We start from the raw sequence: 230,686 nt of genomic DNA, 5'->3' as shown, positions 1-230,686 counted from the left end.
ACCCAGTTATGCGTTTGCAATGGCCGGAAAGGCCCGGATTCAGAAGGCCCGCAAGCAATATGACCAGGCACTGGCCACGCTGGATAAAGCGGTTAAAATAATGCCCGAATTCTCGTTCCACGAGCAGATGGCCGACATCTATGCCTTGCAGGGAGATACCGACAAAGCCACCAAAAAATACGCCGAAGTCGTTAAAATGCTGGATGAAGATGCCCGTTCGGGTCATGCGGTCGATCTGGAATTGTGCAAGCTTTACACCAAAACCGGTCAACTGGATTCGGCGCTGGTATACGGGATGAATGAGTACAAAAAGCGACCGAACAACATCGATGTCAACCATGCGCTGGCCTGGGTCTATTTCAATAAGCATGATCTCAAGAATGCCCAGCAACATATGCAGGTTGCTATGCGTACCGGAAGTAAAGACCCGGAATTATTACAGGAAGCAGGAGCCATTGAACTGGCCCTGGGCAATGCGGACCAACATCAGAAATTGGTGGCAGCCGCCCGCAAAACAAACCCCAATTATACGTTGTAGTTTTTTCCACAAATCATTCTCTTTACAATGCTCCGCTGTCTCCTCGCATCTTTGCTGCTAATCAACTACCTGCTGGTGGTTGGCCTGGGCTGCATTAGTCGCCCGGAAGATCAGCAGGAGTTTGTGCTGGTGCAAACGAGTGAGGCCGGTAAGCAGTATCAGGAATGCCGGTATATGCGCATGGATGGCCTGGAGAATTTCCTGCTGGAGTCATTGGCCAGCCGGTATCAGAAAGCGACCGATACGCCGAAGCACCATATAATTTCGACGGTTAGCGGTATTGACTCCCATTACCTGCCCTGCACGCAGTGGCTGACGCATGAACCTGTCTATAAAGACACGATTAAACCATTGAGTTCCGGCCAGTATACCATCCCGCCTGGGTATGGCTGGCCCATGCAGTTACCTCCCAGGCTGGCGTAATCCCCGACTGCATTCCGGTTAGGGTACAGCGTTCTCTTCTTAGCCACATACGGCTGTTTATTTTCTTCTTCCTGCGCGGCCCTGCGGTTATCTCCTGCCATTGTATTGAGATAATTGTATTGCGCCCGACACCTGCACAACTGCCTTTGCAACTTGTGAGGTAACTGCTTATACGGCATAAAAGACCAGAGAAACGGGTGTTGAATCGCTCTATTTACCAGTAATAATGAAATTTCTATACGCTGTCCTGATTATAGTACTGGTTAGTGTACAAACGTATGCCCACCTTGGCCACTTGTCTGGTAAGGTGTACGATCAGGCAACCAACCTGCCTCTGTCGGGCGTAACTGTACAACTGGTGGGACTAGGCAAAGCTACCCTGACGAATGAACTGGGCCAGTACCGCTTCGACGGATTGGTGGCTGCTCCTTACAAAATTGACCTGTCGCACGTGGGGTTCAAAGCACAACTAATCGATGTGCTTGTGCAGGACGACCAGACCACGTTTGTGAGTACGATGCTGTCGGCCACATCAGTCGACTTGAGCGAGGTGATTGTTTCCTCGTTGCGGGCGCACGATCAGCAGCTCATCAGTAGTCTGGACATTAAACTACGCCCAATCATCAATTCGCAGGAGATTCTGCGGCTGGTGCCGGGTTTGTTTATTGGTCAGCACGCGGGCGGGGGCAAGGCCGAGCAGATTTTTCTGCGTGGCTTCGACCTCGACCACGGGACTGATATTCGCCTGACGGTGGACGGTATGCCGGTCAATATGGTGTCGCACGCGCACGGGCAGGGGTATGCCGACCTGCACTTTGTTATTCCCGAACTGGTAGAAGGGGCCGATTTCAAGAAGGGGCCGTACCACGCCGATAAGGGTAATTTTACCACGGCGGGTTGGGTCGATTTCCGAACCCGCACCGCCCTCGACCGTTCGTTCGTAAAACTCGAGGCCGGGCAGTACGGGACGTACCGGGCTGTGGCCGGACTGGATTTACTGGGCGCAAAAGGAAAGGCCAAAAACCAGTCGGCCTATCTGGCTTCGGAATATTCGTTCACCAATTCGTATTTCGATAATCCGCAGCATTTCAACCGGCTAAACGTCGTCGGGAAATACCATGGGCATCTAGCCCCCAATACTAACCTGACCCTGACGGGTTCCACGTTCTGGAGTAAATGGAATCATTCGGGGCAGATTCCCGAACGGGCAGTAGCCTCGGGCCTGACTGGCTTTTTCGGGTCCATCGACCCAACCGAAGGGGGCGAAACCAGCCGGACAAATGTCAACGCCCAACTCGTAACGGTAACGCCCCGAAACCACGTCATTAAAAATCAGTTTTTCTACAGCAACTATAACTTCGAGCTGTATTCCAACTTCACGTTTTTTAAAAATGACACCAGTAATGGCGATCAGATTCGACAAAAAGAACGCCGGAACCTATTCGGATACAATGGCAGCTACTCCGTTGAAACACGCGTTGGCCGTAGTCACTGGACCACCACTGTAGGGGCACAGTACCGGCAGGATGTGACGCATCACACCGAACTGTCGCACACGAAGGACCGGATTATCACGCTGGACCAGATGAACTTCGGCAACATCAACGAACTGAACGCGTCCGTATATGCCGATGAGTTGATTGAGGTATCGGACCGGTTCACGATAAACGCAGGGGTGCGGGTCGACTATTTTCGGAGTCAGTACGAAGATTTGCTGGCCCAGCCCGTCACCAAAAAATACGCGACGGATGCCATCGTTTCGCCTAAGCTGAATGTGTATTACACCCTCAATCCACGGGTACAGCTATACCTGAATTCGGGCAAAGGGTTTCACTCCAACGATGCGCGGGTAGTGGTACCGCAGGGTGGACTAACTGTTTTACCACCGGCATACGGGTCCGATCTGGGGTTGATTGTCAAACCATTTTCCCGGTTGCTCATCAACGCGGCTGCCTGGTACTTGTGGCTGGCGCAGGAGTTTGTTTTTGTAGGAGACGAAAACGTGGTGGAACCCAGCGGCCGGTCACGCCGGTATGGTGTCGACGTATCGGCCCGGTATCAGATTACCAGCCGGACGAATGGAGCTAACCTCTACGCCGATATAGACCTCAACACGGCTACCCCCCGCTCCATCGATGCTGAAACGGGGCAGAATTACCTGCCGCTGGCCCCCCTGTTTACCTCAACGGGCGGGCTGTCGCTGAAAAGCAATGATGGCTTCAGTGGCTCAATCCGCTACCGCTACATAGCCGATCGACCCGCTACCGAGGATTATTCGCTGGTGGCAACCGGTTATTTTGTCAATGATTTGCAGGCTAACTACAGTCGCCGGAATTATGCCCTTGGGCTATCGGTGCAAAACCTGTTCAATGTGCGCTGGAAGGAAACGCAGTTTGCCACCGAAAGTCGCCTGCGTGGTGAAGCTTCACCCATTACTGATATTGCGTTCACCCCCGGAACCCCGTTTTTCGCCCGGCTCAGCCTGACCTATTTCTGGTAAGAGGGAAAGTAATGCTTGTAAAAGCTAAATATAGTAGGAGGGGCAAGGGCAAGGCTTTACTGACTAAACGTCAATTGTTACATGCTCAACCTCGTTCGGAGAGCCCAAAATCACGCTGAAAATACCGCTATCATTTCCGATGGCGAGTCGTACACCTATACCCAGTTACTCGAGCAATCGGCCCTGTTTGCGCAACGATTACTGAATGGCAGGGATGACCTGATAGAAGCCCGAGTTGCGTTTATGGTTACACCCGGTTTCGATTACGTGCGGGTGCAGTGGGGTATCTGGCGGGCAGGTAGCATTGCGGTACCGCTTTGCCTGACCTATCCGCCCGCTTCACTCGACTACGTGTTAGCTGACACCGGGGCCAACATTGTTGTGGCTTCGGCTCGTTACTCAGCCATTGTCAAACCCCTGGCCGAAGCGCGGCAGATTCGGTTCATCGAGCTGGAGGAATCGGACGAATTTAATGCCGTAGCCCTGCCTGATATCGTGCCGGAGCGGAAGGCAATGATCCTGTATACGAGCGGCACCACGAGTTTACCAAAAGGCGTGGTAACGACCCACGCCAACCTCGATGCCCAGATAACCTCGCTCGTGACGGCCTGGGAATGGCAACCTACCGATCATATTCTGTGCGTTTTGCCGCTGCACCACGTGCATGGCATTGTAAACGTGATTGGATGTGCCCTGTGGGCGGGTGCGTGCTGCGAGTTCCTGCCCGAATTTTCGGCGGCCGGTGTATTTGCGGCTTTTCAGCGGGGGAGCCTCAACCTGTTCATGGCTGTACCGACCATCTATTTTAAGCTGATTGCCTACTGGGAGAGTCTACCCACGCCGGAGCAGGAAGCCCTGACCGCCGTGATGCGATCATTCCGGCTGATGGTGTCCGGGTCGGCCGCGCTACCCGTTACGGTGATGGAAAAGTGGGAACGGGTGAGCGGACAGATTTTGCTCGAACGGTACGGCATGACCGAAATCGGGATGGCCATCAGTAATTCCTACCGGGGTAAACGCGTTCCCGGTCATATCGGGCAACCGCTGGCGGGTGTGAGTATTCGACTGGTCGATGACCATGACCAACCCGTTACCGATGGGCAGCCGGGCGAGATTCAGGTGCAGGGGCCAACGGTGTTTCAGGAATACTGGCAGCGGCCTCAGGCCACGGCCGATGCCTTTACCGATGATGGATGGTTCCGCACCGGCGACGTGGCTGTGGTCGATGACGGAAGCTATAAAATTCTGGGTCGCAGTTCTATCGACATCATCAAATCGGGCGGGTATAAACTATCGGCCCTGGAAATTGAAGAGGTTCTGCGAACGCACCCGGCCATTGACGATTGTGGCGTTATTGCCCTGCCCGACGAGGAATGGGGCGAAACGGTAGCCGCCGTTTTAGTAGCCATTCAACCCATTGACCTGGCCGAACTGAACCAATGGATACGGACGCAGTTGCCGCCGTATAAAGTGCCCCGCCAGTACCGGGTGGTGGCCGAACTACCCCGCAATGCGATGGGTAAAGTGACAAAAAATGACCTCAAACAACTTTTCTGACCAATGGATTTCCTAACCGCCTTCCCGTACTGGGCCATTCTGGTCATCATGATTGTCAACGCCATTGCTGTACAGTTTATGAAAATAGATGTACAGGACGAAGAAAAGGAAAAAGAGCCCACCAAATGAACTACCTCGCTAACCACGCCACCGTGTTACTATGCATGGTGGTTTATCTGGGCCTGATTATTACCCTCGGCTGGTATCTGCAACGCCAGTCGGCCAAAACCGTCGGGGAATATTACCTTGCCAACCGCCGGATACCGGGCTGGGTGGTTTCACTGGCCTTCTTCTCGACCTTCATCAGTACTAACACCTACATCGGGCAGGCGGGTGAATCGTTTCGGTACGGATTGTCGTGGACGTGGGTGGGGCTGTTCTGGGCCATTTTCTGCGTGGTGTCGTGGATGATACTGGGTCCCCGGATGCGCAACCAGAGTATCCGGCTTAAGTCGTTTACCGTGCCGGATTATTTTCAGCTTCGATACCAGAGTCCGCTTTCCCGGAGTATCCGGGTGCTGTCGGCCTTCATTATCCTGTTTGCCACCATCTGGTACATGACGGGTATTGCCAAGGGCATCGCGCACCTGCTGCAATCGGTTCTCGACGTGCCATACATATATGGGGCGGGTTTTATGCTGTTTTTTACCTGCTTCTATACCATTTCGGGGGGTATGTACGGCATTATGTGGACGGATGCCGTGCAGGGTATCCTGATGTTCGCGGTGGCTCTCCTGATGCTGGCCCTGCCATTTGTGTACGTGGGTGGCTACGATGTGCTGATGGCTAAACTGGCCTACGTCGATCACGTGTCCAAAAAAGGAACGCCCATCGGCAGCGGGCTGGTGAACTTCGGGCAGTTGACCTCGTTTCTGTACATCGCCGGAATTGGGCTATCGGTGGGCATGAAACAGATTTCCGAGCCCAAGCTGCTCATTCGGTTCTATACCGTCAAAGACCGGAAGGGAATGAAGTTCGCCATGACCTGGACCCCCATTTTTATGGGTGTGTCGCTGGTGTGCGTCATGGGGCTGGGTGCCCTGGTACACGCGATGGTTACCACGGAAGAAGCCGCTTATCTGGTCAATAATACCGACGAGGTGGTGGGCTTTATGCTGAAAAAATTCAACAGCCCCCTTGTCAGCGGCATCTGTTTGATGGGTCTTTTTGCCGCTGGCATGGCAGCCCTGGCATCGGTGACGCTGGTGGTGGGCACTACGCTGGTTAAAGATATCTGGAACGTATGGCGACCCATGCCCGTTGAGCGCATCATTCCGCGCACCAAACTGGTGATGTTGCTGTACTGCGTTCTCGTATACTACTTTACGTTATTTCCTCCAGCGGGCGTGGTGGAGCTATCGGCCTTTGCCGGGTCGGTGTACGTAGCCAGTTTTCTGCCCACTATTTTCGGGGGATTGTATTTCCGCTGGGGCACGGATTTGGGGTCAGTGGCGTCGATGGTGACGGGTATTGTGGTAAACATTATCTGGCGGTTTGGCGTACGGCCCAATTACGAATCACTGGCCGACGTACACGAGGTTTTCCCCGCGTTTATTGCTTCATTTGTTGTCTACATTATCGCTAGCTACCTGACTGCCAACCGAAAACCAAGTGAGGAGCACCTGAGCGTTGTGTTCGGAACGGAGCAGCTTGCCAGTCAGTCCAGTGGTTGATGAGTACGATGAAGCTGTCTGTTCAGTCCGTTTTTTGTTTACAATATCATTGACGTAAGGGAAGGAGAAATTGTTGATAAAATCTTTTATCAGCGTTTTCGTTATGAGCCTATCACGCACCATAACGAACTATCCAATGCGTTACTTACCCCTACTTCCATACCTCGTTTGTACAGGGCTTTCCCTGTCGGCAATTCCAGCCGCATCGCAAAATCAGCCTTCCAGCCGGGAGCCAACATACAAGGTGTTTGTGTATGAGAACGGAATGCTCATCAATCCCAAAACGGGCATCTCCGTTTTGGCTCAGTCGATACAAATAAGAGTAGCACTTACGGATAGTAGCCTCGATAGATACCCGTATTTGAAGCCTTCGGTCATTGTCAAAAATTTGATTGCCAGCCATGTTCGAAATGGTAGACGGATAATGCTATATCCAGTGGATTTCTTGTCGAATTTTCTTTTGATGGAAACTCCTCAGGCCGGTGATAAGATTTCGATCGTATCAGCTAATTTACGAGTGGAGACCAATGAGGGGATGACCCGTAAATTGACCCGTAAATTATTATTAGTACTTCCCGTTTATGCGGAAAAATAACGATGGGTGCCTGTATCCAAAAAGTAAAGACGTGCCTCAACAATTGCCGTTGGCAGGATACTTTATACTAATTTGCCGGGACTAGACCATCAATCAATTGGTAGAGGCTTTTCTCCTTTCTGGTGCCGTTTTGCTGCGAATTCTTTCCAACGCTACTGGAAACGTCTTTCAGAAAAAACTCACGGCCAGCGGGAATAACCCGTTGGCCGTCAATTTCCTCACGTACTTTCTTTTGTCAATTGGCTGCCTCCCCATTGCCATCAGCGTCAACTGGCGGGTGTTGCCGGACTCATTCTGGTATTACTCGGTTCTCGGCGGCATAGTGGGTGCTCTGGGCAACGGTTTTCTGGTCAGAGCACTCCAGAAGGGGGATCTATCGGTGCTGGCTCCTATCAATTCGTACAAGTCGGTTGTCAGTATTCTTATCGGCATTTTCCTGCTGGGAGAGGTACCCAATGGGTGGGGCCTATTGGGTATTATGCTGATTATTTACGGAAGCTATTTCGTACTGGACACCACCGAAGAACGGTTTTCCCGAGCCTTGCTAAAGAAGCCCGAAATCCAGTTTCGCCTGTGGGCAATGGTCCTGACGGCAGTGGAAGCGGTATTTGTCAAAAAAGTGGTACTGGCCTCGTCAACAACCATTGCCTTCATTAGCTGGTGCTGGTTTGGGGCTGTTTTCTCCGGGCTTCTCCTGTTCGTTTATCGGCTGGATATGAAAAGCGAACTGAGCAAAATCAGTCAAACGGACCTTATCCAATACGCCTTTCTCATTGCCTGTGTGGGCACCATGCAGTTTACAACCAATTACGTTTTCGACCGTATGCCCGTTGGCTATGCGTTGTCATTATTCCAGCTTTCGGCCATTGTCAGCGTGCTTTTGGGATACCGGCTGTTCAACGAGCAGGCCATCCGGCAAAAGCTGATCGGGTCGGCTCTTATGATAGCTGGTTCTGTCGTAATTATCCTGCTTAAAAATGTCTAGCCGGAAAACCGCGCTGCAATACTCTATCAGTCAACCCTTTCTAAAAAAAAGAATGAACGGTACTTGATTTGGCTCAGTTTTCCATAATTTTGAGATTGGCTGATTTTATCCGCCCCTGTCTGATTAGTAGCATATGAAGAGTCATCTACCTAACCCAGTGGAAAGTAACCGAATCGATGCGTTAAAAAGTTACGAAATTTTGGATTCATTGCCCGAACAGGACTACGACGATATTACCAAACTCGCTTCCGAAATCTGTCAGACACCTATCTCACTCATAAGTCTTATCGATGAAACAAGGCAGTGGTTTAAGTCCAACCACGGCCTGCCTATTCGGGAAACACCCCGCGAACTTGCTTTTTGTGCGCATGCCATCATCAACCCAAACGAAACGATGGTGGTCACGGATTCGAGAGAGGATGAGCGATTTGCCCAAAACCCGCTCGTAACGGGTGATCCAAATATTGTTTTTTATGCAGGTGTACCCCTGGTGGATTCGGATGGCTTCGCCCTGGGTTCCCTCTGCGTTATCGATCGTACCGTCCGCCAGTTGTCTCAAAGTCAGTTAGCCGCGTTGAAAACTCTCGCCAGGCAGGTTGTGCATATGCTGGAGCTAAGAAGAGCAAATGCAGTTCTGAAAGAAAGTGAAGAACGGTACCGACTTCTGTCGGTTGACCTGGACCAGCAGGTACAGCAACGGACGAAGGAGTTACTCACGGCTAATGAAGACTTACTGGAAGCCAATAATTTACTGACACGGTCGAACGATAACCTCCAGAAGTTTGCCTACGTAGCCTCACACGATTTGCAGGAACCATTGCGCAAAATTCAGGCCTTTGGCGATCTATTGAAAAAGGAGCTGGCATCAGCTTCCAGCGAAGGACTGGATTATCTGGATCGGATGCAGAGTGCCGCCGGCCGTATGTCGACCCTGATTCGGGACCTGCTCAACTATTCGCGTATATCCAACCGGCTGGATACGGGTAAAGCACTATCGCTTAATGACGTTGTGCAGGAAATACTAACCGATTTAGACCTGACCATTGCCGAGACCGGAGCTATCATGAGCGTCGGCGAATTGCCAACCATTACGGGGGAGGCCTCCCAGTTGAATCAGCTCTTCCAAAATCTAATTAGCAACGCCCTGAAATTTCGCCGGCTAGATACCGTTCCCCACATTCAAATCACCGCCCGACCGGTAAAAGCGGCTGATTTAGCCAATACAATAAAACCGGCACGATCTGCTGACATGTACCACCAAATCGACGTTATTGATAATGGCATTGGCTTTGAAGAAAAATACCTGACCCGTATTTTCGAAGTTTTCCAGCGACTCCATAGTCGTAGTACGTTTGCGGGTACGGGCATCGGCCTGGCCATCTGCGAAAAAGTCGTTACCAATCACGGCGGGGCTATTACGGCTGCGAGTCAGCCCAATCAGGGGTCGGTCTTTAGTATATTTCTTCCGGTATAGACTGCTTTGTGCAGCTATGTTCACCCATTCCAGCGTATCCTTCGTACTACCCTGCCCCGGCGGTTTGACTTAATTGCTCATCGGCAAAACCAGCTGCCTCCGAACGGTTTTGAGGATTCAGGGCACTACCGGCTTTTGCGGTTCACTGACGTACGAAGGGATACCCACGCGTTCGTACAGTTTAGCCAGCCGGTGAGCATGCTCGTCGTAGGCGCTTTCAAATAAGGTCACCGCCCGTTCCGGTCCCACAACATTAGCCGCTGACAGGACAGTGGGTGGGCATCCCGCCTGGGTAAGCAACCCGGCGACTTCAGCCTTGATACAGTTGACCAGCACAGCCCCGCCCACCGTTGAACCCGGTGCCACCGGTGTGTCTAACCCCGGAACGGTTACCATCGCATCGCCTGCGGGCGCACCCGTATCCAGAATCAAATCGGCAAAATCACTCAGCTTTTTACCATCCGGGCGCTTGCTAACGCTTTTTTCGGCGTGTTGTTTCGTAATCAGCGCCACCACCTTAATGCCCTTCTGTTGGAATAGTTCAGCCATTTCAATAGGGACGACGTTACAACCGCTGGACGAAATGACCAGTGCCGAATCCTGCGCCGAGAGGTCGTAGTTGCGTAGAATACGCTGGGCCAGCCCCGGCACATTTTCCAGAAACATGGCTTGCCGCTGTCCGTTGGCACCTACCACCAGATTATGAAATGAAAGAGATAACTCCACAATAGGGTTGAACCCCGCAAACGAACCGTAGCGGGGCCACATCTCTTCCACCATGATGCGGCTGTGACCACTACCGAACAAATGGACCATCCGGCCCGCCAGAATCGTCTGGCTAAACCATTGGGCCGCTTGTTGAATGGCATCAACCTGCTGTCCGGCCGTATCCAGCATAGCGCTGGCTTTTTGAAGGTACTGATTCGTTAAGGACATGAGCAGACAGTTGGTAATAAACGCGGAATAAGCGGGGATGTGTAACCCAAAAGTACACATCCCCGCTTATTTACCACCCCCGCTACGCCTTTACTACTTCCGCCGGTTCATACGCCCGGTACCAGTCGATGTGGCGGGTCAGGTACATAATAACGCCCAGGATGAGCAACAGCCCAAAACTGCCCAGCAACAGGGAGTAATCTTCCAGTTGGAGCAGCGAATAGAAAAATCCGTACAGCAATGCCAGTACAGTGCTGAATAAAACCGTCAGGCGCAGATTCCGGAAAACATAGCGGACGTAGCTGGTAATCAGTCCCAGAATAATAACACTCCCGATCAGATACGCCCAGTCGAACGGCATGTGCTCGGATATGGATAGCAGCAACAGATAAAACAGGCAGATGGCAAACCCAACCAGCAGATACTGAATGGGATGGATACGCCGACGGTCGAGAATTTCGACGAAGAAGAAAGCGACAAATGTAAGCATGACGAACATAATGCCGTACTTAGCGGAGCGCATCGTCTTCTGATACTCATCCACTGGTAGTAAAAGCCTGACCCCAAACGCCGGTAGTTCATTCGGTTGATTGGCTGGACTGGCTACCTCTCCCCTACCCGACCTGGTTAAAAAATCACCGATACCCTGTTGCGGAAAATTCCGGTTAAACTGTAATACTTTCCATCTGGCCTCAAAACCGCTGGCCGTAATTTGTCGCTGGTCGGGTAGGTAGGAGCCGGTAAAACTGGGTGTAGACCAGGGTGATTGTAGCCGTACCCGCGTTTCTTTACCCAGTGGCAAAAAACTCAGCTGGGTACTGCCATTCAGGTTGAGGATGGTTTCAAACGCATACGCGTCGGCATTCAGTGCCAGTGGGATACTGACGCCCGATGGCAGAATGCCGCCCCCCGCAATGCCGGGTTCAGCTTCTATCAGCTGGCCGTTTAACCGAACTGTAATGGCTTCCCGTATGCCCTTTACATCACTGATACCAAGCGACAAAATAGCCTTGTCCCATTGCATCGCACTGGCCGACAGACCCAAAGCCGTTACTGAAGGCTTCTTAAACCGCCCTTTTATGGTAAGCCGGGTATTGTAAAGCATGACAGTAAAAATACCCCGGCTGCGCTTCTCCGGCTGAATATTCCCATCAAACTGCAAGTCGTCAGGTAAAAAATGAGCATACTCCGTCCGAACCGGATCATTTTCATCACTAGTGGCAATTTCGTACGGTACAGATAATATCGGTCCACCGATAACCTGTTCAGCCCCCCACTTTGCACTAACCTCGGCGACGGCCATGTTGCGCGTCGACTCCCGTTCGGTAATCAATGATTGCAACATCGACGTTGGAATCAGCAACACTAGCACCAGAATACCGATTACGGCCAGTTTTAGCATGGTAGAGGTACGAACCCAGCGGTTTACGCGGTCGAACATAGAGAGTGACTGCTCAGAAGGAAATGACGGTTCCATATTATTTATATTTAAAAGTACTTTGTAATACAAAGTAAGTAAAACGCTTTCTGATTTTACAAATGCCGGGGCAAGTATTTTTTTGCAACGTACCAGCAATCGTTGAATCGGCTACTTTTGCCGTTCGCCAACCTGAAAGAACATGTCCATCAATGCATTTTTATTCGACCTCGATGGGGTCATTGTCGATACCGCTATATACCATTATCAGGCCTGGAAACGGTTGGCCAACGAACTTGGCTTCGATATTTCGGAGGAATTCAACGAAGGGTTAAAAGGTGTTAGTCGCACCGACTCACTGGATTTAATTCTGGCCCACGGCGGCCTATCGTTACCGGAGGAGAAAAAAACCGAACTGGCCACCCAAAAAAATGAATGGTATCTGGAACTCGTCAGCCGGATGACATCCAATGACATTCTGCCGGGGGTACCCGCTTTTTTCGCGCAGGTTCGGCAGGCCGGTCTTAAAACCGCGCTTGGCTCCGTCAGTAAAAATGCCCCGATGATTCTGGCGCGCATTGGCATGACCGATGCCTTCGATGCTATTATTGATGGAAACAAGATCAGCAAAGGCAAACCCGACCCGGAAGTATTTACCAAAGGAGCGGAAGAACTGGGCGTTAGCGCTGCCGAATGCGTCGTGTTTGAAGATGCCGTTGCGGGGGTAGAAGCGGGCAAGCGGGCAGGCATGTTTGTGGTGGGCATCGGAACGCCCGATGTGCTCACAAAAGCCGATATGGTTGCACTCTCGCTGGAAAAACTAACGGTAGAGGAGATACTCAAACAGGCTGCTGCCTGATGCAGCAACCCTACAAAAGAAAGGGTGTTTTTGGTATCTGTTTCTCGAAACTGACACCACAAACACCCTTTCTTTCTACACCAGGTATTCAGGCCAGTTCGGGCAGGGCATTACGGTATTTCACTTCCACGGCGTGCAACTCGATCAGAGGTTTCATAAACTCTTCCAGAAAGCGGATATCCAGTTGACTGGCCGCGTCGCAAAGAGCTTCGGAGGGGCAGGTGTGGGTTTCAACGAACAAACCATCGACACCCGCAGCAACGCCCGCCCGGGCCAGCACGGGAAGATATTCCCGCGCACCGCCTTTGGCATCGGCCGATGGTATACCATACTTACGAATAGCATGCGTTACATCGAATACTACCGGGTAGTTGGTGCGGGCCATGTGGTAAAAAGCACGCGGGTCAACCACTAAATCATTGTAACCGAAGGTGAAACCACGCTCGGTCAGGATAATCTGGTCGTTGCCCGAATCTTCAATCTTTTTGACCGGATGCTTCATGTTCTCCGGCGCCAGAAACTGACCGTGCTTCACGTTAACGACCTTACCCGTTTTGGCAGCGGCCACCACCAGCATGGTTTGCATACACAGATAGGCCGGAATCTGGAGTACATCAACGACGTCAGCAGCCGCAGCACACTGGTCGGGGTAATGAACGTCGGTCAGCAGGGGGAAGCCGAACTGTTCCTTCACTTTAGCCAAAATCTTCATGCCTTTGTCGAGGCCCGGGCCATTGTAGTAATTCAGGCTGGACCGGTTATCCTTCTGAAAGGATGACTTATAAATGATTTTAATGCCGACCCGCTCCTGGATTTCGCGGAGTTGCTCGGCCACTGTCATCATGATTTTTTCGTCTTCAATAACACAGGGGCCGCTGATGAGAAACAACTCATCCGAGCCGCATTCGATGTCGCCAACGTGAACAATTTTCTGAGACATAATTTTATTTGTTAAGCGGCCAGCAATTGCGTGGGCAAATTTTCGACAATCAATTCAGGAAGCTGACCATGATTAAGAATCTCCGATGCGTCTAGCACTTCAATACCCACCAGGAGTTCGCCGGGACCAATGTTTAGCGATATTTCGTCCGTCAACTGAACAGTACGACACTCCTGCGGACCATCAACCAAACGGATGTACAGTGCATCAACTGATTTGTCGTAACTGATTTTCATAGTTTTAAAAGTAGTAAGTGTACACTGTAATCACGGTAACAACATTTTCCTCCACAACAAAAACAGGTTCTACCTGTTTGAGTGCGTAAAATCGACCATGCCATTCCAAGCCGAAGGTAAACGTAAATTTTGCTTTTTGTCGGTTCTTCTTCGCTATTTCATGAACACCATGCCGAATGGCCTTCTCCATCTCTTCCACCGTTGTTCCCCGTTCAACGGCTTGTTCCTGAGCATGTTTGGAAAAGTTAATGACGCAAGTCGTGAAATCAGTCTCCATAGATCACAACCGACGGAACAAATCTTTCAGTCCGTCAATCGTGATAACCTCCTTCCAGTTGTCGCCAATGGCGTGCAGCCACATGTGCGGCAGGCCGTACGATACGTGGGCCATCTGCGTAAGAATATCATCGTTCCATTCTTCTGATAAACCCTGGGGTAAGTCAATCTGGTGATACGCGACCATGTGTCTGAACTCGGCCACACCCTGCGGATAGTAGTCCTCCAGGTGGTTCATGATGAGGCAGTTGGCATAACAATGGCGCATGCCCAGAATCTTGGACAGCCCGTAGCTAAGCGCGTGGCAAACCCCTACTTCGGAATACGTCAGACTCAACCCACCCATCAGCGAAGCTACCATGAGTTTATCGTCGTTTTCCGGCGTTTGTCCCGAGCGGTCACCGAGGTAAATTTCCCGGCAGAGTTTCATGGACTGCTCGGCATAGGCGTGAGAATAGGCATTGTTCAGGTTCCCGTTCTCCGACTCGATGCAGTGAATGTAGGTATCCATACCCGTATAAAACCACCAGTTACGGGGTACGGTAGCAATCAGTTCCGGGTCGAGGATGACCTGGTTGAACACGGTCCATTCGCATTTAAGACCCAGTTTTTTCTCCGGGCCGGTCAGTACCGCCGTCATCGACACTTCGGCACCGGTACCCGAAATGGTAGGAACGCCGACGTGGTAGATACCCGGTTTTTTGATCAGGTTCACGCCCTGATACAGCGTCGATGACCCCTCGTTGGTAAGCATCAGTGAGAGCGCTTTAGCAATATCCATGATGCTCCCCCCGCCAATACCAACCACACCCGACGGGAGTCCTTTTTTGGCCAGAATCTCATCGCGGAGCTGGTCAATCTGACTGGTCGTCGGCTCGTGCTCTTCGACGCTGATGTAGTAGGTCAGGTCTTCGGCATGAGCTGGTACGCGCTCTTCGAGGGGCTTCCCCTTGAAGTAATTATCAACCAGGAAAACGAAATACCCCTCGTTATCAGCCCGGTGGTGAGCGATAATTTCATCGAGTTGGGAGAAGCTTCCCCGACCAAAAACGGTCTTCTCGATACCTTTAAAATTCTTATGCGTGGTTTGTGTTGCTACCATTGTATTAAAAAAGTCGTTTAGGCTGAAAGTAGGTTCACTTGTCAGGTTCCACTGGTTACTTAACTACTCGATGAATTGGCGGGATTCCGGGAGGTATATAAGACGTTTTTTACACCTATAATCTCATCGATATCATCCCAGAAAACGTGGTAGGCCGAATAGGAAAATTGCTGTCTTTGCTCTGGCGTTGCCTTAGCCAGAATCGAAGACCACGCTATTGGCCAGGCAATAGTCCGGCCATCCTCCAACTCAAAATGTACGCGCAAATCATCTACCCAAACATTTGTTAGAATGGGTAATTCAGCAATCGTTACCAACTCAGGCGTTACGCTTGATTTTGTAGTTGATTGTGAGGTTGTTGCTTTTGCAATAGTTGCCATACGCTTCCTGAATAAAAGTCATTTGACTGGTTAATGTTGCTTCAATATTGTTCAGTTCGCGCTGTTTGAAGCTTTGGGATTCTGCAAGTTCGTAATTCCCATCAGCAAAAATCCAATACTTGCAGAGTTTACGAGCACCATCTCCTACGTGGATGTGAAACAGCTCGTTCAGCAAATCGAACATGACAAAGAAGAAGCGGAATCCACCGTCGGTAAATAACGTCGGCATTATGCTTCGACCAGTACTGCTTTCCGAACGGCGGCTTCAATATTGGTGGCTAGCGTCGCCACTTCTTCCGATGTCCAGGTAGCCCGGATACCAAACGAAATCAACCGGCCGATAACGGCCTGGGCGTTGGGAATGTCGAGGTTCTTATAGTCCTGCGGTGCACCGAACTTCTCAATGGGCAGGGCCGAAGCCGTCCGCATCTCCTTAATATGGTCCCACTGATTGATGAAGTGGTACATATTCGTAAACCAGTAGTTGAAACCACCCACGCTCGCAGCATTAAGTTCGGTTACGACGCGCCCGGCCGCTTCGGTATCGGGTAGCAGTATATTCAGGAACGTAGCCGAATCGCCATCCGGGTCGGGAATCCGCGCAAACGAAATACCCGGCACCTGGCCCAGGGCATCCATCAACTGCTTTTTGTGGCTGTTGTTGCTACGGATAATTTCAGGAACCCGGCGGGTTTGCACCAGGCCTACAGCCGCGTGGAGTTCGCTAATGCGGTAGTTGAATCCCAGAATGGGGTGTTGTTCCATCCCCCGGTTACTACCGATGTGGTCGTGCCCGTGGTCGGAATAGGAGTCGGCATGTTTGTAAGCGGTTTCGTCGTTCGTCACCATGATTCCACCTTCACCCGCCGTAGCAATTTTGAAGAAATCGAACGAATAAGCCCCGGTTTTGCCCCAGAGTCCCGTCGAAACTCCTTTGTAGCTGGCTCCCATCGCCTGTCCGGCATCTTCGACCAGTACCAGATTATGCTCCCTGATAACGGCCATTATCGCGTCCATATCGGCCATTTGCCCGCACATATGTACCAGGCAAACGCCTTTGGTGCGGGGCGTAATGGCCTTGCGAATACCTTCCGCACTAAGGCAAATTGTTTCGTCAATATCCGCGAAAACGGGTAGAGCACCCACCATTAGTACGGCTTCTATAGTGGCGATGTACGTAAAGGGAGGGACAATAACCTCGTCTCCCGCTCCAATACCGGCGGCTGCCATCGCGCACAAAGCGGCCGTTGAGCCACTCGATACGGCGTGGGCATACTTTGCCCCAACCAATTTGGCTACTTCCGCTTCAAACTCGCGGGCTTTGTAGATGTTGTTGCGCTGTGCTTCGTGGTTGTACCGAAACAGGATACCGGTTTCCAGCACATCGTTGATTTCGCTGCGCTCAGCGGCTCCAAAAAATTCCATTCCTGGCATGACGTAATCCGTTTATAGGGTTGCCTGAGAAACGTGGGTTTCTATTGGCCATTATTTTTTTACAAAAGTACAGGATTTAGACGGAGAACGATACGCCCCTCTACGACCGGATATACCCATACTGCAACGAAAGATATTTGTAGCGCGTAAGTTAGATCAATAACGTCACCCGGTACGTTGTGTTCTGCCAGCCATGAACTGCCTCGATAGCGTGGCTTTTCGCGAGGGGATACCATGTGGGTGCGACAATTGAAAAAGTACTTTTTACTGAAAACTATGGAGCGTAAAGAATTTTTAAAACGGGGGTTTACCAGTTTACTGGGTATAGCTGCCATTGCCCCGCTGGCAGAGGCATGCCAAACAAAGATTGTAGACCCCGGCACTTCCTCAACGGGTTCCACGAACGGCAATTCAGCTACCAACTGCTCCGTTACACCATCGGAAACAGAAGGGCCGTTTCCCACGAAAGTACCCGCTAATTTTATTCGAAAAGATATCACCGATGGGCGCACGGGTGTGGCCCTGGCGGTTACTATCACCATCAAAAACGCCAACGCCGGTTGTGCCGCACTGGCGGGTGCCCTTGTCGATATCTGGCATTGCGACAAGGATGGTTACTACTCCGAATACGGCGGGTCGGGTGCCCAGAACGTCAATCTGACAACGGTCGATTTTCTGCGCGGTCGTCAGACGACGGATGCGAACGGGCTGGTTAGTTTCACATCTGTTTTTCCGGGCTGGTATTCGGGTCGGGCACCGCATATTCACGTACACATTTACAACGCAGCCGGAAAATCCCTGCTGGTAACCCAGATTGCCTTTCCCTACGACGTAACGAATACCGTGTATACCACGGCACAGGCACAGGGCTACACCAAAGGCGCACAGAATACGACCAACGAACGGGACGGCGTATTTTCGGATGGCTTCACGACGGAGTTAGCGACCTTGTCGGGTAGTGTTTCGGGCGGTTACATGCTGACGCATACAATTGTAGTGAATGCCTGAAAAAATCCCGGCGGTGGCTTATTCACGGAACCGGGATTTTTTGTCTTACTGGCAACTTCTAGCGCTTGATGAACTGAATGGCACAACCGCCCCCTTTTGCCAGATGAATCGTCAGGGGCGTGGTGGCTGTTACCGTTTTTTTCTCAATTACATAGGCTTCCGGATTGGTTTGCCAGTCGGCCGTGGGCGCGTCGCGGTAGATTGTCGCTTCGTAGGTTTTCCCCGGTTCCAGAAAAGCCAGGTTGATAGGCATGTCGCGGCTGTTTTCGTCAGTAATAGCGCCCAGGTAGCAACTATCCGTTCCTTTCTCTTTCCGGGCAATAGATACGTAGTCGCCCGGTTCGGCAGCCAGTATGTTGGTGTCATCCCAATCCACCGGCACATCCCGGATAAACTGAAAGGCATCGAGGTGCTGCTCGTAGTTTTCGGGTAAATCAGGCACCATTTGCAGTGGGCTATACATGGTTATATATAGCGCCAGTTGCTTGGCCAGCGTCGTTTTGACCCGCTGGGTACGGTTTTTCTCGAACTGATTCAGTTGAAAGTGGAAAAAGCCCGGCGTAAAATCCATCGGCCCGCCTAGCAGCCGGGTGAAGGGCAAAATAGTCGTGTGTTCCGGCGGCATACCCAGCGTAGGTGCATTATGAAATTCACTACCCCGGGCGGCTTCGCTCGCCATCCAATTGGGATAGGTGCGGTGTAGGCCGGTGGGGTGCGCCGACTCGTGGGAGTCGAGCATGAGCTTGTACGAAGCCGTTTTTTCGGCTACCCGCTGGTAGTGGTTAATCATCCACTGACCATCGTGGTGTTCGCCACGGGGAATAATCCGGCCTACATAGCCGGTTCTTACCGTATTGATGTCGTGGGCCACCATAAACTGGTAGGCCGCATCCATCCGGCGCTCGTAATTAGTGACCGAGCCGGACGTTTCGTGGTGCATAATGATGCGGACCCCTCTCTGGCGGGCGTAGGCGGGCAGGGAATCAATATTGTAATCGGGATAGGGCGTAGTCGAACACATTCTCCTTCCAGTTGCCAAACCAGTCTTCCCACCCCACATTCCAGCCTTCGACCAATACACCATCGAAGCCGTATTTGGCGGCAAAGTCGATGTACTTTTTTACATTCTGCGTGTTGGCCCCGTGTTTACCGCCCGCTTTTTCCCAGGTAGCTTTGCCGATGTGCATTTCCCACCACATACCCACAAATTTCTGGGGTTTTATCCACGACGTATTCCCGATTTGTGCCGGTTCGTTCAGGTTCAGGATGAGTTTGGAGGCCAGCAGATCAGTGGCTTTGTCGCTCACCAGAATCGTTCGCCAGGGCGTTTTGGCGGGGGTTTGCAGGTACGCTTTGTTGCCCACGGCATCGGGTGTGAGCTGGGAGGTCAGCGTCAGGGTTTTCTTATCCAGTTGCAGGTGCATAACGGGATAATTGAGTAACGCGGCTTCGTACAGGCTGATATACAGTCCATCGGCGGTTTTGCACAGCAGGGGTGTCTGGATTGCATTAGGGCCAATCACCGATTTGAGGGCGATGTCCTTCTCTTTGTCCGCTGCCTTAACGGCTTCTACCAAAGCGTTGAACCAAACAGTATCTTGATATCAGCGGAGTTTAACTGAACTAAATCCGTCAGAAAGCCGCCTGGCAAAAACTATAGTTTACTTCCCTGACATGGGTACAAATGGTGTTACTTTGTCATAGCAAGTGACCCCCTAAAACGAATACACATGCAACCCACCAATAAACTGACGAGAAAAGCAATACGCCTGTTTTCCACGTTGTTTGGCTGCTTTGTTAGCTTCGTCAGTTACGCACAGATTGATTTACACACGGAAGACTTACCCCGTTTTTACGAAGCGTTCGATAGTGTACTGACAACTTCCGATACCGCCAAACAACTCAGATTTATTCAGCAGTTGTATGTTGACAAAGCAAGCACTGGCTTAAAGGAGTTTATGGTTCTGCGGGGTGGAAACACGCAGAAATGGCGAAAATACATCGAGAGCAACAAAGCCGATTTGGTTAAAAAGAGACCCCAAATTCTTTCTGTTCTCAACCAGAAGCCGGAAATCCTGAAGAAGGTTGCCGTTTTGAAAAAGCTTTACCCTGACTTTCGTTACGGCAATATCTACTTCTGCGTCGGGATTGGCAATTCGGGTGGCACTATACGCGACAGGACTGTTTACATCGGCACCGAAGTAGCCGCCAACGCACAGCCGGACTGGTCGGTTTACCTCGTTATTCACGAGTTTGTACACACGCAGCAATATGAGCAGCGAAACTTCAACCGGCTGATGAGTGATACAACGTTGGTTAGCCAGTACGAGAAAACACACGAAAACCTGCTTGGTCAATGCCTAAAAGAAGGCATGGCGGATTTTGTGACCGAGTTAGTCCTGGGGCAGCGTCTGGATCAGCTTAAACCCGATGGATACATAGCGTTTGGCTTGCAACATGAGCAACCCATTTGGGAAGCGTTCAGGAAAGAAATGAATCAACCAATCAACTGGGAAGGGGGATGGTTGTACAATGTGCGAAAGATTGAGGGGAAAGAGGCCCGGGATCTGGGGTACTTCGTAGGGTATCAGATTTGTAAACGCTACTACGAGAAGGCCAGGGATAAGAAGAAAGCACTGGCTTACATGATTGGCCTGGATTTAACCGACAAAAATTCCGAAAAATTTCTGGCGGCTTCGGGGTATAATCCCGAGTGAGCATAGAATAGCCACTGGCGCACTCACCAGGCCCATCCAGCGTAACGTCCAAAAGCTCGCCGGTAGAGAAGCGGGCGTTTCAGGATGTCATAAATACATCGGTCGTCGTTAAACGTTTGGTGTGTTAGAGCATCTAACTGCCGAAACGTCTGAGACGTTGCCTAATAACACAGACAATGACGACCATCCTGAACAAACTAACCATAACCAGCCTGTTCGCGCTACTCGCCTTCGGCGTGTTTTTCGCGCAGCCACTGTCGGCCCAGCCGGGCTACAGTGTGCCAGTCGATGCCTTTTATGGTGAACTGGCACCGTACGGGCAGTGGACAAACTATCCCGGCTATGGTAGTGCCTGGATACCCAATGCCGGGCCCGATTTTCAGCCTTACGCCACCGGTGGGCACTGGGTTATGACAGAGTACGGCAATACCTGGGTATCGGACTACGACTGGGGCTGGGCACCGTTTCATTACGGACGCTGGCTGTATGACCCTGGTTACGGCGGCTGGCTTTGGCTACCCGATACGGAATGGGCACCAGCCTGGGTATCGTGGCGGTCGGGTGGCGGGTACTATGGCTGGGCACCGCTTGGTCCCGGTGTGAACATAAACATTAATATTCCGGCTCCTTACTGGACCTTCGTACCACAGGTGTACATTACCAGTCCCAATTTGTACGGTTACTACGTACCCCGCAATCGGGCGAACTATATTTATCAGAATACCACCTACATCAACAACGTGTACCGGTACAATAACCGGTCGTTTAACTACGGCCCGCCCCGTCGCGACATTGAGCGTATTACGCGCCGTAATGTTCAGGTTTACCGCATTGAGTCCATAAACCGGCCGGGGCGTTCGGTGGTGGGGAACGGCTCCGTCGGGTTCTACCGTCCGGATGGTGATGGTCGTGGTGCAACGAGTCGTGGACCAAGGGCTTACGGGCAGGGGTATAACAATCGAAATGACCCGTATACTAATAACGGCAGGCCTGACTATAACCGAAACAACAGTTCCAACCGGGGAAACAATGAGGATTACAACAATGGCTCAGGCCGGGTATATGATAACAACCGCGATGCTACACCGAGGGGAAGCTACAATGGTAACACGGCGCCCAACCGAACGTATAACAGCGATGCCGTACCGAACCGTGCGAACGACGGGGCAAACCGGGATTACAACACCACCCCGGGCCGGACGTACGACGGCAATGCAACCAACAGAGGGAGTTACAACGACAATGCACCCGCCAACCAGCGTGGCAACGCCGACATGACTCCCACACCGGACAATACCTCGTCTGACCGTTTTGGTCGCAGCCGCGGGACTTATTCACCGGGTGCCGCTCAGCCCGTTCCAAGTCCTCAAACGAATCGTGTATTCGACCGGGCTGAGCGGCAGGGTCCTGTTAATATGCCAACGGCACCGGGCGGACGGGGTAGTAGTGATGGACAACGAACACCGGAAGTCCAGAGCGCACCTAGTCCACAATCCTCTCCGGCTCAACCCCAGCAGGGAGCAGGTGGTTTTAATGGAGGTGCAGGCCGTCAGCGTGGGCCCCGGTAAACTATCAGTTTCATCTATACAGGGTCCTTCCTCTTCACTGGGGAAGGACCATTTGTTTTGGACTACTGCCAGAACCACCCGCTAACTGCCGACGAAGCCGTACTTTTGCAGCCTATGCGGTACTTTATCGAACTAGCCTACCGGGGAACGGCTTACCATGGCTGGCAAACGCAGGCCAACGGGATTAGCGTACAAACAACAATCGAAGCCGCCCTGACGCAGCGGCTTGGCAAACCCATTTACATAATGGGCAGTGGCCGTACCGATGCGGGTGTTCACGCCCGGCAGCAGTTTGCGCATTTCGAGGTCGATGAGCCGCTGACGCTGACCGAATCGCTCGTTTATTCACTCAATTGCATCCTGCCCGACGATATTGCCATTCACGCCATTTTTCCGGTTGAGGCCAGCGACCACGCCCGATTCTCGGCCACGGCCCGCTATTATCAGTACCTGGTCACCCGCCAGAAAGATGCGTTTCAGAACGGCCTGACCTACCATTTCAGGCCAACGCTCAAGCTGCCCGTGATGAACGAAGCCTGTGCCCTATTACGTCAGCACACCAATTTCAAGAGCTTTAGCAAGGCCCGCGCCAACGTAACGCATTTTAACTGTCGGATTGATTTCGCCTACTGGGAACGCATAAACGACGATTCGCTGACGTTCCATATTGGAGCGAACCGTTTTTTGTGGGGGATGGTCCGTACCATTGTGGGTACCATGATTGAGATTGGTCAGGAGCGCCTGAGTCTGGAGAAGTTTGAACAGATTATACTGGCCCGCGACCGGAACCAGGCCGGGCGGGCAGCACCAGCCAATGGGTTGTACCTGGTTGAGGTTACGTATCCAGACAAGGTATTTCAGCACCGACTAAACCCGAAAAAACTGGGATAAACCCTTTTGCCGATAATACGGCGTTTTCGGTTTACCCTTAAATTTTCTTAAATTCGACCGCTCAGCGGCTTATTCCGTTATTTTTGTTTCCATTAACACGAACCCCTGAATGGCTCGTACAAAGAAAAAAGTAGGTGCGTATCCCAGCGGCATGATTCTCTTCAGTCTGACGCTGGCGTTGTTTTTGATCGGCTTTTGCGGGCTGTTGGCTATCCAGTCGAAGAAGCTGGTAACCCACATCCGCGAGAACTACGAAATCCGGGCGTTTCTGGATAAAGGACTGGATGAGAACAAGACGGCACTGGTGTATAAAACCATTGCCGAGCGACCTTACGTGTTGCAAGCCGATGGTAAACCACAAGTGAACCTGGTCACCAAGGACGAAGCGGCCAAGGAATTCATTGCCGAGACGAAGGAAGATTTCTCGAAGTTTCTGGGCGAGAATCCGCTGCACGACAGCTACCGGATCAAGCTCAACGAAGGGTATTTCGAGGAAGCGAAATTGCAGGAAGTAAAGAAAGATCTGGAACAGATCAACGGCATTTTTGAAGTTGTTTATCAGGAGAACCTGGTCGATAACATCAACCAGAATATTACGAAGATTTACGCAGTGATGTCGGCCTTTGCCCTGATTCTGCTGATAATCATTGTGGTGCTGATGAACAATACCATTCGGCTGGCCCTGCACTCGCAACGGATGCTGATTCGGAGTATGCAGCTGGTGGGGGCTACTAATTCGTTTATTACCCGGCCCTTTCTGGGGCGGGGCATATGGCAGGGTTTTCTGGCGGGTATCATTGCCGTTGGGTTGCTTATAGGCGGGTTGCAACTGGCCATTCATAACCTACCTGAACTGGGTACATTTCAGGACCCGCAAAAGATTATGTTCCTGATGGCAGGGATTGTTTGTCTGGGCATCATCATTGGTTTTTTGAGCACCTTCCAGGCTGTAAACCGGTATCTTGGATTAACGCTGGATGAGCTCTATTGATGAAAACATTTATCAATAATGAGGTAAATGCTGGTCCAGAAAGCCAGATTACAATGTACCCCGTTTAGATGTTACATTTAGTTAAACACAAAAAGAAATGGCAAAAGATAAGCAGACTGGAGCAGCTACGCTGAGCCGTGAAGAACCAGTAAAAAATCCAATTACTCCGGCAGCACCAGTGGTTACTAAAACGGTGCCTACCCGGTCGACGATTGGCGAGCCTGCCCGTACGGCAGCTTTGCCGTTTGGACGGCAGAACTACATGTTTATGCTCATCGGGATTGGCACCATCCTGGCCGGCTTCTTTATCATGAGTCTCGACAAAGAGGAATTTGGGTTTGGTTTTCTGGGGCTGACTCTGGGTCCAATTGTGGTGATGGCCGGGTTCGTTGTCGAGTTTTTCGCCATTCTTACCCGCCCCAAAAGCTGAAAAAGTTGGCCGTTTGTAACCCGTAGTTTGTCGTTTGACCGCGCTTGTCCTAAGTTTGTCCGCCGTTGACAAACGTCAACCGACAGACTACGCACGACAAACTGTTTTTTAATGGAGCTTTTTCACGCTATAATGCTGGCCATCATTGAGGGCATAACCGAGTTTTTACCGGTTTCCTCAACGGGTCACATGATTATTTACTCCTCGCTGGCAGGCATTGCCAGTGATGAATTCACTAAATTATACACGGTCGATATTCAGTTCGGCTGCATCCTGTCGGTGCTGGTTCTGTACCACCGTCGTTTTATGACGGACCCCCGTACCGGCACCTTTACCACTCCCTCCTACCTGAAATCGGTGCCTGCCCGCTGGCAACCCATGGCCGATTTTTACAGTAAAATCCTGATTGCTTTCCTACCAGCCGCCGTTATCGGTTTCCTACTGAACGATTTTATCGACTCTCTGCTCGAAAATGTAGTAGTGGTAGCCATTTCGCTGTTGCTGGGCGGTATCGTGCTCGTCTTTATCGACCGCATCACCAACCGTAACGACGGACCGGCCGAGCCGAAAGATGGGGATGTCAGCGTACCGGACGCGCTCAGAATCGGCTTCTACCAGTGTATCGCCATGATTCCGGGGGTCTCCCGGTCGGCGGCAACTATTATTGGCGGTATGTTTCAGGGACTATCCCGCAAGCAGGCCGCTGAGTTTTCGTTTTTTCTGGCCGTACCTACTATGGCAGCGGCTTCGGGGTACAAACTGCTCAAAACCTACAAACTACTCCAGCCTGCCGACTACCAGATTCTGCTACTTGGTAACGCTATTGCCTTTGTGGTTGGTCTGCTCGCCATTCGGGGCTTCGTTAATTTTTTGACGCGCTACGGGTTCAAGGTATTTGGCTATTACCGAATTGCGCTGGGGCTGCTGTTGCTGGGCCTGATGGCTGCTGGCGTGAAACTGGATGTATTGTAACCGCTTATAGTTTACGGTATTCGGTTTGAGATTAGCTGGTGAAAGAGCTATTGACGCGTCAGCTAACCGTAAATCGAATACCCTAGACCAACTACCGCATACCATGCCCGAACCACCACTGTCCGACCCCGGTCAGGTTATCCTGATTGACAAACCGCTTACCTGGACATCGTTCGACGTGGCCAATAAGCTCAAGTACGCCTGTAAATTCAAAAAAATTGGTCATGCGGGTACGCTCGACCCGTTGGCAACGGGGTTGCTCATTTTGTGTACCGGCAAGATGACCAAACAGATTGATCAGTATCAGGCGCAGGAAAAGGAGTACGCAGGTACGCTCGTGCTAGGCAAAACCACACCCTCCGTCGACCTGGAAACGGCCTTCGATGCGGAGTTTGATACTTCATCCATTACGGCCGAACAAATTCAGGAAGCAGCCCGGCAACTGACGGGCGATATCCTACAGGTACCCCCTATTTACTCGGCCATTCGGGTGAACGGTGAACGACTGTACGAAAAAGCCCGGCGGGGTGAAACCGCCGACCGGGTTGATGGAGGAATCAAGGCGCGGCAAGTAACGGTTTCCCTCTTCGAAGTAGATACAGCCCGTTTTCCCGAACTGGATTTTCGCATCGTTTGTACGAAAGGCACTTATATTCGCAGTCTGGTGCGCGACCTGGGCCTATTACTTACTAATGGTGCCTATATGAGCAGCCTGCGCCGAACCCGTATCGGTAACTTTCGGATTGAGGAAGCCAGTACAATCGAACAATTTATTGACGCCCACCGGGCAATGCAGCCCAACCAACCATCAACGAATGAATGATTATTTACCAGGGTCTTGATGATATACAGCCGTTGCCGAATGCGGTAGTTACCAGTGGCACGTTCGATGGTGTCCACCGGGGGCACCAGACCATCCTGGCACGTCTGACGGAAGTGGCTAAAGCCAGTAACGGAGAGTCGGTCCTGATTACGTACTGGCCGCACCCGCGTACAGTTGTTTCCAACGATAGTCAGAACCTGAAATTGCTGACTACCCTCGACGAGAAGGCGTCCCTCATCGACCAGGCGGGCGTAGATCATCTGGTTATTATTCCGTTTACCCGCTCATTTTCGCAATTGACGTCCGAGGAGTATATCAATCAGATTCTGATTGAAAAAATCGGCACGAAGAAACTGGTCATTGGCTACGATCATCGTTTCGGACGCGACCGCGAAGGTGGGTTCGAGTACATCAAGGCGCACCAGCATGAGTACGGTTTTGAGGTGGAGGAAATTCCCCGGCAGGACGTTGACGCAGTGGGTGTGAGCTCGTCCAAAATCAGGGCTGCCCTGAACGAGGGTAATGTCCGCACCGCCAACCAGTTCCTCAACCGACCGTATTCCCTGACGGGAACCATCGTGAAAGGGCGACAGTTGGGTCGCACCATTGGGTTCCCAACGGCTAATATGCAGGTTGATGATGCCGCTAAACTTATCCCGGCCAACGGGGTCTACGCCGTCTCGGTGGAATACGGTGGGCAAACGCTGGGCGGCATGCTCAACATTGGCTTCCGGCCCACGGTGGCGGGTACCCATCAGACCATCGAAACCTACATTTTCGATTTCGACAAAGATATTTACGGGGAACACATGACCTTACGATTCAGGGAATTTCTGCGCCCGGAGCAGAAATTCGATGGGTTACCGGCTTTGGTTGCCCAGTTAAAACGTGACGAGGAAGCGGCACGGGCGGTGTTGTAAAGAGCCATTCTTCAGTTCAGCTCCGAATTGATCAGACACAATTTCCCGAGCCAGTTTACTGGATCTGAACCTACGTTCTGGCCGGCAAATTGGTATGGTTTGCCAATAATCTGACGAAATGGAGACTCAGCCGTAATCATCTCGTGAAATCCCAAAATATAGTTGTTGTGCAAGGTGAATCGGTTAAAATAATCCCCCGCAAATTCATATATTAGCCTAAACTTTATAAAGCCTCAGCAAACTCCTATGACCGCACTCCCGGCCCTCGATTTTAGTCAGTATGAATCGACGAATAGCCTGCAAATTTCTTACACACAATACACCCGGGAACAGGCAGAGGAAGCCAATTTTATCTTCGATGAAACCGTAAAACAGTACCTCAGGCACTGGATTGAGCAGGGTACTGTAGCAGGCGTTGACCGACGTACGGAGGTTGAGCGGGATACGGAAGCGTTTGTGCAGCAGGGCGCACTGCGGAGTTTTTTCAAGCATCATGACGATGCGCTTGAGCGGCTGCTTCAACAGGACGACATTGCCCGGCATCTGCTCCGGCCAAGTACGAAGGTATTCTTCGAGCCGGATGCGTACGAGCCACTACTATCCCTGTTTGAGCGACGTATTTATAACCTGGCCGCCCACCGCGAACACCTGGAAGTACCCTTTCGGTATAGTCCCGTCAGTCGGCAGGAGACCTGCGGTGATTCGATTTCGTTTGCCGCCATGCCGACTGATGTCAGAGAAGATATTGGTTTTTACTTCGGCACGCGCCGTTCGGATGCCACAACCCTGAATCTACTAGCCCGTCAACTTCGTCGGGAAGCGCTGTTTTCGTCGACATTGCCCGTTCACGTCGTAACGGAAGGATACATGGAAGATTCCCTGCGGGCTGTCAGGACGGCAGCCGAACAGTTGAAGCAGGACAGTCAGCAGGCGATTCATTGCTTTGTGGTACAGCGTCGCCATGCGGTCGATGACCGGCATCTGGGGGCCGCCCTGTTGCTGATGAACGTTCAGCAGCCCGGCCTGCCCCAGCGGGTACTCTTCTGCGATACGCTGAAACCAGATGGGAAGCCACCCTGGTGGGATAAGTTCAAACGCTACCTCGACACGGTGTTTCCACAACCGGAGGGCAGCCCGGCCGCTTCGGAGCGACTGGAAGATGGCGGTCTGAATCTCCAGCGGTTACACGATGGCGTACCGGTACGCCATCAGGATATCGACTGTGCCTTTTATACAGCTTCCATGGCCAGGGCACTCATTCAAATTACCAAACTATCGCCTGAACTGATCAGCGGTTCTATTGAGGATTTGGTGAGCAGGATGACGGAGCGGATGCCGGAGTATTTTGACCAGACCAACGTAGCCAAAGACCCGACACTTGTACGTCAGGTAAACGTTATCCGCCGGTGGCAGATGGGGCAGGAAGCCCTGGCAGACATTAAACGTGGTTATTCGCCCTCACCGGCAACTTGTTAACACGTGAAGGCGAAGCCGGGAGCAATAGCTATCGACCAATGTGCAATCCGGCTACGTAGCCCGTTGTCCAGGCGCTCTGAAAGTTGAAGCCCCCCGTAATACCGTCGATGTCCAGCACTTCGCCCGCGAAGAACAGCCCCGGCCATACGTTACTCTCCAGGGTTTGCCCGTTCAGGCCATTGAGCGAGATACCACCACAGGTCACGAATTCTTCTTTGAACGTGGTTTTACCGGCAACATGGAACTGGCTGTTCGTCAGCCGCTCGGCCAGGCGGTTGAGCGGTTTGGCGGGCAAGTCGGCCCAGCGTTGTGCCTCCGGAATACCCGACTCTGCGGCAAAAGCCTGCCAGAGTCGGGTGGGCAAACCGAATGGATTTTGCGAAACAACCAGCTTTTTCCCGTTCTGCTGCCGGAACTCCTGCAACTTACTACGCAGGGTATTGTCGTTCAGGTCGGGTACCCAGTTGATGCGCAGGGCGAACCGATAGTCTGCATTCGCTAAATCCCGGGCAGCCCAGGCCGACAGGCGCAGGATAGCGGGACCACTAAAGCCCCAGTGCGTAACCAACACGGGGCCGCGCTGTTCCTGTTTGGCCCCTACTATTGACACACCGGCATCAGGCACCGACACACCCGCTAACGGCAGCAGATAGCTGTCCGGCACATTGAACGTGAACAGAGATGGTACGGGTGACAGTAGTTCTTCCGCTTGCCGGGGAAGCCATTCATACGATGCCGGTTGTGGGTATCCCCCCGTAGCAATCAGCACCCGGTCGGCAATGAGTGTTTCGTTTGTGAGTAAATCGAGCGACCAGGCACGGGTTTCGGTTTGCCGGATAGTGGCCACCCCACAACTGGTTCTGACCTGAATACCCAGCCTTCGGGCCGTGGTGAGCAGGCAATCGACAATGGTATCGGAGGTATTGGTAACAGGGAACATGCGTCCGTCGGCCTCTGTTTTCAGCGGGCTTCCCCGGCGTTCGAACCAGTTTACGGTAGCCGTAGCGTCGAACTGAGTCAATAGTGCGCGCAACGGTTTTTCACCCCGTGGATAATGTTTCACCAACTGCCGATTATCGAAGCAGGCATGCGTAACGTTGCAGCGTCCTCCGCCCGAAATGCGGACTTTATTTAAGACGGTACGGTTTTTTTCGAGAATAATAACGGTAGCTTCGGGGAAGGTTTCGGCAGCCGTAATGGCCCCGAAAAAACCAGCCGCTCCGCCACCGACAACGGCAATTGTAAAGGATGACATGGGTTAAAAACAGTGATTTTTAGTTTTATAGTTCACCGGTTAAGGTTTACCAGGCGCATTGATTTGTACCGTTATGCTTGCCCTGCACAACCACAACGGCATGAGTGCCCAGTCTACCACAAACTGTTAGTAACTTTGATGTATGTTCTTCAAGCCTAAATTTTCAACCAACCGGTACATGCGTCGGGGTATGAGGCCCCGTGGCAACACGCTCGTATTGCTGTTCATCTTTTTCCTGATTGGACTTTTTCTGCACTACGGCGGTCGAACCCAGCCCGTTGTGGCCTTCTGGAATGATTTCCGGGAATTGGTTGGACTGGGGCATACGCGCTCCGAGCGAAAAGGGTCGAACCCCTACAAAGCTCCCGAACCCGATGAAGCCTCCGATGCTGCAACGAATAACGGGGAACGGGGCGAGAGTGAAGCCAGTGATAATACGCCTAACAGGCCGACGGCGGAATCGTCGGGAAACGTCCGTTTTGATTTTGAGAAAGAGGTTGACTTTTTATTACCCACCTCCAAATCGCCGGGCGAACTGATTCGGCACGAAGGGTATACGCTCAGTTACCGCGAGCAGTACAAAGATGCCGAGTGGGTAGCGTATCCGCTCCTGGCGTATGAAACAACGGGGGATGCCGACCGGAAAAACGAGCAGTTTAAACCTGACCCTTTAGTTGAGAATGGTACGGCTATACCATCGGATTATACCCGTTCAGGCTACGACCGGGGGCATTTGGCCCCGGCCGCCGATTTTAAGTTCTCGCAGCGAATGATGCGCGAAACATTTTTCATGAGCAACATTACCCCACAGGCACCTCAGTTTAACAGGGGTATCTGGAGTGACCTGGAAAACCAGGTACGCGTCTGGGCTCGGCGCGACAAAGGCATCTACGTAGTGACGGGTCCGGTACTTAAACCCGGTTTGCCCACCATCGGAAAAAGCAATGAAGTAACTGTACCCGCCAAGTTTTACAAGGTAATTTTGTACTGCAACCAGCCCGACATTCGCATGATTGGGTTCCTGCTCAATAATGAAGAAGCCCACGGCTCATTACAGGATTTTGTGGTACCCGTAGACCTCATCGAACAACTAACAGGACTCGATTTCTTCCCAAAAATTCCTGATGACCTGGAGCGTAAACTGGAAAGTAAAGGTCGTGAAGAAGTCGTAGCCGAATGGTTTTAGACCTACAGCGGTTCCGCTCTCTACTGAATTGAAAGCGACGCTAAAAAGGCATGCAACTCTTCAGGGCGTTGCGTACCAAGGAAAATGTTGCCGCCCGATTTCTTATTTATCTGTAGCCCGTAATCACCGTTCATGACGTAAGCCCAGCCGTTGGGTCCTTGCCGGGTACCTCCCATGCCTTTGGGGTATTCGCCATACAGGGCAAACTCCCGGACGTAAGTGCGGTCGATGTCTTCCCATTTTATTACCCCTCGCTTGCCACCGAATAAGCTTATTCTGAACTGAATACTGTCCTGATCGATATGTGTTTCTATCTTCCTGAAAGGAATAGCACAAAAAAACACGCTGACCAGGATGAAGGCACTGGCCAGTTTCCACGAAAAAAAGCTTCCTCCTTCTGCCACTACATTGACTGTTGACCCCCAATAAAACCAGCTTACCAAAGAAAAGTAGAAACCGACAACTGCCAGAACAACGTACCACCGGTAAGGATTTTGCTGCGTTTCGGTAAAGATTGGCATGGTAACAAACGTTTATTTACGGGGTAAATAATGCATTATTTGACGCTGGAAACGCCCTTACTTCGTAGGTTCAAGCCCCGAATCCAAGCGAGGCTAAAAAGGCCTGTAGTTCATCGGGGCGATGCGTGCCGAAGAGAATTGTATCACCCGTCTTTTTGTTTATCTGAAAACCAAGGTCACCCTTCGCGCCAAACTTCATATCAATAACCCGGCTATCTGACCCAAACTTCATAAAGTAGGGTCTGCCCTTTGGTCTCTTCCGGGCATCAACAGTTCCCTTCGGATGCTCCCCGAAAAGTGTAAGATCCCGGACGTAAGCGCGGTCGATATGAAACCAGGAGATAGTCTGCCGTTTTTCAAAGGGTTTCACACGATAATGGACCCCCTGCTCGTCAATCTGGTAAGTGGTATTGCCGAACACCTTAATCATTACGTATACGGCATATAAAGAATATACGCCCAGCATTTCCAACAGATAGCTTCTTCTCTCAACAAAGCGGATATTGGAATGTATCGCCCAATAAAAAATGATTGGAAGGGCAACTGTATAGGCCACCAGATACCATCGCCATGGATTCTTGTGCGTTTCGGTGAAGGTTGGCATGGCCTACGTCTTCTGCTTCTTCTTCTTGGCCGCCGGGAACAGGATGTTGTTCAGAATGAGCCGGTAACCGGCCGAGTTAGGGTGCAGGTTCAGGTCGGTAGGCTCCTCACCAATTTCGTGGCGGTAGTCTTCGGGATCGTGGCCGCCGTAGAACGTAAAGAAGCCCCGGCCGTAGGGCGAGTGAATGTAGCGGGCCTCACTGACGGCCCGGTTTTCGGCCAGAATAACTACTTCGGGTTTGATGTACGTTTTTTTAAAGGCTGTTGTCTGCCCCATGAATCCCTTAATCACGTTCAGGTGATTTTGCGTTAGCATGGTAGGGATTGGGTCGTACTTGGCCGAAAATTGAAACAGGGTAAAATAATCGTTGTGTTCACTTAACCCCCGTTCTTCGGGCTGATTATCGATGTTCGAGAACTCGATCAGGTATGGGTTGGTGTAAACCTGAAAGTCTTTGAAGGCAAACGTCTGACTGTAATCCAGTTTGGTACTGGCATTAGGGTCGGCGGGGTCACCATCATAAAAGGAATCGACAATATCCGTATTATGAGCGGAGAGGGCAATATCAAAGGTATCGGTAGCATTGCACATGGCAAAGAGGTACCCTCCTCCCAACACGAAATCCCGAATTTTCTGACTTACGGCCAGTTTTAGCTGCGGTACTTTGGTGAAGCCAAATTTCCGCGTGATGGCTTCCGCTTCATTTTTTTGGGCTATATACCAGGGCTGGTCTTTGAAGTGGAAAAATTTGCCGTATTGCCCCGTAAAATCTTCGTGGTGGAGGTGCAGCCAATCGTATTCGGGCAGTTTACCATTCATCACCTCTTCATCGAACACAACATCGTAGGGTATTTCGGCATACGTCATCACCATGGTAACGGCATCATCCCAGGGTTGCTTTGTTTTGGGCGAATACACGGCTACTTTGGGCGGTTTCTGGAGTTTTACGGCATCCATATTGGCATCAGGAGCCGCCACTTCGGCCAGTATCTGGCCTGCCTGTGCATCCGAAATAACCTCATAACTTACGCCCCGGATAACCATTTCGTTGACAAAGGCCTGCGTCTGGGGCATCATAAACGAGCCACCCCGGTAGTTGAGCAGCCAGTCAATTTCGGTATCATACACTTTTAGTACCCAGAAGGCAATACCGTAAGCTTTCAGGTGATTCTTTTGGCTATCGTCCATGGGAATCAGAATCTTGGAAGCCCACGCCCGGCCCGTCAGGCTCAGAATTAGGATAAGCGGTAACAGCAGCCGTTTCATTGGTATCTGAGGTAAGAATGCTTGTGTTAGTTTTGTTATAACGAAAGATAAGCAATTATTGTGCAAGATTGATGGTGAATGATAGACTGAGTGAATAGGTTTTTGCCAGTCATTCTGTCATTCACGCATTTACGCATCCGCTCATTCAAAAATGAACCTCATTGAAAACATACGGGAGGGGCTGCGTTCCATTGCCGGTAACCGGCTGCGAACAATTCTGACCTCACTGATTATTGCTATCGGCATTACGTCGCTGGTGGGTATTCTGACGGCTATTGATGGTATTCAGGATTCGGTAAACAATAGTTTTGCCGGGCTGGGTGCCAATACGTTCAGCATTGTGGCCCGGCAGGATGCGTTCCGGCGGGGTGGCCGCATCCAGAAGCAGGATGCTCCTATCGATTATTTTGACGCTATACAGTTCAAACGCCGGTTTCCGTACGGAGCCACTATCTCCGTTTCAACCGTTGTGTTGGGGGCAGCCCAGGCAAAATTCGGGTCCAGGAAAACGAACCCAAACGTGCAGCTTACCGGGGGCGACGATACGTACCTAGCGGTGAAAGGATACACGATTAAAAATGGCCGTAATTTTTCCCAGAGTGACCTGAACTACGCACTCAATGTGGCTATTATTGGCAGTGAATTAGCCAATACCCTGTTTGAAAAGAAACTGAATCCGCTGAACCAGCTCATTCGCGTATCGGGCAGGCAGTATAAAATTATTGGTGTTTTGGACAAAAAAGGCGGGTTTTCCGGCGGGGGAGATGACCGGATTCTCCTGATTCCCCTGAACAACGCCCGTGCGCTGGCCGGTACCAGGCAACTCACCTTCGACATTACGGCATCTGTTCCCAGTGTATCCAATCAGGATGAAGCCGTTGGCGAAGCAAGGGGTACCATGCGCCTGGTCCGGCGTGACCAGTTGGGGCAACCTGATTCGTTTGAGATTGACCGGGCGGATGAACTGGCCAAACAAACCGAAAGTATCACCGGCTACCTGCGCATTGGCGGGTTTGGCATTGGCTTTATCACCCTGCTGGGGGCAGCCATCGCGCTGCTCAACATCATGCTCGTTTCGGTAACGGAGCGAACCCGCGAAATTGGCATCCGAAAGTCACTTGGTGCTACCCCCCAGCGAATTCGGGAGCAGTTCCTGATTGAAGCCATCGTTATTTGTCTTCTTGGTGGTTTGGGAGGGGTACTGCTGGGGCTGGGCATTGGTAATCTGATTGCCATGCTGGTTAGCCAGGGAAAGGGAGGATTTGTTGTTCCCTGGGGGTGGATGGGTCTGGGATTGGTTGTTTGTGTATCAGTAGGGCTGTTTGCGGGTATTTACCCGGCTGTAAGGGCTTCTAAACTGGATCCTATCGACGCCCTTCGGTACGAATAATTGATACAGTGCTTTGCTCGAAGAGCTGGCTTAGGCTGTTGCAGAGGCTGCACGGATGGGCAGAAACACCGTGAATACAGCCCCCTGCCCGGGCTGGCTATGGGCCAGAATGGTACCCCCGTGATTTTCGGCCACTTTTCGGCAAATAGCCAGACCAATACCCGTTCCACTGTAGGCACTCCGGCTGTGTAGTCGCTCGAAAAGCTGAAAAATACGCTCCTGATATTTCTCTTCGAACCCAATTCCATTATCGGTAACGTCAACCGCTATCCATTCCTGACTGGCACGATTCAGAACTGTGTCGGGCACGGATTCGGGCAATACGGTACGGCTCTGCACCGATACCTGCGGTCGTTCACCAGGGCGGGAGAACTTCAGTGCATTACTGATTAAATTCTGAAATAACTGGCGTAGTTGGAGCAAACTACCGTTTACCGTTGGCAAGGGCTGACTAGTGCTGCCAATAGCTACCTGGGCGCGGGTTTCGGTAATGACCATACTCAGGTCCTGAAGAATATCGGCCAACAGGGTTTCCAGGACAACCGGCTGGAATAAATCCTCCTGCGTAGCCAGCCGGGAGTAGGCCAGTAAATCCCGGATAAATACGCCCATCCGCTCCGCCGACGACTGCATACGGGCAATCATATCCTGACCTTCGGCTGGCAAAAGCGTACTGTAATTCCTGACGAGGATATCGCCGAATGCCCGGATTTTCCGTAGCGGTTCCTGTAAATCGTGACTGGCTATATAGGCAAACTGCTCCAACTGCTGGTTGGACTGTTTCAAGTCACCTACTAACTTCTCGGCCCGCAGCAGCGTCTGTCGCAGCAGTGTCTGATCGTTGGCGGCTATTACAATGCCATCACCCTGTTTGACGATGGACATATCAAACCAGCCCCCCGCGTCGCTCTCGGTAAAATGTTGTTCAAACCGCTGCGGCTGGCCAGTGTTTACTACGTCGACATATCGGTCGAAAATGCCCATAGGTTTCAGGCTGGGCAACACCTCCAGCATGGTGCGGGTGGTTGTCTGGTTTACGGGATGGTTAACCCTCCGGGCGTTGGCTTCGTTCTGAAGCAGGTATTGAAAGTCTGTAATCTGGCCATTCCCGTTTCGTATGGCTTCGAACAGTACAATGGGCATCTGGCAACTATCCAGCACGCTCTGGAGCATAGCCGCCTGTTGCCGGGCCTCCAGCTCTACCCGTTTCTGGTCGTTTACGATGGCGTAAATCGAGATAATCCTATTCTCGTCGATGCGGGTAACCCAGTTATCGGTGTAATTATCGAAGTGATCGTACTGATAATGAAGCTCGAAACGCTGCGGCTCACCCGTGGCCAGAGTAGTCAGGTAGGCTGTCCAATACGTTGTTTTTTGTAAACTCGGAAACAGAGATGTCATTGCTTTCCCAATCAGCTCATCCTCCGTCAGGCCAGTATCTCTGCAAATGGCCTGGCTTACCCGTACGTACCGAAAATCAACAACGGCTCCGGCCTCATTGCGTACAGCTTCCAGCACAGAGAGCCCGTTATTCATGGATTTTAATACATCATCGAACACTTTGGCTTGCTCTTCGATTAGTTGAGCGGCCCGTTTGCTCGCGCTGATGTCTTTGTAATAGATGACAATGCCATTTAACAGTGGTACAATGGACATTAAGTACCAGCCTTCGTTATCATCAACCCGGTATGACTGTTCAATTCGCTGGGGCTGGACGGAATCAACTACATCAATTAACTGCTGTAACATACCCAACTCCTTCAATTCCGGGAAAAAGGTGGTAATCCGTTTTCCAATGACCTGGTCGGCGGGGACACCAACAATCGTATCGCTGGCAGCATTCGTCAATCGGTACGTAAAGTCGATTACCCGGCCATCCGGATCGCGGACGGCTTCGCAGTAAGCAATAGCTTCGTCCATTGCATCCATAACGCCCTGGAGCAACCGAGCCTGGTTTTCTATCTGTTGCTGCGCCTGTTTGGCGTCGTCAATATCCCGAAAAGTAGTGAACAGGCCGTTGTTTAGCGGGCGATTTTCGACACAATACCAGCGGTGCGATACCGGATGAAAATACTCGAAGTCGAAGGGAATCTGCTCCACCACCACCCGGCGAATATGTTCCGCGTGGGTCAGGGCATAGGGTGCCCATTTGTAAAGCAACTGGCTGGTGAGTTGCTCAACTGAATAGCCAGTGATGGCCAATGCCTGCGCATTGGCGTAGTAGGCACGGTAATTAACGATGGCACCACTAGTATCCCGAACGGCTTCGCTGGCAACTATGCCCTGTGGCAGATTGTCAAGTAAATCGGCCAGTAGAGACGGGGTTGGTGCGAAGGAAGTCGTTAAGAAAGAATCGGACATACCAAACAGGATAAAATTAGTCCCGTAAAACTAAGAAAATGGATCAATCAACACTAACCTAAACGTGGGTGAACCAGCCTGCTGTTATTCTATTCAATTTTTATTTGCAAAACCCACTACCTGCGGCTACTTTTGCACCCACGTTTGACAAACGCATCACGCCCTGGCGTGACGATTCTGTCGCCGGGATGGCGGAATCGGTAGACGCGATGGTCTCAAACACCATTGTCTGCAAGGACATGCCGGTTCGAGTCCGGCTCCCGGTACAATGAACCCCTATAACTACCTGTATTTCAGTAGTTTATAGGGGTTTTTCTTTTCTTACCGAAACCATCTCACTAGCAGCTTATCCAACCGTTCATTTGAATTGATGCATTTTCAAGACAAGGTAACGGGTTGTTAGTCTTCCTGTTTGAGTGGGCAGTCACGTACTGCCCACTCAAACAGGAAGACTGGTTTAGAACGGATCATCTATTTGTCAGTGCCGTTTGGTTCGCGTGAGCGTAAAGGGTACGCAAACGTCAGCTGGACAGGTACAGAGTGTTGGTGGTATTGTTACAGTCTGATCCACATAGCACCCCGACGCGTTATAGACCCGAACTGTATAGGACTGACTTACGGCTGAGTTGGGTAACGTAGTTGAGATAACACCATTGACAGGAATGGTCTTGGGTAAACCCGATAAGGAAGCGGTTATATTGAACGCGGTACCCAGCGAGTACTGGTAGGTATGACCAGGCACAAAATTGCTCAATACCAGTTGGCCATTATTCTGAGGATTATTATCTACGCAGGTAGCACCGGAGGCAACAGCCTGGTAAGAAGGCAACGCGTCTTCCTCTACGATAAAGGGGCAGCACGAGAAATCGGGACATGATCCATTGGCGTTTTCGAGGCCGAGGCTGTAACTGCCAGCCTGGCTCACCACCAGTTCGTTCGTAGTTTGATTCGGAATAAGTATGCCATTCCTGTACCAGCGATAACTACCCCGACCCGCCGGTACTGTCAGTGTATATTCATCACCTAGGCACAATTTAACGGGTATTGACGTGCAGATTTTGGCCGTGTCGCCCGGTATCGTAACTACGTTATACAGGATACCACTGGCATCTACGCTAGCCTGAAATGTCAGCGTCAGGCTCTGTCCGGCACCAATGATTGGCACGTTCCACGTACTTATGGGTTGCCCGGGGGTAAACGATGTACCTGCCGGAGGAATGGCTGAATTGGGTATATACGTTCCACCGGCACTTAGCGAGTCCCGTACGGTTGTCGTTGCTGTTGTTGATCCGGAGTTTGTCAGCACTACACTGTAGGTTAGTACATCGCCCGGTACGGCATTCGAAGCACTAACAAATGTTTGCACGGAAAGCGAAGGCGTAACAGAAACAGGTGCCATATAAGTAATGGTGGCGGGGGTATACCCGGCTCCACTGACCGAAACGGTATGCGACCCACTACCCGAAGGCAGTCCTGTCAGGCTGAAAGTCGCCGATGTCTGGCCTGCCGTAACGGATACAGTAGTTGTAGTAGCGCCATCGGTAACGGTAAGCGATCCAGCCGTGGCCCCCGTCAGTGAGATAACCCCGGTAAGGGTGTACTGGTTTGTGGCCGCTTGAGTAGCACCCGGCGTAACGCTAACAGCCAACATGGGTGAACCAGACCCGGACGCCGGCTTAAAACCTGCGGATAAACCGGTATTATTCTCACCGGCAGCCAGTGTTACAGGCCCGCTTGTGGTGGGCGTTGTCGCCGAAAAACCGGCGGGTGTCGTGAAACTTACCGAGTAGGGTATGCCGGGTGTCAAACCGGTAAAACTGTACAGGCCTGACGCATTGGTTGCCGTAGAGGCAATGGGTGTATTTGCACCGTTAAGCAATGTGGCCGTCACACTTGCAATGGGCGTATCTCCCCCATCTGACACCCCATTTCCATTGTTATCCGCATACACCGTTCCACCCAAACTGGCGGAAGACGTAGTACAGGAAGCCGGTGCCACGTAGGTGGCATTGCCACTGCTTCCGGCGCAACTTACCACAACAGTGTGACTCCCCGTACCAGATACCAGTCCGGTCAGGCTGTAGGGGGTTGAGGTATCTCCGGCACCGACTGCAACAGTTGCCGACACGGTACCATCGGTAAGCGTGACGGTTGCTGCCGAGCTACTGGTCGATGAAATGATTCCTGAAATCGAATACTGGTTCGTAGCGGGTACGCAGGAACTGGCCGCAACGTTGATTGATAGGGATGAATTTGTGACCGTAACGACATTGGTATTCAGCGAAATAGCCCCTGCTGTTGATAGGCCCCTACCTTCCAGCGATGCCTGAGTACCAAGGGCGATGGCTCCCGTGGCCAGTATGGTTCCTTTAAAAACAGAACCGGTGCCTAGTGTAGCTGCCCCGTTTACCTGAAAAAACACATTACAGGCCGACGCACCATTAGTCAGCAAAATAGTTGAGTTGGTTGCTGTTGTCAGTGCGCTGTTCAGTTTAATGACATATACACCTGCCCCACTTAGCGTTAGCGTTCCATTCAGCGATGTAGCATCGGCAGTAGGCTGGCAGTAAACACCCGGGGCAAGTGTCTGCCCCCCCAATTCAGCCAGTATGGTCGTTGCACAGGTAAGCGGACCAAGCGAGTTGTACGCATTCATAACATCGGTAGCGGCCTGGTTAGCTTCGCTGCTACCCGGCAGTCGGGTTTGGCCACTAACCGTTCCCGGCGGAAATCCACTGAAAGCTCCCAAGGCCGTACCTATATCACCCGTCACCGTACTGGCACCTGTGTTGGAAAAAGCACCATTGGCCGTGAATAAAGCAAAACTGGAAGCTGTTCCTAAATTGGGAGCCTGTGCTAAACTGATACTTACAGAAAGCAACGTAACAGAAAAATAGGCCAGTAATGCTTTATTTTTCATATTCTTAGCTAGAAAATAAATGGTATAAATAAACCAATCAAACTAAACGGTTAATTGTGTTTAACGGATACAATATACAGGCCAACAAAAGTTAACTCGTGTGAGGGAAACCAATGTGACCAGTGTATTCCGATTACCTTATTCTAATAGACGCATTCGTTACCGGTGTGGCCGCAGATAAAAAAATGAAGTTCTGGCTCACAGAAAGTGCCCGGGGTGTAATCTAACAGCCATTATAGAGGGTACAGCGTTCTCCGGATTGGGAAACTGGAAGCGGGAATGCCGGGTAAAACAGACTAAAACAACAGACTAAAAATATACTGACGTATAAATATAAAGGAGTTGAATAGCTTAGATTTTCCCTGTCGGTACTTTAGCTTATTATTTGGGATGGTAATACTGACCTAAAATACAATCGTGCCAATCATGCCTTTACCCATGTTGCCAATGTACTATAGTGCCTCCTGAGCTTGCCGGTAGGGTTGCCAATTTCGTCAACCGCACAGTCCTTCAGGGTTGAGAGTTGATGCACGATAGGTTAGTTTTCCATGGCCTTCCTTTCTTTGGGTACAAACTTCACCATCGAACCCAGTTCGCGCAGGAACAGCGAAACTGTTTCGGCCTGCTTGAGGTATTGCCCACCTGTTCTGGGCAATACCTCAAGCAATTTGCCCGGTACCAGGACAGAGCTCGTAAAGTTAGTTTGCAAAGCAATTCCAGGCCAGCCATTCGTCCCAACGCCAACTATTCATAACCCCATTCAGTAAATAATTGTCACCTATTGAGAAATTTGGCATAAAAAATGGCTGGACTATCGTAATATTACCGGATTGTATTGAGTCGATCATACGATGCTACACACCTGTTTAATTGTATTCTGTTAAATAAAGTCTGAACCTTTTTCGATTGTATAACGCCTGCTGGCATCTGTTCAATTAGCTAGACAATGTTTGGTTCCATTTTTACTGCTCTTGTACCAAGACAATCAGGTAAGTATCGTTATACTATTCGCTTTTTTATTCTGTCGATCAGTTGCCAATGGCTGTTGTATGCGGGTTTGCCAGGAACCGTATCGGCTCAATCTTCGTCCCCCCCCCCGCTCCACCGACCCCTTACCACCCAGTTTGAAATAGGGGGTTTTGGCTCATCTACCGGGGAAGTACCCTTCTGGATGCAAACAAACCAATACGGAATCGTACCCCGTGATGCGCCTACTGTCTGGGTGCGGGGTGCAAGTGCCATTGGCTACCGCTCTGACTCTACCCAAAAACGCCCGAAGGTAGACTGGGGAGCAGGGCTGGAACTAGTTGGTCAGGCGGGCGCATCGCAGGCCGTAATCCTAAGTGAAGGGTACATCAAAGCCCGGCTGGGTTGGTTAGAAATTTTTGGGGGAAGGCGCAAACAGGTATTGGGTTTTGCCCAGAGCCCGCTCTCGTCAGGCTCTTTTATCTGGTCGAGAAATGCGTTACCAATGCCCCGGATACAAATTGGCACAATCGACTACGTTCCAATAGGTTTCACCAAAAAATTTGTTGCTTTTAACGCTTTTTTCGCGCACGGCTGGTTTGGCGACCAGAAATACGTGCAGAACTCCTATCTCCATCAGAAAGCCCTGTCAATCCGACTGGGTAAACCGACAAGCCGGTTCCATCTATTCGGTTCCTTCAGCCACGAGGTACAATGGGCTGGCTACTCTTTCTTTTCAAAAGCAGACCCTACTCTTTCGTTCGATGGTCAATATGCTAACAGTCTTGATGCCTACTACAATGTGGTTGTGCCCGTAGACAAGGATGCGCTCAAAGATCTGTCTAAATTTACAACCAACGACCAGAATCGCGTGGGCGACCACCGGGGGGCTGCCGAGCTAGCGTTATCGGTCGACCTGAATCAATGGACACTATTCACCTACCAGCAGCATGCTTACGACCTGGGCCGTAAGCTTTACAATGGTCGAAATATTGAAGATGGATTGTATGGACTTCGGCTACAGAGCAAACGCCCCAATCGCCTTGTCGATGACATGATTTTTGAACTTTTCAACTCACGAAGCCAGGGGTACGTGCAGTTTGGCAAGTTGCTGGGGGGAGAACCGGAAAACTATTTACTCAATGGCCAGTATCCCGATGGCTGGTCATACCAGGGTAGAACGATAGGGATACCTTTCATTACCCAGACGGCCGACACTAATCCGGCTTTAGGTGCTCAGGAGTTTTCTCGTAACGATGCCGATGGCAAACCTGTCGGTGGTGTTTTTAGCATCAATAACAATCGGGTGCTTGCTTTCAACTGGGGCGTATCAGGCTCGATACGAACTTTCCAGCGGGCGGGGAGCAGTACCTGGAAGCCCGCTTACTGGCGCTATCAACTCAGAGCCTCCTACAGTCAAAACTATGGCGTTTATTCCATCTACTCAACGGTCGGTCCTTTTCCGGATGGGATAAATCAATTCTCGGCAATGGGATCACTGAGCAGACCCACGCGCTGGCTGGGTGGCTCCTCAATCGTACTTAAGGTAGGCTATGACCAGGGGAAATTATTGCGTTACCCATCGCAGTCAGGCTTCTATCTGGGTATTCGTAAGGACTGGATCAAAAACTTACCGACAAAACCGGCCAAAAACATATCGGAAAGCAAGCGTTTCCCTTAGAAACCATGCCCTACGCTGGTGACGACAAAACAACAATGCCCAAATAAAGGCTTGTCCTATTTGTCAACAATTTTGCGCACTTGGTCAAGTAAATAGCTGATTTGGTACTGTGTTACGAAACGCCCTCATTTCTCATGAACGGTAAGTGATGGCCCGCCCCGGAGTGACGATGCCCGCACGATAAGTTGGGTTTCCATTACCTTCGTTTCCTTGGGCACAAACTCCTCCACCGAATCCAATTCGCGCAGGAGCAGCCGTACCGTTTCAGTCCCCATCTCCTGAATGGGCTGACTGATGCTGGTCAACGACGGAGAAAAAAGAGCCGAAACCGGCTCATTGTTAAAACTTACAATGGCCACATCGTCGGGGATACGGATACCTTTCTGTTTCATGGCAAAAACGGCAGAGTACGCCATCCGATCGCTGATAACCACCACACCATCGGGCGGTTGCGGCAAGCTCATCAGCATCAGCGTCTGCATAATAGTGTTTTCCTGCGTGTAATCGCAGTGGCATATATACTGGTCTCCCAGGCTGAGGCCGTGCTTATCCAGTGCGGCCCGGTAACCCGCCACGCGCTCGTTACTGAGTACCAACTGCGTAGGCCCCGCCAGCATACCAATTCGTCGGCACCCATTTTCAATCAGATGTTCGGTCGCCTTAAAGGCCGCGGCATGATTATCGACAATTACTTTCGATACATTGATGCTTTCGGCATAGCGATCAAAAAACACGAGCGGGATATTTTTGCGGGTCAGCCGCTCCACATGTTCATAGCTGTCAGTATCTCTGGAGAGTGAAATAATAAATCCCTCTACCTGACTTCGCAACAGATTCTGAATATTCGTTTTTTCGCGCAGGTACGATTCGTTCGTCTGGCAAACCAGCACACTATACCCTGCCTGTAAAGCAGCCTCCTCAATACTGTTGAGCATAGCCGAAAAGTAGTAATAGCTTAGGTTAGGCACAATTACCCCAATTGTTCTTGTCCGGCTTTTGGCCAGATTTTTAGCCAGTTGGTTTGGCTGATAATCCAGTTCTTCGGCCAGGCGCAAAACGGCAACTCGGGTTTCCGGGTGAATTTCGGGCATGTTCCGCAAGGCACGGGAAACGGTTGAAATAGACACATTCAGTTGCCGGGCAATGTCTTTGATGGTAACCGGCGTATTTTTCATAGGCTTGAATTACTATGCATTAAGTATGATTTTTATGAGATTACCCCGTCGATAATTCTGTCTTATTATCAGAATCTCTAATCCATTATTTCAGTAGGTAAATAAAAAAATTTAATCTTTCTAAGGTTTGCCTTTTCTCTGCAAACGTTTCCGGGAACGTTTGCAGAGAAAAAGTCCTTCGAAACGCGTAATTATCCTTGTTTTTTTGTACTACGTTAGTAGATTAGTATAATATACCCAGAAAAAGAAACAACTATTGATTTTCTGGTCAGTATATGGATTGATATCGGAATAAAGCAAAAATTGTATTTTACCTATAAAGACCGATAACCGTTGTAGTGTCCTCTATACGATTAACTAACCAGTACTCATGTCCTTATCAGTCCGTTCCGATACCCTATTAATGGCTCAACTCTGGACCCGTTTCAAAGCGGGTGACGAACAGGCTTTTACCCAACTCGCCCGTATGCATTACTGGGTTTTGTTCAATCACGCTACCCGATTTACCAAAAACCGGGAGTTGATTAAAGACTGTATTCAGGAGTTGATGCTGGAATTGTGGTATCGTCGTACTAAAGTAGTCGATGCACCGTGCGTGACCAGCTATTTTATCAAAGCCTTTCGTAATAACTTATTCCGGTCACTCAAAAAAGAGATGAGTCGCGAAACAACGGTAGATGAGTGGGAACGGGCCGGATCACTGCTGACGGACGGACGGAACGGGGAAAGTGATTTGATTTTGGCAGAACTGTTTTCCGAAAAACAGGAACTCCTGCATCAGGGCATCAATCAACTCCCTACCCGCCAGAAAGAGGTTATCCAGCTTAAATTTTACGAGGGTATGTCTAATGAAACTATTGCCAAGGTGATGGAGATAGAGCGGCAAACAGTGGCTAATTTTCTGTACCGTGCGCTAACCACGCTGAAATCTACCATCCAGACGCCTGTACCTGCCTGATTTTTTTACCCGTTCTGCTCATAGTAGTCAGTAGTTTTCGCTTTCTCAAAGTAATTTCCCTAAAATAGTATCAGCGGTAGTCACAAAATGATCCCGCTCCAAACATGACGCCCCGGATTCGTGTATAACGAACGAGTGGCGAACGGAAAAACCATCTGGTTAGAGTAGTTCGACGAGTAGCTTCGCTTCGCCACCCAGCTCAATCTGATCGCCGGGGGCCAGTGCGTAGCCTACACCGGGCAGTGCAACCCGTTCTACGGTATCATCGGCCCGAAGAATCTTGGTTTTGTTGTTACTGCCAGGTAGCCCTCCCGCATCGGCCAGCAGGCGGTACTGCCGCTTATCGGCATCGTAATGGATGGTAGCATGCTGGCGGCTGACGCTCAGGTTGGGCTCGCCCCGCGCCGGATCAAATCCAGGCTCATCGGCATCCAGAAAGACGATATGATTGGTCCGCACGCGCCCCGATGCCGCCTGTACGGTCTCACACCGGCCGATGTGGTAGTCGGTCTGTACGGCCGGGTCGAGCAGGTAACTATCGTCAACAGTCTGTCCCATAAGCGTCCGTATCCGTATCCGCAGGGGCTCATCCATGTCTGGCCGCAGCACGGTAAGGCCCAGATTGTCCTGACGGTAGGTACAGGTAGTGGGGAGACTATCCCGGACAAATTCCCAGCTAAACTGCCAGTTAGGGGCAAACCGAATATAATGATCGGCCAAGTGGCGGCTCAGTTCAGCCTGAAAGTGACCCGGCTGATTAGCGTACAAGGCTACCGCCATCTGTTCTTCTTCCGCCAAATCATGACAGCACACCCATAGTTTAAGGCCCGCTGGCATCCCTTCCGTTTCACTGGCGTAAACAGATAAACTTTCCACAATAAACCGGTACAGTTTTTCGCGTTGCCGGGGTGTCGATGGTCCACCCGCCCGTACCGGTGCCGGGCGCTGGTCGGGGGGAGGGGTCTCCGTGGGCGTGTGAGTGGGAGGAACACCCAAACCAAAAAAACGCTTCAGATCTGTCAGAATAGGCATGACTTTATTGTTCTGTGTTTTGCCGAAACCGTGATGGCCAGCGTGGATTAAAAACTTCCCAAATAGCCCCGCTCCTTCAGGATGGGGGCTACAACCGTATTCGCCAGTTTGACCGCATCCGCCGATGACTCACCCAACTCAATCCGGATGCAGGTAACCGTGTGAGAACGGCCATTGGGAGTAGGCGCAAAAAACACGTACCAGCCGTCGTTCTGCTTTTCTCCCAGCACAATCCGTTCCGGGGTTCCGGTTTTTCCCGCTACCCGACTCAGGCTGATTTTTGGCCGCCCGTTCGGGTTCGATTGCTCGATCATGAAATCACGCAGCAGGTCGGCATAAGCGGGCTGGCGGGCCAGCACAACCCCCGGTGCTACGGAAATCTGCTTCCCCGCCCGGCTAATCACGTAACGCGACGGCTGCATAACACCCCGGTTGGCAACGGCCCCCGCCATTCGGGCCAGCGCTACCGGCGTGGTGGCCAGTTGTCCCTGCCCCCAGGCCAGCCCCGAAAACTCACTTCGGTATCGGTTCGGATACGACAGGGTCCTGTACAAATTGCGCCGAACAACAAAAGAAGAATCGCGCCAGTGTTTCAGGATACGGGCTTTGTCGGCAGATGTGTGCTTGTTGTTGAATAAATAGCCCCCCACATAATCAATATTCATACCCGTTGCCAGGTACAGGTTTGCCATTTCCGTATCCAGGGCATAATCGTTGGCCAGCCGGATGAAATACACGTTACTCGACCGTACGATGGCTTCCCGCATGCTCACCTGTCCTCCGCAAGGTTCGCTTTCTACCCGTCCCCGCCGAATTATCTCTCCGCAACCAACGTAAACACTAACCTTGGCCGCGGGCATTCCCAGTTTGTTGAGAGCCGCCGTGGCTGTCATAATCTTGGCCGTTGAGCCGGGTGCGGTGGGGTACGTCAGGGCCAGGTCCCGCTCGGTGGTCAGGTACGGCAACCGGAGCCGCTCCTGATCCGGCAACAGTAGCTCATCCGGCCGCTGGAGGTTGGGCAACGGATTCAGGGCCGAGGCCAGTACGTCGCCGGTTGCGGCATCCAGCACCACCACCGACAGGCGTTTATCACTATAGTGCGAACTGTCCATTGCTTTTTGCAGGGCTACCTGCAGGGCCGCATCCACACTCAGGCGCAGGTCGCGATTGCGGGCCTGGCGTTCGGCCACTGCGGCTCCATCCAGCCCACTGCGCAGCGCCGGAGCCAGCTCCCGGTAATCGTACAGTGGCAAGGTAAGCGTTCGGGTTATGGCGGGGGTAAACCGATCAGCCCGGTACCGGCTGGTTAATAGCGTGTTCTGCTGGGGGTGATTATCGAAACCCCGCAGGTCGCTCAGATGGGCCGCTTCGGCAAAGTAGCCATTCTGCTGCCCCCAGAACAGGCGGGTGTTGGCATCGCCTACCCAATAAAAAAGGTGTTCGCCAAACGGGTAAAATCGCTGGAGTCGGCGACGGGTCAACTCCGTCACTTTGGTAGGGTCGAGACCCGCCTGCCGAAGCTGGGGCAGGTTGCGCAATACCGTGTCGGGTGAGCTGGTAGCCAGTACCCGCCCGTTTCTATCATACAATGTACCCGCAGCCAACGCATCGGTCAGGCGATTTATCCGGGGGTTGTAGCTGTACACGGGCAGCCCGTCGCGGCTCAGCACCCGGCTGGGCCGTACAATGTAATCGGGCCAGTGGACGAGCGCTACCTCCCCTGCTCTTCCGGCCAGTATGAGGGTGCCGAGCAAAAAACCGGCAATACCCGTAGCCAGCACCGGATCGTAATGCTTTTCGAGATAAGCGTGTTGCAGGGCTTCGCCAGGCCGGTTGGCGACGGAGAATACGACGCCCATAGCCGTGAGGTTGATGATGAGCGACACGTTGCCGTAACTCAGAAAAGGAACCGAAATACCCGTTAGCGGAAACACCCCCAATGACCCGCCCGCAATCAGCAGAAACTGTACGCCGGTAGCCAGCCCAATACCCGCACACAGGTAAAAACTAAACGGCTGCCCCGCCCGGCGGGCGTGCAACAGGCTTCGGTGCAGCAGGATAAAAAGCAGCAGGCAAACGGTTACCAGACCAACCCAGCCGAGACCTTCAGCCAGGCTGGGCAAAATCATATCGGTATGGGCAGCTGGCATTGCCGTAGCGTACCCCTTGCCCAGGCCCTGACCCGTCCACCCACCGGTCGCCATCGTCCAGAAGCTATGGGCCAGGTGATCACCCCCGTATACGTCATTGTTCCAGGGACTAAGCCACATTGCTTTACGGTCGGCCAGTCGATCCCCCACAAAGGGAATCTGATCGCCAAAGGCGAAAGTAGCCATAACCAGCACCAGCAGGACCGGTCCTTCTGCCAGCAGGGCCAGCCAGCCCGCTGCGGTTGTAGTACGGGCATGGCCACCCCAGATGAGCAGTCCAACCGCCCCCACCACACCTGCCAGGGTAGCGATTAGACCCGGCAGTTGCCACAAAGCCAACCCATAAATTACGCCAGCCAGCAGGGTGATGCCCAGCGTCTGACGGGCAATCGTGTAAAAAAGCAGAAACGTAAACCCAATCACCAGGGCGGGACCCATATCACCCAACAGCAGGTACAGGCCCATTAGCATGCCCGTTCCCAGAAAAACGCCGATGCTCACCCGCCACCGCCAGCGTAGATCGGGCAGGCTGCGGAGCTGTTCTTCATGGGCGGCAAAGAAACCCGCTAGGAAAACCAGAATCAGGTATTTTGTCAGTTCACTCGGCTGGAACAACAGCCCTCCTACCCGCAGGTTTACCCGAACGCCACTTCCCTCCGGCCCCGTACCAAAAGCCAGCGTCAGCCCAGCTAGTCCAAGTGCCAGGATTAACCACGTCCAGCCCGTGAGCCGAAAGGTAGACCGTTTACGAAGATTCACAAGCGGATCGAACCACCAGCGCGTATAGAATCGTCCGATGTTCAGCTGGGATACGATGACCATTCCCAGCAACCCCAGGCCGATTCCCAGCACCACCTGTCCGCCGTACATAATATCCTGCAGGGGGTCCTGAATGGACAGCAGGGTTAGCAGAGACAGGCCCGTGAGCAACATCAGAACGGGTAACAGCAGCGCGTCGGGCTGGAAGCGCCGAATCGACCAGAAAAGATGAACAACCCAGAAAGCCAGTAGGAACAGACCCACCTGCCACCCGTAATCAAGGCGAAACTGGTTGGGCGTTCGCATGGTGAACGAGTGGTCGCTTTTTAGTTGTCCGTAAACCACGGGGCCAATAAGCCGGAGGGTGTGCGGACGACCCGTAAACGTGTAGGCTACGGAGCGGGCAAGCCGGGCCATACCCCGCCGGGTACCAAACTCAAATCCCGGTTTCAGTGGTAATACGCTGTAGGCTCCGTCTGGCTGAAGCCCACCGAAGGTAAACCGGCCATCGGCATCCGTGCGGGCGTAGGTGAGTACGTCGACCGTTTCGTCCGTTTCCCGCTGCACCGGCCGGTGCCGTTTCAACTGCACCAGAACATGTGCTAGAGGGCGTGGCTCGGGCGCATCATTCAGCACCTGCCCACTCAGTTGCATGCCCCCCGCTCCTACCGACGAGGGATACGGGCGGGGGTTGTTCAGTTCACGCTGATACAGCACCGAATCGAACCCAATCTGTTGCCGGGATACCTGAAGCCGACTCTGGAAATCAGTGCCGCCAATGGGACTTCGCCAGGTCAACGGGGTACGGATGGCAAACGCCCGCTTGTTTATGGCTCCCAGGTTGTCGGGTGTACCGTACCGGCGCAGTTTGGCGGGCAACGAATCAGCCACCAGTGCCACATCGCGGTTATCAGTATAGTAATTTCCCTGCCTCAGTAGTTGCTGGAGGGCTGTGGGCTGAATGCCCGGCCGTAATGTTAGCTTGGTGCCGGCAGCATAATCCCGTTCAACCTGATTGAGGGCGGGCTGACGATTTACGTACAAACGGGTGAAGAGGACCAGTAGTAGAACCGTTACCCCCATCAGGTAGCTCCGTTCGGACAATATCCCGTTATGATTCACCATTTGCTGGATTTATTCGGTAGTAATCTGAGTGTGGCTGCCAGCCTCGTTTTGTAAGGAATGGGTGGCGAACAGGAACAGGTCATTAGGGGGTCAACGATGGTGTGGCGGACAGGCTATCAGGTATTTCCGGATCAGCCCGTAGCACCTTCGCCTTAAAACGCGTACCCCGCTGGCTGTCGGGTGCCAGCCGGGTCATGGTAGCCGCAGGGCCAACCTGATTGAAATACATGACTGTCGATTTCAACAGTCGCCCGTTCCCTTTCAGGTATTCCACCTTCACCGCGACGGACCGGAACGTGACGACCGACGGATTTTTCAGTTGAATGGACAGGTTTTTAACGCCACCGAACAACCCAACATCCCCGCCCATTGTGCGAACGGCCAGTTTCCGGGTTGCCTCGCTCACCTCCGCCTGATACTGTTGCCGGGCCTGTTCGAGCCGCAACCGGGCTTCTTCAGCCTGCCGGGCTGTGTCCACCTCGGCCGTGGTTGACGTTACGTTCGTCGATTCCTCAACGGCCAACGGCTGGGGGTCAGTCCGGTTGAAGCCCCAATAGGCCAAAACACCGCCTAACACCACCAGTGCCAGCAGTGCTGGCAGCAGCCAGTTTCGGCGGGAGGTGGATTGTGCCACTACTGGTTTTGAGGATTTGACCTGTGCGGGTTTGGCCACCGGCCGGGGAGCGCCCTGCGCAGCTACCGGAGTGTGGCTTTCCGTTCGGGCTTTTGGTATGGCTGGCTGGCGGCCTTTCTCCCGATATAACTGTTCGACTTCTGCCTGTTTGAGAATCAGTTTGATCTCATCGGGGTCATCGATGCGGTCCGTTGTTTTTTTAGCTAGCAGCTGACGAAGCAATTCTTCTAATCCCTCTGGCAGCAACTGACTGGTAGGCAGTACCGGGGCCGGGGGGGGCGTGGTCAGCACGGCATTCATAAACGTAACGATACCGGTTTCACTACCCAGAACAAAGGGCACCTTACCCGTAAAGCATTCATACAGCACCACACCAAAGGCGTAGTAATCAGCCGTTTTATCTACCTGCCGCGGATTGTCGAACTGTTCGGGAGCCGCGTATTCGTAGGTCATGAGCGACTGACCGGTCTGCGTTACTGGCTGCTCGTGCAATCGGGCAACGCCAAAGTCGGTCAGCAGAAAATGCAGCTCACCACTGGCCAGTTTATGGTAAAGAATGTTCTCCGGTTTCACGTCGCGGTGAACGATACCGTGGGCATGGATCAACCGAAATGCGTCGAGAATCTGTAGCCCCATACGAATGGTCATTTCAACGGACAGGTGTCCGCTCCCGGTAATCAACTGGCGCAGGTTACCTCCTTCCACGTAATCCATAACCAGGTACGGCAGGTCGGTATCCAGCCGGACTTCGCGCACCTTAACGATGTTCGGGTGATCCATCTGGGTCATGATGGCCGACTCCCGTTCGAAACGCCGGAGCGTGTCGGCATCCGTGTTGAGGGCAAAATGCTTGATGGCCACCAAATCGCCGGTGGCTATGTGCCGGGCCTTTAGTACCCGCGCGTTGCTGCGGGTAATTTCACCCAATACATCGTAGCCGGGAAAATGCGTATTAAAACTAACAGTTGCCATGGGAGCTAAGGCTTTTTAGTCGAATCGGGTTGGTTGGTGAGGTAGGTATTAGCCGTTGAATCAGTCGATATGGTTTTCGGGTCGTTGACTAATTTTGGTGAGCCAAACTGCCAGATTATCCCCGTCAGCATCATCAGTAATAGGAGTAGAACGAATCCGTACACCCATTTACGCGCCCGGCCCGATTCGGCACTCGGCTTTGCAACCGGTATGGAAACGGGCAACGGGGTTTCGGCCGGTATCGGCTCGGTGGGCATACTGGGCGATATGCCGTTGGCATGGACTGGGTACCGCGCCAGTACGACGGTAATATTATCCTGACCACCCTGCTCGTTAGCCAGGCGGATCAACTCAGCCACCTGTTCCTCTATGGGGGTGTCCTGGCTGATTACATCCACCAACTGCTGACGGGTAAGCATGTCGGTCAGGCCATCGCTGCACAACAGCAGCGTATCACCGGGGTTAAAATCCGTCTCGCCCGATTCCAGAAAACCGGCATCTTCGACCCGATGCAGTATGGAGCCTACATCCCGCAGAATCTCGTTTCGGCGGGGGTGCTGCATGGCTTCAAGCTCGGTCAGTTGGTTGGCATCTTCCCGAACGCCCACCAGCGAGTGGTCGTGGGTTAGCTTTTCCAATTGCTGCTGCCGGAAGCGGTACAGGCGCGTATCGCCCACGTGAACATATTGGACGGTACGGGTCTGCACATCGGCAATGGCAGCCGTCAGCACGCAGCACATGCGGGACAGGGCAGGGTCCTGCTCCCGCTGGCGAACAATCTGGTTGTTGGCATGCACGACAGCCTCACAGAGCATTGTCAGCGTATGGCCATTTTGGGTAGCCATATACTGATGGATGGCTTCTCTGGCTAGAGCAGCTGCCTGGGCACCCCCGGCATACCCTCCTACTCCGTCAATAACGACCAGCAGCGCCCGGTGCGCTGACCAGAGTGCTGAGTCAATAAAGGTATCCTGATTATCCTGCCGGTTGCGACCAACATCTGTTCGTCCGGCACGTTGTAATAAGCTCATAAATGGAATGAAGCAGGCTGCTCCGACTATCGGGGTAGGGTACGAAAATGCTGCACCAGCAGCAACAGGATAAAGGCCCCCAACAACACGGCTATCAGTATGTCGAACATTCGTCAGGCATTCGTTTTAAAGGTTAGCGTAACTGCTCCGTTGAGCAGAATTTGGGATGCATCCGGCAAGTCAACCCATACCGGATCTCCGGGTTCACTGCGGGCCACAATCCGTTCGTTCAGCCGGGTCTCGTGCTGACTGAACGAGGCCAGCTGAAACTGGCCGGATGCCGGGTCGTACCGAATCCGGGCGTGTGGGTTCGATACATAGGGCGAAGGTAATCGCAGGTAGTTGGCAAATGGTTCGTTGTCCGGCTCCTGCCGGGCTACCACCACTTCCCGGTCTTTCATCCAGTAGGTTTCTTCGGTATGCTGATCTGCCATGTAATAATCGAGCCGGGCCAGTGCATCGGGCCGAACAGAAGGCGGGGCGGGCAAAACGGCAACCGCTGCGGGTGCTGCTTCCGCTGGCTCATGATGAGCCAGCAGAGCAGGATCGATACGAACGGCAAACGCCCCCGACTCCCGGAAATCGATGTGCCTGAACGTCGGCAGATTCAAGTCTAATTTTGTGTAGACGTTTGTATTTTTCACTTTGCGGGTAGCCTTCAGGTTACGCCCCTTTTCCAACGCCAGTGTGCTACCGTTTTCGAGTGATGTACCCGTGAGCGATCCGATTACCTCCACGTCAACGGGGGTAATGGGTCGACCGTCAAACTCCGTACCGGGCCCGAATTTGAACTGCCAGTGCGAGGCTACGGTAACAATCCGATCCTGCTCCGTTTTGCGTTGATTGATCCGTTGGTAAAAAGCGTTTACCGCTTCATTGACAATAACGGGTAAAGCCGCCAGCCGCTCGGTATAGGTAACCGGATGCAGGATAATAACGTAATGCGCGTCAAATAATAGACTCATCCCAATACTTTCCCGGTCCAGCGACGTTTCAAAGCAGCGGATCAGTTCATGCAGCATACGTTCGTTCGTAACCGTTTCGGGTACCTGCAGTTTTCGTTTGGGCACGAGTAAACTTCCCAGTTGCTCCCAAAGCCGATCGGGTGATTTCTCCATTATACTGATGATGCGTTAATCACTCTAACAAACGATATCCCTCCTGAGTTATTTAAATTACTGAGTGGAATGGCTAAAGATAGCTCCTTCATCCGTTGTTCACATAACTCAGCATACCACCAGGGTTATATCTATGACTGGGTATGCCTATTGTTAGTCACCCAATCTACGCTATCTGCACAGGGGTAACTTAATGACTGAAGATCACCTGCGTTGATGCATCACTCCATCCCCAACATGTGTGCGTATAAGTATCCACTTTACACACAGGCATTGCGTTTGGCAGGCCGGAGTAACTACTGTAAACCAGAACCGCCCGGTTACCTGATTTACTAAAACAGTAGAAAAACTCAGAATGGAACGGGTATTTTAACCAATTACAGGGTATGTAACGCTCCTGTCCGACTCTTATTGATGGTTATTCATGCCAATGATAAACTGCCCCCATTTTTTTTCATCTCACAAAAACATCTGATCGCTCTGCCGGAAACAGATACTCCCAACGCGTATGCAAACTGAACTAACTAAACCCGCCAATAGCCAAATTCAACAGAAAGCCGCTTTCGAAAGCCGGTATGCGGCTTCTCCCAACGAAGTGAAAGGCATGAGCACGGAGCAGCTCCGGCAGAATTTTCTAATCAGCAACCTGTTTCAGCCCGATCAGTTCCGCTGGGTACTCTCATTTTTTGATCGGTATCTCACCGGGGGTGTCGTGCCGGTATCCGGCCCGCTAACCCTGGAAGCCCCCGACCAATTAAAAGCGGCTTATTTTCTGGAGCGTCGGGAGTTGGGAATCATCAATATTGGCGAACCGGGACAAGTACTGGCTGATGGCGTAGCGTATAACCTGGACTTTAAAGAAGCCCTTTACATTGGACAGGGAACGAAAGTTATCCAGTTCAGTTCGCACGATGAGGGTGCCCCCGCCCGGTTTTATCTGAATTCTACACCTGCTACCCATCCCTACCCCACCCGCAAAGTGTCGCGAACCGATGCCGAAGTCGTTGAACTGGGCAGTATGGAAACGGCCAATCACCGCACTATCAATAAACTTCTGGTCAACAGCATACTACCCACCTGCCAGTTGCAGATGGGTATGACTGAACTAAAAGCGGGTAGTGTCTGGAACACGATGCCTGCCCACACGCACGACCGGCGTATGGAGGTTTATCTGTATTTTGACATTCCCGAAGGGCAGAGCGTCTGCCATTTTATGGGCCAGCCCCAGGAAACCCGCCATATTTGGATGCAGAACGAACAGGCCGTAATTTCGCCCAACTGGTCTATTCACTCAGGTGCGGGCACCTCCAACTACACCTTTATCTGGGGTATGGCCGGTGAAAACCTCGATTATGGCGACATGGATTTCTGCGCCATTCCCGACCTGCGCTGAACTGTAACCCAAATACCCATGCAAACCTACTGGGGTGTCGATTTAGGCGGCACCAAAATCGAAGGCGTTATTTTATCCTCCCCGTCTCCGGATTCAGTTATCATCCGCAAGCGAATCGACACCGAATCCCACCTGGGTTATGACCATGTAGTAAGCCAGATTGGAAAACTCATACAACTACTCAAGGACGAAACGGGTTTACGGCCCGAGAAGATTGGTTTTTGCACGCCCGGCACGATGGATCCTGAAACCGGCACGATGAAAAACTCGAACATGACCTTCATCAATGGGCAACCATTCCGGGACGATCTGGCCCGTACGCTGGGGGTGCCGGTTTCCACCACGAATGATGCGAATTGCTTTGCCCTGTCCGAAGCCACCATGGGTATTGTACAGGATGTCATCCCCGACTTTCGGATGGTGTTCGGTGTTATTCTGGGAACGGGTGTAGGTGGGGGCGTGGTGTTCCGGGGCTCCGACGGCCGCCCCGTGGTGCAGGCCGGTCGGCAGGGAATTGGGGGTGAGTGGGGCCATAACATCCTGGAAGAGAACGGCTACGAATGCTATTGCGGCAAACGGGGTTGTAATGAGCAGGTCATTTCCGGTCCGGCCCTCCAGCGATTTTACCGGGAGCAAAGCGGAGAGGAACGCACCCTGAAGGTTATTCTCGAACGCTACCAGCAAGGCATCGATCCGTACGCTGCGGCTACCATTGAGCGGTTACTCGAAAACTTTGGCCGGGCCGTATCGACCCTGGTCAACATCCTGGACCCGGATGCCATCGTCCTGGGCGGGGGCGTCGGTAATGTCGATTTGCTTTATACAGAAGGGGTAGAGCGAGCCAAAAAATACGTGTTCAACAGCGGTAAACTCAGTACGCTTTTTCTGAAACCCAAACTAGGCGATAGTGCCGGGGTATTTGGAGCTGCCCTTCTCTAGTGAAAAGGATTCATCCGTACGCTCTTAAAAGCTGTTTGAGTTAATCACTTTGGCCTAAAAACTCGTCTTTTGTCCTTAGTCTGCGTTACTTTCCTAGCCCGTAACTAAGGCTACGGCCTGTGAAAGTGCCTTGCCTAAGACCAAAACCCATCGCTTTTCGACTCAAATTGCTAGCTCAAACAGCTTCTTATCAAATTCTAAGTTGATATTAAGCAGAGATTAAGTAATGATCAGGAAATTGGCCTACGTATCCCTCCTGCCGTATCGCCTGTATAAACCAGCTCATTACACGCATGAACACCGTTCGCCAGTTCCTGAATTTTGAATTAATTCACCTCAAAGCCTTCACGCTTACCGTGGCCGATATTTGTTCGGCCCTGCTGGTTATCGTTTTAGCAAGGGTACTCCTGCACCTGCTGAAAAAATACGTTCTGCAACTGTTCTATAAACGCCGGAACGTAGCGGTAGGTCAGCAGTTTGCCATCAATCAGCTAATTAAATATGCCCTGTACCCAATCGTTATTATACTGGTCATGCAGTCATTGGGCATTCAGCCATCCGTACTGCTGGCCGGTGGTGCTGCCCTGTTGGTTGGTATTGGTCTGGGGCTGCAACAAACCTTCAAAGACCTGTTTTCGGGGATTATTTTGCTGGTGGAAGGTACGGTTCGGGTAGATGACATGGTGGTGATTGACGACACGATTGTGATGGTAAAAGAGATTGGTTTGCGCACCTCCAAAGTAGAAACGCGGGACGAAACCGTCAAAATAGTGCCGAACTCGAAACTGGTAGAAGATACGGTCATCAACTGGTCGCACAACAATCGTCCAACCCGTTTTCATGTCGATGTGGGCGTTGCTTACGGCAGTGATTTGGGGCTGGTTAAATCGCTGCTGCTCAAAGCGGCCAACGAGCACGGTCAAATCTTGAAAAATCCCCCGGCTACGGTGCAGTTTCGGGAGTTTGGCTCGTCATCGCTGGATTTTAAACTGTTTTTTTACAGCTACGAGTTTTTGCGAATCGAAGTCGTAAAAAGCGATCTCCGTTTTCGGGTCGACGAATTATTCCGTCAACATACCATTACCATTCCATTTCCCCAGCAGGAAGTCTGGTTTAGAAATGAACTGTCAACCAGTCCATCAAAAGAGCATCAGAACGCGTAAAATTACTTTAGATTAGCAGTGACTTTACGCCACGTTATTCATGCAACCAACGCATACCAAACTCAGTGAACTTCCCGCATCGGCCATTTGTGGTAATGATATCAGTTCCTCGTGCCTTTATGTGTCGGCACTCAGCATTCTGTACGCCGGGCAATATGCCTGGATATCGCTGCTGCTGGTAGGCGGAACGCTGTTTTTGTTTCGTAAAATTTACGGCGAGGTTGTTGGGGCCTTACCGCTCAATGGGGGTGCCTACAACGTGCTGCTCAACTCGGCCAACAAGTCGATGGCGTCGCTGGCTGCGTGCCTGACCATTCTGTCTTACGTGGCCACGAGTGTTATTTCGGCGAACGAGGCCGTCCATTATGCGGCCCTGTTTAGTGATGCGGTCCCGATAATAGCGGGTACCATTGGGCTGTTGCTCCTGTTTTTTCTGCTGAACCTGCTCGGATTGAAGGAGTCGTCAAAAGCGGCTGTAATCATCTTTATCTTTCATCTGGTTACGCTGGTTGTTCTGTGTTTAGTTTGTGGCTGGTATGTTTTCAAGAATGGGCTGGATAATTTCTCAGTCAATTTTTCTACCCCATCCGAACACAGTATTTCATTTCAATTATTTGCGGGTTTTGCAGCCGCCATGCTGGGCATTTCTGGCTTCGAGAGTTCGGCCAATTACGTGGAAGAGCAGGCCGACGGAGTGTTTCCCAAAACACTCCGTAACATGTGGATTATCGTTACCATTTTCAACCCGCTCATTGCCCTGCTGGCACTGAGCATTATGCCCATGAGCGAAGTAGCAGGCCACCAGGAATCACTGCTGGCCTTTATGGGCGAACGGGCGGGTGGCCAGTGGCTCTCGTGGCTGGTATCGGTCGATGCGATGCTGGTACTAAGCGGTGCCGTGCTAACCTCATTCGTGGGCGTAAGCGGACTCATGAAGCGGATGACGCTGGACCGCATCTTTCCGCAGTTTTTACTGAAGGAGAACAAACGACAGGCTCCGTACTTTATCCTGTTACTTTTTTTCCTGCTGTGCGTGGCTATTTTGCTAAGCACAGCAGGCGAACTTACTACCCTGGCGGGTGTGTATACCATTTCGTTCCTGGCGGTAATGGGCCTGTTCGGCATCGGCAACTTGTTGCTTAAACTCCGCCGAAAACGCCTGCCCCGCCCCGAACGAGCCACAACGGGGACTGTATTTTTGGCACTGATAGCGGTGGGTGTAGCTCTTTGGGGAAATGTGGTGCTCAATCCAAGCTACCTATGGGTGTTTTTTGAATACTTCATTCCCACGTTCCTGATTGCCCTGATGATGATGGACCGTTCGCTGATTTTAAAGGGCCTGCTGTCGGTCATTCTGTACCTGTTCAAACCACTCAAACGCAGCATCGAACGGTTTACCCACTGGACCAATCAGACCATCAAAAGCATCAACGACCAGGAGTTTGTCTTTTTTTCCAAAGGGGATGATATAGCATCCCTCAACCAGGTGATGATTTATATTCAGGACAACGAGGAAACGAACAGACTACGCATTGTAACCGTCGAGAATGACCGATTTAAAGCACCCGTCCACCTGCACCGGGATATTGAAACTCTCGACCGGGCCTATCCTGAAATTGACATCACCTACGAAAAAATAGAGGGTACTTTCAACCCCGAATTGATAAAAGAATTGTCGAACAAATGGGGAATACCGACCAATTTTATGTTTATCGGCTCCCCCAGCCAAAAATTCCAGTACCGCATCGAAGATCTCGGTGGGGTGCGGCTCATTATCTGACAGAGCCGCTTTTGTTTCACTTAACGACAACAGATCATGAACAAGCAGGACTATATTCCAACCGTAATTTCCTGGGCAGAAGCGCACGGCTTCGAAGAAATAAAAGCTAACCTGCCCGATGACGACGATTTTGAAACCCCGATTTCCTACGAACGCCAGAACGATGAGGAAGCGTTTGTGCCGGACGTTACGGGTAAGGTATTCAGCGAGAAATCGTATTTCGAAGTGATTCTGAAAACCGACAAAACCCGTCGGCTCGTGTCGAAGCTAAAACTTATCAGTGTACTGGCTGGTCGGCGGGGGGGTAAGCTATACATGATGGCGCCCAAAGGACATTATCAATTTGCGAAATCCCTCATCAGCGAGAATCACCTTGGAGCCGAACTGATTAAACTGAACTGACAGCAATGCCCTGAACGAAGTGTTTCCTGATTGCTGTTCACCAAAGAAGAAGCTCCGGTCGTTACGTCCGGAGCCTTTTTGTCGGTTTGAGTCTTATTCTTCCTGTCAACGTATGTATCGTCTTACCCTTTACTCATTACTGCTGCTCATTACGATTGCCTGCCAGCCGCAAAATCCCGGCCAGACGATTATCAACCAGTCGATTGCTGCCCACGGGGGCGATGCCTGGCTGGGGAAGCGCATCTCCTTCGATTTTCGCCAGTTTCACCTTATGCTGGAACAGCAGGGCGGACAGTTTCGGTACGAACGCACCTATACCGACTCGACCGGAACACCCATCAAAGAAATTCTGACGAACAGTTCGTTTACCCGGCTGCTGAACAATCAGCCCCAGACGCTCGATACGGCTCAGGTGGGCAAATACAGCCGGGCGGTCAACTCCGTGGCGTACTTCGTGTTGCTGCCTTTCAAGCTAGCCGACCCCGCCGTACAGGCTGATGTGGTTGGCGAAAGCAAACTAGACGGACAGGTTTACGACAAAGTACGGGTGCGGTTTCGGGCCGAAGGGGGTGGCAAAGACCACGGCGACGTATTCTTTTACTGGTTTAACCGGCAAACCCACACCATGGATTACCTGGCCTACAGCGAAGGAGGTCCCCGTTTTCGGAAAGCCATCAACCCGAAAGTGGTCGGTGGTATTCGGTTTCAGGATTACATCAATTACAAAGGCGACGAGAAAGACACTACCTCCGTTGGGCAGTACGACCAGCGCTACTCAGCCGGTCAACTCCCCGAACTGTCCCGAATTGAGCAAACGAATATCCGGGTAGAAGATATGCCTTAGCTCTCAGTGAAAGAGTCTGTAATCGAAATACCCTAACTGTTTTCTAATGGCCTACAACCACAAAATCGCCGTGTGATTCGTAAATCACACGGCGATTTTGTGGTTTAATAGTAATCTGTAACCGATGAACGCCGTTGGCTTAAGTCAGCGTACTCAGGCCAGTTCCGGTTCGGGGGTGACTTGATCCGAAGCCGTCATGATCGATTTGATGATCTGGAGCGGAATACGTACCCAATCGGGGCGGTGATTGAGCTCGTAATTCAGGTCGGCAATGGCCTTTTCGAGCAGGAACGTTTCGAGCATCAATTCCAGATCATCCGGCTGGCTGGGCACAAACGAACTACCCTGTACCGTTTCCAGGTATGCTTTCATAAAGAATCCGCTCATGTGGTGCGCCCAGAATTCGGCGTAGGGCAGCAGTTGAACCGTTTCCTCTTTGGGAACCTGATTGGTTGTAAAGAACCCTTCGTAGGCTACATAATAGAATGAGCGAATCATGGCTGCTGCATCGCGCAGGGGTGACCGTTTCAGCCGCCGTTCGCTGTAGCTCCGGTTTGGGTCGCCACCAAAATCCTGAATGGCAATATCCCTGCCCGTCAGCAGAATCTTTTCCAGTTGCAGGTCGCCATGAATACGAATTTTAACCGTGTCCAGTTTCTTGCTGTAAATCCGTTTCAGCTTCGTCAGCATGGCTTCCCTTCGGTCCAGCATCCGCTCCACATCCGGCCGATACTCGGCCGGAACGCGTTGCAGGTTTCGTTGCTGGCTCTGGTACGTTTCGCGCACCAGCGATTGCAATCCCGAAAACAACGACCGCTGATAGTGCAGCGAGAACTCTTCGGGGGCAAAATCTTTTAAGGTCTTGTTCGAGGCCAGTGCCAGGTGCATCTGACCGATACGAACACCTAGCAGCCGGGACTGTTCAGCTGCCCGTCGGCCCAGCAACTCCTGAGTATCGTCGGGCAGGTCTTTAAACCCAACCGGCTGACTCAGTGTACTACGCGGCACGTCCATAAGGGCGGCTACCCTGGCTTTGTCTCGGGAAAGAACTCGTTCGATGTAGTTATTGATTCGCTCCAGCACGTAGGTTTTTCCATCCCCGTGTCGGGCCACCATTTCTTCCAAATTGCCCAGCATGATCGACTCGCTGGACGATACCATCTCTACCGAACCAACCAGAGCAGGTACGTAGGCGAACGAAGCCGTTTCGGATAAAAAGTGCGTTAACTCAGCGTCGGGGTTGATAGACAGGTCTACTTTGCGATACAGTTTAAGGAGGTAATTGGTATCGTAGCCAATGGATACGTAATCTGTGCCGGTAATCAGCAGTTTGGATTTTATCTCCTTGTTTTTTTGGAGGTACGCATTCAGCTCCGGCTTGCTCTCGAACAGCAGCCCATTCTCCGGGTTCCTGCCTGCTTCGGCCATCTGCCGGAGCAATGCCTGCTGCACCCCGGCAACGTAAAGCCCATCGCAAAGAACACCGGTGTCCTCCCCTATTTCGGCCACGGCCATAATAGACTGCGGACAGTTACGGGTCAACTTGTCGGCCTGTGCTTCACTGGCAAAGGTCAGAGCCAGTTGGAAGGTTTCGGGCAGGCCCCGCTCGTAGGCCACTTCAATCAGTACAATATAGGCGGTGCCTTCGGCCAGCGTGAGTCGGGCATGGTTGCGAATGGTCACGTCGCGCATGGCCTGCTTCTTCTTATCAAACCAGTCGACCCGCATGAGGTAGTCGGGTAATACGACAGTTTCCAGCACGGTACGCGTTCCATTAGTCAGCAGTGTATGCCAGTCATCGATACGCACCATAGGCAACTTGAGCGCCTTCGCAGCGCCCGTTTGTGCTTTTTCCAACACAAACCACTGGTAATCATGCGGTGCCAGCGTGAAGAAATACATTTCACTGTCGGTAATAGGCGGGAAGGCATTTTTGCTGAAGGCTTCTACCGGCACGTAGCCGTCGAACCCGCTCAACTCAACCTGTGCCGGTTGCGAATACTTCGACAGGTTGACCACAATCAGCAGCGTCTGGTCCTCGTAGGTACGGGTAAACGCCAGCACTTTGGGATTCTCAACATTCAGGAACTTCATATCGCCCCGCCCAAACGCTTTGTAGTGCTTGCGCAGGTTAATCATCCGTTTCATGAACCAGAACAACGACGAGGTATTGTTGCGCTGGGTTTCCACGTTTACCGATTCATAATGGTATTCCGGGTCCAGAATGGTAGGTAAGTAAAGTTTTTGCGGATTGGTGCTCGAAAAACCGGCGTTACGGTCGGGTGACCATTGCATAGGGGTCCGTACGCCATCCCGGTCGCCCAGGTATACGTTATCGCCCATGCCAATTTCATCACCGTAATAGATAACCGGGGTACCGGGCAACGAAAATAACAGGCTGTTCAGCAGTTCTATCTTCTTGCGGTTGTTCTGCATCAGCGGGGCCAGCCGGTGCCGGATACCCAGGTTGATTTTCGCCTTCGGGTCTTTGGCGTACGTCTTGTACATGTAATCCCTCTCCTCGTCGGTCACCATTTCGAGCGTCAGCTCGTCGTGATTCCGCAGGAAAATAGCCCACTGGCAGTTATCGGGAATAGCGGGGGTCTGGTCAAAAATATCGGTAAGGGGATACCGGTCTTCCATTTGCAGGGCCATGAACATGCGGGGCATCACCGGAAAGTGGTAGTTCATGTGGCACTCGTCGCCATCGCCAAAGTAGGAAGCCGAATCCTCGGGCCACATGTTGGCTTCGGCCAGGAATACCACGCCCGGAAAATGCGCGTCGACGTGCGACCGAAGCTTTTTCAGGAAATCGTGGGTTTCAGGCAGGTTTTCGCCGTTGGTACCCTCCCGTTCAAACAGGTACGGAACGGCGTCCAGCCGGAACCCATCAACGCCCAGTTCGCACCAGTAGTCGATCATTTTGAATACTTCGGCCTGCACCAGCGGGCTGTCGTAATTCAGGTCGGGCTGGTGGTGGAAAAAGCGGTGCCAGTAGTACTGCTGCGCTTCGTTGTCCCAGGTCCAGTTAGACGTTTCAAAATCCTGGAAAATAATTCGTACGTCTTTCCACTGCGTCGGGTCATCAGTCCAGACGTAGTAATCGCGTTCGGGTGAGCCTTTGGGTGCCCGGCGTGCCCGCTGAAACCAGGGGTGCTGGTCGGACGAATGGTTGATAACCAGTTCGGTAATTACCTTCAGGTCCCGGTCGTGGGCTTCTTTGAGTAGCGTTTTGAACTCGGCAATATTCCCGTACGATGGGTTAATGGTGTAATAATCGGCAATGTCATAGCCATCGTCACGCAGGGGAGAGGGATAAAACGGAAGCAACCAGATAGCCGTGACACCCAGTTCCTGTAAATAATCCAGTTTCTCAAGCAGGCCCTGAAAATCACCTACCCCGTCGCCATTACCGTCACGGAACGCTTTTATGTGTAATTCATAAATGATGGCATCCTTATACCATCGTAGGTTAGCCTGTATATCTGTGTTGTTATCCGTCATGAGTAAGTTTTTAAGAGTATTGTTATTGACCAACCGGCACACATACGTTCGGTGGGTAGTATAGCAGGGGACAAAGCGTTCATCTTATGCCCGCCGAAGAACTAACTATTTAACCGCAGGAGGGTTTTAGTGTTTTCGACTGGCGTATTGAATCAGTGGCAATTTGTACCGATACCTTAAGAATTGGCTTACAATTCACTTAGAAATTGCTTAGAGGGTACAACTACTTATTCTAATACTTTTCTAAGATTTGCTTAAGCCTCCTCTAAGTCAGTACAGCGATATTTACATAAATACAACTAACCTTCCGCAACATTCATGAACACATTTAACCGATTATTAATCGTTTCCTATCGTCTGCCCTTTACTATTCGGGAGCGAGAAGAAGGGGTAGAACTGATTCAAAACTCCGGCGGTCTGGTTTCAGCGGTGTTATCCATGGCCGAACGAATGGGGCAAAGCCAGCAGGGAACCTCGGCCAAAATCCACTGGGTTGGTCATGCCGCTTCCTCTCTGAAACATATCGACACATCGAGGCTGGAAAATGAAACCTTTGTGGCCCACCCGGTATTCATAGACGACGATGTAAACAAGGGGTTTTACGAAGGATTCAGCAATGACCTCATCTGGCCTTTGTTTCACTATTTTCCTTCCTATGCCAACTTCAACGAAAGCGACTTTCAGCATTACCAGCAGGCAAACACCCGTTTTCTGGAAGAATTAACCGCCCTGATTGAACCCGGCGATTTTGTCTGGATTCATGATTTCCAGCTAATGCTGTTGCCCAACATGGTGCGGCAGGCGGTTCCGGATGCCAGTATCGGGTACTTTTTCCACATTCCCTTTCCAACCTTTGAAATCATTAAACTACTGCCCCGCACCTGGCGGCAGGTGCTGATCGAGGGCCTGCTGGGCGCTGATGTAGTTGGTTTCCACACGCCTGATTATGTCCAGCATTTTTTGCAGAGTGTTGCTGAAGTACTGGCCTTACCTACCATTGAGCAGCGGGTGGTACTGCCCGAACGCTCGGTTCTGGTGAAAGACTTCCCCATCAGTATCGACTTTGTTAAGTTCAACTGGAGCAGTCAGGAGCCCGAAGTGGTCGCTACCCGGCAGGAATACCAGGACTCACTCCGAAACAATAAAATCATTTTTTCCGTCGACCGACTCGACTACACCAAAGGAATCACGTACCGCCTGCAGGGATTCGAGCGATTTTTGACCGAAAATCCGGACTGGCATGACAAAGTAACCTTCGTGATGACGGTTGTCCCCTCCCGGGATAAAATTAGCCAGTATCAGGAACTGAAACGGGAAATAGAGGAAGCGGTCGGGCGGATAAACGGTCAATTTGGCACCATTGGCTGGCGACCCATTATCTACCTTTATCGGTCGCTGAATTTTACCGAATTACTGGCCCTGTACACCGCCTGCGATGTGGCCCTGATTACCCCCGTCCGGGATGGTATGAACCTGGTTTGTAAAGAGTTTGTAGCCAGCCGTTACGACCACAAAGGCGTATTGATTCTGAGTGAACTGGCCGGAGCCGCTCAGGAACTAAACAACGCCCTGATTATAAACCCTACCGACACCCAGGAAATGGCAAACGCCATTAAACAGGGGCTGTCAATGCCGCTGCCTGAACAGGAACGACGAATACTGGCGATGCAGCATCACCTGCAAAACCACAGCGTTTTCCGGTGGAGTAACGATTTTTTCACTGCTTTCGATGATACCATGACCAACCAACCCGAGTTAGAAACCACCCTGCCCGTTGTTCCGTTTATAACCGCTTTTAGCGAAGCTAAGCAGCGTTTGCTGTTGTTTGACTTCGATGGAACCCTGTCTCCCATCGTTAATGACCCCTCCGAGGCCCGGCTCTCGGAGACCCTGACCGAAACCCTGCACACGCTGGCGGAGCACAGTAATCTGGTCGTTATCAGCGGGCGTAACCGGGCATTTCTCGAAAAAACGTTCACGGGCATTCCCGTTCATCTGGTAGCCGAACACGGCGCTTTCCTTAAAAATCCAGATAAGCCCTGGACCCGGCTCGACTTGACGGCCGACGACTGGGTCGACTCGGTTCGGCTCACAATGGATGAGTTTGTGGAGCGGTTCCCCGGCACGTCTGTAGAAGCGAAAGAAACGGCTATTGCCTGGCATTACCGGCGGGCAGAATCCGACGACATTGAAGGGCAGGCCGTTGAACTGGCCACCCAGCTCCGCAGCCTTTCCTCGTCTGTTCCGCTGGCTGTTATTCAGGGTAGTAAAGTAATTGAAGTAAAACCCGCTCAGCACAGTAAAGGCACAGTAGCGGCTACCCTGTTCGAAGACAGTCCGTATGACTTTGTGGTAAGCATTGGGGATGACACCACCGACGAAGACATGTTCAGGCAGTTACCCAACTGGGCATACACGATAAAAGTGGGCGCGGGTGTTTCATTTGCCCGGTACCGGCTCGCCCGACAGCGGGACGTAGTTGCGCTGCTCCGGCAAATGAGCGATGCACTAATTCCCGCCTAACCCCAATCTGGCCTTCCCATTTTTTACCTTTCTGTACTGGCCCGGTGTCAGTACGGAATTCGTTTTTCCAGGGCTTCCCATTCCTGAAAAACAGCGTTGGCTTCTTCACGTAGTAATTGCTGCATCGGAATTTTTCGTTCCTCGCGGGGTTTGTCCAGTTCTTCGTAGATAAACTGGTCGTCGAAACCGGCACCGGCTGCGTCGGAGTGAAAGGCTCCGTACACAATTCGGCTGGGTCTGGCCCAGTAAATAGCGCCCAGGCACATGGGGCAGGGTTCGCAGGAGGCATACAGGGTACAGCCTTCCAGTTGAAACGTACCCAGGTTTCGGCACGCATCCCGGATGGCTACCACTTCGGCGTGGGCCGTAGGGTCGTTGGTTGAGGTAACCTGGTTATAGCCCCGTCCCACTATTTTGCCGTCGCGAACAACAAGGGAGCCAAACGGCCCGCCCTGATTAGTGGTCATACCCTCGCGGGCAAGCTGGAACGTCTGTCGGAGAAAAAAGTCGTCATTCATTGTCATTGGCAGTCATTCATTGTCATTGGCAGTCACAAATGGCAATGAATGATTCGTTTTAAAGCGTAGAAATATAGCGGGTAACGGCTAGCTGAGCGGCCCTGTTTTTCGGGAATGTATCCGGGGTCAATGCGTCGCGCAATGATTCGTAAAGATACATCACCTCCCATAAACTACTAAGCAGGGTGGCGCGGTCGGGCGTAGCCACCGTCCGGCGAAGCTGCGTCAGCTCATCCGTTTTGAACGTTGTTTCGGCCCGGCGCACGCCCCTGGGCAAACCCGAATTTTTGAGGTGCAGCATCGGCCCCAGCACGGCATTCCGGACAAAGGCCAGAAAATCAATGGCTTCGAAAAACTCCCCCCGGCCAATTTTGACGGCTGCATAGTGCGCCCAGATCCAGAACCGGTCTTCGGTCCATTGAAAATCGAAGGGCGGGTATTTGGCTCTCGACTGCTCCATAATTTTCGTCAACGCCTGGTATCGTTCCCAAAGTATGACCGGGTCTTCTATCCGGTCATAAAACTCGTCGGGCAACAGAAACTTGATATCAACGTGCAGCAGAGAAGCTTCGTAGAGTACAATCAGCAACCGAATTTCGCCCACATGATCACCCCGGAAGGAAGCCAGCATCGGACCGAACCTATTGGCATACGCCTGCATCTCAAGGAGGTCCGGCGCAATTTTTCGATTCGTGACCACCACCAGGTCGAGGTCCGAATAAGCGTCCATTTCACCCGATGCCCAGGAACCGCCCGCACCCAAACCAACCGCATGAGGGTCCTGCTGTATTTGTTCAATAGCGGTTGTAATGAACGACTGAAAAGGTTGCAGATGGTCTGACATGGCTTGGTTACGGCTGGTAAATTATTGCGTAACCGTCCGCTAATTTGATTAGTTCAGAGTGGTACATTTTTTACCAGTTAAGCCAGCACCTAGCGAATGGGCAGCCCAACGCCTACACCGTTGGGCGTGGCGGAGAGCAGCAATCGTTCCTGTTTATCGCCCCGGCTTTTAAAAATAAAGTAATTGACAAGGTCGAACGCCAGCAGGAATCCACCCTGATACATAATGGATTTGCCGTAGCCTCGCAGTTGGTCAGCCTTGTTAGGATGCGAAGTTGAACGCTCCTGCAGGTAGCCCCCACCCACCACGTAAGCAACATCCAACCCGGCATTGATAAGCAAAATCTGTTTCATATTCTCATGCTGCCGCACCGCATCGGCCAGGGTTTCAGCATCGGCATTACGCTTGCGCGACCCGAGCAAACCGGCCCCGGCAATACCCAGGTTGAACAGGTTCCAGTACACATTCATCTTGTGAAATTGCTTTGTTTCACCCGTAGTCTGTCTGGCGGCTACGGCACCCACGGCAATGTTGGCCAGAGCAAAACTGCCGAGGGCTAAACCCAGTGTTTTCTGGTGTTTGATACGCTGTTCGCTAAACGCCCGTAGTTCGGGCGAGGGTGTTGCGCGCTGGGCCGTTGCGGCATGGCCCAGCAACAGGGAGCCAGCGGCAATAAACAGGCTTCGGATGGGGTTCATACGTTGTTAATTGCGGTATGAACCTCAGAATTTGTCCCGATGTTTCAACGCCTTTTGTTCCGCTGGTTTATTCACATTGAGCAGTTCCCGCACGTCGGGAACCGTCAGCAGGTGGCAGTCGGCCAGCATCAGTATAGGCCGGGGGGCGTAGTAGCCCGATGCCAGCGCCGTTTGCAGAATGGGTTCGATGGTTGGCTCCCAGATACTTAGCAAGGGTTCTGGAAACTGCCCGTTTGAATCGTAAAATGCCGTGGCTGGTTTGGATTCATCACGACCATCTACCAGTACTCTCAACGAAGTTTCGGTCAGCAGTGGCATATCGCAGGCCACTACCAGCCAGGCAGCTTTTGGGTCCTGCCGGAAAGCCGATAAAATCCCGTTGAGCGGCCCAGGAATATCGAATTCATCGACAATAAGTGGTTGCGTTGCATTCGACAGTTCAGATGCCTGCCCCGCGTTGACCGACCAGAAAACAGTATCACAAAAGGGTTGGAGCAAATCCGTAAGGTGTTCACGCTGGGGTTTTTCGTGGTAAATAAGCCGGGATTTATCCTGCCCCATCCGGGTACTGCGTCCGCCCGTCAGCACAAGGCCATTGAGCACAATCGGCTTATTCATCGCGCAGAAAATGTCGTTTACCCCCTGTTTTCTCCATCAGTTTCGTTTCCCGAATTATGATATCGTGGGAGAAGGCTTTGCACATATCGTAAATGGTCAGAGCCGCTACCGATGCCCCTACCAACGCTTCCATCTCTACCCCGGTCTTACCCTCAGTCGATACCAGGCATTCGATAATAGCATCCGTCCCGTCGGTGTTGATGGTAATCTGGCAATTGTCTAACCCGAGCGAGTGGCACAGCGGAATCAGGTCGTCGGTGCGTTTGGCAGCCATCGTACCGGCAATAATAGCGGTCTGGAAAACGGGACCTTTTTTGGTCGAAATATCCGTGCCGACAAAGTGCTGCATAATGTCGGGACCCAGGGCCACAACGCTGCGGGCGCGGGCGGTCCGGCGGGTAACGGTCTTCCCCCCCACGTCCACCATAGCAGGGTTATTATCGGCGTTGAGGTGCGTAAATGAGGCCATTGTCAGGTATTGTTGTTTGGTTGCAAACATACGGGCTGTAGCCGCAGAATCCTCATTTGTACCCGGTTGTTTTGAAAGGCGTATTTTAGAATCGCCGGTAGGTTACAGATCCCGGGATTACCAGCCGGATAATTTTATGGCGCGAGAGTAGCCCTACTACCGGTTTCCAGAAATCGATACCCAACCAATACTAGTCAGGAGGTTAGTGTGTTTGTCGACCGGCCATAGAAGGTTGGTTTTATCATCAGCGTACAAGAAACAATACCCCTCTTTTTATCATTTACTGAGGATGAAGTGGTAACTCGTACCACCGGACAAGACCGCCTTTAACCCGTAAATCCGTATGCTTTCCGTTTCCGATGCGTTCACCCTCATGCAGCAGCATGTGCTGACCCTACCCACCGAAAGAGTTCCAATCCACGATGCGACGGGCCGTGTACTGCGTGAAGCCATCAAAGCTGACCGCGACTTCCCCCCCTTCGACCGGGTGGCGATGGATGGCATCGGTATTCAGTTTGCGGATTATAGTGCCGGACAGCGAATATTCCGGGTAGTGGGGATGCAGCGCGCTGGTGAGCCGCAGAAAAAACTGACGGAATCAACCACCTGCCTGGAAGTAATGACGGGGGCCATGCTACCTATTGGGATCGATACGGTAGTTCGGTACGAAGATGTGACCATAACCGACGGGCAGGCCACAATTACCATTGGCGATGTAGAAAAGGGCCTGAACATTCACGCCCAGGCCACCGACCGGAAAGCGGGTGAAGAGCTCCTGCCGGTTGGAACCTGGATGGGTCCATCCGAGATGGCCGTAGCCGCGTCGGTGGGGCAAACCGAGCTGGTAGTAACTGCCCTCCCCCGCGTGGCCCTTATCTCCACCGGCGATGAACTGGTGGCGGTAAATGAAACACCCCTGCCCTACCAGATTCGGCGGTCGAACACGTACATGGTACAAACAGTGCTGCTATCCCTGGGTATCCACGCCACTATGCACCACATTACCGACGATGAAGCCATTTTGAAGACTGAAATAGAACACCTGCTGGCCAATAACGATGTGCTCATCCTGAGTGGGGGCGTTTCGGCCGGGAAGGCTGATTTTGTCCCGGCCGTACTAACCAGCCTGGGGGTGCAACAGCGCTTTCATAAGATAGAACAAAAGCCCGGCAAGCCTCTTTGGTTTGGCACAATGGGCAACAAGACAGTTTTCGGGCTACCCGGCAATCCGGTTTCTACGGTGCTTTGTGGGTGTCGATACGTACTGCCTTACCTGCGGGCATCACTGGGGCTGGCACCCGCGCCGGTACAGTACGCTCAGTTGGCCACCCGCATTGCGTTCAGACCCAATCTCACCTATTTCCTGCCGGTGAAACTTACCTCCGAAACCGACGGACGAACGATGGCGCATTCACTGCCGGGTTCCGGCTCCGCCGATTTCGCCAACCTAACAGCCGCCGACGGGTTTATGGAACTGCCCGCCAGTCAGTCGGAGTTTGAGGCTGGTGAAGTTTTTCGGGTGTGGGTAATGCCGGGGACGGTCCGCTGAAGCAGTCCGTCCGCTGAAGCAGACGGCAACTAATGAGAAGTCCTCTGCGGGACTTTTTGCCTATTGTCTCGCATTTCATCTGAAGTCCCGAAAGGGACTTTTCGTCCGTTGCCGTCTGCTTTGGCGGACGAAAAAGAAAAGCAAAAACATATCAACAATGTCTCACACCCGGATTTTAATTCATGCTGTATTCTCGACCAAGAACCGGGAGCCCACTTTATCAAAAGAGATTAAAGACATTGTATGCGAACATATTCAGGAAGAGACCCGAAAAAAATCTATCCGGCTGCTTATCATAAACGGGCATCTCGACCATTTACACTGCCTGATCAGTCTTGGGCCAAAACAGTGCATAGCGGATGTAATGCAATCTATCAAAGGCGGGTCGGCTTACTGGTTCAATAATAAAAGCGGGCTGGCTGGTTCCGGCCGATTAACGTGGCAGGACGATTATTTTGCCGTATCTGTGAGTGAGTCTCACCTGGAACGCGTACACGCCTATATTCAGAACCAGGAGCAACATCATCAGGGCATGACTTACTATCAGGAAATAGAACGGATGGCCGAGAAGTTGGGTTTTAATTTAGGTCCGTCCGCAGAAGCAGACGGCAATGAATAAGAATCATTACAGGACTCAACGGCTTTATCAGCAGACCAAAAAGTCCCTAAGAGCATCCCACCCGTTGCCGTCTGCTTTAGCTGACGGAAAAGAGAGTAGAAAGAAGACTCTTTAAGAGAATTTAACCACCATTTCCTGCCAAAATGACAGCACAACCGGGGCTTTCTTCGTAAATTTGTAGCCCATTCGGTAGCCATCAGTAGTTATCGACCGTTAACTGGCGCTTTTTATGACACGCATCCCTGAATTAACTATCCTGCAACCAGCTGATAAGGAGCATATTGAGATACCCCGTACCTCAGAGGACGAACTGGCCGTTGGCAAAAAGAGATTATATATTGAAAGCTACGGTTGCCAGATGAACTTCGCCGATAGCGAAATTGTGGCGGCCGTGATGCGCAACGCCGGTTTTGCTACTACCTCTGTTGCCGAAGAAGCCGACGTAATTTTTCTGAATACCTGTGCCATCCGGGATAATGCTGAGCAAAAAGTACGGAACCGGCTAAAACACCTGATCGGTCTGAAACGACTAAAGCCGGAACTCCTTGTTGGGATGCTGGGGTGTATGGCCGAACGCCTGAAAACCAAACTGCTGGAAGAAGAAAAGGTGGTTGACATCGTGGCGGGCCCCGATGCCTATCGCGATATTCCCAAACTGGTAGAAGAAGCTGAATCGGGCCAGAAAGCAGTAAACGTGTTTTTGTCGCGGGAGGAAACCTACGCTGACATTTCTCCCATTCGCCTGAACTCCAACGGGGTAACTGCCTTCGTTTCTATCATGCGCGGCTGCGATAATATGTGCAGCTTCTGCGTAGTGCCATATACCCGTGGCCGGGAGCGTAGCCGCGACCCACACAGCATCGTCCGCGAAGCGCAGGACCTCTTCGACCGGGGCTACCGGGAGGTAACGCTGCTGGGTCAGAATGTGGACTCGTATAAATGGCTGGGGGCAGAGGGCGTGGAGCCGGGGGAACAACCCCCTATGCCCCAGGCCCCAGGCCCCAGGTCCATTACCTTCGCCGGTCTCCTCGAATTAGTCGCCCAAATCCACCCCGATCTGCGGGTTCGATTCTCTACTTCTCACCCGAAAGATATTACGGATGATGTGCTGCATACCATAGCCAGATATGACAATATTTGCAACTACATTCACCTGCCTGCCCAAAGCGGCAACAGCCGGGTATTGAAACTGATGAACCGGACGTACGACCGGCCCTGGTATATCGGCAAAATTGATCGTATCCGCGAAATTCTGGGTGACGATTGCGGCATCTCAACGGACATGATTTCGGGTTTCTGCTCGGAAACGGAAGCCGAGCATCAGGAGTCACTGTCGCTCATGGATTATGTACAGTACGATTACGCGTACATGTTTTCCTACTCCGAACGGCCCGGTACACTGGCAGCAAAGAAATATGCCGACGATATTCCCGAAGACGTGAAGAAACGCCGGTTGAATGAGATTATCGCCTGCCAGTTGGCCCACTCTGCCAAACGCAATCAACGGCACATCGGGCAGGTACAGCGGGTATTGATAGAAGGCCCGTCCAAGCGGTCCAACGATTTTCTGAGTGGCCGGAATGACCAGAACAAAATGGTTGTTTTTCCAAAAGGAAACCACCAGAAAGGTCAGTACGTCAATGTGTTAGTGACGGATTGCACATCGGCCACGCTGCGGGGGGAAGTGGTTTAACATATATGGTTTACGGTTTACGATTTGTGGTTGAGTGACGCAGGTAATACTCAGGCGCCGGTCAACCACAAACCGCAAACCGTAAACCGACTACCATAGAATGGAATGAATCAACAGGAAATACAGTCGGTTAAGCAACGGTTTGGTATTATTGGCAATGCGCCTGCCCTCAACTACGCCATCAACGTAGCCATGCAGGTAGCCGCCACTGACCTGACGGTGCTTATTACCGGCGAAAGTGGCAGTGGCAAGGAGTCGTTCTCCAAAATTATCCATAGCCTGAGTGCCCGCAAACACGGTCAGTTTATTGCCATCAACTGCGGAGCCATTCCCGAAGGCACCATCGACTCCGAATTGTTTGGTCACGAAAAAGGCTCCTTTACGGGGGCTGTCGACTCCCGAAAAGGGTATTTTGAAACGACCAATGGGGGCACCATCTTTTTGGACGAAATTGGCGAGATGCCCCTCGGCACCCAGGCCCGGTTGCTGCGGGTGCTCGAGAACGGTGAGTTTATTCGGGTGGGCTCATCAAAAACCCAGAAGACCGACGTGCGGGTTGTAGCGGCCACGAACGTCAATTTGATGGACGCGGTGGAGAAGGGGAAGTTTCGGGAGGATTTATATTACCGGCTCAACACGGTTCCCATTTTTGTGCCCCCCCTGCGGGAACGGGGTACCGATATTGAATTGCTGTTCCGCAAGTTCACCACCGATTTTGCCGAGCGATACCGTATCAAACCACTACAACTGACCGAAGGCGCCAAGCAAACCCTTGTCGGGTTCCCGTTTCCGGGCAACATCCGCCAGTTGAAGAATATCGCGGAGCAAATCTCCATTCTCGAATCGGAGCAGAATAAACCCATCGACACAGAAACGCTGGCCAAATACCTGCCCCAATGGCAGGCGCCTACGCAGTCACTGGCCCTGTTTTCAAGCACGCATGGCGATAATTTCTCGGAACGCGAACTACTCTATAAGGTGCTATTCGACATGCGCCGGGATGTGAATGACCTGAAAAAACTGGTGCGCGATGTACTTGGTAGCGAGCAGGATAGCCGACAGATATTGAACAACCACAAAGACCTGTTCGACTCCATTGCCCCGGACGCCGAGCCCCGCCAGTCATCGGATATGGGGACGGGCGCAACCCGTTTTCTACCCGCCATCAACGGGGCACGCCCCGAAACTCACTCCCGGAGCGCCGTACCCCGGGATGCCGTACCGCCCTCCGAAAACTACGGTCATCATCCACCCGTTCAGCTTTTTGATGAGGTTGATGGCGACATCAATGACATGACCGAAGTGGAAGATGTTACCCATGAAACCGAAGAGGATGATTCGTTATCGCTCGAACGACAGGAGAAGGAAATGATTCTGAAAGCCCTTCGGCGAAACAACAACAAACGAAAATACGCAGCCCAGGCACTCGGCATATCCGAACGGACGTTATACCGCAAAATCAAACAGTATGAGATTGATGAAGAGTAATCCCCGAATGATAACCGGGTCGACGGGCGATGATAAATCGAGAATGATAAATGCCTTTTGTAAGCATGTCCTGTACTCATTCATCATTCTTACTTCATCATTCATCATTCAATCCTGCGGTGTCTATTCATTTACGGGTACCACGCTCTCACCCGACATTAAAACGGTAACGGTCAATAACTTTGTGCTGGCTACTGCGGGTGGACCCGCTAACCTGCCTCTGACATTCAATGAAAAACTGAAAGAATATTACCAGCGCTATACGAACCTGAAAGTGGTGCCGTCCAACGGCGACATTTTGCTGGAAGGCAATATAACGGGTTATGAACTGGTAGCCGTAGCGCCCACAGCTCAGGACCAGGCCGCCGTAAACCGGTTGCAGATAACCGTTCTGGTTCGGTTTTATAACAACAAAGACGAGACGAAGAACTTCGAGCAGTCGTTTTCCTTTTATCAGGATTTTCCGCAGGGCCAGACCCTCAGTCAGAACGAAAGCCGGCTGGTACCTAAAATTCTCGACCAGATTGTTCTTGACATCTTCAGTAAAACAGCCGCCGACTGGTAAGCTCGAAATGATGAAATTATTAATCACTACTTTAGCCCCATGTTAGCGCTCGATAAAGAAACCTTCTCGTACTGGGTAACCTACCCGGACGATTTGACGGCCACCGATTTTGTTCAGTTGCAGGAAAGTCTGCTGGCTTATCCCTATTGCCAGTCTTTACACACCCTAACGGCCAAGGCGGCTTCCGTATACCAGCGAAGTCAGGCTATAGGGCACGTACGGCAGGCAGCCGCTTATGCACTGAGCAGAAATGCCTTACGGAAGCTTATCGATAATGAGTTCCAATGGTCAGACAACCTGCTGACGAAACTGAATGAACTGTCGGCAAAACACGTTCCTGTTCCGGAAGACTATCAACACGAAAGCTACGCGCTTTTTAAATCGAAGGCTGAACTGGAAAGTGGCTTTCCAACACTGCCCCTACTACAGATTGCCGCCCAGTTTGAGCCGGAACCAGTCGAGACGGTACCCACCCCGGAGGATACAACCCTGTCCGAAAAAGCACTCCAAAATGAGCTCTCACAGCGAGCAGAAACGGTTCCGGCTGTTCCGGAACCCAGTCCCAGTGATTTGGAACGGCAACGTCAGTTCGACCTGATTGATAGTTTTATACGCAATGAACCCCGTATATCACCCATACGCACCAAACCAACCGCCAACCAGCAACAGGAAGACCTGACTAAACGCAGCAAGCCTGTAGGTACTGGTTTAGTAACCGAAAGTTTGGCCAAAATCCTGGTGAAGCAGGGTAAAGTTGACAAAGCACTGGAAATGTACAGCAAACTGATGGTAAAAAATCCCGAAAAAAAGGCGTACTTTGCGGAAAAAATGGGGGAATTAAAGACGAACCAAAACACAACGGAAGATTGACCGCTTTTTTTCTTTAGCCCTCACAACCTATATAACACATATAATTTAGCAACTTTTCATGGCAACGGCACTTATTATCCTCATCTGCATCATCACGGTTCTGCTTATTCTGATTGTCTTGATTCAGAATTCAAAAGGTGGTGGATTAACAGGTGAATTTGGCGGTCTGGGCTCTAATCAATTGATGGGCGTCAAAAAAACGACTGACCTGCTCGAACAGATTACCTGGGGGCTTGGCATCGCCATGATGGTTCTGTCGCTAGCCACGTACGTCTTTATTGACCGCAATCAGGCAGGTAGTATCAACAGTGCCAACGTAGACCGGGCACAAACCCAAACGCTACCCGGTGCTGCGGCACCTGGTCCTGCTACGGGTGCTGGTGCTGCCCCCAGTCAGGCAACTCCGGGCGCTTCTACATCGGCACTTACGCCCCAGAGGTAATTCATTGCTGGTTATTTGGCAATAAAAGACTCCATCCTGCCCGGCAGGATGGAGTCTTTTATTTTATGCATACGCTATTTTTCAGGCTACTGCCTGTGCCAGTAACTGACGGGCAATGGGCAGGAGCGTTTCCTGAACAGGGTACGATTTTTGACTTTCCAGCATATATGTTGCCGGATTTGGTAATTCACGGTATCTCCGGATGAGGTCGAGTTTGATATTTTCGAACGTAGTCATTATACTCTTCTGTACAACATCCACCAATCGTAGCTGAACCAGACGCCCACCCGGCTCCTGTTCCGAATAGAGCGTCAGGCAGAAATAGTAGACCTGAGTCTCGGCCTGATTGGTTGCGTGAAGCAGTAAATAGCCTTCCTCCGGCCGCAGTGGTAACAACCCAATGGGAGCCAGCATGAGTGACTGGGCAATATCAGTCCAACGCTGCTGCCCTTCTGTCACCAGGGCCTGAAAACGAGGCAGTGCAAAATCCATAATGGCATCTACTTCGGCCATAAAAGCAGGTTCCGTCACTTCCGATGTATAGTCAATACGGGGTGGTGGGCCGCTCACGCCACTAACGCGCTTGGGGAACGCAGCATTTAGCGTACCTTTGCCCCTCGAAAAACGAATTCCAGCATCGTAGTGACTGCGCAGTTCCGGCAGGTCGGGGCAGAGTTTATGATCGGTAAAGTTTTGCTGAACGGCCTGCAGGTATGCCATCAAGACATATTTCTGGTATTCGGCGTCGAGCCAATTTTGCGTGAACCAGTCGGATTGTAACTTTTTCATAGACCGAACATTGTCTTTTTCGGGTGTATCCAATACGTAAAGTACTCAATTTGGAAAAGACTGCCAAATTCTGTTTGCCAAATGCGCTTTATCCGCCAAAGAAAGTTCAGTGCAGAGAGTAATTGGCAGTATGTCAGGCTAAAGTCTGAAAATTTGACAGTCTGCCTGGGTTGGCACAGTAATTGGCACCCTGACAATCATGACCGCACTGGCGGTTATTAGAGGTAAGTTTATACAAATAGTTTAATAACCTTAATCAATTCATTATCATGGTAGCAGAAACGGAAAGCGTTAAAGTAAACGTGAAACCGCTGGCCGACCGGGTCCTGGTGGAAGCCGCCCCGGCTGAAGAGAAAACCTCGTTCGGAATTATCATTCCCGACACAGCCAAAGAGAAACCACAGCGTGGAACGGTCGTTGCCGTTGGAGCGGGCAAGAAAGATGAGCCCCTTACGGTTCAGGTAGGCGATACGGTTCTTTACGGCAAGTATGCTGGTACGGAAATTACCGTTGATAGCAAAGAGTATCTCATCATGCGTGAATCCGACATTTTCGCAATCCTGTAAACTAATTATGAATTATAAGTGATGAATGATGAATTGCTTTCTGCAACTATCATCCATCCTTTTCATTTGTAATTAATCATTCATAACTCATCATTATCCAATTATGGCTAAGAAAATATTTTTTGATACGGAAGCCCGCGAGCGCATTAAGAAGGGTGTTGACACCCTGGCCGACGCGGTTAAAGTTACCCTCGGACCTAAAGGCCGTAACGTTATTTTAGATAAGAAATTTGGTTCGCCAACCATCACCAAAGATGGTGTAACAGTAGCGAAAGAAATTGAACTGAAAGACGCCATGGAGAATATGGGGGCTCAGTTGGTAAAAGAAGTGGCCTCGAAAACGGCTGATTCGGCTGGTGACGGTACCACAACAGCTACCGTTCTGGCGCAGGCTATCTACTCAATTGGTGCCAAAAACGTGGCTGCCGGCGCTAACCCAATGGACCTGAAGCGTGGTATTGAGAAAGCCGTTATTGCCGTAGTGAAAAACCTCACGGAGCAGTCACAAACGATTGGTGACGACTTCGGTAAGATCGAGCAGGTAGCTACCATTTCGGCTAACCACGACGAGGAAATCGGCAAAATGATTGCCGAAGCCATGAAGAAAGTAGGTAAAGAAGGTGTTATCACGGTGGAAGAAGCGCGTGGAACGGAAACCGAAGTAAAAACGGTGGAAGGAATGCAGTTCGATCGCGGTTACCTGTCGCCTTACTTCGTGACCAATACCGAGAAGATGGAAGTTGAACTGGAGCGTCCGTTCATCCTGATTTCGGAGAAGAAAGTATCGTCCATGAAAGAGTTGCTGCCCGTTCTGGAGCAGGTAGCGCAGACTGGTCGTCCATTGCTGATCATCGCCGAAGATGTGGATGGTGAAGCACTGGCTACGCTGGTTGTGAACAAAATCCGGGGTGCCCTGAAAGTAGCTGCTGTTAAGGCTCCTGGTTTTGGTGACCGTCGGAAAGCGATGCTGGAAGATATTGCCATCCTGACAGGTGGACAGGTTATCAGCGAAGAGCGTGGTTTCAAACTGGAAAACGCTACGATTGACTACCTGGGACAAGCTGAAAAACTGCTGATCGACAAAGACAATACGACTATTGTTAATGGCGACGGTCAGAAGGAAGACATCACGGGCCGCGTGAACCAAATCAAAGCCCAGATTGAGAACACGACATCGGACTACGACCGCGAGAAATTGCAGGAACGTCTGGCCAAACTGTCGGGTGGTGTGGCTATCCTCTACATCGGTGCTGCTACCGAAGTAGAAATGAAAGAAAAGAAAGACCGTGTTGACGATGCCCTGCACGCAACCCGCGCTGCCGTTGAAGAAGGTATCGTAACGGGTGGTGGTATTGCCCTGATCCGTGCCATCCCGGCCCTTGACGGTATCAACGCCATCAACGAAGACGAAAAAACCGGTATCAACATCATCCGTCAGGCACTGGAGTCACCGCTCCGCACGATTGTTGCCAACGCTGGTGGTGAAGGTTCGGTTGTTGTAAACAGAGTGAAAGATGGTACGGGTGGTTTTGGCTACAACGCCAAGAACGACACGTTCGAAGATCTGTTTGCCGCTGGTATCATTGACCCGAAGAAAGTAACTCGCCTGGCGCTGGAAAACGCAGCGTCGATTGCTGGTCTGTTGCTGACAACCGAGTGTGTTATTGCCGACGAGCCAGAAGAGGCTCCAGCCGGTGGTGGCCATGGTCACCCAGGTGGCATGGGCGGTATGATGTAATATCCGCTTTGCACGAATATAAAAAATGCCCCGGCCAAACGACCGGGGCATTTTTTTGTGGCTTTTGCGATCTATCCCCCGGTTGAAACCGGGAGCTGATAAAAATTCTCCTATGTCCCGATATAATACTGCAAAATTCAGCCCGGTAGGTGAGATGAGATGTCACAAATCGTCGCATGACTAAGCGGACTGAAGTCCGCTATACCTCATCATCGGCTTAAGCCATACTTAATACGCTGTACTCAAAGGAATTTATCGTCGGCTTCAGGAACCGGAGTAACTAGTGGTACTGGGGTCGGAATGGGTAGTGGATGTGGCAGCGTTTCATACACGGCGTAGGCAAGTCCCAATGACCAAACTTTTAAGCCGGTGCGGACAAAAATCAGGCTCTGTTGAAGCAGGAACATGAGCAGAATAGTACCCCAGTTGCTCATGGGAATAAGGCTGTCAATCAGAAAGTAGATACCGAACAGGGCCGAACCAGCCAAGATCAGCAGACAATACAGCCCATAGGTTCGACCGAGGTTCCTAAACACGAACCGGACGGCCCGGCCGAAGGCTCGAAATGGGTTAAGCTCATCATCCCGAAACATCAGGACTTTGGCATAATCGCCAATGCACAGAAGCAACGTGCTGGTGAGCACAAAGAGGGAGAAAAACACGACTCCAATCCAGACTATACCCCGTTCCGTCAGCGAATCGCTCAGGGCGAAGCCAACCAGCGAACCCGCTATCAGCCAGATTATCGTTTCGACCAGTAGGAACAGGGCCGTTACCCCAAAGACCTTCAAAAATCGCCCAACGTAGTAGGTGCACCCCTGCCAGAACAAACCAGCATTGAATGGGGTGCCGGGTTGGGCAAAGCGCAACAGGATACCCCCTGCAAAAAAAATACTCAGAAAAATGTATCCTACTCCCAACAACCGGCCAACGCCGAAAAGTGGCGAAAGGGCCTTCTGGCTGTTGTGCATAAAATCGGTATATACGGTGTAATCAAACCCATCCAGTAACGTTAGAAACGCCCTCGAACTATGCGCTTCAACGATAAGCGTATCATAAAACGGTAAGGCTACCAGCAAACCCAGCACCAGCGTGACACAGTAGATGAGTCCTATAAGTCGAACCGATACAAGCGTTTGACGAAGTGAGTGGCTCAGTACATTCATGGCTATTCGCTACGGCGTGTTAGTCGCTGTAAAAACATTATTGGTTTGGCAGTGGCTCGCTTCGCGGAAGCTCTTTTTGGAGTGGATGCTCGGTCCTTATTTTCTCCTGTAGCTTCAAAAACCCATCGATAAGAGCCTCGGGGCGGGGTGGGCATCCAGGCACGTACACATCCACCGGAATGATTCGGTCCACTCCTTTTACTACGTGGTAGCCATGTTGCCAGTAAGGACCACCGCAGTTTGAGCAGGAACCCATCGAAATAACGTACCGGGGCTCGGCCATCTGCTCATACAGCCGCCGGATACGGTCGGCCATCTTATAGGTTACCGTGCCAGACACGATCATAATGTCGGATTGGCGGGGCGAAGGGCGCGGGAAGATACCGAATCGTTCAAGATCATAATTGGCCGTCATGGCGCCCATCATTTCAATAGCGCAACAGGCTAGTCCAAACGTGAGTGGCCACATCGACTTCTCCCGCGACCAGTTCAGAAGGTCTTCGGAGTGCATCAGCATAACGCTGGCTTCACCTGATTTATCGGATGCGGGTTGAGTAGACATATTAGGGGTTGTTTTTGGGCAGTCGGTTAATAAAATCCTGCTGGTAGTGTGCACTGAACGGCTCTAATTGACGAAACAGACTAAGGCTGGCATTTTCGTTATTGGGTGGACGAATAGTTCGGCCCGTTGTTACGTTATGTATCGTTGAGCCAGCCAAAGCTCCACCTGCAGCGCCACCTGCCGCAGCAAATGTCAGAATCAGACCGTAGGTAGACAAACTTCGGGGCGGAACCCTTTGCAGGGATTGGTTCGTAATGAATCCCAGAATAAACCCGCCGACAACGGCACCACTGATAACCGCATTCTTTTTGTTTTGTCTGCGAATAACCACTTTCAATACATCGTCCAGCGGAATTCTACTCTCTGGTTCATCGTGGTCATTTCCTATGTACAGATAGGAACGGGTGACTTCCTGTAATAAGCCTGAAAAATGATTGCCTGATCTTGTTTTAACGTTTACGTGATAGCCCGCGATAGCCGGTTGCTGTGCCCACAGGGTATCGGTCAGGAAACAACCTATCAACAGGGTTAACCAAAGGCAGCGAAACAAAAGACGGGTCAACGTTTATAACGGTCGTTTACCTGTTGATACAACTGCGGGGGTACTTTCGTTTCCAGTGTCGGTATTTTAGGTTGGGGTTTCACCCAGTTGAGGTAGCCCTTTGCCCACACATAGGCCAGTCCCAGGGCCAGAACGACTACGAACAGGATAACTTCTGCCAGAGCAAACCAACCCCACATACCACCCGTTTCACGAATCAGTCGCTCTTGACCAAATACGGTAGCCCACGGAAATAGAAAAACCAGTTCAACATCGAACAGAACAAATACCAGGGCAATCACATAAAACCGAATGTTGAACTGCACATTAGCATTCCCAACAGGTTCCTCGCCCGATTCATATGTGCTGTTCTTCTCAACATTCGGTTTGTTGGGCCGCAGTAAACGCGCTATGAATAACACGACGGCAATGAACGCAAACGCGGCCAGAATAAACAGCAGAATTATACCGAATTGGGAGAGCATAATCGTGGATATTTGGTATTCGGTTTATAGTAGCTAGCACATTCGTACTCCATTGCGCCAGCTACCATAAACCGTAATCCTATTTTTTCTTCTTGGGAAACAGGTTGTAGACCAGTGATATTTGCACGTTTCGGTTATAATAGGCCGCTGTTGCTTCGGGTGATACGTTGACAAAGCCGTACACGTACCGAACATGGAGGCTAAATTTGTTGAGCATATCCAAAAAATCGTAATGGGCGCCTACGGCCAGCCCAAGGTCATTATTGGCACCCGGCCCACCCGGTTCCCCGGCATTGAGCGCATAACTAAACTCGGGGCCAGCCTGTAGGGTCAGCCCTTCTGTTGGAATGTAGCCAACCATCAGTGGAATGCTGGCGTAATAGTACGAAACGGGCGTTGTCGAGCGCATTCCGCCATTCTGTTCCTGCTGAAAAGTCCCCCCCCGAATAGACAGTAGCACTTCGGGTTGCACCACATAGCGGTTGTACCGATACCGGTACATAAGGCCCAGGTGAGGCTGCAAGCCCCGGTGCGGGATATTGACGGTAGAACCCGAAATAGCTATCTGCGTTAGTGATGCACCAACTTTCACCCCAAAATGCCCACCAATAGGCTTGTCGCTCTGGGCCTGCGCGACGAAAGAAGAAGTTACAAGACAAACAAAAAGCAGTAGTCGATACGTATGCATACAAAACTGATAAAATGAACGACTCCTCCGGGCTGGTTTTGTCCAACACACAGGAGTACCACAAAATTGGTTAAAAAAAGTCAGGAAGCCGTTGCCTACTTTCCATGTACAGTACCCGGACCAATTAATTGAGCCGTGGATCAACCGGATAGTGGGCAATGGATTTATACTCCCCTCCCATCCGTTTCAATACGCCCCGCCAAAACTCGCTGGTTGGCGTGTCGAACAGGAAATCGGCATTGATGTGGCTGATAATCCAGGCTTTCTGCCGCAGTTCATCTTCCAGTTGCCCCTCGCTCCAGCCCGAGTAACCAATAAAAAAGCGGGCATCCCGCTCCGTAAGCGTTCCCAGATTGACAGCGCGTTTGATCTGGTCAAAATCGCCACTCCAGTATAACCCGTCCATCACCGGAATAGAATCATCGATTAGGTCGGGGCGACGGTGGATAAAATGGAGCGTGTTTTGCTGAACAGGACCACCCACAAACAGGGGGAGATCGGCCTGAACTTCGTCGATAACATCGCTCAGGTGAATGTCCGTCGATTGATTTAAAACAAGGCCAAATGTGCCAGCCCGGTTGTGTTCGCAAACCAGCACGACACTACGCTCAAAATTAGTATCGCCCATGAATGGCTCGGCAATCAGCAGACTTCCGTTCATGATAGAAAATGGGGTTGTATTCATAAAACGCTGGTCGTTAAATGGTCTAATAAAAACGCTTTTTTCAACCACTATATTCATTAAAAAGTCTTAAATACGCTATCGTAAAACGAGATATTATTTATCGGGATTATGCAGTTAACTAGATTTAAGTGGAACCTGAGCCTCTATTCTGTAGTATAGGTATTAGGCAGATTACTTTTAACCACGTAAAACAGACGCTATGAAACAACCAATTTTTGATAGACGGGGCTTCCTTCAACAGAGTGCGTTAGCAACGCTGGCCACCCTGGCTGGGACTGATGTTATTTTTGCCAGTAAGATCCCCCCTCACTATCGGCCACTCGCCTTCGATTATGACCCACTCAAAGGAAAAAGCCCGGAAATGACCGTACTGGGCGATAAGCCCTGGAATGTGGAATCCCCCATCCATCTGCTCGACGATGCCGTTACGCCAGTCAGTAAGATGTTTATTCGCAACAATGGCCTGATACCAACCGAGCCCATCAACCCGGCCACCTGGACCCTGGTTATTAATGGTGAGTCGGTCAAAGGGGCAAAAACATACACCCTCAACGACCTTAAAAAGCGATTCAAACCCTATACGTATCAACTCGTGCTTGAGTGCGGGGGCAACGGCCGGGCGGGGTATCAGCCACAAACAGCCGGAAATCCGTGGGAGCAGGGTGCTGTAAGTTGCGCCGAGTGGACGGGCGTTCGGCTGAAGGATATTCTGGCCGATGTGGGCTTAAAAGAGGATGCCGTCTATATCGGTTACTACGGTAAAGATCCGCATTTGAGTCAGGACCCCACCAAAGTAGCCATCTCTCGCGGGGTGCCTATGAAGAAAGCCCTGGAAGATGAAACCCTGATTGCCTGGGCAGTTAACGGGCAGGATATCCCACTGGAACACGGGTATCCACTCCGTTTGGTAGTGGGTGGCTGGCCCGCATCTACATCAGGCAAGTGGCTCCATACCATTGCCGTTCGTAACAAAGTACACGATGGAGCCAAAATGGAGGGGCATAGCTACCGGGTGCCCATTAGACCCGTGGAGCCGGGCGAAAAAATTGCCGAGACGCCCGAGAACTTCCGCATCATCGAGTCCATGCCGGTCAAGTCGCTGTTGACCTTTCCTAAAACGGGGGCAATGGTCGATATAAAGCAGCCGTTAGCTATACGCGGCCATGCCTGGGCGGGCGACCGGAGCGTTGCCGAGGTGCATACCTCTATCGACTACGGTGCTACCTGGCAGAAAAGTAAGTTATCGTCGCCCAAAAATAGACTGGCCTGGCAACACTGGTCGGCCGAGTTGACCTTTCCACAACCCGGCTACTACGAGGTGTGGGTGCGGGCTACGGACGACAAAGGCGTTACGCAACCCCTGGTTATTCCGCAGTGGAATCCGGGTGGATATTTGAATAACGCCTGCCACCGAATTGCGGTCAAGGCAATCGCCTAACCGGTCACCTGAAATGGGGCTTCCCATTGCTCAACAAATAGTCGTATGAAAGGACTAAAAATAGTTTTCTTACTTGGTGCAGTACTTATTGGCCTGGTCAGTTTTCGGACTAATTCTGTAACCCACTATCCCACCCTGGAAGTGCTTTCCAGTGCCGATACCCTGAAAAAAGATGCCGAAAGTGGGCTTGTCGATGCGCCGAATCTGATGATGATAAAAGCGCAGTGTACAGCCTGCCATTCGTCGAAGCTTATTCTACAGCACCGCTTTACACGGGCGGGCTGGCTGGACCGAATCCGGTGGATGCAGAAATACCACAAACTCTGGGATTTGGGTGAGTCAGAAAAGGTCGTTCTGGACTACCTCGAAACCTATTACAGCCCGGTCTCCATGTATGATAAAAACACCTTCCGTCGGGCACCGATGAAGGAGGTTAAGTGGTACAAACTGGAGCAGTAAACCACCCGGGTAAACGCCACGGGGCAACGCTGGTTAGTCCCGAAAGGCCAGTCCTGTTTTTTTGCCGGAGATCTGTTCCAGCAACGGGGCTAATAGTTGGTGCGCATTCTTGCGGGTCTGATCCAGAATACCCCCATCCAATGCTGATTGCCTGACCTGACGTTCGGCTTTCTTATAGGCGTCACTAACCAACTGCGACTGGTCCAGAAACGAAAATCGTGTATCGTACACCCGCGACCGGTCGTGGTTTATTTTCCAGGTGCAGAGCTCAGGCCTGGGCAGGTAAACCGTTATTGAATCGGTAGTAGCCTGAATGTCATCAGCGGTAATTTTGGTCAGGTCGATGCACCCGGTTGCTTCGCCTTCTACAATCAGGATGGCATTGGCATTAGGTAAGTACGTGTTCACCTGCTCATGCTCCACAATATCCTTGAAGGTGTATTTGACCAGTTCCAGTTTCCCCAGCGCCTTGATTTCTTTCAGCACAACGCTTTGCGCAGTTTTGTCGCCCCGCCGGAAACGGCTGAGTATATCCATTCCCCGAATCTGCTCCCAAATAGCCAGCAGACCAGCAACCAACAGAGCAATCAGGAATAAACGTAGTAGCGTATTGAGTAATCGTGACATAGACTAATGGTGTTTCCGGTGGTTTGACTAGCAGTCAAAAATAAACTCCTGACTTGATAACGAGCCAGGAGTCTTGAAGCGTAAACGGTATCAATAAAATCAGTAGTCGTGCTTTTGCTCTACAACCGATTGTTTTTCCAAATCGAACAGGTCGTTCAACACATCAATCAGTGTTTCGGCCTCGCCCCGCTTGCAGGCAGCTTTGAGTTGCAGGACGGGGAGCTTGATTATTTTCTGCATGATGCCCCGCGTAATTTTGTCAATCTTCTCCGACTCATCGACGGTCAGGTGCTTCATGTGCCGGGCAATTTCATCCCGTCGTATTTGCTCCAGCGCGTTTTTCAGTTTGTTGATGGTTGGAGAAACGACCATCTCTTTCGACCAGTCGCCAAATTCAGCTACGGCCTGCGTTACGATAGCTTCCACGCGGGGAATGGCCGCCAGCCGCTGATTCAGCGCTTCATCGGCCCGGCTGCGGATATGGTCGATGTTATAGACCAGCACGCCGGGAATCTGCTCAACGGCGGTATCCACACTGCGGGGAACCGACAGGTCGACAAAATATTTAAACGTCAATACGTCAACCTGCTGCAACAGATCTCGCGTAATGAGCGGGTCATCCCGCATCACCGATGAGATAATAACATCGGCCCGACGAATTTCTTCGGTCAGGTTAGCGAAATCGGCCACGCGGAAATTATACTGACGGGCCAGCTCTTCGGCTTTGGTATGGGTACGGTTACAGAGGGTGATATTGGTCAGTTTCCGGGCTTCCAGATTTTTGCAGACATCCGTTCCGATTTCACCCAAGCCAATTACCAGTATAGACGGGTTGTGATTATCTCCCACTAACTCCTCAATCAACTCGACAGCCGCGTATGAAACGGAAGCGGCTCCATCACGGAAGGCAGTTTCCTGCGCTACCCGCTTGTTGGTGAAGAAAATGGTGTGCATGAGCCGGTGCAGGAACGGGCCGGCCATTTCCATATCCGCCGACCACTGGTATGACTGCTTCACCTGATTCGGTATCTGCATGTCGCCCACCACCTGCGAATGTAAGCCTACGCAAACTTCAAACAAATGCCGAATGGCCTGATCATTAGCCTCGAAAAACTGGAAATACGGCAGGTAGTTGTCCGTGTTCGTCAGACCTTTCTCAATGAGCAACAATCGGGCAATTTCGGTACTTACATCCTGCTCAAACGCGTAATACACTTCCGTCCGGTTGCAGGTGGAAATCACCAGCAAATCAGACAATCCGAAAAAATCACGCAGACGAAGCATGAGTCGCTTCGCTTCTTCTTCGTTCAGGGCAATCAGTTCACGCACCTGCAAAGGAGCCGTTTTGTGCGATAAACTAATAGCTTTGAAGGTATCTAACATGGTACTTAAATTGCCTTAACTGGCCCGTGGCCACTACAAAATTACGGCATAATTGCCGTAAATAAATACGACCTGTAAACGCAGTCAGTTTATTTATAACTCATCTAAATAGGTTGACCTAAATTGTATGGTTTGACATTATTCTCTACCAATAAGAACGCCATAAAATGGTCATACGTTCAAATTTGTACATTTATGCCTGTTTTATCGTTTAGTAAAAAGTGGTCCTCTTTATTTGTTAGAGTGACGTTACCGGTAATGGTTTAGTCTGTAAGCTACTTTACTTTTGTACGGGCAAACGCTACTTTTCAGGCAGCTATTTTAGGATTTGCTGCCCGTATCCCATGCTGAAATCATTCGATATATACAATCAGAATAATATTCTGAAAATTATTGTAGCGCTCAACCTGCTTCTGGTCGGGACAGGCTCCCTGCTTTATACCAACCGGCTTATTAGTAGACTGGAAGACCGCGAGGAGCAATACGTGCAGTTGTATGCCAAAGCACTGGGCTACTTGTACGGTTCGAGCCACCCGGACGCGGGCGATCTGACCTTTGTGACGAGTGAGATTTTACAGGCCAATCAGACTATCCCCGTTATTTATGTAAACCAGAACAACCAGATATCAGCTCAGCGTAATCTTGATATTCCGGAAGGGACCACGGATGATCAAATGGAGCCACTTCTTCGACAGAAAATCGTTGACATGAAAAAAAAACACCCCCCACTCATTGTTGAAATGGGGAATGACCAGCGGGGGTTGGTCTACTACACCAATTCGCGGCTGCTTCGGCAACTAACGTACTTCCCCTATGCCCTGCTGGCTATCCTTACGGCACTGGGTGTACTGGCTTACCTGGCTTTCAGTTCATCGCGCCGGGCGGAGCAGAACCGGGTTTGGGTTGGTCTGGCAAAGGAAACGGCCCACCAGCTGGGTACACCCATGTCATCCTTGATGGCTTGGGTGGAATACATGCGCTCCGACCCCGATCAGTTTGACGTTTCCATTACTGATGAAATCGAAAAAGATGTGCAGCGGCTGGAAACCATAACCGCCCGTTTTTCAAGCATTGGCTCCGTGCCGACGCTGAAAGAGGAGAACCTGAATGAAGTTGTCCAGCAGCTCATTGCTTACTTGGCAAGACGCATTTCAACGAAGGTAAAGATGACTTTTGCCACCCAGTTGCCACCCGACCAGATGGTTCGGGTTAATAAACTCCTGTTTGAATGGGTCATCGAAAACATCTGTAAAAATGCGGTTGATGCCATGAAGGGAGTAGGTGGGTTGCAGATAAATATGCTACCGTTGTCGCAGCGGCAGGTTGCCATCGACATTACCGACACGGGCAAGGGCATATCAAAAGTAAATATGCAGAAGGTATTCTCGCCGGGCTTCAGTACTAAAAAGAGGGGCTGGGGGCTGGGGCTAACCCTTGCCAAGCGTATTGTAGAAGAATACCACCAAGGCCGACTATTCGTTAAAAGTTCCGAAGTGGGCAAAGGCACTACCTTTCGGATTATCCTGAATATTGGTTGATTTCCTAGTGTAATCAACTACAGGAGTCCTATCTTGGTGTCAGGTAGGGTAAGGTAATCGTATCCGTTTCGATAACGTTACTTGCGTTAAGATCCCGGTCCCGAATGCGAATCTGAAATTTGGTCGGATAAAAATAGTTGACCGTCCCGTATTGAAACGTCTGATTGAAGTCCAGCGTCCCCTCAATCGCTCCCTTGGGTTTGCCTTTGGTGAGGTCAGGAAAAAACAACGTGGTAAGCACGGGTAGCTTATACTCTACATACTGCTTATTGATGAGTCTAAAGGCCTTTATTTCGTAGTTCCCCCAGCCGCCGTTGGCCGAATAACTGGTTATAGCAGCTCCGGTAGGATTATCGACCCCAAGATCGCCGTTACCATCTTTGAAGCCGATAGTAATCACAACGGAGTCCCGCTTAGCTTTGCCGACGCCCGTACCGGCACTGAGGGAGTATTTGAACAGCCCTTTAAAATCAATTTCGGGGGTACTCGAATAATTGGGTTCGTTAAAACAGGCCGACATAGTCAGAACCAGTCCGAACACGAATAAATACGGTTGAATTTGTTGCCGTCGCATACTGTTGTACTCGTTGTGCAATAAACGATTTTGTTATTTTGTCTTTTTCATTAACCCTATCTGCCCAGGCTGCTATACGTCGGCAATCACTCCGGCAGCAAATCCTGGCAATCTGTTCGGCCCCAACCCGCCCGCAGGCCTTTGAATCGCTCGCGTTGGCCGTTTTCCGGTATCAGGCCGTTCATAATCCCATCTACAACGCGTACCTGTCTCATTTAGGGACGCAACCAGAGCAAATTACCAGCCTTCGGCAAATACCGTTCATGCCCATTGGCTTTTTCAAAAATCACGCGATTTTAACCGGCATCGACTGGGCAAAAGCCTCCACTAAAGATACGCTAACGTTTGCCAGCAGCGGCACTACAGCCGAAAAAAATCAGTTGACCAGTCAGCATTTTGTGCCGGATTCAGCCCTCTATGATGCTATCAGTACCCAAATTTTCGAGCAGGCATATGGGCCGCTACAAAATGTCCGGATTCTAGCGCTGCTGCCTTCCTATCTTGAACGAAATAACTCCTCACTGGTGTATATGGTTCAGCGATTTATGGCCCGAAGTGCCCCTTTGCCAACCAATGGCGGGGAGTCTTCCGGGAACGAAGACGGGTTTTTCCTGCATAATCACGCAGCCCTAACCGAACAGCTAAAACAACTGGCCCGGCAACCCGACCAGAAAAAGATTTTACTCATCGGGGTTACATTTGGTTTGCTCGACTGGGCAGAATCAGCCCATGACCTGACGTTTCTGGGCGACCTGCCACAGCTGATTGTTATGGAAACGGGCGGCATGAAAGGGCGGAGGAAGGAACTACTGCGCGAAGAGATACACGTCATACTAACCGACCGATTGGGTGTGCAAACAGTCCATTCTGAATACGGGATGACTGAACTACTATCGCAGGCTTACTCGGCTGGTGGGGGCGTTTTTCAGCCCGGCGCAACGATGCGGATCCTATTGCGGGATATAAATGACCCTTTTCATTTGTACCCCAGGGATTATACCCGTACCGGCGGCATCAATGTGATAGACCTGGCTAATCTGGATTCCTGTTCGTTTATCGAGACGCAGGACCTGGGCCAGTATGTTAGTGAAGAGGAAGGATTCCGGGTTATAGGCCGGTTCGACAATTCGGATATTCGCGGCTGTAATCTGATGATGATTTAAGGTTTACGGTTAGCTGGAGCGAGAGAGTACAAACAGACGCGCCAGCCAACCGTAACCGTATACAGAAAACCGTAAACCCCCTTTAGGTATATAATTTTACATCTTCCAGTGAAATTTCGTCGCCACACATAATTACCAGGCGTTCGATGACATTACGAAGTTCCCGAACATTGCCAGTCCAGGGTAGCGACTGAAGGAAGTTCAGGGCACCGGATGTCAGCCTTTTAGGGGGCGCGTTGTAATCAGTAGCAATGTCGTGAAGAAACTTATCGGTCAGGAGTGGGATATCCCCGCGTCGTTCAGCCAGGGGTGGTACGTGTATCAGAATAACGCTCAGGCGGTGGAATAAATCTTCGCGGAAGTTACCGTTCACAATTTCCTGCCGAAGGTCTTTGTTGGTAGCCGCAATGACCCGAACGTTTACTTTTATTTCCTTATCGCCACCTACGCGGGTAATCTTATTCTCCTGCAAAGCCCGCAACACTTTGGCCTGCGCCGACAGGCTCATGTCGCCAATTTCATCAAGGAACAGTGTACCTCCATCTGCCTGTTCGAACTTACCTACCCGGCGGGATGCGGCTCCGGTAAATGCTCCCCGCTCGTGGCCAAACAGTTCACTTTCAATCAGTTCACTAGGAATGGCGGCACAGTTCACTTCCACCAGCTGCTGCGTAGCGCGGCTCCCTTTTTCGTGAATCTGTTTGGCTACCATCTCCTTCCCGGAACCATTTGGCCCCGTTACAAGTACCCTGGCTTCGGTAGCCGCCACCCGGTTTATGGTATCCTTAACTTTTTTGATCGGATCGGATTCCCCGATAATTTCATTGAGTTTATAGATACGCTTCTTGAGCGTTTTCGTTTCCTGAACCAGTTTAGACTGTTCAATCGCGTTGCGGACGGTAATCAGCAACCGGTTCAAATCAGGTGGTTTGGTAATAAAATCGAAGGCTCCGCGCTTGGTTGCTTCTACCGCGTTTTCCACGTTACCGAAAGCGGAAATCATCACAACCTGCGTACTTCGTTCGGCTTCATTCACCTTCATCAGTAATTCCAGGCCATTCATCTTAGGCATTTTGATGTCGCACAAAGCCACGTCGTACTTTTTGTGCATGATCATGTCCAGCCCTTCTTCACCATCTTTTGCTTCGTCGACCTCGTAGCCTTCGTATTCTAAAATATCGCGTAGAGCAGCCCGAATTTGTTTTTCGTCGTCCACGATAATTAGTTTGGCCATAAACTGGGTAAATTTTTATTTATAGATTAGTACAAGTCCGAAAATAGGTGATTTTATATCAGGTTTTGATACATAAGCAACTAATTTTTCATTAAACGTAGTTGTTTCTTTACTAACTAAGCGAATAAGTTATATACGCTTTCTACTTTCCCGATAGGAGAATATAAATACAAATAACTAACTAATTTATCACAAACCATTCTTCATTAATTCATTCTCTCCTATTTAGGCAGCGACAAGCTCCCTACTTCCGAAACATTCGTCCGCGTATTGACCGGACGAATTCAAAATGAGTACGAATATGATTTATTTGCCGGGAGTTGGTATTCGGGATGGACGCGGGGGCGTAGCAGGAAACGGATGCTTTATATTCGTAAAAATGGGCCGGTCGTACGCCCTGCCTTCACGGGCACCAACAACCTGTCAGTTTGACGGCACGGGCAGATTACCCCAGGACTGATCGTTAATTGACAGCTAACAAAAATCATTCGGTAACAGCCGGGGATGTTGCACCCAGCGAAATTTTCAGGTTCCGTTCAGCAGGGTAACGTTGGGGGATGTACGCCAGTCGACCGCATTGAGCGGCTGCTGTTCATTGGCAAACGGTATTAGTGTGGCGTGGAGTTTTTCTGTGTTTACGCTAATAACCGCAGGATTTTCCCAATCGGGCAGCTTCCGGGCTAAACTGGTTACTATCGGTAACGGTATTAAAAATAGGCAGCTTAGTAAGCGTTTGTGCATCGTGAGCACGTTTAGTTTATGACACAGGCGATTAGCTTTGCGGAATGGCTCTGTAAAGAAAAGGCCAACTCAACCTTTGATAAGTAGGTTAGACCGACTTTTATGTACAATTAATCCTCTCGTTGAAACGTATGATTGCCCGGGGTTTACTTCTTTGTTTCTGCCTAATCCTACTGACGCTGACCGCTCCGGCGCAATCACGCAGGCGTGCTCAACTGACAACGCCCCAAAACAATGGCCCGGTACCGGTTGTGTCGGCTCCGCAGATTCGCCTGCTGGAGAGCATGGTCTTTAACAGCTCGCTGCTGAATAGGCAGGTAAAGTACTCGGTGTATCTCCCGCCCGACTATTACATTTCTAACCGGCGCTATCCCGTCGTTTATCTCCTGCATGGTCTGGGCGATAATGAAACGGGATGGGTTCAGTTTGGAGAGGCCGACCGGATTGCCGATGAAGGCATTAAATCCGGCGAGTTACCGGCCATGATCATGATTATGCCCAATGCAGGCATTACCTGGTACGTAAATGACTTTGAAAATAAAGTCCGCTACGAGGATATGTTCGTTCAGGAACTCGTACCGCATATCGACTCCATGTTCAGAACGCGTACCCAGCGTGAATACCGGGCTATATCGGGCCTGTCGATGGGCGGCTTTGGTTCGTTGACACTGGCCATGCATCATCCCGAACTGTTTAGTTCATGCGCAGCGCTGAGTGCGGCCGTCCGCACCGACGAAGCCATTGCCAGCATGCCCGACGAACGGTATAATACCGTTTTTGCCCCGATATTCAGTGGGCCGGTAAAAGGGCAGGAACGGCTAACACTTACCTGGAAACGTAACAGCCCCCTTGTACTGGCCCGCTCGGCTCCGGCAAATGACCTTACTCAGGTACGCTGGTATATTGATTGTGGCGATGATGATGCGCTGACCGTTGGGAATGCCATGCTGCACATTGCGCTGCTGGACCGGAAAATACCGCACGAATACCGCGCCCGCGATGGTGCCCATACGTGGTCCTACTGGCGCACGGGCCTGCCCGATGCCCTCAAGTTTATCGGAACGGGTTTTCATCGTTAACGCTAGCGCTCCCGCTTCTGAATCGGGATGATGGCTTCGGTTTCATCCCAGGCCAGAATCATATTGGTTCCGTTGGCGGCAGGTGAAAAGCTGATGTAAAACTGTTCTGCCTGGGGGCTGTGTTTGCGTGAAACAACGGGCACCCGTAATATATCTTTCGTCTGGTCGTAGTTGGTACCCCACTGCCCCGTTTCCCGGTTAAAAATAGCGATCCAGCCATCTTTGGATGGAATGGTCCAGAGGGAGTATTCGCCCTCGTCCAGCGGCTGTCCGGCTACGAGTACGTTTTGATCGAAGTCAACAACGGTTGCTTCATTGGCCCCCGTTCGCCAGACTTTACCGTAGGGAACCAGGCCACCAAAAACTTTCCGACCCTTTTTATAAGGCTGGCAGTAATCTACTTTAATTTTCAGCCCATTCTGGTCAACCTGTGCTATGGCTTCAGGGCTACCTGTTTTTGTCCAGCTACGCAGTGTAAAGAAGCCGATGAGGACAACAGCGGCAATAACCCCAAGGATAATAAGCAGACGTTTCATTGTTGGTCAGGTAGTTTGATACTGATAGTCTGCAAGGTAGGAAGTGTTTTTATAAGTTGTAGCCTTCCCCGGCGTACCAGTCTGCTTATCTGCCCGGCCGGCCACCTATCACAGTCAACAATCTCACGCCAGCCAGCAACAAATAAAGCGGCTGAGAAGCCGCTTTAAAAATTAGGTGAGGATACGGATATGCGCGTTTATTTCTCCGCCAGCAAGTGAGCTACCCGCCTGATACCCATAAAACGCCGTTGATAATAACTGGCCCTCAGATAATCGTACCGGACGCCACCACTCCAGGCAGAATGAATGAATTTTACCTGGTCCCCAATTACTTCGGTAATCATACCGACGTGGCCAATGCGGTTGCCTCCGGCATCGTGTCCTTTAAACAGAATCAGGTCGCCGGGTTGGGCTGCCTCTCTATCGACAGCCTCACCAACCGTACCCTGAGCCGCGCTGGAGTGAGGGAGAGAGATACCAAATTGACTGTAACAGAAGCGGGTGAAGCCTGAGCAGTCGAACCCCCGGGTGGTAGTACCGCCCGAGCGATACCGGATAGAAAGGTGCTTTTTGGCAAAACTGATTACTTCGTTAACGACCGGAATTTGCTCGTAAAAACTGGTCTCTTTTGGGGTTACGGTGGGTACCTTAGTTACGGTGGGTATAGTCTGAGCTTGAGCGATGCCAAACGAGACAGTACAAAGTACTGTCAGGAGCACTTTCTTCATTATATAATAAGGTTAAAGTCTAGTTAGGTTCATAAAAGTAGGTTTTTTATAAAAAGGGACCAACTAAAATGAGGACTTTTTTCTACACTTTACCCATTTTTTTTCGTGCCAGTTTTTATAAGCAACTGACCTTTAGATAAATAAGGACCTAATCATGTCTATTCCTCAGCGGTGTAGAAACCGGCTTTCAGGTTCTTATTATAAAAAAAGCGGTCCGCCATAAGGAGATTATGTCTCCTTATGGCGGACCGCTTTTCCAATGATTCGATAAACCGTTTAGAACCAGCCAGCCCCCGCAATACGGAAGGGCCAGGGTATAGACGCCAGAATGAGCAACAGACCTATTCCGTAGAAGATAGCTACCAGGCGTTGTTTGGCCGTGGCATCCGAAGCACGTTTGGAGCGGGAATAGCCAATGGTAATAAGGATGATGGCAATGAGCATACCCGTTGTGTGTTCAACGCTGTAGAAACGGTACAGTTTCTCGCTCATCATGCCGAAATTCACTTTCGGGCTGATGAAAAGCAATACGATACCCAGTAGTAACTGCGTGTGTACGGAAATGAGCGTAAACAGGTATAGTTTGCGATTACCGTCGGTGTAGCTGCCCCGCCCCTGCCACTTACCAATGGCCGTAACTACGGCAGCAACCAACAAAACAAGGGCTATCCAGCGAAGCCCCGAGTGAGCATGTACTAATCCAGCATACATAAATCAGACTATTTAATGAACATATCAGTTTCTGAAAGCAAAGAAACAACCAAACAGCTAACTTACACTGACAATTGTACGTTTGTAGGACAATGATTCTCTATAACACGACTTACAGCGTTGCCACCGAGATAGCCGATGACTGGCTGCGGTGGATGAAACGGTTCTTTGTGTCGGCCGCCGAAGCCACCGAACTACCCGTTTCCCACAAAATACTCCGTCTGCTGACCGAACTTGACAATGGAGGTGTCACCTACTCCTTTCAGTTGAGTTTCGAAACCATGAGCGACTATAATACGTATCAGGAGCTGCATGCCAATGCTCTGCGTCAGCGCATGCAGCACCGATTTGGCAACCAGTTTCTTTCGTTCGATACCCTGCTGGAAGAGGTTTAGCCGAATGGTGAATGTTCCACCACCAGGCTCCTGAAAGAGCTGGAGTGTCCATATAGATTTACAGCCCAAAAACAAGATTTATTTAAATAAAAGTTGGCATAATACAAAAAGGACAACAGTACCAGTAAGAATATGTTATAGATGGCCAAACAAAAACGAAGGTAGATGCTTATAGTATAGGGTAACGAACGTTCTTTTTTATACCGTTGACCCCGACATATATGACAAATCTCATGAACTATAACGGGTCCCTTTCGCCAGATAAGCAATCATCCGACGTATGGGAGCACAACCCGCAAAATGTAGCCTTCATCGGTGACTATCTGCCCCGGCAGTGCGGCATCGCTACGTTTACCTCCGACCTGTATACATCCTATAACGCCTTCATCAAAAACTCCAATGCTATTGTCGTTTCGGTGAATGATACGCCGGAAGGCTATGACTATCCGGGCGAAGTGCGGTACGACTTTTACCAGCACGACCAGAACGCCTATCAGAAAGCGGCTGAGTTCCTGAATGCAAAAGACGTAGACGTGGTATGCCTGCAACATGAGTACGGTATTTATGGCGGCTCGGCCGGTAGCTACATCCTGACGCTGCTGCGTAACCTGACCATGCCCATCGTTACCACGTTCCATACCATTTTAAAAGACCCCAATGAAGAGCAGTTGCTGGTACTGAAGAGCATTGCCGACCTATCGTCGCGGGTAATTTGTATGACGCAGAAAGGGCGGGAGTTCCTGGTCAATATTTACGATATACCGGATGATAAAATAGATGTTATTCCCCACGGCATTCCCGATATGCCTTTTGTCGATCCGCACTTTTATAAAGACAAGTTCGGGATGGAAGGCAAACAGACCCTGCTGACGTTTGGTTTGCTATCGCCCAACAAGGGAATTGAGAACATGATTCAGGCCTTGCCTGCCATTGTGGAGCAACACCCAAACGTGGTTTATATGGTGCTGGGTGCAACGCATCCGAACCTGCTCAAGCATGAGGGAGAAGCCTACCGAAATAGCCTGAAAAAACTGGCGGCCAGCCTGGGTGTGCGGGATCATATTCGTTTTTACAATCAGTTTGTGGAACTGGCCGATTTACGGGAATACCTGGGTTCGGCCGATATTTACATTACCCCTTACCTGAATCCGGCTCAGATTACGTCGGGCACGCTGGCCTACGCCTTCGGTTGTGGGAAAGCGGTGGTGTCGACCCCCTACTGGCATGCTGAAGAACTGTTGGCCGATGGCCGGGGAGGGCTGGTGCCCTTTGGTGATTCGGAAGCACTGGCCACGCAGGTTATCAACCTGCTGACGGATGAACCCACCCGTAATTCTATGCGGAAGAAAGCCTACCTGATGGGGCGCGAAATGATATGGGAGCAGGTCATTCAATCATATGCCCTCTCCTTCACTAAAGCCCGTCAGGAACGGATGAGCACCATCAACAATGAGGTGCCCTACGTAATGGGTGCGCACACGAGTGCCGCTTCCAAACTACCCGAATTAGTGCTTGATCACCTGTTTCGGCTGACGGATTCGACCGGCATTGTGCAGCATGCGCGGCATCACCTGCCTTATTATGAAGAAGGCTATTGCACGGATGATAACGCGCGGGCCCTGATTCTGACCCAGATTTTGCAGGAAGCGGGGCTGAAAGACCCCAAACTGACCCGGACCGCCGATAATTACTGTGCCTTTATCAATCACGCCTACACACACGATTACCGGCGCTTCCGTAATTTTATGAGTTACGACCGGCGCTGGCTCGAAGAAGTAGGTTCCGACGATAGTACCGGTCGTACCATCTGGGCACTGGGTACCTGTATTGGCCGGTCTACGCACCGCAACACGGTTTCCTGGGCAATGAACATGCTGGAAAACGTACTCTCCGGCGTGTCGTCCATGACTTCTCCCCGCGCCTGGGCTTTTTCGTTGCTGGGTATTCATGAATACCAGAAAAAATTCAACGACGACCGGCTGGCGAAAAACATTCAGCGGCAGTTGCTCGATAAACTGATGTTCCGCTATACCGAGACGGCTACGGAAGGCTGGCCCTGGTTTGAGAACGCACTAACCTACGATAACGCCATACTGGCTCACGCCTTGCTGCGCTCCGGCAATGAACGGTTGATAGAGACTGGTCTCGCTTCCCTACGGTGGCTGATCGACCTGCAAACATCGCCCTATGGACATTTTCAGCCCATCGGGTCCAACGGTTTCTATACTAAAGGATTCTCCCGCGCTTTTTTCGATCAGCAGCCACTGGAAGCACAGAGCACCGTATCGGCCTGTCTGGCCGCTTTTGAGGTTACCGGAGATGAAGAATGGTACCGCACCGCGATTCGGGTTTTCAAATGGTTCTCGGGTTTCAACGACCTGGGCTTACCGCTATATGACCAGCAAACGGGTGGCTGTCGCGATGGACTGCACATTGACCGGGTTAATCAAAACCAGGGGGCAGAGTCGACGCTGTCGTACCTGATAGCGCTGGCCGAATTGCAGACAGCTCATAAAAAACAGGTCGGTGCGAAACCCATCAACGTAAAAATACCCGCGCTGATGAACGGATAGACGGGCAATGATTCATACGAATGACGGAGTAAAAGAGGGATAAATTAATTGATTCGGCGTGTCTATTACAACTTCCTTACGAATCATACCTTACTTTTGGCGGCTTCTTCGTTTTAGTCTGTGTTTGTCCAAATACCCCTTACTGCATATAGATGAGTATTAAAGCCACCAGAACTGGTATCGTTCTGCGACCGGATCCGACACGGGTATTGTTTCGCCCGTTTGACCTGGGCAGCACAACTCGTACCTTAAAAATAATTGCCCGCGTGGGCAGCATGAGTGATGAAGAAGCCGAACAGAAACTCGACGAGGTAATTCGCGAGTTTGGCGGCCGTCACTATAAACTGGAGCGGTTCCTGCTTCAGCGGTTCGAACAAATCAAACCCCAATTGCTGACCGACGAACCTCTGGCCGAAGACCGTAAGTTACTGCTGGGTGCTTATTTCACTATGGAGTACTCGCTCGAATCGGCTGCACTGTTCAACCCGTCCATGATCTGGCACCCGGACCAGACCAATGTGCCACCGGGCTATAAACGGTTTATCCTGAGTTTGCGCGCTACCGGAGAAGGGCATATTTCGTCAATCTCCTTCCGAATGGGGTACATTGACGACGCGGGCAAAATCATCCTGCGAACCCCGTCCCGCTACGTAACCTCGCCCGATATGGTGCCTAACCACCGGTTTAACCGGGCTATGTTTGAGCGAAAACTGTATGAGTTACGTCTGGAAAATAGTATTCAGGAAAAAATGATGGTTGGCCTGGGCGACGAATTCAGCCTGGCCGAACTCGAAGCACAGATAAAACGGGTACTGGCCCAGTTTCGCTACAATGCCGAGTACGAAACCATTGCCAGCGGGTTGACAGCGTTGGCAAAATCGAACTACGAAATTCACTTCGAAGACGACCAGAGCCTCGACGAACGTTGTATTTTCCCCACCTCTCCTAACGAAACCAACGGCATTGAAGATGCCCGCTTTGTGCAGTTTACTGAGGATGACGGCGAAGTGACCTACTATGCCACTTACACCGCTTACAATGGAAAAGTAACGTTTCCACAATTAGTGGCCACCAAAGATTTCACCCATTTTAGCGTGAGTACGCTTAACGGAGCCGAAGTGTCCAATAAAGGAATGGCGCTGTTTCCGCGTAAGATCAATGGAAAATACGCCATGATTTCCCGGCAGGACGGTGAGAATATTTACCTGATGTACTCCGACGATCTGTACTTCTGGCAAACCAAAGAGTTATTGCTGAAACCAACCTATCACTGGGAGTATGTACAACTGGGCAACTGCGGTTCGCCCATTGAAACGGAAGCGGGCTGGCTGGTGCTGAGTCATGGCGTAGGCCCCATGCGGAAGTATGCCATCGGCGCCTTCCTGCTCGACCTCAATGACCCCGGCAAAGTCCTTGGCCGTACGAAAGAGCCCCTCCTGAGCCCCGACGAAAACGAACGGGAAGGCTACGTACCCAACGTAGTGTACAGTTGTGGTGGACTCATCAACAACAACGAACTGATTATCCCCTATGCCATGGCCGATTACGCCAGTAGCTTTGCCACCGTAAATGTACCGGATTTGTTGGCGGAACTAACCGGTCAGCCTAAACCGGAAATGGCCGAAACGGCAGCCGTTTGACCCAAAGCGTATACTAAACGAGACTTCGGGATGGGGTGACTTTGTTAGGCAAAATCATCCCATCCCGAAGTCTGCTATTTTAAGCGTGTCTAATCCTGCCTTCAAAAGGGCAATTTAGCCGGTGCGGCAGAAGTATCGGCCCGGCGCATCCATTCTACCGGGTGATACGGTAAACCAGGCAATCGCTATGGCTATTAGATAGGGATTGCCCGCTTTCTTTTAAGATAAATCAATACCGAATCGACTACCATGATCCAGGCTTATTCCTTACAGCGGCTGTTTTTGCTTCTGCTCCTGCTGCCATGTACGTACCTGACCAGCTTCGCTCAGATACCATTGAATCGGGACTCCACCAATGCCCCGGTAACAGCAGCGGTTACCAAACCGGCCGCTAAGCCGGTTCTTCGCCTGAACCTGTCCGACGATGGGAAGCAGTTTATTCAGGTAACGTTTCTTAACCAATTATGGCTGCGGTATAATGATAGCAACCCCGGCACCAGCGTGCAGGGAACAGATAAACCGTCAACGTTCGATGTGAGTCTTCGCCGGACCCGAATTCAGCTATTCGGCCAGCTGACCGACCGGGTTTTCTTCTACGCTCAATTTGGCCAGAACAACCTCAACTACTTGTCGGCGCGTAAGTCCGGCACATTTTTTCATGATGTAACGGGGGAATATGCCGTTGTACCCGGCCATTTATCGCTGGGGGGTGGGCTAACGGCCTGGAGCGGCCTTTCGCGCTATGCCTCGCCTAGTGCGGGCACTATTTTGGGGATGGATGCTCCGCTGTACCAGCAGGCGACCAATGATGCAACCGACCAGTTTCTGCGAAAACTAAGCGTTTATGCCAAGGGCAAGCTGGGTAAACTGGATTATCGGATTGCCCTGACCAACCCCCTGCCCATTCAAACTTCTACGCTGGCCCCAACGGCGGTGACCAACAATTCGGATTTCTCGTTGGATGCCCCTACAAAACAAATACAGGGCTACTTTTCGTACCAGTTTCTCGATCAGGAATCAAACCTGACGCCGTACAACACGGGCTCGTATCTGGGTCAGAAACGGGTTTTCAACGTTGGTGCCGGTTTTATTTCGCAACCCGGTGCTATGGCCTACCTCAACGCACAGGGGCAGGTAGTCAACACGGCCATGAATCTTTTTGCGGTCGATGTTTTTTACGATGCTCCCATCAACCGGGAAAAAAGTTCGGCCGTTACGCTGTACGGCAGCTATTCCCAGTATGACTTCGGACCGGGCTACATCCGTAATCTGGGCGTCAACAACCCGGCCAACGGCGTTATAGTGGGTCAAGGTTCTTTTAACGGTGCCGGTAATGCGTTCCCCATGATTGGTACGGGGGGTATCTTCTTCGGGCAGGCAGGGTATTTGTTACCCAAAAGCAAACCAACGGGCTGTCAGTTACAACCCTACGCTTCCCTGATGATGGCAAACTACGACCGGCTGGCCAGCACGATGGTTAGTTATGACTTGGGCCTGAACTGGCTCGTTAACGGGCACGGCAGTAAGTTCTCGCTGAATTATCAAAATCGCCCCATCTTCGGACTGGCCGATGCTACCACAGGTTTAGCCACTCGTACCGGGAGCAAGGGATCATTAGTACTGCAATACCAGATTTATGTTCAGTAGCCGTCGACACCTCCCTTAGTAGCTACTGTAGAAACAATAAGACTCTGGAAAAGCTGGGGCGGGCTATTCGTGGTCTATTTCGTATTATTGACGAATTATCCTGCGCACTTTCTTCTTCGTCAAGGTCGTTCCTGACACCTCACCCAAGCCATCCGGTAATTCGCTCCCCGCAATTAGCCTGTTCAGCCTACCCGTTATTGTGTCTGCATTGGGGTATTTCGTCGATATTTATGACCTACTGCTGTTCGGCATTGTCCGGGTCTCCAGCTTGCAGGAAATGGGGCTAACCACCAACCAGATCTCAACGGCAGGCGGTCGAATTTTAAACTGGCAAATGGCTGGCTTACTCCTCGGCGGTATTCTGTAGGGCGTTCTGGGCGATAAACGCGGGCGCCTGTCGGTGTTGTTTGGCAGTATCATTACGTACTCCCTTGCCAAAACAAACATTGTCAAAACCAGCTCGTTTTTGTCCTGTTCATCAGCCTGGCAGCTGCCTCCAAATATTATCAAACAAAAGCCCTCTTAGCGCCATGTATGACGCCAGGAGGGCTTTGCTTACTTTATTTTCACCTGTTAACGACCAGTTGTAAGAGGGCCGTCTGTGGTATCGTCATAATCCGTACGGGTGTTCGTCAAGGACGGATCTGTATTGCCGATATTTTCGACATCTACGTCGGTTTTACGTACTGTATCCCTAACGGTTTCCGTGCGCTCATTTACCTCTTTGCCAACCGAGATTTCTTCTACCACGTTAGCGGTTTTGGATACGACCGGTACTTCGGCGTGCTCAGTCATTTCAATGGTACCTTCTTTAAAGGCGTTCAGGTCGGCATCGGTAGCAGGACGGTTGACGGGGTTCCGCTGAACGGTAACACGCTCCTCGCGCAGCCGGATGCTTTCTTCTACGGGCCGCTCAACAATGCGGCTCCGCAAGCGAACGCCACCCGTCTCTACTTCCCGCTTTCCTATTTCGATGTTTTCTTCGATCACCTTGATGGTCTGGTCAGCATCAGTTCTGCTGATGTCGTCAACGCCTACACCACCCATAGCGCCGTGGCCGTATTGAGTGGCACGTTCATCAACATCAACGGCTCCGTTATCGTCCAGAATATCGGCAGCCCGTTCAGCCTCATCTTCAGATTGGGCATGGACCGTTACGACTGACCCGCGCCGGGCTACATCTGCATACTTCCTGTGGTTATCGTCATCATCTCCCCCAAAGAGATTACTGAAAAAATCACCTATGCTGTCGCCAACGTCTTTAGTGTCGTCTGCTATCTCCTCCGTGTAAGTACCGCTTGTATTCTGGTGGCGATCCGGCACGGCAGAACCCGTGGTGTCCATTGAGCCTGTTGTTCCGGTGTTATAGGTATTGCTTGAATACGAATCGTCGGAATTAGTGTCGGTCTGAGCAGACAGGTCGATGTTGCTTCGCATGAAGCCGGCATCAACTAATTCATCTATTGCTTTTTGTGCTTCTGAGGCATTATCAAAAATGCCCACTACGGTTTGTTGTGCCATGATAGCTACAGGGTTTAAACGTTGAATAATTAGGTAAACTGGGTATATAACGAAGGCCATTTTCAGGCCGGACGTTCCTGTTCTGGTACGCTCCGCTCCACGGTTATCTCCTCTTTTCGAAGCGTAAATTCTTGTTCGTTCTGCTCAATGATTCGGTGCTTCGTAATACGCACTTCTTCCACAAGCAACATCTTTTTTTCGGTGACCAGTACTTCGCGCAGTACAGGGATAATGGTTGTATCACCCTCATAGCGTACGGCCGGGGGCGTATCTACGTACTGATAGATAGCCACCCGATCAACAACGACTTCTTCCCTTGTGGTTGGCAAATCGACCGATTGCGTGTCCTCCGTTACTCGTTTGGTAATGCGAACAACGCCAGTTTCTATCAACTGAGTATCGATGTGGAGTTGCTCTTCAATAACCGGAATAACAATGGGATGCAATTCGTTATTCATTGCTTGTGTAGTTTGAGTGAACACTGAGGTTGTCCATAAGGGCTAATCCCCTCGGGTTACTAATTCAGGTGCGCCATGCCTGTTCTATTTTAAATGGTCAATATACTATAAAGTCAGTTTAACTCTATTTGTTCTGTGTGTTTACTATTATTTTTCTGTTACCTGTCGTCACCCCGGTAAAATTGATAGTCTGTTTACAGCTTCACTACTGACTTTACTGGTATTAGAAGCTACCTTTTTTTAGGTATTTACCTAGGTGTCGACTGTTCACTTGATCCACCTTATTTTTACCGTTATTAATCAAGCCATTAAATGAGTTGAACAGATTGAGTATACTAGCAAATTGGCCAACCGATGAAGAAAAGTGTCGGCAAATGGCTGACGATGTATTTGCCGACACTGCCCATTCAAAGGTTGCTTTTCATCAGGGTGGAGCCTGAGTTAGGTTGGTTTTCATAAATGGTTTGTCCAGGATTTGTGAGGTTGAGTAAATCAGAAAAGCGACTGATATGCCATTCACTCGTAAAAAATCGTACCTAATTTATCCCCGGTTCTGTAACTAACTACAAATCAATGAAATAAAAATATCTTGTCCACATAGTAACTATACTAAACAAAAATATGGGGAAATATATACCCTATATGAGTAAACAAAGTGGAGATTCGTAGCCTGCCTATCCTGTATCGGCCTAACTACTTTCCGTCCCAGGATTGGTAAAAACGGAGCTTATCTACCCATCGAAGGTAGTTGGTCCCTGGATCGTCTACTGCCCAGAGGAGTACATTTAACCAGGTTGATTGCCCTACCAGACAGTTCTACCAGTCGAGATGAACAAAATGCACATTGTTATGACGCGATGACGTAACGGCGATACCCATCCCTGGCTCGTTCAGAAGCGTAAAGCCTTCTAACTCATCGGCCTTGTCTACGTTAATTGTTTTGATAACCTGCTCCTTTCCCGATTCAATGGATTTGTTCAGATCCAGGAAGGTGAAACGCCACCGGCGGCCTTCGATCTGATTTTGAATCAAAACAAGCACTCCCTTTGATGGAATCCAGTGCAGATTTTGCACCCAGGACGAGCAGGTGAACTTTTTGACCAGTACGCCCGGTTCGCTGGTCTTTTTGGCTTTGGCCAGCAGAGCCGGATCATATAATCGTACTTCGTTGGCCTTATCGCCGTAATCTGCCGTAGCCACGTACGCTTTATTCCCGTATTGTACGTATTCGGGGCGGGTTCCCTGAATGCAGGCATCATCGGCGATGGTATTGAGCAGATTCCCGTCCAGCGTTCCGGTGCGAAGCAGCCCTTTCCAGTCGACCATGTAAATTACGGCCCGCCATTTTGTTCCTTCGGGATTCAGGCGAATGCTATTGCCGATAAAGGTGGGGCCGTCAGGATTATAGGCAATGCCGGTAGGGTGGTTAATAATGTCTTTACCACCTTCGGTCAGTCGAATTTCCTGCCCGGTGTACGCTAGTGAATCCTGCTGAATGGTATAGGTACGAATCATACCCACCTCCCGGTCACCGTAGAGACATACCCTGCCATCCAGGAAACTAGCACCCTGACAGGCGCCGAGTGAGTCGACCGTGAGTGTTTTCTGGAACGAGAGTCCACCATCAAAAGTGGGCAATTGACAGAGACTAGCCAAAAAAGCTATAATGTGGAGCAGTATTCCCATACCCGTTAGAAAATTAAATAATTTATTGATAATCAGCAAGTAAGCTGTATTACTCAAAAAACTTTTTTAAGCCATAAAGAACGAAGTTACATGTTACGGGTGTATTACCACTACGTTACCAGGCCGTTATGTAATAAGAAATTTTTAACGAGGCATAGTATGAAAAGCTACTCTACCAGCTGAATTGATCAATAGCCAGACACGCTATAATACAGGCCGTTCTGTAAGGTATTATAACTATTTGACGGTGGGGCCGTTTTTTAAGCAGGTACTCTCGTATATGAATGACAGATTCTCAGGAAAACGGCACTGTGCGGATGGAAACGTTCAGCGATGGCGTTTTTGCGATTGATATTACCCTGCTCACCTTCCAGTTAAAATCGCCCAGCCCGGGCGACGCGGCTTCCAGCTACAAACTAGCCATGGCCCTACTACACCAATGGCCCAGCTATATCGCCTACTTTGTTAGTTTTACCACCATTTTTATCATTTGGCTGAATCACCATCGGATGTATAATGTTATCCAGCGAAGCGATGTCCCCTTCATGTTTTATAACGGGTTGCTGCTGTTGCTGGTTAGTATTGTCCCCTTCACTACGTCCCTCATGGCCGACTATATAAATACCCCGGCCCATCGTATTTCGTCCATCCTGTACATGGCTTTGTTTTCGGCTATATCCTGGGTGTTACTTCGTATGTGGGCGTATTCCACCGACAATTACCGGCTACTCAAACGTCCGGCGGCTGATGTCCTTGTCGACTCGGTTCGGACTAATCTTGTTATCAGCACCGCCGTTTACGCGCTGGCCGCTTTTCTGAGTTTTTTTGTGCCATTCCTGGGCATTTTGATTGGTTTGGTTATGGTTTTTCACTTGTCCCGTCTAAAATTTCACCGGGATAAAGTCGTTTAGTTCAGTGTATTATTATGATTTTTCGTTATTCCCTCCGTTTTCTTTTTACTGGCTTAGTTGCTGGATGGTTTAGTGGCTGTACGGGTTTTGGCCCAACGGCTAACCTGTTCCGGCCCACCTCCCCGCACGAACAGTATAGTCAGTCGTTAAAGACTGCAAAACTCGACCAGACAGCCCTCGGCTCCGACTGGCTGGCGGCTGCTGAACGGGCTACCCGCGATTCCTTAACCCTTTCGGTCCCCTATCGGGAAAGCGGTTATTTTTCGGCTGGTAAGGCATTTGCCGCTGGCTATCGGCTGGAAGCCCAGCGGGGCGACCGTTTGCTGGTAAAAGTAGAAACACAGGGCCAGAAGGCCACCCAGGTTTTCATTGACGTTTTTGCCCTGGAAGGCCGCAATCGCATCAGTCTGGTTGCCACTGCCAAAGCCGATACGAATGTACTGACCTGGGAACCCCGCAAAAACCAGACGTACCTCATTCGTATCCAGCCCGAATTATTACGAAGTGGCAGCTTTACCCTCGACATTACCCGCGAACCCGCGCTGGCTTTTCCGGTACAGGGCAAGACCAGCAAACAAATCGACAGCTACTTTGGCGTTGCGCGCGATGGTGGTCGCCGAAAGCACGAAGGGGTGGATATCTTTGCGACCAGAGGCACCCCGGCTATCGCATCGGCATCGGGTACAATTTCGGGCGTTGGCACGAACAGGTTGGGTGGCAATGTGGCGTTCATAACAGATGATGCGCGCAATATCCGTATCTATTACGCCCACCTCGACCACTGGAACGTGACGAATGGCCAGCGGGTATCCGTGGGCGATACGGTTGGCTTTATCGGGAACACCGGCAACGCCCGCACTACGGGGCCGCACCTCCATTACGGCCTTTACGATTTTGGTGGTGGTGCTGTCAATCCGCTGCCGTTTATCCGGCTGGGTCGCGGACCAGCCCGGCAACCTCTGTTACCTGCATCTCGCCTGGGCGACTCAATACGGGTAGCTACGGCAACCACGGCTGTCCGGCTGTCACCCGATAGTAAGAGTCCTGTATTACGAAACTTATCCAAAACGACGGCGCTGACTACGCTGGGCGGAACGGAAACCTGGCTCCGGGTCGAGCTGCCCGATGGTTTGACAGGTTATGTAGCCAGTCAGACTGTGGAGCCGGTGAAACGCCCGCTCAGGGATTTGACCCTTGCCGATATGGGTACGCTATTGGATGCTGCTACCGGTGGGGCTGCCACAATTAAAACATTACCGGCAGGAACAAAGGTAGCCTTACTGGCCACTACGGGCTCTTTTCAACTGGTACGCAGTAACGGGGGGCAAACGGGCTGGTTGTCGTCGGTAAACGACACAGCAGACAAAGCACAAAAGACGGGTTCATCAAAGTAGCCTGCCAATTCTATGATAGGGCATTCACCAGTTATCGGTGGGGGAAGCCGCCTGGACAGGCTTCTTGGCTGATTGAGCAGACGACGGTTGAGCATCCCAGGAGTGATCGGCCGGAGCAACGGCCTGAAGCGTATCGCAGTCTTCCAGCTTCTCTTCCAGTTCCACAATCTTGTGTTCCTGCTGCGCCAAGTTTCGTTGTAGGTCCGTCGTCACATCCTCCAGCCGCCGATGGCGGTTGTGAGCCACACTCAGCAGTGCAGTTATACCCAATAGCAGTACGAATACGGCTGCTATGAGCGTATAAACAATACCTCGACTTAAAGTTGACATGGGTTAGATTACTATAGCAAAGTAACAAAAAGGTAAGCCCATAAAAAAACCTGCTCTCACAGGAGAGCAGGTTTTTTATTTTACAGGGCCAGTTCCTTACCGGGCCGCACCATAATCCTGACCGGCACTTTCAGGAAACTGCTTCATAATAGCCGCCACTGTTTCGCGGAAAGCCTGATCCCGATCCCGTTCTTTGTTCTTATTATTGATCTGACCAGTTGCCCAGCCCTGCCAGACGATATCATTGGTACGGGCGTCAATCACATTGATAACAACGCGATTTTCTTCATACTGCCGTGAGTAGACGCCATTGTTCATACCACCGTACCACCACGAATAAGGCGAGTACATGTTATTTGACTGGATTTGCTGCTTGTCTTTCGAGTCCATAAAGAACCGAACGACCAGGTCTGCTTCCCCTTGTGTTACGGGCTTGTAGCCACGCCCTTTGAGCGACAGGTCGAGTGCATCCGCAATCCGACGCTGATTTAAGTTGCTACCCACGATAGGGTCGGCGTTGCGTTGCCGGTCAGCTTCGATGCGATAAGTCGAAAACTGCCGTACGTTTACTTTCGGATCATAGTCGTACTTGACCGTAATGGCCGGAGCACAGGATGCCAGCGTACCGGCAACGAATAAACTGGTGATTATGTGGTTGATTTTCATGTATTTTGAGTCATTAACGTTTTCGAATTGATTAATAAACGATGGAAAAGGACCATTCGTATATCGTACTTTAATAACTAAAAACACCCCCTATTCGTTCCTGAACGCTGTATAAGCAAGTAACGCACAGTGCTATACAACCTACTGACTATCAATAGCCAAGTGCGCCATTAAGGTTTTTTAACAGAACTATGTTCTCGTACGGGAGGGAGATAAAAACGAAGCCACTGCTCAGTTGAGCAGTGGCTTCGTTTTTACAGGATACCTGTTTAAGCTAAGCACTGGCCAGTGCCTCAGCACCACCCACAATTTCGAGAATTTCGGTTGTAATGGCAGCCTGACGGGTTCGGTTGTAAACCAGTCGAAGTTCTTTCAGCAATTCACCCGCATTTTCGGTTGCTTTGTCCATAGCGGTCATCCGGGCACCGTGCTCCGATGCATTGGAATCCAGCACCGCTTTGTACAACTGAATCTTAATCGTTTTCGGAATTAGCTCCGTCACGATCTCCTCTTCCGATGGCTCAAAGATGTAGTTGGTTGCTGCCGCCGGAACACTGCCCGCAGGGGCTTTGGTGGCCACAATAGGCAACATCTGCTCGGTCCGGACAATCTGTACCGCTGCATTTCGAAATTCATTGTAAATCACCTCAACTACATCATAACGACCCATGACAAACCCGTCCATTGCCTCCTGAGCCGCTTCCCGCACGGCTGCAAAATTTAATGAACCAAAAATGTCCACGTGCGCGGTGTTGACTTTGAAGCCACGGCGGTTAAAGGCTTCTCCTCCTTTCTTGCCAATGGCCATTATTTCTACATTGCCCGAACGCGCCTGCGATGCATACTTCTCTTCGATCAACGCCAGCGCACCTTTTACCGCGTTCGTATTGAAAGCACCACAGAGCCCCCTATCGGAGGTGACTACGATGAGCAAAGCACGCTGTACCGGGCGTTCCTGTTTGAACAGGCTCTCGGAAGCTACTTCTGCCCCGGCAGAAACGGTTCCAAGCATCTGCCGCAGCTTTTGTGCATAAGGCCGTAACTGGGTAATGTTATCCTGCGCCCGGCGCAACTTGGCAGCCGCCACCATTTTCATGGCTTTGGTAATCTGCTGAGTCGAGTTGATGGAGGCAATCCGGGCGCGTACTTCTTTTAATGAGGCCATTTTTTATGAAGGTATTCAGTTTACGGTGTTCGGTTGGCTAACGCATCCAATTGCTTTCGCGTTGACCAACCGAATACCATAAACTGAAAACAGGTTTAATACTTTGCGGAGAGATCAGCGGCTACTTTCTTCAGGGTAGCAGTGCCGTCATCGGTTAGTTTACCGGCGCGCAACTCGGCCAGCACCTGGGGGTGCTGCGCACTCAGCATCATCGAAAACTCCGTTTCAAACTCTTTCACCTGACTAACCGGCACCTTATCCAGTAACCCGTTTGTAGACGCGTAGATGATAGCTACCTGCTGCTCAACCGGAACCGGCGAATACTGAGGCTGCTTCAACATCTCCTGATTCCGCCGACCCCGTTCAATAGTCAGTTTGGTCGATGCATCGAGGTCAGAGCCAAATTTAGAAAAAGCCTCCAGCTCGCGGAATTGAGCCTGGTCCAGTTTGAGGGTACCAGCCACCTTCTTCATGGACTTGATCTGGGCGTTACCACCCACCCGCGATACCGAAATACCCACGTTGATGGCGGGACGGATACCGGCGTTGAACAGGTTCGACTCCAGGAATATCTGGCCGTCCGTAATCGAAATTACATTGGTTGGAATATAAGCTGATACGTCGCCAGCCTGAGTTTCAATGATGGGCAGCGCCGTCAGTGAACCACCACCCTTCACCTTACCTACCAGCGAGGGAGGCAGGTCGTTCATATTCCGGGCAATTTCGTCGTTCTGGCTGATTTTGGCCGCCCGCTCCAGCAAACGGCTGTGCAGATAGAACACATCACCAGGGTAAGCCTCACGGCCTGGCGGGCGACGCAGCAACAGGGAAACTTCCCGGTACGCTACGGCCTGTTTCGACAAATCATCGTAAATAACCAGTGCCGGACGACCTGTGTCGCGGAAATACTCCCCGATAGCCGCACCCGTAAATGGGGCAAAGAACTGCATCGGCGAGGGATCTGAGGCACTGGCTGCCACAACAACCGTGTAGTCCATAGCACCGGCTTTGCGCAGGGTTTGCTCCACCTGCTTTACGGTCGATGCTTTCTGACCACAGGCCACATAAATACAGAATACGGGTTCGCCTTTATCGAAAAACTCTTTCTGGTTGATGATAGTATCGATAGCCACGGCGGTTTTACCCGTCTGCCGGTCACCGATAATCAATTCACGCTGACCACGCCCGATGGGAATCATCGCGTCAATTGCTTTGATACCTGTTTGTAGCGGTTCCGTTACCGGCTGGCGATAGATTACGCCGGGGGCTTTCCGCTCCAGGGGCATCCGGAACAATTCTCCCTGAATGGGGCCCATGCCATCAATCGGCAGGCCGAGGGTGTTAACCACCCGACCCAGAATACCATCCCCCACGTTGACGTAGGCAATCTGATCGGTGCGTTTTACGATGTCGCCCTCTTTGATTTCCGAGTAATCGCCAAGCAATACTGCTCCAACGTTATCTTCTTCAAGGTTCAGTGCCATAGCCTGAAGCCCATTGTCGAATGACAGCAATTCGCCGGCCTGCACCTTCGAGAGGCCGTAGATACGCGCTACGCCATCGCCGATTTGCAGCACCGTACCGACTTCTTCGAGTTCAGCTTCGGTTTGTGTTCCCGCCAGTTGCTGGCGGAGGATAGCTGATATCTCGTCGGGTCTTACGGATTCCATATGTATAATGAAATTTTAATGTTGATTTTTCGGGCGCAAAGGTACGATGAAAACTTAACAAAAGTGCGACAAAACTCAGAATTAGTGGCTGAATAATAGACTTTTCCAATATCCGTTGCTGATCATCCAGGCCACTAAACAGGCTGCTCAAACCGTTTGTACGAATTAGCCGGTATTTTGATTCGTCAGAATTGACATACGCCAATCTTTCCGCTACATTTATTTTCCTGACCATAAACAAAATTCGGCTTTAGGCCAAACTAGGTTCGCTAACTATTTTTCTACGAATAAGTCAATGCTTAAACTTTTACCCTGGTCATTCGCGTTTCATAGGGAATAAAGCGTTGTTTACTTACACCCGTTTCATTTTACGCATGAAGTTTAACCAATGGATGCTGACCGGTATGGTGTCAGCAATGTTTATCGCAGGTTCGGCGACTGCTCAGGTAAAAAAAGCACCCGCTAAAAAACCCGTTTCGCCTAAACCGGCAACGACTGCCAAACCGGCCACTTCGGTAGCAAAATTATCCTCTACGCAGGATTCGGTTAGTTATAGTATTGGCGTGTTTATGGCGCAGAATTTGAAGCAACAGGGTATTACTGACCTGAATGACGCCCTATTGATGCGCGGTCTGGAAGATGCACTGAAGGATAAAACCCTATTACTATCACAGGACCAGTGTGGCCAGGTCATGAACAGCTTCATGCAGAAGCAGATGGCCGTCCGTAATGCAGAAGGGATGAAAGCCTCGGCTGAGAATAAAAAAGCAGGTAGTGCGTTTCTGGCCGAAAACAAAGCTAAAACTGGTGTAGTTACTACTACTAGTGGCTTGCAGTATACCGTTGAGAAGGAAGGCACCGGCCCCAAACCAACCGCTACAGACCGCGTACGGGTGCATTATACGGGTCGCCTGCTGGATGGGAAAGTGTTTGATAGTTCGGTAGAACGAGGCCAACCCGCTGAGTTCGGCGTTAACGAGGTTATTAAAGGATGGACAGAAGCCCTCCAGTTGATGCCCGTTGGCTCAAAATGGAAATTGTATATCCCATCCGAACTTGCTTACGGCGACCGGGGTGCCGGGGCCGACATTAAGCCCGGTTCTACCCTGGTTTTCGATGTTGAGCTACTCGACCTTGTCAAGTCAGCACAGGCAGAACCAGAAGCTGATAAGGCAGGACCGCAACCGGTTAAATCGAACTCTCCCGGCGAGAAGAAAAATGAGTAGTCAGTGAAAGTGTCCAGGTAATTGCAGGGATGCAGGCACTTTCAGTTAGTTAATCAACCTGTCAATTACGTCCGTTAATCGCAGTTTACGATGAAAAAATACTTAGTGACACTCTTACCCGTGCTGTTACTCAGCTTTCAGCCGGACTCCTCCCCGAATGGAGTGCAGGGGGGCGTTCCGTCCGCTCCAGCAAAGTCTGCAACGTACGCTGCGGACGATCTCAAGCCAACAATATCTCAGGAGCGCGTCGAGCAGCTAGTGGCTAAACTGCTGACCACCTATCATTACCGCAAAGTGCGGCTCAATGATTCATTGTCGTCTGTGATTTGGGATAACTACCTGAATGATATCGACGGAAACAAAACCTACCTGCTGGCATCGGATGTAGCGTCTTTCGAGAAGTACCGGACTCAGATCGACGACGCACTGATAAACGGTGATCTGACGGCAGCCTATGATCTTTATAATGTATTTCGAAAGCGGTACAAGGAGCGCAGTGATTTTATTAAAGAACAGATAAAGACGCCGTTCACATTCACGGAAGATGAAACGTTCAACACGGATCGGAAGAAGGCAGCGTGGCCTAAAACGGTCGAAGAGCAAAACGACCTGTGGCGCAAAATCCTGAAGAATCAGGAACTGGAGTTGAAGCTGGGTAACCGGAAAGACAGCGTTGTGCTGGCTACCATGAACCAGCGGTACACCAATCTGGATAAGGCATACGGCCGGGTAAAAAGCGCCGATGTGTTCCAGATTTATATGAACTCGTTTGCCGAAGCCCTTGATCCGCATACCAATTACTTTTCACCGACCAATGCGGATCGTTTCAACCAGGAAATGAGCCAGTCGCTGGAAGGTATTGGAGCCATGTTGCAGGAGGATGGTGAGTACATCAAAATCACGAAAGTGCTACCCGGTGGCCCGGCGTTCAAGAGCAATGCGCTGAAAGAGAACGACAAGATTGCCGGGGTCGCTCAGGGCGATAACGGTGCCATGGTCAACACCATGAACTGGCAGGTAGACGAAGTGGTAAAACTCATCAAAGGCCCCAAAGGAACCATCGTTCGGTTACAGGTCGTTTCGCCGGATGCGCTGGCCAGTGCTCCTCCCAAAGAAATCCGGATGGTGCGCGAGAAAATAAAACTGGAAGATCAGCGGGCGAAAAAAGAAGTGATTGAGGTAACGGACAACGGCAGGCGGTTTAAAATTGGCGTTATCAATATCCCTATGTTCTACCGCGACTTTGAAGGGGCCCGCAAACAAGAAAAAGAGTTCAGCAGTACCACCAGCGATGTCAGGAAATTCATCGACTCGCTGAAACTAGAGAAGGTAGACGGTATCGTTATCGACCTGCGCGACAACGGGGGTGGCTCACTCACCGAAGCTATCGACCTGACGGGGTTATTCATTCCCAAAGGACCAGTAGTGCAGGTGAAAGAATCGACCGGCGAAACCGAGGTCTACGCCGACTCTGATCCAACTGTTGTGTACAATGGTCCAATGGCGATTCTGGTAAACCGGTTCAGCGCATCGGCTTCGGAAATTTTTGCGGCTGCCATCCAGGATTACAAACGGGGTGTGATTGTCGGTGGTCAAACCTTTGGAAAGGGGACCGTGCAAACCCTGATTGATCTGAACAAGTGGCTGGCCAGGGATGCGGAGAAGAGCAACAAAGACAACGAGAAAGTTGGTGAGCTGAAAATGACCATCCAGAAGTTCTACCGCATCAATGGCAGCAGCACCCAGCATAAAGGCGTGACGCCCGATGTGCAGTTCCCATCGGCTTTTTCGGCCGAAGAATATGGGGAAAGCTCGCAGCCAAGTGCGCTCCCCTGGGATCAAATCAATTCGGCCCGATACGATCAGTCACGCGACCTGAACGACAAAATAGTGACTCGTCTGCGCGACCGTTTCGACCAGCGGCTCAAGTCGGACCCCGAACTGAAACAGCTGGCGCAAGATTTGATCGACTTCAAGAAAGCCAAGTCTAATACGGTGGTGTCGTTACAGGAATCAAAACGCCGGAAAGAGCGTGAAGAAGCCGAACGGAAACGGGCTGCGGCCAACAAGGTATCCCAGACAGCGGACCCGGATGACGAAACGGGAGAACCAACGCCCGCAACAACTACACCGGCCAAACCCAAGAAAAAGAAAGACCTGTATCTGAATGAAGCAGGGCTTGTACTGGCCGACTACATTCTGGCGGTCAAATGACCAGCAGTTGTTTAATTTTCGATTGACCCATTGAAGAACCCCGCGTGACAGTCCGTTACGCGGGGTTTTACGTATCATACAGACTAACGTTAGCCATGTGGTATTTCCTGATTAAGCAGCGAACGCTCGCAAACAGCCAGTTTCAGGCGTTGCAAAAGAAGGCATCGGTTGTCGAAATAGAACCATTTAGCGAACCCTATGAAAACTGGTACGTCTTTTCCGTCGAAAAAGAAACCTATCAGGCTTTCGTGGATTACCTCGACCGGGAGGGTATCGTTTATTCGCTGGTTTCCACCCGACCTACCCGCGCTGAATTACTGGCCGAAATGAGTTAGCTTATCCCTGTGGGACAATCAAATTTACGGCCTCATTTTCGGCAGGTAGTTTCACTCGGCTAATCAACCGGAAAAATCGCCACGTTAGTAAAACGGCGGCAATGGTTAGTCCGCTCAGTAAACCAATCCACACGCCGATAGCATCCATTTTCAACGGGAATGCCAGTACGTAACTCAACGGCAAGGCTACTATCCAGTACGAAAACAGGGTAATCAGGGTGGGAACGTTCACATCGGATACACCCCGCAGGCCACCCAGGGCCACCACCTGAATACCATCGGAAAGCTGGAAGAAACCCGCAACGATAAGCAGAGAAGCCGCAATCGTAATAACGGCCGGGTCGTCCCGGATATACAGGGTTACCAGCCACTCATTGGCCGTCAGGAATAGAACAGCCATGACACCCATAAAACTAACCGACAGCAAAAAAGCAGCCATGCCGGCTCGCCATGCCCCTTCCCGGCTTCTTTGCCCAATGGCAGCACTAACCCGGATAGCAGCCGCCGATGAAATACCCGTTGCCATCATGTACGTAACGGAAGCCATGTTGATGGCAATCTGGTGAGCCGCCAGCCGGTCTTCGCCCAGCCACCCAACGATAACGACTGCCAGTGAGAAGGTAGCGACTTCAAAGAAAAACGTCAGGCCACCGGGAATACCGAGCCGCAGAATTTCCCAGGCTTCCTGCCGTGTTGGTAATGAACGAAAGGTACTGGTCAGGTACGGCTTAAACCGCCCGGAGCGGTAGATGTACAGCAGCATTGCCCCCGCCATAAAGACGCGGGATAGCAGCGTAGACAGGGCCGAGCCCAGTAGACCCAACGCCGGAAATGGACCGGCACCGGTAATTAGCACGTAATTGAATCCGGCATTGATAAACAGCGCCGACAGCGTAATGGCCATCGCTACCCGGGGGAAACGCAATCCATCGCAAAGCTGACGGGCGGCCACAAAAATCAGCAGCGGCAACAAAGATCCGCTCAGAACCAGCATAAAATCGCGGGCCAGCCGCGCCACTTCCGGCGTTTGACCAAACAGGTCGAAGTTGAAAGCCAGGAGAGCTGAGAGACCGCCCAGCCCGAAGCTCATCAATATACTAACCCGAAGCCCCGCCCGGAACAACCGGTTAATACCAGCCGGGTCGTGCTGATTATGCGCCTTGGATACCAGTGCGGCTACCACCGTTAGCCCCCCGACCCCGATACTCGACATCAGAAAGGAAAGGGAGTTGGCCAGTCCGGCAGCTCCCAGTGGAACGGGTCCCAGCAACCGCCCCACAAACAGGTTGTCCGTAACACCCATCAGTACCACCCCCAACTGCGCAACAATAATGGGCACACTCAACCGAACCGTGTCCCTCAGTTCGGGACGGTAATTGATAACCAGAGAACGCAGCGACGTGGTCATAAGCTCAATACGAATCGGGGGCAAAAATACTACATTATTATCAGGGCTTTTCGCCTTTGCCTTACATCCCCCGCCTGTGTACTTTGCCCCTCGCTCCTTTCTTCGTACTTTTGCTTTCTATATAACAAATCCGACAGGGACTTTGAAAGAATACGGCAGTAGTATCCAGAAGTTGGTTGACAACATGGTCAATATCGAAGACCGGTCAACCCGTACCCGTTACGCACACATTCTGATTGAATTGATGCGTCAGATTCATCCCAACATGAAAGACGGGCAGGATTACTATAACAAGCTGTGGGATGACCTGTACATCATGTCGAATTTCACGCTGGATGTGGACAGCCCCTACCCGCCCCCGTCGGAAGAAGCCCTAGGCAAAAAGCCCCAGCGCGTTCCTTACAACACACACCGCCTGAAGTTCAAACACTTTGGTCGTAATGTAGATCTGCTGGTAGCCAAAGCCGTTGCGCTGGAAGACCCCGAAGAACGCCGGACCTTCGTTTCGTACCTGACGCGCCTGATGAAGACGTTTTATCAGGCCTGGAATAAAGAATCGGTGGAAGACGAAACCATTTATCAAAGCCTGATTGAACTCTCCGACGGCAAGCTGTCCGATGATATTAAACTCATCCGGGAGGAAGGCCTTGTTGACGCTACCCCACGCGAGCGAACGGGCGACCAGCCGCAACGCATCGGCAACAACAACCGGAGCCGAAACGATAACGCAAACACGCAGGGAGGACGACCGAACCGGGATAATAACCAGCGTAATTTCACCAACAACCGGAACCGGAACGACCGCGATTCTGGCGCACAGGGCGGGCGACCGGGCCGCGATGGTGGGCGTACTAATACAGGAAACAGACCCGGTGGCAGCCCAGGTGGCCCCAATCGAAACAATGACCGCCGGAGACGGTAAAAATGAATTATGAATGGGTCGTCAGAGCGATATCTCATTTATTATTTATCATCGCACCGGCGACCCGGTTTTTACTCATAACCCTTTAGAATGGCCTCTTTTCAAATTACTGGCGGACGCAAGCTGAAAGGCGATATTTTGCCGCAAGGCGCTAAAAACGAAGCGCTTCAGATTCTTTGCGCTGTGCTGCTTACCAAAGAACCGGTTGTTATCCATAATATTCCGGGTATTCGCGATGTGAACCAGCTCATCGACCTATTGGGCGATCTGGGCGTGTGGGTCACCAAAATCGGGACCAGTTCGTACCGTTTCCAGGCCAGCGATGTTGATCTGGACTATCTGGAGACAGACACCTACAAACGGAAAGCGGCTGCCCTTCGGGGATCGGTCATGCTGCTGGGACCCATGCTGGCCCGCTTCAAAAAGGGGCGCATTCCCCGTCCGGGTGGCGATAAGATTGGCCGTCGGCGGCTGGATACCCACTTTTTAGGCTTCGAAAAGCTGGGTGCCCAGTTTAACTACGACCCCAACGATGGTGGGTACTACCAGGTCGATGCCGGCAATCTGCGCGGTGCGTACATGCTGCTCGATGAGGCATCCGTAACCGGTACGGCCAATGTCCTGATGGCGGCAGTGATGGCCGAGGGAACGACTACTATTTACAACGCGGCCTGTGAACCGTATCTGCAGCAACTTTGCAAGATGCTCAACTCGATGGGCGCGAAGATTTCCGGCGTAGGGTCCAACCTGCTCACGATTGACGGCGTGTCGGAGTTGATGGGGACGGAGCATACTATGTTGCCCGACATGATCGAGATTGGGTCATTCATTGGTCTGGCCGCCATGACGCAGTCTGAAATCACGATTAAAAACTGCCGAATTCCGGAGTTGGGTATCATTCCCGATCAGTTCAGGCGGCTTGGTATCCAGATGGAATTTCGGAGCGACGACATTTTTATCCCTGCCCAGGAGCATTACCAGATCGACAGTTTTCTGGATGGTGGCATGATGACCGTAGCCGATTCTCCCTGGCCCGGCTTCACGCCCGACCTGCTCAGTATCGTTCTCGTAACAGCCGTACAGGCGCAGGGAACACTGCTGATACACCAGAAAATGTTTGAGAGTCGCCTGTTCTTCGTCGATAAATTAATCGACATGGGCGCACAGATTATCCTTTGCGACCCGCACCGGGCTACGGTGGTGGGCCTGAACCGGCAAATTCCACTGAAAGGGATTCGGATGTCATCACCGGATATTCGGGCCGGGGTAGCCTTACTGATTGCTGCCATGTCGGCCAAAGGCACCAGCATTATCGACAACATCGAGCAGATTGACCGGGGCTACCAGCACATCGACACGCGCCTGAACGCTATCGGAGCCGAAATTGTGCGGCTGTAGGTTGACCTGCCGTTTGAGCTTCTAATACGTATAATGTACTGGTCAGATCAGGCTGTTTACGTAATCCGCTAAACCTTCCGGGCTGTTTCTTGTCTTAGTTACGTAACCCGTCAGGTTAAGGACGGAAAACGATTCTATCAATTCAGTTATACGACCATGAAAACACTCCAATTCAACGTATCTATCTGGGCATTGGCCCTGCTTACCACCAGCAGTTCACTGGCAGCCTGCGCGCAGGCCAAGCGATCAGTACAATTCAGTTCAGCGCGTACCGCTACCTCTATTACGGTCGACTCATCGAAAGTAAAGCTCGTGATGCCGTTGCAACAGACGGTGACTAAATTAAAGAAACTTTCGGCTACCGGTGACCCTGACTTCGACTATTCGTTTCAGGCCAAACTACAGGCTCAGGGGTTGCAGGACTTCCTGAAACAGGAAATTGCGAATGGTACGGACAGCGCGCTTCAGCAGATGGCCAAACAACTACTGGAAACGACAACCGCCGACATAGCCACTATTGATGCGACCATGCGGCAACTGAAGCCTACGCGTCCTAATCAGATGTTCACGCAGCAGCAGAGTCAGAACATTGAGGCCATGAACCTGAAATTGCAGAAAACCGATAGTAATGATGCCTCGAGTAAAGACTATGATGCCACCTTTGCCACGCTGTTGATGGACCAGCGGCAGGATGCTATTGACATGGCTACCACGTATTTGCAATACGGCAAAAATGATACGTTGCGGTCGTATGCTCAACAGTTAGTGGATCAATCCAAAAAGCAGATTAATACGCTTAAGTCAATGGTTAAGACAACTGTCAAGTAACCGTATTAATGATTAATTTTGACGATGGCAGGTATCTGACAATACCTGCCATTTTTTTATGGAACTAGCAGATTCATTAATTCCAACGGCTGGTGCGGTTGGCCTTTTACCAATGGTCACGTACTTTTTTATGGTCGTGGCTTCGTTTATCTTTCTGGGCATTTTTATAACGGCCGTAACCCAAAACAGAAACCAGTCCTCCGATTTGAACGCCCCCCCCCAGCGGCTGGCGCTAGCATTACTGGCGGTTGTTTCTGCCAGTAGCGGACTGGTCTATTATCTGATTCAGTTATATTACCATGATGTACTGGCCGAATTGCCCGCCATCAGCGATGCCACAGACCGCCAGACGCTCATTCGGGAATCATACAATGCCATAGGACAGTACCGGTACGTGGCGTGGTTTATAACGGCACCACTCCTGCTGATGCTGGTTGTGGCTCCCCTCAAACTCCCCTGGGAATCCAATAAACGGTTATTGATACGTTTACTTGTCGTATCGATATTAATGGTTTTTACAGGCTATATCGGCCACCAGCAACTATCTTTCGATAATGAGATTCAGGCTGGCCCGAAACTGGGCTGGGGCGGTGCATCGGCCTTGTGCTACGGCTATATTTTGATCAACCTGTATCGGCTCTGGAAGGACAAAGGTCACGATCACCAGAGTTTCCGCACCATGACTCTGCTATTCGCTGGTAGCTGGGGAATTTATTTGCTGGGTTATGGTCTGACGGTTTCACCCATCGATTTTAACTGGTTCCACCTTGCCTACACGCTAACCGACCTGGTCAGTCAGATTAGCATTGGGCTGGTCAGTTACGTAACCTGGTCGAACAGTAAAGCGGTATCTTTATCGACGTAGCGTGCGGCTGGCCCCTGTGGGGTATAACCACTATACATTCTGCATGGTACTCAGCCTGCGGTAGAATCCCTCATCCAGACTCAGGAGTTCGTCGTGCCGGCCGCGTTCGACAATACGGCCCTGGTTCACGACCAGAATCTCATCGGCATGCTGGATGGTGCTGAGCCGGTGTGCAATCACGAGGGTAGTGCGGTTCGCCATCAGGCGCGTGAGGGCTTCCTGCACCAGCTTTTCGGATTCGGTATCGAGGGCCGACGTGGCTTCGTCCAGAATCAGAATCGGGGGGTTTTTCAGGATGGCGCGGGCAATGCTGATGCGCTGCCGCTGGCCGCCGGAGAGCTTCCCCCCTCTATCGCCGATGATGGTTTGATACCCGTCGGGCTGGGCCATGATAAATTCGTGGGCGTTGGCAATCCGGGCCGCTTCCATAATATCCGCTTCGGTGGCCGGACTCCCGAAAGCAATGTTGTTGAAAATCGTGTCGTTGAACAGAATACTTTCCTGGGTAACAATGCCCATCTGCGTCCGGAGAGAAGCCATGGTGCACTCGCGCAGATCTACTCCGTCAATCAGTATCCGTCCGGCAGTGGGGTCGTAAAAACGCGGAATAAGGTCGGCAATGGTCGATTTACCCCCGCCCGACGAACCAACCAGCGCAATGGTTTTCCCTTTCTCCAGGTCAAAATGAATGTCGCGCAAAACCGGCGTATCGGCATTATAGGCGAAGGATACGTGCTGCACGGAAATTCGGTCGGTAAACCCCGTCAGTACGGTGGCACCGGGTTTATCCTGAATGGCAGACTCGGTATCAATCAATTCGATAACCCGTTCGCCCGAGGCTAGCCCCCGCTGCGACCCGCTGAACGCGTTGGAAATATCTTTGGCCGGACGCGTCACCTGCGAGAAAATGGCGATGTAGGCAATGAACTGAGCCGCCGTCAAATCTGACTGCCCGCTCAGTACCAGCGAACCGCCGTACAGCAAAATACCCGCTACCACGGCCACGCCCATTACCTCCGAAAAAGGAGAAGCCAGTTCGCGCCGGTTGGCCAGCGACTTGATGGCATCCCGGTAGCCTTCATTCTCCCGGCGGAATTTGTCCAGAATAAACCCTTCGGCCACGAATCCTTTCACCACCCGCATCCCGCCGAAGGTTTCATCCAGCAGGCTGATTAAACTGCTCAGCCGCTGCTGGCCATCCTGCGCGTCGCGCTTCATCCGCCGGACGAGGGTAGCAATAAAACCGCCCGAAATGGGAATGACCACGATGGCAAAGAGCGTCAGTTTAACCGAAATACTGAGTAGCGCAACGACGTATCCAATTAGTAAAAATACCTCTTTCGATGCCGCCGACAGGGTATTGGCAATGGAATTTTCGACCTCCTGCACGTCGGAGGTAATGCGCGACATGAGGTTACCCTTGCGTTCGTTCGAGAAGAAACCGAGGTGCAGGTCCAGCGTCCGGCTGAAAACGGCCTCGCGCAACCGGGCAACCATCCGCGCCTTGAACGCTTCCAGCTGCCGGACAGAGAGGTATTTGAATAGGTTACTCAGCGCAACCGATACCACAATAATGATACAGACAAACTGGAGCGCACCCAGTTTGCCGTACTGCTGGAAAATCCGGGCGAAGTAATAACTAAAGGCGTCGGTGGGCGACGAGGTGATGGATGGTGCGGGCTGGCTCATCAGCGCGTTCATCTGCTGCGTGTCAACTTTATCGAACAGAATACTCAGCAGGGGAATCAGCAGCGTAAAGTTGAGCACGCCAAACACACTGGCAACGAGGGATGTCAGCACGAATGGGGTCAGAAATCGGCCCAGCGGTTTGGCAAAGGATAATAAGCGAAGGTATGTTTTCATTCCTACCCACAAAGGTAACCGGGATTCATCACCGATTTTACACTAACCGCTGATATAGCGTCCAGTAGGCAGAGGCAATACTCGGCCAGCTAAACCCGGCGGCTCGTTTTTTCAGGCGTTCCTGGCGCAGTGGGTTCTGACCGAAATCGTGTAAGCCATCGTGAACGACTTTGGCCATATCCTCCGGCTCGAAATTCTCGAAATAGTACACTTCCTTCCCGCCCACTTCGGGCAGGCTCGTCAGGCTGGAACTGAAAACCGGCTTACCAAACGCCATAGCCTCGGCTACGGGCAGACCAAATCCTTCCGACAGGGACGGAAACATAAACGCTTCGCAGTGGGCATATAGCCATAGTTTCGTCGCTTCATCCACCGGGCCGGGCATCAGCAGGCGGTCGGCCACACCCAGTTTCTGCGCCTGTTCCCGGATATGCTGTGCGTAGGCATGCCTGTCTGGCCCGGCCAGGATTAACCGGTAATCCGGAAACGCTTCGAGCAAGGGTAACAGCGTATGCACGTTTTTCTTGGGATGGATAACCCCCATGGACAGGAAAAATGGCGAATGGGCGAATGAGCGAATGAGCGAATGCGTTTCCAGTTCAGCGGGTGTATTGGCAGGGTCAACGGCCACGCCGGTATAAACGACTTCCATGGGGAGTTCGGCCGGTATGGTCAGGTGTTCGCGCACCACCGATGCCGTGTAAGCCGACCCGGCCGTGAGGAGGGCAGCTTTATTGATTTTTCGCTGGAGTTTGGCCAGCCGTCGTTTCTTTTTCGCGGCTGAGTAGTCAGCGCGTTCCAGAAAGTTCAGGTCGTAAATGGTCAGTATCAGCGGGGCTTTACCCGGCAGATAATCACTGTCCTGATGCAGGCAGTGCCACACATCATATAGTCCGGGAATCCAGATTTTTCGCTGCCAGGAGGCCTCGATGTAGTTCACCGAGTCGCCGAATACGCCGGTTTGCCCGTTCGGCACCAGGAATGTGAGTGACCAGTCCGCCGGACGCTGACGAACCAGTTCATGGCCGAGGTGCAGGCACACCTGACCTAAACCGCTGTTCAGGTCGCGCAGGCGTTCGGTATCGATGAAGAGAGAGGGCATAGCCGTTTGTGATTTTAGCAAAATTGTGAAATCCTGCGCAATACCGGGCAATTTATGTGAGGAACCAGCAGCGCGATAATTTCCTCCGAACGTGTCCGCGTTCGGAATTATCTTTGCGGTATGACTTTACAGAATGATTTGCTGCTCCGCACGGCACGGGGCGAACTGACCGAGCGGGTGCCGGTCTGGATGATGCGACAGGCGGGGCGGGTGCTGCCTCAGTACCGGGCTGTCCGGGAGCGGGCTGGCAGTTTTATTACGCTGGCCAAAACCCCCGAACTAGCGGCTGAAGTAACCATTCAACCGGTGGATGCCTTCGAGGTGGATGCCGCCATTATATTTTCGGACATCCTGGTGATTCCCGAAGCAATGGGGCTTCCCTACGAGATGATTGAAAGCCGGGGCCCCGTTTTTCCGACTACGGTGCGGAACATGGCCGACCTGAGCCGCCTGCGGGTAGCCGACGCCGAAAGTGACCTGGGCTACGTACTGGATGCCATCAAACTGACCAAAAAAGAACTCAACAACCGCGTACCGCTGATTGGTTTTGCCGGTGCCCCCTTCACCATCTTCTGCTATATGACGGAGGGTAAAGGGTCCAAAACGTTTTCGGTCGCCAAGAAGCTGCTGTATACCGACCCGGATTTCGCTCATGCCCTGTTGCAGCAAATTACGGATAGCACTATTGCGTACCTGCAGGCCCAGATTCGGGCCGGGGCCGACCTGGTGCAGCTTTTCGACTCCTGGGCAGGCATTCTGTCGCCGGAACAATACCGGACGTTTTCGCTGCCGTACATCAAACAAATCTGTGATTCAATAAGCGGAACCGCATCGGCAGACCGGCCGGACCACAGCGTTCCGCTGACTATTTTTGCTAAGGGCGCTTTCTTTGCCCGGCACGAGATTGGGCAGCTAAGTTGCGACGTGGTGGGGCTGGACTGGAACATGGACCCCGCCGAATCCCGCGCCCTCATCCCCGACCGGGTGTTGCAGGGAAACATGGACCCCTGTGCCCTCTACGCGGATTTCGGCCAGATTCGGGCCGAGGTGAAGCAGATGCTTAGCCATTTCGGTCATCAGCACTACATTGCCAACCTTGGTCATGGCATATATCCCGACATAACGCCCGACAAAGCCCGGTGCTTTGTGGATGCAGTGAAGGAGTTTAGCAAAACAAGTTAACAGGCTGAAAATGGCCGTTTTTGTAGTAAGGGATGGGCAGTACTAATAGCGTCCATCCCTTGCTGTATAAAAGCATTCCAATTCGCCCGGTCCCAATGGGTAACCCGCGTATGCAACCGACGGTAGTGGATGGTTTTGTTCCCTGGTGTCAGCTTATTGTTTGCTCCCCTGTACCTGGGCGTGGTTGATCACGGCTACCAGGATGACACCACCGATGATATTGCCGATCAAAGCGGGTAGGATAAACATTCCCAGTACATCAGCCCAGGTAGCTTTTTGCATAGCTGCCAGCGTGAAGGTTTCTACCGCCCCCGCTATGACATGGCTAAAATGAGCGACACTGATGATGTAGGTGATCAGAATAATAATCCAGAGCCGGGCATTTTGGGCGTTTGGCAGAATCCATACCATCAGCGCAATAAGCCATCCGGCAAATATGCCGCGCAGCAGTGTTGTTGAGAAATCAGGCTCCATTACGGCATAGCCGATTTCTTCAAAGGACTTAAGCATGGCAGGACTAAAAACGGTGGTTTTGGCAATGACGAAAGCCAGAAGCAATGCGCCGGTCAGGTTAGCCAGCAACACAATTCCCCAGAGCCTCATCACTTGCCGGAATGTCCTGAAATCTTTACGCTCCAGTAAGGGCAGCATGGGCGTGAGGGTATTCTCCGTAAACAGCTGTTGTCTGCCAAGAATGACAATGACAAAACCAAGACTGTAGCCAAAGCTGGCAACCAGTGTACTCCAATCGGCTTTGGGCAGATAGGTTTTCAATAATCCATGGCCTATCATTGAGAAGCCCATGGATAATCCGGCGGCAAGACCAGACCAAAACAGAGAGTCGGCGGGTCGATTCAGCTCCGTTTCTGCTTCCTGAAATATAGCCCTGTGAATATCGTGGGCAGACGAAGCCTGCTGCACCTCCTCCTGTTCCTTCTCGATACTCTCACTCTCTTGCTGCGCCATGAACGTTTTTTTGTAAACCAGGTCGGTTTGCTGGAAACACGAATTGTAGGATTAGTGTTATACAAATCGTTGCTCAAGCGTCACCCGTTCATTCTGAGCCAGTCAATTTTGGGGTACGTTAACGTGCCCTTCCGCTGGCACCCTGTAGGGCGGGAGCCAGAGCACCAGTGCAGTCGACTATAGTAAGACGAGACTCTTCCTACCCGCTCAACGTCACGCTCACAAATGCTCCTTGGCTTCGGCTTTCAACAGGGCTTTATCGATTGGCACCACCCCGACCGATTCACAAACCAGGCCCCCGCCGAGGTTGGATAATCCCGCAATAACCGAAGGAGGTTGGCGGAGCGCTACGCAGCAGGCCGCAATGCTGATAACGGTATCGCCCGCGCCCGACACATCGGCAATTTTACGGACGTGGGCCGGTAGTTTCAGACGCTCGTTGTTGTAATCAATAAACGCCCCGCGCTCCGACAGGGTGATGAGCGCCCCTTTCAGGTTCAGGGTTTCAATCAACTGATCGACAGCCGCCTGAAATTCCCCGGCATTATCCACGTCGAAGTCGAGTTTCAGTCCCTCCCGCAGTTCTTTCAGATTGGGCTTGAATAAGGTAGTGTTCTGGTACGACAGGAAATTGCGTTTTTTGGGGTCAACCACCGTAGGAATGTTCTGCTCATTGGCAAAATCAGTAATCCGGGCAATGGCTTCTTTACTCAGAACGCCCTTATCGTAATCCTCAAAAATAACGACATGGCAGGATGGAATAAGTTCGATGGCTTTGGCCACCAGTTTCGCCTGCTCATCGGCGGTAATGTATTTATCGGTTTCGGTATCCACCCGCACCACCTGCTGCGAACCGGCAATGATGCGCTCCTTGATAGTCGTGATCCGGTCGGCACTCCGAATAAGTCCGTCGCAGTTCAGCCCCCGGTTGCCCAGTTCCTGTTCCAGTTGGTCGCCCGATGCATCGGCCCCAATAACGGAGCAAATGATGGCCTCGGCTCCCAGTGCCTGCACATTCAGGAGTACGTTACCCGCCCCGCCCAACCGCAGTTCGCGCCGGTCGAATCGTACAATAGGGACGGGGGCTTCGGGCGAAATACGCTCTACATGGCCCCACACGTAGGAGTCGAGCATGACATCGCCAACAATCAACACCCGGAGTTTATCGAACTGCTCGAACAGTTCGTCAATAGACATATCCAATACCATCTGGTTGCGAGCGGCACGCATAAGCATAAATCAGCTTGATTCAGACTGCAAAGAAACGAAACGCAACCCCCTTTTCCGAACCGGTCACTTACCGCGTCGTAATAAACTGGAGCAGCAGGTCAGGCATTAAAAACAACAGGACAATGGGCACCACTAACCCAACGGCCAGCCAGACAGCCACTTTGGGTAATGGCATCGGATGCGAAAGGTCCGCAACGGGCGGTCGAAAAAACAGCAGAAAGGGTATTTTGAGGTAGTAAACCAGAGAAATCAGCGCATTCAGCAAACCCAGGGCAAACAAAGCCAGCAACCACGCATTGCCCGACTGCTGCCAGGCATCGTACAGCGCCGAAAACGACAAAAGTTTGGCCGTAAACCCTACCGTTGGGGGTAACCCCGTCAGGGCCAGCATCACCACCGTTAGCGCGATAGCCAGCAGGGGTTGCTTTGGGCCAAGCCCGGCGAAGGTCCGAATCGTTAAATCATGCCCCTGACTGCGGGCCAGCAGGTCGATAAGAAAAAAGGCGGCCAGGGAAATGAACAGGTACGTACCCACGTAGAAAAGTACCGCGTCGAAACCGGCCTTGTTCATAGCCACCACGCCCACCAGCAAAAAACCCGCGTGGGCAATGGTGGAATAAGCCAGCAGCCGCTTGGCATCGGTTTGCCGCAGGGCCGACAGGTTCCCGATCAGAATTCCCGCCAGAGCCAGCACCGCCAGGGGCGTTTGCAACACAAAAGCGGTACTGCCATCCGGTGCCGAAACCGGCAGGGCTGTTACCACCCGAATAATGACCAGCACCGCAGCCGCTTTGGGGCCAATCGAGAAGAACGCAGCTACGGGCACGGGAGCCGCTTCGTAGGCATCGGGGGTCCAGACGTGAAACGGAACAGCCGCCAGTTTGAATAACAGCCCCGCCAGCGTCAGCAGCATCGCAACGGCTACTACCGCTCCCTCCTGCCGGGCTATCTCCACCCCGAAGGCATCGGCTGTCAGATCGAGTGTACCGGTCATGCCGTAGAGCAATGACATGCCGTAGAGCATAATGGCCGAGCTGATAGCCCCAAACAGCAGGTACTTGATGCCGCCTTCCGACGCTTTTCGGTCGGCGGTGAGGGCGGTGAGCAGGTACGAGCAGATGGATACCAGTTCGATACTCAGGTAGATACTGAGCATATTGACCGAAATAGTCATCAAAAACAGCCCCAGCGTCATGGCAATCAGCAGAGAATACCATTCGACAGGCAAGCGCGTTCTACCGTCCGGAGCCAGGGTAAAACCAGCAGAGTCACCATCCTGAACCACGGGGTTCCGGTCGGTAAAAAATTCGTACAGTAACACAAAGGCAGCACTCAGCGCAATGATGACCTGCACAAAAACGGCCTGACTATCCACAAATAACAGGTGCAGGAAAAGGAACCCGCGTACCGGCGACAGTACAGACCAGCTACCCGCTGCCAGAACGATACCGATGCTCAGCACCGCGAGATACCGGCGGATTTTGGGAGCCGTAGTAAACCGGAGCAAACTGATCTCGGCCACCAGCAACAGGCAGAAACAGGCCGATAGCCATATCTCCGGTCCAAAACCGCCCAGACTGGCAATAATATCGGTTAACTGATCGGTAAGAGACAAGTCGGGTAGTGGTTAAATCATGCCGTCACGTTCCGGCTGGCCATCGTAGCCACGGAGTCTTACCGGGTTCTGCTGCTTCCGCAACCGGATATTCAGGAACTCAACCAGCAGCGAGAAAGCAATGGCAAAGTACAGGTATCCTTTGGGTACCGTACCCACTTCCTGATTGAAAATAACCACTTCGGACAGGTGCGCGCCCTCGGCTACCAGCATAAAGCCAATCATAATCAGGAAGGCCAGGCCCAGCATCTGAATAGTTGGGTGGTCGTTGACAAAGGAACCAACGGGTCCGGCAAAGAACATCATAATCACGATTGAGAGCACCACGGCAATCATCATGATGGCTACGTTCTGCGTCAGGCCAATGGCGGTCAGGATGGAGTCAATCGAGAAAACAATATTGGTAATGGCAATCTGCGCCACTACGTTGGATATAGTGGCCCGGCCTTTAGCAGCACCGCCTTCCAGTTCGTCCGGCTCATCGCCCTCCAGTTTGTGGTGAATCTCAGATGTGGCCTTGTAGAGCAGGAACAGCCCCCCCGCAAAGAGAATCAGGCTCTGCCCCGTAAAGGCAGCTTTAAACCAGCCCGCATCAATATGTGTGAACGGCTTACTGAGGGATATAACGAACGAGATACCCAGCAGCAGCACCAGCCGGAAAGCCATTGCCAGAACAAGGCCGATGTTGCGGGCTTTGGGCTGGTCGGCGCGGGACAGTTTGTTGGCCGCAATCGAGATGAAAATGATATTGTCGATACCCAGAACAATTTCCAGAAATGTCAGGGTCAGTAAACTAATGATAGATTCGGCCGTAAGGAGGTCGCTCATGATAGAACAGCAGTGAAAGGCCAAAAATACCCCCTTCGGGCCGAGTCTGCAACCCCCAGGCTAAGAAAGAGCGATGAACCGGACAAATGGCCCTCCACCCGGATGGCCGGAAACGGGGCGGTAAACCCATTCGGTTTACCGCCCCCAACCCCCTCCTGTTTTAGGAGGGGGCTAAAAAAAGGTACCCTTCTGGATAGCCCCTCCTTTCTTCAAGGAGGGGTTGGGGTGGTAAAACGGCAGTTAATTTCTTCAAACCAATAAATCGCCCACTTACACAATCATCCGCAACAAACAGACAGCCAGTGGCGTATGGAGAAGTACGGGTTATCGGGTAACTTTAAGGACGGATCCGGCGTGAATACTGGCCGAACGAATTTTTACCCAAACGAACAAACAAGCTTTTGTTGCCAATAAATGGTATGTTTCCGGGTAAAAGGCAACATATTTTGGCGTAAGCTGGTTATAAACAGAAATATTGTTGTTCGGCTGTGTGCCCGAACGAATTCGTCCTACACCCCAAAAAAGTTTGTTGTGTCGAAAATAATTGTACGTGTTTTATTGGGATTGCTAGCCCTGGTGTTACTACTGGTCGGGTTTGTTGTGCTCGTTGCCACCACACCCTGGGGCCAGAACCTGGTAACGAAGCAGGTCAATTCCTACCTGGCCCAGAAGCTTCAGTCACCCTTCCATATCGGTCACATCCGCTATTCGATACCCGACTGGATTGAACTGGAGGACGTATTCTTCAAAACCCCCCAGGGCGACACACTGCTGAACGGGGGCCGGATGCGGATCGACCTGGACATGATGGGCTTGCTGAACAACAAGGTAGGCATCAACCAGATTGCCCTGGAACATATACGCCTGACCGTCAACCGAACGCTCCCCGACACTACGTTTAATTTCCAGTACCTGCTGGATGCGTTCGATACGGGTGCCGCCCCCGAACCGGCCGACACTGTGTCGACGCCGATGATGATCAACCTATCCGGTATATTCCTGCGGGATGTCCGCATTCGGTATAAAGATGATGTAGTGGGGGCCGAAGTCAACACGTACGTCGATAGTCTGCGGGCCAATTTCAGTGATTCGGATGTGTATGCGTCAAAGTACCACCTGTCCGATGTAGCCGTGAACGGGCTTGACCTGCGTACGCGCCTGTACGACGGACTACCCACACCCCCCGGCGCACCATCCGAGCCGGGTGACACGCTCAATCTGGCCCTGGGCAAATGGCAGGTCAACAACGCCAAATGGGATATTGAGGTGTTACCGTCGGACTTCAAGACGAAAGGCAGTGCCGGACGTCTGACGATGGAGTCCAACTATTTTTACCTCGACGGGGAAAAAATTGGCATCAAATCCCTCAACCTGACCAACGCCGACATTGCCGCCACGCTGACCAAACCCACCAAAAAAGCAACCGCATCGGCGCCAACAGCCGCTACCGCTATCACACCGGGATGGCAGGCCAATCTGACCAACGTTCATTTTGCCAATAACCGAATCCAGTTCGACGATGAAACGGCCCCGCGACAAAAAACGGGGCTCGATTACGGCCACCTGGATTTGCGCAACCTGGGTATCGACGGGCGATTCCTTGTGTACAAGGATTTAGGAAAAAAGGGGCAGCTTATCAGCGGTCAGTTGCGCAATGGCCGGTTCCGGGCCACGAGTGGGCTGGTGCTCCAGAAGATGGAAGCGAACGTGCTGTACACCGATACTACCACGACGCTCACCAACCTGTATGTTCAGACGCCCACCACCCTGCTGCGCGACCGGATGGTGCTCCGGTACGATTCGCTGGGGCAGTTGAGTGACCCGCGTTTCGCGTCGCGGGTAAACGTAAATATCCGGCTCAAAGACAGTTACCTGTCGGTGAACGATGTTCTGCAACTGGCCCCCTTCCTGGCCGATACGCCCCCCTTTGCGGGCAATAGCGGAGGAGTTTTCCGGGCCAACATGCAGGCGGTGGGAACGCTGGCTGCGCTGAACCTGCCCCGCGTGGAATTCTCCATGCTGTCCGGCACGAAAATCCTGGCCAGCGGTAAGCTCACCAACGTAACCGACCCCGAACGACTGGGCGTGGCCATGACGGTGCAGGAAGCCACCACAACCAAAGCCGACATCGAAAAACTGGCTCCCAAAGGGTCTATTCCATCGTCTATCGACTTGCCGGCCTCCTTCAAACTGACCGGCAAACTGGATGGCCAGCTGAACGACCTCATTCTGGATGCCAAACTGAATACGGAGTGGGGCACAGCCGCTTTCGACGGGCGGCTGGCTGGCTTCGTCACCGGCAAGAACGAAACCTACAAGGGCACGCTCAACCTGAACGAATTCGACGCGGGCAAGTGGCTGAAACAAACCGGTACGATGGGCAAGATAACGGGCCGCGCCACGGTAGACGGGCGGGGCATCGACGTGAATACCCTCACCACCAATTTCGACCTGGCCATTCAGTCGGCCGACCTGAATGGATACGTCTATCAAAACATTAATGCCGAAGGTAAACTGGCCAATGGCCTGCTGGACATCACCGGCGGCAGCAAAGACCCGAACGCCAACCTGACGCTGGATATGAAAGTGGGCCTCAAAGGTGACTTCCCCAGTGTTACCGGCCAAACGGTCATCAACGAGCTGAACCTGCAAAAATTAAAGCTTTACAGCGACCCGCTCTCCATCAAGGGTAAAATCCTGCTCGACATGGCCTCCACCGACCCGGCCAAACCCGTCGGGACCATTTCGGCCAGCGACGCGATCCTGAGCCTGAACGGAACCAGCTACCCCGTCGATTCACTCTATGCCCGACTAGCGGCCAATGGAGACACGAAAAACGTGCTGGCTCAGCTACCCGGTGCCCGACTGACCATGAACGGACAGTTCGAGTATACGCAACTGTACGACATTATAGCCGGAGAGATCAGCAAGTATATCGCTCTGCCCGCTCTTACCTACAAAAAAATTCCGCCCCCCTACGCGTTCACGGTCGGGCTGAAAGCGTATCAGAACCCCCTGCTGACCGCTTTTGTACCCGCCCTGACCAAGCTGGATACCGTTCGGCTGAGTGCTTATCTGGATGCCAGCCGGGATACTACCCTGTCGGCTACGGTGCGTACCGGCGTTGTGGTGTATGACACCATTACGGTGCAGGGCAGCCGGTTAGCCCTGCGGGGTGCCAATAACCAGCTGAGCGTTGACGGTAGCGTTGATGGCGTACTCTACGACGGGATGACTATCCGGAAAACGAATCTGACCGGCACGGCGGCCAACAATCAGTTTACGTTTGCCGTCGTCAATAAGGACTCCATCGATCAGGATCTGCACGGGCTGGCGGGTACCCTCAGCATTGTCGATTCCAGTTACCGCTTTCACTTTGCCCGCAATGGACTGCTGACCAACTACCAGCGGTGGCAGACCGACACCACCGGCTTTGCCCAGTACGGCGATCAGGGCATACTTATCAATCGGCTCCACATGGAGCAGGGGGATCAGTACCTGGAAATCAGCAATACGGAGCAGTATCCCAATGCGCCCATCCGGGTAACGGCCCACGCCCTCAGCATCGAAAACCTGACGCGACTCGCCAATCAGGATACAACCCTGGCCGCCGGGGAACTGAACGGTACAGTCATCGTCCGCGATTATATGAGCGAGGATAGCAAACTATCCTTCATTGGCTCGGTGTACGTGGATAGCCTTCAGGTGATGGACAAGCCCATTGGTAACCTCACGGCCCGCTTCCGCAACAACGAGGATGGCCGCATCAACGTCAACACCACGCTGGCCGGTCCGTATAACGACGCCACGGTAACGGGCTATTACAACCCCGACGATGCCAAAAAAGCCCTCGACCTGGCCATCAGCCTTAAACGACTGGATGCCCGCACCATCGAAGCGTTTAGTTTTGGGGAACTGCGGGAAGCCAGGGGGAAACTCACCGGCGACTTCACCGTGGCGGGTGCCATCGATAACCCCCAACTGGATGGGAGTGTCGCGTTCGACTCCGTGGCGTTCAACATCAAACAACTGAACGCTACCTACCACATTGACCGGGAAAAACTGGCTTTTTCGGGGCAGACGATCACCCTGGACAAGTTTCAACTGCGCGACGACAAGGGGCAGTTACTGACGACGGATGGCACCGTAGTGCTAAAAAACATTCCCGACGTTGCCTACAACCTGCGGGTTCGGGCCGATAATTTTCAGGTGCTGAATGCCGCCCGGAAAGACAATGATTACGCCTACGGGCAAGCGGCTGTTACGGCCGATCTGCGCATTAAAGGCACCGGTACCAGTCCATCGGTGAACGGAACCGTCCGGCTGGAAGACGGCAGTAAGATATCGCTCGTGCTCCCCGATGAGTCGCTGAATGTCGATGCGTCCAAAGATATCGTGACGTTCATCAACCACAGTGATTCCCTGGCCCTGAACAAATACCTGTACAAGGTCGAAAAGGACAGTATCAAAACGCCCCGGCTGTCGTTCGACCAGCTCAGCAACTCCAATATTTCGCTCGACCTGGAAGCCGACGAGAAATCGGAACTGACCATTGTGGTAGACGAGCTGAACGGCGATTACCTGCGGGCACGGGGCAACGCCCGGCTCAACGTGGGCATCAATGCGGCCGGGGAAATGACCGTACTGGGCCGTTATGACGTAACGGAAGGAGAATACTCCATGACCTATCAGGTCCTGAAACGGCAGTTCAAACTTCAGAAAGGCGGCTACATTCAGTTCACCGGCGACCCCCTCCGGGCCGACATCAACATGACGGCCGTGTACCAGGTGGACACCTCCCCCGTCGACCTGATTGGGAACGAAACCACCACGGTGCCTACCGCAGCGCTGAACCGGAAACTCCCCTTCGACGTGGCCCTGAAAATCAGCAATAATCTGGCAGCGCCCAAACTGGACTTCGACATCCGGCAGCCCGACGTAGACGAGAGCAACGCTGCGGCAACCAGTGTATTTGGCACCGCCATCGAGAACAAACTAAAGTTGCTGAGGCAGGATGAGTCGCTGATGAACAAGCAGGTATTTGCCCTGCTGGTACTGGGGCGGTTCCTGCCCGAAAGCACCTCCGATTTCTTCTCCGGCTCGGGTTCCGGCGGGTTAAATACGCAGGCAGAGGGTGTGGCCCGCAGCAGCGTCAGTAAACTCATTTCCGATCAGCTGGGCAAACTGGCATCCAACGTACTGAAAGGCTTCGATGTGGATTTCAACCTGCTGTCGCAAACGGGGGCCGCCAATACGGGGGGTACGACCAACGGCGCCCGTACCGACCTGAATGTGGGTCTGTCAAAGAGCTTCCTGTCCGGCCGTCTGACGGTAGCCGTGGGGCGTAATTTCGTGCTGGAAAATGCCGCCAACAGTGCCACCCGGAACCCTAATGAGGTGTTCGACAATGTATCGCTGAACTATAACCTCACCCGCGATGGCCGCTACGTACTGCGGGCCTATCGCCATAATGATTATCAGGCAGTGCTGGATGGGTATATCATTGAAACGGGAATCGGTTTCGTCATCACGGTGGATTATAACACCCTGTCCGAGATATTTCACCGGTCGCCCGCACCCGGTGCGCCCCCGGTAAATTAATTCGTTATGAAATTTTTATTGATACATACATCCCACCGCACTGGCGGGCTATACATCCTGCTGCTGGCGGGCCTGCTCACGGGTTGTAACATTGCCAAACACCTGCCCGCCAAAGAGCGGCTGTACGATGGTACCGACATTGTCATGACGGCCGATTCGACGGTATCGTCCGATGAGCAGGAAACGCTGACCACCCAGTTGCTGGAGCTGGCCCGGCCCCGGCCCAACGCCAAACTGTTCGGATACCCGTATAAAGTTGGATTGTATTATTTTTTGGGTGAGCCGAAGAAAAAGAAAGGTCTACGGTCGTGGTTTCGCAAAAAATTCGGGGAGGAACCCGTCTTTGCCAGTGCCAGAGCCATATCGGCCAACATACCCATCTTTGAGGCTACCCTGCAAAACCAGGGGTACTTCGACTCGCAGGTAACCGGCGAACTGAAAGAAGAAGGATACAAGGCACGGGGCGTGTTTCAGGTGGAGGTGAAACCACGTTATTACATCGATTCGGTGGGTTTTCTCGTCGACTCAACCCCCGTTCGGAAAGCCCTGCGCGTAGCCTCCCGGAAAACGGTTTTTCATAAGGGTGACCCCTACACCTTCGATAATATCAAGATCGAGCGGGAACGGATCAGTCAGGCCATCAAGCAGCAGGGCTTTTACTACTTCCTGCCCGACTACGTAGCGGTGCTGGCCGATAACGATTCGACCCTGCACAAAACCAGCCTGTACTTTGCCATCAAACCCGAAATACCCGAAGCAGCCGCCGTGCCGTATTCGATTCGGAACGTCTATATCTATCCCAACTACAGCCTCTCTACCGCGCAGGTCGATACCAACCGGCAGCTAGCGTACCAGTCGAAATCGAATTTCATCATTGTCGATTCGTCCAACCGCTTCAACCCCAAACTGTTCCGGGACATTGTGGCCGTGCGGCCGGGTGCCCGATACAACAGCCTGGCGCAGGATTTGACGCTCTCCCGCTTTATCAATGTGGGTGCCTTCAAATTTGTCCGGAACCGATTTGAACCGGCTCAGCAGGGCGACTCGGCCATTCTGGACGCTCACTATTACCTGACCCCCTACCCCACCAAATCGGCGCGGGTGGAACTGGACGGTACGTCCCGCTCCAACAACTTCAACGGAACGCAGATCATCCTGAGCTGGCGCAACCGCAACGCCATCCGGCGGGCCGAACTGCTCACCATCAATGCCAATGCCGGTATCGAGTATCAGATTGGCGGGGGCGATCAGAACGTGACCAATTACCGGTACGGACTCGATGCCCTGCTCAGTTTCCCGAGGCTGGTTTCGCCCATCCGGTTCCGGTACGACACCCGCCGGAAAGCCCTGCCCAAAACCAACGTGACGGCGGGGTATCAGACCATCATCCGGGGGGGACTCTACCGCATCAACTCCTTCCAGACTACCTTCGGCTACGCCTGGCGGCAGAGTCAGCAGATCGAGCACGTATTTCAGCCGTTCAGTGCCAACTACGTGTACGTTCCCCTCAATCAGGTGGGCGATGACGTGTATACTATCCTGTTCGACCCGGAGGTATCCGATATTGTGAAGCGGCAATACCAGACGACCGTTTTCAACTCCGACCAGCTCATTCTGAGTTCCCTCTACCAGTTCAACTATAACTCGTCGCCCCGGACGGTTTCGCCCAACACGTTCCGGCTCACGGCTAACGTGGAAGTGGCTGGTAACCTGGCCAGCCTGCTGTTCCGCAAGCAGCTACCGGCCGACGACCGGAATGGGCTATTCGGTGTGCCCTACGCCCAGTTCGCCCGGTTCGATGTCGATTCCCGGTTATACCGCAAAGTGAGCAGCAGCATCACCTGGGCCAACCGGCTGTTCATGGGTATCGGTATTCCCTACGGCAACTCCAAAGGTTTCCAGCTACCATTTACCAAGCAGTATTTCGTGGGCGGCAGCAACAGCATCCGGGCGTTCCGGCCCCGCGCCATCGGGCCGGGCCTGTTCACCCGCGACACCATCCGCAACCTGCCCCTCTTTCAGGACGGCGGGGGCGACATCCGGCTCGAAGCCAACACCGAAATACGGGCCAAGTTCAACAAGTACATCGAGGGAGCCGTGTTCGTGGATGCCGGTAACGTCTGGACCTATGCCAACGTGGGCACCTTTGGGCCGGGTGCCCAGTTCACCAATAAATTTTACGAGCAGATTGCCGTGGGTGCCGGAGCCGGTATCCGCATCGACTTGTCCTATTTCCTGATCCGCCTTGACCTGGCTACGCCCCTGCGCAAACCCTACCAGACCGAAGGCAGCGAGTGGGTCATCGATAAAATAGCATTCGGCAGCAGCGCCTGGCGCAAACAGAATCTGGTTTTCAACATTGCCGTAGGGTATCCGTTTTAATGGATGACCCTGTAAACCGGTACGCCGGTCTCGTAGAGACGCAATACCTTGCGTCTCATACCCGGATGGTTTTTATTTGTTAGGTTGATGGTTTTTCTGCGTTCCTATCCGGGTAATTTTCATTTGTTATCCAAATGGTTTTGCTGACGCATAGAAGACGCAAGGTATTGCCGGTCCGCCGGTGCGGTCTCTACATCCTGTCAAACCGTAATCCCTGTCAAACCCTTCCAAATAAACGTTAAATTGCAATCGTTTAACTAGTAAATCAACGTATAGATAAACCAGGCAGGTTAGTTGCCCTCATAAGGCCAGCCGTTGCCCGTTCAATACCCACCGTTTCAGTACATGACAACAAAAAACTTTTGGCAACGGCTTATTCATCCCGGCGAGGACGCGGAACCGGATGGCTGTTTCTGGCAGGTCGATCTGCACTCCCACCTGTTGCCCGGCCTGGATGATGGCGTGAGTACCCCCGAAGAAACCCTGACCTGCCTGACCCAACTGGCCCAGTGGGGTATCAAAAAAGTGATTACCACCCCCCACATCAGCCGCGACTGGTATCCGAACGAAACCCTCGCCATCCAGCAGGGGCTGGCCGCTGTCCGTCAGCTCATTGCCGAACAGCAATTACCCATCACCATCGATGTGGCTGCCGAGTATATGCTGGACGATTTCTTTCTGGATATGCTGAAGCAGGGGGATATGCTTTCGTTCGGGGAACGCCGGTTCCTGCTGTTTGAAACGGGCTGGTCGTCGGCCCCTATGAATTTGGGCGACATGGTCTTTCGCATCCAGACGCACGGCTACACGCCTGTGCTGGCCCACCCCGAACGCTACAAATATTACCACAGCGATAAAGCATCCTTGGAACACCTGCGCGAGATTGGCTGTCTGTTCCAGCTGAACTGGATGTCGTTGACTGGGCGGTACGGTTCCCACGTGGAAAAGCAGGCCCGTTTCCTGTTGCAACAGCACTGGGTAGATTTCATTGGCAGCGACATGCACCGCCCCGGCGACCTGGAGATGATGGCCCGCCTGTTCAAATCCGGCGACATGAAATTACTGGAAGAGCAAACGCTGCTGAACGAAACGCTACTGTAACGGAAACGGGAGTTGGACTACCGGATGGATACGTTATCCAGCCCACCCCGGTCGGGACCGTTCCGGTATTCGCCCCGAATTCGAATGCTGGTCAGATTTTGCAACACCTGTTGCATTTCTTTTTGAGTTGCGTTCACTTTCCCGTTCTTCCAACCACTTTTCTCGTCCAGTTTAACCAAATAACTAGTCCACCTGGTACCAGGATTGTGAGGAGAATTGAATGTCAACTGCGTTGTTCCACCCGTCAAAATAACATCGTCTGCATTAAACTGTGCATCCGTAGCTGATTGAATAAGATCAAAACCAAGCGTTAAGCCGTATGCCTTTCGAGTCATATCAATGAACTCATTGGATGCAATGAAATACCAGGCATCAGTGCTGATATCCTCAGCATAGATACACCCACCTGGGTTTCCTCCAAAAGATTGAAAACCACCCTTGCCTGCTTCGTTGATTTGCCATCCTTGGGCATCATTGTCGAAATGATACGAAATCGATAAAAGAGGGGTCATTGTTTCAGTACATCCAATGAAATGAGTACTACACGCCAGGAGGATTACTATACAATACGCAGTATACTTTGGGGAAGGGAAAATCATGGTTAATAAACCCGTGAGAAATGAATTGACCGTACAGACAGACCACGGTGCTACACCGTCAAACCGGACAAAACTAACTCACTAATTCATCCAGTGTTTTGCGAGCAACTTGCTCTTTCTGACTGGATGGGCCTTTCTTAGTCACTTCGTTTAACTGCAGGGTAAATGCCCCTAAAATCGCTTCCCGGTTCAAGTACCGTTCCGCATACCGCCGGGCGTTGGTCCTGTAGGGAGTTAGATTCGAAACAAGCGATTCCCGAATGGCGGTTACCAGCTTCTCTGCCGATTCCGGTTCGATTACCAGGCCTATATTGTGCGTACTCATGACCTCATGCAAGGTAGTACCCGAAACCGCCGATACCAATGCATAACCACCGGCCGCCAGAATACCGGTCAGCTTCGAGGGCAGAACCAGATCGGAAGCCGATTTCTTTTGAAGCACCAGGTGGATATCCGCCGTAGCCAACAGGGCCGACAACTTTTCGGCGGGCTGCAGCGGATAAAACCGAACATTCGTCAGGCCATAGTCCCGTACCAGTGTTTCCAGCTTGTTTTTTCCCCCTCCCGATCCGAAGATGAGAAATTTTACCTCTGGCTGAGATACAAACGATTTGGCAGCTTCAACGATGATCTCCAGCCCCTGCTTTTCGCCCAGACTACCCGAATAGAGTACTACCTTATCCGTCGAATGTAACCCTAGTTCTGTCCGTAATGATTGCGCCGATGGGAGTGGTCTGACCAGATTACCGTCGACCCAGTTCGGGAACAGTACGCATTCCTGCTGTATCACGTTCTTCTGCGTCACCTTCCGAACCATTCCTTCGCTGATGGTCGACACAACGGTGCAGCGCTTGAGGATAAATCGCTCCACGCGGAACATACTATCCAGAAACCACTTGTTTTTGAGCATCCCCAACTCCTTCGCCATGTCGATCTGCAAATCCTGAATATGGCACCAAAGCGGCACCCGGCGCAGCTTACTGTAAAAAACGGGCAGCAGCCCCAGATGAAACGGGGGCGACAAACAAATGACTACGTCGTACCGCTTGCCAAAGAAAACGGGTAGCCAGTACACTAGACTGCTCAACACAAAGGAGAATTCGTGCAGAATCCGCTTGAGCGACGTGACGTTTCCGGGTACGTAAAATGGACACCGGTGCACCCGGACTCCCGCCAACTGTTCCGTATGCCACCATTTTCCCCGGTGCGACGCATGAACGGCCCACTCCGGATAATAGGGCAAGGTGGTGATTACCTCCACCGTTTCTCCCTGCTGAGCCAGCCACGCGCCCATGTCGCCAGTGTATTTACCAATGCCGGTTAGCTCCGGTGCGTAGTTGATTCCGTATATAAGTATGCGCATAAACGTTGTCTTTCCAGTTAGGAGGCTATGCCCCCTTTATTTCGAGCAAGCGGGACAATCGGACTAGTCCCACTACGCTCAGGCCGGTACCTGCCCCAATTCCCCCACACACAATATCTCCCCAGTCAAAATGACGGAGAGGAATCAACACTTGTCCGGCTTCGGCTACACTGACTACCGCCAGCAGCAGCAACCAGGACAACACCCAGTTTCGCCACACCTGCTTAGTGATAGATAACCACACGCCACTGAGCAGACCAAGTATCAATAATGGTACAGCGGTACGAATGTTCTGATTTTGCTGCGCATCCGTCCAGGTCGATAACCAATCGGGTAGCACCCCATAAATAGCCAGATTAGGCCTGGGCAACCAGCTAAAATAGAAAACGATGGCAGCACCCATCAACAGACTTATAAGTAAAAACACCCTCATAAGCGTACACCATTAGCTATGAATGATAAGAGGGACCGTCACGTTATCAGAAATCTCTTCTGCTGAAGACTCTTTGTCTAGTAGCTCCCTCGTTTTGATAACAATGAAGTACTCATAAATAGCCTGGAGTGTCGCGTTTGTCAAGCCAGCCCGGCCATCAAGGAATGACCTTTTCCAGAAGGCTAGATACAACCATTTAATAAGCGGTCGGCCTGGAATTTTATAAAATATTCCTTTCTGGTGATATCTCTTCTCAGTAAAATCTTTGCTAAACAGTGCTTTCTGCAACGAGAAACTTAAGTTACCCCGGTGCTCTTCTACCCATCGTTTAGCCTCCATAGACGAATAGGTGTTGTGTTTATTAAGCCAGTGATGCAATCCTTTTGAAAAAGGATAATGTTCAAAGTGACCTTTCAGGTCCTCCACTACTCCATCAACTTCAAGAACCTCATTAATTTCCCGGTGATAACGAGCTTTACTCTTGCGTACTAAACGAATATAGTAAGGAGTCATCTGAGAGTGCTTGAGCCATGTTTTCCCAAAGTAATCCCTACGCCTTATTCTCAAGCCATTTACACCAACCTGTACTCTTTGAACTCTTTCTAACATTTCCCTTGCTAACTCCGCAGGAATACGTTCGTCCGCATCCAGAATCAGTATCCATGAATGTGAGTAGGGCAATGCACTTAGAGCCACATTACGTTGTGATGCATATCCATCAAACTGACGCTGTGTAACCTTTGCCCCGGCTTCCTTGGCTAGTTTGACTGTATCGTCTTCACTGTAAGAATCGAACACATGGATATCATCACACCAGGAAACTGACTGCAAACAGTCAGGCAAATCCTGCTGTTCGTTCTTGGTAAGAATGAGTACTGAAATCTGGTTATACAATGAGTTCTTATCAATCATCTTGAAGTTATCCACTGTTTGACAAACAAGAAGAACTATAGCAATTTGCCTTTAATCATCACCGAGCGGGCAAAAGCAGGTATACGTCCTACTCTACAAATAGATTCAACCAAAAACCCTTGCTCTTCAAATAATTTTTCAAGCGTAGAAATAGAAAAAAATTTCACATGACCGTAGTCTCTAAGAGGATGCCAATGACTATCATATTTGTTAGCTAAAGCTAATGCAAGATTTTTCCAATAACCATGATAAGGAGTAGTAATTATCAATGTGCCACCAGGCTTCAATGCTTCTTTCGCTCTCTCAAATAATTGCCTAGGCAATAGTAAATGTTCGATCACTTCTACAGATATTACTACATCAAATTGACTTTGATATTTTTGGGCTAAATCATCTTGCATTACCGATTGAAAGAAATTAACATTGGGAAAAGTCGCTTGAGCAATCTGGATACCTGAATCTGAGAAATCGGTTCCAGTACATAATAGTCCAAATTGATTTAGACGAGCTGTAAGAGCACCATTACCACACCCCAAATCTAATAATGTGTTAGCTTTTTCGGAATTAAGCCATTTTCGCAAAACTGGCTCCACATAAAAATGTACTTCAGTATTTGTAGATGTATCCCATATGAACTCCTTCGCAACTAACGACTGTTCACGATCTGTTTTAGTCCTTGAATCATTCATTTTTTTAGATACTCTTTTATAAATGTACATGGATTACCAGCACAAACAGACCAAGCAGGCATGTCTTTGTTAACAACAGAACGGGCACCAATTACGCAACCATCTCCGATCCTAACTCCTGGATGTACAAACGCTTCTGCTGCTACCCAAGCATTATCACCAACATGTATTGGAAATGCAATGAGCGGATGTCCTATCTTTGTATAGTCATGTGTTCCTGTACATAAATAGGTTCCCTGTGATATTACGGATCTTTTACCAATCATAATTTTAGCTTGCGAATATAAAGTAGCATCGTTACCAATGCCACATCCATCACCTAATTCAAGGTTCCAAGGAGCCCATATGTTAACACCGGGATAAACATGCACCCTCTTCCCTACTTTAGCGCCAAAGCAACGCAATAAAAAAGATCTCCAAAAATGCAAGGGTGTAGGAGAATACCTAAACAAAAACAAGTAACTTATATTCCAAACAATTCTGAACAACCTATTTTTTAAGGAAAACGAAGGTCCATTAAAGGTATCTGAATTATACATTTTGTCAAGTCTGCTATAAGCGAACAAAATCAGGTTTCGAACATTTACCCGAAACCCATTTATATAATAAAAGCATATCGTCAGATACCTTTTTCCAGGTAAATTTTGAAGCCACTAAATCGAACGCTCTTAAGCCAACATCGATTAATTTAGAATGCGGTGTAATAAAAAGTTCATTTAGTGAAGAAATTAATGACATTTCATCCGTTTCTATTCTATATGCTGCGTCAAATTCGAACCCTATATTCAAGTTACAAGCATCAGATATAAGGGTATATTTTTTATACGACCAAGCCTCTAAAACTGCCATTGGCAATCCTTCGCTAAAAGATGGAAGTATAAATGCATCTGAATGAATGAACGAATTCACTTTATCATTACCGTATTGACCACCGATAAATTTTATAGTTGCATTATTACCAGCTAAGTCTTTTAACAACTTACTATACGAAACATCTTTTAAATCACCAGCTATTACTAACTCCCAATCATGATTAAGATAATCGCTTTTTAACCAAGCACTAATTAATGAATGAATATTCTTTTTAGGGTCTATTCTGCTCAAAAATAGAAGAGTCTTTTTATTAACATTTTTCCATGATGGTGTTTCCTTCACATTACACAAGTTAGGAATATCTACACCATTAGGAATTATTGCAATTGGCTTTTTTATACCGAGAGATCTAATCGATCTATACTCTGCCTCATTAAGAGCGTGAATACATGAAGCATTATTTAAATTATTTTTTTCGTACAACTGTAAAATAATTCTCTTTTTCCAGAAAGATGTTTTCAACTGATACAAATCAAGCATACCATGTGGAGAAACAATAGTCGGTATTTTATGTATTCTACTATATCTCAAGGCAGCATAAGACAAAAACATCCATAATGATTGCGTGTGAATAATTTGCGGTCTGATCATTGATATTTTTAGAAAAATATCTAACGAAAAACCAAATTTCTTCGGTCCGATAATTTCGTAAGAAAATAGAGTATTTTTTGGGTAACTACCTGAATCCTTAATTGTATATTCGTCATTATACATCAAATATTTCAATTCTATATTATGGTTACTTAGAAGGTTTTTCCCAGTCTCCACGATGGTTACAAAAACACCTCCAGAATTTCTCGAATTTGACCCGGAAACAATTAATACTTCCATTTTAATGATATCATATTTTAATAAATAGCATCAATATACTTATGACTTTTATAGGTATTCTTTACCTTTCTCCTTTTCCAAAAGTTAATGTAAAAAAAGCACAAGAATCCAGCAATCAATAAAAATCTAAAATTATTTCTCAAAGGGTATTGCTGATTAGCAATAAAAAATAAGTACATCGGCAATGAAAGAAATAAACCTACAGTCCTATTTTCTAATACTGCAATATTTGCAGTTCTCAAGCAGAGAAAAACAAGAAAGTAAAACAAGAATAAATAGCTTAAACCGAAGTGATAAACTTCACTATATGCATTGAATGGGACATAAAGACTAATCCTATTTTGATACTTCAGAAGCTCATCAAAGCCATCAATTGAAGAAGGTAAAGGAGAAAAAGACAATATTTTGTATTCTTCAGGATATTCTCCTTTTAGATCTACAGCTTGAGCAAAAGTTGAAACTCCGCCCAAAACATTGTCAATGAGCTCTTCGGTTGAAAACAATCTTTCTTTTGACATTCCAGAATAGTTATAAGCAATTTGGGATACACCTTGTTTGTAGCTCCCTCTACCACTTAATACCAAGAAATAAGACAATATACTTGCGCTTAATAATGAAGCAATAATAATTTTCTTTTTAAAATTTCTGCTGTAAAAGATAAAAATTGACATCAATAAAGAGAAAATAATTAATGCAGCTGAGCGTGAATTAGCCCCAAGCTCGAATATATAAAGTATGAAAAATAGTACAAATAATACTAGCTGCAAGTATTTGAATCTCTTTGTGCTGAATAAAAAACCAAACGCGAAAGCACAAACTATTCCATTTACAGGTATAGTTTTATGAAACATAATTCCTATGGAAGATGTGATGCCCATCTTCACGGAATCTACCATTGTCAAATAACTACCGTTTACATACAACAGATCTAAATCTACTTCATACAAAAAAAACATTAGCATAATTATTATACAAATAGCATAAATAGATAGATATTTCTTTATCCTATCAAAAGAAATAAAATTTATGTTTAGAGCTAAGCTGTCTTTATTTGGCTTTAAAAAAAACAAAGAAGAAAGGATAATTAGATTAAATATAGAATAATAATATATCGTTGGGTTTGAAATATTATCAGTTTCCGAATAAGAGTATCCTATTAAAGAAAAAGTATTTAATAAAAAAAAATGTACAGAAGGGAGCATCAGGAAACTTTTTCTATATAAATAGAAAAAAATCAACGCTGATAAGATTATCAAGAAGTATATCATTTTTCCTTTAAAGAGTCTAAAGCTCTAGTAATCATGCCATCTATCGTGAGAAAATTGTAAACGAACCTTCTACAGTTACAACTAAGTTTTTGAATCGAAGTAGAATCTATAGATACTATCTTTTGATAAACGTCCTCAACAGAATCAAATAGATATCCATTATATCCATTAATAATGTAACTATACTCAACACATTGAGGAATATTTTTTGATCTTTTTAATGTGAAAATTGGTTTACCATATGCCATAGCTTCAACTATTGATAGTCCAACCCATCCTGGCTGAAAATATATATCAGCAAGTTGAAATAATTCATTTTTAATTTTTTGGTCGTAAATGGCACCAAAATCTCTTACTGCAGGATATTTTGAGAAGTTAGGTTTTAATAACCCATCACCTATTATTATATAAGCAATATCTTGGTTACATGTCATACTAATGAGTTTTTCTAATAAATCTACTCTTCTGCCTTCCTCATTAAATCTTGCACAATATATTATAGCTATTCTTTCCTTTATTCCATATTTATATTTCAATTTTTCTTTATCAAGTGGAGGACGATTCATTATATCAGTAACTGACGAAATAGTGTTATTCAGCGATATAGCATTAATAGTTGGAAGTCTTTTTTTCCACAATTCTAATTCATTATTAGTGTAAAACCATACCTCATCAGACAATACTATAAGCCATTTTTTTAAAAAACTCACTTTTCGTTCTTCAACTAAAAAACCACTAATTGATATACCGTGTCCCCAAAGTATTATTTTTTTTTTATGGATAAACTTAGTTATTAAAAAAAACCAGCTAATTATGTGATATGGAGTTAACATTAATACCAAAGTATCGTACTTCTTATTCCAAAGAGTAAAAGGATTGACAACGATAAAATTTTTAAATTTAAATCTTTTTATACTACTTGTTTTAACAATAGAACCATGAAAATTATTACTTTTTAACGATTGCTCATCTTCATAGCAAAATATTTCTACTTCGCATTTTTCCTGTATTTTGCTAAAAAAAGCGCTTCTATAATCAGGCACTATCGATTGAAGTATCGCTACCATATTTTTAGTATAGCTTTATAATTTTATTTGTTTTTACAAAGACAGTTACTAACATTATAAGGTCAATAATGAGCAGAAAAAATGAAGCTAATTCTAAGCCGAAAGTGTTTAAATAAAAGTACTGAATTAATATACTCACTACTCCCATAGCTGGAAAAAGTAATAATTGGAATGTCTTGTTTATAGACAAGGTAACCATACTAACAGCATTCCAGATAGTATGAAGTACAGCACCAAATATCATAAGAAAAATAAACGTTTTTGTAATAACAAGTTCCTTATGGATCCAATAGTACAGCAGTGTTTTGTAAAATAATGTAATAAATAACCCCGATAGCAAGGTCAATATAATAACTTGCTGTAAATTTTTCTTAAAAACTACTTTTGCTTCACTTATTCTTTCACTTGAAAGAAGTATGTTGTACTTTGGCATTTTAGGTAGGTATATTATACTCATAAAAGATCTCATAGTATTTACCAAAGTTCTAACTGTATTAAATATAACCACGCTATTAGTTCCTAAAACCTTACCTACAATAAATGTATTACCTTGTAAAATCAAACCAAAACCAATACTATATAAACTGTAACTTAACGAACTTGGAAGAATTTTTTTAACTTCTCGTATGTTTTTACTGAATCCATATTCATAATTTTCATATTTACTTAATTTAAATATAGTAACAAATAACAAAAATATTTTACTAAATGTAAATAATACTGGGATCAAAATTAAATTCTTACTGGTTTTAAGTACAATGAGTGTTATTATCAAATCAATGCAATAACTAACAAATACATATTTCTGATTCATATAATATTTATCAATTGATCTAAAATAAGACAAATTAAAGTTTAAAAGTAATGTTGCTACAATATTTATTATAAAAAATAGCAATATCAAACTCACTTTTTCCCTATCAATTATATAAATATTAAGAAGAGAGTGATAATCAATATAGTAAAGACTGATTACAAAAAAAAGTAAAATAGTTAATCCTATTATTATTATTAAGAAGTTTGTTGACTTGAATAAGCCAATCATTTTACCGTAATTTTTCAGTACATTATAATAAGATATTTGATTTGATACTGTAGTTGTTAAGCCTAAATCACTCAATATTAAATAGTTGGGTATAACAGTAATCATTATCCATTCTCCGTATACTTCTTGTCCCAATTCGCTTATATATATAGGAATAATTAAAAGTTGTGAAATGATAATTACACCTTTAACTAACATTCCATAAATTAAGTCTTTACTTAATTTGGAACATATCTTATTTTTTATTTTTCCAAAAGACAACTTATACGACTGGATCATTTTTATAAATTTTACGATATCCATTCATATCATTGGCATTTCCTAACTTTAATATAAAATCAAGTTTTTATTTTTTGGAGTAGGTTTGATAAAAGCACTATTGTAATAGGACAGTATTTTTTTCAAACCAACTCTTCTACTACATCCCATTTTTACCACGCATTTCTGTCACCCTTTAGCATGGTACTTACGGTCATCCAGCATATCCACATATCTAACCCAGCTGATTTCTTTCGGTTGTACAGACGGTCGTATCGCACCCGATGCTTCATCTTCATTAGATGATTTACTTCTCCCCGGCAACCCCGTACCTGGGCTAATCCCGTTATACCCGGCCTTACCCGGTAGCGTCGGCGATACTCGGGCATGGTGTTCCAGAATTGAGCGCTGTGCTCCAGGGCGTGGGGCCGGGGCCCTACAACGCTCATGTCGCCCCTGAGTACATTCAGGAATTGTGGCATTTCGTCCAGATTAGTTCGGCGCAGGAAGCGGCCAATGGGGGTTATACGGCTATCATTTTTTGTGGTTTGCCTGAATTCGGTTGCCGGTCCGCAGCGCATGGTCCGGAACTTGAAGCAGTAAAACCAGCTCCCCCGGTAGCCCGTGCGCTTCTGTATGTATAGTACCGGCCCTTTGGAACCCAGTTTGATCAGCAGCCCAATCAACGGGATCATCCAGGACAGAACGAGCAGGCAGACAAATAAGGACAGGCAGACATCAAATACGCGTTTGCTGGTTTGCTGATACGGAACATCTATGTACCGGGACCGCGTCTCCGCGTATACATACAGAGGCTTGTAATGTGAGTCAAGACTTAACATGGCTTTAATTGGGAGTATGGGTTCTTAATATATTACCTGGATAGTAGTAATAGCATACTTAAATGGGGCTCAAGCGCCTTTGGGTAACCGTTGTTTTTTGTCGGTGCCGCCACCGTAGTAATCACCGTAGCTGTAGTTGTAGTAGTACGATTCACCTTCGCCCACGCCGTTCAGGATAATGCTCAGTTTCTGGAAACGCTGTTCTTTGTACAGGGTATCCACCATTCGGAGGTAATTCTTGGGGGTATGGTCGTGCCGGACCATGAACATGGTGGCATCGGCAAAGGGCGCGATCAGCTGCGAGTCGGTCACCAGGCCAACCGGTGGCGAGTCCACCAGCACGTAATCGAACCGGGCTTTCAGTTCATCGAACAGCTGCGCCAGGCGGGGAGAGCTCAGCAACTCGGCCGGATTGGGTGGTATAGGGCCGGAGGTAATGATAAAATAGTTTTCGTAGCCCATGATGGGTTGCAGCAACTCGTCAATGGTGGCATCGCCAATCAGGTAATTGCTCAGACCGGCATTGTTAAACATGTGCAGGCTCTTGTGAAGTTTGGGCTTGCGCATGTCCATTTCCAGGATCACCGTGGTGCGACCCACCAGGGCTAAGCTGGCACCCAGGTTGAGCGATATAAAGGATTTGCCTTCGCCACTGATGCTGGAGGTAAACAACAGGACCTGACTGCTGTGGGGGTCGGACCGCAAAAACTGGAGGTTTGTCCGCAGCGCCCGGATCTGCTCACCAATAACGGATTGCATCCGGGGTTTAAATACCAGATCGTCCGACCCGTTCTGACGGCCTTTTACAATCTCGCCCAGAATCGGCACCTGCGTGGCTTCTTCCACATCCGACCGGCGCAGTACCCGGTTGTTCAGGGCATCTTTAGCCGAGATAAACCCAATCGGGATCAACAGACCAAAAGCGGCAAATAAGGCAAAAATGGTCATCTTAACCGGCTTTACCGGTTTGCTGCTGGTGCGGGCTGCATCCACCGTCCGGCTGTCGGATACGGTCGAAGCGGCCGAAAGGGCTGTTTCTTCCCGCTTCTGGAGCAGGTAGGTGTACAGGCCATTCTTGATAGCCTGCTGCCGGGTAATGTTCAGCAACGCCCGCTCTTTGCCGGGCACGGTCCGGATCATGCCTTCCATGCGCCGGTTATTGGCTACGAGCTGGGCGCGGTTACTGGTCAACTGCTGCCGGATGGTCTGCACATTCTCATTAATGCTGGCCTTCATGGAGTTCAGCTGGCTGTTGAGCGATTGCAGCACCGGGTTGTTGGGCGAGGTGATCCGGGAGGTTTCATCCCGCTTCAATTCCAGTTCGGCCAGTTTTGTGAGCAAACCGGTCAGGATGGGGTCGCTCAATCCCAGTGTGGCGGGGGTGATGCCCTGACTACCCGACTGGTTCTTGATGTACCGCTCGATATCCGACAGGGACCCCAGCCGCATATCGACCTGGTTTAGCTGCGCATCGTTTTCCTTCACGCTGGTCAGAAAGGTTTGCGCCTGCGCGCTCAGGTCCGTAATGCCCTGGGTAGACTTGTACAGTTCCACTTCTTTCTCCACCGTCGATAGCTCACCCGATATGAGCGCCAGGCGGTTTTCGATAAAACTCAGTGTATTGCTGGCTTCCTTGTTTTTATCGACGATGGCCTCTTTGTTATACTCCGCAATGAGCTGGTTCAGAATAGCCTCGCCCTTGTCGGGTACGGTTTCGTTCATGCTCAGGACCAGCACCGTCGACTGCTTGGCCGTTGGCTCTACTTTCAACTCTTTCAGATACTCTTCAACGGCATCGGTTTGTGCCGATACTACCGCCACCATCGGGTCCAGTTTTTTGCTCAGGGGCTGCCGGGGAAATACCCGAAGCTGCCCATAGGGTGTCTTGATGGATTGATTGACGGGGTAGGCTTTTCCGTTCAACTGAATGGTTTTCTCATCCTGAAACGCGATTTCCAGTTTCTCGCCGTATAGGGTGGGCGCTGGCTTTTCTACCAGCAGCCGGATGGGTGATTCCGCGTAGATCTCTTTGTCGAACGTGCTGGTTGGGTAATAATACCGGACATTCAGGCCCAGTTTATCTACCACCCGATCCATGAGCGTGTAGGATTTAAGGATTTCCTGTTCGTTCTCCACCACTTTGCTGGGGGTAAACAGGTCCATCTCCTTCATCAGGCTTTCGCCGGAGATGCCTTTCTTTTCATCCTTGATGAGCATACTGGCTTTTACGTTATAGACCGGTGGCTGATACAGCAGGTACACGTAACCCACTACGCCTGCCAATACCAGGGATAGCAGGAACCAGGGCCAGTTGCGCACGTACCGCATCAGCATAGCCCGCACGTTCGGCTGGGTTTCTACTTCGTAAGCCTGGTAGGGCGTATAGGTATTGTTCGTATTGTTCATGTTCGTGTGAGTTAAAAACGGCTAACGATAATGGCAACAAAGGAAAGGGCACTGATAATGATAGGTAAGATCTGGTACGTTCGATCGGCACTGGCCACGCGGGCGTTACCGGGTTCTACATACACCACATCATTCGGATGCAGGTAGTAATAGGGAGAGTTGAACACATCCCGCTTCGTCAGGTCGATCCGGTTAAAGGTGCGCTGTCCATTTTCCTCCCGGATAACCAGTACATTGGTCCGCCGACCGTAGATGGTCAAATCACCGGCCAGGCCCAGCGCGGCCGGTAAGGAGATCTGACCGTTTGGTATCGAAAACAGGGACGGCCGGGCTACCTCACCCGATACCGAAATCTGGAAATTCAGGTTTCGTACGTTCACCGTTGGCTCTTTCAAAAAGTCGAGCAATTTCGTTCGGATCAGGGCAGCTGCCTGCGTGTTGGTCAATCCCTGCACCGCCTGTGCGCCAATCAGCGGTAATTCAATCTGTCCTTCTTCGCTTACCATGTAGCCAGGCGTATACGGCATAGGCGTAGTCGGAGAATTTTGCATAGCTGTAGTTCCCGATGTGGCGGTCATCAGCGCATACGGATTGAAAAAGGTCGTTGCCTCCGGGCTTAAACTGCTTACCTGTACCGATAACACATCTCCAACCTTGATGGTCGGGATAAACCGGGGAGCCAGGGACATGGAATCTTTTCCGGGGCTATCCGCCTGATACAGGGCCAGTTCTTTACTGGATACGCAGCCGGTCAGGTATATGCACAGTCCGATAACTAAATACCCTGCTTTGGCTTGCACTTCACGTAACGTCATACTATTGTTGTTGTACTACTCTTGATTTTACTGATACTGTCGGTATTGATTTTGCAGGTATCTACTGTGGTATTGCCGAAGTAATGCGTCCAGTTGATATCCCACTCGATACCGGGAAGCAATGTTGTACCCTCTTGTGTACGCATATTCCCAACGAAACTCTTCGGTTGTCCGGAGTCGTACCCGCTGTGTCCGGGCAATTCGTCCGGGCGGAATAGGGGTAGCAAAATTGAAGCCACCTGTGGTTCCGTTACTCGTTTTTGTCGTAAAAAAGCCTACTTCCACACTGCCCATCTGCCGGATAAAATCAAACCGCACCCCCCGGTCCTGGTACATGTATTGCCCCCCCGACAGTTTCAGCGTGATATCCTGCTTTGGAATCCGATAGGCCACGTCGGCCAACAGCATAAGGTTTTCGGGTGCCTGGTAATAAAATCCATTCTTTGGAAAGAAGTAAAAACCGGTATACCCCGCTTCCACCCCGAACGACCAGTTTTTTGTCAGATCGACGTGACGATACTGCACATTCACGCCGTATTGATCATTGTAGAACAAACCCGCCGACAGGCTCACGAAATTCACCCCGTCCAGCGCCAGAAACTGATTCAGGAAAATAGGGGCAGGCCGTACATTCAGCGCCTGATTGTCCAGTTGATTGACAATCGGGAACAGAATTCCCCAGTTCAATACCAGGCCCCGGCTCAGGTACAACTGGCTTTGCAGCAGCAGGTTGGTTTTGCTCTCTACCACCTGCTCCCGAAACCCAAACTGGGCAATAAATTCCGGTTGTAGCCGAAAGTCGAACTTATAATTCCGGCTGTTGAACGGGTGCGTTTTTCTCCATTCCTGTCGTTCCGGTTTGGTTATTGTTGTGGTGCTCACCGTAGTTCCCAGCCGATACTGTGCAATGGGTACTCCCTGAAACAGGGGTACAAACGTATCAATATCCTGTTTCGGCAATGCTTCGGCTAGCCCCAGTATGCCTATCAATGGATTCCGATATAGCCGCTGCTCGTAATAGACCCGGTGCTGTGTACTATCGACGGTCATGTTTTCGTAGTCCGACAATCCATTTTTACGTTGTGCCAGGCTTTCGCGTATTGGCCACACCATACATCCCAGCGTAAAGAGGTGCCAGGCCCCCGGCATTAACAAACGTATTTTCCCCCTTTGAGTGCTGTTACCACTCAATGTTAGGATTTTTGCCTGTTGCTTTATGCCCTCACGCTTATTCATGCTTTCTGAATCGTTTTGGTAGGCGAAGCAACGGACACGAATAGGAAGTACCAGCCGTAAACTGGTCTCCATTCAGCAAACCGGCCTGTATGGTCCAGTGACCAAATAATAGCGCATAGGCACCTACGTTCAGATGCTGGGAATCCCATTCTGCCATGATGCCCCCTTTTTTAGCGACATCAAATTTAACGCCCCCAAAGGGCCCGGACAGGTAATAGTAAGGCAAATCCCGTTTATCGTAGATTTTAAAATCCGATAGAATATCATTTGTATTCGTGCGTCGTCCTATCGAATAAGGACTACCCATCCCGATAGTAACAGCAGCCGTAATAGACCGGGTAACGGGCATGTGTTTCGTTGCTACTATAGCTTCGGTAATCAATGAGTTATCAACTCCAAAGGGAGCAGACAGAATAAGCGCCATGGATGGGCGCTTTCCCTTCTCGGTCATGAACACATATTTCAGATCCACCTGCCGATCACCAATTCCCCCTTCTTTAAAGGGTATGGAGCCGTTGGGCCGCAGCAGATTGATGTTTACTTCAAGCCGGGGAAGTACCACCAGATTGACGAAGTAAATACTTTCTGAATTTCGCTTGTTAAACTTGATCGCGTAGTTAACAGGGTTGTAGGCATACCCCGCCGAAAAAGTCCCGTCTTCTACTACCTCTGCGGATGGTATATATAACAAACCCGCCTTTCCGGAAATATTTACCTGTGCCTGGAGTACCGTCGGACACCCTATCCACATCAGAAAAAGCACCATAGCAAAAACCGTGTGAACGGTCTTCGCCAGGTTGCTTTTCGTGAACGGATATAAGTATACGTTTGCCACAGAAATAGACTGATTACCAGATTAGGTAGTACGAATCAAAAGGTAAGTACCCCATCAAATTCATTTTTCCTAGTTGAACTTCAGGCGGAGAGAGAGCCCGGCTTCTACCCCGTTCAGGCTTACTTTCTCGATGGTGCTGGTCGTTTCCGTTTTCACCACCTGATTGTAGTTGCCGAGGTGGTACCGCACGTCGAGTGCTGCGTACAGCATCTTGACCAGTTTCTTCTCCGCTCCCACAAATACCTGCACCCCGTAGTTGTTCCCCGTCTGGGTTTCGTTCACCGATCCGGCAGCACCGGTTACCTGCCGGTCAAACTTGTTGGTAACAAAATAGCGGGCAACACTCACCCCAATGTAGGGGGTCAGGAAAGCACTTTTCGGACTCTCTTCGGTGTTGGCCGCTACGGCCGCCGGTTCAAAGGTATATTTCAGGTCGAGGGAAACCGGGATTATCGATACCGTCAGTTTTTCGGTCCGGCTGATACCCGCAATACTCAGCGGGCTGGATGCCGAACTCTGCCAGATTCCCACCCGGCCACCGAGGGACAGGCCTTTTACCAGCCCGATTTCCAGCGCGGCTGTCGGCATGATTTTACCCGAAAGCGTGGCACCCGCACCGTTATTAAAGTCTACCAGGTTGGATTTAGTGTTCCAATAGTCCAGGGATGGCTTCCAGTAGCTGGCGCCGATGCTGATACTTTTGAGGTTGACCTGCGCCTGAGCGGGCAGTGCCAGCAGGCCGCCAAACACGGCCACGAAGGCAACAAGGATAGAATTTTTAGTCATGGTTCGCTATTTTTTGATAGTAGGTAGTGAATGGATGGGTTTACAAATCAACCCCCGTTACCCTGGTTGTGGCAGCTGGCAACGGCTTTGGCAAGCGCAGCTTTCAGGGCATCGGCCGCTTTATTGTACTCTTTGTTAATCTGGTCCAGATCTTGATCCCGCGCTTTGGCAGCTTTCGCATCTTTGGAATCACTGATGCTATCGCATGCCTTATCAGACGATTTTCTTACGGTATCCAGTATAGACATGGTATCGCTGTACGAGCTAAAAATCAATACTTTTAACAGTTTGTACTGTTTATCACTCAGGACAGATTTAGCATCGTCCAGATCGGCCAGCATTTTATCTTTTGCTGTATTGAGGGCTGATACCTGACTATTATAGTTAGAGGTCGCTGTACTTTTACAGGGGGCTACATCGGCTTTGGTAGCACCACTGCGCTGATCATAAATACTTTTGATCTGGGCCACCTGCGCTTCCTTCACTTTAGTCAGCGCGGCCAAAGCGGTATTGTATCCTGTAGTGGCGGCTGCTTTGCAGGCATCCTGATCCAGGGCAGCGTGCGCAACGGCAATAGCCTCAACGATTACCCCTGCCCGTCCGCCTACTGCTTTTCCATCGACAACCGGCAGGGTAAAGGTTGGAAAGTAAGCCTTCAGTGCCGGGTCAGTGGCCATAGCCGTTACCTCGGCCTGGAGAGCCGCAGGGAGCGTACCACCTTTAGCCACGTTGTCAAGCACCGTGGGGGTAAAGGCGGCAATCAGCTGATCGGCCTTTACGTCGGAAACGACCTTACCGATATCATCCGTAGCCTGTTGAACAGCGGCCGGGATCTGGCCCGAGGCCTTGATACCAGCCAATCCGCTGGCAACGGCGGCAGTCGCTACAGAGGGGGATACTGTAGCCTGCGTCACCGATACAGCGGCTGGTTCTGTTGCCTTTACCTCGGGCAGCTTGACATCGTCAAAGCCCTTGAAGGTGTAGGCGAAAGGCGTGAGCGAATCAACGTCCTTTGTTTTACAGTTGTACAGGACAGCCGCCAGGCATACCCCATAGAAAAGCGTTTTGAAACTTGATTTGAATGGTCCCATGTAAAAGTAAAGTTTAATCTAAAGGTTGTGATATGAAAAATTGATTAGGAAAACGCTGAAAACACATGGACTCCGCGTCCATACCAGATTCATTGATACCAGCGTGGGTATCGATCAGCATGCGTTGTGTGCGCACATGAAGTAGGTAACGTTTAATCACTGTTTATTCTCTGGGGGTAGTTGATTTGATTGACAATACATAGTTCAGCCGGTACATGTCGTCGTACAACAAGCGGGTAGTATGTATTTCTATTGGGTTAGCTGGATGTATTGACAGTAAACTTAATGTTACTATTTGTCAAAAACAAAAAATATCCGAGAATTAAATCCGAAAGGGGAAATACGCCGTATATGAACCTAGTACGTTTCCCGTGGTTTTATGGGTAAGGGAATTCTTGTCCAGTCTGGCAGAAGAGGGCGAGCCAGATACTACAAAAGCAAGCGTTGACATTATCATGGTGCGTGTAATTAATATGGTACGAGGCAAGGCAAGCTTATGCTTGCTTTCAGTAGCAAACATACTGAGAAATTTCCTATTCAAACTTGTTACTACTTTTCAACCTGGTTACGTTACATAGAGATTAACGATGCGATATATAAACATAGATCCCTATTTCCTTTTTTTTCTTTATTGAAAAATATCATTTATTAAAAAAATCATAAAACGACACTTGTTTAACAAGATTAGTCTACAGAGTTGGTTACAATAAGGTTAAATAGGCATTAAATTTTTAATCTCTTTTTAATCTCCATTCCCTCACAGCTCTTAAACAATTAGTGTCTTTTTTTAGATATGGCGGATCACTCCAGCCTGATCGCCGAAAAATCAGTGCCTGTAATCACCCGTTCGGTTCATTCGTAAGCACCGGTTTCAGGATTTCCCACACAGTAGTAGCCACGATTTTGTGCCCAGCCGGTGTTGGATGGATGCCATCAGACTGATTCAATGAAGCCACCCCGCCCACGCCTTCCAGTAAAAAAGGGATGAGGATCAGTTGATTTTTGTCCGCCAGTTCTCTGAACAGCGACCGAAATGCCTTCGTGTAGGTCGTTCCCATGTTGGGCGGAATCTGCATACCCGCCAGCACGATGGTAGCCTGAGGGCTTTTCTGCCGGACCGTATCGATGATTGCCTGGAGGTTTTGCCGGGTCGCCGATACGGGTAGCCCCCGCAGTCCGTCGTTCCCCCCCAGCTCGAGCACAAATACCGCAACGGACTGACGCATGACCCAGCTAATCCGGCTTTTGCCCCCAGCGGTCGTTTCTCCGCTCAGCCCGGCATTCACTACGGTGTAGTTCAACCCCGCGGAGTCGATCTTCTGACCAATCAGGGCCGGGAAAGCCTGTGAGGGCTCAACGCCGTAGCCAGCCGTCAGGCTGTTCCCGTAAAACAGGATAATCTTTTTCCGGGTGGTATCCGCTGGTTTCGGGGTGCTTGCGGTTGAGGTAGTGCCTGCCTTGTCAGTACTGGTTTTTGAATCGGACGTATTACAGCCCCAGACCGTCAGGATGAGCAACAGGCCGCTTATCACAGAACCGGAGGTTTGGCGATTGAAACAGAACTTCATAAACAGGACGTTAGTTAGTAGGTGTAAGCACTGTAAAAGCGCTATAAAAAGTAAAGAGAAGTCAACCGGTTTTTGTTTATGTCAATTCTTCACGTCGAAAATCTCACCAAAACATACCCCAGTGGCGGTCGTGCCCTGACCGTTTTGCAGGGCGTCAATTTCACGCTGGAACCGGGCGATACGTTCGCCATTGTGGGGCCGTCGGGTAGTGGCAAAACAACCCTGCTGGGTTTGTGCGCCGGGCTGGACCGGGCCTCATCGGGAAGCGTCTACCTGAACGACATCCGGCTGGATACCCTGACGGAAGATCAGCGGGCGGCTATCCGGAATCAGCATGTGGGGTTTATTTTCCAGAATTTTCAGCTGCTGCCCACCCTCACGGCCCTCGAAAATGTGATGGTGCCGCTGGAGTTGCGGGGGGGTGAGAAAAATGTGGCCAAAACGGCGCAGGCGCTACTGGAACGGGTGGGCCTGGGCAACCGGGAGCATCATTACCCCGCGCAGTTGTCGGGGGGAGAGCAGCAACGGGTGTCGCTGGCCCGCGCCTTCATCAACCGCCCCAAACTGCTCTTCGCCGACGAGCCCACCGGCAACCTCGATGCCGACACCAGTGCTACCGTAGTAGACTTACTTTTTGAACTCAACCGCGAAGCCGGCACCACGCTCGTCCTGGTTACGCACGACCTGGAACTGGCCGCCCGTACCCAGCGCGTCATCCGCGTAAAAGGCGGAACCGTCATCGCTGATAGTAAAGAGCGAATCGGCGAAAGAGTGAACCGGAACGCCGAAGCGGAGTGAAAGGTTTTCTGTCATGCTGAGGCACGAAGCATCTTTGGGTGATGCCGGACGTTTCTTGCTCTTACCGAAGATGCTTCGTGCCTCAGCATGACAAAAACTCACTCTATCACCCTCTCATTTACTCATTCTCTTATTCTGTCATTCACTCTTTCACTCATTAAAAAATGTGGCTCTTCCGAATGGCGTGGCGCGACAGTCGCCGAAGCCGACAACGGTTATTACTTTTTATGTCGGCCATTGTGCTGGGCATTGCCGCTTTGGTGGCCATCAACTCCTTTGGCGATAACCTGGCCCGCAGCATCGACGAACAGGCCCGCGAACTGTTGGGGGCCGACCTGACTCTTTCCTGGACGCGGGCGCCTTCTGCCAAAACGCAGCAGTTGCTTAAAACACTGGGGCGCGACCGGGCGTACGAAGTGTCATTTGCTTCGCTGGTTTCCACACCCAAAAATGGCGGGGTCCGGCTGGCACAGGTAAAAGGGTTACAGGGTAACTTCCCGTTCTACGGCACTTGGGAAGTGCAGCCTGCATCGGCTGTTCAGACCTTCCGGCAGGCTACCAGCCGGGTAGCCCTGGTCGATGATGCGTTGCTGATTCAGATGGGCACCCAGCCCGGCGATTCGGTACGGGTGGGCAACCTGTCGTTCCTCATTGTGGGGCGGGTGACAAAAACGCCGGGGCAGGCGGCCATTGCGGCAACCGTGGCCCCCACCGTTTTTATCCCCAACCAGTTTCTGGCCGGTACGGGTCTGCTACAGCGGGGTAGTCGCATCGCTTATAAGTACTATTACCAGCTGGCACCGGACAAAGCAACCAGTGCGGTCGATGCCGATACGTTTATTAAACCCCTGGCTGCCCGGCTGGATAAGGAAGGAATCAATTACGATACCGTTACCGAACGCAAAAAACAGACCGGTCGCTCCTTCGCCGACCTCACTAAGTACCTAAGCCTGGTGGCCTTCGTGGCACTGTTGCTGGGTTGTGTCGGTGTGGCGAGTGCCGTGCAGTTATACGTAAAAGAGAAGGTAGCCTCGGTGGCTATTCTGCGGACGCTGGGTGCCAGTGGTCGGCAGGCATTCCTGATTTACCTGTACCAGACGACCCTTATGGGGCTGATTGGTGCCACCGTCGGGGCTGTATTGGGATCGGTGGTGCAGTTACTGCTTCCCCGCATCTTTGGCAATTTCCTGCCCATCACCGTCGATACGGCTCTTTCCGGCCCCGCCGTTCTGGGCGGCATCGGTACGGGTTTATTAATCTCGGTTCTTTTCTCCCTGCTGCCGCTCCTTGCTATTCGCAACGTGTCTCCTCTGCGTACGCTGCGTACCTCGTACGAAGATGATTTGCAGGGTCGTGATCCCCTGCGCTGGCTGGTTTACGGACTCGTTGTCTGTTTTATTGTTGGTTTCGCGTACTGGCAGACCAGCAATCTGCGATTAGCCGTTGGCTTCACGGGTGGCCTGGTCGTGGCCTTCGGATTGCTGACGGCGATTGGTCTGGGCCTGATCGGACTGGTACGGCGTTTTTTCCCGGCTTCGTGGAGTTATACCTGGCGGCAAAGTCTGGCCAATCTGTACCGACCCAACAACCAGACCCTTATCCTGATAACCTCCATTGGTCTGGGGGCTTTCCTCATCGCGACCCTGTACCTTACGCAGGGTTTGCTGCTGGGCCGGGTAGAATTATCGGGCAGCGGGAAGCAACCCAACATGGTGCTGTTCGATATTCAGAATGAGCAACTGGCGGGCGTCAAATCGCTGGTGCAGGCGCAGCACTTACCGATTTTGCAGGAGGTGCCGGTAGTGACCATGCGCCTGACGGATATCAATGGAAAAAACGGCGAAACGGTCCGCAAAGACACAACCCAGAAACCGCCGAAGTGGGCCTTCACCCGCGAATACCGGGTTACTTACCGTGACTCGCTGATTTCGTCGGAGAAGCTGGTGTCGGGGAAAGTCCCTTATCAGTTCGGTGGGGCCAGTTATATTTCCATCGAAAAAGGATTCTTCGAGCGAATGCACCTCAAGCTGGGCGATACCCTGAACTTCAACGTGCAGGGTGCGCCTGTTCAAACCATTATAGGCGGCACCCGCGAGGTGGAATGGAACCGGGTCCAGACTAATTTTCTGGTTATTTTCCCTTCCGGTATTCTGGAGCAGGCGCCCCAGTTTCACGTGCTAATGACGCGGGTGCCCGATAATCAAACCTCGGCCGTATTACAGCGCGGACTTGTGAGCCAATTCCCGAACGTCTCCGCCATCGACCTCGGCCTGATACTAAAAACAATTGATGAAATTCTGGCTCAAATTTCCTTCGTTATCCAGTTCATGGCCCTGTTCAGCATACTGACTGGTCTGCTGGTGCTGGCCAGTTCGGTGGTCATCAGCAAGTTTCAGCGGCTCCGCGAGAGTGTGCTGCTCCGGACGCTGGGGGCCAGCCGAAACCAGATTTTGGGCATTACGTTTCTGGAATACAGCCTGTTAGGATTTGTAGCAGCCCTATCCGGTATTTTACTGTCGATAGCCGGGACCTGGGGGTTAGCCCGTTTCGTGTTCGAGGTACCCTACCGACCCGATGCCCTGCCGCTGCTGGTTATCACCCTCGTTGTAACGGGACTAACCATCCTGATTGGAGTTTTCAACAGCCGCGATGTACTGGTAAAACCACCGCTGGAGGTGCTGCGGGCCGAGGTGTAATCAACTCGGAACAGCTTGCTGGTATACAACAACCCAGCGAACTTCGTGGCTCACTACTTCCGGTTAGGCAACAAATTTTCCGTAAGCGGGCGATTTAAATCGCCCGCTTACGGAAAATTTGTTGCCATTCCCCTACCCTTCCGACAACTCGGTAGCCCGTACCTGGGCGGCTTTAATACCGGCTACCAGCGTATCGGATAAGGCGCCGGTTTCAAAGGTGCGCAGGGCGGCTTCCGTTGTGCCCCCTTTGGAAGCGACCGCCTTGATCAGTTCGTCCAGCGATTTATCGGCATTGTTGATCAGGTGGTACGAGCCAAGCATCGTTTGCTTTACCAGCAGAGAAGCCACTGCATCGCTGAAGCCCATTTGTTTTCCGGCTTCGACCATAGCCTTCACCACGTAGTAAAAATAAGCGGGGCCGCTGCCACTCAGCGCGGTAACGGCATCGAGCATGGCTTCGTCTTCCAGAAATATCGACCGCCCTGTGGCATTGATCAGGTTCTCTACCCGGCGCAGACTGGTTAAGTCTACTTCTTTGGCCGCCGTAAAGCCCGTGATACCCATGCCAAGCATTGCCGGGGTGTTGGGCATGGCCCGCACCACCAGCGGATGAGCTAGTTTCGCCTGAATCTGCCCGATGGGAATGCCCGCCATAATGGACAGGATTACCTGATGCGGCTGAACCACCGCCCGCAATGACTCGTGTACGCTATTGAAATCCTGCGGTTTCACCGACAAAATAATCAGGTCCACTTCGCCAACGTGCGGCCCGATAGTTTCAACCACTACCCCCGCTTTCTCGGCTTTCAACGACTCGGAACGGTCACTGCTTTTCTCAATGAGGAGCAGGTCATCTTTTTTCACCAGATCGTACTGTAAAAACGATTTGGCAAAGGCCATGCCCATATTCCCGCACCCTACAATGGCAATTTTCATAGTTGTTTCATGGCTTCGGCCATGACAGAGACAAAACAAAAAAGGTCAGGCTTTCGCCCGACCCTGCAAAACTAATGACTTAGGGCCAACTCACTGACCTCCTTTGAGAACTTCTTCCAGTTTTTGCTCCAGTGCATCTCCCCGCAGATTCTTGGCAATGATTTTACCGGTTCTGTCGAGCAGGAACGTAGCGGGAATGGCCTGAACACCGTATTGCTGAGCTGCCGCCGACTGCCAGAATTTCAGGTCCGATACATGCGTCCAGATCAGGTTGTCGTTACGGATGGCTTTTGTCCAGCTATTTTTATCCTTGTCGAGCGAAACGCTGTAAATAGCAAAGCCCTTATCCTTAAACTTGTTATACATCCGAACCACGTTGGGATTTTCGTTTCGGCAGGGACCACACCACGAAGCCCAGAAATCGACCAGTACGTACTTACCCCGCAGGGACGACAGCGGAACGGGCATTCCGGTCGTGTCACTCAGGGCAATTTCGGGAGCCGGTGCTCCCACCGACACGCCTTTGATACGGGCCACCCGGCCAATCAGCGATTTGGCATGGGGACTGTTCGGGTTTTCTTTTTCGAAGCGTTGCGCCATCTCATCGTAAACGGCAAAGTCCGTGTCGATATTGATGAAATTGAGTGCAAACAACGACGCCAGCGATGTACCCATGGCGGGCAGCATAGCCTTTACTTTATTGACAACTTCCTGTTCGGCCGTCTGGTACTCCTGCTCGATCTGGGCAATTTTCTTGTTGTCTTTTTTCTCGGTGGCAGCCGCAATCTGCTTGTTCCAGTTGGTCACTTTCGCTTCCATTTCGGTCCGCAGAGCCATGAGTTTTTCGTAGTACTCCATATTTTTGGAGCCGGTCACGATTGATTTCCCCAGTTGGCCGGTTTTCCCATCCATCCGGTACCCGTCGGCCTGCACGTTCAGCGTTTCGCCCCCTTCTGCCAGCAGGGCCATTTTCTGGTCGCCACCCACATTGAGGATAAACACTTCCCCACCCTCAGCCACGTTACTGGTCAAGGTAAACGTATTGTCGGTGTTTACTTTGGCGGAATCGAGCTTACGGGTTGGCTGGGCGTTGGTTTCCAGATACACATAACGGCCCGGCGTTGCCTTCGTTACTTTCCCGGTAACGGTAAACGTTTTCGGGGTTTGGGCGCGGGCAGTAAAGCTGATGACCAGCAAACCGGCCAGACTAAAAATAAGGTTTCTCATCGTGTCTATAATGTCTTTGTTAATAACTCATTGACCAGTTTGGGGTCGGCCGAGCCTTTCGACTTTTTCATCACCTCTCCCACAAACAGCCCGAACAGGTTTTTCTTGCCTTTTCGGTACTGGGCTACTTTGTCGGGCCAGCTTGCCAGCACCTCTTCTACCAACGTTTGGAGCGCATCGGTATTGCGGTTCTGAATGAGGCCACGCTGTTGGGCCAGTTCCACAGGTGACGCGTCCGGCTGATCGACCATAAGCGTAAATACCTGCTGAGCAGCCGTTTGACTCACGGTTCCCTCCTCTATCAACGTAATCAGCGTAGCCAGTCGTTCGGCAGAAACCGGAAATTGACGGTCGCGCAGCATTTTTTCGGTCAACTGCCCTTTCACCGGGCCCATTATCCAGTTCGATACCGCTTTGTACTTGGTCGTGTGTGCACAAACGGCTTCAAAATAATCGGCCAGCTCGCGGGCATCGGTCAGTACCGAGGCATCATAATCGGGCAGGCCGTACGTACTCATAAACTGCTGGTACCGTGCTGCCGGAAGCAGGGGCATACTTGCCCGAACGCTGGCCAGCCACTCGTCCGATACCACTACGGGGGTGAGGTCGGGGTCAGGAAAGTAGCGGTAGTCGTTCATCGTTTCTTTCTCGCGCATGGCATAGCTTAGGCCCGTGGCGGCATCGAAGGTGCGGGTTTCCTGCACGATACGTCCGCCCGTTTCGGTTAGCTGCACCTGCCGGATAAATTCGCCGTCAACGGCCCGCATCACATTTCGGATTGAGTTCAGGTTTTTCACTTCAACCTTCGTGCCGAGATGCGTAGCTCCCTTAGGCCGGATAGAAACATTCACGTCGCAGCGCAGCGAGCCTTCTTCCATGTTCCCATCGCAGATGTCCAGGTAACGAACGAGCTTCCTGACCTCGGCCAGGTACTGCCCGGCTTCATCGGCGGTGCGAATACTGGGTTCCGTCACCATTTCAATGAGGGGTGTTCCGGCCCGGTTATAGTCCAGTCGTGTCACCCCCGAATCATCATGAATGGATTTACCGGCGTCTTCTTCCAGATGAATGTGGTGAAGCTGAATGGTTGTTTGATACGGGGTGCCGGTTTGGGGGTCTTTAGCCGTGATCGGCATCCCGCCCCCTACACAAATCGGCCCTTTATCCTGCGACAGCTGGTAGCCTTTGGGCAGGTCGGGGTAAAAATAATTTTTCCGGGCAAACACGTTATGGCGGGTAATCTCGCTGCCACAGGCCAGCCCCATCCGGATGGCGTACTCAACCGCTTTCCGGTTCAGTTTGGGTAATGTACCCGGATGCCCCAGGGTAATAACGCTGATATGGGTGTTCGGCTCAGCGCCAAACGCATTGGCATCAGACGCAAAAATTTTGCTTTCCGTAAGCAACTGACAGTGTATTTCCAGCCCGACAACAACTTCATAGTGGGAGAGAATAGCTGACGAAAGGGTTGCTTCAACGACCATTGGCAGAGTGTACTAATTTTAAGCAAAGATAGGCAGAAATAAAACAGACCCGGGTGCCGATGACTTTTCAGAACTGTATAAACTGACCAAATAGTAAATACGTAGTCTATAAGGTGTCTACTTTTCAGGGATTCATCGTCTAAATCCAAGTTCGTGTTGCTTCACGAATACTAACCCAGCTTTTGAAAATGACTACCCAGACTGTTGAACTAGCCCGTGACAAGGATATCGTGGTTGAAAAAAAGTACCACCTGAGCTACGAAGAGTTTAAGAAAAAGCATCTTTTTGGTAATTACCCCGTCGTGATTGGGGATGCCTGCGCTGCCTGGTCAGCAAAAAGCAAATTTACCCCTGCTTTCTTCAAGGAGAACTACAGCGACCGGGAAGTAAGTATAGCCGGAAAAACCTATACGCTGGGCGATTATATCGACTGGATGATGACGGGCACCGAAGCCAACCCGGCCCCTTACCCCTGCACCCTGCAGATAGAAAGCGATTACCCGGAGCTAATGCCCGACGTGTTACCCCGACTCAAATACGCCCTCCCCGACCGTATCAAGAGTAAACTTCTGCCTAATCGGCTGTTATCCGGAGCAAACACGCTGGAGATTTTTTTTGGCAGCCCGGGGGCCCAGTTTCCGTACGTGCATTACGATTACATGAGTTTGCACGCGTACATCACCCAGTTGTACGGGCAGAAAGAATTTACCGTTATTCCACCGGATCAAACGCCCTACGTGTACCCAAAACCAGATAATTTGTGGGTTTCGGAGGTGAATGACATTCGTAATCCAGACCTGGAGAAGTACCCGTTATTCGCAAAAACGACCCCCGTCACCTTTGTGGTTGGCCCCGGCGAAACCCTGTTCATTCCCTGCGGCTGGTGGCATACGGCCCGCTCCCTGACACCAACGATATCCGTCGCGCTGGACTGCCTGAATGCGTCCAACTGGACCAATTTCATGCACGAAGTGGATATGAATATGCAGGAACGAAAACCCAGACTGGCTAAAGCCGTTCAGGCATACTTATCGGTACTGGGGGGCGTATTGGGAACACTCGAAAAAGCGGGTGTAAGTGCCTAGCGAACAACCCGACCGTTATAGTACATTGAATCTGTACTTCACGTAGGTCTGCGCCAGGAGGGCAAATTTTTGCGGGTTCGGCACACGAACCCGCTCATTTTGAACGCGGGATGCCGGAAGCCGCTTTATTTTGTTGAACAGCGTCTGATAATATACGTAAGCCAGGTAAACCCCCATCCGGGCACCACGAGGCAAATTCAGGATGCCAATATAAGCCGCATCGAAATCGCATTGAATGTCCCGCTCGATTAATTCTTTTGTATCACCACCAAAATTACTAAAATCCACACCGGGGAAATAGGTACGTCCCCGATCCACGAAATCACTCTTCATGTCGCGCAGGAAGTTTACTTTCTGGAAGGCGGCTCCCAGGCGGGATGCAGGCTCCCGCAGCCGGTCAAACTCAGCACTGTCTCCTTCGCAGAATACCCGTAGGCACATCAGGCCCACTACTTCGGCGGAGCCGTAAATGTACTCGCTGTACCCTTCCTTGTCATAGTCCTGGTTGTACAGATCCATTTCCATACTCTTCAGAAAGGCCTCGATCAACGTATGCTCAATCCGGTACTCGTTGACGATCAGTTGAAACGATTGCAGAATGGGATTTAAACTAATGCCTTCGGCAATAGCCTGGTACGTATCGTGCCGAAAGCGTTTGAGCAGGGTTTCCTTGTCATACTCGTGGAACGTATCCACAATTTCATCGGCGTACCGAACAAATCCATAAATGGCGTATATAGGCAGATGGAACTTACGATCCAGGGTTTTGATGCCTAATGTAAACGACGTACTGTACCGTTCAGTAACTAATTTACTGCATTCCAGTGCGGTTTTATTGAACAACGCCATCATAATGTGTAAGCAACAGGGGTTTAAGCAACAGTTTTTTTATCAAACGCAGGAAAGAGATAGCCGGAAACCAGATAAGCATTGAGTAGCGGTATATCTACCCCTGCCATCCCTGCCCATTCTACGTGAAAACTAACCAAATTCTTTGGCAACTTCATCAGCCACTACCAGCCCCGATATCAATGACGGGGGTACGCCCGGTCCGGGCACTGTCAGCTGACCGGTGTAGAACAGGTTGTCGACTACTTTACTCTTCAGCGATGGCTTTAGCAGGGCCGTTTGCCGAAGCGTGTTGGCAAGCCCGTAGGCGTTGCCCCGGAAAGCATTATAGTCCTGCTGAAAATCATTATGCGCGTAACTCCGTTTGAACACGACATGAGCCCGGATATCCTCCCCAACGTACGCTTCCAGGCGGGTCATTATCAGGTCGAAGTAGTGTTCGCGGGTAGCGTCATCGTCCGTGAGACCGGGAGCCACCGGAATAAGTAAAAACAGGTTTTCGCACCCCTGGGGAGCTACACCAGGGTCGGTTTTAGAGGGAGCCGACACATAGAATAATGGTTTGGAAGGCCAGCGGGGGGTTTCATAAATTTCCTGGGCGTGAACCTTGAAATCCTCGTCGAAAAACAGGTTGTGATGCTGCAAACGGGGCACCCGCTTGTTAATTCCTAAATAGAATAACAGCGACGAAGGAGCCATAACCCGGCTTTGCCAGTAAGCATCGTCGTAATTTCGGTGAGCTGGGTCAACCAGAGTGGTTTCAACGTGGTTATAGTCGGCCCCCGCAATAACCACATCCGTTTCGAAAATACCGGTATCGGTAACGACCCGCTGCGCCTTTTTATCGACAACCTCAATTTTCTGAACGGTCTGGTTCAGTAAAATTTTAACGCCTTTTTCCTGCGCCAGGCTAACCATTGCCTTCACAATTTCGTGCATTCCCCCCATGGGGTACCAGGTGCCCAGTGCCATTTCGGCGTAGTTCATCAGGCTATACATAGCGGGGGTATTATCAGGGGTAGCCCCCAGGAACAGCACCGGAAACTCGACGATTTCGAGCAAACGGGGATGGGTAAAAAACTTGCGGGCGTGCGTGGCAAAGGACTGAAAAACATCCAGACGGGCAACGTCGAGCAGGAGCTTGAAGCTCATAAATTCAGTAACCGAACGACTGGGTTTCCAAACGAACTTTTTCATACCTACCTCATACTTGTAGGCGGCCTGTTTGAGAAAGGCACGTAGTTTTAGCCCGCTTCCAGGCTCTATTCGGTCAAAAAGTACTTCCAGCTTATCGACACCAGCAGGCAGGTCAACGGCCTCGTCCGGCCCAAAAATAACGGAGTACGAAGGATCGAGCCGAACAAGATTATAGTAATCGGATGGCTTTTTACCAAATCGGGCAAAGTAGGTGTCAAATACGTCGGGCATCCAATACCAGCTTGGCCCCATATCGAACGTAAATCCTTCGGTCTGGAAAACGCGCGCCCGGCCCCCCGGCATATCGTTTTTTTCGAGAAGTGTAACGTCGTACCCTTTATCGGCAAGACTGGTAGCGGCCGCCAGTCCGGCAAAACCGGCCCCTATAACTAAGATACGCTGCGGCATCAGTCTATACGTATTGATGTAGTCAACAGATAATTACCTGATGAAGCACTTTGTTTATACGAATGCATAGTAAAGCGATTGGCAAGATAGGCAGCAGGGGAGCAGAGAACAAAAACAGGGAACGAAAGGGCAGATTCCCACCCCTTCACCAGATTCGGTACAGCTACAGATAACTACTTGGTTATAAAAAATTTAGCACAAAAAAAGTCAAGTGGATTCCACTTGACTTTTCTGAACCTTCCTCTTTTTTAACCAAAAACTACTCAATTAATATACATTAGACGGAGTAGTGCTCAAAAAGTATCACTTTATGCGTTAAAATAGGCATAAACTTTTAGCTGATCTTTCAACTCCTTCCGGGCTATATGAATTCTGTTTTTTACTGTACCAATGGGGATGTTCAGTTTGGCCGCTATCTCGTGGTACTTGAAACCACGGAAGTGCATCATGAACGGTGTTTTATACGTGTCGTCGAGACCGTTCACCGCCCGATTGATATCGTTCTGGGCGAATGACGAATAAGCCATGTTATCCGTGCTGCTCTCGATTGAGTTAATGTAGTGCAAATTATCAGTCGTGTCTATGAAGGTATTCTTACGCACCATACGCTGATAGTTGGTGATAAAAGTGTTCTTCATGATTGTATATAACCAGGCCTTCAGATTCGTACCATCCGTATACTTATCGCGGTTCGTAAAAGCTTTCAGCAATGTGTCCTGTAGCAGATCGTTTGCGTCTTCAACATCTTTCGTCAGGCGCAGGGCGAATGGGCGTAGTGATTTGGATACTTTGCCGATATGGTTTGTAAATTCGATGGCTGTCATGGCTCCGTTGTTTTTCAGTTAGGCTCTTTTGCATACCCTAAGACAAAAAAACAACCACGATTTTCGAGCATTTCCTGTCAGGCGAAAGACGCATAATTAACTAGCTAATTACCAGAAAGTTAACAGACATAAATTTACGTGCCAAAACCGCATGTACTTTCGTGTGAACTGGTGAGGTGTGGAATATTTCCCCCATTATGGGGAATTCACAGTGGGGATTTTGTTTAACATTTACACACATCTGTTCAACAAAATCGGAAGAGGGGTATTTTTTGGCATCAACTAATCGTACTGGATGGGATAAATTAATTTTTGGAGAGGCTTATCGGGCGTAAAAAAAGCGTGCGTTAAACCAGCCCTTCCCTTAACAGATCGTGTAGATGAATGAACCCGTGAACATGCCCGGCTTCCGCTACGACAAGCTGGGTAATATCCCGCTCCTGCATTACTTGTAAAGCAGCCACCGCGTAGTCGTCAGGGGCTATACAAACCGGCCCTGCGGTCATCACGTCCTGGGCACTGAGCAGCCAGAAAGACTCGTGTTTATAGGCAGTACGCCGAATGTCGCCGTCCGTAACAATTCCGGCCAGCAAACCGGCTTCATTCACTACAGCTGTAGCACCCAAACGGTTAGCCGAAATAGTAAATATCACGTCTTTGATTGACGTACTCGTTAAAACCTTGGGGCACTGATTGTGGGGAAAAATGTCGGCAACTTTCAGGTACAGCTTTTTACCCAGCGAACCTCCGGGATGATAGCGGGCAAAATCCTGCCGGGTAAACCCCCGCAGCTCCAGCAAACTGACTGCCAGCGCATCGCCCAGGGCCAGTGCTACCGTTGTACTGGTGGTAGGAGCCAGATTAAGCGGGTCGGCTTCGTGCTCCGCATACGCATGCACTATATGATCGGCATGGTGGGCCAGGTACGAATCCCGTGCGCTAACTAGCGCAATCAACGTAACACCCACCCGCTTCAGCAGGGGTAATAACACCTTTATCTCGGCGGTGCTGCCACTTTTGGAAATAATCAGAACGATGTCATTCGTCTGAATCATTCCCAGATCACCATGAATGGCATCGGCTGCGTGCATGAATAGCGCAGGAGTGCCGGTGGAGTTCATGGTAGCTACAATTTTCTGCCCGATCAGGGCACTTTTACCTACGCCCGTTACCACCAAACGACCCGTCATATGCAGCAGCGTTTCCACCGCAGCGTCAAATTGATCGTCGAGCAAATCGACAGCGTTACGGATGGCATCGGCCTCGGCCAAAAGCACCGAACGCGCAATACTCGTAGGATTTTTTATTACTTTCAACGTCAGTTTTGCTAATCAGGAATGGTTTGCGATGTATATTCGCTAACTTTATTAAGCAAAGATACGGGAAGCAGGTAGAGTAAAGTAACTTTTGTACGATTTGTAGAATGATGCAGGTTGATGAGTCGGTCCATACAACATTAAGAGATCGACTAAAGGAAATTTTTGGATATGGTCAGTTCCGGGGTGAGCAGGAAGCTATTATATATAGTATCCTGGCCGGACGTAACACGTTCGTTATTATGCCCACCGGAGCCGGCAAGTCGCTGTGCTATCAACTGCCTGCTATTGTTAGCGATGGCACAGCGGTGGTTATTTCGCCCCTTATTGCCCTGATGAAAAACCAGGTCGATCAGTTGAACGCGTTTGGTATCAACGCTCAGTTCCTGAATTCAACGCTTTCCAAGGCCGAGATGAACAAGGTCAAGAAGGACACGCTGAACGGCACACTCAAGCTACTGTACATTGCTCCGGAATCCTTGACGAAAGAAGAGAATTTGGACTTTTTAAAGAAAGCCAACATCTCTTTTGTTGCGATTGATGAAGCACATTGTATTTCGGAATGGGGGCACGACTTCCGGCCCGAGTACCGGAAAATAAGAGGTATAGTCGACAATATCGGCAATCTGCCCGTTATTGCGCTGACCGCAACGGCTACCCCCAAAGTACAGCAGGACATCCAGAAAAACCTCCAGATGGAGGACGCCAATCTGTATAAAACGTCGTTCAACCGGAAGAATTTATACTACGAAATAAAACCGAAAGTTGACGCCAAAAAGCAACTCATAAAGTACGTTAAGCAGAACAAAGGAAAGTCGGGCATTATCTATTGCCTGAGCCGGAAAACGGTGGAGGAAATTGCCGAATTACTGAGTGTAAATGACGTGAAGGCACTCCCCTACCACGCTGGTCTGGACCCCCAAACCCGGATGCACAATCAGGATGCATTCCTGAACGAAGATGCCGACGTTATCTGCGCCACGATTGCTTTCGGTATGGGAATAGACAAGCCTGATGTTCGCTTCGTGATTCACTACGACGCCCCCAAATCACTCGAAGGCTATTATCAGGAAACGGGTCGCGCCGGACGCGATGGCCTGGAAGGTAACTGCCTGATGTTCTACAGCTACGACGACATCGTTAAACTGGAGAAATTTAACAAAGACAAACCCGTTACCGAACGCGACAATGCCCGGCACCTGCTGGCCGAAATGGTTTCCTATTCGAACCTGGGCGTTTGCCGCCGTCGGCAGTTGCTGGGGTACTTCGGCGAGTTCATGGATAAAGACTGCGGTTTCTGCGATAACTGCCTGAAACCGACGGAGAAACTGAAGGTACAGCATGAAGTGGTGCTGGCCTTGCAAACGGTCTTGCAAACTGATCAGCGTTTTGACGTGACTCATCTGGCCGACGTGTTAACGGCAACCGGAAATCAGTACGTGACCAGCTACGAGCATGACCGGCTGGCAGTATACGGCAAAGGGCGCGAATTCAGCGAGGACTGCAACTATTGGTGCTCGCTCATCAAGCAAATTGCCATTTATGGGTACCTCGAAAAGGATGTCGACAACTATGGAATCCTGAAATTGTCGCAAAGGGGGATGAACTACATTGAAGACCCCTATCCAGTCACGCTGTCGAAAGACCATGATTATGCACAGCTCACGGCCGACACGAAGGAAGACGATGATAAGGATTCGACACCCAATGGCGGTGGCGTAGCCTACGACGAAGAGTTGCTCGGCCTGCTGAAAGCCCTTCGCAAAAAGATTGCGAAAGAAAAGAACCTTCCTCCCTATGTAATCTTCCAGGAAACATCTATGGAAGAGATGGCCACCACATACCCTACCACGCGCGAAGAAATGGCGCAGATCAACGGAGTGGGTATGGGTAAAGTCCAGAAATTTGGACGGCCTTTTGTCGATTTGATTGCCAAGTATGTAGAAGACAACGAGATTGAAACGGCTCAGGACGTAGTCGTTAAATCGACCGTAAATAAATCGAAAGTCAAGATTTTTATCATTCAGCAGATCGACCGCAAAGTTGACCTGGACGAAATCGCCGAAGCGAAATCATTGTCGATGGAAGACCTGATGGAAGAAATTGAGCATATCTGTTATTCTGGCACACGCCTTAACCTTGATTACTACATCAATCAGGTGATGGACGAAGACCGGCAGGATGAGATTTTCGATTACTTCATGCGGTCCGATAGTGACAATATTGCCGTTGCTCTGCGTGAGTTCGGGGGCGACGATTTTACAGAACAGGATCTACGACTGATGCGTATCAAATTCCTGTCGGAAGTAGCAAACTGAGTGATGAATGATAAATGATGAATACCATCCGGCAAGCATCATTCATCATTTACCATTCATCCGCTTCGGCGGACCGATTTATTATTCATTATGAACATACTTATACTGGGGTCGGGTGGCCGGGAACACGCCTTCGCGTGGAAACTGGCACAAAGCCCATTATGTGACACACTGTTTGTAGCACCGGGCAATGCCGGAACAGCGCAGGCAGCAACCAATTTACCCATTTCTTACAATGACTTTCCGGCAGTAGCCAAAGCCGTTCGGGATGAAAAAATAGCGCTGCTGATTGTTGGTCCGGAAGAGCCTCTGGTGAAGGGAATCGTTGATTATCTGCGGCAACAACCTGATTTAGCCGACCTGCGCATTGTTGGGCCAAACGCACAGGGGGCGCAGCTGGAGGGCAGTAAGGATTTCTCCAAGCAGTTTATGCAGCGGCACGGCATACCAACGGCAGCCTCACGTACCTTTACCAAAGACAGCCTGCAAGAGGGGCTTGACTACCTACAAACGCACGCGCTGCCGGTGGTGCTAAAGGCGGATGGTTTGGCAGCTGGTAAAGGTGTAATTATTGCCGAAACGGTAGCCGAAGCTCAGAGAACCCTGAAGGACATGCTTACCGGTCATACGTTTGGGGATGCGGGTAGCAAAGTTGTTATTGAGCAGTTTTTGCGGGGTATCGAGCTATCCGTATTCGTGCTCACCGACGGCGTAAATTATAAAATCCTCCCCGAAGCCAAAGATTACAAGCGCATTGGTGAAGAAGACACCGGCCCCAATACGGGTGGTATGGGAGCCGTATCGCCGGTTGTATTTGCCAATCCTTCCTTCCTGCAAAAGGTGGAAGAGAAAGTGGTGAAGCCTACTCTGTTGGGCTTACAGAAGGATGGAATTCACTACCAGGGCTTTATTTTCGTAGGCTTGATGAAGGTAAATAGTGAACCATTCGTTATTGAATACAACACCCGTATGGGAGATCCGGAAACGGAGGTAGTCCTGCCCCGTATTCAAAATGATTTTGTTGAACTGATGGTGGCTACGGCTGATGGCGAACTCGATAAAATTCCCATCCGCATATCCCCCCAAACAGCTGTTACAACGGTACTGGTATCGGGGGGTTATCCCGGCGAGTACACTACGGGTAAAATCATTTCTGACCTTGAGCGTTTAGAAGATATAATGGTATTTCATGGCGGAACGCTCAATCAAGACGGGCAGGTGCTAACAAATGGCGGTCGGGTTCTGGCCATAACGGCGCAGGCCAACTCGCTCGAAAATGCTGTCAGGAAGTCGCAGGAAGCGGCCCGGATGGTGCAATTTGAAGGAAAGCAGTACCGTAAAGATATTGGGGTCGACCTGATTCGGTACGCAGATTGAGTTTTCAGCAGATGGTTCTGACGTAGTTTGCCGATGCTGAAAACTATAAACCGTAAACTGAAAAATGTATGAGTTGTAAATCCTGTGCCACTGGCGGATGTGGAACCCAGAAAGGGACATCTGACGGGGAGAAAACGGCTACAACCGGATGCGGAAGTGGAGGATGTAGCACTGGCGGTTGTAATAAATTGAATTCGTTCGACTGGTTGAGCGATGTGGCTATGCCCGGCATGAACCGGTACGATGTAGTTGAAGTAAAATTTAAGGGCGGACGGAAAGAGTACTACCGTAACGTTCATCAGCTCGACCTGACAACGGGCGATTATGTGGTGGTAGAAATGCCCTCCGGTTTTCATATTGGGGCCGTATCGCTCCAGGGTGAACTGGTGAGATTACAGGTAAAAAAACGGGCGGTAAAAATCAATGATGATACTAAGGTCATCCATCGGATAGCGACCCAAAAAGACATGGACCGCCATGAACAGGCCGTTTTGCGTGACCTGCCTGCGTTATACCGCTCCCGTGAAATCAGCCGTGACCTGAAACTGAACATGAAGCTCTCCGACGTTGAGTTTCAGTCCGACAATACTAAAGCCACTTTTTATTATTCGTCCGAAGAACGGGTCGATTTTCGGGAGTTAATCAAGATGCTGGCCGGTGAGTTTAAGGCCCGGATCGAGATGCGGCAGATTAGCCTTCGTCAGGAGGCCGGGCGCTTGGGCGGTATTGGCTCCTGCGGGCGCGAACTCTGCTGCTCTACCTGGTTGACGGACTTCAAGAACATCGCTACCTCGGCAGCCCGCTACCAAAACCTGTCCCTGAATCCGGCCAAACTATCCGGTCAGTGCGGCCGGTTGAAGTGTTGCCTGAATTACGAGCTGGACACGTATATGGATGCGCTACGCGACATTCCGACCATCGAGAAGCCACTGGAAACGCAAAAAGGGCGGGCTTATCTTCAAAAGACTGATATCTTCCGCAAACAAATGTGGTTTGGGTACGGGGCAGAAAGTACCTGGCATCCCCTACCGATTGCCCGCGTGATCGAGATTGTCGATTTGAACAAAAGAGGCATTATTCCTGAGTCGTTCGAGGTTTTGACGCCCATTGGCGAGAAGGAGCATCTTACAGCAGCAACGCTCAACAGTGACCTGCAAAAACTGGATGCCAAATACACAGCCCGGTCGGGCAAGAAAAAGAAGAAGCCACGCGGTCCGGAAGGCGGCTCACCCCGTCCCACGCCTACTAACAAGCCATCCTGATAAACAACCCCGGTCCTGAAAGGCCGGGGTTGTTTGTTTTATCGTTTGCCTGACTCATCTCAAAAATCACCGGAATAGAAGGGGCTGAACACGTAATACGTACTATCCCGTTTGGCTCGGTTTGGTGCTGTCTGTATGTATAGCACATAGCGAGGTTTGCGGTCAGGCCCATCAGCCCACTCATCGAAGGGGCGTTCGCGGGTATAGAGTTTATCCACTTCGCGAACGTGCATATCGGCTATCTGCTTTTCATCCACCCGAATACCATTGACGAATAGATCAATGTCCTTCCGGTACTCGTCATAAAGCTGTAGATGTTCGTCTTTCGTTCGCTCGACGAACGCCAGTTTGTTGTGGAAAAAAGTAGCTTCGAGCAGTTTGTTCATCGAAAACGTGCTGGAATTTCCACCTGGATAGTCTGACAGCGTGTTAGCCTGTAAGTATTGTTTCCACTTTTCCCGCAGTGGATTTTCGTCCGGTGTTCTGTGGGTTGTGCTAATGAGCACTCGGTATGATTCAGGGAAGGCATCCGCTTCAGGAAAATCGTCTATTTTCTGGTAGACAAACAAATCATCGATCTGTTCAAAGGTCAATTTTTTGAGCGCTGTTTCTGAGGCAATCTGCCCGTTGATAAACACTTTTACCTGTTGGCCAGCAGGAATTTTCAGGGCCAGATAATTATTTTGCAAACGAAGGATAGGAGAATACCTGTTCATTGGCATTACAACCACTTTGCGCCCATTGATTACGGATGTTTCGCCAAAAGTTAACAGGGATGCCTGCAGAAACCAGGGTTTCGAGTGTTCTAGTTCAGCTACCAATCGCCGTGTCGCGTTGCTCAGCGGAGAAGGCAACGGATTTGTAACAGCACCTTCATTGTCAGACTGACGATGCCGACACGCTATCGCCATAATCCCCAGCAGCAATACCCATATTCCATACCGCCAGCAGGCCGAAAAGCCGGAACGCTGCCCGTTCATCATGCCCACGCGCTGATGCAGGCTCGGCCCGCTAAACTGGTTGGTAATCGCCAATTGCCCGGCCGCCAGGCTAACTTTCACTAGATTATACTGGTAGGCTCTGGCATCGATACCCTCGGCGAGTACAGTCTGATCGGCACTGAACTCAAGCGTTTGATGGAGCAAGTGACGGAACAGATAGGCCGCTGGATTGAACCAGAAAATGATACAAATAACCTCAGCCCCCAGCATATCCAGACTGTGCCGCTCCCGAACATGTACTCGCTCGTGCCGGAGAATCTGTTCCAGCTCGTCGGATGCGTGACGAGAGGGATTGAGTACTACCCAGTTGAAAAAGGAAAAAGGTGCCGTCACGCTCTCGTTTCGTACCAGCGTAAAACCATCATACGGTTCATGCACCGACTGACGAATCAATCGTCTGAGTGAACTCAGTTGCACACCCAGTCGGATAAGCAATACCAAAACACCCCCTGTATACAGTAGTAGAAGTAGCATCGGCCACGACCATCCGGTGGCAGCGGACTGACTTTGAAAAGCCGGGTAGGTACGCTGGTCAGGAAACGTAATCGTTACGTCGGGTTTAGGCGCACCAGCACCGGCGAGGATTCTCGGTACGATTACCTGAGCCGTACGGTGCATAACGGCGCGCACGGGTTGCGGTCGCCAGTCGGGCAGCTCAAGCAGGGGCAGCAGCAGGGTAGCCACTATCCCCAGCCAAAGAACCAGCCGGTTAGTCCGGAAAAACGTTTCGCGCCGGAGTAACGCATAGTATGCGAAACTAACGACGGCCAACAGCGCATTGACCAAAACGACATAGCGAAGCGTTTCCATTCTTGAAAAGGGCTGGTTTGGATTTGGTCAGGCACTAATCAATCTGTTGTCATTCAACAGGCATGGGTAGTCGAAGAGGAAATGACCAATGAATGACGGCGCAATGATTACTTTTTCTCAATCATTGCCAGTATTTCCCGAAGCTCTTCGGCCGAAATTTTCTCGTTTTTAGCGAAATAGCTCACCAGGTTCTTATACGAATTATCGAAGTATTCATCGACCACTCTTTTCAGCACGAATTTATTCTGGTAAGCTTCCTTGCTGATGATGGGGTAATATTCGTGCGTATTTCCATACGCCTTGTGCCCAATGTACCCCTTCTCTTCCAGGTTACGGACAATGGTGGAAACGGTATTATAATGCAGTGGAGGATTGGTAAACTGCGGAACCATATCCTTTACATAACCCTGTTCCATTTTCCAGAGCACCTGCATTACTTCTTCTTCCTTGGCGGTTAGCTTTTCCATAAAACAAATCTAAAACTATTTTTTTCGTTTGCAAACTATTTCAGTAGTTTTTTAGCATTTGAAAAGCCAACCGCCCCGTTGTAGCTTTGGGGCTAATTTTGTGGGGAAGTTTATGAAACAACTGGCACTTGTAGTATTTATGGCATTGCTGGTCGCTGGTTGCGATACAAACGCGGTGTATAAAGAGTACACGGACATAGAGGACGGGAAGTGGTACATTAAAAATACCCCCTCGTTCACTTTTGACATTAAGGACGCGTCGATTCCTTACAACATTTATTATAACCTTCGTAACAGCCTGTCTTACGGGTATTATAACCTCTACCTGACCCGGTATCTGCGTGATTCTACGGGCAAAGAACTGGAATCCCGGCTGGATGAGTTGATCCTGATGGACCCTAAAACGGGGAAGCCCAACGGCGATGGAATCGGTGATATCTTCGACCATAAGTTTCTGATGAAGCGCAATTACCGTTTTCCGAAACCCGGTCAGTACACTATGCAGATTCGTCAATACATGCGTCAGGACCCGTTGCTCAATGTTCTCAGCGTGGGTATTACGGTAGAGAAAGCTGGTGCCCCCAATTAATCCGCTCAAGAAATTGCCCCCGCTGCTCGATTTATTCCGCCGGAATCGCTTGTTTTTTTTCGGCTATGGCCTGATGCTGCTCGTTGTGGGCATCCTGCAGTTGATCTACACGCAGGAACAGCTAATGCAATGGGTTAACATCCGCAACACCCCGGCAGGCGATCTACTTTTCCCCTACATTACCTATCTGGGCGATGGCGGATTTTTCGTTCTCATCTGCCTTATTGCACTGGTTTACAACCGTCGTATCGGCGGGATGGCTTTGGCGAGCTTTGCCTTATCCTCGTTGGCTTCGTTGTTTCTAAAAACAATTGTATTTCCCAACTCACCCCGGCCCCTGCTTTATTTCGAACACTCAACGTATCAGTATCATATTATAAAGGGCCTGGAGATTTACAGTTATAACAGTTTTCCGTCTGGCCATACCACAACGGCTTTTGCCCTATTCAGCCTGTTTGCTTTTCTGGACGAGCGAAAAAGCAGAAGTCTTTTTTTTCTCCTCCTGGCTTTTCTAACAGGCTATTCGCGGGTTTATTTATTTCAGCACTTTGTTGAAGATGCCTACGTAGGATCACTGGTGGGCACTATTTCCTCCGCTATTGTTTATGTAGCCCTCCATTCTTGGGCCTTGAAGAAAACGCCAGCCGACGATAATTAGCCACCCGTTTGCCTATATTTGCTCAGAGCTTCGCCGAACCATTGCCCGGGCTGAGCCGTTACTTCGTCATTGAATACAATCAATACGCTTCTACAAACTCTCTCTCATGAGTGACGCTATCAAACATGAGTGCGGTATAGCCCTGATTCGGCTCCGCAAACCCTACCAGTATTACATCGATAAGTACGGCACAGCACTTTACGGTGCCAATAAGCTGTACCTGCTCATGGAAAAGCAGGTGAACCGGGGGCAGGATGGTGCGGGCATCGCCAACATCAAACTGGACGTTCCGGCGGGCCGTCGCTACATTAGCCGCTACCGCTCCGTCGACCAGCGCCCCGTAGCGGACATCTTCGAAAAGGTTAACAAGAAATTCCGGAAGGCCCTCAAAGGCAACAAAGAAAAAGCAAAGGATGCCCAATGGCTCCAGGAAAACATCGCCTTCACGGGTGAGGTCTGGATGGGTCACCTGCGGTATGGCACTCATGGCTCCAACGAGATAGAGAACTGCCATCCCATGCTTCGGCAGAGCAACTGGCGCAGTCGGAATCTAGTGGTGGCCGGAAACTTCAACATGACGAATGTTGACGAACTGTTTGGCAAACTCGTTTCCCTGGGTCAGCATCCGAAAGATAAAGTTGACACCGTAACGGTGATGGAAAAAATCGGCCACTTTCTGGATGAAGAAAATCAGCGCGTGTTCGAGCGATTCAAGGGGATTTACGAAAACCCGGAGCTATCGGACATCATTGAGGACAACGTTAATCTTCAGCGCGTTCTGCATCGCTCCTGCCGCGATTTCGACGGGGGCTATGCTATGGTAGGTATGACTGGCTACGGGGCAGCTTTCGTAGCCCGCGACCCGGCTGGTATTCGTCCGGCTTATTACTATGCAGACGATGAAGTAGTAGTAGTGGCTTCGGAAAAACCAGCCATCAAAGCCGCCTTCAATGCCGAATACAGTGCTATTCAGGAGGTAAAACCCGGCCATGCGCTCATCGTTGACAAATATGGTGAGTATCGGGAGCAGGAATTCGTCCGACCCATCGAGAAGAAATCGTGCAGTTTTGAACGTATCTACTTCTCAAGGGCTACCGACCCTGACATCTACAATGAGCGTAAAACGCTGGGGAAACTGTTAATTCCGCAGATTCTCAAAGAAATCGACTACGATCTCGAAAATACTGTCTTCTCCTACATCCCCAACACCGCCGAAACGGCTTTTTTTGGCATGGTTGAAGGATTGGAAGAATACCTCTATAAACAGCGGAAGAAAGCGATTATGGAGGGCATTTTGTTCGAGGAGGAACTGGACAGGGTTCTTTCATTCCGCCCCCGCATCGAAAAACTGGTTGCTAAAGACGTTAAATTACGGACATTCATCGCCGATGATGCCCAGCGCGACGATATGGTAGCCCATGTGTACGATACTACCTTCGAGGTTATAAAAAAGGGGAAAGATACGATAGTGGTCGTCGATGACTCAATCGTACGCGGTACCACACTGGAAAAGAGCATTCTGCGGATGCTGGACCGGTTGGGTCCCAAGAAAATTGTTATCGTTTCCTCAGCACCCCAGATTCGCTTCCCCGATTGCTACGGCATCGACATGTCGAAGTTTAAGGAGTTTATCGGATTTAGGGCCGCTCTGGAACTGATTCGTGAGCGGGGCCTGGATAGCTTACTCGATGAGGTGTACGCGTTGTGCGTAGCCGCTATCGAGTCGGGTAATGCCAGTCAGGAAAACTATGTAAAGGCGCTGTTCGATCCCTTTACACACGTAGAGTTATCTAAAAAAGTAGCGCAAATCATTACCCCTGCCGACCTGAACGCCGAAGTAGCGGTGGTGTATCAAACCGTTGAAAATCTGCACGTTGCCTGTCCTAATCACACCGGCGACTGGTATTTCACCGGCAATTACCCAACCCCCGGTGGTAATAATGTCGTCAACAAAGCTTTCGTAAACTTTATGGAAGGCAAATTGGTACGGGCCTATTAATCTGACGTATTAACGAGCGAGGGGTTATAATTGAGACTGGCTGACGCATCAATATTAATGCGCGTCGTTAGTCTTAATTATAACCCCTCGCTTCTTTTTTCACGACTACCTGCTCCATTGCAACGCATTTACATTGGCACCAATTTTCTTTCCTTCGGTTAAGCCAGTCTCATTATCCTGCCGGGTATGGATATTCCCATAGAAGCGTGAATCTGCCGATTCCTGAGCAGATTGAGCAAACGAGGTAAAGGGCCGGGCTTTGAACGCCACATTACGCATTGGATCATTGATTCGGCCTATATGCGAATCATCCACAAATGCAAAATTTTCGCCATACAAAGCTGTCAGAACAGTAGCGGCCGATGAAGACTGGGTAGCATGACCCGACGGGTAGCCGGGAAAGGGAGGGGCGGGCCAAAAAGGAGTCCAGTTAGGGTCAATAGCCAGCCGTACGTACGTGTAAGGCCGCAAGTTAGTATAGACATATTTACACCGCCAGCATAGCACAAAGGCATCAGCAATCGAAATGCCCGTACGTGCAAAGGTCTCGGCGGCTTTAGCCAGATCCGCTTTAGAGGTTAACACGGCGATTCGACCCAGATTGTATGAATGGCCAGGAGGAGTGAATGAATCGCCGGGGTTGTCAGACCACCAAAGGGCTATTTCTTTTTCGGTCTGGGTCAGGCTTTTCGACTTTTTATACACATCCAGATACTGACCAAAAATTTCTGATTTGGTATCGGTTGAGTACGCTAATGGTTTGGGCATCGTTAACTCGTTATTTGCCTTTACAAATGTCCTGACGGCTCCCCAGTAGGGTTGCATAGGAATCCTGATACCATTTTCGGTAGGTTGCCACATACCAGCCCCCGTTGGCACTACGTAGTTTGTGGGGAAATTACGGTCGTACCCGGCATCACCGCCATCTGTTTTCGACCATTCGTACACTGTACGGGCAATACGTTTGCCAAAAGCTACCGACCGTTCATTCACCGTTTCGTCAGTATCCCTGAAGGCAATGCGAACTGTCGCTTCGAGAGAATCAACCGTAGCTTTGGACGATGCACTCATGTTCAAATATAAACTACGTAAGATGTCGGCCTGTGCGGCATTGGCACTCAATGCCCAGTTATACACTTTGCCTGCTTCGGGCCTGGGCAGCGCTGGCAGGCCCTGTAATTGCCCCGCCAGTGATTTACGGGAAGCAATGCCAGGAACTACCGACTCATACATTGTTAATCCGGCATAGCCAAAAGCACGGGCAGCCACCGGGGGAGTAAAACCAGTTGTTATTTTTGTGAGGTTTAACTGCAACATTGCCCATTTGACGGCCACTTCGTTCGAGTATTGATCGGCAGCTTTACCCCCCGTCAGCCCGGGTTGAACATCGTCGGCAGGTTGCACCTGACAAGCTTGCAGCAGAAATACAAAGAGTAAGCAAACCAACTCCCGCCCGTAGTTGGAGCTGCTCCGGGAGAACACGAATCGTTTGATTGGTTTTGTAAAAAAAGGGTAGAAACTTTTTTTCATAGTGTATGTAGGGAAATAGGCCAGCGAGTTTTCCTATATGACTCAGAACCAATGCTAAAGTAGCAAAAACGTTGCCACATTGACTGAGGAGCCTTGTTAGGGTAAAGTCAGATTATTATCTGGTTAACTTTCGCAGTACATTTGATAACTCAAGAACTGTTGTTTACCGATGCGTATTCCCGAAGAAACAGTTGAACGAATTCGTCAGTCTGCCGACATTCTGGAGGTTATAAATGACTTCGTTTCCCTCAAGAAACGAGGTAGTAATTATATAGCCTGCTGTCCGTTCCACAATGAGAAGTCACCATCATTCAACGTAAATCCCACCCGGCAGATCTATAAGTGCTTTGGTTGTGGCAAAGCGGGTGATGCCGTTCGCTTTGTGATGGACATTGAAAATGTAGGGTATGGGGAAGCGCTCCGGTATCTGGCAAAAAAGTACGGTATAGAAATTGAAGAGCAGGAGCAGACACCGGAAGATCTCCTGCGGCAGAACGAGCGGGAAAGTCTGTTGATCGTCCTAAACTTTGCCAAAACCTTTTTCCGGGAAACGCTGCTCACTACTGACGAGGGGAAAAGCATTGGCTTAAGCTATTTTCGCGAACGGGGATTTACTAATCCTACTATCGAAGCCTTTGAACTGGGCTATACCCTCGATCAGTGGGATGCTTTGCTGCAAGAGGGACTACGCAGAGGGCACAGCCGCGAGTTGCTAGAGAAAGCCGGCCTTATTCTGACCAAAGAGGGAACATCAGGTATTGACCGTAAGCAGTTCGACCGGTTTCGGGGGCGCGTTATGTTCCCCATTCACAACGTATCAGGTCGGGTGATAGCTTTTGGTGCGCGAATTCTTAAAGTAGATAAAAACCAGCCAAAGTACCTAAACTCACCCGAAACACCGGTATACCACAAGAGCCAGGTCTTGTACGGCATCTTCCAGGCGAAGCAGGCTATTCGGCAGGCGGATGTCTGCTACCTAACCGAAGGGTATACGGATGTCATTTCGCTGCATCAGGCGGGTATAAAAAACGTAGTTGCTTCCTCCGGCACCTCACTCACAACGGAGCAGATCAGGCTCATTTCCCGCTTCACACCGAACGTTACTATTCTTTACGATGGTGATGCCGCCGGGATTAAAGCGGCTCTCCGTGGACTTGATATGGTGCTTGAAGAGGGCCTTAACCTCAGGTTGCTATTACTGCCCGATGGTGAAGACCCTGATAGCTACGTTCATAAAATTGGGGCCGATGCCTTCACATCATATATCAGTGAGCATTCGCAGGATTTTATTGACTTTAAAGCCAGCAGGTGGTTGACCGAAGCCGGAGATAATCCACTTAAAAGAGCGGAGGGCATTTCAGATGTGTGCAGCAGCATCACCAAAATACCAGACCCACTCAAGCGTCAGACCTTATCGCAGCGTGTCGCTCAACTGTTTCATGTCAGCGAACAATCAGTTATTTCTGAAATCAACCGACTGCTCCGTAAACAGCAGGATCAAAACCAAAAAGATGCCGAGCGACAGCAGCGAACAGCAGGACTAAATAAACAACAGACTGCTTCAAGTAATACTTTAAGTTCAGCCGACCCTTCCCTCGACGATATCAATGCACTGCTTGAGGGATTGAGCATTGAAACCCCCGTAAGCGATGAATCCAGACCGTTAGCCGAGTTTGTTACGCAGGCACCCCGACCGTCAGAAAAGCTGGTTAGAACACCTCTATCGTATCAGGAGGAAGAATGCGTGAGGTTGTTGATGAACTATGGCAGTCGTGAACTGGAACAGGGTATCACGCTGTGTCAATACGTGTTAAGTGAACTGCACGACATTGAATTTCAAACATCACCGTTCTCTATTATTCTTACTTTATACAGGGAAGCGTATAATAAAGGCACCATTCTGACAGCCAGTGACTTTCTAAATTACCCATCAGATAGTACCGAACAGCTTAACGAGAACGAACTTCAGCATCAGGCCATTCACCTGACTACTCCTCGCTACGAAATCAGTGATGGCTGGCAAAAGCACGAAATCTTTGTGCCATCGGAAGCAGAAATTGGTATTCTGGCTGATGCGGCCTATCGGAATATCTTGCGGATTAAGAAGATGCTCGCCGAACAACGAATGGCTGTTCTGCAACAGTTAATCCGTGAATCAGGTAATAAGAAGCCTGAAGAAGCGGATCAGCTATTGATAGAGTTTATGCACTTTAAACGGATAGATATCGAAATTTCCAGCCTTCTGGGCACTGTTATCTCAGGATGAAGCGCCCATAAAAAGGAAAAGTTCCAGTCTTACCGGCTGGAACTTACTTCTATCAAAAAGGAAAGGTGAACGCTATGCCTGCGCTACCGTGGTAAAGCTAATCAATTCAGCATCGATTTTCCGGTTCATCTCATCGAGTAGACTAACATGGGAGTGAAGCTGACCAGATTTGGAAGGTTGCAAAGAACGACCAGGTTTTTTGCCTGACATATCCAGTAGTAATGTCATCAGAATATCACTCATATGGTCACGTAACTCCATGAGTTTGCGTAACCGGACCCGGTTAACCGTAGCATTAGGCTGCTGACGAGCTGTAGTGTGTAATGAATTGATAACTTGATTCAGTTTGGCATAACGACGATGAAATGCTTCTGTTACAGTTGCCCACTCTTTGACTACCTTCTGAACTTCCTCAACTGAGGCTTCGTAGCCAGAGACGATTGCTGATTCTTGTTGATTCATTACCCTACTAAATTAAATATACTATTTTCGTTTGAGTCAATCAAAAATATCATGCTAGTAGAGGTTAAAGCAAATCACTTTGCGTGAAATCACTCATTTTGGGTGTGAAATCACCTAAAAAGCCTGAAATCACCGTGAGCCAAGGGCTTAAATAACCTTTTTTCATTCAAGTCACGTCATTCCATTCAAGCTAGGTTTCCTGTTCCTCATGAAGGAAATAGGAATTTTATTTATATAGTGTTACCAAAATCATCATTTTGGTATTACATTCATGCACCCATAATATGTAAACCATCATGAATCCATCTACCAGTGTCCAGGAGGGCGCTAGACAATTTGCTATTCGTCGTAGGGACTTTTCAATCCTTGTCGCCCAATCTGAAATCTTTAACTGTGAAGTGTTGAGTCAACTATTGAAAGAGCAAGGCTATAACGTAGTTGGCCGGGCTGTTGAGTTAGAAGACACTCTTCGACAGATAAGAGTAAAGCGTCCCAACTGTGTCATTCTGGAATCAGACATCTCGTATGAACACGGTTTCGACATTGTTGAGCAGATGCAAGCAACAAAGTTCATCCTTTACACACGCAAGCCTGACTTTAGGATGTTGGCGAAGGCTATGCAAAAAGGCTTCTACGGTTTTCTATATGCTACGGACGGATTGGACGAATTGTACCAATGCTTTCAAACAGTTAGTAACGGAGGTTGCTACTACAGTAATGGATTCATGAATTTACTTCGAAATTTTGGTGTCGATGTGATTTCAGAGTCTACCCGTGAAGAGCTGAATCGTCTATCAGAACGCGAACGGGAAGTATTACGCATGATTGCCAGCGGATTTACGTCCGGCGAAATCGCTGATCAATTAAATATTAGTTACCGAACAGCTGTGAACCATAAGGCCAATATTACTCACAAACTAAATTTGGATAGTTGTCGACAATTGCCGCGTTATAGTGTTTCCGTTAGGAATTACCTCTGATATAGGTGAGTGATTGTGCTTTTCATCTACTCCTTTTCCAGGCTTTTCCATCCTCCTTTACATTGCGTACCTAATAGTACAGGGTAGGAAATTTAGCAACCCTGCATCGTAGCATCCTTCTTTCAATGGAAGGGTGCTATTGCTTTTTCCAGGCAAAGGATAGCTGATCTACCGGGGCTAACGGGTAATAGATGGTTCAAAATCCAAAGGTGGTTCTAACCAGGCAGAATAGGTAGTTTACTCAGTTAAAAACAGAGAGTTTTGAAAGTAGGAATCAAATTGTCCTTATGTGAAAAGGCTATTTCGCCTGATTGAATAATAATAGATTCTGTCAAAATAGGTGAAATCACACATAAAATGGGTGATTTCAAACGGTAATCATATGTTAGAATAAAGTGACGAACGATATTCGCTCAGAAAGGTGCAGGAAACTTACTTACTATTACCCTGGAGAACTAGTCGGCGTTTAGGGCGAAGGTGAATGGACGAGTTGCCGGAAACGGCAGCTATTTAGACCAAATTGGCAGGCTCGGTCTTACTGGCATCACGTCCTTGAAGCCATTCTCTGAACTCATGCATCCGAACACGAGGAACAATTATTTCGTGTTGATCAGGCGTGTTCAAGTTAACGATATACTTGCCATTTTCCCAGTAGGAATAATGTAATACAGCCTGCCGGTTAACAATATAATCGCGCTTAATCCGAAAGAATTGGGTAGGGTCTAGTTCAGTTTCGAGTTCATTCAATGTCTTACTGACCATATACCGCTCTTTTATGGATTCAGCATAGTAAAAACGATCTTCGACGGTAAAGTAGTACACTTCATTGACCGGAAAATCCAGTTCACCCAACGCACTCTTACCTTTAAGGTACGATAGATGGGATGAAGCAACGGTCGGCTTTGGAGAGAAGGTTTCAGATAAAGCCAGGACCTTTTGAGCAGCTTTGGCGGCTTCGGCTTCGGCAGCTTCCTGCGCTTCCCGACGCTGTTTTAGATAGTCCTGGAGGAGTGAAATATTGAGTGAAGTATAGCCAATTAGCAAAACAGGCAACAGGTACAGAAAATAGTAGTGCCAGGTAAATGTTTTCAGCATGTAGTTATTCCAATAATCGTCGAATGAGTAAGCTTGATATTGTTCTAAGAGATACCGTACACTCTGGGTAACAGGATTAAATACAAGGAATGAAACAAGCAGAAAAGGGAAAAATTTCAATTCATATTGTCCAATGGCCTCCCATTTGTACTTGACGGTTTTCAGTTTCAACCACGTGTGAGTCCGATTGAGAAGAGAAATAACGATAAATAAGGTACATAACTCAGGAAAGAGTATTTCCCGACTAACGCGCCCAATGTACTTTAAAAAGCCACCTGCTTCCTGTACCCGGGCAACTTTAATATCAGAGCCTATAGACCAGGATGCAGCTTCCAATAGCAAATAGATGACCAGCAGTATATACACACTGTTCATCGGATTGCGCAGGAAGCTCTTGGTAAGGCGAATCTCTTTCATTGGGTACATTAATAAAATCAGAGACTAATATAGTAGTAATATTTAACTAAACACAACTGTCCAATGTGACTTTTTTGTGATTGATGCCCCTTGGAATGGCCAGTAGCTTTGTATCAACAAAAAGGTAGGCAACGCCACCTTGATAAACAAAGCAATCAAATCATTCTAATTAAACATATCATGAAAAATCAATTCAGCATCAAGCCAGCCCAGTCACTGAAAAAAATCAACTCTTTGACAGCAAAAAAAGAACGGAACAGCATCCTAAAATTTTCACTTCTTTCAGAATGCTGTGCAATGGGGCCAGACCTAAATCGGTTTTCAACTCCCGTTTTCTCCCTTTAATCTTAGCCAGCAAAAATCATGCTAACTACACGGCAACTTTATGACCAGGAGTTAGCGCGCTGTCGTGAACAATTCGAAAAGATAGACCTGTCAAAGGAGCGGGGCTACCTAATGAAGTTCACCACTTTCTCCGCCAATGTTGAGAATATTATGCCCTTAATACCCCGCGAGGATCATAAGAGCCTTTTCAGGGAGTTATTGCTGCAGCAAATATATACAACATTCGATCAGCAGTGCCTCACGGCTGCTGAACTGATAAAGGTCCGGGGTGATCATTATTTACTGAAAAAAGAGTCCAGTCCTAAAATTTACTGCACCTACCATCTCGGTTCCTACCGATTGTTGACAAGTGTGCTTTTTAGAAACGGTGTCGACTGTGTTCTACTTGTTGGTAACAACATGAACCGTACCCAGGGGGGTGACATGACGGAGCATATTGAGGCACTACGCAGGAAGCATAGTCTAACAAATGTTTTCCGGGTAGTTGAGGCTGGGAGTCCCGCAGCTGGCTTAACCATAATGCGGGAACTAAAGGCCGGGAAATCATTAATCGTGTATGTAGACGGTAGCCCGGAAACGGGTCCTGAAGCAGGAGAAGAATCGCAGTTTTTGTCGGTTCGCTTTGGTTCACGACAGCTGCTCACGCGGAAAGGGGTTGGGTATTTATCGCACGCCACAAATGTACCTATCGTACCGGTAGTAAATTATCGGGAGAATGATATGACAAATGTGCTGCACTGTCTCAAGCCGATTCGCCCCATTACTAAAAGTGATCGGGAGATGTACTGCCAGGAGGTTATGCAACAGCTTTACGATGGTTTTTGGTCATACCTAAAGCGGTATCCAGGCCAATGGGAAGGCTGGAACTACATTCATTTGTTTTTACAACCAGAAGTTCGTAAAAACCCCTTCTTTGGCTATCCTAGCGAGCGTCTCACGTTCAATGAGAAACGCTACACGTTGTGTGATTTTGAGCAGGCCCCTATCCTGTTCGACCGGCAGCTTTACCAAACGTTTGAGATTACAGAAGATTTAAAGGACCTACTGCTGAACATCCATACGGTAGATTCAGTCGAAGAAGTAGTGGGTGAAGAAATATTTACTGAGTTAGTAAGCATGGAGATAATTCATTAATTATTCTCATACCCTATACTTAAAACACCGGGCCTGATTTATTAGTAAATCAGGCCCGGTGTTTTAAGTATAGGGTATAGTAAATTTTTACTATATCGTCAGGTATTACTGCTTACTTCAATCTCATCCCCTAATTTGTTGAAGAACTTGAAGTTGACCATCCCCAGTGAGCTATCTCTGACCAATTTAATCCAGGTCTTGTACTTCACGTACCACTGTATCTGCTTTGAGTAAATACCTTTGGTATAGTACGCATAAAGAAACGGGTTCATTGAAATAGAGATACCCTGCTCATTCTGCTTCGTGAGAATATAATCAAGGTTGTTTTCAATTATATCCGTTACCAGAACGCTGGCCTGGATAGTTCCCGTACCACCACAAGTTGGACATACTTCCCTGGTAACAATGTTCATTTCGGGCCGGACGCGCTGACGGGTAATCTGCATCAGCCCAAATTTGGTGAGGGGAAGAATCGTAAATTTCGAGCGTTCCGGTTTCATTTCATCCCGCATGATATCCTGCAGTAACTTTTTGTTCTCTGCTTTCTTCATGTCGATGAAATCGACCACTATAATCCCTCCCATGTCACGCAACCGAAGTTGCCGGGCAATCTCTTTCGCAGCCTCACGGTTTACGCTGATGGCCGTTGCTTCCTGATCCTCTTCAGAATTTGATTTATTGCCGCTATTGACATCAATAACGTGTAGGGCTTCTGTATGCTCAATAATCAGATAACCGCCACCGGGCAAGCTTACGGATCGACCAAATAACGACTTTAGTTGTTTTTCGAGGCCTAATGCTTCGAAAACCTTAGATTTACCATTGTAAAGTTTTACAATTTTCTCCTTGTCAGGGGCAATAGTATGAATGAAATCTCTGATTTCGTCGAAGGACTCCTTTGTATCGACCGTAATACTCTCAAACGATTCATTGAGCATATCGCGCAGAATAGACGATGCCCGATTCATTTCGCCCAGTACCCGGTCCCGGGGTTTGGCATCGGCCAGTGATTGTATGGCCTGATCCCACTTGGCGAGTGAATTTTGCAAATCGCGGTCAAGTTCTTCTACGTCCTTATCCTGTGCTACAGTTCGAACGATAACACCGAAGTTCTGCGGTTTTAACGACGACATCAGGCGTATAAGACGCGAGCGCTCAGCGCGATCAGTAATTTTCTTGGAAAGGTTTACACCGTCAGAGAAGGGGACCAGGACTAAGTACCGGCCCGCTATTGAAATGTCGCAGGAAAGGCGTGGCCCTTTGGTTGAGATGGGTTCTTTGACCACCTGAACCAGAATAGGCGCATTTTTAGTCAGTACCTTGTCGATTTTGCCTATTTTATCGATGGGTGGTTCCAGAGTCATACCACTGATACGCCCTGTACTGACTCGCTTGGCAATTACATCTTTAACAAGCTTATTGAGCGAATTAACATTCGGCCCTAAGTCCTGATAATGCAGGAAACCGTCTTTCTCGTGACCTACATCTACAAAAGCAGCGTTAAGTCCCGATGATAATTTTTTGACTGTTCCTAAGTATAGATCGCCAACGGTAAAGCTGCTGTCTAACTCTTCTTCGTGATACTCCAGCAATCTCTTGTTTTGCAAGAGCGCAATCCGATCACCTTTCTGAGTCGAACTGATAACTAATTCATTACTCACAAGATGAATGTACGGTTAAGAATGGCTATATAAAAAGAAAGAAGCCACGTTCGGGCTTTACAGACCGGCCGAAGCTTCCGCGAGCAAGTTTACTGTTTGTCGTATATGGCTGATAGCTGGCTTACGCAGAACAATCAATCATACACGACAAACTAATAACTATTTCTTCTTATGCCGATTTTTTCTTAGCCGTTTTTTCCGCTTGTGCGTGGCAATCTTGTGCCGTTTCCGTTTTTTACCGCAAGGCATAGTGTATGAAAATTTAATGGTTGAAATACATGTCGGCCCACCACTCGGTATGACCCTTTCTACTTTTTCGTTTATCGGTAACCTTACGTTACGCAATAACCGGTTGAACTCACTTTAGCCGCTCTTCGTACTCGCGCACTGCGGCAAGAATTTGCGGATCTTTTTCCTGTTTCTTCACCTGGGCGAGTACCTGCCTCGCTTCCACTTTCTGGCCGGCTTCCGCTAAACTGATGCCCAAATAAAACTGCGCTTTCCGGCTCGATGGGTTGTTCACCAAAATTTGCCGGAATCGCTCAACTGCTTTTTCATGTTGATTAGAGCGCATGGCCAGCAATCCTAAATTAAAGAGGGCTAACTCATTGGTTGGATCCTGCTTAATCACCTCACGCAACAGCATAATTCCCTGCATCGGGTTTTCTGTGTTTACGTAAGTCATTGCCATATTAGCCTTTGCCGACAGCAAGTCTGGATTTTTAGCCAGCGCCTGCCCATAGAAGTCCCGCGTTTTCTCGCCCAGAAATGCTGTTTTCTTAGCATCGACAGCAAACGTATAGGCTTCAAAATAACTATCTCCAGCCCGCAGCAGGTTTTTCTCCGTTGGCTGCACCTGCGCCAGTAAATCGGCGTAATGTGCAGCACTGTCATACCGTGTTACATCCCGAAACAGAGCAATCAGCTTTTCACCAACACTTTCTTTCTGGGCTGAACTGGCACTGGCAAACTCAGCCTGTAGCGTTTCTAACTGTTTTTGTTGTTTTGGCTCCAGCGGTTTCTCGTGAGCTGGTGAACCATTACCAGTTATTTCGGGCGAATCAGTACCAGACTGACCAGAGCCAGGCGTTTGTGCAGTATGCCCCCCTTCAATTTGTTTATTTTCATTTTGCACGACCACTGTTGGCAGGGTATACAATCCTACCGTCAGGGACGCAGCTAAAAGGACAACAAGCAAAACGAATTTATTCATAATGGGTATCAACTACCAGAAAACGCCTGGCTTCACAAGTCTAACAGATTTGGCTATTCAGCAGCTACTTTAGCTTTGTCACTGGTTTTAACCTGCTCTACAAAAACTTTCGCTGGTTTAAAGCTGGGAATAAAATGTTCTTCAATTACCATAGCGGTATTCTTGGAAATGTTCCTGGCAACCTTCTGAGCGCGTTTCTTATTGATGAAACTGCCGAACCCCCTCACGTAAATATTCTCTCCTTCGGCCAATGAGTCCTTAACTACTGAAAAGAAAGTCTCTAGGGTATTTGTTACTTCTGCCTTATCAATACCGGTCTTATCGGCGATCTCGGCAATTACATCTGCTTTCGTCACGACTTCTTAAACTTTAACGTTTACTGTATTGTTGAAAATTTGGGTCTCAAAATGGGAGCACAAAGGTAGAGCTTTCCCCTAACTTTAAAAATCCTGACTTACGTTTTTCCGGCTATCAGCCGTTTTTTTCTTTTATTTTGAATTGGCAATCAGACCTTAACGACATCGAAACCACGTTCGCTCCCACTCTTGAGCAGTGGTACACTATTCATAAACGAAACCTGCCCTGGCGTCACACCACAGACCCTTACCGCATCTGGTTGTCGGAAGTAATCCTACAACAAACCCGCGTAGCCCAGGGAAAACCGTACTACGAACGGTTTGTGGATGCTTATCCAACTGTTGCCCATATGGCTCAGGCAGATGAGCGTGAATTACTCCGTTTATGGCAGGGACTGGGTTACTATTCCCGCGCCCGAAACCTGCATCAGACGGCTCGATTTATAACGACACATTTAGATAAAAAGTTCCCCTCAAATTATCATGACTTACTGAAAATGAAGGGTATAGGCGTTTATACAGCTGCCGCTATTGCTTCGTTTGCTTTTGGTGAGCGAGTGCCGGTTGTCGATGGGAACGTTTATAGGGTACTGGCCCGGGTATATGGCATCAAAGAAGACATTACCACGACGACCGCAAAAAAGACATTTGCTGCGTTAGCTGCGCGGTTGATTCAATCAGCTACCGATCCGGCCACCTATAACCAGGCCATTATGGAGTTCGGTGCTATCCAGTGTACTCCTACCGGCCCCGATTGTTTATTGTGCCCTTTACAGCAGGCCTGCGTTGCCTATCTAACCGGAAGCCAGCATCGCTTGCCCGTAAAATCGAAAAAACCATCCGTCCGTCAACGATTCTTCACGTATCTTGTTCTCAGGCACAATGGAAAACTCGCACTTAGAGAACGAACGACCCGTGATGTATGGCAAAATCTGTATGATTTTTACCTGATTGAACACGAGTTCGAACAACCTAAAGTTCTAAACATCACCGACCTTATACAGCATATACCCTCTCCTGATCCTGTTTACGCGTTAGTGCAGGGGGGTGACTTAGCCGCTTCACCGATAGAAGCAGTTCAGTTATTATCGCACCAGCGAATCAACGCCCGATTCTACCTTATCGACGTACCAACCGTAGATTTACCACCTTATTTGACGTGGTATAATCGTGATGAAATCAACCAACTTCCCAAGCCAGTAATCGTCACAAACTATTTGGATACCCTGTTTGGATAAGTCGGTATATTTCAGTATCTTTAGTCTTCTTAAACACTACGATTTTCTCCGTAATTATTCAAAAAAAGTGTATGGCCAGTCTTAACAAAATGACAATAATCGGCAACCTGGGTGCCGATCCTGAAGTACGGTATCTGGATGGAGGGGCTGTAGTAGCGACCTTCAATGTGGCTACCACCGAAAAATATACCAACCGGAGTGGAGAGAAAGTTGAGCAGACAGAATGGTTTCGGGTTGAACTATGGAATGAGCAGGCTAAGGTGGCTGAGAAATTTTTAAAGAAAGGCAATTCCGTTTATGTCGAAGGTCGGCTTCGGACGGAGTTGTGGACGGACAAAGAAGGAAAAGAGCGAACATCGCTGCGCGTTCGGGCCAGTACAATGCAACTGCTGGGAAGCCCCAATGAGCGTCAAGAAGAAAATTCGTACGAAGCCCCCCGCCAGCAGGCGGCCCCAGCGCAGGCAGCACCCGCGCCCCAACAGGCTCGCCAGCAACCCGCTGCTGCGGCTTCTAGGCAACAGCCTGCCGCAACGCCGGATCGCCGTCGGGAACCGGAGCCGGTACAGTTTGAGAGCAACAGTGGCGATGATGATTTACCCTTTTAATCCGTCCCGCGCTTCCGATTGTTGAACGAGATTTGATATACATGGATCCTGGTGACCCCCTTCCTCGACAGGTGCTCCAAGCCGCTGATGGCTTGGGCACCTATTTTGATTTATACGGCCCCTACACGGCGTTGGTACTCCTGCTGGTAACTGTAGCCGGTTTGATATCAGCCTCAGAAGCTGCTTTTTTTTCGCTTTCACCCGACGACCGGACTGCCTGCCGCTCCAGTAGTCAGCCCGCCGACCAACGCATTGCCGTACTCCTGGAACGCCCCAAACGGCTGTTGGCTTCGCTGGTCATTTTCAATAATTTGCTGAATATTGCCATTGTTGTTATTGTCACTTACCTCACCTGGGAGTTTTCCCAGCTATCGCGAGGGTCGGGCTGGATACTTACTGCCATGACGGTAGCTATAACGATAGCAATCGTACTGTTTGGCGAAATAATACCAAAGGTGTATGCCAGTCAGAATAATCTGACCGTGGCCCGCCGAACAGCCCGACTGGCCCAGATTGGGCTGGCTATCTTCCGTCCGCTTGCTATACTGCTGGTTAACTTGAGCAATCAGATTGATAAGCGAATACAGCGACGCGGATATAAACTATCCGTGGAAGAGCTAAGTCAGGCCGTCGAGTTAACGGGGGCCAGTGCCACAAATGAGGAGAAGGAAATTTTAAAAGGTATTGTTAACTTTAGTAATCTAACAGCCCGGCAGGTGATGCGGGCAAGGCTGGATATATCGGCAGTGACCGATAATCTGGTGTTTAGTGAGCTATTAGCTCAAATAAATGCATCGGGTTACTCACGCGTGCCAGTTTACGGCGAATCCCTGGATCAGATTGAAGGCGTTCTATACATAAAAGACCTGCTCCCCCACATTTATCAGGATGACTCGTTTCAATGGAAATCGTTGGTACGCCCCGCCTTTTTTATTCCTGAGAACAAGAAAGTAGACGACTTACTTCAGGATTTTCAAAAACGGCGGGTTCACATGGCCATCGTAGTTGATGAATATGGAGGAACTCGCGGTCTGGTAACGCTGGAAGACATTATCGAGGAAATTTTTGGCGACATCAATGATGAGTTTGACGATGATACAGCCGTTGGTTACCGGCGAGAGGATGCCCGTACGGTGGTATTCGAAGGAAAAATGTCGATATCTGATGTGTGCCGGGTACTAAATGTAGAAGCTACCACCTTTGAAGCTGTTCAGGGAGATAGTGAATCGCTGGGTGGGTTGTTGCTCGAACTATTCAAAAATCTTCCCCAGGCTGGTGAAGAAATTAACTACGAAGGCTTTGTTTTCCAGGTACTGTCAGCCGATGATAAGCGTATTAATGAAGTTCGTGTCAGAAAGAACGACCTGGTTGAAAAGACATAGTCGCCGGGATCATGGTACTCACACCCATAACCCTCTGCCCTGATTATAGTCGGTACTGATACGCTGAATTTCATTAGCCGAGTAAGTTAGAAACCCTCTTTGCCGCAGGATTCGCAAACGCCTTTTTTCGCTCCAAGATAATCGCCCGTCAACCAGGGAGGCAAAAACAACAAGTCGTTCCAGACTATGGCGTACCGGGAGGGGTAATGTGCGTAGCTGTTCAGTGAAGTGGCCCTTCAATGGTGCATCAGCCGAAAGGCCAAATTGGTTTACAATCGTTTCAGTCAACAGGAAGTGGGCATAACTAACCGGACCCGTCAGAATACACGTATACTGCAACGCTTCCATAATTATTGGGGAAAACTGATCGTTCTTACCCCACTCTTCGTGTAGTTCATGGACAAACTCCCGGATTGTAGTGGGGGCCATTACCCTGATTTGTGCTTCGTGCAACACCTGCCAGGCAGCCCAACCATTCCAGAACGCGAAAACAGGTACTGACAACGACTCAATAGTTTGACGCAGTGTATACGCATCTAAAAACTGCCCCAGCACAAGCTGTATAACCAGCATAGTGAAGGTTGCTTTCAGGATATTGATCAGAAAGAAAATAGGTAATCCCCACCGGGGCATTGTCAGGTACGGGTCAAGCCCCAAACGGAAAAAACCTGCCCGTGACTTACCGGGCGTTTCATCGGCCAGTGCCTGTATATGACGTTCGTACTGGGCATCATGAGCACGGGGAAACTGGCACACCTCCATAATCATCTTCACTCCCCAGCCGCTTAACGACAATAAAATGTTCACTTCCAGGTAAGCCAGTAGCAGAGCGTATAGTGAGTTGACAAGGGGCAATTGGTAAGGTTGACCAAGAATAGAAATTGACGTAGTGCTGAATGTATCGGGCCAGTTTTGCTGCGGCAGAAAAAAGGCCAAAACACCTAACGACCCCAGCAAAACAGACAAGGTCAAAACAAGATTCTTCGTACGACGAACAACCCGGTATTCGAAATCATTCAACACATACGGCTCATCAGTCGGATGAGGCATCTCGAGTGCCTGCCGCAGATAGCGCATTGACAGATGGTCGAATGGACCGGTGTTATTGTCAGGTGGCCGGGTAGACATAGTTTCTATTCGGGTGGTGGCTTGCCTAGTTAAACTACCAAAGCACTGATGTTGTTGGCAAACAGCCTGATATAATAAATCAGGCACTGTAGAACTGGTATCTTCTGCTTAAAGGGTAAATAGGTAAATGCAGCGTTTGGGATACTTTACAGGGTAGCGTATAAACCAGTTCTCTTATGAAGTACATTTTTTTATTTTGCAGTTGCCTGTTGGCCAGTCCATTTGCCCCGCCAGCCATTGGGCAGGTAGCCCCTTCCCCCGCTCAAAAACGGGTGAAAGATGACATGCTGGACGCTGTAACGGCCTTTATGACCAAGCTTACGCCTGAGCAAAAGAAGCAGGCCACCTATCCTTTGAACGATGAGGAACGGTTTAACTGGCACTTCGTTCCCCGCGAACGGAAAGGACTGCCACTAAAACAAATGACGAAGGAGCAACAGAGCGCGGCAATGGCGATGCTCAAAACGGGGTTGAGTCAGCAGGGATACGATAAAGTTACCTCAATCATGGATAACGAAAACGTGCTTCGGGTAATTGACAACCGGCCTCCCAATGATACTTATCGGGACCCCGAAAACTATTCGTTCACCATTTTCGGCGACCCGGACGATAAGAACCCCTGGAGCTGGCGCATTGAAGGGCACCATCTGTCATTGCATTTTTTGTCTCAAACCGGTAAGGTAATCGCCCAGACGCCAACTTTTTTCGGTACTAATCCGGCTATTCTCGCTTTTGATTCCAGCATGGCCGACAAACGCATGCAAAACCCGCGTATCGTCGATTTATCACAGAAAGGCCGGCAAATTATGCGGCAGGAAACCGATAAGGCGTTTACTCTGCTAAAATCACTCAGTCAGGACCAGCTTAAGCAAGCCATTGTAAATGCAGTCGCTTACCCCGAAATCATGACCAGTAACAAACGGAAAGCGTCGATGGAGCGAATGGATGGGGTAAAAATGGCCGATATGAAGCCGGACCAACGCGCCTTATTCATGGATCTGCTTCAGGCGTACCTGAAAAACTACCATGTTACCCTGGCTAAACAACAATTAGACAAGCTCAAGAAGACAGGTCTGGATGAGCTTCGTTTTGCCTGGGCTGGTGACCTGACTCCAGAACTGGGCGATGGAAAAGGCTGGTACTACCGCATTCATGGCCCCACGATTCTGATCGAGTACGACAACACTCAAACAAATGCCAACCATATTCATACAGTTGTGCGCGATTTGACCAATGATTTTGGGGAAGATTTATTACAGGAGCACTACAAGAACGTAACGCATGGCAAACCCTAGTCCGTTTAACAACTTTTAACCAAAAAATTCGATTGTTTCTTCTTAATTTGTCGAGATTTTTTGTTCCAAATTCATGAAGAAACACCTTATCAGCGCGTCGATTTGCCTGCTTTCAATGGCCGCATCCGCGCAGCAAACCCAGTGGTACCTACAGGATAAAACCGACAAAACAGCTGGAATCAGCGTTGAACGGACGTATCGCGAATTGCTTAAAGACCGCAAACCAACTCCCGTTGTGGTGGCGGTTATTGATGGCGGAATTGACACTACGCACGAAGACCTCCGCCGGGTACTATGGGTCAATCCGAAGGAAATAGCCGGCAACGGCAAAGACGATGATAAAAATGGCTATGTAGACGACATACACGGCTGGAATTTCATCGGTGGTAAAGACGGTCGTAACGTCGATCACGAAACAGCCGAAGTAACCCGGCTGTATGTGCAACTCAAGCCCACTTATGAGGGGAAAGACCGGAAATCACTAAAGCCAGATCAGCAGAAAGAATACGATCTGTACACGAAAGTTAAGGCTGAGCTTGAAAAAAATCAAGCCCAGTACAAAGCGCAGTATCAGGGAATAGGCCAGTTTTATACGCAGTTTTCAACGGCGGTCGATAACCTGAAACAAGCATTGAAAGTAACCAAACTCGATACGCTGACTTTGAGCAAAGCAGCCGATACCCTATCGGATGCGGCTCTGAAACGGCCAATACAGGGTATATTACGCCTGCTACGCCAGCAGGGAGCTGCCGATACAGATGTGGTCATGGCTGAGCTTGAAAAAGCCAACGAGCAGTTAAAATCCCGCGCCGAGTACAACTACAATCCTGACTTCGATGGTCGTTCTGTAGTAGGAGACAACCTGGACGATATGAACCAGCGTGATTACGGCAATGCTGACATCTCCGGCGCGAACCCCGATCATGGTACGCACGTTTCGGGCATTATTGGCGCCGACCGGACAAATAACCTGGGTATAATGGGCATAGCGGATGCCGTGCAGATTATGGGGGTTCGGGCCGTTCCCGATGGCGACGAACGGGATAAGGACGTAGCCAATGCTATCCGGTACGCCGTTGACAATGGCGCCCAGATTATCAACATGAGTTTTGGGAAAGACTATTCGCCCCAGCGCAAAACCGTTGAAGATGCCGAGCGCTATGCGCTTACCAAAGGTGTTTTGATGATTCATGCCGCCGGGAATGACGGCAAGGATATAGACACAGCGGCCAACTACCCATCGCCCCGGTTTATTGATGGTTCCGCCATTCCCAATGTTATTACAGTGGGAGCCAGTGCCGAGCCGAACACCCCTGATTTGATTGCCAGTTTTTCCAACTATGGCAAACAAAACGTGGACGTGTTTGCGCCGGGCAAAGATATTTACTCAACTGTTCCGGGCAGCAAATACGAAAACAATAGCGGTACCAGCATGGCCTCGCCGGTGGTAGCGGGCGTAGCGGCTGTGCTGAAATCATACTTTCCAAAGCTGACGTATGCCGACATTAAACGCATCATTATGCAATCGTCAACGCCTTATACGACGAAAGTGAGCCGCCCCGAATCGGAGGATACGGTAGCATTCAATACGCTATCGATATCGGGGGGAATCGTTAACCTGTACGATGCGGTTAAAATGGCCATTGCCCAGGAGTCGGGCACGGGTACGAGTAAAGTCAAATAAGTTGTTACCTGTATAACAGGAGTCGAAATTCTGTTTATGTAAGACAAAAGCCGGGCGTTGCTATCGTACAAAAATGATAGTAAACTCCCGGCTTAATTTTTTAGAAATCGTTCCGTTTGTGTCTTGTCTCCCTCCGAAAGTTGTAGGATGTAGACTCCGGGTGGTAAGTACTGTATAGTGATAGCACCGTGCGTTTCTCCCAGTTGGTTATTCAGCGAAACCGGCGTGTTCCATGCTCGGCCCTGCAAATCAACGACCTGAAGATGAACCTGTTTTGCCGTCGGATTTGCGTAACGAACATACAGCATCGTTTCTGCCGGATTGGGATAAATCCCAAAATGCCCGGTTGGGTCAGGGACCGTAGCCGTCAACACAGTTGTCAATATAGTTCGGTCGGTCGAATAGCCCACGCAGGCATGTTGCGTTACCCTCACCCTGTACGTACCCGCCTGAGAAACCAGCAGTGAATACGTACGAGCGTTGGGTAGCAAATCATTATTACGATACCATTGATACTGGTAAGAGGTATCCTGTGGTACTTTCAGCGTTAGCGTAGCGCCCGGAGGAAGCCTGAATTCTGCTCCTGCCGGAACAAGATCAAGGTTGTTGACCGAACTGGCCAGAACCGTTTTTTCGTCAGATAGTACCTGACACGCTTTATAAACTACCCTCACCCGATACCGCCCGGGTTGGGTAACACGGAATGTGCTATCGGCTGCGTGAGGAATAACCGTATTATTCAGCAACCAGCTAAACGTGGCACCCGGCATGGTTACACCATTTACGGGAATAGCTTTCAACTGAACAGACTCATCTGGATTACAGAGCCACTGATTACCCAGTGGGTTAAGGTCAACGGCTGCAGTCTTCACATGTACCGGCTGGGAAGTAGCGGAGCAACCATTTTTGTTTGTTATTCGCAGAATGTACGTCCCCGCTTTTGTTGCCTGATAGACAGAAGCTGTCGTTGCTACATCGATAACACCATCACGCAGCCATTGATAACTAAGATTTCCGGATGTGGTGGATGCCTGTAATGGCAGTACGGTTCCATTACAGATGACTGTATCCTTTGCCGGTTGGATAGAAACGGCCAACTGGCAGTTCACTCGCTTCTGACCACTAATAATAAGCGAAAAGGGTTGGCTCGCGTACTGCATAGTACCCTTGTGTGAAACCGTAAGCGTATAGGTTTTTCCCGGAACAGGGTTAGTCAGGTAAATCTGCTCGACATTGTCACGAAAATTATCGGTTTGACCAGCGGCTCTATCAGGATAAGCAGGATTAAGCGAGAAAGGAAAGGTAGTACGTACACCGTCACTTAACCGAACATCGAGGTCGTTAACAAGCTTGGGAGTACGATTATTCAACGCGCCCGTGCCAACAGGAGTAGGTATTCCTTCCGGATCGGTCCAGCTTAAGGTGATCACAAGCGGTTCATTTCCCTGCGCAATCACACTACGGCTAATCGTTTTACCAGCAGCTAAACTTTGTTCCAGTACCAGATGTGCCTGATTTTCATTCAGTAAAAGCCGGGCGGCTGCTTCGGTATTCAATAAACCCCAGCCCTGCCTGTAATCTGGACCAGCGGCCGGATTAGGCCGGTCGGCCGTGTGGAGAACCAGCCCCTTCAGCGTAGCCGCCCGCATAAACTGACCATTCTGCGGTAACCCGGCCGCCCGCTGGCGGGCATACAATTCCTGTAACAGGAATAGGGAGCCCGATACGTTGGCTGATGCCATCGAGGTACCACTATACGTGCCATACGCTACATCATCCGTTGCTACCGACGAGATTACATCCGAGCCAATGCCCAGTAAATCGGGTTTGATTCGTCCATCATCCGTCGGTCCCCAGCCGCTATAAGCTGTTGACCCGATCAGAACGGGTTGATTCTGGCTGGTAAAATTTACCTCGGCCGCGCCAACGGTCAGTACGTTTTTCGCCGTAGCATCGGCTGGGATTACATCGTAATCAGCATTTCTATTACGGACAATAGTGCTTTTAACGGCTGAATCTTTTAGAAAATAGGGGCTTCCGGCGGGTGGTCCGGTTTCCGTCCGTTTGTTATCCGCCGACCGAACCATCAGAAAAAACGGGTTATTGTACCCCAGTCGATCCAGGTCCTGAACGGTGGTATTATAAAATCCAAACAGGTAATCATCGGTGGTACTAATGGCCGTGTTACCCCACCACTCCCATTTAAGGTCTGGGTTAGTGCCGGGCCGAGACGCATTGTATACCCAGCCCGTTACAGGGCCGTAAGCATGATTTGAAACCAATAGATTGGGAGCCGCAACAGCCAGTTCAGCCAAGTCATTTGTATAGTCCCAGACGGATAACTGAGCCTCATTCGCCATACCCCTCGCCTGCTCATTAACACCTCGCCCAATAAGCGTACCCGCTAGGTGCGTTGCGTGGTTGTTGACGGAGGCTCCACTATCTTTTTGGCGTACCCTCGATTTGCCCGCAGCATTACCAAACTCCTGGTGAGATTCCAGTACACGACCGCCATCCCATAAACCCAATCGGCCCGCCATGCCAGGTAAACTTCCCGAAACATTGATGGGTATCGCCCCGCCATCCTGCAAGGCAAGTGTTCGCGTTCCACGGGCTGCTTCAACATTATGGAGGGTATAATAAATTGGCTGGCCAAATGCATCAACTCCCTGAAGTTGCAGAATACGCTGGTTGGAATAGTTTTTGCGGAGCTCCCAGGTGTGTTGCTTTGCTAAGCGAATAGTCTCTTTCCGTAACTGACTGTACCGATTGATAATCTCTTTTTGCCAAAGCAAAGGCTCATCAACAACCGTAGACTGGGCCTGAACGCGGTTATCGACACCGTTAATGGACGCCAGAATCAGGCATAGTAACAGCCAAAAAAGCCATCTACCTCTATACAGTGCCTTCTTCTGGCCTATTAGACCAGGCAGATAAATATGCGTCAGAAGCGGTAAAGGTTAGTGTTTGTAAATCCGTTTGACCCGGACACGTTGCATCCGTTCATCCGTTATAACCACAAAAAACGTACCGCCCGGCAAGCTGCTCACATCGACTACCGCCGAATAAATTTTTCCGGTCCGCTCCAGTGTGGCCGTATGAAGCGTTCTTCCGTTCAAATCGGTTAGTTGGAACGTGGGTGGCTGCAAAAAGGATACTGTAGCGGGTATAGAAATAGTCAATAGCTTGGTGGCCGGGTTCGGGTAAACGGTTATATCCTCATCACTCGTGGTGGGCTCCGTTGCCAGAATCGTCAGAACCACTTCGCTGGAAATAGCGACTCCACAGCCGTTCACATTTCCCTGCACCGAATACCGGCCCGATTGCACAACAGCGTAGGTAGTACCCGTAGCGCCCGGAATGGGAACGCCGTTCTTTAGCCATTGAATAGACGAAACAGCATTGGTCATCAGTGTAAAACCACTGGCCGTTAACATGGGTGTTTGGGGCGAATTTACGGACACGACCAGCGCCGATGAACGAACGGGAGCACAGGTGTTGGCTACCTGTACGGTATAACTGCCCGCCGTAACGGCCGAAAAGCTCGTTCCGGTTGCCCCGGCAATGGCTTGTCCGTTGAGAAACCACTGATAGGCTAATCCGGCACCTATATTGGCCTGAATAGTTAGACCCGATCCCTGGCAAATACTGGCCGACCCGCCCGGTGTAATCGTGGCGGTTGCTGCCGTACTGGTCGTTGAAACAACGGGGGTTCGTTGCGGACTGGCGCAATCGAGCGACCTGATTTTCATATTATAGAAATAATACCAGGCTGTTTTCAGCGTATCGGTGGTTGTGCCAGTGGTAAACAATGACCCCTTAATTGTAACGACAGGTTGGCCCGTCTGTGTTTTCAGCTGGTACGGGAAGCCACTAACTCCACTATTACTGCGAAAAATAGAGGCTCCACCAGCGTACTCGATGGTTATTTTATAGTCGCCCGCTGTAGGTATTTTCAAGTTCAAGGCGTACACTGCCCCCTGGTCATCAGGGTCATCGACCAACTGACTATTCGTGGTGGCCGTAAGGCTCTGATTCCGGGTCGGATTCACATCCAGCGTTACACTTGAAATAGCCGTATTGTCGTATTTCCGCACCGTAAACGTCAGTTGGCCGGGCGTTCCAATATACAGCCGGGCACTCTGAATAACGATGGGAACAGCGGTTGAAATGAGCGGAGCCGGGCCGAAGTTCCCGCTGTAGGTCCCCCCCGTAAATACGGTTTTGTCAACCGGCCCAACAACTCCCGACAAATCATTCAGCGCAGCGTAAAACTGACCGGTGGCGGGTAATGTTTTTACCGAAATCCGGTTTCCAGCTGCCAACAGGTTTCCCCCTGTTGGACTATCATACCAGAAAGCAGTTCCTCCACCCGTGTTCAGCAAAGAGAAAACGGAATCCGTACCACAGCGGGTCACGGAGAAAATACCGTTGTTCGCAACAGACGCACTGGTACGGGTTTCAGTAAGGCTATTGTTAGCTGCGTTTTGGTCGGTGGGCAGCCCGGTTGCTACAATAAATTTGTACGTCTGGCCGGGGGACAAAGCGACCGTTGCCGGTAAGGTTAGCGCCAGTAAACCATCCCGGAAAGCCAGCAGGTTAGGCACTACACCCGTTAGCGTCGTTAACGGGGCGTTATTGGCATCAGTAATGGTCAGGCTTACTGGCACATTGGTCTGACTGGTCGCTCCATAGTTATGGACGCGCACCGAAATGGTCACATCACTATTCGTTTGCCCACAAAAACCGGCTTCGGGCGATAAGAGTGCCGCAACGCCTACGTCATTGCTCGTCTGGACAATATTGAGCGAATAGTCCTGGGTTTCGCCGTTTCCATAGTTACCACAGGCTGTTACAGCAGCGGCATTATCGGTCTCAACCGCTACGATCCTGAACCGAATAATCTGCCCGTTCTGGACGCTGGTCGGGATGGCAACCGTTGTCGAGAAAACCCCCGCATTGGTCAATACGCCCGACGTAGCTGCAGTTTCGCCAGCATCATCGAAACTACCATTCAGGTTCCAATCGGCAAACGCTTTGACGACGGCGTTTTTGGCTATTCCACACGTACCAAGCGTTACTGCCAGCGGAATCTGCTGACTGGATTGAACCGTAGCGGTTTGCGTAAAACTGTTGTATGATGTACAGCCAGACGCTCCAGCCTGATCAATGCCGCCAAGCTGCACCCGATTTATTTTTGTGTCGGTGGTTGAAGCTGGTGCCGATGCGCAATAAGCTGCACCACCAATACCACTCATCAACAGGGCATAATCCTGTTTGGCATCGTTCAGCGTACCTTTATGCGTAACTGTCACCGTATAGCTTTTCCCCGGAACGGGTGTAGCCAGGAGTACCTGCTCTACGTTGTCACGAATGTTATCGCCCCTTGTAGCAGCATTGTCCGGATTAGCCGGATCGAGTACCCAGGGTAACGTAGTCGTTGTACCATCGCTGATACGAATATCAAGGTCATTGACAAGTTTGGGCGTTCGATCATTAAGCGTTGCAGCGGCCGTACCAGCCGGGTCAGTCCAGCAGATGGTTGCTACAAGCGGCCCCCGCCCCGAAGCGACCATAGTGAACGAGTAGGTCTGTCCCTGCGTGAGCGTTCGTTCGTTGAGCAGGTGGTTGTTATCCGTATTCAGAATAACCCTCCCCGCCCGTTCCATATTCAGCAGGCCCCAGCCATTCTGATAGTCGGGACCAGGTGCCGAACCGGCCTCATCGGCGGTGTGGAGTGCCAGCCCTTTCAGCGTGGAAGAACGCAGGAACTGCCCATTATTCCGCTGCGAAAACAGTTCCTGCAAGAGCAATATTGACCCTGCTACGTTGGGCGATGACATGGATGTGCCACTTAGTATGGCATAAGCACTATCGCTCTCCGAACTGGTTGACAAAACACTGACCCCTATACCCGCCAGGTCAGGCTTAATCCGGCCATCGTCCGAAGGGCCCCAACTGGTAAAACCACTCAAAACAACGTCGGAGGGTTGATTATACCCATAATTCAGGTTACTGATGGCTGATACGGTCAGGATATTCTTTGCGTTACCATACGTAGGAATTTGATCGTACCCATTTTGATTGGCGCGGGCATCCGTACTGGTTTTGTTACTACTGCCGAAATAATAGGGCTGCCCGGCGGCTGGTCCATTGGAGCCGTGCGTGTTACCAGATGATTTTACGATGAGGTAGTAGGGAGCATTTTGAGCAATCTGGTCCCAGGTAACGGCCGAATTATTGTACAGACCGAACTTATAATCCTCTGTTTTACTGATTAGTGTATCACCCCACCATTCCCATTGTATGGACCCCGTACGGGTATCACTGAATACCCAACCGGCATTAGAACCGTAGGAATGGTTGGATACCAACAGGTTAGGCGCAGCCGCGCTCATCTCGCTGACGTCATTATTGAAGTCATAGGCCCGCAAATTGGTACCGAATGCCATTCCCTTTACCAAAGGATTCACGCCTGCCGCCATCATGATACCCGACACGTGCGTGGCGTGGCTGGATAAGGTAGTGGCGTTATCAATCTGGGCAACGCGGCTAGCGGTTGTACCGTTACTGAACTCAACGTGCGTTGAGCGTACTTTCCCCCCGTCCCAAATGCCCAGTTTATCTTTCAATGTACTGCCCGAGAGTGAAACACCCAGGCTCCCACCGGCATACAGCGAATTGGTACGGGTGCTGATAGCTGCCTGTGTGGCACTGTATGTAGCATCGTATAGTAATTCGCCGGTGTTGGTAATACCCCGCAGGACCATCACCCTGCCCGTCGGCGAACGCTGTTCGAGCGGGCGGTTTAGCCGTTGTGCCTCCGCCACTGCCTGTCGGTAATTTTCAATCCGGTATTGCTCAACGGCTTGTTGCAGGCCCTTTTGAATCGCCTGTTGCCGGGCACTATACTGAGGAAGTGGCTGGGGTTGAGCCAGCAAACGGGTACTGATGAAGAGCAGAAAAAGAGTACTCTGTATCCAGGGCTTTGACAACTGTAAACGCTTACACATAGCATAAAAAGCACCTGACGGCCGCCTATCAATTATATACAGTACATACGATAAAAGGATACCGCCCGTTGCGCTGCGACTGTATATTGAAAATCATTAATGAATTTTTATATACTGTTGCAGCGCACAATTCACTCTCAGCGAAGCGTACAGAAATCAATACATCCAGATAAATCAATTTGTTTTATGACAAGGGAGCACCAGTCGATAAAAGGACAAATCAGTTAATAATGGACGAAAACACAGGGCATTACAGCCCCGTATAGCTAAACGGCGTGATAGCGCTGAGTTCGGTTTTAACGGCATCCGATACGGTTAATTCATCAATAAATTGCCGGATTGTGTCGGCCGTAATTTTCTGATTGGTACGGGTCAGTGCTTTCAGGGCTTCGTAAGGTTGCGGATAGCCTTCGCGCCGGAGAACGGTTTGGATGCCTTCAGCTACTACCGCCCAGTTGTCTTCTAAATCGGCATTCAGGGCTGCAACGTTCAACTCCAGTTTATCCAGGCCTTTCAGGAGCGATTTCAGCGCAATGACCGAATGGGCAAATGGGATACCGATGTTACGCAAAACGGTCGAGTCGGTCAGGTCGCGTTGGAGCCGGGAGATGGGTAGTTTCGCCGACAGGTGTTCAAACAGCGCATTGGCAATACCCAGATTCCCCTCCGAATTTTCGAAGTCAATCGGATTCACTTTGTGCGGCATGGCCGATGAGCCAACCTCCCCTTCTTTCAGCTTCTGCTTGAAATAGTTCATGGACACGTAAGTCCACATATCGCGGTCGAGGTTAACCAGGATGTTGTTAAGCCGTTTGAACGCATCGAGTGCAGCGGCCAGCATGTCGTAGTGTTCAATCTGGGTTGTGAACTGACTGCGAACCATGCCCAGACTTTCTACAAACGTATCCCCAAACCGTTTCCAGTCCTCGTTGGGGTACGCCACATGATGGGCATTAAAATTTCCGGTTGCCCCGCCAAACTTGGCCGCCGTTGGAATTTCGGCCAGTAGATGTAACTGCTTCTCAATCCGCTCCACAAATACCGAAATCTCCTTACCCAGCCGGGTTGGCGAAGCAGGCTGACCGTGCGTACGGGCCAGCATAGGAATATCCTTCCACTGTTCGGCCATCGTTTGCAGCCGCATGTATACCTGCCGATAAAGGGGTTCAATTTCGGTGTCGAGGGCGTCGCGCAACAGCAGCGGAATAGCCGTGTTGTTGATATCCTGTGAGGTCAGACCGAAGTGAATAAACTCCAGAAAAGGTTCTACCGGTGACCCCTTCAGCTTTTCTTTGATAAAATACTCAACTGCTTTTACGTCGTGATTGGTCGTTCGCTCGATTTCTTTAATCCGCAGGGCATCCGCTTCGGTAAAGTTTTCATACAACGCCCGTAGGGCTGGAAACTCAGCAGAATCCACACCCGTCAATTGGGGGATGGGCCACTCGCGAAGCGCAATAAAGTACTCAATTTCAATACGTACGCGGTAGTGGATTAAGCCTAATTCTGAAAAATAGGGAGCCAGGGTATCAACCTGCGACCGGTAACGACCGTCAATCGGCGAAATAGCCGTTAATGGGGAAAGAGTCATTTGGGTATTTGATTTATGGTGTCTGGTTTATAGTTGCGCGATTCGTGCGCCAGTCATAAAACAGGCACCATAAATCAGACATCATAAACCAAACTCGTCAAAAAGGATTCAGGTACAGGCCAATCCCCATCCAGGAGGTTTGCTGTTGTTCAAACTGGCTATAGGGGCGAAATCCGGAGTAACCTTCGAGCATGAACGTCAGGTTATTCTGCGTCCGGCCCAACTCGAATCCAATCCCCCCGTGAATACCGGGTCTGAAATCGGTTTGCTGCCAGAATTTCACATCAACGCCACCCACCAGCCGGGTTGCTTTCATAGACGGCCTTTTGTAGAAAGTGCCAATCTGCGCACTCAGGGGCTTTCGCTCCTCCGTTTTTCGTAGTACGATACCGGCCCCGCCGTACAGCCGCCAGTTAGTTACGGTACGGCTGTAAGTGAAGTCCAGCAACTCATAATTGACCGAGTTGGGCGAAGGTGCCGTTAGCTTGTTTCTAAAGATGTAATCATCGCCCAGATGCGACGACAGGTGATAAACCCGGATACGGTAGTTGTTTTCGTTTCGGCGGATGTTATAAATGATGCTGACTTTATAATCCGTATTGACAATGCGCCGGGCAGCTTTGTTAGTCACGTCATCATGAAAAGCTTCAAACTGGGTAAAGGAAGCCAAATCCAGTACCCATTCTTCCGATTGGCCGGGCTGGGTAGTACGCCGGTAAATAGGCTTGGCAAAGCCAAAAGCAAACGGCACAAAACTGCCCTTGTATTTCTGGCCTTCTGTCCAGTAGCCAGGCAGGAAACTCCCGTACGTCTGGGCCTCCAGCGGGTCCAGTATTATTGGCTCGAACAAGTGCCCCTTCGGCAGAAATTCCCCTTGCGCCCGTACTACGGCTGGCGCAACCGTAATGGCCGTTCCCGGCTCCATACTTCTTGGATCAACCGACTTGCGGACGGCTTTTTTCTCCCGTCGAACCCGGCCTTCCGCTTCAGCGGGTTTCTCCGTCGTGGTGGCAGGCGTATCAACCGGAGTAGGGGTTGGTGTTACTTCGGCGGGGATGGTAACAGGGGTTGGTTCCGGTGTTTTCTCTTTTTTACGCTTTACTTTTTTTTCCTTTTCTACCGGTTCTGTCGGAGTGTTTACTACCGCATTCGGCTGGCTAACGGGCGGTGTATTGGTAACGGGTGCCGGGGCAGGTTGCGCTTGATTTCCTTCCCTTGCCGCATTTTTAGCCTGCCGCTGACGTTCCTTTTCGGCCTGTTTAGCTTCGTACTCCCGCTGCTTTTGGGCCGTTTCAGCCTTTATTTTTTGTTGACGCTGAATTTCTTCCGCTATTTTTTCTTTTTGTCGCTGTTGGGCAGGCGTTAAGGCTTGTTGCGCCGAAGCCCAGCTTACGGCAAAAAAACTCAGGAAAAGGACCAATACAGTTTTTTTCATGGAGGAAACAGAGGTTCTAACGCCAGTAATTTTTGCAGTTTCCGAAGAAATTACTGTTTCAGGGCTGCGTAATGTTTATAGAAATAGGGAATTGTTTCGATGCCTTTGTAGAAGTTGAACAGGCCATAACTTTCATTGGGCGAGTGCAGGGCATCGCTATCCAGGCCGAAACCCATCAGAATAGACTTGATACCCAGCTCTTTCTCAAATAATGCCGTAATGGGAATACTACCCCCACCGCGGGTTGGAATAGGTTTCTTGCCCCAGGCATCTTCAAATGCTTTGCTGGCTGCTTCAAACTCAACCGAATCGACGGGCGTTACGTACGGCATACCACCATGGTGGGGTGTTACTGTTACGCTGACCCCGGCGGGTGCAATAGACACAAAATGAGTCGTGAACAGCTCCGTAATTTCATCGGGTGTCTGATTGGGTACTAACCGCATACTGATTTTAGCCGATGCCGTGGAGGGCAGTACCGTTTTGGCCCCCTCGCCCGTGTAGCCACCCCAAATGCCGTTTACATCGAGAGTTGGCCGGATAGACGTGCGTTCGTTGGTCGAATAACCAACCTCACCCATTACATCGCCAACAGCTAAATCGCGTTTATACTCTTCCAGATCGAAAGGAGCCTTGGCCAATTCGGCCCGCTCGTCGTCATTCAAATCGGTCACCTTATCATAGAAACCAGGCAGGGTGATACGACCGTTTTCATCATGTAGAGAAGCAATCATTTGGCACAGTACGTTGATTGGGTTTGCTACTCCCCCACCGTACACGCCGGAATGCAAATCACGATTGGGACCCGTAACTTTCACCTCCACATAGGACAGACCACGCAACCCGGTTTCGAGCGATGGTGTCTCGTTGGATATGATACTCGTATCCGAAATCAGAATCACATCCCCCTTGAGCATGTCCTTATGCTCCTTCACAAATTCGCCCAGATGGTCGGACCCAACTTCTTCCTCCCCCTCAATCATCACCTTCACATTGCAGGGTAATCCATCCGTAGCCATCATTGCTTCAATGGCTTTGATATGCATATAAAACTGCCCTTTATCATCGCACGCTCCCCGTGCGTAAATCCGTTCGTTGCGAATAGTGGGTTCAAAAGGGGGTGTTTTCCAAAGCTCGTACGGGTCGGCGGGTTGTACGTCGTAGTGCCCGTACACCAGTACTGTTGGCTTACTGGCATCCACTATTTTTTCGGCGTACACGATGGGGTGGCCCGGCGTTTCATAGAGTGTTGCGCTATCCAGACCCGCAGCGGTCAATTTATCTTTTACAAACTCGGCGGCCCGGCGTACATCGCCTTTGAATTTCGAGTCGGCAGAAACCGACGGGATTCGGAGTAAATCAAGCAATTCGTCCAGGAACCGCTGCTTATTTGTTTCAAGGTAGTTAGTCATATCCGGGCTTACTATGGCAGATTGGCCTGTCAGATTTGGGGTGATATACGATGTTATATTTGTAAGGATGTACGAGAAAATACGGATGACAGTGCCGTTCGTATTTTCTGTTATTTCTCACCATTTCCCTATAAAATAGGCCTTGTAGGCCTCATGTTGGTCATCCATCAAAAAGTTCGCCCCGAAGTTACGCCTTTTTCGCGCAACGTCGGGGCGTTGATTTCTATCAAACCAGGGAATTTACTCCCCTTCTTTTTTACGAAAGCGGAAAAGTATCGTACGGCTTTCTTCCCCCCGCAGCAAGCGGGCAATATTTTTCTGGTGAGTCAGCACGACCAGTAAAAATACGACGAAGCCAAAAACGATCAATACCGGGCTTTCCTGCTGGCCAAAAATCCGAAGTAACAACAGGACCGGAAAGGCCAGGGCGGCAATGATTGACCCCAGCGAAACATACTGTGAGGCAATAACCACCAGTAGAAAAACACCGATACAGACAGCGGCCATTTCGGGGTGCGTAGCCAGCATCATTCCTAATAAGGTTGCCACGCCTTTACCACCCTTAAAACCGGCAAAAAGAGGGTACAAATGCCCTATTACGGCGACCAGACCGAAAACGATCTTGAATGTCAGAATCTCTGTTTCGGAAATAATGTTGAAATACCAGAGCAGGGTGGCTAAAATAGCGGCTGTGTACCCCTTCATAACATCGACCAGCATAACAATAGTACCAGCGCGTTTGCCCAGTACCCGAAAGGTATTGGTGGCCCCCGCGTTGCCACTTCCGTACTTACGAATATCGAGATTGAAAAATCCCTGACCATACCAGACGGCAGTCGGGATTGATCCCAATAGGTAAGCTACTACAACCGTGATGCTAATTAATAGAACGTTCATTAATTGGGTTCAGGCAAACAGTGACACGACAAAAAAAACGTGATTCAAACGAATCTTTATCTATTTGAGAAGAATGTAACCCCAAAATTAATAGATTGTTACCAAACAGCCAATGTTTTTTATCTTGTGCGTAACTAGCCTGATTTCCGGATTGATTGCCGGTTTTGTTATTTACCGCCAACAACTATTTCCATCAGGCTACCCATTTTCAGGTACTGATTAGCCGTTTCCATAATGTCGACAGGTGACACAGCCCGAATTTTTTGAATGTAGGTAGTCAAAAAATCGGCAGGCAACTGGTCCAGCAAAATCACTTTGTATCGGTCGGCTATTTCGAAAGGGGTATTGAGTGACCCTACAAATTCTCCAGCCATGTAGTTTTTCACAGTTTCCAGTTCATCCTCCAACACAGGAACTGTTTGCAGGATATGAATCTCCTTTTGAATTTCGTCCAGCGTTTGCTGGGTATTTTCTTTGTTTACATCCGTTCCGATCAGAAAATACCCGTCCTGCCGAAATGAGGGCATGTTCGACGAGATGCCATAGGTAAAGCCCTTTTCTTCGCGAATGTTCTTCATCAACCGGGAGCCAAAATACCCCCCGAATACTTCATTCATCACCAGCATCCTGAAATAGTCAGGGTGAGAACGGGTAAAAAGCCGACGGCCCAGCCGGATGGATGATTGACTGCTATCCGGCTTTTCGGCGAGCGTAACAGCATCATTTTCTACTACTATGGGGGCCGAATAGCTGGGTAAGGTATCCGTTCTGATGGGGGATTGGCCCAGTACCCGGTTAATCAGTAACACATCGTTTTCTGTCGCATGACCGGCCAGAATGAGCTGAAAAGGCCGGTTCCGGATAACCCGTTCATAGAACTCGACAACACTGGCCTGCGTAAGCTGCTCCACGGCTTCGGGTTTCTGACTGCGGCCATATGGATGATCGTAGCCAAACAGTTTTTCTCGGAACAGTACACCCGCCAAATAGGCATTTTTTTCGTAGTTAACCCGCAGATTTTGCAGGGTAATATTCCGCAGGTCGTCCAGTTCTTTCTCCGGAAAAGTGGGTTCGTTCAGGAGTTCCTGTATCAGGGGCAGGATGTCGGGCAGAAACTTGGTCAGGCAATAGATGACAAGGCTGGCCCGGTCTGGCCCGCTGTTCAGTTCAATGAATGCCCCGTATCGGTCTATATACTCACTTATCTGGGCAGATGAGCGGGATGCGGTTCCCTCGGCCAGCATTTTCATGGCAAAAAAGGCACTTCCCGGGACTTGTTCATGCCAAGTTCCGGCATCGAAAATAAACTCCAAACGCAGCACTGGCTGCTGCGCTACCGTAATCATGTGTAATGGAATACCATTATCCAGTCGATTTGACACTACGGCGGGTAGTTGTATTTCGTGGATAGTCTGAAAAGCAGGCGGCTGGGTTCTGTTGAGGGTCATAAATGCGAAAGAGTGAAAGGGCGAAAGAGCAAAAAAATGAACCTGATGGCCTTCATTCTTTTGCTCTTTCGCCCTTTCACTCTTTATAGTTAGTTAAAATCGTCGTTTGTCAATTCATCATCTCCACCAACCCGGTTGGCTCCGGTCAAGTTCAGCAATAATGAAATCCGGAAGGTATCGGCAAGCGGGTTGCCCTGTTTTATCGGAATCAGGTACGAAAAATCGACCCCAAACCGCTGCTGAAGCCGTAACCCTATGCCAGCGGTTGCGTATTTGCGACCACCTTTTTCATTCGACTCGTTGAAATAGCCAACGCGGGCCGCAAACTGGTCGTTATACCAGTATTCAACGCCTGATGAGATTGTAATTTCTTTCAGTTCTTCGCTAAAGCCACCCGGTGCATCGGCAAATGAACCAAAGACCGAACTGAAGTAATCTTTGTTGGCATTCAGATTAACACCATTAACAATATTGGGGGTTGGCACCATCAGTTTGTTGACATCCACCACAAAGTTGAATTTGTTGTATTGATCCGAGAATATGGTAAGCCGGGTTCCAAGACGCAGATTCGTAGGAATGAAGTAACTCTGGGTACCGCCGTAATTGATACGCCCCCCGAGGTTTGAAATCATACCGCCAAAAGCCCAGCCAATCCCTTTGCCCGTGGCATTATCGCGGTATTCGTTTTGGTAGTAGGTGCTAATGTCAGCCGCTGCCGTAGCACCTGGTTTCAGACCCGGATTGCTGCTACCAGCCGCCAGATTGGAATTCAGGTATTTGAGGTCGACAGCCAGGGAGAAGTTTTGCGAAAGCTTTTGGGCGAACGAAGCCGTCACGGCATACTCACGGGAATTAAACGTACCGGCCGCTACGCCCGTTGCCGTCGTGAAATCGACCGTTCCCAGGTCAAAATATAACAGCGAACCCGCCACAACCGAGTTTTTGCCCACCTTTGAATAACCGCTCAGGTACGTGTAGTACATATCGCCAATCAGGTTGCGCAACCAGGGTGTATACGATAGTGAAGCACCTTTACTCTGCTTGGCAAAGACAAGCTTTGATGGATTCCAGTAAACGGCGTTTGCATCAGGGTCGCCCAATGCCACCCCCGCATCCCCTAACGCCCCCGACCGGGCATCAGGCGTAAAATTCAGAAAAGGTACGGATGACGTAGGAATATTAAGCGGTGTGCCGTTAAGCGTGGTTTGGGCCGATACTGCAAGGGGGAGGAAGGTGCAAACGCCCAGAAGAACACGAAGAAAATTGTGCTTCATATAATAAGTGTTGGTCAACAACAGCAGTTAATTATGGTGAGTATGACCGTGCTGTGCGGCCAAAATTACAAGTAAACGTCGGATTAGAAAAAACGTGACCGTTTTAAGTCGCTTTAATTCATTTTGTCAATACAATTCGGCCGGTGCCGGTAGCAACTGAGCCATCTACTGCCGACCGAATGTCGACCCGAATGATATACAAACCGTTGGCCAGTGGCTGACCTCCTCCCGCCGAGCCGTTCCATTCGCCAACGGTTACGGTCGATTCACAATTACTACACTGCCCCGTTTGCTGGCTGAGTAACCGACTGTTCAGGTCGTAGACACCAACTGTCCAGTCGAGCGGTTCACCCGAACGGTTGAGTTCAACCGTCAGCGATGTTTGGGCAACAACCGGATTTGGACTGGCTTTAAACGCCCGCAACGCCAACCCCGGTCGCTCAGAAACTACTATGGTCAACGTGCCCTCAGTTGAATTATTGTTGATATCCCAGGCTTTGACCCGAATCGTGTACGTACCCGGAAGCACCTGCCTGAACGTGTATTTCACAGTTCCCTGACGCCCCCCTGAACCCTGTGCCACGTAATACTCATTCAGTATGACTACCGGCTGATCCCCAAACCGGGCGGTCAGCTCGTGTCCTATACCAGACCGGGCAATGTTGATACCCTGATTATCAGCCAAATCAACACGCAGCGTTACATCCGGACCGGCAACCTGCACAACATCTGTGTTACTAGTACCATCAACAATGGACAGAGCTACTTTGGGCGGGTCGGTGTCAATACTATCAGCAAAAACACTGCCACCTATCCGCAAACTATCGTAGCTCCCCGTTGCATCCTGTGTACTATCTGCCCGCACAGCATACAAATACAGTTTTCCGCTGCCTACCGCGTAATCAATATCTTTGGGCACGGTGAAGCGGGCTGTAAACTGGCCCTGCCGTACCGCTACCTGACCCGTAAAAATCGGATTACTAAACGCCTGATAGGTCATTTTGGGGCTTGCGGCATCGAGGCCAAGTGTCGTGTGATTTGTCGCTTTGTCGTAGAGAGACAGTTGCGCCGTTCCCGTAAAATCAGCGAGCCGCTGGCCCTGTAGCCGGATTTCCCCTGTTAATTCAACTGGTTGCAGGGCATGTAACGTATCGAGTCTATTGGGCGTTATTGCTTTGCCGTTTACCTGCGTCAGGATGGCCTGTGCCTTTGGGTAGGCCAGCCGTAACGAAGGATCGCCTAACAGCGCAAAGTTTCGATTGACCGGCCCGCTCAGACTATTGTTTTTTGTGGCTTGCATGACATCCCCCAGGCGCGGCATCTGCCCATTTATCGGGGTAAAAACAGCGTTGTAGAACGCCTGATTCAGCAGCAGGTTTGTATTGGCATATACGGGGCGCGTTGTGGTGAGCAGACCAATACCGCCCCCCGTTCGGCTCAACAGCGTTAGTTCAGCCCCGGAAATAACGCTTGGGTCATCGTACCGGCCGAACTGGCAGGTGGCCGTTACGAACAGCGGTAAGCGCGCATTTTTCCAGGAGAGTATATCCTGAAGCGTCACAATCTGCTCGTCGGCCAGCCCTGTTATTCCCCCGTGACCACTGTAATTGATAATTAATCGCCCATCGGCCACCGCCTGATTGATGAGTTTATTAATAATCGGCGCTTTTTGTCCGTTGGCCGTGTTCTCCTGCGGATAGTCATCCAGAAAAATGCGCTCAGGCCGGTAAGCAGGCGCCGTTTTCTCCACGAGTTTGGCCATTTGGTCGGTATCCTGCTGATGAATAGTATAATCGCCATCATCAGCTACCAGCATCACCCGCGTTTGCCAGTCGCCGGCAATCGACGCATCCGAACTATACCGGATAAGTTTATCGACTATCGTCCGGGCTTCATCGGTTGATTTTACCGGTAGTCGCCCCACACCAATATCCAGCCGGTAGTCGCCCAGGGTATTTTCGGTCCACTCACCCTCGTCGGCATCCATGAAGCCAAAATAATCGTCGGAGGAGTAACTCAGCACCGGGTGGAGTGATTCACGGCTTTCGTATACCGGAATCATATTGGCCAGCTGAGTAGCGTTGACCTGTCCTGCCAGGTTCCGATAATCGTACGTAGCATCGCCAAAAAGCAGCAGATAGTGTAGTTTATCGGGCTGTTTCTGATAAAAATACCGGGCCATATCCCGGATGGCTGTTGGATCCGGCTGGCCCGATCCAAATTCATTATAGACCTGCTGTGTGGTAACGACCAAAACGGTAAGCTGGTCGTTATCGCGCCGAAATTTAGCCAGCCGTTCGGCCTGTTCACGCCAGGCAGCAGGCGTGACGAGTATCAGGTTGGGGGTTGGCTGACTGTGTAAATCCTGATTCGAAACGATTGCCAGCGATACCGGCGACAATATCTGCGCATCCGTAAATAAAAAATAATCGCCGGCCTGAGCAGACGCCCAGGCCGCTTCCTGCGCCAACGATAGCGTATAGGCCTGCGCCACTGGTTTGAGGGGGTCAGTAACATTCCAGACCCGCAAACCGGTCGTGGCCTGCTTTACCGCATATTGCCCCTTTCCCAGCCTGCGCATCCAGACCGGTTTATCATACTGCCGAAGTTCGCGCTGCGTTTGCACACCCAGGTAATTCAGGTACCCTTGGGCTGAATATAAGCCGTTCTTCCGAAACGTAACCGCTACCCGAAGGGGATTGTCGCCGGTAATTAATTTAGCCAGGAAGGTATCCGTTCGGGCTACGCCCTGATAGTCGTATTCATACCCGGAAATGGCGTAAACAGGCATAACACCCGCCAACTGATCATTGACCTGCACGCGAAACTGTGTCGATACGGTAGCACCCGCCATCACCGAAGCCGTTAACCGTACTGGGCTGTTCGGCAACGCACCCGGCACATTGAACAGGACAACCTTTGTGGTATCAGTCGTTAGGTATTCCCCAAACCATTCCCGCCCGGAATGGACCGCCGGAACCTTCATAAGCTCCTGTTCATGAAACTGATAGTCATCGAATGTTGTGATTGCCGGGGTATTGGTCAGTGAGCCAGCCGGACGGTCGGTCAGGCGTAAACCGGGCGAAGTTCCAATGGCCAGAAAATAAAAAGTGGTATCGGAATAGGGGTTGATCTGGTGCGAAAAGCGCCGGGCTATTGAGTCGTAATGAACAACGCGGGGGCTTTGACCGAAGAAAAGAACCGCATCGCTGGCATCGAATCGCCCGTCGGCCTCCCCCACTACCTGAATAGCATTCTCGGTTAAATCAATTGGCCGGGGGGTACCGTTCGGCTGGGGTAGCACCGCACCACCATTCCCGTAAAGGCGTAATCGCTTTGGGTCAGCCGTGGCAAAAGCAGGATTCAACTGTACTAACTGAGCCTGACTAAGCCGATACACACCCGACTCCGTCACACCAATTTTTACCCATGAGCCCTGCGCCAGCACCGACTGGGCCTTTGTTGAGGTAGTTATAAAGGATGAATGACCAAAGATGTATAAAAAAGCCAGGCAGAGCAGCTGCTTTCCAAACCGCTCCGCACTTACCCGCTTATGTATTTTACACCAATAATTCATGATTCATCATTCATCATTACCGTCACCAGGGCGTGAGCCAGAATAGCGTATGACCGACCCGTTACAGACTCCTTACAAACGATGCGGGTTCGGCGTAGCGTACCCCGTACGTACTTCTTTTGAGAAAGTTTGAATACACTCCCCTCCGGCAAGTCGCGAAGTAGCCGTTTACTGGCCGGTTGCTCATCTGGTTTATCCCCATCAAATTGTCTTATTGCCAGCATAAGGTCCGGACAAGCGTACGTTGTAGCCGCTGGTCGGTTCAGGTACTGCCGGAGCGGGGTCAGGATAGCAGCGGGAAACACCGTTTCGGTAAGCAACGGTTGCATGAGCCGCTGAAAAGCCAGTTGCCAGGGTTTGCCGTGGGGCTTCAGAGAACTGCTTCTCCGTTGTAATCCGTATTGAGCATGGACATCGGCATGGGCTACTTCATGTACATATGTTATCAGAAAAGCGTACGGGTTCAAATTGGCATTGACGGTAATTTTGGTCTGCCTGTTCGGCAGCACCCGAAAATCGCCAAGGCGGGTTCGGCGCGGTTTTGCGATGTGCAACTGAAAACTGTACTGCTGCCAAAGGTGCTGGCAATAGTCAACTGCCTTTGGGGGGACATGGGTAAGGAATGTATTTATCAAGGGCCTGAAAACAAAAAAGCCCTATAAAAATAAGGCTTTTTCTTACATATTTCAGGAAGACTACTTATTACTTCACGGTGTCTGAAGACATCATGGTTGATGAGTCAGCCATCATGGTGGCTGTGTCTGTCGACATTGTCGTTTCTTCGGTTGTTGTCGTTTCTTCCGTTTTCTTGCTCTCACAAGCTGCGAAGGTTAGCATGCTACCAACGAACAGGATCGATAATACTTTTTTCATAGTGTAAACTACTTTATGTTTTAATGACAAATATAACGTTTTCCTGATGAATGCAACAAAAACGACCAATTTATCCATTAAAATGGATTTCACATAAATATAGTACAATTTAAAATAAGATTAATCTGGGAAGGCTTTTATAATTGTTCCTGCTGTTCCCTGGATGAGCGGGAGCGAATTCTATCATAAACCCCCGTTGTGCGGAATGTCAGGAGCTTATGCCCGAAATAGTTGGCCAGAAAACTGAACCCCATCCCGACCACGTGTGACCCTTTCTCACGCCAGAACTCGGATACGTTGGAAAAATAAGGATTGGCAATCCATTCGAGTGTAGTGACAGCTACACCTACCTGAACCCCCCAGGCTACCAGCGCAATGATAACGAACTTAACCATTTCTCGGCCTGTGTTACCCGTTTGCTGTGCCGAAAACGCAAATAGTTTGGTTGGCAGAAAGCTAACGACCGTAGCAGTCAGATACCCCAGAAGAACACTGTTTGAGTAATCGAAGTATTTACGATAAAGAATCTGGCTGAAAAAATTAACGGAAGCACCAAACAGAGCCGTTAGGAAAAACGAGAAAAAACTCTTGTAGCTGGTTGATTTTGGCTGTTCGATGGCGTTCACGTTGACTGATTTACCGGACGAAGAGTAGACTATTTTGCGGTAGCTGACTGCCTGGCAAACCCAAAAGTACAAACTTGACAGCAAATCTGTTTGTTACCAGAAGTCATTACTTAGTATATGGTACGGGGCTTCCCTTATCTGTTGACTAGAAAAGTCCCTGTAACAAACCCGGTGCGATACCCAAACCTATCGTGATAATAGTAGCACCCAACAGCACATATTGATAAAAAGGAGCAACCGGAATCGTTTCCGTTGCACCATCGCGAAAGTACATGGCAATGATAACCCGAAAGTAATAGTATATGCCCACCGCCGACATCAAAACAGCCACGACCAATAACCAGATTTGACCCCGTTCGACAGCGGTTGAAAACATGTAGAACTTACCCCAGAATCCGGCTGTCAGTGGAATACCCGCCAGGGAAAGCATAGAAACGGCCATTGTAAAGCCCAGGAGTGGGTTTTTGCGGGCCAGCCCGTTGAACGAGTCAAAGTTCTCACTATTTACCCCTTCGCGCGTAATCGTTTGGGTACTTCGCTGCTGGGCCACCAGTAACAGAACACCAAAGGCAGAAATAGTAGCAACGGAGTAAGCCAGCGAATAAAAGACAATAGCCTGCTTCGTTTGCACCCCCAGCGCAGCCAATCCGATGAGCAGATAACCGGCATGCGAAATGCTGGAGTAAGCCATCATCCGTTTGAAGCTATTCTGGTATACGGCGGTGAGGTTACCAACCACCAGTGTCAGGGCAGCAATAATCGCCATTATCGTCCACCAGAAACCGTAAACCCCTTCGAAAGAGACCGATAACAACCGGAACAGCGCAGCAAAACCAGCGGTTTTCACCACCGTAGACATGAAAGCGGTAAAGATAGTGGGCGCACCGTCGTACACATCGGGCGTCCAGAAGTGGAATGGAGCCGCCGATACTTTGAAAAGCAACCCAATCAGCAGCATCAGCAGACCAACGTACAACAACAGCGAAAGCCCCTGCTGATTAGCCGCGTAAGCACCAATACCGGCAATAGTGAAGGACCCCGTTGCTCCGTAGAGTAAGGCCATCCCGAACAGCATAATACCTGTAGCAAAGGCCCCCATGAGAAAATATTTGAGGGCCGCTTCATTCGACCGAAGGTTACGCTTATCACTACCGGTCAGGACGTACATGGCCACCGATAAAATTTCAACCCCCACAAAAAGCATTATCAGATTCTCGAAGCCAACCATCATGATGGCCCCTACCAGCGAGAAAAGCATCAGGGCGTAATATTCGGCGGGTTGCGCTTCATCGGTATCCATAAAACTACCCGACAAAGCCACCACCATAAAGGCCGATCCCAGCATAATGGCCGTAAAAACCATAGACAGGTTGTTGGTCCGCAACATATCGTTGAAATACAGGTACGTTTTGTTCCAGTCGAGGAAGTTGACGGCCAGTGTAACGGCCAGGAATAGTAGCGTAGCCGGTAAGAGTACAGCTCTCGATTTAAGAAAGCCCAGAAAAAGGAGTACAACACCTAAAACCGACAATAGAATGATGGGAAGCATAACTTTTGGTTTGACCCGGTCCGCCGGGGCGGTTTATTGTTTGTTGTTACCAATCACAGGATTGAACTTCAAACAACAAACTATATAACTTATTTCAATGATACCGCTGTTGTACCGATGTACTTCATGATGCTGACAACAGAAGGCTCGGTTACTTTTAAGAACGCCTGCGGATAGACGCCTATCCAGAAAATCAGAATTACCAGCGGAATAAACACCAGGCTCTCGGTACGGCTCAAATCAACGAACGACTCCGTTCGTGACGAAGGCATACCGAACATACTTTTCTGGAACATTCGCAGCATGTAAACCGCCCCAAAAATAATGGTAAATCCGGCGGCTAATCCCAGATAATGATTGTACGTAAAAACACCGTGCAGTAGCAGGAACTCGCCGATGAACCCATTCGTAAGCGGCAGGGCAACGCTTCCCAGCAACATAATCATGAAAAAGACCGTCAGTTTGGGCGTCGACTTAGTTATGCCGCCCAGTTGGTCAAGCTGGTTCGTGCTGGTACGCGAGAAAATTATGTCGGCCACGAAAAACATCCCGACCACATTGATTCCGTGTGCCAGCATTTGAATCAATGCGCCCTGCATACCCGTTTCCGTTTGTGAAAACACCCCGGCCGCCATCAGGCCAACGTGCGAAAACGACGAATAAGCAATAAGGCGCTTCATGTCCCGCTGCCGGATGGCAATGATTGACCCGTATACAATACCGATAACCGACAGAATTATGGCCGTCTTTCCCCAGGTCTCTACACCCAATGGCACAACAGGCAGGATAAAGCGAATTAGCCCATAAACACCCATTTTGAGCATAATACCCGCCAATAACATCGTGGCTGGGGTAGGTGATTCAACGTAGGTGTCGGGTTGCCAGGTGTGAAAAGGAAACACCGGCATTTTAATGGCAAAGGCGATAAAGAACGCCCAGAAAAGCCAGTTTTGGGCACCCGGAGTCAGGTTGAGCTTATAAAAATCAGCAATAGCCGCCGAGTGAGCCGACAATTCCGTGGCGGGTGTCTGGTAATACAGATAAACAAGGGCCAGTAGCATAAACAGGCTACCGAATATCGTGTATACGAAGAATTTAAACGTAACCGCCACCCGGTTGCTCCCACCCCACATGGCTGCCAGGAAGTAGATTGGAATCAGCGCGGCTTCGAAGAAAAAATAGAACAGGAACCCATCCCGCGCCGTGAAAACGCCCATCAGCGCGGCCTGCATGTACAACATCAGCGCGTAGAAAAGGGACGATTGCTTATAGCTGCGCTTGAACGTAGAGAGCACAATAAGCGGAACTAATAGTCCCGTTAGCAGCACCAGCAAAATGCTGATTCCGTCGATACCGGCACTAAACCGAATTCCCAGCGACCTAATCCAGGCATAGTCGAAACCAAACTGCGAACTGGCATCCGGTTTAAAACCGACGAAGGCGTAGCCCGCAAAAGCAAACTCGACCAGCGCGGCTACAAAAGCAGCCTGTTTTACCCGTTCTCCCCGAATCATCAGAATCAGCGTAGCGGCTACAACAGGGAAAAGAATCAGGAGTAGTGTAAGCATGTAGCGTGTGTTTACGATTTTCAGTTTATGGTTTGCGGTGCGCGGTGCGGTCTAATTCCACAGATGTACTAACTATAAGACTGCATTGCACACCGTAAACCATAAACCGAATCCCATAAACCGTTTTATAATCGAATGAAAAAACGAAGGGCAAAAATAACGACAATACTAACCACCATGGCCAGGACGTAGAAGCCAATGGAGCCGTTCTGTACCAGCCGCAACTGCGCCGAGCTTTTCTGCACCAGCCAGGCCACACCGTTTACGACTCCATCAATCAGTCCTTCGCCGAAGCTGTACAGGGCATCGCCCATGCCACGAATTGGGCGAACAACAACGGTTTCGTACAGTTCATCTACGTAGTACTTATTATAAATAACCTGTTCTGGCAGCGAACGCTGAGCCGTTTCGGGCGCAGGAACGGCCTGACGACTGATGTACATGACATAGGCGATGACTAGGGCCAGCAAAGCCACCCCGGCCGAAACGGCCATTAGTATGTATTCTGTGCTATGCTCAATCGTTGATTCGGCAAACGCTTCCGGGTTTACCTGCCGGGAGCCTTCAAACAGAGGTGCCATGAAATCGCCCAGCCAGCCGCTACCGGGCAGATTGAGTACACCACCAACCGCCGACAAAATAGCTAGTATCACCAGCGGAGCCGTCATGCTCACCGGCGACTCGTGGAGGTGATGCTTTTGTTCGTCCGTTCCCCGGAATTCACCAAAAAAGGTTAGGAATAGTAGCCGGAACATATAGAACGACGTCAGGCCGGAACCGAAAACGCCTAACGCCCAAAGCAATTTGTTGTGGTTAAACACGTGGGCCAGAATTTCATCTTTCGAGAAGAAACCGGCAAAGGGGGGCAAACCCGATATAGCAATAGTACCAATCAAAAAGGTAATGAACGTAACGGGTAACGCTTTCCGCAAACCACCCATCTTCCGAATATCCTGCTCGTCGGACATGGCGTGGATAACGCTGCCGGCCCCCAGGAACAACAGGGCTTTGAAGAACGCGTGGGTAATAACGTGGAACATACCCGCCGTGTAGGCCGTGGCACTCAACCCCAGGAACATATAGCCCAGTTGCGACACGGTGGAGTAAGCCAGTACTTTCTTGATATCGTTTTGCAGCAACCCAATGGATGCGGCCAGTAATGCTGTTGCAATGGCGATGCCGCCAATTATTTCGAGCGTAAGCGGAGACAGCGTGTAGAGCACGTTGGAGCGAACGACCATGTAAATACCCGCCGTTACCATGGTTGCCGCGTGAATCAGGGCAGATACGGGTGTAGGCCCGGCCATGGCATCGGGTAGCCAGGTGAAGAGTGGAATTTGGGCCGATTTACCCATAGCTCCTACAAACAGCAGGAGCGTAATGGCCAGTACGGTTGTGTCGCCCATTTCCAGACTGGTAGCCTGTTTGAAAACATCAAGATACTCAACCGTACCGAACGTGTTGATAAGCATGAATATCCCCAGCAGAAAGCCCAGGTCGCCAATGCGGTTCATGACGAAAGCTTTACGGGCGGCATTGTTGTAGTTGGTATTCGTATTCCAGAAACCAATGAGCAGGTACGAGCAAAGCCCAACCCCTTCCCAGCCGATAAACATGATGACGTAGTTTGACCCCATCACCAGCAGCAGCATAAAAAAGATAAAGAGGTTTAGGAAAGCCATAAACTTACCAAAACCCGCATCGTGACTCATATAGCCAATACTGTACAGGTGAATCAATGAGCCAACCCCAGTTACCACCAGCAGCATAAGCAACGATAGCTGATCAATCTGAAACGAGAAATTGATTTGCAGATCGCCTACGCTAATCCAGTTGAAGAGGGTAGCGATGAGCGGTTGACTCCCCCCCGCACTGAACGCACTGAACGCACTGAACAGATAGATGGAGAGTACAAAGGAGGCCAGTACAGCCCCGGTAGCCACAGCGCCAGCCAGACCGTTTGGCAATCGGCGGAAGCCGAGTCCATTAATCAGAAAGCCAATTAGTGGGAGAAGCGGAATTAACGCGCAGAGTAATTCTATTTGCATGAACACAGGTAAGGTTTGATGTTTGACGGTTGTTGTTTGTCGTAGTGGTTCTCCGCCGGAACTAGTTGAAATGCCTTTGCATCTGTTCTGGCAAGGAACACAACCATCAAACTACGAACGTCAAATTTGATTCTACCATTTCAACTTATTGAGCAAACCCACATCAATAGAGCGGGTGTTGCGGTAAATCATCACAATAATAGCCAGCCCAACCGATACTTCGGCGGCAGCAACGGCCATGATGAAAAAGACAAATACCTGACCGGCTGAATCAGACCGGTAGGACGAAAAAGCGATAAGTAACAGATTGACCGAATTGAGCATTAGCTCAATGGACATAAAGATGATGATGGCGTTGCGCCGGGTCAGTACACCAATGATGCCGATAACGAACAGTGCGGTACTGAGAATCAGGTAGTACGTAAGCGGTATTTGCTGAATGACTTCCGGAATGAGGACGTCCTGCGTAGGTTGCATGGCTTGCCGGTTAATAGAAAGTGTCGCAAAGGTAAAGATTATTCGGAATTGGCCGAAAGGTGTTTTTCATCCCCATGCATAGTAATTGCAAAACAAGGGCTGACCGACAGCAGGAACTGTACAGGCAGTTGACAGGCGCTGGACACAACGGGCAAACCGGCAACGCGTCACCCCGGCAGGTTTTCTCAACTAAAAAAGTGCACTTCCGGGATAAAACATCCTGCAACAGCGGGCCATTTGAGGTGCCCGATGCACATTACATTGAAAGATAACCTGAATAGGGTTGAGTGGTGCGTGAATTTCTACTGATGGATTGTCGTCATCAGGGCCAGATGAAGCATATAGCCGTTCGCGAAACGGTTGTTACTTGCCGGAGAGACGTATTATATGATACACATCGTCCTATTGCTAGCCGGGTTGTGAATCATTCCGCTTTTGCCAGTGATAAGCAGCTACTGAATTTTGCCAGAAATATTTTTCGGCCACAGTTCGACCTTTAGCGGTGAAGTAGTCGCTGACCAGTTTCAACCCAGCCCCAACAGGCAACCATTGGTCGCTGTTAGGCCAGTCACTCCCATACAGCAACCTGTCTTCACCAAACCTGTCGAACAGTTCATCCAGCCGCGCCCGGTAGAAACTTAACGCCGTCGGAATGTTACCCTCCACCCGGCGCAGCACTTCCGAGATTTTTACGTAAACCTGGGGCCGCTGGCCTAACTCCCGCAAATGAGCGGCATAGACTTTCCGGGCCGCAACCGATTCCGGAATGGTCATTTGGGGAAGATGATCGATAACTACCCGTAACTCCGGCACTTGATCCGTTAGTCGCACAATGGCAGCAAGGAGGGCGGGATTGGGATTCGCCGTATCCAGCACGAGTCCCGCCTGGGCCAGAAATTTGAGGTCCGATACAAACGTGGGATTCGATAGCTGACGGGCCAGATCACGATCCCAAAGGTTTCCGTAACGAATACCGCGAAACAACGGATTGCGCTGGAAACGTTCGAGTTGCCGACGGAACTCCGGCTTGCCCGGCTCAAGATTGCCCACCGTTCCAACAATGATTTTATCCCGGGCAGCAATGTCCAGTACCCACTGGTTATCTTTAGATAGGGGGCTGGCTTCTATAACAATTGCGCCTGTAATGCCGAGGGGCACCGCAATCTGACGATAGCGGTTCGGGAGGGCGGGCTGGTAAAGAACACCGTCATTTTTGGTGGGCCAGGGCACCCCCTGGGGGCGAGTCGTGTCGAATAAGTGAATGTGGGTATCGATGATAGGGATAGCCGTGTCTTCATGGCAACCCAATAAGGGTAGCCCAGCCGTGGTGGAAGCACCAGCGGCCAGGGCAAGAAAATCTCTTCGATTCATGGGCAGGAAGTCAGGTAAAGAATCAAAGGTAGGATGAATAAAATTTTTAGTTTTTCTGGATTACTTTTAGGTCAGGCATTTTTTCAAAGCCGGGCATGGAAGACGTTTTACGAAATCAACTAGAGAAAATTGTACCGTTGACCGATGAGGAGTTTCTGTTTGTACTAACTCATTTTACCGCTAGAACTTTTAGGAAGCATCAGTACGTGGTTCAGGCGGGTGATCCCGCACCCAATGATCATTTTGTAGCGAAAGGGCTGCTGAAGTCATTTTACATTGATGACGTTGGCAAAACCCATATTTTACAGTTTGCTATGGAAGACTGGTGGATTTCTGATCCTCAGGCCTATCACAATCGGGTAAACGCGCCCCTCAACATTGATTGTTTGGAAGACACACACGTTTTTTTCATTTCCATCGACAACCGGGAGAAGCTTTGTACTGATTTACAAAAGATGGACTACTTCTTCATGAAGAAGACCACCGCCGGGTACATTGCTTTGCAGAGAAGAACCGTATCGCTGATAAGCCAGAAAGCCGAAGAGCGGTTCAATCAGTTTGTGCAATTATATCCAACGCTTTCACAAAGGGTACCTAAAACATTAATAGCCTCGTACCTGGGTATTAGCCGGGAAACCTTAAGCCGGATGTACGCCCATTAGTGTGACCTACATCACAGCTATTTTGTGGCTTATATCCGTTGTTGCTCCTGAGAGGTTAGCGAACATTGTACCGCCTTAAGAAGTCAGCTTATCAACGTTAGTTTAATCAAAGTAAAATGGAAAAAGTCGCATTAGTCGTGGGAGCAAGTGGCATTACGGGTAGTAATGTAGCCGGGAAGTTAATCTCAACAGGTTGGCCCACGTTCGGTCTGGCCAGAAACCCCCAAAACAATATAACCGGTCTGGACCCTGTTGCTGCGGATCTTTTGGATCGGGATGGGCTGGAAAGCACGCTGGCAGCTGTTTCTCCAACGCACGTATTCATAACAAGCTGGATGCGTAATGAAACCGAAGCGGAGAACATCCGGGTAAACAGCCTGATGGTTCGTAACCTGCTGAATGTACTGTCGCCCAAAAAATCCGTTCAGCATGTGGCCCTTGTTACGGGGCTTAAACATTAGGTAATGAATCACATAACTGACCCAAATATTAAGTAACCGAATATGGAATAATGGTTTCTTTACGGGTGTAAAATAAATGTGTTGAGTGGCAACTAATACGGGTTAAACGTTTGTTAATCAGACGATTAATCCGTATTTTAGTATTATAATCAGTTGCATTATGGCCGCTAAATCAACCACACCAAAGTTAACACTCGAAAACCTTAACGAGCGTTTTCCTGATGAACTTTCCTGTAAACGCTACATTGCAAAATTGCGGTGGAACGGTCAACCTGTATGCCCTCATTGCGGCAACAAAAAGAAGTCGTACGCCTTTTCAAATGGTGATTACAAGTGTGCCACTTGCCGCAAACACTACACGGTTAGAATCGGGACTATCTTTGAAGATAGCAAAGTACCTCTGAAAAAGTGGTTGATTGCAGCATACCTCATTACAGCGCACAAAAAGGGTATTTCCTCACATCAGTTAGGACGAGATTTAGACGTAACCCAACGTACGGCGTGGTTTATGCTTCACCGCCTGAAACATGCCATGAAAACCAGAACCTTCGACGTTCCATTAGAGGGCGTTGTAGAAGCCGACGAAACGTACGTAGGCGGCAAGGAACGCTTCAAACATAAGTCTAAGCGCACAGAGGGCACACAAGGCCGTAGTACGAAAGTAAAGGCTCCGGTGTTCGGTATGGTTCAGCGCGGTGGTCGTATTGTCGCTATGACTGTAGAAACCACGTCTGCCAGTACATTATTACCCATCATTGAAGAACACGTTGCGGTAGGGTCAAAAATAATGACCGACGAATTTAAGGCGTATATGCAATTGCAACGCTTATACCAACACGGCGTAGTACGGCACGGTCAAGGTCAGTACAAATCCGGCGAAGCACACACCAATACATTAGAGGGATTTTGGAGCCTGTTTAAACGGGGAGTAACAGGCATATATCACTGGGTTAGCGTTAAGCACCTAGGGGCCTATGTAGCTGAATTTGAATATCGCTACAACTCGCGTAAAATATCAGATGGAGACCGTTTTGAACGAGCCGTAGGGCATCTTGATGGCCGATTAAGCTATAAGGTGCTAACTCAGCAAGATTAGGCACTTAGTACAGGCTTAAAAAAAAGCCCTATGCACTTATGGAAAGTCAATTTTTGGCATGTACTATTGTATCGGAAATGCAATCCGGTAACAATGGAGAAGCATAGAAAGCAAACAGAGAAGCCTAGGCGTACTGTTATTGAAGTAATAGAAGTAGAGGAAATTACGTTTGATGAATTTGAGCGAACAATGAAGAAAGTTGTTCGTAGCGAAAACGGGAAAGCGGAAACCCTGAAAGATAAACGAAAAAACCGGTAAGGGGTGCAACCCTCACCGGTTTGATTGCCGGAATTAGCGGCAATCACGTTGGGGACGGCGAGACCTCTTTGTAGGCTTACCGATACCCTCGCGAGTTACCCGCCGTTTAACACGGCGAACCTTGCGAGTCGAAACGCCCCAGTGCGTCTCGATAATAGTGCACTTAACCGTTTTTGTTTTCATGGAACAAAGGGGTTAAGGTTAAACCATCGGCTCAGGTCAACTCTGTATGCCGATTTTGTCTAATCAAGTTGACGCTTGAAAAAGACAAGAACATAGTAAAACTAGTGGAGGTAGTGGGGCATGCTCCCACGCGGTATGGATGTCAAGCCCGAGCCGCAC

Annotated in this window: 191 protein-coding genes, 1 tRNA gene and 2 pseudogenes (1 of these 194 running past the window's edge); 86 read left to right on the top strand and 108 right to left on the bottom strand. The window is 50.2% G+C overall.

Annotated features, from left to right (window positions below):
• The 9 genes from B156_RS0114250 to B156_RS0114210 form a co-directional block, all read left to right on the top strand.
• Nucleotides 1-538 carry the 3' portion of a tetratricopeptide repeat protein gene (locus B156_RS0114250; protein ID WP_018620415.1) on the top strand. It extends 779 nt beyond the left edge of the window, so the window shows 538 of its 1,317 coding nt (coding positions 780-1,317); its start codon lies beyond the left edge, outside the window; the stop codon is at nucleotides 536-538.
• Between the two features lie 27 nt (nucleotides 539-565).
• A complete protein-coding gene (locus B156_RS0114245) occupies nucleotides 566-961 on the top strand; it encodes a hypothetical protein (RefSeq protein WP_018620414.1) in 396 nt (131 codons plus the stop codon).
• A gap of 226 nt (nucleotides 962-1,187) precedes the next feature.
• Nucleotides 1,188-3,461, top strand: a complete 2,274-nt coding sequence (locus tag B156_RS0114240; protein ID WP_018620413.1) for a TonB-dependent receptor — start codon at nucleotides 1,188-1,190, stop codon at nucleotides 3,459-3,461.
• Between the two features lie 81 nt (nucleotides 3,462-3,542).
• Nucleotides 3,543-5,018 carry an acyl-CoA synthetase gene (locus B156_RS0114235; protein WP_018620412.1) on the top strand — a complete coding sequence of 492 codons (1,476 nt, stop codon included), beginning with the start codon at nucleotides 3,543-3,545 and terminating at the stop codon, nucleotides 5,016-5,018.
• A gap of 3 nt (nucleotides 5,019-5,021) precedes the next feature.
• Entirely contained in the window at nucleotides 5,022-5,147 is a 126-nt protein-coding gene (locus tag B156_RS32395; protein ID WP_018620411.1) for a hypothetical protein, read from the top strand.
• Nucleotides 5,144-6,691, top strand: a complete 1,548-nt coding sequence (locus tag B156_RS0114225) for a sodium:solute symporter family protein (protein WP_245563742.1) — start codon at nucleotides 5,144-5,146, stop codon at nucleotides 6,689-6,691. The genes B156_RS32395 and B156_RS0114225 overlap by 4 nt, the downstream gene beginning before the upstream one ends.
• Nucleotides 6,692-6,827: 136 nt before the next feature.
• A complete protein-coding gene (locus B156_RS0114220) occupies nucleotides 6,828-7,286 on the top strand; it encodes a hypothetical protein (RefSeq protein ID WP_157627033.1) in 459 nt (152 codons plus the stop codon).
• 130 nt (nucleotides 7,287-7,416) lie between these two features.
• A complete protein-coding gene (locus tag B156_RS0114215) occupies nucleotides 7,417-8,271 on the top strand; it encodes an EamA family transporter (RefSeq protein WP_245563741.1) in 855 nt (284 codons plus the stop codon).
• A 133-nt stretch (nucleotides 8,272-8,404) separates the two neighbouring features.
• On the top strand, nucleotides 8,405-9,745 hold the full coding sequence (locus B156_RS0114210) for a sensor histidine kinase (protein WP_245563740.1): 1,341 nt from the start codon (nucleotides 8,405-8,407) through the stop codon (nucleotides 9,743-9,745).
• Nucleotides 9,746-9,862: 117 nt separating this feature from the next.
• Here B156_RS0114210 and B156_RS0114205 read toward each other — a convergent pair whose 3' ends face one another.
• On the bottom strand, nucleotides 9,863-10,681 hold the full coding sequence (locus tag B156_RS0114205) for a sugar isomerase domain-containing protein (protein ID WP_026260828.1): 819 nt from the start codon (nucleotides 10,679-10,681) through the stop codon (nucleotides 9,863-9,865).
• 82 nt (nucleotides 10,682-10,763) lie between these two features.
• Nucleotides 10,764-12,158 (bottom strand): cell envelope integrity protein CreD, encoded by a 1,395-nt coding sequence (creD, locus tag B156_RS0114200; protein WP_026260827.1) that lies wholly within the window; start codon nucleotides 12,156-12,158, stop codon nucleotides 10,764-10,766.
• Between the two features lie 142 nt (nucleotides 12,159-12,300).
• Between creD and pgmB the strand changes: the two genes are divergently transcribed.
• A complete protein-coding gene (pgmB, locus tag B156_RS0114195) occupies nucleotides 12,301-12,957 on the top strand; it encodes a beta-phosphoglucomutase (RefSeq protein WP_018620404.1) in 657 nt (218 codons plus the stop codon).
• A gap of 88 nt (nucleotides 12,958-13,045) precedes the next feature.
• Here the strand turns inward: pgmB and kdsA are convergent, their stop codons facing one another.
• The 7 genes from kdsA to B156_RS0114160 are packed head-to-tail and all read right to left on the bottom strand — an operon-like array spanning nucleotide 13,046 to nucleotide 17,325.
• Entirely contained in the window at nucleotides 13,046-13,897 is an 852-nt protein-coding gene (gene kdsA / locus B156_RS0114190; protein WP_018620403.1) for a 3-deoxy-8-phosphooctulonate synthase, read from the bottom strand.
• A gap of 11 nt (nucleotides 13,898-13,908) precedes the next feature.
• Nucleotides 13,909-14,133 (bottom strand): DUF2283 domain-containing protein, encoded by a 225-nt coding sequence (locus B156_RS0114185; RefSeq protein WP_018620402.1) that lies wholly within the window; start codon nucleotides 14,131-14,133, stop codon nucleotides 13,909-13,911.
• 4 nt (nucleotides 14,134-14,137) lie between these two features.
• The gene (locus tag B156_RS0114180; protein WP_018620401.1) at nucleotides 14,138-14,410 is read right to left on the bottom strand and encodes a DUF4258 domain-containing protein; all 273 of its coding nucleotides are present in this window, start codon (nucleotides 14,408-14,410) and stop codon (nucleotides 14,138-14,140) included.
• A gap of 3 nt (nucleotides 14,411-14,413) precedes the next feature.
• Nucleotides 14,414-15,511, bottom strand: a complete 1,098-nt coding sequence (locus tag B156_RS0114175; protein WP_018620400.1) for an iron-containing alcohol dehydrogenase family protein — start codon at nucleotides 15,509-15,511, stop codon at nucleotides 14,414-14,416.
• A 59-nt stretch (nucleotides 15,512-15,570) separates the two neighbouring features.
• Nucleotides 15,571-15,891, bottom strand: a complete 321-nt coding sequence (locus tag B156_RS0114170) for a DUF2442 domain-containing protein (RefSeq protein ID WP_084757740.1) — start codon at nucleotides 15,889-15,891, stop codon at nucleotides 15,571-15,573.
• Entirely contained in the window at nucleotides 15,830-16,120 is a 291-nt protein-coding gene (locus B156_RS29210; RefSeq protein ID WP_018620398.1) for a DUF4160 domain-containing protein, read from the bottom strand. The genes B156_RS0114170 and B156_RS29210 overlap by 62 nt, the downstream gene beginning before the upstream one ends.
• A complete protein-coding gene (locus B156_RS0114160) occupies nucleotides 16,120-17,325 on the bottom strand; it encodes a DegT/DnrJ/EryC1/StrS family aminotransferase (RefSeq protein ID WP_026260826.1) in 1,206 nt (401 codons plus the stop codon). The genes B156_RS29210 and B156_RS0114160 overlap by 1 nt, the downstream gene beginning before the upstream one ends.
• A gap of 276 nt (nucleotides 17,326-17,601) precedes the next feature.
• On the opposite strand from B156_RS0114160, the gene B156_RS0114155 reads away from it, so the two are divergent.
• Nucleotides 17,602-18,333, top strand: coding sequence for a dioxygenase family protein (locus B156_RS0114155; protein ID WP_026260825.1), 732 nt, complete (start codon nucleotides 17,602-17,604; stop codon nucleotides 18,331-18,333).
• A gap of 58 nt (nucleotides 18,334-18,391) precedes the next feature.
• Here B156_RS0114155 and B156_RS32185 read toward each other — a convergent pair.
• A pseudogene (locus B156_RS32185) lies at nucleotides 18,392-19,907 on the bottom strand (glycoside hydrolase family 97 catalytic domain-containing protein); the annotation flags it as partial.
• 156 nt (nucleotides 19,908-20,063) lie between these two features.
• Here B156_RS32185 and B156_RS0114145 point away from each other — a divergent pair.
• The 9 genes from B156_RS0114145 to B156_RS0114100 all read left to right on the top strand — a co-directional run bounded on the left by B156_RS0114145 (nucleotide 20,064) and on the right by B156_RS0114100 (nucleotide 29,121).
• Nucleotides 20,064-21,050, top strand: coding sequence for a DUF2268 domain-containing putative Zn-dependent protease (locus tag B156_RS0114145; protein ID WP_018620395.1), 987 nt, complete (start codon nucleotides 20,064-20,066; stop codon nucleotides 21,048-21,050).
• 176 nt (nucleotides 21,051-21,226) lie between these two features.
• Nucleotides 21,227-22,618: a DUF6600 domain-containing protein gene (locus B156_RS0114140; protein WP_018620394.1), complete on the top strand. Its 1,392-nt coding sequence runs from the start codon at nucleotides 21,227-21,229 to the stop codon at nucleotides 22,616-22,618.
• A gap of 114 nt (nucleotides 22,619-22,732) precedes the next feature.
• Complete coding sequence (gene truA, locus B156_RS0114135; RefSeq protein WP_018620393.1) at nucleotides 22,733-23,509, top strand: tRNA pseudouridine(38-40) synthase TruA; 777 nt, start codon at nucleotides 22,733-22,735, stop codon at nucleotides 23,507-23,509.
• A gap of 109 nt (nucleotides 23,510-23,618) precedes the next feature.
• Nucleotides 23,619-24,500, top strand: a complete 882-nt coding sequence (locus tag B156_RS0114130) for a cell division protein FtsX (RefSeq protein ID WP_018620392.1) — start codon at nucleotides 23,619-23,621, stop codon at nucleotides 24,498-24,500.
• 97 nt (nucleotides 24,501-24,597) lie between these two features.
• Nucleotides 24,598-24,930: a DUF3098 domain-containing protein gene (locus B156_RS0114125; protein ID WP_018620391.1), complete on the top strand. Its 333-nt coding sequence runs from the start codon at nucleotides 24,598-24,600 to the stop codon at nucleotides 24,928-24,930.
• Nucleotides 24,931-25,041: 111 nt separating this feature from the next.
• Nucleotides 25,042-25,902, top strand: coding sequence for an undecaprenyl-diphosphate phosphatase (locus tag B156_RS0114120; RefSeq protein ID WP_018620390.1), 861 nt, complete (start codon nucleotides 25,042-25,044; stop codon nucleotides 25,900-25,902).
• 103 nt (nucleotides 25,903-26,005) lie between these two features.
• Entirely contained in the window at nucleotides 26,006-26,725 is a 720-nt protein-coding gene (truB, locus tag B156_RS0114115) for a tRNA pseudouridine(55) synthase TruB (protein WP_018620389.1), read from the top strand.
• Nucleotides 26,722-27,645 (top strand): bifunctional riboflavin kinase/FAD synthetase, encoded by a 924-nt coding sequence (locus B156_RS0114110; RefSeq protein WP_018620388.1) that lies wholly within the window; start codon nucleotides 26,722-26,724, stop codon nucleotides 27,643-27,645. Before truB ends, B156_RS0114110 begins: the two co-directional genes overlap by 4 nt.
• A 246-nt stretch (nucleotides 27,646-27,891) precedes the next feature.
• Nucleotides 27,892-29,121 (top strand): hypothetical protein, encoded by a 1,230-nt coding sequence (locus B156_RS0114100; RefSeq protein WP_018620386.1) that lies wholly within the window; start codon nucleotides 27,892-27,894, stop codon nucleotides 29,119-29,121.
• A 28-nt stretch (nucleotides 29,122-29,149) separates the two neighbouring features.
• Here B156_RS0114100 and B156_RS0114095 read toward each other — a convergent pair whose 3' ends face one another.
• Nucleotides 29,150-30,376, bottom strand: a complete 1,227-nt coding sequence (locus tag B156_RS0114095; protein WP_018620385.1) for a BaiN/RdsA family NAD(P)/FAD-dependent oxidoreductase — start codon at nucleotides 30,374-30,376, stop codon at nucleotides 29,150-29,152.
• A gap of 142 nt (nucleotides 30,377-30,518) precedes the next feature.
• Between B156_RS0114095 and B156_RS0114090 the strand changes: the two genes are divergently transcribed.
• Nucleotides 30,519-31,562, top strand: a complete 1,044-nt coding sequence (locus B156_RS0114090) for a DNA/RNA non-specific endonuclease (RefSeq protein ID WP_018620384.1) — start codon at nucleotides 30,519-30,521, stop codon at nucleotides 31,560-31,562.
• A 20-nt stretch (nucleotides 31,563-31,582) separates the two neighbouring features.
• Here the strand turns inward: B156_RS0114090 and B156_RS29200 are convergent, their stop codons facing one another.
• The 3 genes from B156_RS29200 to B156_RS0114075 form a co-directional block, all read right to left on the bottom strand.
• Entirely contained in the window at nucleotides 31,583-32,083 is a 501-nt protein-coding gene (locus tag B156_RS29200; RefSeq protein ID WP_018620383.1) for a hypothetical protein, read from the bottom strand.
• A 70-nt stretch (nucleotides 32,084-32,153) separates the two neighbouring features.
• A complete protein-coding gene (locus B156_RS0114080) occupies nucleotides 32,154-32,687 on the bottom strand; it encodes a hypothetical protein (RefSeq protein WP_018620382.1) in 534 nt (177 codons plus the stop codon).
• Nucleotides 32,688-32,690: 3 nt separating this feature from the next.
• Nucleotides 32,691-33,953 carry a hypothetical protein gene (locus B156_RS0114075; protein WP_018620381.1) on the bottom strand — a complete coding sequence of 421 codons (1,263 nt, stop codon included), beginning with the start codon at nucleotides 33,951-33,953 and terminating at the stop codon, nucleotides 32,691-32,693.
• Nucleotides 33,954-34,104: 151 nt separating this feature from the next.
• Here B156_RS0114075 and B156_RS0114070 point away from each other — a divergent pair, with 151 nt between their 5' ends.
• On the top strand, nucleotides 34,105-35,343 hold the full coding sequence (locus B156_RS0114070; RefSeq protein WP_018620380.1) for an ABC transporter permease: 1,239 nt from the start codon (nucleotides 34,105-34,107) through the stop codon (nucleotides 35,341-35,343).
• 30 nt (nucleotides 35,344-35,373) lie between these two features.
• Here the strand turns inward: B156_RS0114070 and B156_RS0114065 are convergent, their stop codons facing one another.
• The gene (locus B156_RS0114065) at nucleotides 35,374-37,704 is read right to left on the bottom strand and encodes a PAS domain-containing sensor histidine kinase (RefSeq protein ID WP_018620379.1); all 2,331 of its coding nucleotides are present in this window, start codon (nucleotides 37,702-37,704) and stop codon (nucleotides 35,374-35,376) included.
• Between the two features lie 182 nt (nucleotides 37,705-37,886).
• Between B156_RS0114065 and B156_RS0114060 the strand changes: the two genes are divergently transcribed.
• A tRNA-Leu gene (locus tag B156_RS0114060) sits at nucleotides 37,887-37,970 on the top strand.
• A gap of 212 nt (nucleotides 37,971-38,182) precedes the next feature.
• On the opposite strand, the gene B156_RS30310 is transcribed toward B156_RS0114060, so the two are convergent.
• Nucleotides 38,183-40,624 carry an ice-binding family protein gene (locus tag B156_RS30310; protein WP_018620378.1) on the bottom strand — a complete coding sequence of 814 codons (2,442 nt, stop codon included), beginning with the start codon at nucleotides 40,622-40,624 and terminating at the stop codon, nucleotides 38,183-38,185.
• A gap of 1,171 nt (nucleotides 40,625-41,795) precedes the next feature.
• On the opposite strand from B156_RS30310, the gene B156_RS0114045 reads away from it, so the two are divergent.
• The gene (locus B156_RS0114045; RefSeq protein WP_245563739.1) at nucleotides 41,796-43,271 is read left to right on the top strand and encodes a capsule assembly Wzi family protein; all 1,476 of its coding nucleotides are present in this window, start codon (nucleotides 41,796-41,798) and stop codon (nucleotides 43,269-43,271) included.
• Nucleotides 43,272-43,396: 125 nt separating this feature from the next.
• Here B156_RS0114045 and B156_RS0114040 read toward each other — a convergent pair whose 3' ends face one another.
• Nucleotides 43,397-44,446, bottom strand: coding sequence for a LacI family DNA-binding transcriptional regulator (locus B156_RS0114040; protein WP_018620375.1), 1,050 nt, complete (start codon nucleotides 44,444-44,446; stop codon nucleotides 43,397-43,399).
• A 370-nt stretch (nucleotides 44,447-44,816) separates the two neighbouring features.
• Here B156_RS0114040 and B156_RS0114035 point away from each other — a divergent pair, with 370 nt between their 5' ends.
• A complete protein-coding gene (locus tag B156_RS0114035; RefSeq protein ID WP_026260824.1) occupies nucleotides 44,817-45,404 on the top strand; it encodes an RNA polymerase sigma factor in 588 nt (195 codons plus the stop codon).
• 159 nt (nucleotides 45,405-45,563) lie between these two features.
• Here B156_RS0114035 and B156_RS0114030 read toward each other — a convergent pair whose 3' ends face one another.
• The 5 genes from B156_RS0114030 to B156_RS0114005 all read right to left on the bottom strand — a co-directional run bounded on the left by B156_RS0114030 (nucleotide 45,564) and on the right by B156_RS0114005 (nucleotide 54,225).
• Nucleotides 45,564-46,436: an FHA domain-containing protein gene (locus B156_RS0114030; protein WP_018620373.1), complete on the bottom strand. Its 873-nt coding sequence runs from the start codon at nucleotides 46,434-46,436 to the stop codon at nucleotides 45,564-45,566.
• A 47-nt stretch (nucleotides 46,437-46,483) separates the two neighbouring features.
• Nucleotides 46,484-50,470, bottom strand: a complete 3,987-nt coding sequence (locus B156_RS0114025; RefSeq protein ID WP_018620372.1) for an FtsW/RodA/SpoVE family cell cycle protein — start codon at nucleotides 50,468-50,470, stop codon at nucleotides 46,484-46,486.
• 82 nt (nucleotides 50,471-50,552) lie between these two features.
• Nucleotides 50,553-52,076: a serine/threonine-protein kinase gene (locus B156_RS0114020; RefSeq protein WP_018620371.1), complete on the bottom strand. Its 1,524-nt coding sequence runs from the start codon at nucleotides 52,074-52,076 to the stop codon at nucleotides 50,553-50,555.
• A gap of 5 nt (nucleotides 52,077-52,081) precedes the next feature.
• Nucleotides 52,082-53,107: a PP2C family protein-serine/threonine phosphatase gene (locus tag B156_RS0114015; RefSeq protein ID WP_018620370.1), complete on the bottom strand. Its 1,026-nt coding sequence runs from the start codon at nucleotides 53,105-53,107 to the stop codon at nucleotides 52,082-52,084.
• Between the two features lie 113 nt (nucleotides 53,108-53,220).
• A complete protein-coding gene (locus B156_RS0114005; protein WP_018620369.1) occupies nucleotides 53,221-54,225 on the bottom strand; it encodes an FHA domain-containing protein in 1,005 nt (334 codons plus the stop codon).
• A gap of 508 nt (nucleotides 54,226-54,733) precedes the next feature.
• Here B156_RS0114005 and kduI point away from each other — a divergent pair.
• From kduI to B156_RS0113975, 6 genes are all read left to right on the top strand, one after another.
• The gene (kduI, locus tag B156_RS0114000; protein WP_018620368.1) at nucleotides 54,734-55,618 is read left to right on the top strand and encodes a 5-dehydro-4-deoxy-D-glucuronate isomerase; all 885 of its coding nucleotides are present in this window, start codon (nucleotides 54,734-54,736) and stop codon (nucleotides 55,616-55,618) included.
• A gap of 18 nt (nucleotides 55,619-55,636) precedes the next feature.
• Entirely contained in the window at nucleotides 55,637-56,557 is a 921-nt protein-coding gene (locus B156_RS0113995; protein WP_018620367.1) for an ROK family protein, read from the top strand.
• A 293-nt stretch (nucleotides 56,558-56,850) separates the two neighbouring features.
• Nucleotides 56,851-57,720, top strand: coding sequence for a mechanosensitive ion channel family protein (locus tag B156_RS0113990; RefSeq protein ID WP_018620366.1), 870 nt, complete (start codon nucleotides 56,851-56,853; stop codon nucleotides 57,718-57,720).
• 40 nt (nucleotides 57,721-57,760) lie between these two features.
• Nucleotides 57,761-59,500 (top strand): APC family permease, encoded by a 1,740-nt coding sequence (locus B156_RS0113985; protein ID WP_018620365.1) that lies wholly within the window; start codon nucleotides 57,761-57,763, stop codon nucleotides 59,498-59,500.
• Between the two features lie 36 nt (nucleotides 59,501-59,536).
• Nucleotides 59,537-59,902: a hypothetical protein gene (locus B156_RS0113980; protein ID WP_018620364.1), complete on the top strand. Its 366-nt coding sequence runs from the start codon at nucleotides 59,537-59,539 to the stop codon at nucleotides 59,900-59,902.
• 112 nt (nucleotides 59,903-60,014) lie between these two features.
• On the top strand, nucleotides 60,015-60,746 hold the full coding sequence (locus B156_RS0113975; protein WP_018620363.1) for a DUF6503 family protein: 732 nt from the start codon (nucleotides 60,015-60,017) through the stop codon (nucleotides 60,744-60,746).
• Nucleotides 60,747-60,899: 153 nt separating this feature from the next.
• Here the strand turns inward: B156_RS0113975 and treS are convergent, their stop codons facing one another.
• Entirely contained in the window at nucleotides 60,900-64,250 is a 3,351-nt protein-coding gene (gene treS / locus B156_RS0113970) for a maltose alpha-D-glucosyltransferase (protein WP_018620362.1), read from the bottom strand.
• A gap of 318 nt (nucleotides 64,251-64,568) precedes the next feature.
• Here treS and B156_RS0113965 point away from each other — a divergent pair, with 318 nt between their 5' ends.
• A complete protein-coding gene (locus B156_RS0113965; RefSeq protein ID WP_018620361.1) occupies nucleotides 64,569-66,773 on the top strand; it encodes a bifunctional alpha,alpha-trehalose-phosphate synthase (UDP-forming)/trehalose-phosphatase in 2,205 nt (734 codons plus the stop codon).
• Nucleotides 66,774-66,820: 47 nt separating this feature from the next.
• On the opposite strand, the gene B156_RS0113960 is transcribed toward B156_RS0113965, so the two are convergent.
• The 5 genes from B156_RS0113960 to moaC form a co-directional block, all read right to left on the bottom strand.
• Nucleotides 66,821-67,291 carry a nucleoside deaminase gene (locus tag B156_RS0113960; protein ID WP_018620360.1) on the bottom strand — a complete coding sequence of 157 codons (471 nt, stop codon included), beginning with the start codon at nucleotides 67,289-67,291 and terminating at the stop codon, nucleotides 66,821-66,823.
• Nucleotides 67,292-67,349: 58 nt separating this feature from the next.
• On the bottom strand, nucleotides 67,350-68,135 hold the full coding sequence (locus tag B156_RS0113955; protein WP_018620359.1) for a nucleotidyltransferase domain-containing protein: 786 nt from the start codon (nucleotides 68,133-68,135) through the stop codon (nucleotides 67,350-67,352).
• 89 nt (nucleotides 68,136-68,224) lie between these two features.
• Nucleotides 68,225-68,833 carry a DUF6992 family protein gene (locus tag B156_RS0113950; RefSeq protein WP_018620358.1) on the bottom strand — a complete coding sequence of 203 codons (609 nt, stop codon included), beginning with the start codon at nucleotides 68,831-68,833 and terminating at the stop codon, nucleotides 68,225-68,227.
• Nucleotides 68,834-68,857: 24 nt separating this feature from the next.
• Nucleotides 68,858-69,451 (bottom strand): NTP transferase domain-containing protein, encoded by a 594-nt coding sequence (locus B156_RS0113945; protein WP_018620357.1) that lies wholly within the window; start codon nucleotides 69,449-69,451, stop codon nucleotides 68,858-68,860.
• A complete protein-coding gene (moaC, locus tag B156_RS0113940) occupies nucleotides 69,444-69,920 on the bottom strand; it encodes a cyclic pyranopterin monophosphate synthase MoaC (RefSeq protein ID WP_026260823.1) in 477 nt (158 codons plus the stop codon). The genes B156_RS0113945 and moaC overlap by 8 nt, the downstream gene beginning before the upstream one ends.
• Nucleotides 69,921-70,263: 343 nt before the next feature.
• On the opposite strand from moaC, the gene B156_RS0113935 reads away from it, so the two are divergent.
• The 7 genes from B156_RS0113935 to secG all read left to right on the top strand — a co-directional run bounded on the left by B156_RS0113935 (nucleotide 70,264) and on the right by secG (nucleotide 77,146).
• Entirely contained in the window at nucleotides 70,264-71,469 is a 1,206-nt protein-coding gene (locus B156_RS0113935; protein WP_018620355.1) for a molybdopterin molybdotransferase MoeA, read from the top strand.
• A gap of 157 nt (nucleotides 71,470-71,626) precedes the next feature.
• On the top strand, nucleotides 71,627-72,088 hold the full coding sequence (gene tnpA, locus B156_RS0113930; protein ID WP_018620354.1) for an IS200/IS605 family transposase: 462 nt from the start codon (nucleotides 71,627-71,629) through the stop codon (nucleotides 72,086-72,088).
• A 229-nt stretch (nucleotides 72,089-72,317) separates the two neighbouring features.
• Nucleotides 72,318-73,781, top strand: coding sequence for a tRNA (N6-isopentenyl adenosine(37)-C2)-methylthiotransferase MiaB (gene miaB / locus B156_RS0113925; RefSeq protein WP_018620353.1), 1,464 nt, complete (start codon nucleotides 72,318-72,320; stop codon nucleotides 73,779-73,781).
• A 105-nt stretch (nucleotides 73,782-73,886) separates the two neighbouring features.
• Nucleotides 73,887-75,269 carry a sigma-54 interaction domain-containing protein gene (locus B156_RS0113920; RefSeq protein WP_018620352.1) on the top strand — a complete coding sequence of 461 codons (1,383 nt, stop codon included), beginning with the start codon at nucleotides 73,887-73,889 and terminating at the stop codon, nucleotides 75,267-75,269.
• Entirely contained in the window at nucleotides 75,259-75,834 is a 576-nt protein-coding gene (locus tag B156_RS0113915) for an LptE family protein (protein ID WP_245563738.1), read from the top strand. The genes B156_RS0113920 and B156_RS0113915 overlap by 11 nt, the downstream gene beginning before the upstream one ends.
• Before the next feature lie 39 nt (nucleotides 75,835-75,873).
• Nucleotides 75,874-76,704 (top strand): hypothetical protein, encoded by an 831-nt coding sequence (locus tag B156_RS0113910; protein WP_018620350.1) that lies wholly within the window; start codon nucleotides 75,874-75,876, stop codon nucleotides 76,702-76,704.
• 58 nt (nucleotides 76,705-76,762) lie between these two features.
• Complete coding sequence (secG, locus tag B156_RS0113905) at nucleotides 76,763-77,146, top strand: preprotein translocase subunit SecG (RefSeq protein ID WP_018620349.1); 384 nt, start codon at nucleotides 76,763-76,765, stop codon at nucleotides 77,144-77,146.
• A gap of 81 nt (nucleotides 77,147-77,227) precedes the next feature.
• Here secG and B156_RS0113900 read toward each other — a convergent pair whose 3' ends face one another.
• Nucleotides 77,228-77,935 (bottom strand): hypothetical protein, encoded by a 708-nt coding sequence (locus B156_RS0113900; protein WP_018620348.1) that lies wholly within the window; start codon nucleotides 77,933-77,935, stop codon nucleotides 77,228-77,230.
• 269 nt (nucleotides 77,936-78,204) lie between these two features.
• Here B156_RS0113900 and B156_RS0113895 point away from each other — a divergent pair, with 269 nt between their 5' ends.
• Nucleotides 78,205-78,501, top strand: coding sequence for a co-chaperone GroES (locus B156_RS0113895; RefSeq protein WP_018620347.1), 297 nt, complete (start codon nucleotides 78,205-78,207; stop codon nucleotides 78,499-78,501).
• Between the two features lie 103 nt (nucleotides 78,502-78,604).
• Nucleotides 78,605-80,239, top strand: a complete 1,635-nt coding sequence (gene groL, locus B156_RS0113890) for a chaperonin GroEL (RefSeq protein WP_018620346.1) — start codon at nucleotides 78,605-78,607, stop codon at nucleotides 80,237-80,239.
• A 242-nt stretch (nucleotides 80,240-80,481) separates the two neighbouring features.
• On the opposite strand, the gene B156_RS0113885 is transcribed toward groL, so the two are convergent.
• From B156_RS0113885 to B156_RS0113860, 6 genes are all read right to left on the bottom strand, one after another.
• A complete protein-coding gene (locus B156_RS0113885) occupies nucleotides 80,482-81,405 on the bottom strand; it encodes a hypothetical protein (RefSeq protein ID WP_018620345.1) in 924 nt (307 codons plus the stop codon).
• A 37-nt stretch (nucleotides 81,406-81,442) separates the two neighbouring features.
• Nucleotides 81,443-81,967 carry an NADH-quinone oxidoreductase subunit B gene (locus tag B156_RS0113880; RefSeq protein WP_018620344.1) on the bottom strand — a complete coding sequence of 175 codons (525 nt, stop codon included), beginning with the start codon at nucleotides 81,965-81,967 and terminating at the stop codon, nucleotides 81,443-81,445.
• 1 nt (nucleotide 81,968) lies between these two features.
• The gene (locus tag B156_RS0113875; protein ID WP_245563737.1) at nucleotides 81,969-82,517 is read right to left on the bottom strand and encodes a hypothetical protein; all 549 of its coding nucleotides are present in this window, start codon (nucleotides 82,515-82,517) and stop codon (nucleotides 81,969-81,971) included.
• Between the two features lie 8 nt (nucleotides 82,518-82,525).
• Nucleotides 82,526-82,993: an NADH-quinone oxidoreductase subunit A gene (locus tag B156_RS0113870; RefSeq protein WP_018620342.1), complete on the bottom strand. Its 468-nt coding sequence runs from the start codon at nucleotides 82,991-82,993 to the stop codon at nucleotides 82,526-82,528.
• A 79-nt stretch (nucleotides 82,994-83,072) separates the two neighbouring features.
• Nucleotides 83,073-83,681, bottom strand: coding sequence for a porin family protein (locus B156_RS0113865; protein WP_018620341.1), 609 nt, complete (start codon nucleotides 83,679-83,681; stop codon nucleotides 83,073-83,075).
• A 124-nt stretch (nucleotides 83,682-83,805) separates the two neighbouring features.
• Nucleotides 83,806-84,366: a YqgE/AlgH family protein gene (locus B156_RS0113860; RefSeq protein ID WP_026260821.1), complete on the bottom strand. Its 561-nt coding sequence runs from the start codon at nucleotides 84,364-84,366 to the stop codon at nucleotides 83,806-83,808.
• Nucleotides 84,367-84,565: 199 nt separating this feature from the next.
• Between B156_RS0113860 and B156_RS0113855 the strand changes: the two genes are divergently transcribed.
• Complete coding sequence (locus B156_RS0113855) at nucleotides 84,566-85,804, top strand: sulfite oxidase (protein WP_018620339.1); 1,239 nt, start codon at nucleotides 84,566-84,568, stop codon at nucleotides 85,802-85,804.
• A gap of 45 nt (nucleotides 85,805-85,849) precedes the next feature.
• On the top strand, nucleotides 85,850-86,263 hold the full coding sequence (locus tag B156_RS0113850) for a hypothetical protein (protein WP_018620338.1): 414 nt from the start codon (nucleotides 85,850-85,852) through the stop codon (nucleotides 86,261-86,263).
• Nucleotides 86,264-86,296: 33 nt separating this feature from the next.
• Here B156_RS0113850 and B156_RS0113845 read toward each other — a convergent pair whose 3' ends face one another.
• Together B156_RS0113845 and hemA are read right to left on the bottom strand one after the other, a co-directional pair.
• Nucleotides 86,297-86,890, bottom strand: coding sequence for a DUF4230 domain-containing protein (locus B156_RS0113845; RefSeq protein WP_018620337.1), 594 nt, complete (start codon nucleotides 86,888-86,890; stop codon nucleotides 86,297-86,299).
• 99 nt (nucleotides 86,891-86,989) lie between these two features.
• Nucleotides 86,990-88,273: a glutamyl-tRNA reductase gene (gene hemA, locus B156_RS0113840; protein WP_018620336.1), complete on the bottom strand. Its 1,284-nt coding sequence runs from the start codon at nucleotides 88,271-88,273 to the stop codon at nucleotides 86,990-86,992.
• 344 nt (nucleotides 88,274-88,617) lie between these two features.
• Between hemA and B156_RS0113835 the strand changes: the two genes are divergently transcribed.
• On the top strand, nucleotides 88,618-89,811 hold the full coding sequence (locus B156_RS0113835) for a sensor histidine kinase (RefSeq protein WP_018620335.1): 1,194 nt from the start codon (nucleotides 88,618-88,620) through the stop codon (nucleotides 89,809-89,811).
• A 28-nt stretch (nucleotides 89,812-89,839) separates the two neighbouring features.
• Here B156_RS0113835 and B156_RS0113830 read toward each other — a convergent pair whose 3' ends face one another.
• On the bottom strand, nucleotides 89,840-90,385 hold the full coding sequence (locus tag B156_RS0113830) for a hypothetical protein (RefSeq protein ID WP_018620334.1): 546 nt from the start codon (nucleotides 90,383-90,385) through the stop codon (nucleotides 89,840-89,842).
• 38 nt (nucleotides 90,386-90,423) lie between these two features.
• Here B156_RS0113830 and B156_RS0113825 point away from each other — a divergent pair, with 38 nt between their 5' ends.
• Nucleotides 90,424-91,548 (top strand): hypothetical protein, encoded by a 1,125-nt coding sequence (locus B156_RS0113825; protein WP_018620333.1) that lies wholly within the window; start codon nucleotides 90,424-90,426, stop codon nucleotides 91,546-91,548.
• Nucleotides 91,549-91,630: 82 nt separating this feature from the next.
• On the opposite strand, the gene B156_RS0113820 is transcribed toward B156_RS0113825, so the two are convergent.
• Entirely contained in the window at nucleotides 91,631-92,782 is a 1,152-nt protein-coding gene (locus B156_RS0113820; RefSeq protein ID WP_018620332.1) for a sigma-54-dependent transcriptional regulator, read from the bottom strand.
• 289 nt (nucleotides 92,783-93,071) lie between these two features.
• On the opposite strand from B156_RS0113820, the gene B156_RS32180 reads away from it, so the two are divergent.
• Nucleotides 93,072-93,242: a hypothetical protein gene (locus B156_RS32180; RefSeq protein ID WP_245563736.1), complete on the top strand. Its 171-nt coding sequence runs from the start codon at nucleotides 93,072-93,074 to the stop codon at nucleotides 93,240-93,242.
• 65 nt (nucleotides 93,243-93,307) lie between these two features.
• On the opposite strand, the gene B156_RS32175 is transcribed toward B156_RS32180, so the two are convergent.
• On the bottom strand, nucleotides 93,308-93,523 hold the full coding sequence (locus tag B156_RS32175) for a hypothetical protein (RefSeq protein ID WP_018620331.1): 216 nt from the start codon (nucleotides 93,521-93,523) through the stop codon (nucleotides 93,308-93,310).
• Between the two features lie 131 nt (nucleotides 93,524-93,654).
• Between B156_RS32175 and B156_RS0113810 the strand changes: the two genes are divergently transcribed.
• Nucleotides 93,655-94,602, top strand: a complete 948-nt coding sequence (locus tag B156_RS0113810) for an alpha/beta hydrolase (RefSeq protein ID WP_018620330.1) — start codon at nucleotides 93,655-93,657, stop codon at nucleotides 94,600-94,602.
• Nucleotides 94,603-94,604: 2 nt separating this feature from the next.
• On the opposite strand, the gene B156_RS0113805 is transcribed toward B156_RS0113810, so the two are convergent.
• From B156_RS0113805 to B156_RS0113795, 3 genes are all read right to left on the bottom strand, one after another.
• On the bottom strand, nucleotides 94,605-95,138 hold the full coding sequence (locus tag B156_RS0113805) for a DUF2911 domain-containing protein (RefSeq protein ID WP_018620329.1): 534 nt from the start codon (nucleotides 95,136-95,138) through the stop codon (nucleotides 94,605-94,607).
• Nucleotides 95,139-95,335: 197 nt separating this feature from the next.
• Complete coding sequence (locus tag B156_RS0113800; protein ID WP_018620328.1) at nucleotides 95,336-95,866, bottom strand: C40 family peptidase; 531 nt, start codon at nucleotides 95,864-95,866, stop codon at nucleotides 95,336-95,338.
• 276 nt (nucleotides 95,867-96,142) lie between these two features.
• Nucleotides 96,143-96,577: a hypothetical protein gene (locus tag B156_RS0113795; protein ID WP_018620327.1), complete on the bottom strand. Its 435-nt coding sequence runs from the start codon at nucleotides 96,575-96,577 to the stop codon at nucleotides 96,143-96,145.
• 92 nt (nucleotides 96,578-96,669) lie between these two features.
• Here B156_RS0113795 and B156_RS0113790 point away from each other — a divergent pair, with 92 nt between their 5' ends.
• The 5 genes and pseudogenes from B156_RS0113790 to B156_RS30840 all read left to right on the top strand — a co-directional run.
• Nucleotides 96,670-96,972, top strand: a complete 303-nt coding sequence (locus tag B156_RS0113790; RefSeq protein WP_018620326.1) for a DUF4286 family protein — start codon at nucleotides 96,670-96,672, stop codon at nucleotides 96,970-96,972.
• A 221-nt stretch (nucleotides 96,973-97,193) separates the two neighbouring features.
• A complete protein-coding gene (locus B156_RS0113785; RefSeq protein WP_018620325.1) occupies nucleotides 97,194-99,545 on the top strand; it encodes a glycosyltransferase family 4 protein in 2,352 nt (783 codons plus the stop codon).
• A 152-nt stretch (nucleotides 99,546-99,697) separates the two neighbouring features.
• Entirely contained in the window at nucleotides 99,698-101,185 is a 1,488-nt protein-coding gene (locus B156_RS0113780; RefSeq protein ID WP_018620324.1) for a glycoside hydrolase family 130 protein, read from the top strand.
• 249 nt (nucleotides 101,186-101,434) lie between these two features.
• The gene (locus B156_RS0113775) at nucleotides 101,435-102,832 is read left to right on the top strand and encodes a hypothetical protein (RefSeq protein WP_018620323.1); all 1,398 of its coding nucleotides are present in this window, start codon (nucleotides 101,435-101,437) and stop codon (nucleotides 102,830-102,832) included.
• 172 nt (nucleotides 102,833-103,004) lie between these two features.
• Nucleotides 103,005-103,268, top strand: a pseudogene (locus B156_RS30840) (MFS transporter); the annotation flags it as partial.
• Nucleotides 103,269-103,405: 137 nt separating this feature from the next.
• Here the strand turns inward: B156_RS30840 and B156_RS29190 are convergent.
• The 3 genes from B156_RS29190 to B156_RS0113755 form a co-directional block, all read right to left on the bottom strand.
• Complete coding sequence (locus B156_RS29190; RefSeq protein ID WP_018620321.1) at nucleotides 103,406-104,353, bottom strand: YsnF/AvaK domain-containing protein; 948 nt, start codon at nucleotides 104,351-104,353, stop codon at nucleotides 103,406-103,408.
• Between the two features lie 62 nt (nucleotides 104,354-104,415).
• The gene (locus tag B156_RS0113760; RefSeq protein WP_018620320.1) at nucleotides 104,416-104,811 is read right to left on the bottom strand and encodes a YsnF/AvaK domain-containing protein; all 396 of its coding nucleotides are present in this window, start codon (nucleotides 104,809-104,811) and stop codon (nucleotides 104,416-104,418) included.
• An 816-nt stretch (nucleotides 104,812-105,627) separates the two neighbouring features.
• Nucleotides 105,628-106,497, bottom strand: coding sequence for a hypothetical protein (locus B156_RS0113755; RefSeq protein WP_026260820.1), 870 nt, complete (start codon nucleotides 106,495-106,497; stop codon nucleotides 105,628-105,630).
• Nucleotides 106,498-106,781: 284 nt separating this feature from the next.
• Between B156_RS0113755 and B156_RS0113750 the strand changes: the two genes are divergently transcribed.
• The gene (locus B156_RS0113750; protein ID WP_026260819.1) at nucleotides 106,782-107,408 is read left to right on the top strand and encodes a TMEM175 family protein; all 627 of its coding nucleotides are present in this window, start codon (nucleotides 106,782-106,784) and stop codon (nucleotides 107,406-107,408) included.
• 14 nt (nucleotides 107,409-107,422) lie between these two features.
• Complete coding sequence (locus B156_RS0113745) at nucleotides 107,423-108,802, top strand: M23 family metallopeptidase (RefSeq protein WP_018620317.1); 1,380 nt, start codon at nucleotides 107,423-107,425, stop codon at nucleotides 108,800-108,802.
• A 24-nt stretch (nucleotides 108,803-108,826) separates the two neighbouring features.
• On the opposite strand, the gene B156_RS0113740 is transcribed toward B156_RS0113745, so the two are convergent.
• The 4 genes from B156_RS0113740 to atpA all read right to left on the bottom strand — a co-directional run bounded on the left by B156_RS0113740 (nucleotide 108,827) and on the right by atpA (nucleotide 112,633).
• Nucleotides 108,827-109,132, bottom strand: coding sequence for a hypothetical protein (locus tag B156_RS0113740; protein ID WP_018620316.1), 306 nt, complete (start codon nucleotides 109,130-109,132; stop codon nucleotides 108,827-108,829).
• Between the two features lie 96 nt (nucleotides 109,133-109,228).
• Nucleotides 109,229-109,798 (bottom strand): DUF4136 domain-containing protein, encoded by a 570-nt coding sequence (locus tag B156_RS0113735; protein WP_018620315.1) that lies wholly within the window; start codon nucleotides 109,796-109,798, stop codon nucleotides 109,229-109,231.
• Nucleotides 109,799-110,072: 274 nt separating this feature from the next.
• A complete protein-coding gene (atpG, locus tag B156_RS0113730) occupies nucleotides 110,073-110,963 on the bottom strand; it encodes an ATP synthase F1 subunit gamma (protein WP_018620314.1) in 891 nt (296 codons plus the stop codon).
• A gap of 95 nt (nucleotides 110,964-111,058) precedes the next feature.
• On the bottom strand, nucleotides 111,059-112,633 hold the full coding sequence (atpA, locus tag B156_RS0113725) for a F0F1 ATP synthase subunit alpha (RefSeq protein WP_018620313.1): 1,575 nt from the start codon (nucleotides 112,631-112,633) through the stop codon (nucleotides 111,059-111,061).
• Between the two features lie 374 nt (nucleotides 112,634-113,007).
• On the opposite strand from atpA, the gene bamJ reads away from it, so the two are divergent.
• The 3 genes from bamJ (at nucleotide 113,008) to B156_RS0113710 (ending at nucleotide 116,408) form a co-directional block, all read left to right on the top strand.
• Nucleotides 113,008-113,859 carry a BamJ family beta-barrel-assembly machinery protein gene (gene bamJ / locus B156_RS0113720; RefSeq protein ID WP_425423308.1) on the top strand — a complete coding sequence of 284 codons (852 nt, stop codon included), beginning with the start codon at nucleotides 113,008-113,010 and terminating at the stop codon, nucleotides 113,857-113,859.
• Between the two features lie 90 nt (nucleotides 113,860-113,949).
• Nucleotides 113,950-116,073 carry a carboxy terminal-processing peptidase gene (locus B156_RS0113715; protein WP_018620311.1) on the top strand — a complete coding sequence of 708 codons (2,124 nt, stop codon included), beginning with the start codon at nucleotides 113,950-113,952 and terminating at the stop codon, nucleotides 116,071-116,073.
• Nucleotides 116,074-116,168: 95 nt separating this feature from the next.
• Nucleotides 116,169-116,408, top strand: a complete 240-nt coding sequence (locus B156_RS0113710) for a hypothetical protein (protein ID WP_018620310.1) — start codon at nucleotides 116,169-116,171, stop codon at nucleotides 116,406-116,408.
• 1 nt (nucleotide 116,409) lies between these two features.
• Here the strand turns inward: B156_RS0113710 and B156_RS0113705 are convergent, their stop codons facing one another.
• On the bottom strand, nucleotides 116,410-117,816 hold the full coding sequence (locus B156_RS0113705) for an MATE family efflux transporter (protein WP_018620309.1): 1,407 nt from the start codon (nucleotides 117,814-117,816) through the stop codon (nucleotides 116,410-116,412).
• A gap of 142 nt (nucleotides 117,817-117,958) precedes the next feature.
• On the opposite strand from B156_RS0113705, the gene B156_RS0113700 reads away from it, so the two are divergent.
• The 4 genes from B156_RS0113700 to B156_RS0113685 all read left to right on the top strand — a co-directional run bounded on the left by B156_RS0113700 (nucleotide 117,959) and on the right by B156_RS0113685 (nucleotide 121,829).
• Nucleotides 117,959-118,738, top strand: coding sequence for a DUF4290 domain-containing protein (locus tag B156_RS0113700; RefSeq protein WP_018620308.1), 780 nt, complete (start codon nucleotides 117,959-117,961; stop codon nucleotides 118,736-118,738).
• Nucleotides 118,739-118,828: 90 nt separating this feature from the next.
• Nucleotides 118,829-120,136: a UDP-N-acetylglucosamine 1-carboxyvinyltransferase gene (gene murA / locus B156_RS0113695; protein ID WP_018620307.1), complete on the top strand. Its 1,308-nt coding sequence runs from the start codon at nucleotides 118,829-118,831 to the stop codon at nucleotides 120,134-120,136.
• Between the two features lie 156 nt (nucleotides 120,137-120,292).
• The gene (locus tag B156_RS0113690) at nucleotides 120,293-120,964 is read left to right on the top strand and encodes a DUF305 domain-containing protein (RefSeq protein ID WP_018620306.1); all 672 of its coding nucleotides are present in this window, start codon (nucleotides 120,293-120,295) and stop codon (nucleotides 120,962-120,964) included.
• A gap of 58 nt (nucleotides 120,965-121,022) precedes the next feature.
• A complete protein-coding gene (locus tag B156_RS0113685) occupies nucleotides 121,023-121,829 on the top strand; it encodes a bacteriorhodopsin (protein WP_018620305.1) in 807 nt (268 codons plus the stop codon).
• A 30-nt stretch (nucleotides 121,830-121,859) separates the two neighbouring features.
• On the opposite strand, the gene B156_RS0113680 is transcribed toward B156_RS0113685, so the two are convergent.
• Together B156_RS0113680 and B156_RS0113675 are read right to left on the bottom strand one after the other, a co-directional pair.
• The gene (locus tag B156_RS0113680) at nucleotides 121,860-123,692 is read right to left on the bottom strand and encodes an ABC transporter ATP-binding protein (RefSeq protein WP_018620304.1); all 1,833 of its coding nucleotides are present in this window, start codon (nucleotides 123,690-123,692) and stop codon (nucleotides 121,860-121,862) included.
• A 37-nt stretch (nucleotides 123,693-123,729) separates the two neighbouring features.
• Nucleotides 123,730-124,794 carry a glycosyltransferase family 4 protein gene (locus B156_RS0113675; RefSeq protein ID WP_018620303.1) on the bottom strand — a complete coding sequence of 355 codons (1,065 nt, stop codon included), beginning with the start codon at nucleotides 124,792-124,794 and terminating at the stop codon, nucleotides 123,730-123,732.
• 120 nt (nucleotides 124,795-124,914) lie between these two features.
• On the opposite strand from B156_RS0113675, the gene hemE reads away from it, so the two are divergent.
• Entirely contained in the window at nucleotides 124,915-125,976 is a 1,062-nt protein-coding gene (hemE, locus tag B156_RS0113670; RefSeq protein WP_018620302.1) for a uroporphyrinogen decarboxylase, read from the top strand.
• 153 nt (nucleotides 125,977-126,129) lie between these two features.
• On the opposite strand, the gene B156_RS0113665 is transcribed toward hemE, so the two are convergent.
• From B156_RS0113665 to B156_RS0113650, 4 genes are all read right to left on the bottom strand, one after another.
• Entirely contained in the window at nucleotides 126,130-126,942 is an 813-nt protein-coding gene (locus B156_RS0113665) for a formate/nitrite transporter family protein (RefSeq protein ID WP_018620301.1), read from the bottom strand.
• Between the two features lie 219 nt (nucleotides 126,943-127,161).
• Nucleotides 127,162-128,151, bottom strand: coding sequence for a bifunctional heptose 7-phosphate kinase/heptose 1-phosphate adenyltransferase (locus B156_RS0113660; protein WP_018620300.1), 990 nt, complete (start codon nucleotides 128,149-128,151; stop codon nucleotides 127,162-127,164).
• Nucleotides 128,152-128,239: 88 nt separating this feature from the next.
• Nucleotides 128,240-129,787 (bottom strand): NADH-quinone oxidoreductase subunit N, encoded by a 1,548-nt coding sequence (locus tag B156_RS0113655; RefSeq protein ID WP_018620299.1) that lies wholly within the window; start codon nucleotides 129,785-129,787, stop codon nucleotides 128,240-128,242.
• Nucleotides 129,788-129,799: 12 nt separating this feature from the next.
• Complete coding sequence (locus B156_RS0113650; RefSeq protein ID WP_018620298.1) at nucleotides 129,800-130,615, bottom strand: TerC family protein; 816 nt, start codon at nucleotides 130,613-130,615, stop codon at nucleotides 129,800-129,802.
• 531 nt (nucleotides 130,616-131,146) lie between these two features.
• Here B156_RS0113650 and B156_RS0113645 point away from each other — a divergent pair.
• The 3 genes from B156_RS0113645 (at nucleotide 131,147) to B156_RS0113635 (ending at nucleotide 139,699) form a co-directional block, all read left to right on the top strand.
• Nucleotides 131,147-136,216: a translocation/assembly module TamB domain-containing protein gene (locus B156_RS0113645; RefSeq protein ID WP_026260818.1), complete on the top strand. Its 5,070-nt coding sequence runs from the start codon at nucleotides 131,147-131,149 to the stop codon at nucleotides 136,214-136,216.
• 6 nt (nucleotides 136,217-136,222) lie between these two features.
• Nucleotides 136,223-138,598, top strand: a complete 2,376-nt coding sequence (gene tamL / locus B156_RS0113640; RefSeq protein ID WP_018620296.1) for a translocation and assembly module lipoprotein TamL — start codon at nucleotides 136,223-136,225, stop codon at nucleotides 138,596-138,598.
• A gap of 345 nt (nucleotides 138,599-138,943) precedes the next feature.
• On the top strand, nucleotides 138,944-139,699 hold the full coding sequence (locus B156_RS0113635; protein WP_040585629.1) for a tyrosine-protein phosphatase: 756 nt from the start codon (nucleotides 138,944-138,946) through the stop codon (nucleotides 139,697-139,699).
• A 17-nt stretch (nucleotides 139,700-139,716) separates the two neighbouring features.
• Here the strand turns inward: B156_RS0113635 and B156_RS0113630 are convergent, their stop codons facing one another.
• The 18 genes from B156_RS0113630 to B156_RS0113550 form a co-directional block, all read right to left on the bottom strand.
• Complete coding sequence (locus B156_RS0113630) at nucleotides 139,717-140,211, bottom strand: laminin B domain-containing protein (RefSeq protein WP_018620294.1); 495 nt, start codon at nucleotides 140,209-140,211, stop codon at nucleotides 139,717-139,719.
• Between the two features lie 160 nt (nucleotides 140,212-140,371).
• Nucleotides 140,372-141,661: a WcaI family glycosyltransferase gene (locus B156_RS0113625; protein WP_018620293.1), complete on the bottom strand. Its 1,290-nt coding sequence runs from the start codon at nucleotides 141,659-141,661 to the stop codon at nucleotides 140,372-140,374.
• Nucleotides 141,662-141,686: 25 nt separating this feature from the next.
• A complete protein-coding gene (locus B156_RS0113620) occupies nucleotides 141,687-142,094 on the bottom strand; it encodes a hypothetical protein (protein ID WP_018620292.1) in 408 nt (135 codons plus the stop codon).
• Between the two features lie 12 nt (nucleotides 142,095-142,106).
• Nucleotides 142,107-143,021, bottom strand: a complete 915-nt coding sequence (locus tag B156_RS0113615) for a glycosyltransferase family 2 protein (RefSeq protein WP_245563735.1) — start codon at nucleotides 143,019-143,021, stop codon at nucleotides 142,107-142,109.
• Between the two features lie 20 nt (nucleotides 143,022-143,041).
• Nucleotides 143,042-143,725 (bottom strand): class I SAM-dependent methyltransferase, encoded by a 684-nt coding sequence (locus tag B156_RS0113610; protein ID WP_018620290.1) that lies wholly within the window; start codon nucleotides 143,723-143,725, stop codon nucleotides 143,042-143,044.
• Nucleotides 143,692-144,234, bottom strand: coding sequence for a DapH/DapD/GlmU-related protein (locus B156_RS30835; protein WP_084757738.1), 543 nt, complete (start codon nucleotides 144,232-144,234; stop codon nucleotides 143,692-143,694). Before B156_RS30835 ends, B156_RS0113610 begins: the two co-directional genes overlap by 34 nt.
• 13 nt (nucleotides 144,235-144,247) lie before the next feature.
• Complete coding sequence (locus tag B156_RS29185; RefSeq protein WP_084757736.1) at nucleotides 144,248-145,399, bottom strand: glycosyltransferase; 1,152 nt, start codon at nucleotides 145,397-145,399, stop codon at nucleotides 144,248-144,250.
• A 17-nt stretch (nucleotides 145,400-145,416) separates the two neighbouring features.
• Nucleotides 145,417-146,601, bottom strand: a complete 1,185-nt coding sequence (locus B156_RS0113600) for a hypothetical protein (RefSeq protein WP_157627031.1) — start codon at nucleotides 146,599-146,601, stop codon at nucleotides 145,417-145,419.
• Nucleotides 146,602-146,663: 62 nt separating this feature from the next.
• Complete coding sequence (locus tag B156_RS0113595) at nucleotides 146,664-147,734, bottom strand: glycosyltransferase (RefSeq protein WP_018620287.1); 1,071 nt, start codon at nucleotides 147,732-147,734, stop codon at nucleotides 146,664-146,666.
• A gap of 4 nt (nucleotides 147,735-147,738) precedes the next feature.
• The gene (locus B156_RS0113590) at nucleotides 147,739-149,082 is read right to left on the bottom strand and encodes a lipopolysaccharide biosynthesis protein (RefSeq protein ID WP_018620286.1); all 1,344 of its coding nucleotides are present in this window, start codon (nucleotides 149,080-149,082) and stop codon (nucleotides 147,739-147,741) included.
• A gap of 128 nt (nucleotides 149,083-149,210) precedes the next feature.
• Nucleotides 149,211-149,879, bottom strand: coding sequence for a sugar transferase (locus tag B156_RS0113585; protein WP_018620285.1), 669 nt, complete (start codon nucleotides 149,877-149,879; stop codon nucleotides 149,211-149,213).
• 69 nt (nucleotides 149,880-149,948) lie between these two features.
• A complete protein-coding gene (locus B156_RS0113580) occupies nucleotides 149,949-152,285 on the bottom strand; it encodes a GumC family protein (protein ID WP_018620284.1) in 2,337 nt (778 codons plus the stop codon).
• A gap of 11 nt (nucleotides 152,286-152,296) precedes the next feature.
• Complete coding sequence (locus B156_RS0113575) at nucleotides 152,297-153,100, bottom strand: polysaccharide biosynthesis/export family protein (protein WP_018620283.1); 804 nt, start codon at nucleotides 153,098-153,100, stop codon at nucleotides 152,297-152,299.
• Between the two features lie 27 nt (nucleotides 153,101-153,127).
• The gene (locus B156_RS0113570; RefSeq protein WP_040585604.1) at nucleotides 153,128-154,336 is read right to left on the bottom strand and encodes a YjbH domain-containing protein; all 1,209 of its coding nucleotides are present in this window, start codon (nucleotides 154,334-154,336) and stop codon (nucleotides 153,128-153,130) included.
• Entirely contained in the window at nucleotides 154,329-155,171 is an 843-nt protein-coding gene (locus B156_RS0113565) for a YjbH domain-containing protein (RefSeq protein ID WP_018620281.1), read from the bottom strand. Before B156_RS0113565 ends, B156_RS0113570 begins: the two co-directional genes overlap by 8 nt.
• Nucleotides 155,172-155,240: 69 nt before the next feature.
• Nucleotides 155,241-155,957: a hypothetical protein gene (locus tag B156_RS0113560; RefSeq protein WP_018620280.1), complete on the bottom strand. Its 717-nt coding sequence runs from the start codon at nucleotides 155,955-155,957 to the stop codon at nucleotides 155,241-155,243.
• 47 nt (nucleotides 155,958-156,004) lie between these two features.
• The gene (locus B156_RS0113555; protein ID WP_018620278.1) at nucleotides 156,005-157,048 is read right to left on the bottom strand and encodes a hypothetical protein; all 1,044 of its coding nucleotides are present in this window, start codon (nucleotides 157,046-157,048) and stop codon (nucleotides 156,005-156,007) included.
• Nucleotides 157,049-157,887: 839 nt separating this feature from the next.
• Nucleotides 157,888-158,616: an arylesterase gene (locus B156_RS0113550; RefSeq protein ID WP_018620277.1), complete on the bottom strand. Its 729-nt coding sequence runs from the start codon at nucleotides 158,614-158,616 to the stop codon at nucleotides 157,888-157,890.
• Between the two features lie 78 nt (nucleotides 158,617-158,694).
• Here B156_RS0113550 and B156_RS0113545 point away from each other — a divergent pair, with 78 nt between their 5' ends.
• Complete coding sequence (locus B156_RS0113545) at nucleotides 158,695-159,414, top strand: ABC transporter ATP-binding protein (RefSeq protein ID WP_018620275.1); 720 nt, start codon at nucleotides 158,695-158,697, stop codon at nucleotides 159,412-159,414.
• A gap of 179 nt (nucleotides 159,415-159,593) precedes the next feature.
• Nucleotides 159,594-162,110: an ABC transporter permease gene (locus B156_RS0113540; RefSeq protein ID WP_026260816.1), complete on the top strand. Its 2,517-nt coding sequence runs from the start codon at nucleotides 159,594-159,596 to the stop codon at nucleotides 162,108-162,110.
• 132 nt (nucleotides 162,111-162,242) lie between these two features.
• Here the strand turns inward: B156_RS0113540 and proC are convergent, their stop codons facing one another.
• The 3 genes from proC to gatB form a co-directional block, all read right to left on the bottom strand.
• Entirely contained in the window at nucleotides 162,243-163,046 is an 804-nt protein-coding gene (proC, locus tag B156_RS0113535; RefSeq protein WP_018620271.1) for a pyrroline-5-carboxylate reductase, read from the bottom strand.
• A gap of 90 nt (nucleotides 163,047-163,136) precedes the next feature.
• Nucleotides 163,137-164,273 (bottom strand): TlpA disulfide reductase family protein, encoded by a 1,137-nt coding sequence (locus B156_RS0113530; protein WP_018620270.1) that lies wholly within the window; start codon nucleotides 164,271-164,273, stop codon nucleotides 163,137-163,139.
• Nucleotides 164,274-164,278: 5 nt separating this feature from the next.
• Nucleotides 164,279-165,757, bottom strand: coding sequence for an Asp-tRNA(Asn)/Glu-tRNA(Gln) amidotransferase subunit GatB (gene gatB / locus B156_RS0113525; RefSeq protein ID WP_018620268.1), 1,479 nt, complete (start codon nucleotides 165,755-165,757; stop codon nucleotides 164,279-164,281).
• Nucleotides 165,758-165,945: 188 nt separating this feature from the next.
• On the opposite strand from gatB, the gene B156_RS0113520 reads away from it, so the two are divergent.
• A complete protein-coding gene (locus B156_RS0113520) occupies nucleotides 165,946-166,842 on the top strand; it encodes a cupin-like domain-containing protein (RefSeq protein WP_018620266.1) in 897 nt (298 codons plus the stop codon).
• A gap of 15 nt (nucleotides 166,843-166,857) precedes the next feature.
• On the opposite strand, the gene B156_RS0113515 is transcribed toward B156_RS0113520, so the two are convergent.
• The 4 genes from B156_RS0113515 to B156_RS0113500 all read right to left on the bottom strand — a co-directional run bounded on the left by B156_RS0113515 (nucleotide 166,858) and on the right by B156_RS0113500 (nucleotide 171,436).
• Nucleotides 166,858-167,694, bottom strand: coding sequence for a phytoene/squalene synthase family protein (locus tag B156_RS0113515; RefSeq protein WP_018620263.1), 837 nt, complete (start codon nucleotides 167,692-167,694; stop codon nucleotides 166,858-166,860).
• A 129-nt stretch (nucleotides 167,695-167,823) separates the two neighbouring features.
• On the bottom strand, nucleotides 167,824-169,296 hold the full coding sequence (locus B156_RS0113510; protein WP_018620262.1) for a phytoene desaturase family protein: 1,473 nt from the start codon (nucleotides 169,294-169,296) through the stop codon (nucleotides 167,824-167,826).
• A 308-nt stretch (nucleotides 169,297-169,604) separates the two neighbouring features.
• Complete coding sequence (locus B156_RS0113505) at nucleotides 169,605-170,120, bottom strand: RNA polymerase sigma factor (RefSeq protein ID WP_018620261.1); 516 nt, start codon at nucleotides 170,118-170,120, stop codon at nucleotides 169,605-169,607.
• A 347-nt stretch (nucleotides 170,121-170,467) separates the two neighbouring features.
• Nucleotides 170,468-171,436, bottom strand: coding sequence for a KpsF/GutQ family sugar-phosphate isomerase (locus tag B156_RS0113500; protein ID WP_018620260.1), 969 nt, complete (start codon nucleotides 171,434-171,436; stop codon nucleotides 170,468-170,470).
• 107 nt (nucleotides 171,437-171,543) lie between these two features.
• Between B156_RS0113500 and recQ the strand changes: the two genes are divergently transcribed.
• The 3 genes from recQ (at nucleotide 171,544) to B156_RS0113485 (ending at nucleotide 176,393) form a co-directional block, all read left to right on the top strand.
• On the top strand, nucleotides 171,544-173,754 hold the full coding sequence (recQ, locus tag B156_RS0113495; RefSeq protein ID WP_018620259.1) for a DNA helicase RecQ: 2,211 nt from the start codon (nucleotides 171,544-171,546) through the stop codon (nucleotides 173,752-173,754).
• Nucleotides 173,755-173,844: 90 nt separating this feature from the next.
• Nucleotides 173,845-175,131, top strand: a complete 1,287-nt coding sequence (gene purD / locus B156_RS0113490) for a phosphoribosylamine--glycine ligase (protein ID WP_018620258.1) — start codon at nucleotides 173,845-173,847, stop codon at nucleotides 175,129-175,131.
• A gap of 68 nt (nucleotides 175,132-175,199) precedes the next feature.
• Nucleotides 175,200-176,393, top strand: a complete 1,194-nt coding sequence (locus B156_RS0113485) for a PSP1 domain-containing protein (protein WP_245563733.1) — start codon at nucleotides 175,200-175,202, stop codon at nucleotides 176,391-176,393.
• Nucleotides 176,394-176,452: 59 nt separating this feature from the next.
• On the opposite strand, the gene B156_RS32170 is transcribed toward B156_RS0113485, so the two are convergent.
• Both B156_RS32170 and B156_RS0113470 read right to left on the bottom strand, forming a co-directional pair.
• A complete protein-coding gene (locus B156_RS32170; RefSeq protein WP_018620256.1) occupies nucleotides 176,453-178,204 on the bottom strand; it encodes a M56 family metallopeptidase in 1,752 nt (583 codons plus the stop codon).
• A 107-nt stretch (nucleotides 178,205-178,311) separates the two neighbouring features.
• Nucleotides 178,312-178,671: a BlaI/MecI/CopY family transcriptional regulator gene (locus B156_RS0113470; RefSeq protein WP_018620255.1), complete on the bottom strand. Its 360-nt coding sequence runs from the start codon at nucleotides 178,669-178,671 to the stop codon at nucleotides 178,312-178,314.
• A gap of 112 nt (nucleotides 178,672-178,783) precedes the next feature.
• Between B156_RS0113470 and B156_RS0113465 the strand changes: the two genes are divergently transcribed.
• The 3 genes from B156_RS0113465 to B156_RS0113455 all read left to right on the top strand — a co-directional run bounded on the left by B156_RS0113465 (nucleotide 178,784) and on the right by B156_RS0113455 (nucleotide 181,917).
• A complete protein-coding gene (locus B156_RS0113465; RefSeq protein ID WP_040585617.1) occupies nucleotides 178,784-179,260 on the top strand; it encodes a gliding motility lipoprotein GldH in 477 nt (158 codons plus the stop codon).
• Nucleotides 179,261-179,273: 13 nt separating this feature from the next.
• Nucleotides 179,274-179,918, top strand: coding sequence for a phosphatase PAP2 family protein (locus tag B156_RS0113460; RefSeq protein ID WP_018620253.1), 645 nt, complete (start codon nucleotides 179,274-179,276; stop codon nucleotides 179,916-179,918).
• A gap of 106 nt (nucleotides 179,919-180,024) precedes the next feature.
• Nucleotides 180,025-181,917 carry an amidophosphoribosyltransferase gene (locus tag B156_RS0113455; protein ID WP_018620252.1) on the top strand — a complete coding sequence of 631 codons (1,893 nt, stop codon included), beginning with the start codon at nucleotides 180,025-180,027 and terminating at the stop codon, nucleotides 181,915-181,917.
• 105 nt (nucleotides 181,918-182,022) lie between these two features.
• Here the strand turns inward: B156_RS0113455 and B156_RS0113450 are convergent, their stop codons facing one another.
• The gene (locus tag B156_RS0113450; RefSeq protein ID WP_018620251.1) at nucleotides 182,023-183,447 is read right to left on the bottom strand and encodes a phosphatase PAP2 family protein; all 1,425 of its coding nucleotides are present in this window, start codon (nucleotides 183,445-183,447) and stop codon (nucleotides 182,023-182,025) included.
• A gap of 169 nt (nucleotides 183,448-183,616) precedes the next feature.
• Between B156_RS0113450 and dnaG the strand changes: the two genes are divergently transcribed.
• Entirely contained in the window at nucleotides 183,617-185,713 is a 2,097-nt protein-coding gene (gene dnaG, locus B156_RS0113445; RefSeq protein WP_018620250.1) for a DNA primase, read from the top strand.
• 72 nt (nucleotides 185,714-185,785) lie between these two features.
• On the opposite strand, the gene B156_RS0113440 is transcribed toward dnaG, so the two are convergent.
• Nucleotides 185,786-186,175: a hypothetical protein gene (locus B156_RS0113440; protein ID WP_018620249.1), complete on the bottom strand. Its 390-nt coding sequence runs from the start codon at nucleotides 186,173-186,175 to the stop codon at nucleotides 185,786-185,788.
• 296 nt (nucleotides 186,176-186,471) lie between these two features.
• Here B156_RS0113440 and B156_RS0113435 point away from each other — a divergent pair, with 296 nt between their 5' ends.
• The gene (locus B156_RS0113435) at nucleotides 186,472-187,155 is read left to right on the top strand and encodes a LuxR family transcriptional regulator (protein ID WP_018620248.1); all 684 of its coding nucleotides are present in this window, start codon (nucleotides 186,472-186,474) and stop codon (nucleotides 187,153-187,155) included.
• Between the two features lie 510 nt (nucleotides 187,156-187,665).
• Here the strand turns inward: B156_RS0113435 and B156_RS0113430 are convergent.
• Entirely contained in the window at nucleotides 187,666-188,667 is a 1,002-nt protein-coding gene (locus B156_RS0113430) for a LytTR family DNA-binding domain-containing protein (RefSeq protein WP_018620247.1), read from the bottom strand.
• Nucleotides 188,668-189,030: 363 nt separating this feature from the next.
• On the opposite strand from B156_RS0113430, the gene B156_RS0113425 reads away from it, so the two are divergent.
• Complete coding sequence (locus B156_RS0113425; RefSeq protein WP_018620246.1) at nucleotides 189,031-190,146, top strand: lysophospholipid acyltransferase family protein; 1,116 nt, start codon at nucleotides 189,031-189,033, stop codon at nucleotides 190,144-190,146.
• Nucleotides 190,147-190,244: 98 nt separating this feature from the next.
• Here the strand turns inward: B156_RS0113425 and B156_RS0113420 are convergent, their stop codons facing one another.
• From B156_RS0113420 to B156_RS0113410, 3 genes are all read right to left on the bottom strand, one after another.
• On the bottom strand, nucleotides 190,245-191,807 hold the full coding sequence (locus B156_RS0113420) for an Rne/Rng family ribonuclease (RefSeq protein WP_026260815.1): 1,563 nt from the start codon (nucleotides 191,805-191,807) through the stop codon (nucleotides 190,245-190,247).
• Between the two features lie 358 nt (nucleotides 191,808-192,165).
• A complete protein-coding gene (locus B156_RS0113415; protein ID WP_018620244.1) occupies nucleotides 192,166-193,020 on the bottom strand; it encodes a tetratricopeptide repeat protein in 855 nt (284 codons plus the stop codon).
• Between the two features lie 53 nt (nucleotides 193,021-193,073).
• Entirely contained in the window at nucleotides 193,074-193,376 is a 303-nt protein-coding gene (locus B156_RS0113410; RefSeq protein WP_018620243.1) for an HU family DNA-binding protein, read from the bottom strand.
• A 137-nt stretch (nucleotides 193,377-193,513) separates the two neighbouring features.
• Here B156_RS0113410 and mutY point away from each other — a divergent pair, with 137 nt between their 5' ends.
• The 3 genes from mutY to gldE all read left to right on the top strand — a co-directional run bounded on the left by mutY (nucleotide 193,514) and on the right by gldE (nucleotide 196,601).
• Nucleotides 193,514-194,614 (top strand): A/G-specific adenine glycosylase, encoded by a 1,101-nt coding sequence (gene mutY / locus B156_RS0113405; RefSeq protein WP_018620242.1) that lies wholly within the window; start codon nucleotides 193,514-193,516, stop codon nucleotides 194,612-194,614.
• 71 nt (nucleotides 194,615-194,685) lie between these two features.
• Nucleotides 194,686-195,219: a single-stranded DNA-binding protein gene (locus B156_RS0113400; RefSeq protein ID WP_018620241.1), complete on the top strand. Its 534-nt coding sequence runs from the start codon at nucleotides 194,686-194,688 to the stop codon at nucleotides 195,217-195,219.
• Nucleotides 195,220-195,260: 41 nt separating this feature from the next.
• Nucleotides 195,261-196,601, top strand: coding sequence for a gliding motility-associated protein GldE (gene gldE, locus B156_RS0113395; RefSeq protein WP_018620240.1), 1,341 nt, complete (start codon nucleotides 195,261-195,263; stop codon nucleotides 196,599-196,601).
• Nucleotides 196,602-196,619: 18 nt separating this feature from the next.
• Here the strand turns inward: gldE and B156_RS0113390 are convergent, their stop codons facing one another.
• The gene (locus B156_RS0113390; protein WP_026260814.1) at nucleotides 196,620-197,729 is read right to left on the bottom strand and encodes an LBF_2804 family protein; all 1,110 of its coding nucleotides are present in this window, start codon (nucleotides 197,727-197,729) and stop codon (nucleotides 196,620-196,622) included.
• A 176-nt stretch (nucleotides 197,730-197,905) separates the two neighbouring features.
• On the opposite strand from B156_RS0113390, the gene B156_RS0113385 reads away from it, so the two are divergent.
• Together B156_RS0113385 and B156_RS0113380 are read left to right on the top strand one after the other, a co-directional pair.
• On the top strand, nucleotides 197,906-199,024 hold the full coding sequence (locus B156_RS0113385) for a DUF3500 domain-containing protein (RefSeq protein ID WP_018620238.1): 1,119 nt from the start codon (nucleotides 197,906-197,908) through the stop codon (nucleotides 199,022-199,024).
• 73 nt (nucleotides 199,025-199,097) lie between these two features.
• Nucleotides 199,098-200,708: a S8 family peptidase gene (locus B156_RS0113380; RefSeq protein ID WP_245563732.1), complete on the top strand. Its 1,611-nt coding sequence runs from the start codon at nucleotides 199,098-199,100 to the stop codon at nucleotides 200,706-200,708.
• A gap of 92 nt (nucleotides 200,709-200,800) precedes the next feature.
• Here B156_RS0113380 and B156_RS0113375 read toward each other — a convergent pair whose 3' ends face one another.
• From B156_RS0113375 to B156_RS0113295, 17 genes are all read right to left on the bottom strand, one after another.
• Nucleotides 200,801-203,503: a S8 family serine peptidase gene (locus B156_RS0113375; protein ID WP_018620236.1), complete on the bottom strand. Its 2,703-nt coding sequence runs from the start codon at nucleotides 203,501-203,503 to the stop codon at nucleotides 200,801-200,803.
• 165 nt (nucleotides 203,504-203,668) lie between these two features.
• The gene (locus tag B156_RS0113370; protein WP_018620235.1) at nucleotides 203,669-207,721 is read right to left on the bottom strand and encodes a S8 family serine peptidase; all 4,053 of its coding nucleotides are present in this window, start codon (nucleotides 207,719-207,721) and stop codon (nucleotides 203,669-203,671) included.
• 250 nt (nucleotides 207,722-207,971) lie between these two features.
• The gene (gene purB / locus B156_RS0113365; RefSeq protein WP_018620234.1) at nucleotides 207,972-209,312 is read right to left on the bottom strand and encodes an adenylosuccinate lyase; all 1,341 of its coding nucleotides are present in this window, start codon (nucleotides 209,310-209,312) and stop codon (nucleotides 207,972-207,974) included.
• A 97-nt stretch (nucleotides 209,313-209,409) separates the two neighbouring features.
• On the bottom strand, nucleotides 209,410-210,747 hold the full coding sequence (locus B156_RS0113360; RefSeq protein WP_018620233.1) for a DUF1207 domain-containing protein: 1,338 nt from the start codon (nucleotides 210,745-210,747) through the stop codon (nucleotides 209,410-209,412).
• A 50-nt stretch (nucleotides 210,748-210,797) separates the two neighbouring features.
• The gene (locus B156_RS0113355) at nucleotides 210,798-212,159 is read right to left on the bottom strand and encodes a dipeptidase (RefSeq protein ID WP_018620232.1); all 1,362 of its coding nucleotides are present in this window, start codon (nucleotides 212,157-212,159) and stop codon (nucleotides 210,798-210,800) included.
• A 240-nt stretch (nucleotides 212,160-212,399) separates the two neighbouring features.
• Complete coding sequence (gene plsY / locus B156_RS0113350; protein ID WP_018620231.1) at nucleotides 212,400-213,056, bottom strand: glycerol-3-phosphate 1-O-acyltransferase PlsY; 657 nt, start codon at nucleotides 213,054-213,056, stop codon at nucleotides 212,400-212,402.
• A gap of 167 nt (nucleotides 213,057-213,223) precedes the next feature.
• A complete protein-coding gene (locus B156_RS0113345; RefSeq protein ID WP_026260812.1) occupies nucleotides 213,224-214,504 on the bottom strand; it encodes a M16 family metallopeptidase in 1,281 nt (426 codons plus the stop codon).
• Nucleotides 214,505-214,593: 89 nt separating this feature from the next.
• A complete protein-coding gene (gene porV, locus B156_RS0113340) occupies nucleotides 214,594-215,778 on the bottom strand; it encodes a type IX secretion system outer membrane channel protein PorV (RefSeq protein WP_018620229.1) in 1,185 nt (394 codons plus the stop codon).
• A 118-nt stretch (nucleotides 215,779-215,896) separates the two neighbouring features.
• Nucleotides 215,897-219,355: a type IX secretion system sortase PorU gene (gene porU, locus B156_RS0113335; protein ID WP_018620228.1), complete on the bottom strand. Its 3,459-nt coding sequence runs from the start codon at nucleotides 219,353-219,355 to the stop codon at nucleotides 215,897-215,899.
• A complete protein-coding gene (locus tag B156_RS0113330; protein WP_026260811.1) occupies nucleotides 219,352-219,990 on the bottom strand; it encodes a SprT family zinc-dependent metalloprotease in 639 nt (212 codons plus the stop codon). The genes porU and B156_RS0113330 overlap by 4 nt, the downstream gene beginning before the upstream one ends.
• A 67-nt stretch (nucleotides 219,991-220,057) precedes the next feature.
• Nucleotides 220,058-220,228 (bottom strand): hypothetical protein, encoded by a 171-nt coding sequence (locus B156_RS31765; protein WP_169518256.1) that lies wholly within the window; start codon nucleotides 220,226-220,228, stop codon nucleotides 220,058-220,060.
• A 137-nt stretch (nucleotides 220,229-220,365) separates the two neighbouring features.
• Nucleotides 220,366-220,854: a GtrA family protein gene (locus B156_RS0113320; protein ID WP_018620224.1), complete on the bottom strand. Its 489-nt coding sequence runs from the start codon at nucleotides 220,852-220,854 to the stop codon at nucleotides 220,366-220,368.
• Nucleotides 220,855-220,999: 145 nt separating this feature from the next.
• Nucleotides 221,000-222,403: an NADH-quinone oxidoreductase subunit N gene (locus B156_RS0113315; protein WP_018620223.1), complete on the bottom strand. Its 1,404-nt coding sequence runs from the start codon at nucleotides 222,401-222,403 to the stop codon at nucleotides 221,000-221,002.
• An 89-nt stretch (nucleotides 222,404-222,492) separates the two neighbouring features.
• Nucleotides 222,493-223,971 (bottom strand): complex I subunit 4 family protein, encoded by a 1,479-nt coding sequence (locus tag B156_RS0113310; protein ID WP_018620222.1) that lies wholly within the window; start codon nucleotides 223,969-223,971, stop codon nucleotides 222,493-222,495.
• A gap of 125 nt (nucleotides 223,972-224,096) precedes the next feature.
• Complete coding sequence (gene nuoL / locus B156_RS0113305) at nucleotides 224,097-226,019, bottom strand: NADH-quinone oxidoreductase subunit L (RefSeq protein ID WP_018620221.1); 1,923 nt, start codon at nucleotides 226,017-226,019, stop codon at nucleotides 224,097-224,099.
• 132 nt (nucleotides 226,020-226,151) lie between these two features.
• The gene (nuoK, locus tag B156_RS0113300; protein WP_018620220.1) at nucleotides 226,152-226,496 is read right to left on the bottom strand and encodes an NADH-quinone oxidoreductase subunit NuoK; all 345 of its coding nucleotides are present in this window, start codon (nucleotides 226,494-226,496) and stop codon (nucleotides 226,152-226,154) included.
• A 408-nt stretch (nucleotides 226,497-226,904) separates the two neighbouring features.
• Nucleotides 226,905-227,867: an amidohydrolase family protein gene (locus B156_RS0113295; protein ID WP_018620219.1), complete on the bottom strand. Its 963-nt coding sequence runs from the start codon at nucleotides 227,865-227,867 to the stop codon at nucleotides 226,905-226,907.
• 95 nt (nucleotides 227,868-227,962) lie between these two features.
• On the opposite strand from B156_RS0113295, the gene B156_RS0113290 reads away from it, so the two are divergent.
• The 4 genes from B156_RS0113290 to B156_RS31410 all read left to right on the top strand — a co-directional run bounded on the left by B156_RS0113290 (nucleotide 227,963) and on the right by B156_RS31410 (nucleotide 230,344).
• On the top strand, nucleotides 227,963-228,529 hold the full coding sequence (locus tag B156_RS0113290) for a Crp/Fnr family transcriptional regulator (RefSeq protein WP_018620218.1): 567 nt from the start codon (nucleotides 227,963-227,965) through the stop codon (nucleotides 228,527-228,529).
• Between the two features lie 116 nt (nucleotides 228,530-228,645).
• Nucleotides 228,646-228,990 carry an NAD-dependent epimerase/dehydratase family protein gene (locus B156_RS0113285; RefSeq protein ID WP_018620217.1) on the top strand — a complete coding sequence of 115 codons (345 nt, stop codon included), beginning with the start codon at nucleotides 228,646-228,648 and terminating at the stop codon, nucleotides 228,988-228,990.
• Between the two features lie 160 nt (nucleotides 228,991-229,150).
• On the top strand, nucleotides 229,151-230,086 hold the full coding sequence (locus B156_RS0113280) for an IS1595 family transposase (RefSeq protein WP_018620216.1): 936 nt from the start codon (nucleotides 229,151-229,153) through the stop codon (nucleotides 230,084-230,086).
• 93 nt (nucleotides 230,087-230,179) lie between these two features.
• Nucleotides 230,180-230,344 carry a hypothetical protein gene (locus B156_RS31410; RefSeq protein ID WP_018620215.1) on the top strand — a complete coding sequence of 55 codons (165 nt, stop codon included), beginning with the start codon at nucleotides 230,180-230,182 and terminating at the stop codon, nucleotides 230,342-230,344.
• The last annotated feature ends 342 nt before the right edge of the window (nucleotides 230,345-230,686 follow it).

The organism is Spirosoma luteum DSM 19990 (assembly GCF_000374065.1).
Taxonomy (GTDB): domain Bacteria; phylum Bacteroidota; class Bacteroidia; order Cytophagales; family Spirosomataceae; genus Spirosoma; species Spirosoma luteum.
The sequence above is the reverse complement of the archived record's forward strand: the minus strand, read 5'-3'. Positions and strand labels throughout refer to the sequence as shown.

Coding starts and splice junctions, on each gene's coding strand:
- B156_RS0114245 (WP_018620414.1), top strand. CDS start 566: ATGCTCCGCTGTCTCCTCGCATCTTTGCTGCTAATCAACTACCTGCTG.
- B156_RS0114240 (WP_018620413.1), top strand. CDS start 1,188: ATGAAATTTCTATACGCTGTCCTGATTATAGTACTGGTTAGTGTACAA.
- B156_RS0114235 (WP_018620412.1), top strand. CDS start 3,543: ATGCTCAACCTCGTTCGGAGAGCCCAAAATCACGCTGAAAATACCGCT.
- B156_RS32395 (WP_018620411.1), top strand. CDS start 5,022: ATGGATTTCCTAACCGCCTTCCCGTACTGGGCCATTCTGGTCATCATG.
- B156_RS0114225 (WP_245563742.1), top strand. CDS start 5,144: ATGAACTACCTCGCTAACCACGCCACCGTGTTACTATGCATGGTGGTT.
- B156_RS0114220 (WP_157627033.1), top strand. CDS start 6,828: ATGCGTTACTTACCCCTACTTCCATACCTCGTTTGTACAGGGCTTTCC.
- B156_RS0114210 (WP_245563740.1), top strand. CDS start 8,405: ATGAAGAGTCATCTACCTAACCCAGTGGAAAGTAACCGAATCGATGCG.
- B156_RS0114205 (WP_026260828.1), bottom strand. CDS start 10,681: ATGTCCTTAACGAATCAGTACCTTCAAAAAGCCAGCGCTATGCTGGAT.
- creD (WP_026260827.1), bottom strand. CDS start 12,158: ATGGAACCGTCATTTCCTTCTGAGCAGTCACTCTCTATGTTCGACCGC.
- pgmB (WP_018620404.1), top strand. CDS start 12,301: ATGTCCATCAATGCATTTTTATTCGACCTCGATGGGGTCATTGTCGAT.
- kdsA (WP_018620403.1), bottom strand. CDS start 13,897: ATGTCTCAGAAAATTGTTCACGTTGGCGACATCGAATGCGGCTCGGAT.
- B156_RS0114185 (WP_018620402.1), bottom strand. CDS start 14,133: ATGAAAATCAGTTACGACAAATCAGTTGATGCACTGTACATCCGTTTG.
- B156_RS0114180 (WP_018620401.1), bottom strand. CDS start 14,410: ATGGAGACTGATTTCACGACTTGCGTCATTAACTTTTCCAAACATGCT.
- B156_RS0114175 (WP_018620400.1), bottom strand. CDS start 15,511: ATGGTAGCAACACAAACCACGCATAAGAATTTTAAAGGTATCGAGAAG.
- B156_RS0114170 (WP_084757740.1), bottom strand. CDS start 15,891: ATGGCAACTATTGCAAAAGCAACAACCTCACAATCAACTACAAAATCA.
- B156_RS29210 (WP_018620398.1), bottom strand. CDS start 16,120: ATGCCGACGTTATTTACCGACGGTGGATTCCGCTTCTTCTTTGTCATG.
- B156_RS0114160 (WP_026260826.1), bottom strand. CDS start 17,325: ATGCCAGGAATGGAATTTTTTGGAGCCGCTGAGCGCAGCGAAATCAAC.
- B156_RS0114155 (WP_026260825.1), top strand. CDS start 17,602: ATGGAGCGTAAAGAATTTTTAAAACGGGGGTTTACCAGTTTACTGGGT.
- B156_RS0114145 (WP_018620395.1), top strand. CDS start 20,064: ATGCAACCCACCAATAAACTGACGAGAAAAGCAATACGCCTGTTTTCC.
- B156_RS0114140 (WP_018620394.1), top strand. CDS start 21,227: ATGACGACCATCCTGAACAAACTAACCATAACCAGCCTGTTCGCGCTA.
- truA (WP_018620393.1), top strand. CDS start 22,733: ATGCGGTACTTTATCGAACTAGCCTACCGGGGAACGGCTTACCATGGC.
- B156_RS0114130 (WP_018620392.1), top strand. CDS start 23,619: ATGGCTCGTACAAAGAAAAAAGTAGGTGCGTATCCCAGCGGCATGATT.
- B156_RS0114125 (WP_018620391.1), top strand. CDS start 24,598: ATGGCAAAAGATAAGCAGACTGGAGCAGCTACGCTGAGCCGTGAAGAA.
- B156_RS0114120 (WP_018620390.1), top strand. CDS start 25,042: ATGGAGCTTTTTCACGCTATAATGCTGGCCATCATTGAGGGCATAACC.
- truB (WP_018620389.1), top strand. CDS start 26,006: ATGCCCGAACCACCACTGTCCGACCCCGGTCAGGTTATCCTGATTGAC.
- B156_RS0114110 (WP_018620388.1), top strand. CDS start 26,722: ATGATTATTTACCAGGGTCTTGATGATATACAGCCGTTGCCGAATGCG.
- B156_RS0114100 (WP_018620386.1), top strand. CDS start 27,892: ATGACCGCACTCCCGGCCCTCGATTTTAGTCAGTATGAATCGACGAAT.
- B156_RS0114095 (WP_018620385.1), bottom strand. CDS start 30,376: ATGTCATCCTTTACAATTGCCGTTGTCGGTGGCGGAGCGGCTGGTTTT.
- B156_RS0114090 (WP_018620384.1), top strand. CDS start 30,519: ATGTTCTTCAAGCCTAAATTTTCAACCAACCGGTACATGCGTCGGGGT.
- B156_RS29200 (WP_018620383.1), bottom strand. CDS start 32,083: ATGCCAATCTTTACCGAAACGCAGCAAAATCCTTACCGGTGGTACGTT.
- B156_RS0114080 (WP_018620382.1), bottom strand. CDS start 32,687: ATGCCAACCTTCACCGAAACGCACAAGAATCCATGGCGATGGTATCTG.
- B156_RS0114075 (WP_018620381.1), bottom strand. CDS start 33,953: ATGAAACGGCTGCTGTTACCGCTTATCCTAATTCTGAGCCTGACGGGC.
- B156_RS0114070 (WP_018620380.1), top strand. CDS start 34,105: ATGAACCTCATTGAAAACATACGGGAGGGGCTGCGTTCCATTGCCGGT.
- B156_RS0114065 (WP_018620379.1), bottom strand. CDS start 37,704: ATGTCCGATTCTTTCTTAACGACTTCCTTCGCACCAACCCCGTCTCTA.
- B156_RS30310 (WP_018620378.1), bottom strand. CDS start 40,624: ATGAAAAATAAAGCATTACTGGCCTATTTTTCTGTTACGTTGCTTTCT.
- B156_RS0114045 (WP_245563739.1), top strand. CDS start 41,796: ATGCAAACAAACCAATACGGAATCGTACCCCGTGATGCGCCTACTGTC.
- B156_RS0114040 (WP_018620375.1), bottom strand. CDS start 44,446: ATGAAAAATACGCCGGTTACCATCAAAGACATTGCCCGGCAACTGAAT.
- B156_RS0114035 (WP_026260824.1), top strand. CDS start 44,817: ATGTCCTTATCAGTCCGTTCCGATACCCTATTAATGGCTCAACTCTGG.
- B156_RS0114030 (WP_018620373.1), bottom strand. CDS start 46,436: ATGCCTATTCTGACAGATCTGAAGCGTTTTTTTGGTTTGGGTGTTCCT.
- B156_RS0114025 (WP_018620372.1), bottom strand. CDS start 50,470: ATGGTGAATCATAACGGGATATTGTCCGAACGGAGCTACCTGATGGGG.
- B156_RS0114020 (WP_018620371.1), bottom strand. CDS start 52,076: ATGGCAACTGTTAGTTTTAATACGCATTTTCCCGGCTACGATGTATTG.
- B156_RS0114015 (WP_018620370.1), bottom strand. CDS start 53,107: ATGAGCTTATTACAACGTGCCGGACGAACAGATGTTGGTCGCAACCGG.
- B156_RS0114005 (WP_018620369.1), bottom strand. CDS start 54,225: ATGGAGAAATCACCCGATCGGCTTTGGGAGCAACTGGGAAGTTTACTC.
- kduI (WP_018620368.1), top strand. CDS start 54,734: ATGCAAACTGAACTAACTAAACCCGCCAATAGCCAAATTCAACAGAAA.
- B156_RS0113995 (WP_018620367.1), top strand. CDS start 55,637: ATGCAAACCTACTGGGGTGTCGATTTAGGCGGCACCAAAATCGAAGGC.
- B156_RS0113990 (WP_018620366.1), top strand. CDS start 56,851: ATGAACACCGTTCGCCAGTTCCTGAATTTTGAATTAATTCACCTCAAA.
- B156_RS0113985 (WP_018620365.1), top strand. CDS start 57,761: ATGCAACCAACGCATACCAAACTCAGTGAACTTCCCGCATCGGCCATT.
- B156_RS0113980 (WP_018620364.1), top strand. CDS start 59,537: ATGAACAAGCAGGACTATATTCCAACCGTAATTTCCTGGGCAGAAGCG.
- B156_RS0113975 (WP_018620363.1), top strand. CDS start 60,015: ATGTATCGTCTTACCCTTTACTCATTACTGCTGCTCATTACGATTGCC.
- treS (WP_018620362.1), bottom strand. CDS start 64,250: ATGACGGATAACAACACAGATATACAGGCTAACCTACGATGGTATAAG.
- B156_RS0113965 (WP_018620361.1), top strand. CDS start 64,569: ATGAACACATTTAACCGATTATTAATCGTTTCCTATCGTCTGCCCTTT.
- B156_RS0113960 (WP_018620360.1), bottom strand. CDS start 67,291: ATGAATGACGACTTTTTTCTCCGACAGACGTTCCAGCTTGCCCGCGAG.
- B156_RS0113955 (WP_018620359.1), bottom strand. CDS start 68,135: ATGTCAGACCATCTGCAACCTTTTCAGTCGTTCATTACAACCGCTATT.
- B156_RS0113950 (WP_018620358.1), bottom strand. CDS start 68,833: ATGAACCCCATCCGAAGCCTGTTTATTGCCGCTGGCTCCCTGTTGCTG.
- B156_RS0113945 (WP_018620357.1), bottom strand. CDS start 69,451: ATGAATAAGCCGATTGTGCTCAATGGCCTTGTGCTGACGGGCGGACGC.
- moaC (WP_026260823.1), bottom strand. CDS start 69,920: ATGGCCTCATTTACGCACCTCAACGCCGATAATAACCCTGCTATGGTG.
- B156_RS0113935 (WP_018620355.1), top strand. CDS start 70,264: ATGCTTTCCGTTTCCGATGCGTTCACCCTCATGCAGCAGCATGTGCTG.
- tnpA (WP_018620354.1), top strand. CDS start 71,627: ATGTCTCACACCCGGATTTTAATTCATGCTGTATTCTCGACCAAGAAC.
- miaB (WP_018620353.1), top strand. CDS start 72,318: ATGACACGCATCCCTGAATTAACTATCCTGCAACCAGCTGATAAGGAG.
- B156_RS0113920 (WP_018620352.1), top strand. CDS start 73,887: ATGAATCAACAGGAAATACAGTCGGTTAAGCAACGGTTTGGTATTATT.
- B156_RS0113915 (WP_245563738.1), top strand. CDS start 75,259: ATGAAGAGTAATCCCCGAATGATAACCGGGTCGACGGGCGATGATAAA.
- B156_RS0113910 (WP_018620350.1), top strand. CDS start 75,874: ATGTTAGCGCTCGATAAAGAAACCTTCTCGTACTGGGTAACCTACCCG.
- secG (WP_018620349.1), top strand. CDS start 76,763: ATGGCAACGGCACTTATTATCCTCATCTGCATCATCACGGTTCTGCTT.
- B156_RS0113900 (WP_018620348.1), bottom strand. CDS start 77,935: ATGAAAAAGTTACAATCCGACTGGTTCACGCAAAATTGGCTCGACGCC.
- B156_RS0113895 (WP_018620347.1), top strand. CDS start 78,205: ATGGTAGCAGAAACGGAAAGCGTTAAAGTAAACGTGAAACCGCTGGCC.
- groL (WP_018620346.1), top strand. CDS start 78,605: ATGGCTAAGAAAATATTTTTTGATACGGAAGCCCGCGAGCGCATTAAG.
- B156_RS0113885 (WP_018620345.1), bottom strand. CDS start 81,405: ATGAATGTACTGAGCCACTCACTTCGTCAAACGCTTGTATCGGTTCGA.
- B156_RS0113880 (WP_018620344.1), bottom strand. CDS start 81,967: ATGTCTACTCAACCCGCATCCGATAAATCAGGTGAAGCCAGCGTTATG.
- B156_RS0113870 (WP_018620342.1), bottom strand. CDS start 82,993: ATGCTCTCCCAATTCGGTATAATTCTGCTGTTTATTCTGGCCGCGTTT.
- B156_RS0113865 (WP_018620341.1), bottom strand. CDS start 83,681: ATGCATACGTATCGACTACTGCTTTTTGTTTGTCTTGTAACTTCTTCT.
- B156_RS0113860 (WP_026260821.1), bottom strand. CDS start 84,366: ATGAATACAACCCCATTTTCTATCATGAACGGAAGTCTGCTGATTGCC.
- B156_RS0113855 (WP_018620339.1), top strand. CDS start 84,566: ATGAAACAACCAATTTTTGATAGACGGGGCTTCCTTCAACAGAGTGCG.
- B156_RS0113850 (WP_018620338.1), top strand. CDS start 85,850: ATGAAAGGACTAAAAATAGTTTTCTTACTTGGTGCAGTACTTATTGGC.
- B156_RS0113845 (WP_018620337.1), bottom strand. CDS start 86,890: ATGTCACGATTACTCAATACGCTACTACGTTTATTCCTGATTGCTCTG.
- hemA (WP_018620336.1), bottom strand. CDS start 88,273: ATGTTAGATACCTTCAAAGCTATTAGTTTATCGCACAAAACGGCTCCT.
- B156_RS0113835 (WP_018620335.1), top strand. CDS start 88,618: ATGCTGAAATCATTCGATATATACAATCAGAATAATATTCTGAAAATT.
- B156_RS0113830 (WP_018620334.1), bottom strand. CDS start 90,385: ATGCGACGGCAACAAATTCAACCGTATTTATTCGTGTTCGGACTGGTT.
- B156_RS0113820 (WP_018620332.1), bottom strand. CDS start 92,782: ATGGCCAAACTAATTATCGTGGACGACGAAAAACAAATTCGGGCTGCT.
- B156_RS32180 (WP_245563736.1), top strand. CDS start 93,072: ATGAGTACGAATATGATTTATTTGCCGGGAGTTGGTATTCGGGATGGA.
- B156_RS32175 (WP_018620331.1), bottom strand. CDS start 93,523: ATGCACAAACGCTTACTAAGCTGCCTATTTTTAATACCGTTACCGATA.
- B156_RS0113810 (WP_018620330.1), top strand. CDS start 93,655: ATGATTGCCCGGGGTTTACTTCTTTGTTTCTGCCTAATCCTACTGACG.
- B156_RS0113805 (WP_018620329.1), bottom strand. CDS start 95,138: ATGAAACGTCTGCTTATTATCCTTGGGGTTATTGCCGCTGTTGTCCTC.
- B156_RS0113800 (WP_018620328.1), bottom strand. CDS start 95,866: ATGAAGAAAGTGCTCCTGACAGTACTTTGTACTGTCTCGTTTGGCATC.
- B156_RS0113795 (WP_018620327.1), bottom strand. CDS start 96,577: ATGTATGCTGGATTAGTACATGCTCACTCGGGGCTTCGCTGGATAGCC.
- B156_RS0113790 (WP_018620326.1), top strand. CDS start 96,670: ATGATTCTCTATAACACGACTTACAGCGTTGCCACCGAGATAGCCGAT.
- B156_RS0113785 (WP_018620325.1), top strand. CDS start 97,194: ATGACAAATCTCATGAACTATAACGGGTCCCTTTCGCCAGATAAGCAA.
- B156_RS0113780 (WP_018620324.1), top strand. CDS start 99,698: ATGAGTATTAAAGCCACCAGAACTGGTATCGTTCTGCGACCGGATCCG.
- B156_RS0113775 (WP_018620323.1), top strand. CDS start 101,435: ATGATCCAGGCTTATTCCTTACAGCGGCTGTTTTTGCTTCTGCTCCTG.
- B156_RS29190 (WP_018620321.1), bottom strand. CDS start 104,353: ATGGCACAACAAACCGTAGTGGGCATTTTTGATAATGCCTCAGAAGCA.
- B156_RS0113760 (WP_018620320.1), bottom strand. CDS start 104,811: ATGAATAACGAATTGCATCCCATTGTTATTCCGGTTATTGAAGAGCAA.
- B156_RS0113755 (WP_026260820.1), bottom strand. CDS start 106,497: ATGGGAATACTGCTCCACATTATAGCTTTTTTGGCTAGTCTCTGTCAA.
- B156_RS0113750 (WP_026260819.1), top strand. CDS start 106,782: ATGACAGATTCTCAGGAAAACGGCACTGTGCGGATGGAAACGTTCAGC.
- B156_RS0113745 (WP_018620317.1), top strand. CDS start 107,423: ATGATTTTTCGTTATTCCCTCCGTTTTCTTTTTACTGGCTTAGTTGCT.
- B156_RS0113740 (WP_018620316.1), bottom strand. CDS start 109,132: ATGTCAACTTTAAGTCGAGGTATTGTTTATACGCTCATAGCAGCCGTA.
- B156_RS0113735 (WP_018620315.1), bottom strand. CDS start 109,798: ATGAAAATCAACCACATAATCACCAGTTTATTCGTTGCCGGTACGCTG.
- atpG (WP_018620314.1), bottom strand. CDS start 110,963: ATGGCCTCATTAAAAGAAGTACGCGCCCGGATTGCCTCCATCAACTCG.
- atpA (WP_018620313.1), bottom strand. CDS start 112,633: ATGGAATCCGTAAGACCCGACGAGATATCAGCTATCCTCCGCCAGCAA.
- bamJ (WP_425423308.1), top strand. CDS start 113,008: ATGAAGTTTAACCAATGGATGCTGACCGGTATGGTGTCAGCAATGTTT.
- B156_RS0113715 (WP_018620311.1), top strand. CDS start 113,950: ATGAAAAAATACTTAGTGACACTCTTACCCGTGCTGTTACTCAGCTTT.
- B156_RS0113710 (WP_018620310.1), top strand. CDS start 116,169: ATGTGGTATTTCCTGATTAAGCAGCGAACGCTCGCAAACAGCCAGTTT.
- B156_RS0113705 (WP_018620309.1), bottom strand. CDS start 117,816: ATGACCACGTCGCTGCGTTCTCTGGTTATCAATTACCGTCCCGAACTG.
- murA (WP_018620307.1), top strand. CDS start 118,829: ATGGCCTCTTTTCAAATTACTGGCGGACGCAAGCTGAAAGGCGATATT.
- B156_RS0113690 (WP_018620306.1), top strand. CDS start 120,293: ATGAAAACACTCCAATTCAACGTATCTATCTGGGCATTGGCCCTGCTT.
- B156_RS0113685 (WP_018620305.1), top strand. CDS start 121,023: ATGGAACTAGCAGATTCATTAATTCCAACGGCTGGTGCGGTTGGCCTT.
- B156_RS0113680 (WP_018620304.1), bottom strand. CDS start 123,692: ATGAAAACATACCTTCGCTTATTATCCTTTGCCAAACCGCTGGGCCGA.
- B156_RS0113675 (WP_018620303.1), bottom strand. CDS start 124,794: ATGCCCTCTCTCTTCATCGATACCGAACGCCTGCGCGACCTGAACAGC.
- hemE (WP_018620302.1), top strand. CDS start 124,915: ATGACTTTACAGAATGATTTGCTGCTCCGCACGGCACGGGGCGAACTG.
- B156_RS0113665 (WP_018620301.1), bottom strand. CDS start 126,942: ATGGCGCAGCAAGAGAGTGAGAGTATCGAGAAGGAACAGGAGGAGGTG.
- B156_RS0113660 (WP_018620300.1), bottom strand. CDS start 128,151: ATGGTATTGGATATGTCTATTGACGAACTGTTCGAGCAGTTCGATAAA.
- B156_RS0113650 (WP_018620298.1), bottom strand. CDS start 130,615: ATGAGCGACCTCCTTACGGCCGAATCTATCATTAGTTTACTGACCCTG.
- tamL (WP_018620296.1), top strand. CDS start 136,223: ATGAAATTTTTATTGATACATACATCCCACCGCACTGGCGGGCTATAC.
- B156_RS0113635 (WP_040585629.1), top strand. CDS start 138,944: ATGACAACAAAAAACTTTTGGCAACGGCTTATTCATCCCGGCGAGGAC.
- B156_RS0113630 (WP_018620294.1), bottom strand. CDS start 140,211: ATGACCCCTCTTTTATCGATTTCGTATCATTTCGACAATGATGCCCAA.
- B156_RS0113625 (WP_018620293.1), bottom strand. CDS start 141,661: ATGCGCATACTTATATACGGAATCAACTACGCACCGGAGCTAACCGGC.
- B156_RS0113620 (WP_018620292.1), bottom strand. CDS start 142,094: ATGAGGGTGTTTTTACTTATAAGTCTGTTGATGGGTGCTGCCATCGTT.
- B156_RS0113610 (WP_018620290.1), bottom strand. CDS start 143,725: ATGTACATTTATAAAAGAGTATCTAAAAAAATGAATGATTCAAGGACT.
- B156_RS30835 (WP_084757738.1), bottom strand. CDS start 144,234: ATGTATAATTCAGATACCTTTAATGGACCTTCGTTTTCCTTAAAAAAT.
- B156_RS29185 (WP_084757736.1), bottom strand. CDS start 145,399: ATGGAAGTATTAATTGTTTCCGGGTCAAATTCGAGAAATTCTGGAGGT.
- B156_RS0113600 (WP_157627031.1), bottom strand. CDS start 146,601: ATGCTCCCTTCTGTACATTTTTTTTTATTAAATACTTTTTCTTTAATA.
- B156_RS0113595 (WP_018620287.1), bottom strand. CDS start 147,734: ATGGTAGCGATACTTCAATCGATAGTGCCTGATTATAGAAGCGCTTTT.
- B156_RS0113590 (WP_018620286.1), bottom strand. CDS start 149,082: ATGGATATCGTAAAATTTATAAAAATGATCCAGTCGTATAAGTTGTCT.
- B156_RS0113585 (WP_018620285.1), bottom strand. CDS start 149,879: ATGTTAAGTCTTGACTCACATTACAAGCCTCTGTATGTATACGCGGAG.
- B156_RS0113580 (WP_018620284.1), bottom strand. CDS start 152,285: ATGAACAATACGAACAATACCTATACGCCCTACCAGGCTTACGAAGTA.
- B156_RS0113575 (WP_018620283.1), bottom strand. CDS start 153,100: ATGACGTTACGTGAAGTGCAAGCCAAAGCAGGGTATTTAGTTATCGGA.
- B156_RS0113570 (WP_040585604.1), bottom strand. CDS start 154,336: ATGAATAAGCGTGAGGGCATAAAGCAACAGGCAAAAATCCTAACATTG.
- B156_RS0113560 (WP_018620280.1), bottom strand. CDS start 155,957: ATGACTAAAAATTCTATCCTTGTTGCCTTCGTGGCCGTGTTTGGCGGC.
- B156_RS0113555 (WP_018620278.1), bottom strand. CDS start 157,048: ATGGGACCATTCAAATCAAGTTTCAAAACGCTTTTCTATGGGGTATGC.
- B156_RS0113550 (WP_018620277.1), bottom strand. CDS start 158,616: ATGAAGTTCTGTTTCAATCGCCAAACCTCCGGTTCTGTGATAAGCGGC.
- B156_RS0113545 (WP_018620275.1), top strand. CDS start 158,695: ATGTCAATTCTTCACGTCGAAAATCTCACCAAAACATACCCCAGTGGC.
- B156_RS0113540 (WP_026260816.1), top strand. CDS start 159,594: ATGGCGTGGCGCGACAGTCGCCGAAGCCGACAACGGTTATTACTTTTT.
- proC (WP_018620271.1), bottom strand. CDS start 163,046: ATGAAAATTGCCATTGTAGGGTGCGGGAATATGGGCATGGCCTTTGCC.
- B156_RS0113530 (WP_018620270.1), bottom strand. CDS start 164,273: ATGAGAAACCTTATTTTTAGTCTGGCCGGTTTGCTGGTCATCAGCTTT.
- gatB (WP_018620268.1), bottom strand. CDS start 165,757: ATGGTCGTTGAAGCAACCCTTTCGTCAGCTATTCTCTCCCACTATGAA.
- B156_RS0113520 (WP_018620266.1), top strand. CDS start 165,946: ATGACTACCCAGACTGTTGAACTAGCCCGTGACAAGGATATCGTGGTT.
- B156_RS0113515 (WP_018620263.1), bottom strand. CDS start 167,694: ATGATGGCGTTGTTCAATAAAACCGCACTGGAATGCAGTAAATTAGTT.
- B156_RS0113510 (WP_018620262.1), bottom strand. CDS start 169,296: ATGCCGCAGCGTATCTTAGTTATAGGGGCCGGTTTTGCCGGACTGGCG.
- B156_RS0113505 (WP_018620261.1), bottom strand. CDS start 170,120: ATGACAGCCATCGAATTTACAAACCATATCGGCAAAGTATCCAAATCA.
- recQ (WP_018620259.1), top strand. CDS start 171,544: ATGATGCAGGTTGATGAGTCGGTCCATACAACATTAAGAGATCGACTA.
- purD (WP_018620258.1), top strand. CDS start 173,845: ATGAACATACTTATACTGGGGTCGGGTGGCCGGGAACACGCCTTCGCG.
- B156_RS0113485 (WP_245563733.1), top strand. CDS start 175,200: ATGAGTTGTAAATCCTGTGCCACTGGCGGATGTGGAACCCAGAAAGGG.
- B156_RS32170 (WP_018620256.1), bottom strand. CDS start 178,204: ATGGAAACGCTTCGCTATGTCGTTTTGGTCAATGCGCTGTTGGCCGTC.
- B156_RS0113470 (WP_018620255.1), bottom strand. CDS start 178,671: ATGGAAAAGCTAACCGCCAAGGAAGAAGAAGTAATGCAGGTGCTCTGG.
- B156_RS0113465 (WP_040585617.1), top strand. CDS start 178,784: ATGAAACAACTGGCACTTGTAGTATTTATGGCATTGCTGGTCGCTGGT.
- B156_RS0113455 (WP_018620252.1), top strand. CDS start 180,025: ATGAGTGACGCTATCAAACATGAGTGCGGTATAGCCCTGATTCGGCTC.
- B156_RS0113450 (WP_018620251.1), bottom strand. CDS start 183,447: ATGAAAAAAAGTTTCTACCCTTTTTTTACAAAACCAATCAAACGATTC.
- dnaG (WP_018620250.1), top strand. CDS start 183,617: ATGCGTATTCCCGAAGAAACAGTTGAACGAATTCGTCAGTCTGCCGAC.
- B156_RS0113440 (WP_018620249.1), bottom strand. CDS start 186,175: ATGAATCAACAAGAATCAGCAATCGTCTCTGGCTACGAAGCCTCAGTT.
- B156_RS0113435 (WP_018620248.1), top strand. CDS start 186,472: ATGAATCCATCTACCAGTGTCCAGGAGGGCGCTAGACAATTTGCTATT.
- B156_RS0113430 (WP_018620247.1), bottom strand. CDS start 188,667: ATGAAAGAGATTCGCCTTACCAAGAGCTTCCTGCGCAATCCGATGAAC.
- B156_RS0113425 (WP_018620246.1), top strand. CDS start 189,031: ATGCTAACTACACGGCAACTTTATGACCAGGAGTTAGCGCGCTGTCGT.
- B156_RS0113415 (WP_018620244.1), bottom strand. CDS start 193,020: ATGAATAAATTCGTTTTGCTTGTTGTCCTTTTAGCTGCGTCCCTGACG.
- B156_RS0113400 (WP_018620241.1), top strand. CDS start 194,686: ATGGCCAGTCTTAACAAAATGACAATAATCGGCAACCTGGGTGCCGAT.
- gldE (WP_018620240.1), top strand. CDS start 195,261: ATGGATCCTGGTGACCCCCTTCCTCGACAGGTGCTCCAAGCCGCTGAT.
- B156_RS0113390 (WP_026260814.1), bottom strand. CDS start 197,729: ATGTCTACCCGGCCACCTGACAATAACACCGGTCCATTCGACCATCTG.
- B156_RS0113385 (WP_018620238.1), top strand. CDS start 197,906: ATGAAGTACATTTTTTTATTTTGCAGTTGCCTGTTGGCCAGTCCATTT.
- B156_RS0113380 (WP_245563732.1), top strand. CDS start 199,098: ATGAAGAAACACCTTATCAGCGCGTCGATTTGCCTGCTTTCAATGGCC.
- B156_RS0113370 (WP_018620235.1), bottom strand. CDS start 207,721: ATGTGTAAGCGTTTACAGTTGTCAAAGCCCTGGATACAGAGTACTCTT.
- purB (WP_018620234.1), bottom strand. CDS start 209,312: ATGACTCTTTCCCCATTAACGGCTATTTCGCCGATTGACGGTCGTTAC.
- B156_RS0113360 (WP_018620233.1), bottom strand. CDS start 210,747: ATGAAAAAAACTGTATTGGTCCTTTTCCTGAGTTTTTTTGCCGTAAGC.
- B156_RS0113355 (WP_018620232.1), bottom strand. CDS start 212,159: ATGACTAACTACCTTGAAACAAATAAGCAGCGGTTCCTGGACGAATTG.
- plsY (WP_018620231.1), bottom strand. CDS start 213,056: ATGAACGTTCTATTAATTAGCATCACGGTTGTAGTAGCTTACCTATTG.
- B156_RS0113345 (WP_026260812.1), bottom strand. CDS start 214,504: ATGACCCTCAACAGAACCCAGCCGCCTGCTTTTCAGACTATCCACGAA.
- porV (WP_018620229.1), bottom strand. CDS start 215,778: ATGAAGCACAATTTTCTTCGTGTTCTTCTGGGCGTTTGCACCTTCCTC.
- porU (WP_018620228.1), bottom strand. CDS start 219,355: ATGAATTATTGGTGTAAAATACATAAGCGGGTAAGTGCGGAGCGGTTT.
- B156_RS31765 (WP_169518256.1), bottom strand. CDS start 220,228: ATGAAAAAAGTATTATCGATCCTGTTCGTTGGTAGCATGCTAACCTTC.
- B156_RS0113315 (WP_018620223.1), bottom strand. CDS start 222,403: ATGCTTCCCATCATTCTATTGTCGGTTTTAGGTGTTGTACTCCTTTTT.
- B156_RS0113310 (WP_018620222.1), bottom strand. CDS start 223,971: ATGCTTACACTACTCCTGATTCTTTTCCCTGTTGTAGCCGCTACGCTG.
- nuoL (WP_018620221.1), bottom strand. CDS start 226,019: ATGCAAATAGAATTACTCTGCGCGTTAATTCCGCTTCTCCCACTAATT.
- nuoK (WP_018620220.1), bottom strand. CDS start 226,496: ATGCAACCTACGCAGGACGTCCTCATTCCGGAAGTCATTCAGCAAATA.
- B156_RS0113295 (WP_018620219.1), bottom strand. CDS start 227,867: ATGAATCGAAGAGATTTTCTTGCCCTGGCCGCTGGTGCTTCCACCACG.
- B156_RS0113290 (WP_018620218.1), top strand. CDS start 227,963: ATGGAAGACGTTTTACGAAATCAACTAGAGAAAATTGTACCGTTGACC.
- B156_RS0113285 (WP_018620217.1), top strand. CDS start 228,646: ATGGAAAAAGTCGCATTAGTCGTGGGAGCAAGTGGCATTACGGGTAGT.
- B156_RS0113280 (WP_018620216.1), top strand. CDS start 229,151: ATGGCCGCTAAATCAACCACACCAAAGTTAACACTCGAAAACCTTAAC.
- B156_RS31410 (WP_018620215.1), top strand. CDS start 230,180: ATGGAGAAGCATAGAAAGCAAACAGAGAAGCCTAGGCGTACTGTTATT.